Source organism: Propionicimonas sp. T2.31MG-18 (assembly GCF_964266745.1).
In the GTDB taxonomy this organism is placed as follows: domain Bacteria; phylum Actinomycetota; class Actinomycetes; order Propionibacteriales; family Propionibacteriaceae; genus Propionicimonas.
Genome location: NZ_CAXWGX010000027.1, coordinates 56,490 through 286,593 on the forward strand (window position 1 = coordinate 56,490; position 230,104 = coordinate 286,593).

The 230,104-nt window shown below is 71.5% G+C and carries 187 protein-coding genes, 5 tRNA genes, 1 other RNA gene, 2 pseudogenes and 1 riboswitch (2 of these 196 only partly in view); of the genes and pseudogenes, 109 read left to right on the top strand and 86 right to left on the bottom strand.

Features of this window, described 5'->3' with window-relative positions; genetic code table 11:
* A protein-coding gene (locus ACFQQJ_RS13325) for a hypothetical protein (RefSeq protein ID WP_377107136.1) crosses the window boundary here: on the bottom strand, positions 1–217 show its 5' end (the start). It extends 650 nt beyond the left edge of the window; only the first 217 of its 867 coding nucleotides appear in the window; it begins with the start codon at positions 215–217; the stop codon falls past the left edge of the window.
* A gap of 280 nt (positions 218–497) precedes the next feature.
* Between ACFQQJ_RS13325 and ACFQQJ_RS13330 the strand changes: the two genes are divergently transcribed.
* From ACFQQJ_RS13330 to ACFQQJ_RS13345, 4 genes are read left to right on the top strand one after another with little or no spacing between them, the layout of a single operon-like run.
* Complete coding sequence (locus ACFQQJ_RS13330) at positions 498–1,505, top strand: AAA family ATPase (protein WP_377107512.1); 1,008 nt, start codon at positions 498–500, stop codon at positions 1,503–1,505.
* Positions 1,506–1,528: 23 nt separating this feature from the next.
* Positions 1,529–2,557 (top strand): DUF58 domain-containing protein, encoded by a 1,029-nt coding sequence (locus ACFQQJ_RS13335; RefSeq protein WP_377107138.1) that lies wholly within the window; start codon positions 1,529–1,531, stop codon positions 2,555–2,557.
* On the top strand, positions 2,554–3,519 hold the full coding sequence (locus tag ACFQQJ_RS13340; protein WP_377107140.1) for a VWA domain-containing protein: 966 nt from the start codon (positions 2,554–2,556) through the stop codon (positions 3,517–3,519). Before ACFQQJ_RS13335 ends, ACFQQJ_RS13340 begins: the two co-directional genes overlap by 4 nt.
* Positions 3,510–4,475, top strand: a complete 966-nt coding sequence (locus ACFQQJ_RS13345; RefSeq protein WP_377107141.1) for a VWA domain-containing protein — start codon at positions 3,510–3,512, stop codon at positions 4,473–4,475. Before ACFQQJ_RS13340 ends, ACFQQJ_RS13345 begins: the two co-directional genes overlap by 10 nt.
* Here ACFQQJ_RS13345 and ACFQQJ_RS13350 read toward each other — a convergent pair.
* Complete coding sequence (locus ACFQQJ_RS13350; RefSeq protein WP_377107143.1) at positions 4,447–5,172, bottom strand: YggS family pyridoxal phosphate-dependent enzyme; 726 nt, start codon at positions 5,170–5,172, stop codon at positions 4,447–4,449. The two genes, ACFQQJ_RS13345 and ACFQQJ_RS13350, sit on opposite strands and share 29 nt — an antisense overlap.
* A gap of 117 nt (positions 5,173–5,289) precedes the next feature.
* Here ACFQQJ_RS13350 and ACFQQJ_RS13355 point away from each other — a divergent pair, with 117 nt between their 5' ends.
* Entirely contained in the window at positions 5,290–5,787 is a 498-nt protein-coding gene (locus ACFQQJ_RS13355) for a DUF3145 domain-containing protein (protein WP_377107144.1), read from the top strand.
* 178 nt (positions 5,788–5,965) lie between these two features.
* Here the strand turns inward: ACFQQJ_RS13355 and ACFQQJ_RS13360 are convergent, their stop codons facing one another.
* The 7 genes from ACFQQJ_RS13360 to ACFQQJ_RS13390 all read right to left on the bottom strand — a co-directional run bounded on the left by ACFQQJ_RS13360 (position 5,966) and on the right by ACFQQJ_RS13390 (position 13,084).
* A complete protein-coding gene (locus tag ACFQQJ_RS13360; RefSeq protein WP_377107145.1) occupies positions 5,966–7,390 on the bottom strand; it encodes an acyl-CoA carboxylase subunit beta in 1,425 nt (474 codons plus the stop codon).
* 104 nt (positions 7,391–7,494) lie between these two features.
* Positions 7,495–8,754, bottom strand: a complete 1,260-nt coding sequence (locus ACFQQJ_RS13365; RefSeq protein ID WP_377107147.1) for a beta-ketoacyl-[acyl-carrier-protein] synthase family protein — start codon at positions 8,752–8,754, stop codon at positions 7,495–7,497.
* 138 nt (positions 8,755–8,892) lie between these two features.
* Positions 8,893–9,135: an acyl carrier protein gene (locus ACFQQJ_RS13370; RefSeq protein ID WP_377107149.1), complete on the bottom strand. Its 243-nt coding sequence runs from the start codon at positions 9,133–9,135 to the stop codon at positions 8,893–8,895.
* 52 nt (positions 9,136–9,187) lie between these two features.
* The gene (locus ACFQQJ_RS13375; RefSeq protein WP_377107150.1) at positions 9,188–10,183 is read right to left on the bottom strand and encodes a beta-ketoacyl-ACP synthase III; all 996 of its coding nucleotides are present in this window, start codon (positions 10,181–10,183) and stop codon (positions 9,188–9,190) included.
* A gap of 8 nt (positions 10,184–10,191) precedes the next feature.
* Positions 10,192–11,382 (bottom strand): acyltransferase domain-containing protein, encoded by a 1,191-nt coding sequence (locus ACFQQJ_RS13380; protein ID WP_377107152.1) that lies wholly within the window; start codon positions 11,380–11,382, stop codon positions 10,192–10,194.
* A 173-nt stretch (positions 11,383–11,555) separates the two neighbouring features.
* A complete protein-coding gene (locus ACFQQJ_RS13385) occupies positions 11,556–12,737 on the bottom strand; it encodes a PucR family transcriptional regulator (RefSeq protein WP_377107153.1) in 1,182 nt (393 codons plus the stop codon).
* Complete coding sequence (locus tag ACFQQJ_RS13390) at positions 12,734–13,084, bottom strand: iron chaperone (protein ID WP_377107154.1); 351 nt, start codon at positions 13,082–13,084, stop codon at positions 12,734–12,736. Before ACFQQJ_RS13390 ends, ACFQQJ_RS13385 begins: the two co-directional genes overlap by 4 nt.
* 228 nt (positions 13,085–13,312) lie before the next feature.
* On the opposite strand from ACFQQJ_RS13390, the gene ACFQQJ_RS13395 reads away from it, so the two are divergent.
* The 4 genes from ACFQQJ_RS13395 (at position 13,313) to ACFQQJ_RS13410 (ending at position 18,662) form a co-directional block, all read left to right on the top strand.
* Positions 13,313–14,347, top strand: a complete 1,035-nt coding sequence (locus ACFQQJ_RS13395) for a PHP domain-containing protein (RefSeq protein ID WP_377107157.1) — start codon at positions 13,313–13,315, stop codon at positions 14,345–14,347.
* 89 nt (positions 14,348–14,436) lie between these two features.
* Complete coding sequence (aceE, locus tag ACFQQJ_RS13400; protein ID WP_377107160.1) at positions 14,437–17,199, top strand: pyruvate dehydrogenase (acetyl-transferring), homodimeric type; 2,763 nt, start codon at positions 14,437–14,439, stop codon at positions 17,197–17,199.
* A gap of 82 nt (positions 17,200–17,281) precedes the next feature.
* Positions 17,282–17,707, top strand: coding sequence for a DUF3052 domain-containing protein (locus ACFQQJ_RS13405; protein WP_377107162.1), 426 nt, complete (start codon positions 17,282–17,284; stop codon positions 17,705–17,707).
* A gap of 91 nt (positions 17,708–17,798) precedes the next feature.
* Positions 17,799–18,662 carry a tyrosine-protein phosphatase gene (locus tag ACFQQJ_RS13410; RefSeq protein ID WP_377107163.1) on the top strand — a complete coding sequence of 288 codons (864 nt, stop codon included), beginning with the start codon at positions 17,799–17,801 and terminating at the stop codon, positions 18,660–18,662.
* Between the two features lie 19 nt (positions 18,663–18,681).
* Here ACFQQJ_RS13410 and ACFQQJ_RS13415 read toward each other — a convergent pair whose 3' ends face one another.
* Positions 18,682–20,469: a serine/threonine-protein kinase gene (locus tag ACFQQJ_RS13415; protein WP_377107165.1), complete on the bottom strand. Its 1,788-nt coding sequence runs from the start codon at positions 20,467–20,469 to the stop codon at positions 18,682–18,684.
* Positions 20,470–20,556: 87 nt separating this feature from the next.
* On the opposite strand from ACFQQJ_RS13415, the gene ACFQQJ_RS13420 reads away from it, so the two are divergent.
* Positions 20,557–20,630: transfer RNA gene (locus ACFQQJ_RS13420), tRNA-Val, on the top strand.
* Positions 20,631–20,830: 200 nt separating this feature from the next.
* Here the strand turns inward: ACFQQJ_RS13420 and ACFQQJ_RS13425 are convergent.
* The 7 genes from ACFQQJ_RS13425 to ACFQQJ_RS13455 form a co-directional block, all read right to left on the bottom strand.
* Entirely contained in the window at positions 20,831–21,073 is a 243-nt protein-coding gene (locus ACFQQJ_RS13425; RefSeq protein ID WP_377107166.1) for a hypothetical protein, read from the bottom strand.
* A complete protein-coding gene (locus ACFQQJ_RS13430; protein ID WP_377107168.1) occupies positions 21,070–21,303 on the bottom strand; it encodes a ribbon-helix-helix domain-containing protein in 234 nt (77 codons plus the stop codon). The genes ACFQQJ_RS13425 and ACFQQJ_RS13430 overlap by 4 nt, the downstream gene beginning before the upstream one ends.
* Before the next feature lie 85 nt (positions 21,304–21,388).
* Positions 21,389–21,625, bottom strand: a complete 237-nt coding sequence (locus ACFQQJ_RS13435) for a helix-turn-helix domain-containing protein (RefSeq protein WP_377107170.1) — start codon at positions 21,623–21,625, stop codon at positions 21,389–21,391.
* A gap of 27 nt (positions 21,626–21,652) precedes the next feature.
* The gene (mobF, locus tag ACFQQJ_RS13440) at positions 21,653–25,495 is read right to left on the bottom strand and encodes a MobF family relaxase (RefSeq protein ID WP_377107172.1); all 3,843 of its coding nucleotides are present in this window, start codon (positions 25,493–25,495) and stop codon (positions 21,653–21,655) included.
* Between the two features lie 1,713 nt (positions 25,496–27,208).
* Positions 27,209–28,558 (bottom strand): nitrate/sulfonate/bicarbonate ABC transporter ATP-binding protein, encoded by a 1,350-nt coding sequence (locus ACFQQJ_RS13445; protein WP_377107174.1) that lies wholly within the window; start codon positions 28,556–28,558, stop codon positions 27,209–27,211.
* Between the two features lie 28 nt (positions 28,559–28,586).
* A complete protein-coding gene (locus ACFQQJ_RS13450; protein WP_377107175.1) occupies positions 28,587–30,329 on the bottom strand; it encodes an ABC transporter permease in 1,743 nt (580 codons plus the stop codon).
* Between the two features lie 366 nt (positions 30,330–30,695).
* Positions 30,696–31,013 carry an ArsR/SmtB family transcription factor gene (locus ACFQQJ_RS13455; protein ID WP_377107176.1) on the bottom strand — a complete coding sequence of 106 codons (318 nt, stop codon included), beginning with the start codon at positions 31,011–31,013 and terminating at the stop codon, positions 30,696–30,698.
* 359 nt (positions 31,014–31,372) lie between these two features.
* On the opposite strand from ACFQQJ_RS13455, the gene ACFQQJ_RS13460 reads away from it, so the two are divergent.
* The 5 genes from ACFQQJ_RS13460 to ACFQQJ_RS13480 all read left to right on the top strand — a co-directional run bounded on the left by ACFQQJ_RS13460 (position 31,373) and on the right by ACFQQJ_RS13480 (position 39,053).
* Positions 31,373–33,007 (top strand): Nramp family divalent metal transporter, encoded by a 1,635-nt coding sequence (locus ACFQQJ_RS13460; protein WP_377107178.1) that lies wholly within the window; start codon positions 31,373–31,375, stop codon positions 33,005–33,007.
* Positions 33,008–33,151: 144 nt separating this feature from the next.
* Positions 33,152–34,291, top strand: coding sequence for a magnesium transporter MgtE N-terminal domain-containing protein (locus tag ACFQQJ_RS13465; RefSeq protein WP_377107179.1), 1,140 nt, complete (start codon positions 33,152–33,154; stop codon positions 34,289–34,291).
* Between the two features lie 138 nt (positions 34,292–34,429).
* A complete protein-coding gene (locus tag ACFQQJ_RS13470) occupies positions 34,430–34,792 on the top strand; it encodes a hypothetical protein (protein WP_377107180.1) in 363 nt (120 codons plus the stop codon).
* 127 nt (positions 34,793–34,919) lie between these two features.
* Complete coding sequence (gene mgtA, locus ACFQQJ_RS13475) at positions 34,920–37,511, top strand: magnesium-translocating P-type ATPase (protein ID WP_377107181.1); 2,592 nt, start codon at positions 34,920–34,922, stop codon at positions 37,509–37,511.
* A 315-nt stretch (positions 37,512–37,826) separates the two neighbouring features.
* Positions 37,827–39,053: an IS256 family transposase gene (locus tag ACFQQJ_RS13480; protein ID WP_377107183.1), complete on the top strand. Its 1,227-nt coding sequence runs from the start codon at positions 37,827–37,829 to the stop codon at positions 39,051–39,053.
* Positions 39,054–39,392: 339 nt separating this feature from the next.
* Here the strand turns inward: ACFQQJ_RS13480 and ACFQQJ_RS13485 are convergent, their stop codons facing one another.
* The gene (locus tag ACFQQJ_RS13485) at positions 39,393–40,535 is read right to left on the bottom strand and encodes a tyrosine-type recombinase/integrase (protein ID WP_377107185.1); all 1,143 of its coding nucleotides are present in this window, start codon (positions 40,533–40,535) and stop codon (positions 39,393–39,395) included.
* A 270-nt stretch (positions 40,536–40,805) separates the two neighbouring features.
* Here ACFQQJ_RS13485 and ACFQQJ_RS13490 point away from each other — a divergent pair.
* A pseudogene (locus tag ACFQQJ_RS13490) lies at positions 40,806–40,931 on the top strand (IS3 family transposase); the annotation flags it as partial.
* Between the two features lie 41 nt (positions 40,932–40,972).
* Here the strand turns inward: ACFQQJ_RS13490 and ACFQQJ_RS13495 are convergent.
* On the bottom strand, positions 40,973–41,839 hold the full coding sequence (locus ACFQQJ_RS13495) for an LCP family protein (protein ID WP_377107187.1): 867 nt from the start codon (positions 41,837–41,839) through the stop codon (positions 40,973–40,975).
* Between the two features lie 345 nt (positions 41,840–42,184).
* Between ACFQQJ_RS13495 and ACFQQJ_RS13500 the strand changes: the two genes are divergently transcribed.
* From ACFQQJ_RS13500 to ACFQQJ_RS13515, 4 genes are read left to right on the top strand one after another with little or no spacing between them, the layout of a single operon-like run.
* Positions 42,185–43,945: a polysaccharide biosynthesis protein gene (locus ACFQQJ_RS13500; protein WP_377107189.1), complete on the top strand. Its 1,761-nt coding sequence runs from the start codon at positions 42,185–42,187 to the stop codon at positions 43,943–43,945.
* On the top strand, positions 43,942–45,075 hold the full coding sequence (locus tag ACFQQJ_RS13505) for a DegT/DnrJ/EryC1/StrS family aminotransferase (protein WP_377107191.1): 1,134 nt from the start codon (positions 43,942–43,944) through the stop codon (positions 45,073–45,075). The genes ACFQQJ_RS13500 and ACFQQJ_RS13505 overlap by 4 nt, the downstream gene beginning before the upstream one ends.
* On the top strand, positions 45,068–45,664 hold the full coding sequence (locus ACFQQJ_RS13510) for a sugar transferase (protein ID WP_377107193.1): 597 nt from the start codon (positions 45,068–45,070) through the stop codon (positions 45,662–45,664). The genes ACFQQJ_RS13505 and ACFQQJ_RS13510 overlap by 8 nt, the downstream gene beginning before the upstream one ends.
* A 7-nt stretch (positions 45,665–45,671) precedes the next feature.
* The gene (locus tag ACFQQJ_RS13515) at positions 45,672–46,319 is read left to right on the top strand and encodes an acetyltransferase (protein WP_377107194.1); all 648 of its coding nucleotides are present in this window, start codon (positions 45,672–45,674) and stop codon (positions 46,317–46,319) included.
* A gap of 26 nt (positions 46,320–46,345) precedes the next feature.
* Here ACFQQJ_RS13515 and ACFQQJ_RS13520 read toward each other — a convergent pair whose 3' ends face one another.
* The 8 genes from ACFQQJ_RS13520 to ACFQQJ_RS13555 form a co-directional block, all read right to left on the bottom strand.
* Positions 46,346–47,629, bottom strand: coding sequence for a right-handed parallel beta-helix repeat-containing protein (locus tag ACFQQJ_RS13520; RefSeq protein WP_377107196.1), 1,284 nt, complete (start codon positions 47,627–47,629; stop codon positions 46,346–46,348).
* 64 nt (positions 47,630–47,693) lie between these two features.
* A complete protein-coding gene (locus tag ACFQQJ_RS13525) occupies positions 47,694–48,719 on the bottom strand; it encodes a glycosyltransferase (RefSeq protein WP_377107197.1) in 1,026 nt (341 codons plus the stop codon).
* 8 nt (positions 48,720–48,727) lie between these two features.
* Positions 48,728–49,651: an NAD-dependent epimerase/dehydratase family protein gene (locus ACFQQJ_RS13530; RefSeq protein WP_377107199.1), complete on the bottom strand. Its 924-nt coding sequence runs from the start codon at positions 49,649–49,651 to the stop codon at positions 48,728–48,730.
* 10 nt (positions 49,652–49,661) lie between these two features.
* The gene (locus ACFQQJ_RS13535) at positions 49,662–50,777 is read right to left on the bottom strand and encodes a glycosyltransferase (RefSeq protein ID WP_377107201.1); all 1,116 of its coding nucleotides are present in this window, start codon (positions 50,775–50,777) and stop codon (positions 49,662–49,664) included.
* 40 nt (positions 50,778–50,817) lie between these two features.
* Positions 50,818–52,059: a nucleotide sugar dehydrogenase gene (locus ACFQQJ_RS13540; RefSeq protein WP_377107513.1), complete on the bottom strand. Its 1,242-nt coding sequence runs from the start codon at positions 52,057–52,059 to the stop codon at positions 50,818–50,820.
* 19 nt (positions 52,060–52,078) lie between these two features.
* Positions 52,079–53,047 (bottom strand): right-handed parallel beta-helix repeat-containing protein, encoded by a 969-nt coding sequence (locus tag ACFQQJ_RS13545; RefSeq protein ID WP_377107203.1) that lies wholly within the window; start codon positions 53,045–53,047, stop codon positions 52,079–52,081.
* Positions 53,048–53,445: 398 nt separating this feature from the next.
* On the bottom strand, positions 53,446–54,375 hold the full coding sequence (locus ACFQQJ_RS13550; protein ID WP_377107204.1) for a glycosyltransferase family 2 protein: 930 nt from the start codon (positions 54,373–54,375) through the stop codon (positions 53,446–53,448).
* Entirely contained in the window at positions 54,368–55,564 is a 1,197-nt protein-coding gene (locus ACFQQJ_RS13555) for a lipopolysaccharide biosynthesis protein (RefSeq protein ID WP_377107205.1), read from the bottom strand. The genes ACFQQJ_RS13550 and ACFQQJ_RS13555 overlap by 8 nt, the downstream gene beginning before the upstream one ends.
* Before the next feature lie 182 nt (positions 55,565–55,746).
* Here ACFQQJ_RS13555 and ACFQQJ_RS13560 point away from each other — a divergent pair, with 182 nt between their 5' ends.
* The 3 genes from ACFQQJ_RS13560 (at position 55,747) to ACFQQJ_RS13570 (ending at position 60,640) form a co-directional block, all read left to right on the top strand.
* Positions 55,747–57,024 carry a hypothetical protein gene (locus ACFQQJ_RS13560; RefSeq protein ID WP_377107207.1) on the top strand — a complete coding sequence of 426 codons (1,278 nt, stop codon included), beginning with the start codon at positions 55,747–55,749 and terminating at the stop codon, positions 57,022–57,024.
* A 435-nt stretch (positions 57,025–57,459) separates the two neighbouring features.
* Positions 57,460–57,738, top strand: a complete 279-nt coding sequence (locus ACFQQJ_RS13565) for a hypothetical protein (RefSeq protein WP_377107209.1) — start codon at positions 57,460–57,462, stop codon at positions 57,736–57,738.
* A gap of 379 nt (positions 57,739–58,117) precedes the next feature.
* The gene (locus tag ACFQQJ_RS13570) at positions 58,118–60,640 is read left to right on the top strand and encodes a carboxypeptidase regulatory-like domain-containing protein (RefSeq protein WP_377107210.1); all 2,523 of its coding nucleotides are present in this window, start codon (positions 58,118–58,120) and stop codon (positions 60,638–60,640) included.
* Positions 60,641–60,682: 42 nt separating this feature from the next.
* Here ACFQQJ_RS13570 and ACFQQJ_RS13575 read toward each other — a convergent pair whose 3' ends face one another.
* Entirely contained in the window at positions 60,683–61,414 is a 732-nt protein-coding gene (locus ACFQQJ_RS13575) for a hypothetical protein (protein ID WP_377107212.1), read from the bottom strand.
* Between the two features lie 581 nt (positions 61,415–61,995).
* Between ACFQQJ_RS13575 and prfB the strand changes: the two genes are divergently transcribed.
* From prfB to ACFQQJ_RS13605, 6 genes are all read left to right on the top strand, one after another.
* Entirely contained in the window at positions 61,996–63,105 is a 1,110-nt protein-coding gene (gene prfB, locus ACFQQJ_RS13580; protein ID WP_377107214.1) for a peptide chain release factor 2, read from the top strand.
* 112 nt (positions 63,106–63,217) lie between these two features.
* Entirely contained in the window at positions 63,218–63,904 is a 687-nt protein-coding gene (ftsE, locus tag ACFQQJ_RS13585) for a cell division ATP-binding protein FtsE (protein ID WP_377107216.1), read from the top strand.
* 27 nt (positions 63,905–63,931) lie between these two features.
* Positions 63,932–64,837 (top strand): permease-like cell division protein FtsX, encoded by a 906-nt coding sequence (gene ftsX / locus ACFQQJ_RS13590; RefSeq protein ID WP_377107217.1) that lies wholly within the window; start codon positions 63,932–63,934, stop codon positions 64,835–64,837.
* Positions 64,838–64,943: 106 nt separating this feature from the next.
* A complete protein-coding gene (locus ACFQQJ_RS13595) occupies positions 64,944–66,131 on the top strand; it encodes a peptidoglycan DD-metalloendopeptidase family protein (RefSeq protein WP_377107219.1) in 1,188 nt (395 codons plus the stop codon).
* Between the two features lie 175 nt (positions 66,132–66,306).
* Positions 66,307–66,783 (top strand): SsrA-binding protein SmpB, encoded by a 477-nt coding sequence (gene smpB, locus ACFQQJ_RS13600; protein ID WP_377107221.1) that lies wholly within the window; start codon positions 66,307–66,309, stop codon positions 66,781–66,783.
* On the top strand, positions 66,780–68,642 hold the full coding sequence (locus tag ACFQQJ_RS13605; RefSeq protein ID WP_377107223.1) for a DUF2207 domain-containing protein: 1,863 nt from the start codon (positions 66,780–66,782) through the stop codon (positions 68,640–68,642). Before smpB ends, ACFQQJ_RS13605 begins: the two co-directional genes overlap by 4 nt.
* Before the next feature lie 25 nt (positions 68,643–68,667).
* Here the strand turns inward: ACFQQJ_RS13605 and ACFQQJ_RS13610 are convergent, their stop codons facing one another.
* On the bottom strand, positions 68,668–69,036 hold the full coding sequence (locus ACFQQJ_RS13610) for an FKBP-type peptidyl-prolyl cis-trans isomerase (protein WP_377107224.1): 369 nt from the start codon (positions 69,034–69,036) through the stop codon (positions 68,668–68,670).
* Between the two features lie 149 nt (positions 69,037–69,185).
* On the opposite strand from ACFQQJ_RS13610, the gene ssrA reads away from it, so the two are divergent.
* The 8 genes and pseudogenes from ssrA to ACFQQJ_RS13650 all read left to right on the top strand — a co-directional run bounded on the left by ssrA (position 69,186) and on the right by ACFQQJ_RS13650 (position 76,889).
* Positions 69,186–69,553: a transfer-messenger RNA gene (gene ssrA / locus ACFQQJ_RS13615) on the top strand.
* Between the two features lie 250 nt (positions 69,554–69,803).
* Complete coding sequence (locus tag ACFQQJ_RS13620; RefSeq protein WP_377107226.1) at positions 69,804–70,382, top strand: response regulator; 579 nt, start codon at positions 69,804–69,806, stop codon at positions 70,380–70,382.
* Between the two features lie 283 nt (positions 70,383–70,665).
* A pseudogene (locus tag ACFQQJ_RS13625) lies at positions 70,666–71,412 on the top strand (sensor histidine kinase); the annotation flags it as partial.
* A gap of 148 nt (positions 71,413–71,560) precedes the next feature.
* Positions 71,561–72,118, top strand: coding sequence for a YqgE/AlgH family protein (locus ACFQQJ_RS13630; RefSeq protein ID WP_377107228.1), 558 nt, complete (start codon positions 71,561–71,563; stop codon positions 72,116–72,118).
* A gap of 86 nt (positions 72,119–72,204) precedes the next feature.
* On the top strand, positions 72,205–72,918 hold the full coding sequence (gene mtrA, locus ACFQQJ_RS13635) for an MtrAB system response regulator MtrA (protein WP_377107229.1): 714 nt from the start codon (positions 72,205–72,207) through the stop codon (positions 72,916–72,918).
* Positions 72,918–74,477: an MtrAB system histidine kinase MtrB gene (mtrB, locus tag ACFQQJ_RS13640; protein WP_377107231.1), complete on the top strand. Its 1,560-nt coding sequence runs from the start codon at positions 72,918–72,920 to the stop codon at positions 74,475–74,477. The genes mtrA and mtrB overlap by 1 nt, the downstream gene beginning before the upstream one ends.
* On the top strand, positions 74,461–76,152 hold the full coding sequence (locus tag ACFQQJ_RS13645) for a GerMN domain-containing protein (protein WP_377107233.1): 1,692 nt from the start codon (positions 74,461–74,463) through the stop codon (positions 76,150–76,152). Before mtrB ends, ACFQQJ_RS13645 begins: the two co-directional genes overlap by 17 nt.
* Positions 76,153–76,202: 50 nt before the next feature.
* Positions 76,203–76,889 carry a ComF family protein gene (locus ACFQQJ_RS13650; protein WP_377107235.1) on the top strand — a complete coding sequence of 229 codons (687 nt, stop codon included), beginning with the start codon at positions 76,203–76,205 and terminating at the stop codon, positions 76,887–76,889.
* Positions 76,890–76,929: 40 nt separating this feature from the next.
* Here the strand turns inward: ACFQQJ_RS13650 and ACFQQJ_RS13655 are convergent, their stop codons facing one another.
* Together ACFQQJ_RS13655 and ACFQQJ_RS13660 are read right to left on the bottom strand one after the other, a co-directional pair.
* On the bottom strand, positions 76,930–77,268 hold the full coding sequence (locus tag ACFQQJ_RS13655; RefSeq protein WP_377107237.1) for a P-II family nitrogen regulator: 339 nt from the start codon (positions 77,266–77,268) through the stop codon (positions 76,930–76,932).
* Complete coding sequence (locus ACFQQJ_RS13660) at positions 77,265–78,659, bottom strand: ammonium transporter (RefSeq protein ID WP_377107514.1); 1,395 nt, start codon at positions 78,657–78,659, stop codon at positions 77,265–77,267. The genes ACFQQJ_RS13655 and ACFQQJ_RS13660 overlap by 4 nt, the downstream gene beginning before the upstream one ends.
* Before the next feature lie 268 nt (positions 78,660–78,927).
* Here ACFQQJ_RS13660 and hpf point away from each other — a divergent pair, with 268 nt between their 5' ends.
* On the top strand, positions 78,928–79,557 hold the full coding sequence (gene hpf / locus ACFQQJ_RS13665) for a ribosome hibernation-promoting factor, HPF/YfiA family (protein WP_377107239.1): 630 nt from the start codon (positions 78,928–78,930) through the stop codon (positions 79,555–79,557).
* Positions 79,558–79,678: 121 nt separating this feature from the next.
* Here the strand turns inward: hpf and ACFQQJ_RS13670 are convergent, their stop codons facing one another.
* From ACFQQJ_RS13670 to ACFQQJ_RS13685, 4 genes are read right to left on the bottom strand one after another with little or no spacing between them, the layout of a single operon-like run.
* Positions 79,679–80,524, bottom strand: coding sequence for a siderophore-interacting protein (locus ACFQQJ_RS13670; protein ID WP_377107241.1), 846 nt, complete (start codon positions 80,522–80,524; stop codon positions 79,679–79,681).
* Complete coding sequence (locus ACFQQJ_RS13675) at positions 80,521–82,602, bottom strand: iron ABC transporter permease (RefSeq protein WP_377107242.1); 2,082 nt, start codon at positions 82,600–82,602, stop codon at positions 80,521–80,523. Before ACFQQJ_RS13675 ends, ACFQQJ_RS13670 begins: the two co-directional genes overlap by 4 nt.
* Positions 82,599–83,591 (bottom strand): ABC transporter substrate-binding protein, encoded by a 993-nt coding sequence (locus tag ACFQQJ_RS13680; protein ID WP_377107244.1) that lies wholly within the window; start codon positions 83,589–83,591, stop codon positions 82,599–82,601. Before ACFQQJ_RS13680 ends, ACFQQJ_RS13675 begins: the two co-directional genes overlap by 4 nt.
* Positions 83,573–84,424, bottom strand: coding sequence for an ABC transporter ATP-binding protein (locus ACFQQJ_RS13685; protein WP_377107245.1), 852 nt, complete (start codon positions 84,422–84,424; stop codon positions 83,573–83,575). Before ACFQQJ_RS13685 ends, ACFQQJ_RS13680 begins: the two co-directional genes overlap by 19 nt.
* Before the next feature lie 113 nt (positions 84,425–84,537).
* On the opposite strand from ACFQQJ_RS13685, the gene ACFQQJ_RS13690 reads away from it, so the two are divergent.
* The 7 genes from ACFQQJ_RS13690 to ACFQQJ_RS13720 all read left to right on the top strand — a co-directional run bounded on the left by ACFQQJ_RS13690 (position 84,538) and on the right by ACFQQJ_RS13720 (position 94,315).
* Positions 84,538–85,734 carry a winged helix-turn-helix domain-containing protein gene (locus ACFQQJ_RS13690; RefSeq protein ID WP_377107248.1) on the top strand — a complete coding sequence of 399 codons (1,197 nt, stop codon included), beginning with the start codon at positions 84,538–84,540 and terminating at the stop codon, positions 85,732–85,734.
* 159 nt (positions 85,735–85,893) lie between these two features.
* The gene (locus tag ACFQQJ_RS13695; protein WP_377107249.1) at positions 85,894–86,718 is read left to right on the top strand and encodes a transporter substrate-binding domain-containing protein; all 825 of its coding nucleotides are present in this window, start codon (positions 85,894–85,896) and stop codon (positions 86,716–86,718) included.
* Positions 86,719–86,806: 88 nt separating this feature from the next.
* Positions 86,807–87,610 (top strand): amino acid ABC transporter permease, encoded by an 804-nt coding sequence (locus tag ACFQQJ_RS13700; protein ID WP_377107251.1) that lies wholly within the window; start codon positions 86,807–86,809, stop codon positions 87,608–87,610.
* Positions 87,607–88,416: an amino acid ABC transporter ATP-binding protein gene (locus ACFQQJ_RS13705; RefSeq protein WP_377107253.1), complete on the top strand. Its 810-nt coding sequence runs from the start codon at positions 87,607–87,609 to the stop codon at positions 88,414–88,416. Before ACFQQJ_RS13700 ends, ACFQQJ_RS13705 begins: the two co-directional genes overlap by 4 nt.
* Before the next feature lie 155 nt (positions 88,417–88,571).
* On the top strand, positions 88,572–91,403 hold the full coding sequence (secA, locus tag ACFQQJ_RS13710) for a preprotein translocase subunit SecA (RefSeq protein WP_377107516.1): 2,832 nt from the start codon (positions 88,572–88,574) through the stop codon (positions 91,401–91,403).
* An 18-nt stretch (positions 91,404–91,421) separates the two neighbouring features.
* Positions 91,422–92,834 (top strand): FG-GAP repeat domain-containing protein, encoded by a 1,413-nt coding sequence (locus ACFQQJ_RS13715; RefSeq protein WP_377107256.1) that lies wholly within the window; start codon positions 91,422–91,424, stop codon positions 92,832–92,834.
* Between the two features lie 101 nt (positions 92,835–92,935).
* Positions 92,936–94,315, top strand: a complete 1,380-nt coding sequence (locus ACFQQJ_RS13720; protein ID WP_377107258.1) for an FG-GAP repeat domain-containing protein — start codon at positions 92,936–92,938, stop codon at positions 94,313–94,315.
* On the opposite strand, the gene ACFQQJ_RS13725 is transcribed toward ACFQQJ_RS13720, so the two are convergent.
* The 3 genes from ACFQQJ_RS13725 to ACFQQJ_RS13735 all read right to left on the bottom strand — a co-directional run bounded on the left by ACFQQJ_RS13725 (position 94,296) and on the right by ACFQQJ_RS13735 (position 96,545).
* Positions 94,296–94,802: an Rv3235 family protein gene (locus ACFQQJ_RS13725; RefSeq protein WP_377107260.1), complete on the bottom strand. Its 507-nt coding sequence runs from the start codon at positions 94,800–94,802 to the stop codon at positions 94,296–94,298. The two genes, ACFQQJ_RS13720 and ACFQQJ_RS13725, sit on opposite strands and share 20 nt — an antisense overlap.
* A gap of 82 nt (positions 94,803–94,884) precedes the next feature.
* Positions 94,885–96,204, bottom strand: coding sequence for a hypothetical protein (locus ACFQQJ_RS13730; RefSeq protein ID WP_377107261.1), 1,320 nt, complete (start codon positions 96,202–96,204; stop codon positions 94,885–94,887).
* Positions 96,201–96,545, bottom strand: a complete 345-nt coding sequence (locus ACFQQJ_RS13735; protein WP_377107262.1) for a hypothetical protein — start codon at positions 96,543–96,545, stop codon at positions 96,201–96,203. The genes ACFQQJ_RS13730 and ACFQQJ_RS13735 overlap by 4 nt, the downstream gene beginning before the upstream one ends.
* A 204-nt stretch (positions 96,546–96,749) precedes the next feature.
* On the opposite strand from ACFQQJ_RS13735, the gene ACFQQJ_RS13740 reads away from it, so the two are divergent.
* From ACFQQJ_RS13740 to ACFQQJ_RS13770, 7 genes are all read left to right on the top strand, one after another.
* Positions 96,750–98,006, top strand: a complete 1,257-nt coding sequence (locus tag ACFQQJ_RS13740) for a wax ester/triacylglycerol synthase domain-containing protein (RefSeq protein WP_377107263.1) — start codon at positions 96,750–96,752, stop codon at positions 98,004–98,006.
* The gene (locus tag ACFQQJ_RS13745) at positions 98,006–98,473 is read left to right on the top strand and encodes a DUF6912 family protein (RefSeq protein WP_377107264.1); all 468 of its coding nucleotides are present in this window, start codon (positions 98,006–98,008) and stop codon (positions 98,471–98,473) included. Before ACFQQJ_RS13740 ends, ACFQQJ_RS13745 begins: the two co-directional genes overlap by 1 nt.
* Positions 98,474–98,516: 43 nt before the next feature.
* The gene (locus ACFQQJ_RS13750; protein ID WP_377107266.1) at positions 98,517–99,317 is read left to right on the top strand and encodes a Ku protein; all 801 of its coding nucleotides are present in this window, start codon (positions 98,517–98,519) and stop codon (positions 99,315–99,317) included.
* 37 nt (positions 99,318–99,354) lie between these two features.
* Entirely contained in the window at positions 99,355–100,986 is a 1,632-nt protein-coding gene (pruA, locus tag ACFQQJ_RS13755) for an L-glutamate gamma-semialdehyde dehydrogenase (RefSeq protein ID WP_377107268.1), read from the top strand.
* Between the two features lie 382 nt (positions 100,987–101,368).
* A complete protein-coding gene (locus tag ACFQQJ_RS13760) occupies positions 101,369–102,064 on the top strand; it encodes a hypothetical protein (protein WP_377107270.1) in 696 nt (231 codons plus the stop codon).
* A 149-nt stretch (positions 102,065–102,213) separates the two neighbouring features.
* Positions 102,214–103,740, top strand: a complete 1,527-nt coding sequence (locus ACFQQJ_RS13765; protein ID WP_377107271.1) for a DNA polymerase Y family protein — start codon at positions 102,214–102,216, stop codon at positions 103,738–103,740.
* Complete coding sequence (locus ACFQQJ_RS13770) at positions 103,740–107,120, top strand: error-prone DNA polymerase (protein WP_377107518.1); 3,381 nt, start codon at positions 103,740–103,742, stop codon at positions 107,118–107,120. The genes ACFQQJ_RS13765 and ACFQQJ_RS13770 overlap by 1 nt, the downstream gene beginning before the upstream one ends.
* A gap of 3 nt (positions 107,121–107,123) precedes the next feature.
* On the opposite strand, the gene ACFQQJ_RS13775 is transcribed toward ACFQQJ_RS13770, so the two are convergent.
* Entirely contained in the window at positions 107,124–107,579 is a 456-nt protein-coding gene (locus tag ACFQQJ_RS13775; RefSeq protein WP_377107273.1) for an iron chaperone, read from the bottom strand.
* Positions 107,580–107,729: 150 nt separating this feature from the next.
* Here ACFQQJ_RS13775 and ACFQQJ_RS13780 point away from each other — a divergent pair, with 150 nt between their 5' ends.
* Positions 107,730–108,863 carry a PQQ-dependent sugar dehydrogenase gene (locus ACFQQJ_RS13780; protein ID WP_377107274.1) on the top strand — a complete coding sequence of 378 codons (1,134 nt, stop codon included), beginning with the start codon at positions 107,730–107,732 and terminating at the stop codon, positions 108,861–108,863.
* Between the two features lie 106 nt (positions 108,864–108,969).
* Entirely contained in the window at positions 108,970–110,115 is a 1,146-nt protein-coding gene (locus ACFQQJ_RS13785; protein ID WP_377107275.1) for a saccharopine dehydrogenase NADP-binding domain-containing protein, read from the top strand.
* A 10-nt stretch (positions 110,116–110,125) separates the two neighbouring features.
* Here the strand turns inward: ACFQQJ_RS13785 and ACFQQJ_RS13790 are convergent, their stop codons facing one another.
* Positions 110,126–110,608 (bottom strand): DUF2505 domain-containing protein, encoded by a 483-nt coding sequence (locus ACFQQJ_RS13790; protein ID WP_377107277.1) that lies wholly within the window; start codon positions 110,606–110,608, stop codon positions 110,126–110,128.
* Between the two features lie 58 nt (positions 110,609–110,666).
* Here ACFQQJ_RS13790 and ACFQQJ_RS13795 point away from each other — a divergent pair, with 58 nt between their 5' ends.
* From ACFQQJ_RS13795 to ACFQQJ_RS13815, 5 genes are all read left to right on the top strand, one after another.
* Entirely contained in the window at positions 110,667–115,403 is a 4,737-nt protein-coding gene (locus tag ACFQQJ_RS13795) for an NAD-glutamate dehydrogenase (protein ID WP_377107279.1), read from the top strand.
* Positions 115,404–115,413: 10 nt separating this feature from the next.
* Positions 115,414–116,343 carry a hypothetical protein gene (locus ACFQQJ_RS13800; RefSeq protein ID WP_377107281.1) on the top strand — a complete coding sequence of 310 codons (930 nt, stop codon included), beginning with the start codon at positions 115,414–115,416 and terminating at the stop codon, positions 116,341–116,343.
* Positions 116,344–116,381: 38 nt separating this feature from the next.
* Positions 116,382–117,257, top strand: a complete 876-nt coding sequence (locus tag ACFQQJ_RS13805; RefSeq protein ID WP_377107283.1) for a PHP domain-containing protein — start codon at positions 116,382–116,384, stop codon at positions 117,255–117,257.
* Between the two features lie 46 nt (positions 117,258–117,303).
* Positions 117,304–118,416, top strand: coding sequence for a tryptophan--tRNA ligase (gene trpS / locus ACFQQJ_RS13810; protein WP_377107284.1), 1,113 nt, complete (start codon positions 117,304–117,306; stop codon positions 118,414–118,416).
* Positions 118,417–118,484: 68 nt separating this feature from the next.
* A riboswitch (guanidine-III (ykkC-III) riboswitch) is annotated at positions 118,485–118,549 on the top strand.
* An 8-nt stretch (positions 118,550–118,557) separates the two neighbouring features.
* Complete coding sequence (locus ACFQQJ_RS13815) at positions 118,558–118,872, top strand: DMT family transporter (protein ID WP_377107285.1); 315 nt, start codon at positions 118,558–118,560, stop codon at positions 118,870–118,872.
* Here ACFQQJ_RS13815 and ACFQQJ_RS13820 read toward each other — a convergent pair.
* Entirely contained in the window at positions 118,856–119,245 is a 390-nt protein-coding gene (locus tag ACFQQJ_RS13820; RefSeq protein WP_377107286.1) for a DUF1801 domain-containing protein, read from the bottom strand. The genes ACFQQJ_RS13815 and ACFQQJ_RS13820 overlap by 17 nt on opposite strands.
* 88 nt (positions 119,246–119,333) lie before the next feature.
* On the opposite strand from ACFQQJ_RS13820, the gene ACFQQJ_RS13825 reads away from it, so the two are divergent.
* A complete protein-coding gene (locus tag ACFQQJ_RS13825) occupies positions 119,334–119,951 on the top strand; it encodes a nucleoside deaminase (protein ID WP_377107287.1) in 618 nt (205 codons plus the stop codon).
* A 49-nt stretch (positions 119,952–120,000) separates the two neighbouring features.
* On the opposite strand, the gene ACFQQJ_RS13830 is transcribed toward ACFQQJ_RS13825, so the two are convergent.
* The 12 genes from ACFQQJ_RS13830 to ACFQQJ_RS13885 all read right to left on the bottom strand — a co-directional run bounded on the left by ACFQQJ_RS13830 (position 120,001) and on the right by ACFQQJ_RS13885 (position 134,569).
* Positions 120,001–121,554 carry a DEAD/DEAH box helicase gene (locus tag ACFQQJ_RS13830; protein ID WP_377107519.1) on the bottom strand — a complete coding sequence of 518 codons (1,554 nt, stop codon included), beginning with the start codon at positions 121,552–121,554 and terminating at the stop codon, positions 120,001–120,003.
* Between the two features lie 182 nt (positions 121,555–121,736).
* Positions 121,737–122,594: a serine protein kinase RIO gene (locus ACFQQJ_RS13835; protein ID WP_377107288.1), complete on the bottom strand. Its 858-nt coding sequence runs from the start codon at positions 122,592–122,594 to the stop codon at positions 121,737–121,739.
* A 214-nt stretch (positions 122,595–122,808) separates the two neighbouring features.
* Positions 122,809–123,033 carry a DUF3107 domain-containing protein gene (locus ACFQQJ_RS13840; protein WP_377107289.1) on the bottom strand — a complete coding sequence of 75 codons (225 nt, stop codon included), beginning with the start codon at positions 123,031–123,033 and terminating at the stop codon, positions 122,809–122,811.
* 112 nt (positions 123,034–123,145) lie between these two features.
* Positions 123,146–124,123 carry an FHA domain-containing protein gene (locus ACFQQJ_RS13845; protein ID WP_377107290.1) on the bottom strand — a complete coding sequence of 326 codons (978 nt, stop codon included), beginning with the start codon at positions 124,121–124,123 and terminating at the stop codon, positions 123,146–123,148.
* Between the two features lies 1 nt (position 124,124).
* Positions 124,125–125,405, bottom strand: a complete 1,281-nt coding sequence (locus ACFQQJ_RS13850) for a VWA domain-containing protein (RefSeq protein ID WP_377107291.1) — start codon at positions 125,403–125,405, stop codon at positions 124,125–124,127.
* Positions 125,398–126,522, bottom strand: coding sequence for a PP2C family serine/threonine-protein phosphatase (locus tag ACFQQJ_RS13855; protein WP_377107292.1), 1,125 nt, complete (start codon positions 126,520–126,522; stop codon positions 125,398–125,400). Before ACFQQJ_RS13855 ends, ACFQQJ_RS13850 begins: the two co-directional genes overlap by 8 nt.
* A complete protein-coding gene (locus ACFQQJ_RS13860; RefSeq protein ID WP_377107293.1) occupies positions 126,519–128,822 on the bottom strand; it encodes a tetratricopeptide repeat protein in 2,304 nt (767 codons plus the stop codon). The genes ACFQQJ_RS13855 and ACFQQJ_RS13860 overlap by 4 nt, the downstream gene beginning before the upstream one ends.
* Complete coding sequence (locus tag ACFQQJ_RS13865; RefSeq protein WP_377107294.1) at positions 128,819–129,946, bottom strand: hypothetical protein; 1,128 nt, start codon at positions 129,944–129,946, stop codon at positions 128,819–128,821. Before ACFQQJ_RS13865 ends, ACFQQJ_RS13860 begins: the two co-directional genes overlap by 4 nt.
* Positions 129,943–131,172 (bottom strand): hypothetical protein, encoded by a 1,230-nt coding sequence (locus ACFQQJ_RS13870; protein ID WP_377107295.1) that lies wholly within the window; start codon positions 131,170–131,172, stop codon positions 129,943–129,945. The genes ACFQQJ_RS13865 and ACFQQJ_RS13870 overlap by 4 nt, the downstream gene beginning before the upstream one ends.
* A complete protein-coding gene (locus tag ACFQQJ_RS13875) occupies positions 131,169–132,776 on the bottom strand; it encodes an AAA family ATPase (RefSeq protein ID WP_377107296.1) in 1,608 nt (535 codons plus the stop codon). The genes ACFQQJ_RS13870 and ACFQQJ_RS13875 overlap by 4 nt, the downstream gene beginning before the upstream one ends.
* Positions 132,773–133,327: a hypothetical protein gene (locus ACFQQJ_RS13880; protein ID WP_377107298.1), complete on the bottom strand. Its 555-nt coding sequence runs from the start codon at positions 133,325–133,327 to the stop codon at positions 132,773–132,775. The genes ACFQQJ_RS13875 and ACFQQJ_RS13880 overlap by 4 nt, the downstream gene beginning before the upstream one ends.
* A 9-nt stretch (positions 133,328–133,336) precedes the next feature.
* Positions 133,337–134,569 carry a toxic anion resistance protein gene (locus ACFQQJ_RS13885; protein ID WP_377107299.1) on the bottom strand — a complete coding sequence of 411 codons (1,233 nt, stop codon included), beginning with the start codon at positions 134,567–134,569 and terminating at the stop codon, positions 133,337–133,339.
* A 166-nt stretch (positions 134,570–134,735) separates the two neighbouring features.
* Here ACFQQJ_RS13885 and ACFQQJ_RS13890 point away from each other — a divergent pair, with 166 nt between their 5' ends.
* The 3 genes from ACFQQJ_RS13890 to nudC are packed head-to-tail and all read left to right on the top strand — an operon-like array spanning position 134,736 to position 141,879.
* On the top strand, positions 134,736–137,843 hold the full coding sequence (locus ACFQQJ_RS13890; protein WP_377107300.1) for an ATP-dependent helicase: 3,108 nt from the start codon (positions 134,736–134,738) through the stop codon (positions 137,841–137,843).
* Positions 137,840–141,022, top strand: coding sequence for a UvrD-helicase domain-containing protein (locus tag ACFQQJ_RS13895; RefSeq protein WP_377107302.1), 3,183 nt, complete (start codon positions 137,840–137,842; stop codon positions 141,020–141,022). The genes ACFQQJ_RS13890 and ACFQQJ_RS13895 overlap by 4 nt, the downstream gene beginning before the upstream one ends.
* The gene (gene nudC, locus ACFQQJ_RS13900; RefSeq protein ID WP_377107521.1) at positions 141,022–141,879 is read left to right on the top strand and encodes an NAD(+) diphosphatase; all 858 of its coding nucleotides are present in this window, start codon (positions 141,022–141,024) and stop codon (positions 141,877–141,879) included. Before ACFQQJ_RS13895 ends, nudC begins: the two co-directional genes overlap by 1 nt.
* Before the next feature lie 34 nt (positions 141,880–141,913).
* Here nudC and ACFQQJ_RS13905 read toward each other — a convergent pair whose 3' ends face one another.
* The 5 genes from ACFQQJ_RS13905 to ACFQQJ_RS13925 all read right to left on the bottom strand — a co-directional run bounded on the left by ACFQQJ_RS13905 (position 141,914) and on the right by ACFQQJ_RS13925 (position 152,434).
* On the bottom strand, positions 141,914–143,113 hold the full coding sequence (locus tag ACFQQJ_RS13905) for an NAD(P)-dependent oxidoreductase (protein ID WP_377107303.1): 1,200 nt from the start codon (positions 143,111–143,113) through the stop codon (positions 141,914–141,916).
* A gap of 50 nt (positions 143,114–143,163) precedes the next feature.
* Positions 143,164–144,018, bottom strand: a complete 855-nt coding sequence (locus ACFQQJ_RS13910; RefSeq protein WP_377107304.1) for an aldo/keto reductase — start codon at positions 144,016–144,018, stop codon at positions 143,164–143,166.
* A gap of 96 nt (positions 144,019–144,114) precedes the next feature.
* Positions 144,115–145,914 (bottom strand): exodeoxyribonuclease V subunit alpha, encoded by a 1,800-nt coding sequence (recD, locus tag ACFQQJ_RS13915; RefSeq protein ID WP_377107305.1) that lies wholly within the window; start codon positions 145,912–145,914, stop codon positions 144,115–144,117.
* The gene (locus tag ACFQQJ_RS13920; protein ID WP_377107306.1) at positions 145,911–149,225 is read right to left on the bottom strand and encodes a UvrD-helicase domain-containing protein; all 3,315 of its coding nucleotides are present in this window, start codon (positions 149,223–149,225) and stop codon (positions 145,911–145,913) included. Before ACFQQJ_RS13920 ends, recD begins: the two co-directional genes overlap by 4 nt.
* Entirely contained in the window at positions 149,222–152,434 is a 3,213-nt protein-coding gene (locus ACFQQJ_RS13925) for an exodeoxyribonuclease V subunit gamma (RefSeq protein WP_377107307.1), read from the bottom strand. Before ACFQQJ_RS13925 ends, ACFQQJ_RS13920 begins: the two co-directional genes overlap by 4 nt.
* Before the next feature lie 66 nt (positions 152,435–152,500).
* On the opposite strand from ACFQQJ_RS13925, the gene ACFQQJ_RS13930 reads away from it, so the two are divergent.
* Both ACFQQJ_RS13930 and ACFQQJ_RS13935 read left to right on the top strand, forming a co-directional pair.
* Positions 152,501–154,579 carry an ATP-dependent DNA helicase UvrD2 gene (locus ACFQQJ_RS13930; RefSeq protein WP_377107308.1) on the top strand — a complete coding sequence of 693 codons (2,079 nt, stop codon included), beginning with the start codon at positions 152,501–152,503 and terminating at the stop codon, positions 154,577–154,579.
* Positions 154,580–154,628: 49 nt separating this feature from the next.
* Entirely contained in the window at positions 154,629–155,498 is an 870-nt protein-coding gene (locus ACFQQJ_RS13935) for a class I SAM-dependent methyltransferase (protein ID WP_377107309.1), read from the top strand.
* Between the two features lie 21 nt (positions 155,499–155,519).
* Here ACFQQJ_RS13935 and ACFQQJ_RS13940 read toward each other — a convergent pair whose 3' ends face one another.
* From ACFQQJ_RS13940 to ACFQQJ_RS13950, 3 genes are all read right to left on the bottom strand, one after another.
* Positions 155,520–156,860 (bottom strand): ABC1 kinase family protein, encoded by a 1,341-nt coding sequence (locus tag ACFQQJ_RS13940; RefSeq protein WP_377107310.1) that lies wholly within the window; start codon positions 156,858–156,860, stop codon positions 155,520–155,522.
* Positions 156,861–156,882: 22 nt separating this feature from the next.
* On the bottom strand, positions 156,883–157,707 hold the full coding sequence (locus tag ACFQQJ_RS13945; protein WP_377107311.1) for a TOMM precursor leader peptide-binding protein: 825 nt from the start codon (positions 157,705–157,707) through the stop codon (positions 156,883–156,885).
* Positions 157,708–157,840: 133 nt separating this feature from the next.
* Complete coding sequence (locus tag ACFQQJ_RS13950; RefSeq protein WP_377107313.1) at positions 157,841–158,002, bottom strand: DUF5679 domain-containing protein; 162 nt, start codon at positions 158,000–158,002, stop codon at positions 157,841–157,843.
* 247 nt (positions 158,003–158,249) lie between these two features.
* Between ACFQQJ_RS13950 and ACFQQJ_RS13955 the strand changes: the two genes are divergently transcribed.
* The gene (locus tag ACFQQJ_RS13955) at positions 158,250–158,822 is read left to right on the top strand and encodes a M48 family metallopeptidase (protein ID WP_377107314.1); all 573 of its coding nucleotides are present in this window, start codon (positions 158,250–158,252) and stop codon (positions 158,820–158,822) included.
* A gap of 138 nt (positions 158,823–158,960) precedes the next feature.
* On the opposite strand, the gene ACFQQJ_RS13960 is transcribed toward ACFQQJ_RS13955, so the two are convergent.
* Positions 158,961–160,304, bottom strand: coding sequence for a zinc-dependent metalloprotease (locus ACFQQJ_RS13960; RefSeq protein ID WP_377107315.1), 1,344 nt, complete (start codon positions 160,302–160,304; stop codon positions 158,961–158,963).
* Between the two features lie 120 nt (positions 160,305–160,424).
* Here ACFQQJ_RS13960 and ACFQQJ_RS13965 point away from each other — a divergent pair, with 120 nt between their 5' ends.
* Genes ACFQQJ_RS13965 through ppk2 form a run of 4 tightly spaced genes read left to right on the top strand, consistent with a single transcriptional unit; the run spans position 160,425 to position 165,839 of the window.
* Positions 160,425–161,468: a PDZ domain-containing protein gene (locus ACFQQJ_RS13965; RefSeq protein WP_377107317.1), complete on the top strand. Its 1,044-nt coding sequence runs from the start codon at positions 160,425–160,427 to the stop codon at positions 161,466–161,468.
* A complete protein-coding gene (locus ACFQQJ_RS13970) occupies positions 161,465–161,965 on the top strand; it encodes a PPA1309 family protein (RefSeq protein ID WP_377107319.1) in 501 nt (166 codons plus the stop codon). The genes ACFQQJ_RS13965 and ACFQQJ_RS13970 overlap by 4 nt, the downstream gene beginning before the upstream one ends.
* A 40-nt stretch (positions 161,966–162,005) precedes the next feature.
* The gene (locus ACFQQJ_RS13975) at positions 162,006–164,873 is read left to right on the top strand and encodes a UPF0182 family protein (RefSeq protein WP_377107320.1); all 2,868 of its coding nucleotides are present in this window, start codon (positions 162,006–162,008) and stop codon (positions 164,871–164,873) included.
* Between the two features lie 57 nt (positions 164,874–164,930).
* Entirely contained in the window at positions 164,931–165,839 is a 909-nt protein-coding gene (ppk2, locus tag ACFQQJ_RS13980; RefSeq protein ID WP_377107322.1) for a polyphosphate kinase 2, read from the top strand.
* A 16-nt stretch (positions 165,840–165,855) separates the two neighbouring features.
* Here the strand turns inward: ppk2 and ACFQQJ_RS13985 are convergent, their stop codons facing one another.
* The 3 genes from ACFQQJ_RS13985 to ACFQQJ_RS13995 form a co-directional block, all read right to left on the bottom strand.
* Positions 165,856–166,323, bottom strand: coding sequence for a hypothetical protein (locus ACFQQJ_RS13985; protein WP_377107324.1), 468 nt, complete (start codon positions 166,321–166,323; stop codon positions 165,856–165,858).
* Between the two features lie 238 nt (positions 166,324–166,561).
* Positions 166,562–169,009: a DNA topoisomerase (ATP-hydrolyzing) subunit A gene (locus tag ACFQQJ_RS13990; protein ID WP_377107326.1), complete on the bottom strand. Its 2,448-nt coding sequence runs from the start codon at positions 169,007–169,009 to the stop codon at positions 166,562–166,564.
* 30 nt (positions 169,010–169,039) lie between these two features.
* Positions 169,040–170,074, bottom strand: a complete 1,035-nt coding sequence (locus ACFQQJ_RS13995) for an App1 family protein (protein ID WP_377107328.1) — start codon at positions 170,072–170,074, stop codon at positions 169,040–169,042.
* Between the two features lie 301 nt (positions 170,075–170,375).
* Between ACFQQJ_RS13995 and ACFQQJ_RS14000 the strand changes: the two genes are divergently transcribed.
* Positions 170,376–170,960 (top strand): DUF5998 family protein, encoded by a 585-nt coding sequence (locus ACFQQJ_RS14000; protein WP_377107330.1) that lies wholly within the window; start codon positions 170,376–170,378, stop codon positions 170,958–170,960.
* Entirely contained in the window at positions 170,957–172,066 is a 1,110-nt protein-coding gene (locus tag ACFQQJ_RS14005; protein WP_377107332.1) for an alkaline phosphatase family protein, read from the top strand. The genes ACFQQJ_RS14000 and ACFQQJ_RS14005 overlap by 4 nt, the downstream gene beginning before the upstream one ends.
* A 4-nt stretch (positions 172,067–172,070) precedes the next feature.
* On the opposite strand, the gene ACFQQJ_RS14010 is transcribed toward ACFQQJ_RS14005, so the two are convergent.
* A complete protein-coding gene (locus ACFQQJ_RS14010; protein ID WP_377107333.1) occupies positions 172,071–172,508 on the bottom strand; it encodes an SRPBCC domain-containing protein in 438 nt (145 codons plus the stop codon).
* Positions 172,509–172,625: 117 nt separating this feature from the next.
* Between ACFQQJ_RS14010 and ACFQQJ_RS14015 the strand changes: the two genes are divergently transcribed.
* Entirely contained in the window at positions 172,626–173,267 is a 642-nt protein-coding gene (locus ACFQQJ_RS14015; protein ID WP_377107335.1) for a thymidine kinase, read from the top strand.
* A gap of 1 nt (position 173,268) precedes the next feature.
* On the opposite strand, the gene sepH is transcribed toward ACFQQJ_RS14015, so the two are convergent.
* Positions 173,269–174,378 carry a septation protein SepH gene (gene sepH / locus ACFQQJ_RS14020; protein ID WP_377107337.1) on the bottom strand — a complete coding sequence of 370 codons (1,110 nt, stop codon included), beginning with the start codon at positions 174,376–174,378 and terminating at the stop codon, positions 173,269–173,271.
* 196 nt (positions 174,379–174,574) lie between these two features.
* Between sepH and ACFQQJ_RS14025 the strand changes: the two genes are divergently transcribed.
* Positions 174,575–174,871: a DUF4193 domain-containing protein gene (locus tag ACFQQJ_RS14025; protein ID WP_377107339.1), complete on the top strand. Its 297-nt coding sequence runs from the start codon at positions 174,575–174,577 to the stop codon at positions 174,869–174,871.
* Positions 174,872–174,916: 45 nt separating this feature from the next.
* On the opposite strand, the gene ACFQQJ_RS14030 is transcribed toward ACFQQJ_RS14025, so the two are convergent.
* A complete protein-coding gene (locus ACFQQJ_RS14030; protein WP_377107341.1) occupies positions 174,917–175,210 on the bottom strand; it encodes a DUF4235 domain-containing protein in 294 nt (97 codons plus the stop codon).
* A 45-nt stretch (positions 175,211–175,255) separates the two neighbouring features.
* Between ACFQQJ_RS14030 and ACFQQJ_RS14035 the strand changes: the two genes are divergently transcribed.
* From ACFQQJ_RS14035 to ACFQQJ_RS14050, 4 genes are read left to right on the top strand one after another with little or no spacing between them, the layout of a single operon-like run.
* Positions 175,256–175,711, top strand: a complete 456-nt coding sequence (locus ACFQQJ_RS14035) for a DUF3093 domain-containing protein (RefSeq protein ID WP_377107343.1) — start codon at positions 175,256–175,258, stop codon at positions 175,709–175,711.
* 25 nt (positions 175,712–175,736) lie between these two features.
* Positions 175,737–176,246: a dUTP diphosphatase gene (gene dut / locus ACFQQJ_RS14040; RefSeq protein WP_377107345.1), complete on the top strand. Its 510-nt coding sequence runs from the start codon at positions 175,737–175,739 to the stop codon at positions 176,244–176,246.
* Positions 176,243–177,019 carry a DUF3710 domain-containing protein gene (locus ACFQQJ_RS14045; RefSeq protein ID WP_377107347.1) on the top strand — a complete coding sequence of 259 codons (777 nt, stop codon included), beginning with the start codon at positions 176,243–176,245 and terminating at the stop codon, positions 177,017–177,019. The genes dut and ACFQQJ_RS14045 overlap by 4 nt, the downstream gene beginning before the upstream one ends.
* Positions 177,019–177,384 carry an OB-fold nucleic acid binding domain-containing protein gene (locus ACFQQJ_RS14050; protein WP_377107349.1) on the top strand — a complete coding sequence of 122 codons (366 nt, stop codon included), beginning with the start codon at positions 177,019–177,021 and terminating at the stop codon, positions 177,382–177,384. The genes ACFQQJ_RS14045 and ACFQQJ_RS14050 overlap by 1 nt, the downstream gene beginning before the upstream one ends.
* Positions 177,385–177,396: 12 nt before the next feature.
* Here the strand turns inward: ACFQQJ_RS14050 and ACFQQJ_RS14055 are convergent, their stop codons facing one another.
* Positions 177,397–178,077, bottom strand: coding sequence for a potassium channel family protein (locus ACFQQJ_RS14055; protein ID WP_377107351.1), 681 nt, complete (start codon positions 178,075–178,077; stop codon positions 177,397–177,399).
* An 18-nt stretch (positions 178,078–178,095) separates the two neighbouring features.
* On the bottom strand, positions 178,096–178,758 hold the full coding sequence (locus tag ACFQQJ_RS14060; protein WP_377107353.1) for a potassium channel family protein: 663 nt from the start codon (positions 178,756–178,758) through the stop codon (positions 178,096–178,098).
* Between the two features lie 121 nt (positions 178,759–178,879).
* Between ACFQQJ_RS14060 and ACFQQJ_RS14065 the strand changes: the two genes are divergently transcribed.
* From ACFQQJ_RS14065 to dxs, 7 genes are all read left to right on the top strand, one after another.
* Positions 178,880–180,922, top strand: a complete 2,043-nt coding sequence (locus ACFQQJ_RS14065) for an APC family permease (RefSeq protein WP_377107354.1) — start codon at positions 178,880–178,882, stop codon at positions 180,920–180,922.
* Positions 180,919–182,061 (top strand): class I SAM-dependent RNA methyltransferase, encoded by a 1,143-nt coding sequence (locus tag ACFQQJ_RS14070; RefSeq protein ID WP_377107356.1) that lies wholly within the window; start codon positions 180,919–180,921, stop codon positions 182,059–182,061. Before ACFQQJ_RS14065 ends, ACFQQJ_RS14070 begins: the two co-directional genes overlap by 4 nt.
* Positions 182,058–182,246 (top strand): DUF6767 domain-containing protein, encoded by a 189-nt coding sequence (locus tag ACFQQJ_RS14075; protein WP_377107358.1) that lies wholly within the window; start codon positions 182,058–182,060, stop codon positions 182,244–182,246. The genes ACFQQJ_RS14070 and ACFQQJ_RS14075 overlap by 4 nt, the downstream gene beginning before the upstream one ends.
* Before the next feature lie 101 nt (positions 182,247–182,347).
* Positions 182,348–185,146: an aconitate hydratase gene (locus ACFQQJ_RS14080; protein WP_377107359.1), complete on the top strand. Its 2,799-nt coding sequence runs from the start codon at positions 182,348–182,350 to the stop codon at positions 185,144–185,146.
* Positions 185,146–185,661 carry a hypothetical protein gene (locus ACFQQJ_RS14085; protein WP_377107362.1) on the top strand — a complete coding sequence of 172 codons (516 nt, stop codon included), beginning with the start codon at positions 185,146–185,148 and terminating at the stop codon, positions 185,659–185,661. Before ACFQQJ_RS14080 ends, ACFQQJ_RS14085 begins: the two co-directional genes overlap by 1 nt.
* A gap of 47 nt (positions 185,662–185,708) precedes the next feature.
* The gene (locus ACFQQJ_RS14090; RefSeq protein WP_377107363.1) at positions 185,709–186,119 is read left to right on the top strand and encodes a hypothetical protein; all 411 of its coding nucleotides are present in this window, start codon (positions 185,709–185,711) and stop codon (positions 186,117–186,119) included.
* Positions 186,120–186,128: 9 nt separating this feature from the next.
* Positions 186,129–188,051 (top strand): 1-deoxy-D-xylulose-5-phosphate synthase, encoded by a 1,923-nt coding sequence (gene dxs, locus ACFQQJ_RS14095; RefSeq protein ID WP_377107365.1) that lies wholly within the window; start codon positions 186,129–186,131, stop codon positions 188,049–188,051.
* Here the strand turns inward: dxs and ACFQQJ_RS14100 are convergent.
* Genes ACFQQJ_RS14100 through msrB form a run of 3 tightly spaced genes read right to left on the bottom strand, consistent with a single transcriptional unit; the run spans position 188,029 to position 190,340 of the window.
* On the bottom strand, positions 188,029–189,288 hold the full coding sequence (locus ACFQQJ_RS14100) for an HRDC domain-containing protein (RefSeq protein ID WP_377107367.1): 1,260 nt from the start codon (positions 189,286–189,288) through the stop codon (positions 188,029–188,031). The two genes, dxs and ACFQQJ_RS14100, sit on opposite strands and share 23 nt — an antisense overlap.
* A complete protein-coding gene (locus tag ACFQQJ_RS14105; protein WP_377107369.1) occupies positions 189,285–189,881 on the bottom strand; it encodes a DUF3000 domain-containing protein in 597 nt (198 codons plus the stop codon). The genes ACFQQJ_RS14100 and ACFQQJ_RS14105 overlap by 4 nt, the downstream gene beginning before the upstream one ends.
* Before the next feature lie 48 nt (positions 189,882–189,929).
* A complete protein-coding gene (msrB, locus tag ACFQQJ_RS14110) occupies positions 189,930–190,340 on the bottom strand; it encodes a peptide-methionine (R)-S-oxide reductase MsrB (RefSeq protein WP_377107370.1) in 411 nt (136 codons plus the stop codon).
* A gap of 102 nt (positions 190,341–190,442) precedes the next feature.
* On the opposite strand from msrB, the gene ACFQQJ_RS14115 reads away from it, so the two are divergent.
* The 3 genes from ACFQQJ_RS14115 (at position 190,443) to ACFQQJ_RS14125 (ending at position 193,504) form a co-directional block, all read left to right on the top strand.
* Positions 190,443–191,501, top strand: a complete 1,059-nt coding sequence (locus ACFQQJ_RS14115; protein WP_377107372.1) for a DNA polymerase domain-containing protein — start codon at positions 190,443–190,445, stop codon at positions 191,499–191,501.
* 5 nt (positions 191,502–191,506) lie between these two features.
* Complete coding sequence (locus tag ACFQQJ_RS14120; protein WP_377107374.1) at positions 191,507–192,565, top strand: ATP-dependent DNA ligase; 1,059 nt, start codon at positions 191,507–191,509, stop codon at positions 192,563–192,565.
* A gap of 63 nt (positions 192,566–192,628) precedes the next feature.
* Complete coding sequence (locus tag ACFQQJ_RS14125) at positions 192,629–193,504, top strand: PPK2 family polyphosphate kinase (RefSeq protein WP_377107376.1); 876 nt, start codon at positions 192,629–192,631, stop codon at positions 193,502–193,504.
* Positions 193,505–193,589: 85 nt separating this feature from the next.
* On the opposite strand, the gene ACFQQJ_RS14130 is transcribed toward ACFQQJ_RS14125, so the two are convergent.
* Complete coding sequence (locus tag ACFQQJ_RS14130) at positions 193,590–194,384, bottom strand: sirohydrochlorin chelatase (protein ID WP_377107377.1); 795 nt, start codon at positions 194,382–194,384, stop codon at positions 193,590–193,592.
* Positions 194,385–194,620: 236 nt separating this feature from the next.
* Positions 194,621–194,695 (bottom strand) — tRNA-Val (locus ACFQQJ_RS14135).
* An 82-nt stretch (positions 194,696–194,777) separates the two neighbouring features.
* Here ACFQQJ_RS14135 and ACFQQJ_RS14140 point away from each other — a divergent pair.
* The 4 genes from ACFQQJ_RS14140 (at position 194,778) to ACFQQJ_RS14155 (ending at position 196,294) form a co-directional block, all read left to right on the top strand.
* Positions 194,778–195,941 carry an MFS transporter gene (locus tag ACFQQJ_RS14140; protein ID WP_377107379.1) on the top strand — a complete coding sequence of 388 codons (1,164 nt, stop codon included), beginning with the start codon at positions 194,778–194,780 and terminating at the stop codon, positions 195,939–195,941.
* Between the two features lie 90 nt (positions 195,942–196,031).
* A tRNA-Gly gene (locus tag ACFQQJ_RS14145) sits at positions 196,032–196,104 on the top strand.
* Positions 196,105–196,147: 43 nt separating this feature from the next.
* A tRNA-Cys gene (locus tag ACFQQJ_RS14150) sits at positions 196,148–196,218 on the top strand.
* Between the two features lies 1 nt (position 196,219).
* A tRNA-Val gene (locus ACFQQJ_RS14155) sits at positions 196,220–196,294 on the top strand.
* A gap of 14 nt (positions 196,295–196,308) precedes the next feature.
* Here ACFQQJ_RS14155 and ACFQQJ_RS14160 read toward each other — a convergent pair.
* The 3 genes from ACFQQJ_RS14160 to ACFQQJ_RS14170 form a co-directional block, all read right to left on the bottom strand.
* The gene (locus ACFQQJ_RS14160; RefSeq protein WP_377107381.1) at positions 196,309–197,157 is read right to left on the bottom strand and encodes a slipin family protein; all 849 of its coding nucleotides are present in this window, start codon (positions 197,155–197,157) and stop codon (positions 196,309–196,311) included.
* A gap of 136 nt (positions 197,158–197,293) precedes the next feature.
* Positions 197,294–197,854 carry a histidine phosphatase family protein gene (locus tag ACFQQJ_RS14165; RefSeq protein WP_377107383.1) on the bottom strand — a complete coding sequence of 187 codons (561 nt, stop codon included), beginning with the start codon at positions 197,852–197,854 and terminating at the stop codon, positions 197,294–197,296.
* The gene (locus tag ACFQQJ_RS14170) at positions 197,851–200,289 is read right to left on the bottom strand and encodes a phosphoketolase (RefSeq protein WP_377107385.1); all 2,439 of its coding nucleotides are present in this window, start codon (positions 200,287–200,289) and stop codon (positions 197,851–197,853) included. Before ACFQQJ_RS14170 ends, ACFQQJ_RS14165 begins: the two co-directional genes overlap by 4 nt.
* A 206-nt stretch (positions 200,290–200,495) precedes the next feature.
* Here ACFQQJ_RS14170 and ACFQQJ_RS14175 point away from each other — a divergent pair, with 206 nt between their 5' ends.
* Complete coding sequence (locus ACFQQJ_RS14175; protein ID WP_377107386.1) at positions 200,496–201,152, top strand: LuxR C-terminal-related transcriptional regulator; 657 nt, start codon at positions 200,496–200,498, stop codon at positions 201,150–201,152.
* Between the two features lie 21 nt (positions 201,153–201,173).
* Here the strand turns inward: ACFQQJ_RS14175 and ACFQQJ_RS14180 are convergent, their stop codons facing one another.
* The 3 genes from ACFQQJ_RS14180 to ACFQQJ_RS14190 are packed head-to-tail and all read right to left on the bottom strand — an operon-like array spanning position 201,174 to position 203,995.
* Positions 201,174–202,244: a S1C family serine protease gene (locus tag ACFQQJ_RS14180; protein WP_377107387.1), complete on the bottom strand. Its 1,071-nt coding sequence runs from the start codon at positions 202,242–202,244 to the stop codon at positions 201,174–201,176.
* A 27-nt stretch (positions 202,245–202,271) separates the two neighbouring features.
* Positions 202,272–203,159 carry a cation transporter gene (locus ACFQQJ_RS14185; protein ID WP_377107389.1) on the bottom strand — a complete coding sequence of 296 codons (888 nt, stop codon included), beginning with the start codon at positions 203,157–203,159 and terminating at the stop codon, positions 202,272–202,274.
* Positions 203,156–203,995: a formate/nitrite transporter family protein gene (locus ACFQQJ_RS14190; RefSeq protein WP_377107391.1), complete on the bottom strand. Its 840-nt coding sequence runs from the start codon at positions 203,993–203,995 to the stop codon at positions 203,156–203,158. Before ACFQQJ_RS14190 ends, ACFQQJ_RS14185 begins: the two co-directional genes overlap by 4 nt.
* Before the next feature lie 366 nt (positions 203,996–204,361).
* On the opposite strand from ACFQQJ_RS14190, the gene thrS reads away from it, so the two are divergent.
* The 11 genes from thrS (at position 204,362) to ACFQQJ_RS14245 (ending at position 215,604) form a co-directional block, all read left to right on the top strand.
* Positions 204,362–206,344: a threonine--tRNA ligase gene (gene thrS / locus ACFQQJ_RS14195; RefSeq protein WP_377107393.1), complete on the top strand. Its 1,983-nt coding sequence runs from the start codon at positions 204,362–204,364 to the stop codon at positions 206,342–206,344.
* Positions 206,341–206,895: an HIT family protein gene (locus tag ACFQQJ_RS14200; protein WP_377107394.1), complete on the top strand. Its 555-nt coding sequence runs from the start codon at positions 206,341–206,343 to the stop codon at positions 206,893–206,895. Before thrS ends, ACFQQJ_RS14200 begins: the two co-directional genes overlap by 4 nt.
* A gap of 28 nt (positions 206,896–206,923) precedes the next feature.
* Complete coding sequence (locus tag ACFQQJ_RS14205) at positions 206,924–207,538, top strand: CDP-alcohol phosphatidyltransferase family protein (protein ID WP_377107395.1); 615 nt, start codon at positions 206,924–206,926, stop codon at positions 207,536–207,538.
* 66 nt (positions 207,539–207,604) lie between these two features.
* Entirely contained in the window at positions 207,605–207,985 is a 381-nt protein-coding gene (gene gcvH / locus ACFQQJ_RS14210; protein ID WP_377107397.1) for a glycine cleavage system protein GcvH, read from the top strand.
* 73 nt (positions 207,986–208,058) lie between these two features.
* Positions 208,059–208,541 (top strand): FHA domain-containing protein, encoded by a 483-nt coding sequence (locus ACFQQJ_RS14215; protein ID WP_377107399.1) that lies wholly within the window; start codon positions 208,059–208,061, stop codon positions 208,539–208,541.
* Positions 208,541–209,242 (top strand): MerR family transcriptional regulator, encoded by a 702-nt coding sequence (locus ACFQQJ_RS14220; protein WP_377107401.1) that lies wholly within the window; start codon positions 208,541–208,543, stop codon positions 209,240–209,242. The genes ACFQQJ_RS14215 and ACFQQJ_RS14220 overlap by 1 nt, the downstream gene beginning before the upstream one ends.
* Before the next feature lie 7 nt (positions 209,243–209,249).
* The gene (locus ACFQQJ_RS14225) at positions 209,250–209,753 is read left to right on the top strand and encodes a bifunctional nuclease family protein (protein WP_377107403.1); all 504 of its coding nucleotides are present in this window, start codon (positions 209,250–209,252) and stop codon (positions 209,751–209,753) included.
* A 122-nt stretch (positions 209,754–209,875) separates the two neighbouring features.
* Positions 209,876–210,427 carry a MerR family transcriptional regulator gene (locus tag ACFQQJ_RS14230; protein ID WP_377107405.1) on the top strand — a complete coding sequence of 184 codons (552 nt, stop codon included), beginning with the start codon at positions 209,876–209,878 and terminating at the stop codon, positions 210,425–210,427.
* Positions 210,428–210,502: 75 nt separating this feature from the next.
* Positions 210,503–213,355, top strand: coding sequence for an aminomethyl-transferring glycine dehydrogenase (gcvP, locus tag ACFQQJ_RS14235; RefSeq protein ID WP_377107407.1), 2,853 nt, complete (start codon positions 210,503–210,505; stop codon positions 213,353–213,355).
* A gap of 3 nt (positions 213,356–213,358) precedes the next feature.
* Positions 213,359–214,453, top strand: a complete 1,095-nt coding sequence (locus tag ACFQQJ_RS14240; protein WP_377107408.1) for a YhjD/YihY/BrkB family envelope integrity protein — start codon at positions 213,359–213,361, stop codon at positions 214,451–214,453.
* Positions 214,450–215,604 carry a pyridoxal phosphate-dependent aminotransferase gene (locus tag ACFQQJ_RS14245; protein ID WP_377107409.1) on the top strand — a complete coding sequence of 385 codons (1,155 nt, stop codon included), beginning with the start codon at positions 214,450–214,452 and terminating at the stop codon, positions 215,602–215,604. The genes ACFQQJ_RS14240 and ACFQQJ_RS14245 overlap by 4 nt, the downstream gene beginning before the upstream one ends.
* Positions 215,605–215,740: 136 nt before the next feature.
* Here ACFQQJ_RS14245 and ACFQQJ_RS14250 read toward each other — a convergent pair whose 3' ends face one another.
* Entirely contained in the window at positions 215,741–216,967 is a 1,227-nt protein-coding gene (locus tag ACFQQJ_RS14250) for a pyrophosphate--fructose-6-phosphate 1-phosphotransferase (RefSeq protein WP_377107411.1), read from the bottom strand.
* Positions 216,968–217,104: 137 nt separating this feature from the next.
* Here ACFQQJ_RS14250 and ACFQQJ_RS14255 point away from each other — a divergent pair, with 137 nt between their 5' ends.
* Together ACFQQJ_RS14255 and ACFQQJ_RS14260 are read left to right on the top strand one after the other, a co-directional pair.
* Positions 217,105–217,497: a pilus assembly protein TadE gene (locus ACFQQJ_RS14255; RefSeq protein WP_377107413.1), complete on the top strand. Its 393-nt coding sequence runs from the start codon at positions 217,105–217,107 to the stop codon at positions 217,495–217,497.
* 35 nt (positions 217,498–217,532) lie between these two features.
* Positions 217,533–218,552, top strand: coding sequence for an LLM class flavin-dependent oxidoreductase (locus ACFQQJ_RS14260; RefSeq protein WP_377107415.1), 1,020 nt, complete (start codon positions 217,533–217,535; stop codon positions 218,550–218,552).
* A 19-nt stretch (positions 218,553–218,571) separates the two neighbouring features.
* Here the strand turns inward: ACFQQJ_RS14260 and ACFQQJ_RS14265 are convergent, their stop codons facing one another.
* Complete coding sequence (locus tag ACFQQJ_RS14265) at positions 218,572–219,741, bottom strand: MalY/PatB family protein (RefSeq protein ID WP_377107416.1); 1,170 nt, start codon at positions 219,739–219,741, stop codon at positions 218,572–218,574.
* A 129-nt stretch (positions 219,742–219,870) separates the two neighbouring features.
* Between ACFQQJ_RS14265 and ACFQQJ_RS14270 the strand changes: the two genes are divergently transcribed.
* On the top strand, positions 219,871–220,494 hold the full coding sequence (locus ACFQQJ_RS14270; RefSeq protein WP_377107418.1) for an L-threonylcarbamoyladenylate synthase: 624 nt from the start codon (positions 219,871–219,873) through the stop codon (positions 220,492–220,494).
* Between the two features lie 26 nt (positions 220,495–220,520).
* Here ACFQQJ_RS14270 and ACFQQJ_RS14275 read toward each other — a convergent pair whose 3' ends face one another.
* The 3 genes from ACFQQJ_RS14275 to ACFQQJ_RS14285 all read right to left on the bottom strand — a co-directional run bounded on the left by ACFQQJ_RS14275 (position 220,521) and on the right by ACFQQJ_RS14285 (position 227,486).
* Positions 220,521–224,831: an acyl-CoA dehydratase activase-related protein gene (locus tag ACFQQJ_RS14275; RefSeq protein WP_377107420.1), complete on the bottom strand. Its 4,311-nt coding sequence runs from the start codon at positions 224,829–224,831 to the stop codon at positions 220,521–220,523.
* A 60-nt stretch (positions 224,832–224,891) separates the two neighbouring features.
* Positions 224,892–226,379, bottom strand: coding sequence for a molybdopterin-dependent oxidoreductase (locus ACFQQJ_RS14280; RefSeq protein ID WP_377107422.1), 1,488 nt, complete (start codon positions 226,377–226,379; stop codon positions 224,892–224,894).
* Between the two features lie 69 nt (positions 226,380–226,448).
* The gene (locus tag ACFQQJ_RS14285) at positions 226,449–227,486 is read right to left on the bottom strand and encodes a LacI family DNA-binding transcriptional regulator (protein ID WP_377107423.1); all 1,038 of its coding nucleotides are present in this window, start codon (positions 227,484–227,486) and stop codon (positions 226,449–226,451) included.
* Positions 227,487–227,674: 188 nt separating this feature from the next.
* Here ACFQQJ_RS14285 and ACFQQJ_RS14290 point away from each other — a divergent pair, with 188 nt between their 5' ends.
* Both ACFQQJ_RS14290 and ACFQQJ_RS14295 read left to right on the top strand, forming a co-directional pair.
* Positions 227,675–228,916: an extracellular solute-binding protein gene (locus tag ACFQQJ_RS14290; protein WP_377107425.1), complete on the top strand. Its 1,242-nt coding sequence runs from the start codon at positions 227,675–227,677 to the stop codon at positions 228,914–228,916.
* Between the two features lie 64 nt (positions 228,917–228,980).
* Positions 228,981–230,104: the 5' portion of an ABC transporter permease subunit gene (locus tag ACFQQJ_RS14295; RefSeq protein WP_377107427.1), read on the top strand. It continues 478 nt past the right edge of the window; only the first 1,124 of its 1,602 coding nucleotides appear in the window; its start codon is at positions 228,981–228,983; its stop codon lies off the right edge, out of view.

The following is a 230,104-nucleotide window of genomic DNA, read 5'->3' on the forward strand; positions in this document are numbered from 1 at the left end:
GGTCCCGCGCCCCCGCGTCGGCGGCGGCGCCCTCCGACAGCAGGACGAGCATGGTCGGCGTGTTGTGGTCGTCGTGGCCGACGTAGGCCACTCCCGACGGGGCGGCCACCAGCCGTGCGTCCAGCCAGAACGCGCCCACCTTGGGCGGGTCGGACGGGAGCAGCGGCGACAGCCGCGGCGGCTCGGCGGCCCCCTCCGGCGGTGCTGGCGTGCTCATCTCGTCCCATCGTGTGCGCGGGCGGGCGCCGCGGTCCCCCCATTGTGCCGCACGCCGGCGGAGCACCCCGGGGGCCCGCCGCCGACACTGTGCGCGACACCGTGCGCCGTGGCGGCAGCGCGCGTACCCGGGGCCGCACAGTGGCAGCCGGTATCGTGGGCGGCACTCGCCGTCCGTGTCCTGCAGGAGAACTCGCGTGACCGATCCGTCCCAGCCCAGCGCTGCGCCCGCAGCGGCCCAGCCGCCCGCACCCACGTCCGACCCGCAGAAGGCGGCCAAGGTGCTGGGCGAGGCCATCGCCCAGGTCCAGCGGGTGATCGTGGGTCAGGAGCACATGGTCGAGCAGCTGATGGTGGCGCTGCTCGCGAAGGGCCACTGCCTGCTCGAAGGCGTGCCCGGCGTCGCGAAGACGCTGGCGGTGCGCAGCTTCGCCACCGTCGTCGGCGGCCAGTTCGCCCGCATCCAGTTCACCCCGGACCTCGTGCCCTCCGACATCGTCGGCACGCGCATCTACTCCGCGCGCCAGGAGAAGTTCGACATCGCCTTGGGACCGGTCTTCGTGAATTTCGTGCTCGCGGACGAGATCAACCGCGCGCCCGCCAAGGTGCAGTCGGCGATGCTGGAACTGATGGCGGAGCAGCAGGTCTCCATCGGCGGCCAGACCTACCCCGTGCCGCAGCCCTTCATCGTGATCGCGACCGAGAACCCGATCGAGTCCGAGGGCGTGTACCCGCTGCCGGAGGCCCAGCGCGACCGCTTCCTGCTGAAGGTCGACGTGCCGTACCCGCGCGGTAACGAGGAGTTCGAGATCCTTCGCCGGATGAGCGTCCGTCCCCCGAAGGCCAACCCGGTGCTGAACCCCGAGATCGTGCTCGAACTCCAGGAGCAGGCCTCCAACGTGTTCGTGCACAACCTGGTGGCCGAGTACATCGTGCGCCTCGTGCTCGCCACGCGGACGCCGGAGGAGTTCGGCATGCCGGACCTCACCCCTGTGATCCAGGTCGGCTGCAGCCCGCGCGCCACGCTGGGCCTGGTGGCAGCGGCGCGGGCGCTCGCGCTGATCCACGGACGCGACTACGTGCTGCCGACCGACGTCCAGGCCGTTGCGAGGGACGTGATGAGCCATCGGCTCGTGCTCGGCTTCGACGCCGTCGCCGACAACATCACCCCGGCCCAGGTGATCGAGCGGATCCTGGCCATGGTCCCGCCGCCCACGCCGGTCTGGAACAGCCAGCAGCGCCAGGCGTCCCACGTCCCGCACAGCTACGTTCCGGAAGCCCGTAGCTGACCGTGGCCCTGCAGCCCGGCTTCGTGCCACCGCCCGATGACCTGTCGGCGGTGGCGTCGGTGCTGCACGAGCCCCGCTCGGCCACGATCCCGCTGCACAAGCTGGCGCCGGAGGCGGCGCTGCGGCGGCTCGAGCTCACCGTCGTCCGTCGGCTCGAGGGCTTCCTCCACGGGGACCACCAGGGGCTGCTGCCCGGCCCCGGCTCGGAGGCCAACGACGCCCGTCTCTATGTGCCGGGCCAGGACGACGTCCGCAAGATCGACTGGGCGGTGACCGCCCGGACCACCGTCCCGCACGTCCGCGACACGATCGCCGACCGGGAGCTGGAGATCTGGGCGCTGCTCGACGTGACCCCGTCGATGAACTGGGGGACGGAGGGCGTGACCAAGCGCGACCTCGGCATCGCTGCGGTCGCGACCATCGGCTTCCTCAGCCAGAAGATGGGCGACCGCTTCGGCGGGCTGATCATGCGCCCCGACCAGATCAAGCGGTTCCCCGCCCAGTCGGGACGCACCGCCCTGTACGGCCTGCTGCGCCGGATGCTCGCCGAGCCGATCGTCTCCGACCACACCACCGGACCCTTCTCGCTCGCCGCGGGCATCCAGCGGATGGCCCGGACGGAGCGCCGCCGCGGCATGCGCCTGGTCGTCTCGGACTTCCTCACCCCCGGCGACTTCGAGCTCGACCCGAACGTCGAGCCGGAGTGGGAGCGTCCGATGCGGCAGCTCGCCGTGCGCAACCAGGTGCTCGCCATCGAGGTCGTCGACCGCCACGAGGTGGAGTTCGCCGACGTCGGCGACCTGCTGATCCGCGACCCGGAGACCGACTTCGAGCGCTACGTGAACACCTCCGACGACGCGGCGCGCGAGCGCATGGACGCCGCCACGGCCGCCCAGCGGGAGCGCATCCGGATCGCGTTGCGCCGGGCGGGGGCCGCACACATCCAGTTGCGTACCGACAGAGACTGGGTGCATGACATCGCCCGCTTCGTCATGGCGTACCGGCGCACGGCCAGCATGCTGCACCAGCCGCCGGCCGGGGTGACGCGATGATCTTCGGCTGGTTCCCGAGCTTCCTGGCACCCGAGCGGTTGTGGGTGCTGGTCGTCGTGCCGCTGCTCGTGGCCGGCTACATCTACCTGGTGCTGCGCAAGAAGAAGACCGGCATGCGGTTCACCAACACCGCGGTGCTCTCGCGCGTGGTGCCCAAGCAGTCGCAGTGGCGCCGGCACCTCGCCGTTGCCCTGTCGCTGGCAGCCCTGGTGGCGCTCGGCTTCGCCTGGGCGCGACCCAACGGCATCGAGATGGTGCCGCGGGAGCGGGCCACCGTGGTCGTGGTGATCGACATCTCGCGCTCGATGGAGGCCACGGACGTCAAGCCCACCCGGCTCGAGGCGGCCAAGCAGGCCGCGCTGAGCTTCGTGCGGGCGCTGCCCGCCCAGTACAACGTGTCGGTCGTGGGGCTGTCCGGCAACCCGTCCGTCCGACTGCCACCGACCACCGACCGCGTGCAGGCCCAGCAGGCGATCAGCAGCCTGAAGGTGCAGGACTCGACCGCCGTGGGCGAGTCGATCTACACCGCGCTCAACGCCCTGCAGCTCGCGCCGCGCGGGACGGACTCCTCGCCGGCGCCGGGCGCGATCGTCCTGCTCTCGGACGGCCAGAACACGGCGGGCCGCTCGCCCGCGCAGGCCGCGGCCGAGGCGAAGAAGCAGCAGGTGCCCGTCTACACCATCGCCTACGGCACCGACAACGGCTACGTCGATCTCGACGGCAAGCGGGAGCGCGTCGCGCCCGACCGCGAGCTGCTCACCGGGATCGCGCAGTCCTCGGGCGGCCAGGCGTTCTCCGCGGAGAGCCTCGACCAGCTCAACAAGGTCTACAACAACATCCGCAGCGAGGTGGGCCAGACCCCGGTGAAGAAGGAGACGACGGCCCTGTGGGCGGGCTACGGGCTCGCCTTCGCCGTCGTCGCAGCCCTCGCCGCGGTCTCGCTGGGAGCGAGGTGGCCGTGATGCCCCTGGAGTTCATGCGGCCCGAGCGGCTGTGGTGGATGGTGATGATCCCGCTTCTGGTGGGGCTGTACCTGTTCCTGCTGTGGCGCCGCCGCCGCAAGGCCCGTCCCTACCAGATCACGAACCTGCAGCGGGTGCTGCCGAGGCAGCAGGCCTGGAAGCGCCACGTCGCCGTCGGCGCCGCGGTGCTCGCCCTGGCAGCGCTCAACGTCGCCTTCGCCCAGCCCAAGGGTGAGGTGGAGGTGCCGCGCGAGCGCGCGACGATCGTCGTCACCATCGACGTGTCACGCTCGATGATCGCCGAGGACGTCCCCCCGAACCGGCTGGTCGCGGCCAAGCAGGCAGCGCAGGACTTCCTGCAGATGCTGCCGACCGGCTTCAACGTGGCCCTGGTGAGCTTCGCCGGCACGTCCGCCGTGGTCGTCCCGCCGACGACCGACCGCGGCGTGGTGGCGGCCGCCATCGAGAACCTCCAGGTCGCCCCGTCCACGGCCATCGGCGAAGGCATCTACTCCTCGCTGGACGCGATGGCGCAGGCCCCGCCCGACCCGAACGACCCCGAGAGCGTCGCGCCCGGCGCGATCGTGCTGCTCAGCGACGGCTACACGAACGTGGGACGGCCGTCCGACCAGGCGGCGCAGGAGGCCAAGAGGCAGAAGATCCCCATCTACACGATCGCCTACGGCACCCCCAACGGCTACGTCGAGAACGAGGGACGCCGCGAGCCGGTGCCGGTCAACCCGGCCGAGCTCGCCCAGATCTCCCGCATCTCCGGCGGCAAGGCCTTCACCGCGGGGACCTCGGGGGAGCTCAAGGAGGTCTACTCCTCGATCGCCCGCCAGGTCGGCTACATGAAGGTCGACCAGGAGGTCACCGAGCAGTACGCCGGCTACGCCCTCGGCTTCGCGATCCTCGCGGCGATCGCCGTCATCTCCCTCGGGGCGCGCTGGCCGTAGCCGCCGGACGCCGTCCGAAGATGGCCGTGCCGATGCGCACCACGGTGGCGCCGTGCGCGATGGCCAGTTCGAAGTCCCCCGACATCCCCATCGACAGCTCGTCGTAGGTCTGCCCGGGCACGGCCGCGTCCCTCAGCGCGCGTTGGGCGTCGAGCATGCGGGCGAAGCAGGCGGCCACCGGCGCGGGGTCGGGCGCGGGGAGGGCGAGCGTCATCAGGCCACGCACCCGCAGGGCGTCGAAGGGACGCAGCCGGGCGGCGAAGGCGACCACGTCCTGCGGCGGCAGGCCCGACTTCGACGCCTCGCCGGAGGAGTTCACCTGGATCAGCACGTCGAGCGTTCGGCCCGTCGCGTGCAGCCGGCGGTCGAGCTCGGCGGCCAGCGGGACGGAGTCCAGCGCCTGGAACTCGCTGGCGAACTCCGCCACGAGCCTCGCCTTGTTCGACTGGAGGTGGCCGATCATCACCCACTCCAGGCCCGGGGTGCCGGCCAGTTCCGCGGCCTTGGCGCGGGCGTCCTGGGCCTTGTTCTCCCCGAAGCGCCGGCAGCCGGCGTCGTAGGCCACCAGCACGTCGGACGAGGGGCGGGTCTTGCTCACCGGGAGCAGTCGCACCGCGTCCCGCGGGCGTCCCGCGGCGGCGCAGGCGGCCTCGATGCGCGCCCGCACCGCCGCGATGTTCGCCGCGATCTGGTGCACGGACCTAGCTAACCACGAACGAGCGGGCTGGTACGCGAGGGACGCCTGGTGCAGAATGGTCCCGTCCCCGTGGGACTGAGGTGGCTGGGGAAGGCACATCTCAGCGAGAGGGGACCGATGTCCAGCACGCGCGGGATCATTCAGATCCACTCCGCGCCGATCGCGCTGCGCCCGCACCTGGAGTGGGCCGTGGGCGCGGTTCTCGGCGCACCGGTCGAGTTCGCGTGGACCAGCCAGCCCGCAGAGCAGCGCAGCCTGCGCGCCGAGTACGCCTGGCACGGCCGCACCGGTCTCGGCGCCGAACTCGCCAGTGCCCTCCGGGGGTGCCAGCGCGCACGCTTCGAGGTCACCGAGGACCCGTCCGCCGGTCACGAGGGCATGCGCTGGGCGTACACGCCCCGCCTGGGGGTCTTCGCCGCCGCCACCGGCGTGCACGGCGACATCATGGTGCACGAGGACCGGCTCAAGCAGGCCATCCTCGCCGACGCCCTCGGCCGCCAGCCCCTCGCGGAGGGGATCGCCGACCTCCTCGGCGCCCGCTGGGACGACGAGCTCGAGGCGTTCCGGCAGGCCGGTGACGGCGCCCCCGTCCGCTGGCTCCACCAGGTCGGCTGACCTCAGCCGCCGTCCGCGCACTCGGCCGCCCGCCATCAGGGCGCCCACCCACCACGCCGAGGGCCAGCCTTAGCGCCGAGGGCCAGCACCGGCGTGCTGGCCCTCGGCGTCAAGGCTGGCCGTCAGCGCGGAGGGCTGGCCCTCGGCGGCGAGGGTGGGACGGCGCCCGGCGTGACGGCTACAGCGGGATGTTGCCGTGGAGGCCGCGGACGCCGGTGTCGGCGGCGCGGACGGCGGCGGCGAGCGCCGAGCGGGTGTCCTGCGGGGTGATGATCTCGTCGACGACGCCGATCTCGACGGCCTTCTCGACGCCGCCGGCGATGCGCTCGTGCTCCGCGGCGAGGTCGGCCTCCACCTGGGCCAGCATGTCGCGGGGCACCTCGGCGAGCTTGCGGCGGTGCAGGATCCGGATGGCGGCCACCGGCCCCATCACGGCGATCTCCGCGCTCGGCCAGGCGAACACCCGCGTCGCCCCGAGCGAGCGGGAGTTCATCGCGATGTAGGCGCCGCCGTAGGCCTTGCGGGTCACCAGGGTCACCCGGGGCACGGACGCCTCGCCGAAGGCGTGCAGCAGCTTGGCGCCGCGGCGCACCACCCCGTCCCACTCCTGGCCGACGCCGGGGAGGTAGCCGGGCACATCGACGAGCACGACGAGCGGGACGCCGAACGCGTCGCACAGCCGGACGAAGCGGGCCGCCTTCTCCGCGCTCAGGGAGTCGAGGCAGCCGCCGAGCCGCAGCGGGTTGTTGGCGACCACGCCGACGGTGCGCCCGGCCAGCCGTCCGAAGGCGATCGTCACGTTCGGGGCCCAGCGGGCGTGCAGCTCGAACACGGAGCCCTCGTCGAGGAGCCCGCCGATCAGCGGGTGGACGTCGTAGGCGCGCTTGGCGGACTCGGGCAGCAGCGCGGCCAAGTCGACGTCCTCGACGGTCGCGGCGACGCCGCCCTGCGCGGCCAGGAGGGTGGTCACGGTCCGCGCGCGGGCCAGCGCGTCCGCCTCGTCGTCCGCGACGACGTGCACCACGCCCGACTTGCGCTCGTGGGTGTCCGGCCCGCCGAGGCGGAGCATGTCCACGTCCTCGCCGGTGACCGAGCGGACGACGTCCGGGCCGGTGACGAAGATGCGTCCCTGCGGGGCGAGGATGACGATGTCGGTCAGGGCCGGCCCGTAGGCCGCACCGCCGGCGGCGGCGCCCAGCACCACGGAGATCTGCGGGACCTTGCCGGAGGCCTGCGTCATGGCGTGGAAGATGCGACCCACGGCGTGCAGGCTCAGCACCCCCTCCGCGAGGCGGGCTCCGCCGGAGTGCCAGATGCCGATGATCGGCACCCGGTCGACCATCGCGCGCCGGTACGCCTGGACGACCACCTCGCAGCCGTCCACGCCCATCGCCCCGCCCATCACGGTGGCATCGGAGCAGAACGCGACGACGGGGGAGCCGTTGATGCTGCCGGTGGCTGCGAGCATGCCGGAGTCGTCGTCGGGGCTGATCAGCGCCATCGTGCCCGGGTCGAGCAGGGCGGCCAGCCGGAAGTTGGGGTTGCGCGGGTCCTCTTCGCGCGGCACGCGGGCGGGCCTTGCGGCGGGTGCGGTCTGGGTCATCTCGAACCTCCTGTGGCGGGTGAGGCCGTCGTGACGCCTCGGGGCCGTGCGGTGGGCGGCCCGCCGGTGCGCCCGCCGCAGCGGACGCACCAGGGCCGGGTGGGTCAGACGGTGGCGTTCTCGTTGGTGACGACGATGGCCACGTTGTGGCCGCCGAAGCCGAAGGAGTTGTTGACGGCGGCCAGCGAGCCCTCCGCCGGCAGCGGACGGGCGACGTTCGCCGCGATGTCGATCGCCAGGTCCGGCTCGGGGTCGACGAGGTTGATGGTGGGCGGCACCAGGCGGTCGCGCAGTGCCATGAGGGACGCGACGGTCTCCAGTGCGCCGGCCCCGCCGAGCAGGTGGCCGGTCATCGACTTGGTGGAGGTCACCACCACGTGGTCGGTGTCGTCGCCGAGGGCGGTCCGGATGGAGCCGGCCTCGGTGAGGTCGCCCTGGGGCGTGGACGTGCCGTGCGCGTTCACGTGGACGATGTCGGCCGGCGTCATGCCGGAGTCCTGCAGCGCCTTGATCATGGCGCCGGACTGGCCCTCGCCCGTGGGGTCGGGCTGCACCATGTCGTGGCTGTCTGCGGTGATGCCGGCGCCGGCGATGGTGCCGTAGATCTTGGCCCCGCGGGCCTTCGCGTGCTCGAGGGTCTCGATCACGAGGATCGCCGACCCCTCGCCCATCACGAAACCGTCACGGCCGCGGTCCCACGGACGCGATGCGCCCTCGGGGTCGTCGTTGCGGCGGCTCAGCGCCTGCATCTGGCCGAAGGCGGCCAGCGGAAGCGGGTGGATGGTGGCCTCGGTGCCGCCGACGACGGCGATGTCGGCCCGGCCGAGCCGCAGCAGGTCGAGGCCCAGCGAGATCGCCTCGTTGGAAGAGGCGCAGGCGGAGACGGGGGTGTGCACCCCGGCCTTCGCGTGCACGGCCAGGCCGACGTTCGCCGCGGGCGCGTTGGCCATAAGCATGGGGATCGTGAACGGGCTGACGCGGCGGTAGCCCTTGTCGCGGTGCGCGTCCCAGTTGTTCAGCAGGGAGTGCAGGCCGCCGATGCCGCTGGCGAGAGAGACGCTCAGCCGGTGGGGGTCGACCTCGTCCTCGCCCTCCCACTCGAAGCCCGCATCCGTCCACGCCTGCTGCGCGGCGATCAGGGCGAGCTGGGTGGAGCGGTCGAGGCGCCGTGCCTTCACCCGGTCGATGATCTCGGAGGGGTCGACCGCGACGTACGCCGCGATCTTCACCGGGAGCTCCTCCGCCCATTCCTCGGTGATGGCGCGGACGCCGGAGGTGCCGGCGAGCATGTTGGCCCAGGTGGACGCCAGGTCGCCGCCGAGAGGGGTGGTGGCGCCGAGGCCGGTGATGACGATCTCAGTCATTGTTCTCCGCTACTACGGGTGAGGTGGTCCGGCCGGCAGGTGCCGGCCGCGGTGGCCCCGGTGTCCGGTCGAGCGTCCCGGGTCCCGCGTGGTGCGGTCCCGGCGCGCTCGACCGGCCGTGCCCGGGTGGGGCCTGGTTCAGCTGTGCGCCTCGATGTAGGCGACGGCGTCGCCCACGGTCTTGAGGTTCTTGGACTCCTCGTCGGGGATGGTGACGCCGAACTTCTCCTCGCAGCCGACGAGGATCTCGACCATCGCGAGGCTGTCGACGTCGAGGTCGTCGACGAACGACTTGTCGAGCTGCACGTCCTCGACCGGCACGCCGGCAACGTCGTTGACGAGCTCGGCGAGCTGGGCGCGGATCTCTTCGGTAGTGGCCATGGGGTTCTCCTTAACTAGCGTGGGCTTACTTGTCCGGACGGGTCCGGGGGACTCAGGGAAGGGTGATGACCTGGCCGGCGTAGACCAGGCCCGCGCCGAAGCCGATGATCAGGGCGGTCTGGCCGCTCTTCGCCTCGCCGCTGGACAGCAGGGCGTCCATGGCCATCGGGATGGTGGCGGCGGAGTTGTTGCCGAGCTGGCGGATGGTCCGCGCCACGACGACGCTCTCGGGCAGCTTCAGGTACCGCAGCAGGGTGTCGGTGATGCGGTCGTTGGCTTGGTGCGGGATGAAGACGTCCAGCTGGTCGGGGGTGATCCCGGCCTCGTCCATGGCCTTCTTCGCCGCCTGGGCGATGAAGCTCGTGGCCCACTTGAAGACCGCGCGGCCGTCCATGCCGAGCCGCGGCCACGTGCCCTCCGCGACGGCCTCCTGCCAGCCCTTGGTCTGCCAGATGGCGCCGGACTGGCTGCCGTCGGACCCCCAGACGACCGGGCCGATGCCGTTGGTCTCGCTGGGGCCGACCACCACGGCGCCCGCGCCGTCGCCGAAGAGGAAGGCCGTGCCGCGGTCGGTCAGGTCGGTGATCTCGCTGATGGTCTCGCCGGCGATCACGAGGACGTGGCGGGCCTGCCCGCTGCGCACCATGCCCTCGGCCTGGGCCAGCCCGTAGCTGAAGCCGGCGCACGCCGCGGAGATGTCGTAGGCGGCCGCGTCCGGGATGCCGAGGGCGTCCGCCAGCTTCGGCGCGAGCGCCGGGGTCTGGTGGTAGTGCGAGATGGTCGACAGGATCACCGCGTCGATCTGGTCAACCGGGACGCCGGACCGCTCGATCGCCGTCCGCGCGGCCTCCAGCGACAGGGTCTCGATGCTCTCGCCCTCGTCGATCCAGCGGCGCTCACGGATGCCGGTGCGCTGGGTGATCCACTCGTCGGAGGAGTCGATGAACTGGAGCAGGTACTCGTTGTCGATCACCCGTGACGGGGTCGCCGACCCCACGGAGAGGATGCGGGCGTAGCGCGGGCCGGTGCTGGCCTTGATCTCGGTCATGTTCGCTTTCAGTCCTGGGCCGGGTAGAGACGCAGCAGGGGCTGGCCGGGGGAGACGGGGTCGCCGTCCTCGACCAGCCATTCGGTGACGGTGCCGGCGTGGGTGGTGTGCACCTCGGTGGTGTCGCGGAGGTTCGCGACGGTCCCGATCGTGCTGCCGGCGGCGATCGCCCCGTCCGGCGCGACGCCCCCGGCCTTGCGGAACTCGCCCTTGCCGGGCGAGACGACGAGCATCCAGGACGGCGTGGTGGCCATCGGCGAGGCGAAGCTGGTGTCGCCGTGCTTGTGCACGAACTCCTGCGCGGCCGGGATCTGGTCGGGGGTATTCAGCGTGAAGAGCTCGACGCCCTTCAGGTTGCGCTTGGCGATGCCTGCCAGCGTGCCGGCGGGCGGCAGTTCGAGCAGGCCGGTGATGCCGAGGTCGGCCATCGCCTGGAGGCACAGGTCCCAGCGGACGGGGTTGGCGACCTGCTTCACGAGGCGGGCGAGGTACTCCTTGCCCGACTGCACGACCTGGCCGTCCGCGTTGGACAGCAGCCGCGTGCGTGGGTCGTGGGTGGAGATCGAGCGGGCCAGCCGGGCGAGGTGCGCCACGGCCGGCTCCATGTGGACGGTGTGGAACGCGCCGGCGACGCTCAGCTGGATCAGCCGTGCCCTGGCCGGCGGGTTGGCCTGCAGGTCGGCGAGTTGCTCGACCGTGCCGGCGGCGACGATCTGGCCCGAGCCGTTGTTGTTGGCCGGGGTGAGCCCGGCGGCCTCGATCGCGGCGAGCACCTCGTCGGGATCGCCACCGACGACGGCCATCATCGAGGTGGGACGCGCGGCGCTGGCCGCGGCCATCTGCTGGCCGCGCTCCCGGACGAACACCATCGCCTGCTCGGCCGACAGCACGCCGACCGCGGCGGCAGCGGTGATCTCGCCGACGCTGTGGCCCGCGGCCACAGCGGTGCGGCGGAAGCCGTCTGCGGGGCTGGGGAACAGCGCGAGGGCGGTCACGAGCCCGCTGGCCACCAGAAGCGGCTGCGCGATGGCGGTGTCGCGGATGGTCTCGGCGTCAGCGACCGTGCCGTAGTGGGCGAGGTCGAGGCCGGCCACGGTGCCCAGCCAGTTCAGCCGGTCGGCGAACGTCGGGTCTTCGAGCCAGGGGGAGAGGAAACCGGGTGTCTGGGCGCCCTGTCCGGGCGCGACGATTGCGAGCACGTCTCTACTGTGTCGAATCGCGGGCCGGCCGTTGGCGCGTTACGCAACGAATTTGTAACGGGCACTTTTGTAGGTTTCCTACAAGGTTGGAACCCCCGCCTCCCGTGGTAAACCGTCTGCGCGTTGTGGGATCCGGCTGGCGCCGGTTGTGCGGATGCTGCTCGCCCGCGGCGTCAGTCCAGGAGCCTGCCCAGGGTGAGGGCGAGGCGAAGGGCGTAGCCACCGCGGGGATCGAGGGGGGAGTAGCCGGTGAGCTCGTGGATGCGGCGCAGGCGGTAGCGCACGGTGTTGGGGTGGACGAACTGCGCGCGGGCGGTCGCCTCGATCGAGCCGCCGGAGTCGAAGAACGCGGCCAGGGTGTCGACGAGGTCGCGTCCGGCCTGCACCACCGGGCGGTACAGGTCGTTGGCCAGCCGCCGGCGGGCGTGCCCGTCGCCGGCGAGGGCGCGCTCGGGGAGCAGGTCCTCCGCGGCGACCGGACGCGGGGCCTCGGGCCAGGCCTTCGCCGCGCGCATCCCCGACAGCGCGGCCCGCGCGCTGCGGGCGGCCTCCGACAGGTCCGACACGATGGGGCCCACCACGACCTGGCCGTCGCCGAACTGGCCGACGACGTCGCCCACCCGTGCCAGCACCTGGGCGTCGGACTCGAGCGTGCCCCCGAGCACGAGCACCAGCCGGTCGCCCTGCGGCGCGGCCAGCAGGTCGAGGGAGTGGCGCGCGGCGATCTGGCGGATGGCCTCCACGGCCCGGCCGGGGTCGGACGGCGCGGTGCCGATCACCACGGAGATCCCGGGTGGTGACGCCCAGCCGAGCGTCGATGCGCGGGACACGACCGACTCGTCCGCCTCGCCGCGGATCACCGCGTCGACGACCAGGGCCTCCAGGCGGGCGTCCCAGGCGCCGCGCACCTCGGCCGCGCGGGCGTACACCTGCGCCGCGGCGAACGCGATCTCGCGGGAGTAGCGCAGGATGCCGATCCGCAGCGTGGACTGCTCCTCCTCCGGAAGGCTGGCGATCCGGTCCTCGACCGTGTCGATCGTCGTCCGCACGAGGTCGACGGTCTGGTTGAGCGTGATCCGCCGGGCCAGGGCGCGGGGCGCGGCCGCGAAGACCGACGCCGGGGCCTGCGTCCGTCCGGCCGAGGCGAACCACTCCAGGAAACCGTCGATGCCCGAGCGGGCCACCAGCGTGATCCACGACCGGTGCTCGGCGTCGAGCTCGGCGAACCAGGGGTGCTCCTCGGCGATCCGGGCGAGCGCAGCGGTGGTCATCTCGGCGGCGGAGGCGCCCAGCCGCCGGGCGCTCGCCTCACGGGCGGCCGGCGGGGGCCAGCCGGCGGCGTCGGGAGTGGTCACCCCTTCTGCTCGATCTCGGCGGCGCGCAGCCGGATGATCCGGTCGAGGACCTCGACCGGGAGCGGGTGCTCGCCGGTGAACCGGATCGTGCCCTTCGACAGCGAGAAGCCGGCCAGCTCCGGGGCCACCGCGGTCACCACCTCCGGGCTGAACGGGAAGAGCGACAGGTGGGTGGCCCCCACCCGGACGCCGACCAGCGGCCGTCCGCGATGGCGCAGCGCCGGCGTCCCGTAGCTCAGGTCCTCGACGGCGTCGGGGACGATGGCGAGCGCACGGTCGAACACCTGCTGCAGCGCTGCCCGCGTGTCCCCGTCCGTGCCGGCCACCAGATCGCTGAAGACGCCCATGGGGGAGATCCTAAGGCGCGTCGCGCGGGTGCGGGCGAGGTCGGACCCACCGAACCCGAGAGTTCCGCGCCGGTCTGGAGCGGGCCCACAGAGCGGTCGCCGCGGGCGCGACGACCGACACCGGCACGCTCACCCTCACCCACCGCGGCCGGTGGCGCGCCTGCTCGCGATGAGGACGGCGCCCCGGCGGGGCTCCCCGCCGTCGGTGGAGGTGCCTAGGCTGGCCGCGTGAGCGCAGCCCGGGAGCCGGTCGCGGCCCTGCGCGAGATCGCCTACCTGATGGAGCGCGTCCTCGCCGAGCCGTACCGGGTGCGCGCCTTCCGGGCCGCCGCCGACGTGGTGGAGGCGCTTCCCGCGGAGGAGTTCGCGCGCCACGCGCGGGCGGGCAGCTGGCGCGAGCTGCCCGGGCTCGGCCAGACCACGGCGACGGTCGTTGCCCAGGCCGTCGCCGGACGCGTCCCCGACCGCCTGGCGGCGCTGCGTGCCGAGGCGGGACCCCTGGCGCAGGGCGGCGAGGAGGTCCTCGGCCTGCTGCGGGGAGACCTCCACACCCACACCGACGCGTCGGACGGGACCGCCCCCGTCGAGCGATCGCGGGAGGCGGCCACCGCGCTGGGACGGGACTACCTTGCGATCACCGACCACTCGCCGCGGCTGACCGTCGCGAACGGGCTGAGCGTGGAGCGCCTTCGGCGCCAGGTGGAGCACCTCGCGGCACTCAACAGCGACGGCGACGGCTGCCGGCTGCTCAGCGGCATCGAGGTGGACATCCTCGCCGACGGGGGTCTCGACCAGGTTCCGGACATGCTGTCCCGGCTCGACATCGTGGTCTCGAGCGTGCACTCCGAGCTCCGGATGGAGTCCGAGGCCATGACCCGGCGCATGGTGGCCGCGGTCGCCAACCCGTTCACGAACGTCCTTGGCCACTGCACCGGGCGTCTGATCACCGGCGGGCGCGGCCGTCGGCCGCCCAGCACCTTCGACGCGGAGGTGGTGTTCGAGGCGTGCCGCACCTTCGACGTCGCCGTCGAGATCAACTCCCGTCCGGAGCGGGCCGACCCGCCCGACGAATTGCTCGCCCTTGCCGTCGAGACCGGCTGCCTGTTCGCCATCGACTCCGACGCCCACGCACCCGGCCAGCTGGAGTTCCCCGCCCACGGTGCTGCCAGGGCGGCGGCCGCCGGCGTCCCGACCGAGCGCATCGTCAACACCTGGCCGGTCGAGGACCTGCTGGCCTGGAGCCGTGCGCGTCGCGGAAAGTGAGCAGGCCACTGGCGTCGGCACCCGGAGGGCCGGGTAAGGTCGCCATTGCGCAACGACCTTGCGTCGCAATTCCTGAGAAAGGCATCACCGTGGCACCTCGCGAATCCGTCGGCCCGATCCTGAACGGGTTGCCGACCAACCTCCCCGACATCGATTCGGACGAGACTGCCGAGTGGCTGGAATCGCTCGACATGATGATCGACAACGCGGGACGCAACCGCGCGCGGTACATCATGTTGCGCCTTCTCGAGCGTGCCCGCGACCAGCACCTGGGGCTGCCGTCGCTGACGGCGACCGACTACGTGAACACGATCCCGGCCGAGCAGGAGCCCTGGTACCCCGGTGACGTCGACCTGGAGCGCAAGTTCCGCCGGCTGCTGCGCTGGAACGCGGCGATCATGGTGCACCGCGCCCAGCGTCCCGGCGTCGGCGTCGGTGGCCACATCTCGTCCTTCGCGTCGTCGGCGACGCTGTACGAGGTGGGCTTCAACCACTTCTTCCGCGGCAAGGACCACCCCGGGGGCGGCGACCAGGTGTTCTTCCAGGGCCACGCGAGCCCCGGCATGTACGCGCGCGCCTTCCTCGAGGGGCGCCTGGACGAGAACGACCTGAACGGCTTCCGCCAGGAGAAGAGCCACATCGTCGACGGGCGGATCCGTGCGCTCCCGTCCTACCCGCACCCGCGCCAGATGCCCGACTTCTGGGAGTTCCCGACCGTGTCGATGGGCCTCGGCCCGATCGCGGCGATCTACCAGGCGCAGTTCAACAAGTACCTCCACAACCGCGGGCTGAAGGACACCAGCCAGCAGCGCGTGTGGGCCTTCCTCGGGGACGGCGAGATGGACGAGGTGGAGAGCCGCGGCGCCCTCCAGCTCGCCGCGTACGAAGGCCTCGACAACCTGACCTTCGTCGTGAACTGCAACCTCCAGCGGCTGGACGGCCCGGTGCGCGGCAACGGCAAGATCATGCAGGAGCTGGAGAGCTTCTTCCGCGGCGCCGGGTGGAACGTGATCAAGGTCGTCTGGGGACGTGGCTGGGACCCGCTGCTGGCCGCCGACCGCGACGGCGCCCTGCTGAACGTCATGAACTCGACGCCGGACGGCGACTACCAGACGTTCAAGGCCAACGACGGCGCGTACGTCCGCAAGAACTTCTTCGGCCGCGACCCGCGGACCGCGAAGATGGTCGAGGACTGGTCGGACGACCGCATCTGGAAGCTGACCCGTGGCGGGCACGACTACCACAAGGTGTTCTCGGCCTACAAGGCCGCCTCGGAGTTCACCGGCGCACCGACGGTGATCCTCGCGCACACCATCAAGGGCTACTTCCTGGGCAGCCACTTCGCCGGCCGCAACGCGACCCACCAGATGAAGAAGCTGGCCCTGGACGACCTCAAGCAGTTCCGCGACCGGCTCGACATGCCGATCACCGACGCGGTGCTGGAGGAGAACCCCTACCAGCCGCCCTACATCAACCCCGGCCCCCAGGACGAGCGGATCCAGTACGTGCTGGACCGCCGCCGCACCCTCGGCGGGCCCGTGCCCGAGCGCCGCAACCGCCCGCGTCCGCTCAAGCTGCCGGACACCAGCGCCTACAGCGGCGTGAAGAAGGGATCGGGCAACCAGCCGGTCGCCTCGACGATGGCTTTCGTCCGCCTGCTCAAGGACCTGATGCGCGACAAGGAGTTCGCACCGCACGTGGTGCCGATCATCCCCGACGAGGCCCGCACCTTCGGCATGGACTCCTTCTTCCCGACGATCAAGATCTACTCCCCGCACGGCCAGAACTACACCCCGGTCGACCACGAGCTGATGCTGGCCTACCGGGAGTCGCCGCTCGGCCAGATCATCCACACCGGCATCAACGAGGCGGGTTCCACCGCGGCCTTCCAGGCGGTCGGGTCCTCCTACGCGACGCACGGCCTGCCGATGGTGCCGATCTACGTGTTCTACTCGATGTTCGGGTTCCAGCGCACGGCGGACGCGATCTGGGCGGCGGCGGACCAGCTGGCCCGCGGGTTCCTGATCGGCGCGACCGCCGGACGCACCACGCTGACCGGCGAGGGCACCCAGCACATGGACGGCCACAGCCACATGATCGCTGCCACGAACCCGGCCGTGGTGGCCTACGACCCGGCCTACGGGTACGAGATCGCCCACATCGTCGAGGACGGGCTTCGCCGGATGTACGGCGAGAAGCCCGAGGACGTCATCTACTACCTCACCGTCTACAACGAGCCGATGCCGCAGCCCGCGGAGCCGGAGAACGTGGACGCCGAGGGCATCGTCCGCGGCATGTACCTGCTGAAGGAGGGCAGCTTCGAGGGCGTCGGTGAGGACGCGCGTCGCGCGCAGCTGCTGGCCTCCGGCGTGGGCGTGGCCTGGGCCCTGGAGGCCCAGGAGCTGCTGAAGCGCGACTTCGGCGTGGTGGCCGACGTGTGGAGCGTGACCAGCTGGAACGAGCTGCGGCGCGACGGCCTCGCCTGCGACGAGCAGCGGTTCCTGCACCCGGGCCAGGACAACCCCGTCCCGTGGGTCACGCAGAAGTTGCAGGGGCGTCCCGGCCCGGTCATCGCGGTCTCGGACTACATGCGCCAGGTGCAGGACCAGATCCTGAACTGGGTGCCGGGGGAGTTCGCCTCGCTCGGCGCGGACGGCTTCGGCTTCTCCGACACGCGCGCGGCCGCGCGGCGGTTCTTCCACATCGACGGCCCGTCGATCGTGGTGCGGACGCTGCAGCAGCTGGCCGCCTCCGGGCAGGTCGACCCGAGCTGGCCGGCGCGTGCCGCCGAACAATACCGGATCGACGACGTGTCCGCGGGCGCGTCCGGCTCCGCGGGGGGCGACGCCTGAGCGCGCACCGCTTTGATCCGCGGGCGCTTTCTGGCAGGCTGAATGCCTCTGACCAGCGTCTCGAGGAAGTGGGGAGGAGCGCGTGAGTACCGCGCCCGGATCGACGGCCGGCTCCTCGGTCGTGGCCGCACTGGGCATCACCCCCGGTCTTGCGGTCCAGGAACTCGGTTGGGATGAGGATGTCGACGAGGGACTGCGGTCCGCCGTGCTCGACGTCCTCGGCGAGGATTTCGTCTACGAGGCCATCGAGGCCGTCGACGTCGTGCTGCTGTGGTGGCGCGACGAGGACGGCGACCTCGGTGACGGCCTGGTCGACGCCCTCACCGACCTCACGGCCAAGGGGCACATCTGGCTGCTGACGCCGCGCATCGGCAAGGACGGCCACGTGGACGCCGCCGACCTGTCCGAGGCCGCGCTCACCGCAGGCCTCGCCCTGGCCAACACCGCCTCGGTGTCCCGCGGCTGGGAGGCCCACAAGCTGGTCCGTCCCAAGGGCGGTCGTCGTTAACACCGCCACCGGGCGCACCCGCGCGGCAGTCATCGCCGCAGCGCTCGTCGCGGGCCTGACCTCCGGCTGCACGGCCGGGGCCGTCGCTCCGGTGGCCTCACCCGCCACAGGAGCGCCGGTCAGCCCGTCGGCCTCGGCGTCCAGCCCCTCGGCCACCCCGGCCGCTGTCGCGACCACCGCCACGCCGTCGCCGCGAGCGACCAGCGTTCCGGCGCTGCACATCGGGTCGGTGAGCAACTTCCGGGACGTCGCCGGCGCGGGCCTCCCCCTGGCCGACGGGGGCACCATGGCCACCGGCGTCGTCTACCGGTCGGCGAAGCTCTCCACCCTCTCCCCGGCCGACCGGCGCCGCCTGGTCAAGGCAGGGCTGTCGCTGGTGATCGACCTCCGCACGACCGCCGTGGTGCGCAACGCGCCGGACCCGTCCATCGCCGGTGCGCGGTACGAGCTGGTGAACATCTACGGCACGCCGCGCTCACCCCGGCTGGCCTCGAGAACGCCCGCGGCGGCGAAGGCGTACATGCGCAGCCTCAACGTCGGCTTCGTCGTGAACGCCGGCCAGCGCTCGCGGATCGCCGACGCGCTCCGGCTGATCGCCCGTGCGGACGGGCCGGTGGTGATCCACTGCACGGAAGGCAAGGACCGGACGGGCTGGGTCTCCGCCGTTCTGCAGCTCGCTGCTGGTGCCGACCGCGACACGGTCATGGCGGAGTACCTCAGGTCGAACACCTACCGGGCGGACGAGATCGACAGCGCCGTCCGCTCGGCGCGCAGGGCCGGCGGCACGCAGGAGGCGATGACCACCCAGGCGCTCCTCACGGTGGACGCCAGTTACCTCGCCGCCGGGCTCGACGAACTGGACCACCGCTACGGCGACATCGACTCCTACCTGTCCGACGGGCTGGAGCTGTCGAAGGCCACCATCGCCGCCCTGCGGGCGCGCCTGGCCGGCTGAGCGCCGGTGAGGGCTCCCGTCAGCCCAGGACGCCGGGCAGGTCGGGGGCGCCGGCCTCATGGCCGGCCAACTGTGCCCGTGCACGGATCTTGACCAGTTCCAGCAGCGCCTCGCGTGCGGCGATGGTCGGTGCCTCCACGCTGAAGCTGAAATGTCCGTCGAACCAGTGGCCGGACATCACGTACACCTTCTTCGAGGGAGTGTTGAGGCGGTACAGCGTGCCGACCTGCTCGCCGTCGAGCACCATCGGGCTCTTCGCGGCGTCGGAGTACTTCGTCGTGTAGTGGTCGCTCGCCTCGTCGGCGTCCTGCCAGAAGCGGTAGCGGATGAGCCCCTGGTCGCCGATCGTGCAGTCGAAGGTGTCGGTGGTGTCGCGATACGGCACGTAGGTGCAGTCGTCCCACTGCTCGTCCAGCGACAGGTAGACGTAGCGCAGCCCTTCCTCGCCGCTGGGGGCCGGGCACTCGGACAGGTCGGTGACCGGGGCGGCGTTCCAGCACTGGACGACGACGGCGACCGGTGAGGCGGTGGTGGTCGGTGACGGCGTGGACACCGGGCTGGTGGCGGGTCCGGCGGCGAAGGGCAGCCGGAGCCCGGAGAAGCCCGTCACCGCCCAGGCGGCGAGCGCCACGACCAGCACGACGGCGATCCCCGCGACCCACAACAGCGGGGATCTGCGGCGCGCCGGCGTGGGGGGTGGGGCCGGGACGAACGGTGCCGGAGCCGCAGGTGACGGCTGGCCGGGTCCCGGGAGCGCCGCGGCGGGATCCGTCCCCGGGGAGGAGGGCGGCGCGACGGCCGGGGACGGCACGGGCACAGGGGGAGGTGCCGGAACGGGCGGTACGAACACGGCGCCCACGGGCCGGGTGGCGTCGGGGTCGACGGCCTGGGGGGAGGGCGGCGGCGCGGGTGGCCGCGGGGCCGGCCGGAAGATGCCGGAGTCGGGCTTGGAGATCGACAGGGGCGCGACGCCCGCGGCGAGCGCCTGCGGGCCGCGGGCCATCGACAGCACCTCCGCCGCGCTCTCCGGCCGCTCGTCGGGGTTCTTGGCCAGGCAGGCCCAGAAGAGCCGGTTGAGCTCGACGACCAGCGGGTCGGATCCCGGCAGCTGGGGGACGGGCGCGTTCAGGTGCGCCATCGCGACCTGCACGTCGGTGCCGGAGTAGACGTTGCGGCTGGTCAGCATCGCCCACAGCACGCAGGCCGCCGAGTACAGGTCGCTGCGCTGCGTGGCGGGACGACCCGCGTGGCGCTCGGGGCTCATGAACGCCCAGCTGCCCGCGACCAGGCCGGGCTGGGTGAGGCCGCCGTCGGCGGTCTGGGCGATGCCGAAGTCGCACAGGTAGGCGAACGGCTCGGTGCCTCCGGGACGCAGGAGGACGTTGCTGGGCTTCACGTCCCTGTGGACGATGCCCTGCGCGTGCGCGTCCCCGAGCGCCTCCAGCACCTGGGTGAAGATCTGGATGGCTGCGGCCGGCGGCAGTGCACCGGTGCGGCCGACCAGCTGGCTCACGTCGCCGCCGGCGACGTACTGCATCGCGAGGTACAGGTAGCCGTTGAGGTTGCCGTAGTCGAAGATCTGGATGATGTGCGGGGAGTCGAGGCTGGCCAGGATCGCCGCCTCCCGCGAGAAGCGGCCGGCGAAGGTCTCCTCCGACGCGAGCCGGGGATCGAGGATCTTCAGCGCGACGGGCCGGTTGAGCCCGAGCTGCGTCGCCCGGTAGACGATGCCCATGCCGCCCCGGCCGATCTCGGCCTCGACGCGGTACGCGCCGATCTGGTCGCCGATCGTCGGGAAGCCCACCATTCGCCACTCCCTATGCCCTGGGGTGTTGCCAGCCTAAGGGAGGCGTGGCGAGGAGGTCAGCAGGTGCGCCCTAAGATGTGCGAACGCGGGCGCATAGCTCAGTTGGTTAGAGCACCTCCCTTACAAGGAGGTGGTCGGGGGTTCGAGTCCCTCTGCGCCCACACCCGCTAAATACGGTCTGACTAGGCAGAATAGTCGGCCCCGCACCTTCTCTCGTTCGTCCCGTGCATTATACGTGCATTATCTTTCGCGCGTTGAGGCCGCTTCGGGCGGGTAGTGAACACGTGCATCCGATTCGTCGCAGGAGTGATCCCGAGCTCGGATATGCGGTTCCGCCAGTGATCAGGCCTCGGTCGCACCGCTACGGGAGCAGCTCCCAGTACTGCTTGCGTGCAGGCATGGCGTGGATAACCAACTCATCCCCGCTGGCGAATATCAGAACCACGGTTTCCAGAAGCCGTGCCTGTGAGTCGAAGCCCAAGCGGAGCTCACGATCGGGTGGGCCGTTGCTGTCGAGAGGTTCAATCCAGAGCGGCCATTCCGCAGCCAGCGCGGCGTCTGCGGCAGCAACGCCGTGCTTGAGGGCGGCCGGGTGGACCTTCACGCGGCGTAGTGGGCCAGCGCGGCCCTGATCGCCTCGGAACGGCTCAGGTCACCACGTTCCGCTGCGGCGTCCAAGGCTTCGAGTTCTTCGGCGGTGAGCCGTACGGCAACGACCTGCATAGGCTCGGCCCCACGCCCAGGTCGGCCACGGCCGCGGCGCTTCAGTTCGGGCACGTCGTATCCGGTCTCGGCTTCGTCGGCCCACTTCTGGATCTGCTCCTCGGTCACCACGGGGAAATCGTATAACGAAAATAGCGGATGGTGAAGGGGAATCCAGCGCTACCCGGGCACGATCGGGCTTCAAAGCAGCGGAGGCTCATGCTCGGCGGCGCCAGATCGGTTGGACGGTTGGAATTGGGCGGAACATATGGTCCAGGTCTTCGGTGCGGACGCGGATGAGGCGTTGGCCGAAGCGTGAGGCGGGGAGTTGGCCGTGTCGGATTCGGCGTCGGAGGGTGTCGACGCTGACGCCGTAGATGGCCGCGGCCTGTTGGAGTGAGAGCCACTCGGGGGCGGGCTGGCCCCAGCGACCGGGGTTGGCGGTCATGGCCATGGCGGATTCCTTTCGTTGGGGGAGTGGTCAGATGCTGATGCCGGGGCTGTGTCCGGGTGGGTGCATGGAGGGTGGCTGGTGGTGTCGGCGTCGTTCGAGGTCGCCGGGGGTGATGGTTTCCCACGGCTCGTGGGCGCGTGCCGTCTTCTTGGTGAGTGTGGTGATGCGGTAGCCGAGCGCATCGGCCGGGTGGTCGTCGGGCAGGTGGCCCTGTGCTGCGGCTTGGGTGAGGAGTTCTGGGATGTCTGCTCGGGTCTTGCTGAGGGTGGCGAGGCGTGCGGCGAGGATGGCCAGGCGTGGGTCGCCGGCCACTTCTGGGGAGGCGGTGGTGATGCGGGGTGCCCATTCGCGGATGCCGGCTTGTGCGGTCTCGAGCCGGTGGTCGAGGTGGCGTTGGGTGTCGTGCTCGGCGGGCGCGTAGGCGGGTGGCCCGGTGGGTCGTAGGTCGTTGTCGGAGATCTGGTTGGCTGCTCGCCAGACCTCGATGTCGGCGAGCAGTGTCGGGTCGAGCCGCGGGAGGTGTCCGGCCCAGCGTGGCGGCGTCTGGGCTGTCTGTGCGGTGTGGTGGGTTTCCTGCCAGAGTTGGCGGGTGAGTTGGTAGCGGTCGGACAGGTAGGTCTTCCAGTAGGGGTCGTCGAGGAGCTGGGTGGGGATGCCGGGGAGCCAGGGGAGTGGTCCGCGGGTGCGTCCTGCGGAGGCTTGGGTGAGGTCGAGGCGGTAGCTGATGACCGCGGCGCGGTCGCGGGCGGTCTCCATCCCGCCGAGCGCCAGGGCCCGGTTGAGGATGTCGGTGGGGTTGTGGCCGTTGGCTGCGAGCAGCATCAGGTTGCTGCGCAGGGTGGGCCACGCGTCGGCGTCGGTGAGGCCGTGGGCTTTCCCGGCAGCGTCGATGGTGTCTTTGACGTGTGGTGGCAGGTGGTGTTGGGCGGCGTAGCTGATGGCGTCGAGGTAGCAGGTGGCTGCCGGTCCGAGGAGCCGGGCGGGCTGGTCTGCTTGGGCGAGGAGGGTCGTCGCCGATGCCGGGGCGTCGTCGCGTGCGATCACGGTCTCGAGGATGGATGTCGCGGTGGCGGGCTCGAGGAGTTCTTGGGCGAGAGGGGCGAGGTGGGTTTCGGTGCCGGTGGCCTGGATCCAGGCGTGGTTGGTGTGCCGGCCGCGGGTGAGCATGGTGTAGGCCTGCTGGCGGCTCTCCTCGCCGGTGAGGAGTCCGTGGCAGGTGTCGGCGGTGACGCCTTGGGCGCCGTGGATGGTGGTGGCGTAGCCCAACTCGACGGATTCGGTGACGTAGCCGGCGGGCAAGGTGAGCTGGTTGCGGTTGCGAAGGTGTTGCACGTCGAGGGAGCCGTCGCGGTGGACTTTGGTGACGTGCCAGCGGTCGCCGTTGCGGACCCAGGCGGTCTCGCCGGTGGTGAGGGTCCGGTTGTTGCGCCGGGTGATCACGGTGTCGCCGATGCTGGCGTTGTTCCCGTCGGACAGCTCAACCTCCCGGCTGGTCCGCTGACCGTGGAGCCGGGCAGCTCGGGCGGCGTGGTTGAGCTGGGCGACCTGTTCGCGGGTGGGTGCCAGCATGAGTGCATCGAGCCCTGCTGCGCGGTCGGCCTGCCAGGCGGAGAGGAGGTGGGTGGTGGCGGTGTCGGGGTCGACGACGTGGATGCGTCCGTGGTCGAGGTAGTAGCCGAGGGCTCCGGTGTCGCCGGTGCGTAGGGCGAGGGAGGCGTCGGCTTCGGCGGGGTCGGCGAAGCGCATCACCTGATCGAGGCGCAGGGCGCCGTGTTCGGTGGCGATGTCGCGGAGGACGCCGCCGGCACCGATCGCACCCAACTGTTGGTCGTCGCCGACGAGTCGGATGCTGGCGCCTTGGTCGAGGCACCAGGTGACGATGTGGTCCAGGGTGAGGGTGTCGGCCATGCCGGCCTCGTCGATGATCACCAGGGTGTCGGGCCCGATCCCGGTGGCGAGCGGTTCGTGGTGGTTGATCGCCCACACGAGTTTGGCCAGGTTGTCCGCGGCGACGCCTTCGCCGAGCTGGGTGCGGAGTTGTTCTGCTGCGGCCGCCGACGGTGCGAGGCCGATGATGGTGCCGCCACTACTGGTCCAAGCGGTGGCCAGTGCCCGCATGGCGGTGGTCTTCCCGGTCCCGGCCGGCGCGATGGCGAGTTGGAGGCGCCGCCCGGAGGTGGCCATGTCGCGGACCAGCACCTGCTGGCCGGGGTTGAGGGGTTCCCGGTTGGCCATGGACTGGAGCAGGGCGAGGGTGACCGTGTTGTGGTCGGCGACCCGGCCGCCGAGGCGTCCGGCGGTGTCGATGAGGCGGCGTTCGGCCCACAGGATCCGGCGCGACGTGTAGCGGGTCGCGGACGGCTTGTCATACATCGAGGTGGTGTCGGGGCGGCGGAGGAGGTCGGGTTCGACCGGCATCGTTCGGCGGGTGCGGATCGGCACCGACTCGGCGGTGGTGAGGGCGTGGCCCACGACGCGGTCGACCACGTCGGGGATGCGGTTGAGGGGGATGGCGGCGGCCCGGACCTGCCGGAGGGCTTCGGAGCGCACGTTCCACGGCGTCCACGACGACCGGTCGGCCTCCATCGCGGTAAGCAGCTGTTGGGCGGTGTGGCTGATCCACGCCTCATCGACGACGGGCGGCGCAACCTTCGGCTGGCTCCAGACCGCATGAAGCAGTCGGTCGAGGCCGCCCTGGCCAACGGCCTGCTCAGCTTCGGCGGCCCAGGTGGCGCGCTGGTCTGCTTCGGAGCGGGGTTGGTGTTTGCCCGGTCGGGTGTCGAGGGTGGCCTGTTGGGCGAGGTCGAGTTTCTCGATCGGTGTGGGGGGACGTTCGTGGTCGGCCTCGAACTGGGCCACCAGAGTGCTGGTGGCGGCAGTGATCCGGTGACGTCGTGACGACCAGCGCGCGTTCAGTCGGGGGTCGACTCCGGCAATCTCGAAGACGGGCCGTTTCCCTTCCTTGCCGACCGGCAGGAGAGTCAGGCCGATGTCGCGGAGGCGGGCGGTGAGGCTGGTCAGGTACACCTCGGACAGGGTGACTTTGGCGGCGTACAGGACGGCGGCGTCGATGGTCATCCAGTGGCCGTCGCCGGTGCGGACCTTGTTCGCGATCGAGACATGGGTGTGGAGGTCGGGGTCGCCGGCGCGGGAATCGCGATGGTCGAACCGGGCCGCGATCATCCCGGTCACCGGCACGTTCCGGGCACCCCTATGACCGGTCCGGGTGAACAACACCCGCGCCTCGGCTTCGGCGAGCGCGTCGGTCACCGCCGCCTCATGGGCCGCCCGGATCGCTGCAGCCAACGGGCGCGGAGCGAGCGCCCACAAGGCCGACACCGATTTGGGTGGGGAGAAGGTGGCATCGAACCCGGCCACCGCCACCCTCGGATGCGAGGTCGACCTCGCGATGAACCCGTGCAACTCCCGCGGACCCTCCGGCGCCACACCATGCTCGGCGGTGAACCATTCCCGTCCCAACTGGGTCCGCACCTGGCGGCAGACGGCCCGCCCCGGACGGCCGCCTTCGTGGGCGTCCTGCCAGGCCTGCAGGCGTTGGGCCACTTCGGCCTCGAAGGGGGTCGGCTCGTTGCCGAACACCGAGTAGCGTCGGCCCAGCTGCTCCCCGGTGGTCGGGTTCAGGCCGGCACCGAACAGCAACTTCATCTGCTCCTCACCCACCCGGTCACCGGCCGCCAGCCCGACCCCGCCCAGCCCGGCACCCCACCAGGTGCCGGGCGTTTCGCCCTTGGCGGTGTAGTAGTCGGCCAGCGTGGTGTGACCACGCCCGGTCGCATCCAAGGCTGCGACCGTCCGGGTCAGGTACTCATAGCCCGACCCGGCCGACAACTTCTTCAACGCGATCGCCACCCCGGTTCACCTCCTCCCATTTCCACTAAGCCGATGGGGACACGTCCATTCGGACACAACCACGAAAACAGCACGACCGCACACCCTCCTTAAGCCCGAGAGACGGGCCGATTCGGACACTTGGGCGGCTGAGAAGTTCACGAGAATGCGCCACCGGGGAGGTGCCCCCGGTGCCGGCGTGGGGCTGCGAGTCATGTGCTGCTCCGTTCCCTGGCTCGTGATGGTCGACCGTCCCGAAGGTCGCCAAACAGCAGAGCACAAGGACGTCCCCCAAAACGTCCCCAAACCACCTCCCCCCACCCATATAGCGGGAACGCCGCGAGGTGAACGTCCTAGTCAGGGCAACGTCCCCCAACGTCCCCCCGAAACTTTTGAGACACCCTTGACGGCACCCCTTTACGGCCGTTCCGGACGGCCTGCGCACATGTCGAGAAGGACGTCCTCCAAGGGGGGAGGTACATACAAAGCATCCGGGGGGAGGTACATACAAAGCATCCGGGGGGAGGTACATACAAAGCCCGGCACATCGCAAGGGCCCCACCTGCGGCCGAGAGTTCCAGATGGCGCGCTGGCGGCCCAACGGCCAGGATCGCTGCTCACTCAATGCCAGGCAGGCGCCGGCGGCGCGGAGCCCTGACCGTCCAGCCGGGCTCGAGGTCGGCCACCCCTCACGGCACCCGGCCGCGACTGCCCTGCCACCTGGTGGTCGAGGGCCCCGGTGCGCGCCGCGGCCACGGGGCAGCCCAGGTCCTAGGTGGCCCGCACCTCGCTTCCGCGACGCACCCTGAGCCTCAGCCTCAGCCCGCCTCTAGCTCGACAGCCAAGCCCACCTCGACGCCTTCCCCTACGTCGCCGACGTCCTGCACAACCGCCCCGCTCGCCAACGCCTTCCCCCCGACCCGAACACGACAACTTATCTGCCATACACCCGGTGCAAATCGGCCAAGGAACAACGTTGTGACGAAAGGCTTCCGTTGGGCAATGGCGCCGAATTCAGGGCACATTTGAGCGCAAACCCGAGGGCGGCTGCCGGCAGCTCGACACTCGGCGGGCCGCGACCCGCGATCCCCGACCGGCGATCATGCTTGTCATCCAAACGAGTGACGTAAGAACTACGCAAACAGACCGAGGTTCGAACAGTCCCAGGCTATCTAGCCCTAGCATTGCCTTATCGCGGCAACCGTTTCGGGGGGAACGCAGAGGCTGCCATCGGTGGGGCGGAGATCCGGGGGGAATTCCGCCCCGCCATACTAATTCTCCAGCAGCGCCAGTTGTCGACCGCGTCAGGTTGGTCCGTGGCGATCACCAATGCCCTCATCGTGAGCAGACCCAGTCTGCTCGCCGGTGCGCTTGTCTCTCGGAGCACACCTTGACAAGGTGGGGAGGTTTCCGGCTGCCGTGTGGAGGACTGGTCTGCTGGCCAGCGCCGTCCCATCAGCCTCAAGAACCGATGGCATAGGCGTCACGGACTGGCTGTATCCGACCCTTGTGATGAACCCGCTGGATCGTCTTTACGTGTTCATCTGTCGCCTGCCCAACTGATCCAGTCCTCGCCAGGGTCAGCGCCAGTGGCTTGAAGGAGGGCCGAATCGGTCTGTGACCACAGGTCTGGCCGTCGTGGGAAAGCGTTCCGGCGTCAAAGCAGCTGCGTGTAGTCCCCCTGTTCAGGGGCCGGTGACGCGCGTTCGCGGTTGGTGGCGGATGGAGTCACTGTCAGGTCGGCGTCGCAGCGTTTCCTTTGCGCTCTTTGGGATCCGGCAGGTCGCTTGAGGTGATGGCGAGCTCTCCGCTGATGGAGTCGTAGTCGAACAGTTCGCTGTAGCGCCCCCAGTCGATGGCGAGGTCGAGCTGCTTCTCGAGTCGGCTGCGTGAGTAGCTGCGACGCAGGAGGTCGCGGAAGAAGTCGTCGCTGAGTGCCCCGTCGACGCTTCGACCAAGGGCTCGGACGATCGTGCCGACCAATGGTGCTCGGGCCATCGCCTGGCTGGCGAAGATCTCCTTGCTCCGCTGGATGTCGGCGGTGGTCCACTCCACGCCGAGCGGGGTGAGGTGGGCCTGGGTGCCGGTGACGCTGAGGAAGCCGAGCATGGTGCCGGCGTCGATGAGAGGCAGGAGGTCGTCGATCTCGAAGAGCAGATCGGCGGCCAGGGCAGGCAGGTCGGCGGAGCCGTTGTGGGCGTGGAGGATCTCGACGAGGCCAGCGAGGCCGCCGACACTGGCGTCCGGGAGTGGGTTTGTCGTGGGTGTCGCGATGACGTCGGTGGGTGCAGGTTCGGCTTCGCCGCGTCCGGTGAGGGATGCGTAGAGTTCGTTGACGACGGCTTCGAAGGAGAGGCTGTGGCGGTCTCGTGGGCGCGGGAGGCTGATGGGAACCTCTGTCTTGATGCGTCCGGGGTTGGTGCCTAGCACCAGGACCCTGTCGGCGAGCAGCACGGCTTCTTCGATGTTGTGGGTGACGATGCAGATGCTCTTGGTGGGGAAGCTCGGTTGTGCCCAGACGGTTGCGAGCTCGTTGCGGAGGTTCTCGCTGGTGAGGACGTCGAGTGCCGAGAATGGCTCGTCCATGAGGAGGAGGTCGGGGGACAGGACGAAGGCCCGCGCGAACCCGACGCGCTGCTTCATGCCTCCGGACAGTTCGCGAGGGTAGGCGGTCTCGAAGCCGTCCAGGCCGATCGAGTCGATGGCTGCCAGGGCGCGATCCCGGCATTCGTCGTTCGGGAGGCCTGCGGCCCGCAAGCCCAGTTCGACATTCTGTTGGACGGTGAGCCAGGGCATGAGTGCGAAGGACTGGAACACCATAGCCGCGCCGGGGTTTGCCCCGTTGAGTGGACGGCCACGGTAACGGACTTCGCCAGTGGTGGGTGCGATCAGGCCGGCGATGGTGCGCAACAGAGTCGACTTGCCTGATCCCGAGCGTCCCAGGAGAGCGACGACCTCGCCTTCGTTGATGGTCAGGTCAATGGCGTCGAGTACGTTGAAGATGGTGCCGTCGGCGGCGGGAAAGGACTTCGTGAGTCCTTCGACCTCGATCAGAGGCGCGTTGGTGCGGAGGCTGTCGATCATGGTGTGCACGTCCTTTCCGGGATGGCTGTTAGGAGAGGGAGATTCGATGCTCGGCGAGGCGGTAGAGGCGACGCCACAGCAGCCGGTTGAGCCCGACGACGAACAGGCTCATCACGGTGACGCCAACGAGGGTGCGGGCAAAGTCGCCTTCGGCGGTGGCTCGGGCGATGTAGGCGCCCAGCCCGGTCGCTACCAGGGTGTGGTTGCCGTAGCTCACCACTTCGGCGACGATCGAGGCGTTCCATGCCCCGCCCGCGGCGGTGATTCCTCCAGTGACCCACGAGGTGAAGATCGCGGGCAAGTACAGGTTGCGCCAACGCGGCCGGCGCGTGAGACGCAAGCTGGCAGCGGCCTCACGCAAGTCGTTGGGGATCATGGCGGCGCCGGCAATGACGTTGAACAGGATGTACCACTGCGCGCCGAGTGACATCAGCAGAATCCCCCCGAGGTCCAGGCTGATGCCGGTCCACAGAAGGGCCATCGTGAAGAAGGGGAACAGGAAGTTCGCCGGGAAGCTTGCCAGCACCTGGACAATCGGCTGGGCAATGCGGGTGACGCTGGGATTCAGCCCGATCCAGAGCCCGATCGGCACCCAGACCACGGTGCCGACAACGACCAGCACGACAACGCGAGCAAAGGTTACAAGACCGAGCCCGGCCGCCACCAGGAACTGGTCGAGCCCTGCTCGTTCAGCCACGAACCCGAGCATGGACACGATGCCCCACGCCAGCATCCCGATCGTCAGGACAAGGAACACAACGTCGCCGGTGCGACGCCGACGCTCGTCAGTCCGCAGCGGCGCGCCTGTCGGCCCCAGGGGCCGGGACAGCCGTTCCAGGCCGGCGCCGACCGGCCGCCAGATCCGGGCGACAATTCGCGGCAGCGACGACCGGCGGATCAGGTCGAGGACCAGGCTGCGTTGTTGGTTCACCGTGACGGTGTCTCCGGTGCGGAACCGCTCCGCCCACGCGGTCAGTGGACGCCAGAACAGGAAGTTGACCCCGACGACCATGACGACCATCACCGCGATCGCGAGGAGGAGCTTGTCGATCTGCTCCTGCTGGGAGGCAGCTGCCACGTATGAGCCGATCCCCGGCAGTGCGAACGTGTGGTTGTTGACACTGATGACCTCCGAGGCGATCAGGAAGAACCAGCCTCCGCCGAAACTCATCATCCCGTTCCAGACCAGAGGGATCATGCCGTGGGGCACATCCAGCTTCCAGAAACGCTGCCAACGGGTCAGCCGGAACAGACGTGCAGCCTCGTCCAAGTCGCGGGGCTGTGTTGTGAGGGACTGGTAGAAGGAGAACGTCAGATTCCACGCTTGGCTGGTGAAGATCGCAAACACCGAGGCCAGCTCGACGCCCAGTTCCGTGCTCGGGAACATCGTCAACCAAACGCTCAAGGTCACCGACAGGAACCCCAACACCGGCACTGACTGCAACACGTCCAGCAGCGGGAGCAGGATCTTCTCGGCCCGGCGGCTGCGCGCTGCAGCTGTTGCATACACGAACGTGAACACCACCGACGCGAGCAGAGCCACGAACATCCGCAGCAGCGAACGGGCCGCGTAGTAGGGCAGCAGGGACGGATCTGTGGATACCGTCGACGGTGCGGTGGCCTGGTCGAAAGGCGCAAGTACACCCTGGGACAAGGCCACCAGTAGCCACAGGAACACCACTACTGCGGCGAACACGACAATGTCCGCAGCAGCACCCCCTCGGGTGCGGAGGCTGACCGCGTTGGTGGTGAATGAGCGCAGGTCGGACATGGGGGAACCCTCTCGTGAGGCAGGGGCCCGCGAGACAGGTGGTCAAGGACTACCTGGCCGAGGCACCAAGGGTGAACGGATCGCGTCTACTGCCATCAGGACTCATCCGCTCACCTCCTCCGGTACGCCCCGCTCAGGGCGGCTTCAAGCTACACGCGCGCAACCGGCACTCCGCCATGAAGGACGATTCTTGACGGAATCCTGACCCCCCATCCCTGACTGCTCCGAAGCGCTGGGTGATTGCTGGTGAAGGCGTGGAGATGGGTGGTTCTGGCAGCATCGAGCCGCGTCGGAGCGCCGTTGCCAGCCAACGGGCCGAGTTCGTGAAGGCCGCGCTGGAGCCGCGGGCCTACCGGCCGCCGCAGGTCAGGCGCCGCGCAGGTCGAGAATGTGTTCGACGGCTTGGTGGACGAGGGTGACGATGTGGGGGTCCGTGACTCGGTATAGGAGTCGTCGACCGTCGCGGCGGGAGTCGATCCAGCCGGCGAGGCGGAGTTTGGCGAGGTGTTGGCTGATGCCGGCCTTGGTGCCGCCGACAGCCGTGACGAGGGTGGTGACGTCGACCTCTTCGGTGGAAAGGATCCACAACAGGTGTAGCCGGCCGGGCGCGCTCAGGAGTGCGAAGACCTCGGCTGCGTCGTCCAGGACGTCCCGGGCGGGGGCTTGGTGGCTGGGCGGGTTCATGGTCGGACTCCTGCGTTCATCCATGACTGATGATAGTTGCGCAATCACTTGACAGTCTAGATGTTGGGGTGTTGTACTTTTCGTGTTGAACAGCATGCCCTGCCGGGCACACCGAAGTGGTCGAAGGAGGTGGGGGAGCATGGATCCCGGACATAGTCGTCGGCATCGTGATCTCTCCTCACCACTCGTCGGCCAGCAATTCGGGGTTTAGGCACCCTCCCCGGCTCCTTCGCGTCGTGATGCACGCGGTTCCCTGACGTTCGGGATGACCGCCCGTGTGGCGTGTGTTCATGCGCCCTCTCCCTGGTTTGTTGTGCGCCGCCTGCGGGCGTGGCGCTCCTGTGCGGTTGGAGCATGTGATGGTCGAGAACACGATTGGTACCAGCGCTGTGCTGGACAGTGCCCACACCGGCGACATTGAGGGTGCCTTCGGAACGATCCGGGAGGGTGACGTGGCGCCACGCCACCGCACCTCGATGCGGTTGAAGACCTTGCTGGCGGTGATCGGGCCCGGCCTGATCGTGATGGTCGGGGACAACGACGCCGGCGCGTTCGGCACCTACACTCAGGCCGGGCAGAACTACGGCACCCGGATGTTGTGGACGCTGCTGCTGCTGGTCCCGGTGATCTATGTCAACCAGGAGATGGTGCTGCGTCTGGGGGCCGTGACCGGGGTGGGGCACGCGCGGTTGATCCTGGAGCGGTACGGCAAGTTCTGGGGCGCGTTCTCGGTGATCGACCTGTTCGTGCTGAACGCCTTGACGATCGTGACCGAGTTCATCGGCATCAGCTTGGGTTTGACTTATCTGGGTCTGCCCAAGATCCCCGGGGTGTTCGCGGCGGCCCTGATCGTGATCGCGTCGGTATCGACCGGCTCGTTCCGACGGTTTGAGCGGGTCAGCATGGTTCTGGTTGTGGGTTCGCTGACCCTGATCCCGATCTTCGTGGCGCTGCACCCGCCGGCCGGGCAGATGATGCATGACTTTGTGGTCCCGGGAATGCCGGGCGGCTCGGAGCTGTCCACGGTCATGCTTCTGATCATCGCGATCGTCGGCACGACCGTCGCGCCGTGGCAGTTGTTCTTCCAGCAGTCCTACCTGATCGACAAGCGGATCACGCCCCGGTTCATCCGCTACGCGCGGGTCGACCTCTGGATCGGGATCGTGATCGTCGTCCTCGGCGCCGGCGCGATGATGGCGTTCTCTGCGGCCGCGTTCGCGGGAACCCCCGGGCAGGGCAACTTCACCGACACCCTCGGCATCGCCCATGGGCTGGCCGCCGCCGCAGGGCAGTGGGCCGGAATCCTGTTCGCGATCGCGCTGATCGACGCCTCCATCATTGGTGCGGCCGCTGTGGGCCTGTCAACGTCCTACGCCTTGGGAGACGTGCTCGGCCTGCACCACTCGCTGCACCGCCGCCCGTCGGAGGCCAAGGGGTTCTACGCGGTCTTCGCAGGGCTGCTGCTGCTGTCAGCGGTGATCGTGGTGATCCCGGGCAGCCCGCTGGGGCTGTTGACAGAGGGCGTGCAGACTCTTGCCGGTGTGCTGTTGCCGTCGGCGACCGTCTTCCTGCTGTTGCTGTGCAACGACAAGGCGGTGCTCGGCCCGTGGGTCAACGGACGGGCCAAGAACATCCTCAGTGCCGTGACCATCGCCGTGCTGGTGATGCTGTCCACGATCCTGACGGCCAGCGTGCTGTTCCCGGGCATTACCTCAGCCCAGATCATCGCGATCTTCATCGCCGGCACGGTCCTCACCGCCGTCGCTGCCGCCTACCTGGCGTGGGCCGGCCACCGCCACAAGGGCAAGACCCCACCCGCCGCCCCGCAGCCCGTGATGGACCGCGCCACCTGGCGCATGCCGCCGGTGGCGATGCTGACCAAACCCGTCATGAGCCCCGGCACGAAGACCGGACTGACCGTCCTGCGTGGATACCTGGTCGTGGCCACTGCCCTCGTCGTCATCAAGGTCGTCCAGCTCGCGCTGGGCGCCTGAACCCCCCACACTCGTCCCGAAAGGAACACAACGATGAGCGAAACAACCCAACCCCGCCCCGCAACCCCCAACGCCCCCGATCTGCTGCTCTCCGCCATGCTGCGCCACTCGGCGGTTGACCGTGCCGGGCACAGCCTGGGCCGGGTGGCCGACGTCGTCGTGCAGCTGGGCGAAAACCACAACCCGCAAGTCAGCGGGCTGGTCGCCAGCATCAGCGGCCGCGAACTGTTCATTCCCGCCACTCACATCCTTGCCTGGGACGACCAGCACCTCGTCGTGTCCGCCACACCACCCGACCTGACACCCTTCGAACCACGCACCGGCGAGGTCCTGCTCCGCGACGACGTCCTGGGCCACCGCCTGATCGATGTCGAACAGGCCGGCCTGGCAACCGCACACGACGTGAAGCTCACCCCCACCGGCAGCGGCTGGATCGTGACCGCGGTCGACATCCACCCACGCGGCTGGCTGACCCGCCGAGGCGGACACACCTGGCGCAACTGGTCCCGGATCGAGCCCCTCATCGGCCACGACCACTCCCTGCCCGCACGCACACCCCTGGGCCGTCTGCGACACCTCAAGGCCGCCCAACTCGCCGACATCATCGAGGAAGCCTCCGCCCGGGAGCAGCGCGAGCTCCTCACCCGCGTGCACGCCCAACCCGAGCTGGAAGCCGACGTCTTCGAAGAACTCGACCAGGACCAAGCCTCGAACCTGCTCGAAGCACGCACCGACCCCGAGATCGCCGCCATCCTGGGCCGCATGCGCGCCGACGACGCGGCCGACGCGTTGCAAGACCTCCCACAGGAACGGCGCCTCAACGTCCTGCATCAACTGCCCGAGGCGCAGAAGAAGAAGATCACCGCCCTGCTCGGCTACCAAGAAGCCACCGCTGGCGGACTGATGAGCCTTGACCACCTCCTGCTGCCCGCCACCACCACCGCAGCCCAAACCCTCGCCGCCGTGAGGGACGCAACCGAGATGCAACCCGAAGCCATCGTGGTCGTGTTCTGCCACGACCAGCACAATGCACTGACCGGCGCCATCAGCCTGGTCAGCCTCGTCCAAGCCAACCCCGCCGCAACCCTGGCCGAGCTCGCCGAGCCAGCCCCGGTACACGTCCACCCCGACGCCGACGTCAACGAGATCACCATGGCCATGGCCGACTTCAACCTGCTCATCCTCCCCGTCCTCGACCACGACGACCACCTCCTCGGCGTCCTGACCAGCGATGACGTCCTCGAAGCCGCCATCGCACCCGAATGGCGACGTCGACGCGGGTAACGGCACGTCAGGCTCAGCCAACCCCCAGGACAGGCCCGGCCGGGTGAGCACACAGCTCAACACCAAAGACCACCTGCCGGTATCTGGGTGAGGCAACCCTTGCTGGTGGAGGTTCAATCAAACGCGGAAGATGGAGACATGAGGCCACCTGGTCGGCTGAGCAGGCGCTCGTCCGGCCGGCGTGCGCCCGACGCCGACCTGCGCGCGGCCTGGCTTTCCTTGCTGCTGGTCGCGCCCTGCTTTGTGGCGGCCTACCTTTTGGCCGTCGGAATCACCAGCCTGCTCGGCTACGCGGACGCAACTGCCGTCCCATCTTGGATGATGCTCGCCACCGCGCCCGCCTTCCTGTGCTACGCGTTACCCACGATCCCGACCTGGCGCTTCGGTAACCGTGCCCGCCTCCGCGGCGTCCGCCACGCCCTGGTGCCCTTCGGCATCGCCGTGATCATGGTCATGGCCGTCATCCTCCTCATCCCATACCCCTTACGGCGCTGGCCGTGACCAGCGGTCACTCCGCGGATCACAACACTGCCAGCGTCGGACTGGAGCCAGGAGCGCTCCAGCATGCGAGCCTGCCCACTGACCCCGCGCGCAGTGTGAGGCCTACGCTGCGAATATGACATCGCCCATGGCGAGCTCCACTAGTGCTAGTCCCAAGACGGACGACCTCAGGCAAGTGGGGGGTCTGACGGCAGCGGAGGCCGCCGAGCGTCTTCGCAGCGACGGTCCCAACGTGATCGGCGGCAAGGGTCGGCGGACTTTGTGGGCGATCCTCTTTGCGCAGGTGGCGAGCCCACTTGTGTTGATCCTGGTGGCAGCGAGCCTGGTGAGCCTTGTCGTGGGGGACGCGGTGACGGCGGGCATCATCTTGACGATCATCGTGATGAGCGCGGCCCTGGGTTTCGTCCAGGAAGCGCGGTCCGAGACCGCCGTGGCTGCGCTGCAGGCTCGCCTGACCTTGCGCGCCACCGTCGTGCGCGATGGCCAACCACAAGAGCTTCCGATCCACGACGTGGTGCGTGGCGACCTGGTCCTGCTCAGTGCCGGCGACATCGTCCCCGCCGACGTCTCCCTGGTCGAGGCCGACCACCTGTACATCGACGAGGCCTCGCTGACCGGCGAATCCGCCCCGGCCGCCAAGCTCCCACATGCCGCCGACGCCGCTGAGCCGGCGGCCGGGGACCACGACGGACTTGGGTTCTTCGGCACCAGCGTGGTGAGCGGCACCGGCACGGCTGTGGTGACCGCGACCGGTGCCCGCACGAGCTACGGCGAGATCGCGAAACACCTGGTCGAACGGGCACCGGAGAACGACTTCCAGCGCGGCGTCCGTGCGTTCGGAGGGCTGATCTTCCGGGTGACAACACTCCTGGTCATCGCCGTCCTCGTCATCAATCTCGCCCTCCACCGCCCGCTGCTCGAATCGCTGCTGTTCGCGATCGCCCTGGCCGTGGGGCTCACCCCGGAACTCCTGCCAGCGATCGTGACTCTGAACCTCACCCGTGGCGCCCAGGTATTGAGCCGCCGCGGGGTGCTGGTCAAACGGCTCCCGGCGATCCAGAACCTGGGCAGCGTCACCGTGCTGTGCACTGACAAGACCGGCACCCTGACGACGGGCACGCTGGCGGTCGTCGGCTCGGTCGGGATCGACAAGGACGACGCTTCGGAGGCGGCACGGGCCCTGGAGTTCGCCTACCTGAACAGCCACTTCCAGACCGGTTTCGCCAACCCCCTGGACGCGGCCATCCTCGCCGGCACGCTTCAGCCGTCCGACCTCGCCTCGTACAGCAAGCGTGCTGAATTGCCCTACGACTTCACCCGGCGCCTGCTGAGCGTGGTGGTGCAGGGAGCCGACGCTCAGCCGCTGCTGGTCACCAAGGGCGCCCCGGAAGCGGTGCTGCAACGCTCCAGCCACGTGCGCGAGGATGCCGAGTCGCGGCCCATCGGCCCGGCTGAACATGCGCGGCTCGCGCGTCTCGTTGAGAGTGCCTCTGCCGATGGGTACCGGTTGGTGGCTGTCGGCTCACGCGTCCTCGCTCCGGACGAGCTCGCCGGGGCCGACGCGTCCGGCAAGGTGCATCCGATGGATCCTGTCACCACCGAGCGCGATCTGGTCTTCGAGGGACTGGTGCTGTTCAGCGACCCGCCCAAAGACGGCGTGTCTGACACCATCGCCCAGCTCGCCGGCGACGGTGTCGCACTGAAGGTGGTCACGGGGGACAACGACCTGGTGGCGCGGCACGTCGCCGAGCAGGTGGGGCTGGTGGTCGAGGGGGTCCTCACCGGTGACGAGATCCGTGTCCTTACGCCCGCGGCACTGGTGGCGCGGGCGAAGCGGACGACGATCTTTGCGAGGGTGGATCCCGACCAGAAGCTGCAGGTGATCCGGGCACTGCACGACGGTGGAGCGGTGGTCGGCTACCTCGGGGACGGCATCAACGACGCGCCTTCCCTGCACGCGGCGGACGTGGGGATCAGCGTGGACAACGCCACCGACGTGGCCCGCTCAGCGGCCAGCATCATCCTGCTCGAGCCGAGCCTTGCCGCGATCCACCAGGGTGTGGTCGAGGGTCGCCGCACGTTCGCCAACACCCTGAAGTACATCCGGATGGGCACCAGCTCGAACTTCGGGAACATGCTGAGCATGACCGGTGCCGCGCTCGTGCTGCCGTTCCTGCCGATGACCCCGGGGCAGATCCTGCTGAACAACCTGATCTACGACGCGTCCCAGACCGCCATCCCCACCGACACCGTCGACGACGCGGTCACAGGCACCCCCGCCCGCTGGGATGTCGGCAGCATCCGGCGGTTCATGCTCATCTTCGGGCCAGTCTCGTCCGTCTTCGACTTCCTGACGTTCGGGGTGCTGCTGTGGGCCGTGGGCGCAAACGAGCAGCAGTTCCAGACCGGATGGTTCATCGAATCCCTCTTCACCCAGGTCCTGGTCGTCCTCGTCATCCGCACCCGCCTGAGCCCGTTCTGGCGCAGCCGACCCAGCCGTCCGCTGACCGTCGCGATCATCGCCGCACTCGCGGTGACCGTGGTGATCCCGCTCAGCCCGCTGGCGCCGCTGCTCGGCTTCGCAGCGCTACCGGTGGTGTTCTGGGTCCTACTCGTGGTCCTGGTGGCTGGCTACCTGGCTCTCGTCGAGCTCGTGAAACGACGATTCGACAATGCGCGGCCGGCCACCCCGGTAGGGACAGTTCGGACGAGCGCCTAACTGGCCGAACGACGTCAGAGTATGGACTTCTGCAACTCATCGAGCCGGGCCTCCAGCACGGACAACTCGAGCCGGAGGCCGACGGAGCTCTTCGATGTGCTTGTATGTTGCTTGCGGGGAGCAAATGAAAGGCCCCGTGACTAGTGTTCTACCTAGTCAAAGGGCCATTCAGATAAAGCTCCCCCGCCTGGACTCGGTGAGAGTCCCGGGGAGTGGTGGGGTTTCGGGGATCGGCGTGGCCTGAACTGAGAGGCGGGCCATCGGCGTGATTCTTCGGTGTGTACGGCCAAGCACGCATCGAAGGAGATCTCACCGATGGCCCTGTCTGATTCTGCCGTGTCCGAGCTATTGGACGCATTCCGTGCCGGTGACGGCGTTGACCTGGTGCGCGAGTCGGTCCGGCTCGTGCTCCAGGAACTGATCGAAGCCGAAGCCGCCCAGGTGATCGGCGCTGCCCGCTACGAACGCACCCCCGATCGGGTCACCGAACGCAACGGTGCCCGGCCGAGAGAACTAATGACGAAGGCTGGCACCGTGGAGCTGGCGATCCCGAAGCTGCGTGCCGGCTCGTTCTTCCCGTCGGTGTTGGAGGCCCGCCGACGGATCGACCAGGCCCTGTACGCGGTGATCATGGAAGCCTGGGTGAACGGCGTCTCTACCCGCAACGTCGACGATCTGGTCGTCGCGCTCGGCGGCACCGGAATCTCCAAGTCCGAGGTGTCCCGGATCTGTCAGCGCCTGGACGAGGAGGTCGGCCGATTCCGCACCCGCAGGCTCGACACCACCAGCTACCCCTACGTCTTCCTCGACGCGACCTACCTGCACGTCCGTGGTGGCGGGCTGGTCACCAGCAAAGCCGTCGTGGTGGCCACCGGAGTCACCGCTGAGGGCCGCCGCGAGATCCTCGGGCTGGATGTCGGGGACAGCGAGGACGAGGTGTTCTGGCGCAAGTTCCTCACCCACCTGAAAAGCCGCGGCCTGAACGGGGTTCGGCTCGTCATCTCCGACCAACACGCCGGGCTGGTCGCGGCGATCGCCCGCAGCTTCCAAGGCGCGGCGCACCAACGCTGCCGGGTCCACTTCGCCCGGAACCTGCTCGCCATGGTGCCCAAGAACCAGATGGACATGGTCGCGGCCCTGTTCCGCACCATCTTCGCCCAGCCTGACGCCGAGACCGTCGCCGCCTGCTGGGAACAGGTCCGCGACCAGCTCGCCGCCCGCATCCCCAAGATCGGGCCCTACATGGACGAAGCCAAGACCGAGGTCCTGGCCTTCGCCGCCTTCCCACGGGTCCACTGGCGCAAGATCTGGTCCACCAACCCGCTCGAGCGGCTCAACAAAGAGATCAAACGCCGAGCCCGCGTCGTCGGCATCTTCCCCAACGAAGCCAGCGTGATCAGGCTCGTCGGCATGATCCTCACCGACACCAACGACGAATGGACCATCGACGAACGCCGCTACCTCTCCGAAGCATCCATGGCACTACTCACCAAGCCGGGCGATAATCAGCCTGTCGCCGCCATCACCGGCAGCGACCTGTAGGCACCGAGGCAATCACCCCGGAAAGCCCACCACCCGCAGGGACGCCATCTGGACTCGAATCTCACAGTCAGGTGCTGGACGACGTCTATCTAGGTCGCAAGACCGCGAGCTGGCGTGGCCACGACCAACGAACCGGGTCGCCCTCAAAGGGAGTATGCCCTCCAGCGACCCGATACAGAGCCATGGATCATTCGCGCAGATGTTGTGCGTATGTTGTGCAGCCCTGCTCCAGGCGCCCAGTCTGACGGTATTACCCCTAGCCAGAAAGAGATTCTGCTTGGTGCCGGGAAGGGGAGTCGAGCCTGATCGTCAAAGATGCACGTGCCGAGGGACGGGCCCTCAGTCCCGCGTCGATTCGCCGGCAGCGCGACGGCTAAGTCGTTCTGCCAGCTCCTTGTCCCGTTCGCTGGCCGCGTGCTGGTAGATCATCGCCGCCGCGGGGGTCGTGTGGCCCAGTCGGGCCTGCAGTTCGGCCAAAGTGGCCCCCTCTTGCGCCGCAAGAACAGCGCCGGTGTGGCGCAGGTCGTGGAAGCGGAGGTCGGGCCGCCCAGCAGCCAATCGGGCCTTCCTCCAAGGCTTGAAGAAACTTGACGGGCTGATCGGGCCGCCAGACTGGGACGGGAACAGCAGTCCGTCCTTTCCCCATTGTGCGTAGGTCGCCAGGTGTTCGCGGATGATCGGTGAAAGATGCGGCGGGAACGCCACGTCGCGTGCGCCGGCTGCCGTCTTCGGAGGTCCGGAGATTGTTCTGCCCTTGAGCCACACGGCGCCCCGGCGGACCTTGATGACTCCACGGTCAAAGTCAACGTCGGATCGGCGCAATTCGGCCATCTCCCCGTAGCGCAAAGCGCACCAGCAGGCGAGCAGGACAGCGAGGCGTAGGCGTTCGGGCATGGCCGCGGTGATCGTCGCGAGTTGGGGGAGCGTTGCAGGCTCGATCGACCGCTGGCGCTTGCTCACGCCGGCGCCTCGGATCAGCACCGGGTTGGCAGCGATGACCTCTTCGTCGACCGCAGTCGCCCCGATAGTCCGTAACAGCGCGTAGGCCTTGGCATTGGTCCTGGGCTTGGATGCGTCGAGGGTGGCCCACCATCGACGCACGTCGGCTCGCGTGAGGTCATGCAGTCTGAGGTCTCCAAGCCCGGGAAGGACGACGTCCTCGATGAGATGTCGATAGTCCTTCTGGGTGTTCGGCCGGAGGACTCGACCCGCGAGCCACTGCACGGCGTAGACCCTGAGGGTGAGTGTCTCATCGAGCAGTTTGGCGGCCTCGCGGGCGGCGGGCGCGGTCCACTCCTCGAGCTCCATGAGCCGGCGCTCCTCCTCCAGCCACCGCTCCGCATAGCCGCGGGCATCGAAGGTGAACGGCGCACTGTGTCGGCCCAGATCCGGCCCGACATAGGTAGCCTGGAACCGTCCTGACGGCAGCTTTCTGATCGTGCCAAAGCCCCTTCGTGGGCGGCGCTTCCCGGCTGCAGCCATCGTCCCTCCCTGGGAACATCTAGCACTGGCGTGCACTATACGTGCATTATCTCGGCCGATTCTAGCCCTGCCATGCATAGGCAATATGGCTCCGACTAGGGCAAAGGCCGCCTGACAAGGGGCCGTGAGGTGGTTCGAGTCCCTCTGCGCCCACCGCGGAGAGCCCTTGTGAGGCTCCGATTCAGCAGCACGGCACGGGCCCTCGTCACCGCATGACCGGTGATGTGTGGCCCCCATTGTGCGGCCAATGGCCTTCTGAGGGATGGGTCTGCTGCCCTGAACAACGCCGTCGCCCGACGTGGTGGTGTGCCTGGCTGTGTGGTTCACACCGATCGAGGGTCGCAATTCCAGGGTCGGAATTTCCTGTCCCACCATCAACCGCCACTGCATGGGTCGGATCGATGGCCAGCGCATCCATCGTGATTCTGTCGGACCTGTCAGGCCGGGAAGCGACTTCGGTAGTCTTGCATCGTGTCGCCGCGCAGGGCGGCCCCTAGTTCTGCGGCTTTGGCTGAGTCAAGGAGGGTGATCGGATCGCCTGAAGCGGTCGAACTGACGCCCTTCACGGGGGGCTGAGCCGCCAGAACGTCCTCAGATCCAGCCAGCCGAATGGACGAAGCCAAGTCCCACATCACGGCGTTTGTCACTCCGCTGTCAACCGTAACGAACTTGGTGAGGTCGCCGACAACAGAGTTGAAAGTGGCCGGGTTGGCCAAGGTCTCTGGTCTGAGCACCTTGAGCACTACGGCGCGCAGAACCGATCGCTGACGCTCGGCGAGCACGGCATCCCGATTCCGAATGGGAGAGTCGTCCCCGACGAACGCCAGTGCGGTCTCTCCCTTGATGGTGATGTCGCCTTTGTCGAATCTGATCCCGCTAGACGTCTGGGAGGCGTATGGATTGTTCACCACCACCCCACCGAGGGCCTCGGTGAGGCCGACGAAGCCGTTGATGTCTACCCTGGCTACATGGTCGATTCGAGCTCCGACGACTGTCTCGACGGTCCGTAGCAGCGCACCGGTACCTGTTGGGATGTCCTGAAGACGTGTGCTCCTGCCATCGACGGAGACGTAGAGATTCCTTGGGAGCGAGACAAGGTACACCTGGTCACGGGCTTGATTGAGATGGACGAGCATGACCACGTCTGTCCGGTTGGTCGTTGAATCGCTGACTACCAGGTAGTTCTGTCCCAGGCCCGCCTGGGGCCGTCCGTCGTAGCCGATCACGAGCGTGTCGTCTCGCCTGACCTGGCTCGCCCCGACAACTGCGCGGACGATGTAGAACACGCCGAGGGCGAGGAGCACTGCGCCAAGGAGGGCCACTATGCGAAGCCAGAGGCGTGGCTTGCGTCGTGTGGGCGCATCCTCGGCCGGCGCGGCGATGTCGCTGTGGGTAGGCGATGCAGGACGAAAGACCGATTCGTCGATTCGGCGTGGCTCGTAAGGCTGTGTCAAGAATGGTCCTTTGGATGACGGCGACGCGAGTCTACCGAGCGCGAGTCGGCAGGCCAGGCCGGAGCGGGCTGCGGGGCCTGTACGAACATGGCCGAGAAGGTCATTGCCCTAGCGGGAACACGATAGGCTGCTCAGGCCCCCCGGGCACACCCACCCCAGCCGGAGATTGACCCCTTGATACAGACACTTGTGCGGATGAAGCGACCCGCCGTCCTCCTTCTCGCCCTGTGGGATGCCGGCGCATGGATTGCCGCCACCCTTGGTCTCGCGGTCGCCCGATTCGAGTTCGACCCGTCACGGGTCCCCTGGCTTCTGTGCCTCGGCTATGCGCTGACGTGCGCAACCCTTCAACTGGTCCTGGGAGCTGTGACCCGGGTATACCGGGGGCGCCACGTGCCGGGCAGCTACCGAGAAGCGGTTCACCTGGGTCTGGCGGCTGTCGTCGTCGGTCTTTCCGTGGGCGGATTCTGGGCCATCGTGCTGGGCGGCTTCCCGCGCAGCATGGTCCTGGCGGTACCACCGGCCGCACTGTTCTTCATGGCCATCGGCCGAGTCGGCGCGCGGGCAGCTCGCAGCTTCCTGGTCCGATCCCAGCAGCCGAAGGATGCCGAGCGCGTCCTGATCTATGGGGCAGGTAACGGGGGGCGGATCCTCTCCCGGATGCTCGCCGATGATGTCCATTCTCCCTATGAGGTGGCGGGCGTGATCGATGACGATCCTCACAAGACGCACCAGCAGGTCGGGCGGGTGAAGGTCCTCGGGACGGGGGCAGAGCTGGTTCGGGTGGCCAGGGAAGAGGGGGTTCGGACCGTCATCCTCGCAATTCCCAGCGCGAGCAAGTCGCTTGTGCGCCGGGTGAGCGACCAGGCCGAACAGGCGGGGCTCTCGCTCCTGATCCTGCCGAAGGTTCAGGACATCGTGGGTCGCACCGTCGGCGTCACCGCTGTCCGCAAGCTTGAGATCGACGACCTTCTCGGGCGCGGGCAGGTGATGACCGACCTGCACGCGATCGCGGGGTACCTGACCGGGAAGGTGGTCCTCGTCACCGGCGCGGGCGGGTCGATCGGAGCGGAACTGGCCAAGCAGCTGGCCCGTCTCGGGCCGGCCTCGCTGGTGCTGCTCGATCGCGACGAGTCCGCCCTCCACGGTGTCCAGCTGGAGATCTACGGCAAGGGGCTGCTGGACACCCGCGACATGGTGCTGTGTGACATCCGCGACCAGGAGGCGCTGGACCGTACGTTCTTCGAACACCGGCCCGATGTTGTGTTCCACGCCGCCGCGCTCAAGCACCTTCCCATGCTCGAGAGCTACCCGTCTGAGGGCTGGAAGACGAACGTCCTCGGAACGCTCAACGTTCTGGAGTGTGCGGAACGTTACGGTGTGGAACGAGTGGTGAACATCTCGACCGACAAGGCGGCGAATCCGATCAGCGTCCTCGGCAAGTCGAAGCGCCTCGCCGAGGAGTTGACCTCGGCCTTCGCCGCCAGAACCGGCCGCACCTACGTCTCGGTGCGTTTCGGCAACGTCCTCGGCTCCCGCGGATCCGTTCTCCACACGTTCTTCCGGCAGGTGGAGGACGGGGGGCCGGTCACCGTGGTCCACCCAGAGATCACGCGGTACTTCATGACGATCCCCGAGGCCTGCCAGCTCACCATCCAGGCAGGGGCAATCGGAGAACCGGGCAACGTCATGGTGCTGGACATGGGTGAGCCGATCAGGATCCTGGACGTGGCGGAGCGGATCATTCGCCGGTCCGGCAAGCAGGTTCCGATCGTGTTCACCGGACTGCGTCCCGGCGAGAAGCTGCATGAGGTGCTCTTCAACGAGGCCGAGTTCCCCGTGCGGACGCAGCATCCCCTCATTTCGAGGGTGGCGGTTCCGCCGCGGGACCCGGAAGCCGTCCGCGCAATGAGTGCGGACACATTTCTCGCCAGGCAGAGGGTGGCGAGCGCATGATCTACCTGTCTGCTCCCGACGTCACGGATGCGGAGGAGGCCGCGCTGGTACGCGCGATCCGGTCGGGTTGGGTGGCGCCTCTCGGTCCGGAGGTCGACGCTTTCGAAGCGGAGTTGGCCCAGTACTGCGGCCGCGCACACGCCGTCGCGTTGTCCTCCGGCACCGCGGCGCTGCATCTCGGCCTGCTCCTTCTGGGCGTGAGGCCCGGCGATGTGGTCATCTGCTCGTCGATGACGTTCGCCGCCACCGCGAATGCGATCGTGTACGCGGGGGGCCAACCATGGTTCGTGGACTCGGACGGTTCGGCGAACATGAATCCGGACCTGCTCGCTCGTGCACTCCACACGGCCCGGTCGGAGGGACGCCGGGTGGGCGCGGTGGTACCGGTCGATCTCTTCGGCCATGTTGTTGATCACTCGCGTATCGATCCGCTCGTCGCCGAGGCCGGCGTGCCGATGCTGTGTGACGCGGCGGAATCCCTGGGAGCGCGGTTCGACGGGTGCGAGTCGGCACGCTTCGGCGAGGCGGCTGCCGTCTCGTTCAACGGCAACAAGGTGATGACCACGTCAGGTGGGGGAGCGCTGCTCACCGACAGCGCGGACGCGGCTGCGCGCGTGCGTTATCTCGCCACCCAGGCGCGCCAGCCGGTCCCCTACTACCATCACACCGAGATCGGCTTCAACTATCGCCTGTCGAACCTGCTGGCTGCACTGGGCCGGGCGCAGCTCGCCCGACTGGACGACATGATCGAGCGGCGCCGAGCGTTGAGGCTTCGCTATCGCGAACTCCTCGCGCCCGTACCCGGTGTGAGCCTTCTGGGTGATCCGGGGGTGGAGGCCGGAGGCACCCGCGACAACTACTGGTTGACGTCGATCGTCGTCGAGCCCGCCGTCGCCGGCTTCAGCAGTCGTGACATCGCCGAGGCTCTGGCGAAGGCCGACATAGAGTGCCGTCCACTGTGGAAGCCGCTGCACCTGCAACCGGTGTTCACGGGAGCCCGCGCGGAAGTGGACGGGACGGGCCAGTGGCTGTTCGAGCACGGCGTGTCGCTCCCCAGTGGATCGGCGATTTCCGACGCGCAGGTGAACCGGATCCTCCAGGTTCTGCACGAGGTGGTCTCGGGTGGGTAGCGGTTTCGTCGCCGCCAAGCGAGGGGTCGACCTTCTGGGCGGGATTGCGCTCCTGGTGCTCACGATGCCCGTCCAGGCGGCCATTGCTGCGTGCGTGGCCACCACCATGGGAAGGCCGATCCTGTTCCGACAGCGGCGCACCGGCGCGGACGGGCGGGAGTTCGAGCTCCTCAAGTTCCGTTCCATGCTCGCCGGAGACGCCCCGGACGGAGAACGGCTCACTCCGATGGGTCGGTTCCTGCGCCGGACCAGCCTCGACGAGCTGCCCAGCCTGCTGAACGTCGTGCGTGGCGAGCTCAGCCTCGTGGGGCCGCGACCCCTACTTCCCGAGTACCTCCCGCTGTACGACTCACAGCAGCGCCGGCGACACGAGGTGCGTCCCGGGATCACTGGCCTCGCCCAGGTCAGCGGCCGTAATCTCCTGTCGTGGGAGGAGCAGTTCCGTCTCGATGTCGAGTATGTCGACACGATGAGTGCGTCCATGGACGCGGGGATTCTCCTGCGCACGGTCGCCAAGGTTTGGCGCCAGGAAGGCATCGCGGCAGCAGGCGATGCCACACGGTCGAGGTTCACCGGGAGGAACAGTTAGCCGTCCAGTGGTGATCGTGGGTGCGGCCGGGTTCGGCCGGGAGACCCTCGATGTAGTTGCCGCAATAGGCGAGGCGAGTCCGGAATGGGAAGTGCGCGGGGTGGTCGACGACGGCCCGTCAACGGCCAACCTCGCCCGCCTCGCCGCCCGTGGTGTCCGGTATCTCGGTACTGTGGAGAGTTTTCTCTCCGGGCCTGCTGATGGCTGGTTCGTCGTCGGCGTCGGCTCCCCGGCAGTCCGCCGGCGATTGGATCAGCGCCTCACCTCAGCCGGGCTGAGGGCCGCGACGCTTATCCACCCATCGGCGACGGTGGGAGTTGGAGCGAGGATCGGTCGCGGATCGATCGTCTGCGCAGGTGTGGCGGTGTCGACGTGTGTCGAGTTGGGCGAGCATGTTCACCTCAATCCGCACGCGACTATTGGACACGACAGCCGTTTGGAGAGTTACGTTTCGGTGAATCCTGGCGCGATCATCTCGGGAGACTGCGTTGTGCGCAGCGGGACGCTGGTGGGGGCTGGTGCCGTCATTCTGCAGGGCCTCGAGGTCGGCTCGGATGTGGTGGTCGGAGCGTCGGCGTGCGTGACGCGCTCGGTGCCTGCGGGCGTGGTCGTGAAGGGTGTGCCAGGCCGCTGGGTCGAACCCTCACCCCGCTAGCGAGGCCGACGTTTTCAGGATCGCACTCACCGGACGACGACCGAGGCGCCCTTCCTGTACAACGCACCCTTCTTGTTGCCGCTCAGGGCCGTGTTGGTGATCACCACGCCACGGACGCCCTTGTCCACGCGGACGCCGTAGCCACCGTGCTTGCGGCACTCCGAGGCCGTGATCTGGACGTCGTCGCCCTGCTGCACGCGGATCCCGTTGTACGCGGACTTCTTCTTCGCCGAGTTGCTGAGGAACTTCGTCGACGTCACAGAAAGGTGGGCGATGCGGTTCGAGACCAGCAGGCCGTCCCTGAGGTTCTTGTCGACGACGGTGCTGTCCATGATGACGGTTCCGTTGCCGGCGCTCGCACGATCGCCGGGGCGCGTCCCCTGAATCAGGATTCCCACCTGGTTGCCCGAGATCCAGGAGCCGCCGGTGACCTTCACCAGGCGAGGTCGCAGCAGTACCACTCCGCCGCTCAGGCTGCCGTTCTTGCCCGTCCGGCCGTTCTTCAGGAAGCTGCAATGGCGCAGTTCGATGCCGTTCGTCGGATCGGCTGAGCCGACCCGCATCTTGACCAGGAAGCCACGGTCGAGGTTGTTGTCGAAGTGGCAGTCCTCGAAGAGGACGTTGTCGATGACCGCTGCTTCGGCGTTGGGTTCGATCGTCGCCCCCGCCATCGGTGCGGTACCGCCGTTCGAGATGAACGTGGAGCGGGTGACGGTGAGACCGTCGCAGGCGGTGACGGAGAGTCCGTCACGGTGATTCGTGGTGCAGGTGACATTATCGAGCACCACATCGTGGCACTCGTGGAGTTGGCTACCGATGTAGATTCCGTCGCCCTTCGCGTTCCGTGCGACGAGGTTCTTGAGGGTCACCCGGTCGGAGTTGGCGATTCGGATCGCATGCCGATATTCCGTCCTGGCCTTGACGATCTTCTTGTTCCCGTCCCAGATCCCGCCGTCGATCACGATGTCTCTGGTGTCACGGATCTCCAGCAGCGGATCCTCGGCCCCGGTGGTCTGCAGCACGAACGTGCAGTCCTGCGCGGCCAGGTAGACCCCCGGCGGCACGACAATCGGCGTCCAGCGCGTGTAGCTGCCCGGGCTCACCGTCACCAGTCGCAACTCCCCACCGCTGTACGGCGGCAGCGCGGCCAGGGCTGCGTCGAGCACGCCGTCGGCACCCGAGACCGGACCCGAGGTGACCTCGGCGGGAAGACCCAAGGGAGCCGCGGTCGCGCGGCCGAACGGCGTCATGACCAGCATTCCTATGCCTGCGGCAGAGGAGGACAGGAGCTGGCGGCGAGTCAGGCTCATGAGGCTGATCCTGCCAGCGCCGGTCTGCCATGGCAAAAGGGTCTCAAGGTCCACGTGAGACCCGCTAGAGACCCACGGCAGCACGCCAGGTTGGCGCCCACGCCTCGAACGAGTACCAGCGCCGGACCATGGCGATTCCCCGCTCTCCCATCGCCTGCCGGGATCCTGCCGAGGCTGTGAGGAGCGTCTTGAGCGGCTCGTACCAGTCCCGCTCGGCGATGCTGCCACCGAACCGCTCGAGCGCCAGCCGGTTGGCACCCACTGGCGATCCCACAATCGGCAATCCGGTGGCCGCGTACTGCAGGAGCTTGTACGCGCACTTGCCGCGGGCGAAGGCCGTGTCGGTGAGAGGAGCCACGGCGACGTCAGCTTCGCGCAGGGCCGCCGCGGCGGTGGCGGCCGTCCACGGGACATAGGTGATCCACGGCCGGTCACCGAATCGTGGGTTGGGCCGTCCGGTGCTGATCACCTTCAGCTCGATCCCGCCCTCGCGCCAGAGCCGATCCAGCGCGGGCAGCACGTCGAGCAGGTACTCCTCCGTCGCCGCCGAGCCCACCCAGACAACTCGTGGGCGACTGGGCAGTGTCCAGTCGCCTTTCGGCAGATAGTCGTCCGGCTCGACGCAGGACGGCACCATGACGACGTTGTCGCTCAGTTCCGAGGCGACGTCCGCGAGGTGGTTGTTGCCGGCGAGAACCGTATCCGCTGTACGCACGCAGGTCGCGAACTTCTCCGGCGCTCCCCCCACACGGTCTCGCCACGACGTGACAAGGTGGACCGCATCGTCGAAGTCGTACACGGAATGCGCTGCCTCGCGCAGGATCCGGTTCTCCAGTTCGCCCCTGCTCAGAGGGCTGGCCGAGCGCGAGACGATCACGCGCTCGCCCCGCACGTCCAGGCGCCGCAGTTCCCGCTCGGCCGCGATGACGGCGGGCAGGTGACGCAACAGGGTCGCCGGACGGGAGTTGGGCAGCCCCGCGTAGCACTGCGCTCGGGCCCGCAGCCCGAGGTGATCGATCCAGTCGTACAGGCGGACCCGGGTGCTCCCGGCCTGGGGGGAGTAGTTCGAGAAGGCGACCAGATCGGCCACCCCTGGGCTCATCGTTCCTGGAACCACTCGAGTGTCCTGCTCAGCCCACTCCGAAGAGGAGTGGGGCGGATGTCCGGGAAGAGAGCTTCCAGGCTGGTCGAGTCGGCCTCGGAATGCAGTACGTCTCCCGGTCGTGCCGGATGGTGCTCAACATCCAGGGGATGACCCAGCAAGGCGCTCAGCTCCTCGACGAGTTCGTTCAGCGAGGTGTTCGTACCGAAGGCCAGGTTGACCGGCTCGGGATGTCTGACCTTGCGGCCGGTCGCCTCGAGGAGGGTCTCGCAGACGGCGCCGACGAAGGTGAAGTCCCGGGACGTGAGGCCATCGCCGTTGATCGGGAGGGGCTCTCCGCGCAGCGCCTTGTCGATGAAGATCGGGATCACCGCCGCGTAGGCGTGTCCCGCCCGCTGGCCCGGGCCGTAGACGTTGAAGAAGCGGAACGCCAGCGTCGACAGCCCGAAGGACTGCTGGAAGGCGAGGGCGTACTGTTCCGTGGCGAGCTTGCTGACCGCGTAGGGGCTCAGCGGTCGAACCCACTCGCGTTCGTGCTTGGGCCGGGCCGGGTTGGCCCCGTAGACCGAGGACGACGAGGCGACGACGACATGCTCCACCCCGGCGTCGTGGCAGCCCTGGAGGACTGCGAGGGTGCCGGTCGCGTTCGCATGATGCGTCGCCATCGGGTCGGCGATGCTTCGCGGCACACTTCCGAGCGCCGCGAGGTGCACGACCGAGTCCACCCCGGCAAGAGCCGAGGCGAGGGCCGACGCATCGAGAATGGAGGCCTCGCGAAGGTCGACGTCCAACCCGTCCAGGTTGTCCCGGTAGCCCGTGGAGAGGTCGTCGATGATCACGACCTCATGGTCCTGATCCTGAGCCAGCCGGGCGAGGTTGGAGCCGATGAAGCCGGCGCCGCCGGTGATGAGCAGTTTCACGTCGTCGCTTTCAGATCGTGTGGACGTCGGGGTCGGGTTCGCCTCGCATGGTGGCCGCGATGCCTGCCCATACCCGTTGTGGCGGGAAGTCCCGGACGGCGCGCTCGCGCGCTGCCGAGCCCATCCGCACGCGGAGCCCAGGGTCGGCGGCGAGCATGTCGACGGCCTCGGCGAGCGCCTTGTCGTCGTCCACGGCCACGGTGATGCCGGTCATGCCGTTCACCACAGCGTCGACCGCCCCGGTGGCGTCGGTGGCGATGCTCGGGAGGCCTGCCGCTGCGGCCTCGAGCACGACGTTCGGGAAGCCCTCCCGAAGCGTCGGGAGGCACAGCACATCCATCGCCGCGTAGAAGGGCCAGGCGTCGGCGGTCCACGGCATGTGGACGACGGGCAGGGAGGAGGCTGCGATCTGTGCGGCAAGGCCCGGCTCGTCCAGACTGCCCACCATTAGGAGGGCAGGCCTGCAGACTGCTCGGGCGGTGCCGGAGAGCAGAGTCGGTACTCCCTTGTCCGCAACCAGTCGTCCCAGGTACCCGACGACGAGCCGGTCGGACGGCAGCCCGAGCCGCGTCCGCAGGCCGTCGACATCGGGCTGGGATAGCCGCCTGCTGATGGCGTCCGCGTCGACGCCGTTGCTGCTGCCTTCGCCGATGATCTTGACGCGCCGGCGACCCAGCAGCCGTTCGGTGCGCAGCGCCGTTCCGAGGCTGCGACTGACCACGAGAACCTCGGTGGACAACACGATCGTGGTGCGCTCCACGAGCCAGAGAATTGCCCGCGTGGGCCCGCGGGTTCCTTCCAGGCGAAGGCCGCGGACGAGGTAGATGCGATGGGGGACGCGGGCGAGCCAGGCGGCGATGGAGCCCAGGAACGCGGCCTTCGGGGTGCTGAGGTTCGTGACGTCGGGCCGGATCAGGCGGATCAGCCGCAGCCAGGCGAGAAGTGCCGCCAGATCGGCGATCGGGCTGAGGGCGCGGCTCATCGCGAGCGGATGTGGGGTGAACCCTTCGCGTCCCGCGGAGTCGTCCAGCGCCTGACCGGGCGAACAGGCGACGTGGACCTCCCATCCTTGGCTGGCGAGCCAGGCGAGCTGGCCTCGTAGAAGCGTCTCCACAGTGGTGCCCACCGTCACTCCGAAGAGAACTCGTCGACCGCGCATCCTAGGCCTACAGTCGGGTGACGTTGTCGCCGGTGGGGAGGACGCCTCGAGTGTCGAACAGGGGTGCTCCCGTGAGCTGGAGGCGCGTGCGGTCGTAGGCCGAATGGGCCTGGAGAAACACCACCAGGTCGGACTCCTGCGCAGCTGCATAAGGATCGGTGACGCAGGCCAGGTCGCGTCCATCCACGTGCCAGCTGGCCACCAGGGGATCGTGGTAGCTGAGCTTCGCGCCCTGATGCAGGAGGCGGGAGGCGAGCGGGGCTGCCGGTGTCTCGCGCATGTCGGCGACATCGGGCTTGTAGGTCACGCCGAGGAGAAGCACACGGGCACCCTTCACCGCGAGCGACCGCTCGTTGAGCAGGTCGGCGACCCGCTGCGCGACATAGACGGGAGCGGCGGTGTTCACCTCCTCGGCCAGTTCGACCATTCGGAAGGAGTAGCCGAGCACGGCCCGGACCCGGTGGCTGAGGTACGAGGGATCGACGGGGATGCAATGCCCGCCCACTCCCGGGCCGGGGCGGAACGCCATGAACCCGAAAGGCTTCGTCTCGGCGCAGTCGATGGCGTCCCACAGGTCGATGCCCAGTTCACGGCTGAAGCGCGCCATCTCGTTGACGAGGGCGATGTTCACGTGGCGAAAAGTGTTCTCCAGCAGCTTCGCCATCTCGGCCTCCTTCGCTCCCTTCGCGCTCACCACCTCGTCGATGAAGCGCTCGTAGAAGGCGGCTGCCCGGGCAGTGCAGGCGGGCGTGAGCCCCCCGACCACCTTCGGCGTGTTCTGAACGCCGTACTCGGTCTGTCCAGGGTTGATCCGCTCGGGCGAGAAGGCGATGTGCACGGTGTCGCCCACGACCAGGCGGTCCCGGCAGACCCGGGGAGCAAATACCTCCTCCGTCGTGCCCGGGTACGTCGTGGACTCGAGGATGCAGAGTGCGCCGGCGGGGATGTTCTCACCGATCAGGTCAGCGGCCGCCTCCACGGCCCGAAGGTCCGGCCCCCCATCGGGGCCGAGAGGGGTGGGCACGCACACGATGACGACGTCGGCGGTTCGCAGGCAGGCCGGGTCGGACGTCGCGTTGTACCCGCGGGCCAGGCCCTCCTTGAGTTGGTCGGAGGTCACGTCCCCGATGTGCGAGACCGCCGAGCCCAGCGCAGCAGTCACCTTCCGGTTCGTGTCGAAGCCGGTCACCCGGATGCCGGCCTCCGCTGCGCGAAGGGCCATGGGGAGACCGACGTATCCCTGGCCCATCACGACCAGGTGAGTGTCTTCAATCCACAACTTTCACTCCTGACTTCGGGATATCCATGGCACCCTGCTCGTTGCCGGTGAGGACGCAGTGTCTGAGCGTCACCTTGCTGACCGTGGCGCTCGCCTGAAGACCGAACATGCGCGCCCCGCTGGAGACGCAGTCGGTCAAGGAGATGTTCGATCCGTCGGCGAGCAGGATGCCGCTGAAGTAGCCGTCCTCCTGCCGCGAACTGTCGAAGATGCGAACGCGCTCGACCTCCAGGGCGCGCACCCCGTTGACGACCAGCAGGCCCTCGCGGGTGCTGTCGCTGATGTCGATGTCCTGGAGGCGGACCAGTCCTCGACCCAGCAACCGCCTGGGATCACCGCCGCGCCGGCCCTGCACGGCGATGCCCACGTTGTTGCCGGTGAGGAGACTGTTCGTCACGGTGACGCCGCGGGGGCGGATGAGGGTGATCCCCGCCCACAGTGGGCTGTTGTCCTCGCCCGGAGCATTGCCGGTGGCGGTGCACTGGTCGAGATGGATGCTGGTCGCGGCCAACTCGACGCTGTCCGGGTGCATTACCACGAGGAAGCCGCGTCCGGCGTTGTCGGTGAAAGCGCAGCGGGTGAAGCGAACGCGCCGGATCGGCGCGCGGGCATGGTTGGGCTCAATGTCGGCTCCGGCGAGCGGGGAGGTAGCGCCGTTCTCGGTGAAGATGGAGTCGGTGCAGGTCAGGCCGTCGCACGAGGTCACCGAGAGGCCGTTGCGGTAATTCCGGCGGCTCGTCACCGAGTCGACGGTGACATCACGGCAGGGCGTGGTGTGCGTCCCGATGTAGATGCCGTCACCCCGAGCATGCTGGGTTATGAGGCCCGTGAGGGTAACCCGCGTGCTGTTCTGGATCCTGATGACGTGCTTCCACTCGGTGATCACCGTCACCTTTGCGTCGTTACCGTCCCACGTGCCGCCCTCGATGATGACGTCCCGGACATTGTCGAGTGCCACCAGTGGCTCCTGGGCGCCAGGAACCCGGCTGACGAACGTCGCACCGCCAGCGACCAGGTGCACCCCGGACGGGATCGTGAGCGAGCGAGATCGTCGGTAGGTCCCGGGCCTGACCACGACCCGGCGGAGTGCGCCCCCGCGGTAGGCGGGGAGGGCAGCGAGCACCTGGTCCAGCTTGGCACCGTCGATCCCGCCGCCGGGGGCGGGTGCCGGCGCGAATCTGGGTGCGGGCACCGTGCGAAGGTCGCGCCCCGGTGCCGCGGGGGTGGGACCTGTCGTGGTGGTTGACGGACCGGGAGCGCTGGATCCGGCGTCCGTCCCGGGGCCCGATACCGCGGGGGTGCAGCCGGCCAGCAGGGTGAGCGTTCCCAGCTGGAGGAACGTGCGGCGGTTGATGGTCATTCGCGGTCCTCGGATGGCGGGGGCTGGAGCAGGACTCGCTGACTGTGAGGTTGGCGTAGTTCGCGGATTACCAGGGCGAGTGCGCGGTTGCGGACGGACTGCCCCTCGGCCCGTCGGGTCGCGGACCGGACGAAGAACTCGGTCAGGGTTACGGCCAGCACGCCCGCGGCTGCGAGCCACCGCGGGCGCCACCACCTCCGGGCAAATCGGACGCGGCTGATGCGGAGTGCGCAGTAGGCCGCGCCCCCCGACCGGGCATAGCTGTGCCCGCCGATGTGCTCGCCCCACACCTGGTTGAGCAGGAGGCAACGACCGCCGTTGTGGCGCACCCGGGTGCAGATGTCGACGTCCTCGTAGTAGAGCTCGAAGGCCTCATCGAAGCCGCGCAACGTCGCCCAGAGTTCGCCCGACATCACCAGCAGTGCCCCGTCGAGTTGGGCGACGTCGTGGGCTGCCCCGTCCGGTCGGGCCAACTGTGGTTCGCGGTACGCCCGCGTCCCGACCACGGCCTTCGCCAGTTCCCGGCGGAACGTCGTGGCCCTGCGGGCATTGACGCTGGTCGGGTGTGCCGGGGAGAGCAGGCGTCCGGCGAGCACGTCGTCGGTGTGGCCCCCCGCTGCCGTGTGCAGCTCGGAAAGCCGGCGGGTCAGGCGGACATCGGGGTTGACGACCGCGATCGCTGCGGACCTCGCCGTGGAGCGCAGTCCCAAGTTCGCAGCGCTCGCATAGCCGAGGTTCCTGCCGGGATCGAGATAGGTGATCCGGCCCGAGTCCACGCGCCCCCGGCAGGCGGCGGCGGTTGCGGGGTCGCTGCTGTTGTCCACGACAACCACCGTTGCGGCGGGGTCGGAAAGAATCCCGTCGAGGCAGGACGGCAGGGTCTCCGCGGACTGATAGGCGACGACGACGACAGCGAGCTCACCCATGGCTCTGCGCCGGCTTTCGTGAGGACCGGGTGATGACGAATCTCACCAGCACGGCCTGGGCGCAGTAGATGACGGTGGATGCCGTTGCCGCACCGATCGCACCGGCAAGCATGATGGCCGGGAAGTACAGCAGGGACAGCAGGGCTGAGCCGATGCCGACGGTGAGCGACGCCCGCTGGTCGGACCGTGCGATCACGCTCGACAGGCCGATCCGCGCGACACCCTGGACGACGGTGCCGGGAACCAGGAGCGCGATCAGCAGCGGCGTCTGTCCGAACTCGGGCAGCAGGAGGGGGAGGATCCAGGCCCCTGCAGCCACGACGACGATTCCGGCGGGGATCGCAACGATCAGGTAGCCGCGCAGGATCCGCCGGTACCGGGTCTCCTTCGCCTCGGGGGTGTTGTCCCCGCGACCGAAGCCGAAGGTCGCCATGCTGGCCGTTTCGGCGAGCATGAAGACGAGGTTCGCCACGGGGGAGGCCACCGAGTAGAGCCCGACCTCCTTCATGGGGGCGAGCGCGCCGAGGATGGGAATGTCGGCCCGGAACAGCATCTGCTGGCCGAGGTTGCCCACGTGGGCCGCGCCAGAGTCGGCGACCACCTCGCGGGTGGGTACAGTGATCTCGCGATGACTGCTGAGGCGACGCAGCGTCGGGATGGACGCCAGCGAGGTGACGGCGCTGGCAACGGCCCAGCTCATCAGGACCGGCACGGGAGATCGGGTGGTGTAGGCGCCGACAAGCCCGAGGGCCAGCCCGAGGAGGGCGTTGACCATGCTCAGCCGTCGGTACTGTGAGGCCAGCCCGACACCTTGGATGGTCCTGGTGGCGAACGTCTGGACCATGAGCAGCGCGGCAAGGATAGACATCAGAATGCCCTCGATACGACCGACCCCGGCTGTCCCGTCCGGAAGCAGGAAGCTGATTGCCAGTCCGACGACCAGCACAGCCAGGGCCAGGCTCACGGTGATCAGCAGTTGGGTGCGGACCGCCCCTCCGTCGCCGGCGCGGTAGGCGTTCGCAGCACCGATGTAGAGGCTGAACGAAACCGCCTGCGCGATGAGATTGGCTGAGCCGATCACGAGGGCGAAGACGCCGCGACCGTGTGGACCGAGGATGCTCGCGGTGAAGAGCGTGAGCAGCATCGATGCGGCCAGCGACACCATCTGGGACGTGAGGAGATCCAGCACGTCTCGAGGGACAGCTGACCGGAGGTGGTTCAGCACGATTCCCCATCCGCGGAGCGGGCGAAGGAGGCTGGATCGCCGAACACCGGCATGCGCACCTCCATTTTCCGACCGCTGACCGGCCGCTGACCATCGGCGAGGATCCTACCGGCTGTCGGCCCCGCGCCTCGTATACTCCCGAATCGATGCCTGACTTCCGCCCCCTCGCTCATCCCTTGCGGCCGGCCCTCAACCCCGGTCTGTGGAAACGGGCGGCCTGGATCGGCCTGCCGGAGATAGCGATGGTCGCGTTGCTGCTCTCGGCCACGCTGGCGGTCAGGTTCCCCGTGCCCGGCCTCGGCAGGACCGCCTCCGCCTTCGACGTCGCACTTCTCGTCCTCTTTCCGGTTTGGATCGTGTGCGTCCGCAGGCAGGGGATGCCGTGGGTGCCACGTCCCTATCTGCTTCTTGGCCTCCTCATGCTCGGACTGGGGGCCGGCTCACTCATTTGGTCGGTCGATCGGGGGGCGAGCCTCGTTCACGTCATCGTGAGCATCGAGTCGCTCCTGGCATTTGCGTATGCCCTGACCTTCCTCCGCCGACTCCGGGAGCGGCAATGGATGCAGCTGGCTCAGCTCTTCGTCGTGCTGCTCGTCCTGCCGGGAGTGCTGTTGTGGCTCGGCGTACCCGGGTTCCAGCCACCCGCGGAGATTGTGCCGCGGTCCGGCGACTGGTGGTCCTATTACGTCCGCTTGAGCCACCCGTTCGTCGGGAGGTCGAACAACCTGGCGGCACTGCTCCTCCTGCTGGTGCCGCCACTCGCCAGTTGGGCAATGCGGACGAAGCGGCTTCGCGATGTCCTGGTCGCATTGACCGCGACGACGGCGTTGATCCTCACCTTCAGCAGGGGAGCGCTGCTCGCTCTGTTGATCGTCCTGGCTGTCCATCTGGCGACCGAAAGGACTTCTCGCCGGCAGGTTTGGCGCGTGTTTCGCTGGGCCCTCCCTGTGTTGGTGCTCGCAGGATTGATGGCCGCCCTCAACCCGGTGACCCGCAACCTCATTCTCGCGCGACTGAGCGTGACCAACATCGACGCGCGGGTCGACCTCCTTGCCGGTTTCTGGAATGACGTCGTCGCCAACTGGCTCCTCGGGATGGGGGCGGGCACCGGCATCGATGTCCACAACACCTATGCGCAGCAACTGCTCTCCTTCGGCGTCCTCGGCGGGAGTTGGGTGAGCGCGACCCTCCTGTGGACGGGCGTCTGGTGGTTCCGACGACACGAATCCACCCGGCCCGTCCTGAAGCGGATACTCGGCCTTGGAGTCGCCGCACTCCTCCTATCGTTCGCCGTCGAGTCGAGTTTCGAGGGCAACCTCCTGCGCCCGCTGATCTGGCTTGTATGGGGGATGCTGGTCAGCCTGTCCACTCGGCAGTCGGCGCGCGTGCGGAAGCCCCGCAGCTCGCGATCCCCGTCGGCCTGATCCGAACGTCGATCTCCGCCCGCGCAACGTCAAGCAGCCGGATGTCGATAGGAAGAAGTGGCCTTGCGTCAAGTCGGATGGGCCTTGGGACGGAGACATGCCCAGGGCCAATGAAGTGGGCCTACATATCGTCCGGGCCGACGTCCATCAGCTCCGTGGGCATCACCGCCGTGCGCTCGGCCAAAATCACGGCGCGCCTACGCCTTCGACTGTGAAGCGATCGCGCCGCACCGTGACCGCCGCTCTCCAGGTGCCGCGCCCGCTCTGCGGCAGACGATTCGGAGTCGGGGCCGCCAAAGCCGCGGTTCACCATTGGGGCCCGCAGGACGGAGCTAGCGCGGGTACTGCTCGCGTTCTTGTGTGAACCCCGCCCCGGGCAACGACCCTCTGTGTCAAGGTTGCTTTGTGACTCGACCAACTAGAGGCGCTGGGGCTATGTCGTGGCGTCCCTTCTGGTCGTCGGTCGTGGCGTATATCGGCCTTGTGGGCTGCGGTTTCTTCGCGCGATATGGATCCTCGATCATCTACCTCCAAGTCACTGGATCAACGAATGCCCCACATGTCTCGCAGGCGCTCTACGGCGCAGGGCTCCTCATCATCGCCATTGGCGCCATAGCCGCATTGGTCCGCTTTCTGGCGCGGGGTGGGCTGATGCTCTTCGCATTGGGGCTGGCCCCTCAGATCGGCCTCCTGCCGATCATTCTCGGCTCATAAGCCCGCAGATTTGGCACTCCTGCACTTTTGGGTGACAGTTGGGTTTGGAACCGCCCGGACGGCCGCTTGCGGATCGTGCCGAAGGCCCGGCGCGGACGGCGCGTCTCTGCAGTGACCATCGTCTCTCCGGCGCGCGGGGTGGGCTGCTTCGTGCATCGAGGTGCACTATCTCCGCGATTCGAGCCCTGTCAGGCAAGGCCCTCGGAACTGGTTCGAGCCCCCTCCGCGCCCACCGCTCAAGGGGGCTCGTGGGCTCCGTCGCGGAAGCCTGCGGACCTCAGGGAACGGCTGCGCTCCCGCCCCCACCGGCCTAGGCTGGAAAGGTATCGGCCTGCGCGCCGAGGGCCGGCGTGCCGGGTTCGGGGGAAGACGGTGTGCGATGCGTACCGCGCGCCTGAGGCTTGCGTTCATCGCGGCCCTGGCCACTCTGTTCACCATGACGGGCACCTCGTTGCCCGCCGCCGCGGCCGATCCGACGGCCGCCATCAAGGGCGTGGTCCTGTCGTTCATGGACCCGCTCGGTTTCGCGAGGGTCACGGTGTTCAACGCCGACACCGGGACCGCGCTGAAGTCCGTCGTCGCCGACGTCGGCGGCAACTACCTCGTCACCGGCCTGCCGGCAGGACGCGTCCAGGTGCGGGCGACGAAGACCGGCTACCTGACCAGCTGGGCCGACAACGCCCCCAGCCGGGCCACCGCCCGCATCTACACCCTGTCACCGGGACAGGTCCTCGAGCAGTCCTGGGACCCCCCGGTGCTCTCGCTCGACCTCGCGCCGGAGGCGGTGGTCACCGGGACCGTGCTCGGCGTCCGTGACGTGCCGCTGCCCGGAACCGGGACCCCGGTCGCCGGGGCGAGCGTCACGGTGCTGTCCGAGGACGGACGCGGCCTCGGCCACGCCGTGACGGACGCCACCGGCGGCTTCCGGGTGGGCATGCTTCCCTCCGGCCTCGTCCGGGTGAGGGCCTCGGCCGCCGGCTACCTCACGGCGCTGGCTCCCAACAACCCGTTCGGTGAGGCCCAGTCTTTCCCGGTGATGGCCGGGGCGACCACCGGGATCGGGCTCCTGCGCCTCTACGCGCCCGCGGTGATCCTCGGTGAGGTCCGCTCCGGCGCCGGGCCGATCGTCGGCACCGCCCAGGTGAAGGTGCTCGACGCCGTCACCGGCAAGGTCCTCCGGTCTCTGGTCACCGACAGTGGCGGCGGCTTCCGGGTCGACAACCTGCCGCCCGTGACCGTCCGGCTGAAGGCCACCGCGGACGGCTACCTCGCCGGATCCTCCGGCCCCTACCCGCTGGGGCCGGGGGTGGAGACGGGCGTCGTGCTCGACCTGACACCGGCAGGGGTGGTCACCGGGTCGGTGTGCAGCGTGGAGTTCATCGACGACCTGGGGGTGGTCAGCCCGTGCGTGCCGCAGGGCGGAGTGAAGGTCACCGTCGTCTCCGCGGACACCGGGGCAACCCTCGCCTCCGGGGTCACCCAGGACATCAGCGGCGCCTTCCGGATCGGGGGGCTCCCCGAGGGCAGGGTGCAGGTGAAAGCCGTGGCGCCGGGGTGGCTGACCGCCTGGGCGCCGGATGTGGGGCGACGCGTGGACGCGAAGGTCTTCGACGTCCGCCCGGGAACCCCGACGGACGTCGGGACGGTGACGCTGTACGAGCCGGCGACCGTCTACGTCGACGTGCTGTGGAACATGGACCCGATTCCGGGGACGGCCACCCTCACCCTCCTCGACACCTCCACCAACAAGGTGGTCCGCACCGTGCAGACCGCTGCCGGCGGTGCGGCGACGCGGCTCGGTGACCTCCGTCCCGGCAGCTACCGGGTTCGCGCCGTCGCGGACGGCTTCCTGCCCCGGTGGTCGGGCACCTTCACGCTCCTTCCCGGACAGGTTCTCGGGCCGGAGTGGGCGCGCGGGTGCATCGTCCTCCCGCTGGAGCTCGAAGGGGTGATCACCGGGAACGTCATGGGGTTCGGCGCCGGCTACGACGACCCGGTCCCCGGCCCGAAGGTCGTGGCCGTGGACGCCACGACCGGAAAGGTCCTCGGCTCGGCCACCACGTCCGCGGAGATCGACCACTACGGCGACTTCCGGATCGCCGGGCTGCCGCACACGACCGTCAGGCTCAAGGTGACTGCGCCGACGTTCCTGACGAGCTGGGCACCGGGACGGCGGACGGCTGCCGAGGCCGAGGTCTACACCGTCCATCCGGTTCTGTTCGGTGACGCGACCGACGTGGGCGTGGTCGCGATCTTCCGGCCCGCCACGATCATCGGCCAGGTGGTCAGCGCGGGGGCCCCGGTCGAGTCGGCCAGGGTGACGGTGTTCGACGCCGGCACGGGCGCTGCGCTCAGGTCGGTCACGACCGACGCCGACGGGCGTTACCGCGTCGAGGGCCTGTGGACCGGCTGGTCGCTGCAGGTGAAGGTGCGGGCGCTCAAGGACGGCTACATCACCAACTGGGCCGACTCCGACGTCCAGCGCACCATGGCGACCGCGACGGTGTTCCCGCTGGGGCCCGGTGACGTGCTGGAGCAGACCGGTTCGGGCCTGCCCTCGCTCTACCTCGAGATCGCCAGGGAGGCGGTCGTCCAGGGACAGGTCCTGGGCAACTTCGACCCGCTCGACGGTGCGACCGTCACCGTCGTCGACGCCGTCACCGGCAAGGCGTTGAGGTCGGCGGTGTCCGACGTCACCGGCGCCTACCGCATCGGAGGCATCGACGCCTGGGGCGGCCGCCAGGTCAAGGTCAGGGCGAGCAAGGCCGGCTGGCGGACGTCGTGGGCCGACGGTGCGTGGACACAGGGCACGGCGCGGGTCTTCGGACTCCACCCCGGCACCGTGCTCACGCAGTCGTGGGATCCGATGGTCCTGTACCTCGACCTGCAGAAGCTCGCCTGAGACCACGGGAGAGGGAGGGGCGGCCACCTGGGCCGGCGGGGCCTACCCCGGCCAGCCCAGGCGGGCCGCCACCACGTCCGCCGCCGTCCCCGGGAACTGCGACCACCCCGGCTCGAGCAGCTCGCGGGCCAGGCGGAACAGGCTCCGCGCGCACGTCTCGACGTCGGCGTCCAGGGCGTCTGCCAGGCGCGCCGCGACCTCCGGAAGGGCCTGCTCCAGGCGCCGCAGGGGATCGAACGGACTGCGCGGCGCCTGTGGCGCGAGCCGTTGGCGCAGTGCCTCCGCCAGGCAGGTCAGCGCGTGGGCGCGGACGTGGGCGTTCCCGGACACCCGCTCACCCCGGCGCACCCTCCCGACGCCGATGTAGAGCTTGGCGAGGAACAGCGCGACCTCGTCGGCAGGATCGGGCAGAGGGTCGGGGTCGGCGAAGCGGAGGTCGCCGCCGTCGAGCAGCACCTGCCGCTGCGGATCGCGGATCGTCCACGGGCGCCCGGCGCCGAACTCGTAGAGCACGCCGTCGTCGTACAACGCCACGCCGCCGTTCTCTCCCTCGTGCGCGGCCATCACCAGGCGCTCGCGGAACGGCAGGAACGGCCAGTCCCGGGCGAGTGCTGCGGCCGGCTCGGCGACGAACAGGTTGAAGTCGAGGTCCGACCACCCGTCGCGACGCCCGTCCCCGCCCGCCGCGGACGAGCCGAACACGACCAGGCTGGTCACTCCGGGCGTCCGGCGGCAGCGGGCCAGCAGTGCGTCGCGGTGTTCGTGCAGCTCCATCCCACGATTATGGCGACGCCTGCCGGCGTTTCCGCCGCGTTGCGCAATTCAGTGGCGCAAGCTCACAACGATGTAATTCAGGGACGGCGCACCGACGCCCTTCCTCGCTGCGCACCCGCGGCGGGCCGGGACCGGCGAGGGCACCGCGGTCGGCACCCTGAATTCACCGTTCGGACGCGGAGGGACCCGCAGTGCCGACGGTGACATGCCTAGTGGGGGCCCGAAACAGGGAAGGAGCCCGCCACGAACCGGAGTTCTGCGGGCACTGCCGGGGGGCAGCCAGTCCGGCTCGGGGGGAACCGGATCTGTAAGGCGGGGGCTCGGGGGGAACCGCTCGCCACGACGTGAACTTTACCGCAGTCCGCCGCTGCAATTGCAAGCGATTCCCGAAGATTTCCCGCGACATTCTTCCGGTCCCCCGGAAAGGGGACAACCCCTAGTCACGACCGCAGGATCAAACGCCGGTCACCCGTGGAGGGGACATTTTCCGGAAATGCAGCCGCGAAATGCCCCGAAATGTCACCCGGTCAGGTGACAGCGCCCGCGCCGGGAGCGGGGGTGGTGGCGTAGAGTGGCTCCTCGTGACTGCCGCTGACCTCCAGGCCGACCTGGCCGTCCTCGACCGCACGTTGACCTCGATCGAGGCGGTGATCGACCCCACCGCCAAGCGCGCGCAGATCGCCGACCTCCAGGAGCAGGTTGCCGCCCCCGACCTGTGGGACGACCAGGAGAACGCGCAGCGGGTGACCTCTTCGCTCTCCCGGCTCCAGGCCGAGGTGGACCGTGTGGTCGCGCTCCGCGGGCGCGTGGACGACCTCGGCGTGCTGATCGAGCTCTCCGTCGAGGAGGACGACCCGGCGACGCTGGCCGAGGCACAGCGGGAGTACAAGGCGCTGGCCGCCGACATCGAGGCCCTCGAGGTCCGCACGTTGCTGTCCGGGGAGTACGACCAGCGGGACGCCCTGGTCACGATCCGCTCGGAGGCCGGCGGGGTGGACGCGGCCGACTTCGCGGCCATGCTGTTGCGGATGTACCTGCGCTGGGCCGAACGGCACGGCTACGCCACGGAGGTGTACGACACCTCCTACGCGGAGGAGGCCGGCATCAAGTCGGCCACCTTCACCGTCAAGGAGCCCTTCGCCTACGGCATGCTCTCCGTCGAGCAGGGGACGCACCGGCTGGTCCGCATCAGCCCCTTCGACAACCAGGGACGCCGCCAGACGTCCTTCGCCGGCGTCGACGTGCTCCCGGTCACCGAGGAGACCGACCACATCGACATTCCGGAGGCCGACATCCGGGTGGACGTGTTCCGCTCGTCCGGCCCCGGCGGCCAGAGCGTGAACACCACCGACTCGGCCGTCCGGATCACCCACCTGCCGACCGGCCTGGTGGTGTCCTGCCAGAACGAGAAGTCCCAGCTGCAGAACAAGGCCGCCGCGCTGCGCGTCCTCCAGTCGCGGCTGCTGGAACGCGCCCGTGCCGAGAAGGAGGCCGAGATGCGCGAGCTCAAGGGGGAGGGCGGCAACTCCTGGGGGTCGCAGATGCGGTCCTACGTCCTGCACCCCTACCAGATGGTGAAGGACCTACGCACCGACTTCGAGGTGGGCAACCCCGACGCGGTCTTCGACGGCGACATCGACGGCTTCCTGGACGCGGGCGTCCGCTGGCGCCGTCAGCAGGGCGAACGCTGACCATGCGGGCAACCCTGACGGGCGTCGTGGGGTCGTCGCATACACTGCCCGGTGGCCGGCCTCGCCTCACCTCGAGGGAACGTCCCCATCGCCTACCCGGTCGAGCAACCTCGTGATCAGATTCGAAGACGTCACCAAGACCTACGACGGCCAGACGCGCCCGGCCCTCCGTAACGTGACCGTGGAGATCGCCAAGGGAGAGTTCGCCTTCCTCGTCGGCCAGTCCGGCTCGGGCAAGTCGACCTTCCTGCGGCTCATCCTGCGCGAGTACCTGCCCACCAGCGGCCACATCCATGTGGCCGGCAAGGACCTCAACCGGCTGCACAGCTGGAAGGTGCCCGCGCTGCGCCGCCAGATCGGCACCGTCTTCCAGGACTTCCGGCTGCTGCCGGGCAAGACCGTGAACGAGAACGTCGGCTTCGCGATGCAGGTGATCGGCAAGCCGGCGTCCCTCATTCGCACGGTCGTCCCCGAGACCCTCGAGCTCGTCGGGCTGGAGGGCAAGGGCGACCGGCTCCCCGAGGAGCTGTCCGGAGGCGAGCAGCAACGCGTGGCCATCGCGCGCGCGTTCGTCAACCGTCCGGCGATCCTGATCGCGGACGAACCCACCGGCAACCTCGACCCGAACACGAGCATCGGGATCATGAAGCTGCTCGACCGGATCAACAAGTCCGACACGACCGTGATCATGGCCACCCACGACGCGAACATCGTCGACCAGATGCGCAAGCGGGTGATCGAACTGGCCAACGGGGAGGTCGTGCGTGACCAGAGCAAGGGTGTGTATGGCTACCAGTGATCCGCGTCTGGCACGGAGGGCCGTCCGATGAGGCACACGCTCAGCGAGACCTGGTCCGGCCTGCGCCGCAACGCGTCCATGACCCTGGCCGTGGTGGTCACCATGTGGGTGTCCCTGACCCTCTTCGGCGCGGGGCTCCTCGTGGCGCAGCAGGTCGAGCGGCTGAAGGACGACTGGTACGACAAGGTGGAGATCAGCGTCTTCCTCTGCGTCGCCGACTCCCGGGGCGGCAACTGCGTCCCCGGCGAGCCCGCCACGGACGCCCAGCGCACCACCATCGAGGAGACCCTCCGCAGCAACCCCGAGGTCGCCGAGGTCTTCTACGAGACCCGTGAGCAGGCCTACCAGCAGTTCCGTGAGTACTACGCGAACAACGACCCGATCCTGAAGTCGACGACCGTCGACATGATGCAGGACTCGTTCCGGGTGAAGCTGAAGAACCCGCAGGAGTACCAGGGCGTCATCTCCGCGGTCAGCGGCCTGCCCGGCGTCCAGCAGGTGCAGGATCTGCGGAAGTTCCTGGACCCGATGTTCGCCTGGCTCAACCTCGCCCGCTGGGCGACGGTCGGCCTCAGCGGGCTGCTGTTGCTGGCTGCGGCGCTGCAGATCGGCAACACGATCCGGCTGGCGGCCTACTCGCGGCGCAGGGAGATCGGCATCATGCGGCTGGTCGGCGCCTCGAACTGGTACATCATGCTGCCGTTCCTGCTGGAGTCGCTGATCGCCGCGGTCGGCGGCGCGCTGCTGGCCTGCGCCACGCTGGCCGCCGTCGAGCAGTTCGTGATCGTCGGTCGGGCCGCCGTGGAGATCCCGACCGTCCGCTGGGTCGACTGGGGCAATGTCGGGTGGGTCATGGCGAGCCTCGCCGTCGTTGCCGTCGCGCTCTCTATCATTCCTACATTGATCGCGACCCGGAGGTTCCTCCGGGTCTGAGCAGGAAAACCGATTGGGGCAACTCGTGCTGGTGTCTTCCCCCACCGCACGCGGAGCCCGGGGTAGCCGCCTCGGCCCGTACGTGCATGTGGCCAGAGTCGTGCTCGTGCCTGCGTTGCTGTTGGGGCTCGTCGTCAGCGCCAGTCCGGCCGCGTCCGCGGGTGGCCTGACCGACGCGCGCGACAAGGTGCGCAAGGCGCTCGTGCAGGCGAAGAAGGACGTGGCCTCGGACAAGGAGGCCGTCGCATCGGCGGAGGACCGCCTGTCCGCGTCCGAGTCCTCCCTCGACAAGGCCCGCTCCGAGCTCGCGTACGTCACCAGGAAGCTCGCGGCGGCGAGGAAGCAGGACGCCGCCATCGCTGCCGACCTCGCCGTGGCGGAGGAGGCGTTCGACGATGCGTCCGCCGCCGTGCTGGCCGCCCAGGCCCGGGTGGATGACCAGCGCGCGCTCGTGGGGCAGGTCGTCCGCACGACCTACCAGCAGCGCACCGACCTCCAGGGCCTCGGGCTCGTGCTCGGCGCCGAGTCGGCGTCCGACCTGGCGCAGCGGGTGCAGTGGTCGACGACGCTGTTCGACAGCACCACCGGCCAGCTCGACCGGCTCAAGGAACTGCAGGCCGGTCTCGAGTCCGCCCGCGCCGGACGGGCGGAGGCCGAATCCGCCCTCGGCGAGCGGCGCCGGGCGAGCGCCGCGCACGTGGCGGAGGTGAAGGAGCTCGCCGCGGAGGCGGCCAGGCGCAAGGCCGACCTCGCGAAGCTGGTTGCGGCGAACCGGGCACTCAAGGCAAAGGCCCAGGACGAGCTGGAGTCCAGCCGGAAGCAGTACCAGGCGCTGGAGAAGGAGGAGGCGCGGATCACCGCCAAGCTGCGCGGCGACAGCTACGACATCGTGAACACGGGCGGTTTCATCCGTCCGGTGAATGCCCCGAACGGCTCGCCGTTCGGCATGCGCTACCACCCGATCCTGCACTACTGGCGGATGCACTGGGGCACCGACTTCGGTGCCGCCTGCGGGGCACCGATCCGTGCGATGGCCGACGGCAAGGTGATCTCTGCCGGCTGGACGACGTACGGCTTCGGCAACTACACGATCATCAGCTACGGCCGGATGTTCGGCGCCCAGCTGGCCAGCGGCTACGCCCATCAGTCGAAGGTGCTGGTGCACGCGGGCCAGAAGGTGAAGCAGGGCCAGGTCGTCGGCTACGTCGGCACGACCGGCCTCAGCACCGGGTGCCACCTGCATCTGCAGATCTACCGCAATGGCGTGCGCGTGAATCCGATGCGCTACTTGTAGCAGCCTCGTCGCGAACGCCTGCACCAAGGATCTCGCGGCTCCCGACCCCTCAGCCGCGACACCCCCGGCCCGGCCCGTCGTCCCCCCGGCGACGGGCTGAGCTGTCGTCCGGGGAGGGCCGCTGTCCGGCCCGCTTGGTAGGGTTGGCGGACGGACGCGAGGGGGAGGAGCCAGGATGCCGCGACCACAGGGCAGGGTGCTGGTGGCCCAGAACCGCAAGGCGCACCACGACTACCACCTGCACGACCGCTTCGAGGCGGGGATGGTGCTGACCGGCACCGAGGTCAAGTCGCTGCGGGCGGGGCGGGCCTCGCTGGTCGACGCCTTCGCCACCGTCGACGACGGAGAGGTGTGGCTGCGCAATGCGCACATCCCCGAGTACGCGTTCGGCACCTGGAAGAACCACGCCACCCGGCGCAACCGCAAACTCCTGCTCCACCGCAAGGAGATCGCCAAGCTCGACCGCGAGACCGCCTCGAGCGGCCGCACGATCGTCCCGCTGGCGATCTACTTCTCCGACGGCTACGCCAAAGTGGAGCTCGCCATCGCGACCGGCAAGCGCGACTGGGACAAGCGCCAGACCATCGCCGCCCGGGACGCCGACAGGGAGGCCCAGCGCGAGCTCTCCGCCCGCAACCGGGGCGAACGGTGAGCGTGCGGGCGCCCGGCCGCTGGCTGGCTGCGCTCGCCGTCCTCCTGCTCACCGGCTGGATCTCACTGGGGTCCGCAACCGTCGCGTACGCGGCGTCCGGTGACGTCTTCGACCGCTTCGACGTAGTCGCCACGGTCGACAGCCAGGGCTTCGTGAACGTCACGGAGACGATCGTCCTCCGCTTCGGCGCCTCGTCCGGACGGCACGGCCTCGAGCGCACCCTGATCACCAGGGAGCCCGACGGCGACGAGAACGACGTGGTCTACCGGATCGACCGGGTGTCGGTGACCAGCCCCGACCCGGTCTCGACAGAACTCGACACCAGCGAGCAGGGGAGTGGGCGCACCACCTACCTGCGGATCCGGGTGGGGTCGGCCGACCGGACGATCAGTGCGCCGACGGCCACCTACGTCCTGTCCTACCGGGTGGCCGGGCTGCTTCGCACCTCCGGCACCTACGACGAGCTCTACTGGGACGTCACGGGCGCCTCGATGCCGACCATCGCGGAGGCCTCAGTACGGGTCGACGTGCCCGGTGGAGCGCAGGCGGTGTTCTGCTCCGTGGCGATGCCCGGCGAGCGCGGCGACTGCGATTCGGCGGCGGTGACGGCGGGCTCCGGCCGGTTCGCGGCCACCGGCATCGCCCCGGGCGAGGTGATGACGGTCTCGGTGAAGATCGGCCCGGGCCTCATCGCCGGCAACACCCCGATCCGCGTGGAGAACGCGGACACTGAGAGCGCCCGGCTGGGGAGCTGGCTCCTCGGCGGTTCGCTGGGTGCGGCCGCGCTCGTCCCGTTCGTCGGGTGGTGGTACGTGCGGCGGCGCAGCCGTGACCTGCGCTTCGAGGGCATGCCCCCGGGCACCTTCCCGCCGCCCGGCGTGGCGGCCCGGGAAGTGCCGTCCGACCCACGCATGGAGGTCCCGGTGTCGTTCGCGCCGCCCTCGGTGCCGGTCGCCGAGGCGGGGCTACTGCTGGACGGGCAGTCGGACGTGCGCGACACGACCGCGACCCTCGTGCAGCTCGCGGTGTCGGGGGCCGTCCAACTGCGCAGTGACGCCACCCGGCAGGTCCGGCTCGTCGACGCCTCCCGCGCTCCGGACCGGACGGCGAAGCTGCTGCTGCGCAGCCTCTTCCCCAAGGGCACCGACCAGGGTGCTCAGGTCGACCTCGGCGAGCCGGGAACGCTGTCCGAGGGGCACCGCAAGGTCACGCAGGCCGTGCAGGAGCGCTCCCGTGCGGAGGGCTGGTTCCTTCGTGCGCCGGGGGCCGGCTCGGCCCTGGCCGGTCTCGGCGGGCTGTTCTTCCCCGTCCTCGTCGGCGGGATCGTCGGGGTGGTGTTCCTCGGCCCGCTGCTGCTGATCGTCCTGCCGGTGCTGCTCGCGGTCGTGATCACCGCGCTGGTGGCGCGCTCGAAGCTGAAGCGTGGGCAGCGCAGCGCGGTCGGGCGTGCGCTCACCGACCAGGTCGAGGGGTTCCGCACCTACCTCGCGACAGCAGAGGCCGAGCAACTGCAGTTCGAGGAGGGCGAGGACATCTTCAGCAAGTACCTGCCCTGGGCCGTGGCGTTCGACCTCACCGACCGCTGGACCAGGGTGTGCCAGCGGCTGGTCGAGCTCGGGCGCCTGCCCGCGACCGCGCCCGTCTGGTACTACGGGTCGACCTGGGACTTCGGCTCGCTGGGCCGGCAGTTCGACGACCTCGACTCCTCGGTGGGTTCGTCGATCGCCACGCCCGCGCCCACCTTCAGCGAGTCGGGCTTCGGCAGCAGTGGCTCCGCGTTCGACAGCGGCGGATTCTCCAGCGGCGGCGGTGGCTTCTCCGGCGGCGGTGGAGGCGGCGGGGGCGGCGGCAGCTGGTAGGCGACCGCCGCCCGCAGGGGTGCGGCTACTTCACTCCGACGAGGTCGCAGACGAAGATCAGCGTCTCTCCGGGGGCGATGACGCCGCCGGCGCCGCGGTCGCCGTACGCCAGGTGCGGCGGAATCACCAGGCGGCGGCGTCCACCGACCTTCATCCCGACCAGGCCGTCGTCCCAGCCGGTGATGACGCGCCGCGCGCCGAGGGGGAACACCAGCGGCTGGCCGCGGTCGTAGCTGGAGTCGAACTCCTCGCCGGAGGAGAACGCCACCCCCACGTAGTGCACGGCGACGGTCTTGCCGGGGACGGCCTCGGGGCCGATGCCCTCCTCGAGGTCGGTGATCTCCAGGTCGGCGGGAGCTGCGCCCTCGGGCGGGTCGACGAATGGCTTTTCCATGCCCGGCACCCTACCGCCCGCGCGAGGGCTCGCCGGCACGCCTTCACTCGGTCCCGCACCCCGCCCCGCGCCTGGATTCGCCCCCCGGCACGACCGCACGTATACTGGAGTGCTGGTCGGGAGTGATCCCGTCCGGTGACAACTCAACAGGGGGTGACTGGTTTCGACTTGGGACGGTAGTCCCAGGAGAAGCGGGCCGAGGATCCGGGGACATCTCGTTAACGACTCCCGGAAACCAATAAGTGCCAACACACAGCGCACTGACTTCGCTCTCGCTGCCTGAGCAGTGACCGAAGGGTCAGCCCGGATGCGCCTTCCGTCCGGTTCCTGGCCTCATTCAGAAGGCTTACCGAACTGACCTCGTCCTAGGGTCGGTCCGGGAGAACTCATAGGGCTGGGCTTGTTCACCACGTGCCGGTGCGAGGGTGAGAGTCGAGAAAACGCCTAGCCGGCTGCGCCCGGAGAAGTCCTGGTTCACCTCTTGAGGACGCGGGTTCGACTCCCGCCACCTCCACCCCTGCGATGAGAACGACGCGCCTCCGTCCGCCGGACGGGGGCGCTGCCGTTTCCGCTGGACAGGTCATTATAAAGAGATATAAGCTTCATGCGGCCCGGCGAGCACCGACGGGGCCATCACGCCTGGGGGGCCGCATGAGAACGCACGTGTACCTGACCGGGAGCGGCCCGGACATCGCAGCCGGGGACGATCGCTTCCCGGGACTTGCTCGTTGTGCCGGCCGACAGGTGTCCGGAGGGGCGGCCACGGCATGAGCGCGCTGAGGTTGTCCACGCCCGAGCTCGTCGCGCGGATCCGCGCCGCCAACGGCGACACCCAGGAAGGCCTCGCGCGCCGCCTCGGCGTGTCGTTCCCCACCGTGAACGCGTGGGAGCGCGGCCGGAGCGAGGCGAAGCCCGTGCACCGGGAGGCTCTGGAGGAGCTGGCCGGTTCGCTGCGGATCAGCCAGGGGCTCGTCGTGTTGGTGATCGACGACGACCCGGTGACCGTGGAGCTCGTGCGCGCCGCGGCCACCGACGTCGACGCCTCCGTCACGGTCGAGGGGGCGCTCGGCGGCTGGGAGGGCCTGGTCAAGTGCGGGGCCGTGCAACCGGACCTGTTGTTCCTCGACGTGATGATGCCCGGCATCGACGGGCTGGAGGTCGCCCGTCGCCTGCCCTCGATCGAGGGGCTGGCGGGCCTGCGGATCGTGTTCGTGACCTCTTCGCGGAATCCCGACGTGCTGGCCAGGGCCGCGGCGCTCGGCACGGAGGTCCTGCCCAAGCCCCTCGAACTCGACGAACTCGCCCGGGTCATGGGCGAAGCCCTCGAGCCGGCGTCCCCGCGCTGACCCCACCCGACCGGGCATCCCGCCGGTAACGGCCGGATCGGGCGGCTGTGGTGAAATGCTCCAATTGCCTGCAACGGGCGTCGGCAATGACGTCCTCGAATGGGTGACAATGTCCCCGTCCGGGTGACTACCTGTGCGGGTGACAAGGGGCGATGCATGATTAACCGCAATCAACGCGCCCGGCCACCAGCCCGATGAAAGTTCATCATTCGCTCCTGCCGGCGGCCTTTTCGTTGTTACTGTCCAGGTGTCGTCGCGGGGCACCGGGGCGACACGCCCAGGTATGACATCCGACGAAGCAGGCAGGAAAGGCACACCGAAAGTGACCGCCATCACTTCTGTGCAGACCGAGCAGCCGGGAGCCGGCTCGATCACCGCACAGCTCGCGGCCGTGGGCCACGAACTCAGGACACCGCTCAACGCCGTCATCGGACTCTCGGCCGTCCTCGCCCGCCAGTTGCACGGGCCGCTCACCGACAAGCAGGCCGAGTACGTGGCCCAGATCGAGGCCAGCGGGCGGCACCTGCTCGCGCTGGTCACGGACATCCTCGACTACGCCAAGGCGGACGCCGACAGGCTCAGCACCGACATCGCCGAATTGGCCGCCGGCGAGGTCGTGGACGACGCGGTGGGCATGATCGGCGAACAGGCCCGGGAGCGCGGCATCGCCGTGCTCGTCGACGTGCCCGCGGCTGTGCCGCTGCTGCTCGGCGACGCGGTGCGCGTGCGGCAGATGCTGCTCAACCTGCTCTCCAACGCCGTGAAGTTCACCGCGCCGGGTGGCCAGGTGGGTGTCGGCGTGCGCAGCGAGGGCGACCGTGTCGTCCTGGACGTGTGGGACACCGGCGTCGGCATCGCCCCCGAGCACCTCGACGTCGTCTTCGAGCCGTTCGAGCAGCTCGACTCGCCGCTGTCGCGCCACCACGCCGGGACCGGCCTGGGGCTCGCGATCACCCGCCGCCTCGCCGAACTCCAGGGCGCGCAGGTCAGGGTGCGGAGCACCGTCGGTACCGGCTCCGTGTTCACCCTGGACTTCCCGGCCGCGGCGGCGGCCGCCGCGACCGAGGTGCCCGCGGTGCCCGAGCGGCTGGCCACCGTCGTCCCGCTGCGGCAGCCACGCGACCGGATGCCGGCCGGGACGTCCGCCACAGGTGCCAGACTGGGCTCCGGGAGGTGTCATGCAGAGTTACCAGGTGGGGGACCTGCTGGTGGCCGGGATCTCGATCTCGGACGGGGTCTTCGACGGCGCAGTCGTGCTGCTGCTGGACGCCGACGAGTCGGGGACGCTGGGTGTGGTGCTGAACCGGACCACGGAGATCGAACTGTCCGGGGCGTTGCCGGCCTGGTCGTCCCTGGTCAGTGAGCCGCAGGCGCTCTTCGACGGCGGGCCGGTCTCGCAGCAGGGCGCGGTGTGCCTCGCCGAGCCGTGGTCGGCGACGGAGGAGCCGCCCGGGTGGCGTCCCGTGTTCGACCGGGTGGGACTGCTGAACCTCGACACCCCCGTGGAGATCGCCGAGGGCACCTACCGCAACCTGCGCATCTTCGCCGGCTACGCCGGCTGGGACGCCGGGCAGCTGGAGAGCGAACTGGAGTTCGGGATGTGGCACGTGCTGCCGGCGTTGGCCGGCGACGTCTTCGACCCGGAGCCCCGCACCCTGTGGCGGCGGGTGCTGCGGCGCCAGGGCGGCGAGCTCGGCCTGCTCTCGACGTGGACCTCCGAGACAGAGGCCAACTGAGCACGCGCCCGTCCGGCTGGGCGTGGCACTCGGCGCACGGCTGGGATGGCTAGTATCGATGCACCGGCTACCAAGGAGGGAAGAAGGTGTCAGAGGCTCCCCGGAGTTCCGCCCCGCGGATCCTGGTGGTCGACGACGACGAGGCACTCGCCGAGATGCTTCACATCGTGCTCGGCTCTGAGGGTTTCGACGCGCGCCTGTGCCACCATGGCGACACGGCGCTGGACGCCTTCCGGGACTACCGGCCCGATCTCGTTCTGCTGGACCTGATGCTGCCCGGCCGCGACGGTGTGGACGTCTGCCGCGACATCCGCGCGGAGTCCGGCGTCCCCGTGGTGATGCTCACCGCGAAGAGCGACACGATCGACGTGGTGGACGGGTTGTCCGCCGGCGCGGACGACTACGTGGCCAAGCCCTTCAAGACCCAGGAGCTGATCGCCCGCATCAAGACCCGGCTGCGGCGCCACGTGACGCCCGACGCCGACGTCGACAACCTGCGCATCGGCGACCTCGTGATCCGTGTGAACGAGCACACCGTCCGCCGCGGGGACAGCGAGATCGTGCTCACCCCCCTCGAGTTCGACCTGCTGCTCGCCCTCGCCCGGCGCCCGCGCCAGGCATTCACGCGCGAGGTCCTGCTGGAGGAGGTGTGGGGCTACCGGCACGCGAGTGACACGCGGCTGGTCAACGTCCACGTCCAGCGGCTGCGCTCGAAGATCGAGAAGGACCCCGAGCGACCCGAGATCATCGTCACCGTCCGTGGTGTCGGCTACCGGGCCGGGGAGCCCAAGCCGGCCTGATGAGAGGCCTCGCCCGCTTCGCCCCGTTCCGGCTCTGGGCCAGGTCGCTGCCCTTCCGCGTCGTGGTGAGCACGCTGGCGGCGGCGATCGTGATCCTGGTGGCCACCGGCTGGTTCCTGATGGACCAGTCGAGCCGGGGCATCATGGCGGGCAAGACCCAGACCAGTGTCGCCGAGGCGTCGGCCGTGGTGGCCAGCATGCAGCGCGACCTGTCCACCACCGACCTGCGCACGACCTCGGTCAGCGAGCGGATCAGCCGCCTGGCCAGGGAGGCCGCCAGCCGCGGGCAGGTGGGCAACCAGTACTTCGTGCTCGTCGAGACGCCGATCTCCGAGATCGGGACCGCCGGCCTGGCACCGGAGAGCATCCCGGCACGGATCCGGGCTGCGCTCGGCGAGGACGGCCTGTGGAGCACCCCGACCTTGATCCGCTTCACCGACTCCCGTCCGGAGGAGCCGGGCCTGGTCGTGGCGACCACCCTGTCCGCGCCGGGCCAGTCGCCGTACCCGATCTTCTTCCTGTTCTCCACCGCCCGCGAGCAGGAGACGCTCGCGGTGGTCCAGCAGGCCACCCTGGCCACCGGTCTGTTCCTGCTCGCGGGCCTGACGGCGACCGTGTACCTGATCGCCCTGCAGGTGCTGCGCCCGGTGCGCGCCGCCCGCCTGGCCGCGGAGAGCCTGGCCGCAGGGCACCTCGAGGACCGGATGGCCGTGGTCGGCACCGAGGACCTCGCGGGGCTGGCGCGGTCGATGAACCACATGGCCGAGGAACTGGACAAGAAGATCACCCAGCTCCAGAACCTGTCGCTGGTGCAGCAGCGGTTCGTCTCGGACGTCTCCCACGAACTGCGGACGCCCCTGACCACCATCCGCATGGCCGCGGAGGTGCTGCACGCGCACCGGGCGAGCTTCGACGCCGCGTCCGGACGTTCCACGGAGCTGCTGGCCGCAGAGCTCGACCGCTTCGAGGAGCTGCTGACCGACCTGCTGGAGATCTCCCGGTTCGACGCCGGCGCGGCGGAACTGGCGCTCGACGATGTCGACCTGGTCGGGCTCGTCGCAGAGGAACTGCACGCGCTTCAGCGGCTGGCCGAGGGCGCCGGCAGCGTGATGACCCTGGACGCGGAGACCCGCTGCGTCGCAGAGATCGACAGCCGCCGGATCCGCCGCATCCTTCGCAACCTGATCACCAACGCCATCGAGCACGGGGAGGGCCGACCCATCACCGTCTACGTCCGCGGCGACGACCACGCGGTCGCGATCGCCGTCCGCGACCACGGCGTCGGCTTCTCCGCCGCCGAGGCGGGGCAGGTGTTCAACCGGTTCTGGCGCGCCGACCCGTCCCGTGGCCGGCGGGTGGGCGGCACCGGCCTGGGCCTGTCGATCTCGCTGGAGGACGCGCGGCTGCACGGCGGCTGGCTGAACGCCTGGGGCCGGCCGGGCCTCGGTGCGCAGTTCCGGCTGACGCTCCCGCGGCGTGCCGGGGAGCCGCTGGAGTCCTCGCCGTGGCCGTTGGTGCCACCCGATGTCCGGGAGGTGACCCATGTTCCGCTCGGCTAGGACCATCGGCGCGCTCGTGGCGGCTGCGCTGCTGGCCGGCTGCGCCACGGTGCCGACCTCCGGGCCGGTCGACCGGCACACGCCGCAGGCCACCGGGGTGAACTCCGGCGTCCGGATCGACCCCCTGCCGCCCGCGGACGGGGCCAGCCCGCTGCTGGTCGTGGAGGGCTTCCTGCACGCGATGAGCGTGTACCAGCCCGACTACGCGGTCGCGCGGCAGTACCTGACGCCGTCGGCGAGTGCGGCCTGGCACCCGGAGTCGGGCGTGCAGGTGTACGCCGACGGCGTCCCGCCCGCCGAGTACGGGCTCTCGGCGCCCATGACCGGCACGATCGACGCCGACGGCGTCTACCGGCCGGGGCCGGGCACCGTCCGCACCCACAACTTCCAGCTGGTCAAGGACGACGGCGCACAGTGGCGGATCTCCAACCCGCCCGAGGGGCTGCTCGTTTCCCGGTACGTCTTCACCACCGGCTTCGCCGCGGTCTCCCTGCATTTCCTCGACCGGAGCGGGACCACCCTCGTGCCCGACCCGCGCTACTTCGCCACCGGTGACCAGGCCCTGGAGGAGGCGGCCCGCGCGCAGCTGGCCGGCCCGTCGGCCTGGCTGGCCCCTGCCGTCCGCAGCCTGGACCTGGCGGGTGTCGGGGTGGCGAGCGTCACCGTGGACGACGAGGGCACGGCTGTCGTCGTGCTCGACGGCGCGGCGAGCAGCCTGGACGCCGAGGCGCGACGGGACGTCCTGGCGGAGCTCACCTACACCCTCACCGGGTTCGCCCAGGTGAGCGCCGTGCAGGTGTCGGCCGCGGGCCAGGTGTGGCGCGACGACTCCGGCCAGGCCGTCGTGCGGCCGCAGGCGTTCTCCGCGCTGTCCCCGTCGGGAAGTCCCTCCCGGGTGCTCTACCTGGTGCGTGAGCACAAGCTGGCCCGCATCCGGGACACCACCACGTGGGGTGACCCGACGCCGGTCGACACCGGCCTGAGCCGTCCCGAGCAGGTGGCGGTCAGCCCTGACCTCACGCAGGTGGCGGCGACGACGCAGGGCGCCACGCGGCTGGAGGCCGGGCAGGCGGGGACAGACAAGGCGCGCGTGGTGCGCACCGGCACCGGCCTGCTGCGGCCGGTGTTCGCCCGCAATGGCGAGCTCTGGTCGCCGGCGGCGTCGGGGGCGTCCGCCCTGGAGGTGTACAAGGGCGAGCAGAAGCTCAAGGTTGTGGTCGACGGCGTGCCCGCGCAGCGCGTCCGGGCCTTCGCCCTGTCGCCGGACGGCAGTCGCGCCGCCCTGATCCTGATGCAGGGGGACGTGTCGTCCGTCGGCCTGGTGCGGGTGGAACGGACCGACGGCGCGATCGCGATCACGGGCTGGCAGAGCATCGACCTGGCGCTCAACCCGGGTAGTGCGGCCACCTCGCTCGACATCGGGTGGAGTTCGCCGACCCAGCTCGGGGTGCTGCGCACGAGCGACAGCCAGACCGGTGTCGTCCAGCTCGCCCAGGACGGGTCGGTCGCGACCGACATCGGTCCCAGCGAGGACGCGGAGCTGAGTCGCCTGGCCGTGGCCCCCGGTGGGCCCGCGGTGGCCCTCGGCGCCAACGGCGACGTGTACCGGTTCGGGGGCGAGTTCAACTGGAACCTCGCGCTCACGGGTGTGGACGCGGTGGCCTACTCCGGTTGAGCCTGTGGACGGCTGACGCCGTCCGCACCGTGCGCCCGGAGGATGCCGTCGTGCGACCACGCGACCTCGTGACGGGCCTGGCCGACCTCGTGCTCGGCGCGCGCTGCCCGGGATGCGGCCGGCCGGCGCCGGCGGCCTGCGGGCAGTGCGTGGCAGGAGTGGTCGCCGTCCGGCCGTTCCCGGTGCCGGGGCTGCCCTCGGGCCTGCCACCGGTCCTGGCCGGAGGCTGGTACGACGGTGAACTACGGCAGCTGGTGCTCGCGGCGAAGGAGCGCGAAGCCCTCGGCGTCGTCGGGCTCCTCGGGGGGCGGGTGGCTGCCGCGGTGGCGGCGTGGGTGCTGGCCACGGGGCACGGCGGATCGGTCGTGCTGGTCCCTGTCCCGTCCTCGCGGGCCGCGGTCGCCGCGCGCGGTCTCGACCTGCCCTGGGCACTGGCCGGGGTTGCGGCCACCCGGTTGCGGGCGACGGGCGCGGCCGCGTCCCGGTGGCGTGGGCTCCGACTGGTGCGCGCACCGCGCGACCAGTCCGAGTTGGGACGGGGGGAGCGGCTGGCCAACCTCGCCGGTGCCCTGCGCGGCGTGGCCCGTCCACCCGACGGGGTGCCGGTCGTCGTCGACGACATCGTCACCACCGGGGCCACGCTGGCGGAAGCGGTACGTGCCGGCTCGGTGGCCGGCTGGGTTCCCGGCGCGGCGGCGGTGGTGGCCGCCACGCCGTTGAGAGGGGGCGCCCGGTGAACCGGACGCCCCCTGGGGTGCTTCTACGACGGGTTGTGGGTCAGATCGCTGTCGCGCCGCTCTCGCCGGTGCGGACGCGGACGACGGTGTCGACCGGCACGATCCACACCTTCCCGTCCCCGACCTGGCCGGTGCGGGCCGACTGGACGATGACCCCGGTGAGTGCCTCGGCGTCCTCGTCCTCGACCAGAACCTCCAGGCGCACCTTGGTGATGAAGTCGATGGTGTACTCCTCACCCCGGTAGACCTCGACGTGACCCCGCTGGCGTCCGTAGCCGGACACCTCGCTGATGGTCATGCCGCCGACACCGTGGCGCACCAGCGCCTTCTGAACCGTCTCCAGCTGTTCGGGCTGGATGATCGCGGTGACCAGTTTCACTTGGAAGCTCCCATCTTCTCGGTCTCGGCCAGGTCGTCCTTGGTGAGGACGAGCGTGCGCTGGACCTTGTTGGTGTAGTACACCGGGCTCAGGTCATAGCCGGCCTCGGAGTGCTCGGCGAGGTCGATGCCGCTGAGCTCGTCCGCCGGGCTGACCCGCCAACCGATGGTCTTCTTGATCAGCAGGGCGATGGCGTAGCTCACCACGAAGGCGTAGATCGTGACCGCGATGGCGCCCACGGCCTGCCGCCAGAGCTGGTCGAAGCCGCCGCCGTAGAACAGGCCGGCCGCACCGAACGCGCCCGGGGCCTCGGGATCGGCGAGGAAGCCGATCATCAGGGTGCCGAGCATGCCACCGACGAAGTGGACGCCGACCACGTCGAGCGAGTCGTCGTAGCCGAACTTGTACTTCAGGCCGACGGCGAAGGCGCAGACCGCACCGGCGAGGACGCCGATGATGATCGCACCGACCGGGTTGACCGAGCCGGCGGCCGGGGTGATCGCGACCAGGCCGGCGACGACACCGGACGCGGCGCCCAGCGAGGTCGGGTGGCCGTCACGCAGCTTCTCCACCAGGAGCCAGCCGATCATGGCGGCGGCGGTGGCGGCGAGGGTGTTCACCCAGGCCACGGAGGCCAGCGTGCCGGCGCCCAGCGCGGAGCCCGCGTTGAAGCCGAACCAGCCGAACCACAGGAGGCCGGCGCCGAGCATCGTGAGGGTCATGTTGTGCGGACGCATCGGCTTGGTGCCGAAACCGATCCGCGGACCGAGCACCAGCGCGAGGGCCAGTGCCGAGATGCCGGCGTTGATGTGGATCGCCGTACCACCGGCGAAGTCGAGTGCTCCCAGCCAGTTGGCGATCCAGCCACCGTGGAAGTCGGTGCCGGTCGCGCCGTCGAAGGAGAACACCCAGCCGGCGACCGGGAAGTAGACCAGCACGCCCCACAGGATGGTGAACAGCGTCCACCCGCCGAAGGAGGCGCGGTCGGCGATCGCGCCGGAGACCAGGGCGACCGCGATGATCGCGAAGCAGGCCTGGAAGGCGACGAACGCCAGCGCGGGGATCGTGAAGACCGCCGCGTCCCCGCTCATCAGGCCCTTGAGGCCCGCGAAGTCGAGGGGGTTGCCGAGAAGCCCGAAGAAGGTGACACCGTCTGGCTTGGTCGGGCCGACCTCGAAGCCGAAGGAGTTGCCGAACGCCATGCTGTAACCGAACAGCACCCAGAGCACACCGATGGTGCCCATACTGATGAAGCTCATCATCATCATGTTCAGGACACCCTTCGCCCTGACCATGCCGCCGTAGAAGAAGGCGAGACCGGGGGTCATCAGCAGCACGAGTGCGGCGCTGGTGAGGACCCAGGCGGTGTCGCCTGCGCTGATTTCCAACATCATGAGCAAAAGGGTGGCGAAGGGCTGTTACGCACTCGTGCACCCGGTGTTACGGGCCGGTTAGGCCGTGTTACAGGTGGGTTGCGCGCTCAGTCTTCGCACAGCCGCAACACATGCCCGAACTGCTGGCAAAGGTTGTCGGCCGGGACTACGTTGGGGGTATGGCACCAAGGCCAGTACCCAGTCCCCCCGGGCTGGGAGCCGGGCGGGTGCCTTCGCCATCTGCGCTAGCCGCTCGCGGTTTCGCGCACTGACCAAGGAGGTAGACATGGACGTCTTGGTGACTGGCCGGCACTGCCAGATCCCCGATGAGTTCCGGGCGCGGGTCGAGGAGAAGATCGCCTCGATCGAGAAGCTCAAGGACCGGGTGATCCGCGTTGAGGTGCAGGTGTCTGCCTACGGGTACAAGCGCCAGCCCGACCAGTCCACCCGCGTCGAGATCACGCTGCGCAGCCGGGGTCCGGTGGTGCGCGCGGAGGCCTCCGCGGACGACAAGACCGTCGCCTTCGACCACGCGCTGGACCGGCTCAAGTCGCAGCTGCGGCGCGCGTCCGACCGTCGCAAGACCCACCGCGGGCTGCGTGAGAACGTCAGCCTGGCCGACGGCGAGCTGGTGGCCGGGGCGGCCCCGGCTGCGGAGGACGTCCGTCCCGAGATCCGCAAGATCGCCGGGCTGGAGATCCAGGGCGACGGCCCCCTTGTGGTGCGCGAGAAGTACTTCCCGGCCGTCCCGCTCACCCTTGCCCAGGCCCTGGACGAGATGGAGCTCGTCGGCCACGACTTCTTCCTCTACGTGGACGCCGAGACCGGCGCGCCGAGCGCTGTCTACCGCCGCAGGGCGTACGACTACGGCGTGATCCACCTCAGTGTCGAGGGCGTGGAGGAGGCCTCCGCCTGACGCCACCCGCCCGCGCCCGCCTCTCGCCCCCGATCGCAACTCGTGCTGCCGGAATTCCGGTGGCGGGAGTTGCGATCGGGGGCGTGGGCGTCTTCGGGGGTGAGAAGGGGGGCGCGGCGGCTCAGCCGCGGGACGGGTGGCCGGCGCGCCAGTAGCCCATGAAGGCGGCGTTGCGTCCGTCGTAGCCGGCGGCGGCGAGCCGCTTGCGCAGGCGGTTCACCCAGCCGACCTCGCCGGCCACCCAGGCGTAGCGGTCGTGGTCGTCCCCGGAGGCCTCCTGCCACAGGTCGGGGTCCGGCTCGCCGGGTGAGGCCGGACTGCCCGGCCCGCCGAACAGGACGCGGTCCGCCGCGGTACCCACCGGCGCTCCCGGCGACCGCACCGCCCAGTCGACGCGGACGAGCGCGGGAGAGTGCAGGGGGAGCCGGTCGTCGTCGTGGGGTACCTCCAGGACGACCCGGCAGGCCTGGCCGGCGTCGAGCGTCGCCAGGATGTTGCGGATCGCCGGCAGGGCGGTCTCGTCGCCCACGCACAGGACGTGCCGGGCCCCGCCCGGCCGCCAGGCGACGCCACCGGCGGCCGCGTCGCCCCGGCCCGGGGCGACGAGCAGCAGCCGGTCGCCGGGACGGGCGCGCAGCGCGAAGCGGCTCAGCGGTCCCGCCTCGCCGTGCACGGCGACGTCGATATCGACCTCGCACTGATCGGGGCGGTGCGCGGCGATCGTGTAGGTGCGCATCGGTGGACGGAGGCCCTCGGGCAACGCGCACCACGTCGCGTACCAGCCCTCGCCGTCGTCCGCGGCGAGGGACTCCAGGAGTTCCGCCCCGGCGAGCACCAGCTTCACCCGCTGGTCGACCCCCGCCCAATCGAGCTCGGAGAGCCCGGCGCCGGCCAGCCTCAGGCGCCGGAAACTCGCCGACACCGTGGTGGCCGCCACGACAGTCACGGAGAAGGGGCGGTAGCTCATCGCGTCCGCACCCGGGCGAGCAGGGCGAGGAAGTACGGCGCGCCGACCAGCGAGGTCACCAGCCCTGCCGGCAGCTGGGACGGCGCGATCACCGTGCGTCCGACGGTGTCGGCGGCCACCACCAGCAGGCCACCCAGCAGAGCGCTCAGGGGGAGCAGCCAGCGGTGGCGGCGGCCGACCAGCAGCCGCGCGGCGTGCGGTGCGACCAGCCCGACGAAGGCCAGGACGCCGATGCTCGCCGTGGCGGCGCCGGTGAGGAGCACGGCCAGGCCGAGCGCGATCATGCGCGAGCGCGCCGGGTCGAGGCCGAGCAGCCGGGGCGTCGCGTCGTCCACCTGGAGCACGTCGAGGTCGGCGGCCGTCCCGCGCAGGACCAGCAGCGACGCCACGAGCACCACGGCGAGCGGCACCAGCTGGGCGGCGCCGGCGCCGTAGGTGGACCCGCCCAGCCAGGTGATCGCCTTCGCCTGGTTCCACGGGTCGGTGCGGACGAGGATCGCGGAGGTGACCGCGCTGGCGGCCGCGGCCAGCCCGATACCCACCAGGACCACGCGCGTCTCGTGGAGGCCGCCGCGCAGGCTGAGCGCGAACAGGGCGGCCGCCGCGGCGAAGGCGCCGGCCGCGGCCCCGCCCGTCACGACCGGCCAGGCGGCCCCGGGCAGGGCGACGAGAGCGAGCACGGCGCCCAGTCCGGCGCCGGCGGACACGCCGAGGATGCCGGGGTCCGCGAGCGGGTTGCGCGTGACCGCCTGCACCAGTGCGCCCGCCACTGCCAGAGCGGCCCCGGCGAGCAACGCACTGGCCACGCGGGGGGCGCGCGCGTCCAGGATGAGGGTGATCCGCTTCGAGGCGGTGTCGGACAGCCAGTGCGCGACGTCGCCCAGCAGGAGCGGCGAGTCGCCGAGCAGCAGCGCCCCGGCCACGCCGGCCACGACCGCCACGCCGGCGGCGGCCAGCAACGCCGCGGGGTGGCGCCGCGTCCAGCCGGCCCCGAGCCGGAGAACCTCTTGCGGGGCGGGGCCGCCGAGCCCGAGGCGGTGGGCGGCGACCGCGAGGAAGACCCCGCCGAAGACGGTGGTGACCACGCCCGTGGGCACCTCGACGCCCTCGAGTGGTCCGAACGCCAGCCGCAGGCCGACGTCGGCAGAGAGCACGACCAGGATGCCGACGAGCGCGCTGACCGGGATCCGCCAGGCGTGTCGGGCCAGCGGCGGGACGCGTCGGGCGGCGAGCGCGACGAGGGCCGGGGCGCACAGGCCGACGAAGCCGATGGGGCCGGCGATCGTCACCGCAGCCGCGGTCAGCAGGACGGCCGAGCCCGCCAGCGCCAGCCGGTTCGCCCCGACCCGGACGCCGAGCCCGCGGGCCACGTCCTCGCCGAGGGCGAGCAGGTCGAGGTTGCGCGAGAGCAGCAGGGCGACGGTCAGGCCGGCGACGATCACCGGCAGCACTTCGAGCACCCCGTCCAGCCCTCGCTGGTTCAGCGAGCCCGCGCCCCAGGCGAACAGCCCGCGGGTCTCCTGGGTGTTGAGGATCATCAGCGATGAGGTCAGGCTCGACAGCGCGAGCGCCAGCACCGTGCCGGCGAGCACGAGGCGCAGCGGTGATCCCGCGCCGCGGGTGAGGCCGAGCAGGAGGGCTGCGGCGAGGACACCACCGAGGAAGGCGACGGCCACCCCGCCGGGGAGCGGCAGTGCCGTCGGCAGGAGCGCGACGAGCACCAGGGCCAGGTGGGCGCCGGCCTCGACGGCGAGCGTGTCTGGGGAGGCGAGCGGGTTGCGCGCCATCCCCTGGAGGATCGAGCCGGCCGCCCCGAGCGCCGCGCCGACCGCGAGCGCCGCGGCGAGCCGGGGCCACCGGGAGTCGATGACGACGAGCGCGTCCGCATCGGTGCCCCGGCCCAGGAGGAGTCCCAGCAGGTCGCCGGCGTCGACGGCCGCCGTCCCCTGGGTGAGGTGGACGGCGGCCAGCCCGGCCAGCACGAGCGACAGCGCGGCCACCAGGGCGACGGCAGCGGGGACGCCCCGTCCATGCCCGCCGGTGGCAGTGACCCGTCCCGGCGCGACGGTGGCCGTCACGAGGTGACGGCGGTCACCACGTCGGTGATCCACTGCTTCGCAGAGGCCGGGCCGCCGTAGATCCAGATGCCGACGCCCATGCGGTGCACCCGGTCGGCCTCGACGAACGGCAGCGAGCGCCACAGCTTGTTGCCGGCCAGGTCGGCGAGGGGGTCCTCGGTGTCGGAGTTGCCCCAGTAGCCGAACTCGGTGTCGGCCGGCAGCCGGGTGAGTCCCTCCAGGTCGAGGGTCGACAGACCCCACGCCTCGTCCCCCGCCTCGCTCCATGCGGGCTGGAGGCCGAGCCGGGAGGCGAGCGCGATCGCTGACGATCCGGGCCCGTGCATGCGGAGCGAGAAGGAGTTGCCCTCGGCGTAGATGTAGGACAGGGAGAAGGGCGTGCCGGCACGCCCCGCCTCGCTGATCGCGGCGGTGCCGGCGGCGATCGCCGCGTCCAGGTCGGCCAGCACGGCCGCCGCCTCGGCCTCCCTGCCCAGCAGCGTGGCGGTCGTGGTGAAGTTCTCCCTCATCAGCTCGAGCGGGCGGCCGGCGTCGGCGCCGGTGAGCAGGACGACCGGCGCGATCTTCTCCATCTGTGCCATCGCGGACTCCGGCACCGAGCCCACGATCCCGATGATGAGGTCCGGCTCGGCCTCGGCCACCGACTCCAGGCTCGGCTCGGTGCGCGTGCCGACGTCCACCGGGGTCCCGGTGATCGGGGACGCGGTGACCCAGGAACCGTAGCCCTTCACGTCGGCCACGCCGACCGGCTGCACGCCGAGGGTGATGACGTCCTCGGTGGTGTTCCACTCCAGCGACACCACGCGGGTGGCCGGGGCGTCGAGGGTGACCCGCGCGCCACGCCCGTCGGTGACCGTGATCGGCCCCGACGATGATGCCGTCGGACCCGCGACAGCGGTGTCCACGGCCCGGGGGGCGTCGGTGCTGCCGCAGCCGGCGATGGCAAGGAGCGGGATGGTGAGGACGGTGGTCAGGAGGCGGCGGCGCATTCGTTGGCTTCCTTGTCGGTGGTGGGACGTTCCCGGCGGTGCCGGGGACGGGGGAGGACGGTGGGCACGGCGGTCGTCGGGTCGACGATCACGTCGACGCCGATCTCGTACACCTCGCTGAGCAGGGCGGCGTCGAACACGTCGGCGGGCGTCCCCTCCGCGACCACCCGGCCCTCGCGGAGGAGGACCACCCGGTCGGCGATGGCCGCCGCCTGGTTCAGGTCGTGCAGGACCACGCCGACGGTGACGCCGTGCACCTCAGCGAGGTCGCGGAGGAGGTCGAGCAGCTCGACCTGGTGGCGCAGGTCTAGGTAGGTGGTCGGCTCGTCGAGCAGCAGGACGGCGGTGTCCTGGGCCAGGCAGGAGGCGAGCCACGCCCGCTGGACCTGCCCGCCGGACAGCGCGCCCACGTCCTGCGCGGCGAGGTGGGTCAGGCCGGTGAGCTCCAGCGCACGGTCCACGGCGGCAGCCCCGCCGGGGTCCGCGCGGCGCCAGCGTCCACGGTGCGGGTGCCGGCCGAGCTCCGCCACCTCGCGCACGGTCAGGCCGGACATCGCCGGCCGGCCCTGGGTGAGGACGGCCAGCCGCCGGGCGAGCTGGCGGGGGGAGAGGGCGCGCAGCGGCGCGTCCCCCACCTCGACCTCGCCGGTACGGAGAGGGAGGAGTCTCGAGAGCCCGCGCAGCAGGGTGGACTTGCCGCTGCCGTTCGGCCCGATGAGCACGGTCACGCGCCCGGCGGGCAGGCGGACGCCCACCCCGGCGAGCACCGGGTCGCCGCCGTACCCGAGGGTGAGGTCCCTGCCACTGAGGCCTGCGGGAGCCGGGTTCGTCATGAGGTAAGGCTAACCTTACTAAAATAAGAAAGGCAAAGCTTTCTCAAATGGCGGGCGCCGGGGGAAGGGGGGCGGGGACGGCTGTCGGTGGGTGCCGCTACGCTGCCCGGGACATGACCGCACACCTCACCCAGGCGCAGGCCCGCCGCGTGGCCCTGGCCGCACAGGGCTTCGGCCGACGAGCCTCGGCGGCACCCACCACGCGGCAGCTGCAACGCGTGCTCGACCGGACCGCGCAGTTCCAGATCGACTCCGTGAACGTGTGCGTGCGGGCCCACTACGTGCCGCTGTTCGCCCGCCTGGGCGCGTACGACCGGGGGCTGCTCGACCGCGCAGGAAATGCCGCGCCGCGCCGGGTCTTCGAGTTCTGGGGGCATGCGGCCTCGCTGATCGATGTGGACCTCCAGCCCGCGTTGCGCTTCCGTATGGCCGAGCACGCGCAGCGTCCCTGGCAGGCGATGGACCGCATCCTGCGGGAACAGCCCGGCCTCCTCGACAAGGTGATGGCCCAGGTGGCGGAGCGGGGGCCGCTCACCGCGCGCGAGGTGGAGCACGAGCAGGAGCGCATCCCCGGCGGGTGGTGGAACTGGTCGGACGTGAAGTCGGCCCTGGAGTGGCTGTTCTACATCGGCGAGCTCACCAGCGCCGGCCGCAACACCCAGTTCGAGCGGCGCTACGACCTGCCGTCACGCGTGCTGCCGGCGAGGATCATCGCCGCGCCGACCCCGACAGAGGAAGAGGCACGGCTCATCCTCGCCCGGCGGGCCGCGGCGGCCCTCGGCGTGTTCACGCCGGCCTGGCTGGCGGAGTACTTCTACACCGACCGTGCGCGCACCGCCACCGCTCTCGACGGGCTCGTGGCCTCCGGAGAGGTCGAGCCGGTGGTCGTGAAGGGCTGGAAGGACCCGGCCTACCTCTGGGCCGACGCGGCCCGTCCGCGCCGGATCGAGGGCGACGCCCTGGTGGCCCCGTTCGACACCCTCGTCTTCGACCGGGCACGGTTGCTGCAGGTGTTCGGGACGCACTACCGGATCGGGCTCTACACCCCCAGGGCCGAGCGGGTGCACGGCTACTACGTGTACCTCTTCCTCTCCGGCGACCGCATCGCCGCCCGGGTCGACCTGAAGGCCGACCGGAGGGCGTCCGCGCTGCTCGTCCAGTCGTCGTGGCTGGAGGAGGACGCGCCCGAGGCCGAGACGGCCGCCCGCCTGGCCGCCGAGCTGGGGAGGATGGCGGACTGGCTGCAGCTGGCCGACGTCGTGGTGAACGACCACGGCACCCTGGCGGCGTCGCTGCGCTCTGTCGTCTGAGACGGGCCGCCCGCATCGTGAACAAAGTGTGACGTGATACCCCTGCCCGGCCCGCTCGCGGGGCGGGTACTGTAACGCCACCTTCACATGGGGTGGCTAGCGTTCAACTGCTCCGCACCCCCAGGGGGAAGCCCGCATTCGAGAAAGAAGTCCCGCGTCATGCTCGTCAAGAAGACACTGACCCTGGCGGCATCTGTGGCCGCCCTCGCCCTCGCACTCACGGGCTGCGCCGGCGCAGCCCCGACCGCGTCGGCCCCCGCCAGCAACGCCTCCTCGGCGCCCGCCGTCGACCTGAAGCTCGTCGAGGCCGGCACCCTGACCGTCTGTGCGGACGTCCCGTACCCGCCGTTCGAGATCGAGGACACCAGCACCGCGACCGGCTACAGCGGCTTCGACGTGGACGTCATGGACGCCCTCGCCAAGAAGCTCGGCCTCACCCTCAAGGTGATGGACGTCGAGTTCGACGCCCTGCAGTCGGGCACCGTCCTCGTGGCCAACCAGTGCGACATCGGCGCCTCGGCCATGACCATCACCGAGGAGCGGAAGAAGAACATCGACTTCTCCGATCCCTACTACGACTCGCTGCAGTCGCTGCTCGTGAAGACCGACTCCGGGATCACCAACCTGGCCGGGCTGTCGGGCAAGAAGATCGGCGTGCAGAAGGGCACCACCGGCAAGACCTACGCCGAGGAGAACGCCCCGAAGGACGCGCAGCTGATCGAGTTCCCGTCCGACGGCGAGCTCTGGCCCGCGATCCAGGCCGGCCAGATCGACGCGATCCTCCAGGACCAGCCGGTCAACCACACCCACGAGGTCGCCGACGCCGCCTACAAGATCGTGGAGACCTACTCCACCGACGAGCAGTACGGCTTCGCCTTCGCGAAGGACAAGAAGCCAGAACTGCTGAAGGCCGTGAACGACCAGCTGAAGGCCATGCGCGCCGACGGCAGCTACGACACCATCTACAAGAAGTACTTCGGCTGACCCCTGCCGGTGGGGGTCGGGCTCCGGCCCGGCCCCGCCGGTTCCGGTCGAACCCGCGGGTCCGGCCCCCGTCCCAGACTAGGGAGAGATGGTGGCTCTGCTCTCATCACTGAAGCCGACGGCGAGGCAGCGCGTCGGTCGCCTGTCCTCGTACCTCGTCGGCATCATTTTCGTCGTCCTCGTGATCGTCGTGGCCGACTGGCCGACGATCGCCAAGCAGTTCGCGAACCCAGAGGTCGCGGCGAAGATGTGGCCCGGCATCGTCACCATCGCCCTGCGCAACACACTGCTCTACACCATCGCGAGCTTCATCCTCGGTTCGCTGCTGGGCATCCTGCTCGCGGTGCTCAAGGTGGCCGGCGGCCCGCTGGGCTGGTTCGCGATCGGGTTCATCGAGCTCTTCCGGGGCATCCCGGCCCTGCTCACGATCTTCGCCTTCGCGTTCGTCGTGCCGATCGCGTTCAACGTCCAGGTGCCCGGCGGGGCGGTGGGAGCCGGCATCCTCGGCCTCACCGTCGTCACCGGGGCGTACACCGCCGAGATCATCCGCTCGGGCATCGAGGCGGTGTCACCCGGCCAGCGCGAGGCGGCGCGGTCGCTCGGCATGACCTCGGGCCAGACGATGTTCTGGATCATCCTGCCCCAGGGCCTGCGGATCGTGATCCCGCCCATGACCAACGAGTTCGTCATGCTGCTCAAGGACAGCTCGCTGCTGTTCATCGCGGGCGCGACCGTGCAGTCCAAGGAGCTCACGACGTTCGCGCGCGACTCGCTGAGCCAGACCGCGAACGCGACGCCCCTGATGATGGCCGCCCTGCTGTACCTCCTGGTGACCCTGCCGCTGACGTGGCTGGTGGGCAGGCTGGAGAAGCGATTGGACCCCAAGCGATGAGCATCCTGACCCCGGACCTGGAGTCCAGCGCGCCCCCGGTCGTGATCACCGGCCTGCACAAGAGCTTCGGCGACAACGAGGTGCTCAAGGGCATCGACCTCACCGTCGAACAGGGCGAGGTGGTCTGCGTGATCGGGCCGTCCGGCTCCGGCAAGTCGACGCTGCTGCGCTGCGTGAACCTGCTCGAGAAGCCGACGGCGGGTTCCGTCCGGCTCCTCGGCGCGGAGATGACGGACCCGGACGTCGAGCTGAACCAGGTCCGCACGCACGTGGGCATGGTGTTCCAGTCGTTCAACCTGTTCCCCAACATGACCGCCCTCGGCAACTGCATGATCGCCCAGCGCCAGGTGCTGAAGCGCTCGAAGGCGGAGGCGCTGGAGATCGCGACGAGGAACCTCGAGCTGGTCGGGCTGTCGGACCGGATGGACTACAACCCGGCCAAGCTGTCCGGCGGCCAGCAGCAGCGGGTGGCGATCGCCCGGGCGCTGTCGATGGACCCGAAGGTGATGCTCTTCGACGAGCCGACCGCCGCGCTCGACCCCGAGCTGGTCGGCGACGTGCTCGCCGTCATGCGCGACCTCGCCGAGGCGGGCATGACCATGATGGTGGTCACCCACGAGATGTCCTTCGCCCGCGACGTGTCGGACCGCACGATCTTCATGGACGGCGGCGTGATCGTCGAGGAGGGACCCTCGATCGACCTGATCAGCGCACCGCAGGAGAAGCGGACGCAGGTCTTCCTCAAGCGGGTGCTCGACCCGACCCACATCGAGGATTCCGAGCTGGGGGAGACCGAGCCCGACTGACCGTCCGCCACGGGCCGCCGCGCGACCACTGTCGACCACCGGGCCTGCCCCTGCCGCTCCACGGCGCGGGGGCAGGCTCGTCTAGTATGGGGAGGCCGCCGCGCTGATCGGCGCGGACGCTGCGCCGCGATCAGGAAGCGAACACCGTGGGTCTACTGGACAAGATGCTGCACATGGGCGAGGGCCGGCAGCTGAAGAAGCTGAAGGTCATCTCCGCTCAGGTGAACTCGATCGAGCCGGACTTCGTGGCGATGTCCGACGACGAGCTCCGTGGACAGACCGAGGCCTTCCGTCAGCGCCTGGCGGACGGGGAGTCGCTGGACGCCCTGATGCCGGAGGCCTTCGCGACGGTCCGCGAGGCGTCCCGGCGGGTGCTGGGCAAGCGCCACTTCGACGTCCAGCTCGAGGGCGCCGCCGCCCTGCACTGGTGCAACATCGCCGAGATGAAGACCGGTGAGGGCAAGACCCTCGTCGCGGTGCTCGCGTCCTACCTCAACGCCCTGTCGGGCAAGGGCGTGCACGTGGTCACGGTGAACGACTACCTGGCGCAGTTCCAGTCCGAGCAGATGGGTCGCATCCACCACTTCCTCGGACTGAAGGTGGGCGTGATCCTGTCGCACATGACCCCGGCCGAGCGGCGCGAGGCGTACGCCTGCGACCTCACCTACGGCACCAACAACGAGTTCGGCTTCGACTACCTGCGCGACAACATGGCGCTGAGCATCGACGACTGCGTCCAGCGCGGCCACCACTACGCCATCGTGGACGAGGTCGACTCCATCCTGGTCGACGAGGCCCGCACGCCGCTGATCATCTCCGGCCCGTCGGAGGACAACTCGTCGTGGTACCCCGAGTTCGCCAAGCTCGTCCGTTCGCTGAAGAAGGACGTGCACTACGAGGTGGACGAGAAGAAGCGGACGGTGTCCGTGCTCGAGCCCGGCATCACCGCTGTGGAGGACCGCCTCGGCATCGAGAACCTCTACGAGTCCGCGAACACCCCGCTGATCTCCTACCTGAACAACGCGATCAAGGCCAAGGAGCTGTTCAAGCGCGACAAGGACTACGTGATCCTCGACGGTGAGGTGCTCATCGTCGACGAGCACACCGGACGCACGCTGATCGGCCGCCGCTACAACGAGGGCCTGCACCAGGCGCTCGAGGCGAAGGAGGGCGTGGAGATCAAGGACGAGTACCAGACGCTCGCCACGATCACGCTCCAGAACTACTTCCGCATGTACTCCAAGCTCGCGGGCATGACCGGCACGGCGAAGACCGAGGAGTCGGAGTTCCAGAAGATCTACGGCCTCGGCGTCCTGCCGATCGACACCAACAAGCCGATGGTCCGCAAGGACCAGGCCGACCTCATCTACCGCACGGAGGAGGCGAAGTTCGACGCCGTCGTGGCCGATGTCGTCGAGCGCCACGCGCTCGGCCAGCCGATCCTGATCGGCACCGCCAGCGTCGCCAAGTCCGAGGTGCTGAGCCGCGCGCTGAAGCGGGCCGGGGTGAAGCACGAGGTGCTGAACGCGAAGAACCACGCGCGTGAGGCCGCGATCATCGCCCTCGCCGGACGCAAGGGTGCGGTCACCGTCGCCACCAACATGGCCGGCCGTGGTACCGACATCATCCTCGGCGGCAACGCCGAGTTCCTGGCCGACGCGCGGCTGCGCGACCGTGGCCTCGATCCCGTCGAGCACGCCGACGAGTACGAGGCCGCCTGGCCGGAGACGCTGTCGGCCATCGAGCAACAGGTCGCGGACGAGCACGAGGAGGTCGTCGCGCTCGGCGGCCTGTACGTGATCGGTTCGGAGCGGCACGAGTCGCGGCGCATCGACAACCAGCTCCGCGGACGCTCGGGCCGCCAGGGCGACCCGGGCGAGAGCCGCTTCTACCTGTCGCTCCAGGACGACCTGATGCGGCTGTTCAAGTCCGACATCATCGACTGGGTGCTGCAGACGCTGCGCGTGCCCGACGACATGCCGATCGAGAACAAGCGCGTGAGCAAGTCCGTGCAGCAGGCGCAGGAGCAGGTCGAGGCGATGAACTTCGAGATGCGCAAGAACGTGCTCAAGTACGACGACGTGATGAACCGCCAGCGCCACGCGATCTACGGCGACCGGCGCCGGGTGCTCGAGGGCGCCGACGTCGAGGAGCAGCTGCGCGGCACGGTGAACACCGTGGTCGAGCAGTACGTGCGCGGCCTCACCGAGGGCTTCGTCGAGGACTGGGACCTGGACGCGCTGTGGACGCAGCTCCGCACCCTGTTCCCGGTGACGCTCGACCTCGCCGACTACGCCGGACGTGGTGACCTGACCGTCGAGGAGCTGGTGGCCGACTTCCAGGCCGACGCGCAGGCCGCCTACGACGCGCGCACGGAGGCGCTCGGCGAGGAGACCATGCGGGAGTTCGAGCGGCAGGTGCTGCTCACCGTCCTCGACCGCAAGTGGCGCGAGCACCTCTACGAGATGGACTACCTGCGCGAGGGCATCGGCCTGCGCGCCATGGCGCAGCGCGATCCGCTGGTGGAGTACCAGCGCGAGGGCGGCGACATGTTCAACGCCATGATGGAAGCGTTCATGGAGGAGGTCGTCGGCTACCTGTTCAACCTCCAGGTGCACGTGGAGCCCGCGGCCCCGCAGGTGGGCCTGGTGCCCGGGCCCAACGGCCGTCCGGTGACCGCCGGTGACCTCGTGGCTTCCGGGCCCGATGACGACGTCCCCGATCTCGGCAGCCCCGGGGTCGAGCAGCACCGTGTGCCGATGCCGGAGGAGCCGGCGCTCACCCGGCGCCCCGCGCTGAAGGCGAAGGGGCTGGAGCCGAAGGCCGCCCGTCCGATGGCCTACTCCGCACCGAGCGAGACCGGCGAGGCGACGAAGTCGGGCACGAAGACCGCCACCGACGACCCGTACGCGGGCGTGGGACGCAACGCGCCGTGCCCCTGCGGATCCGGCAAGAAGTTCAAGATGTGCCACGGACGGGCCGCCTGAGCCGAGGAGGCGAGGTCGATGCGGTCGGGGCTCCTCACCGCAGCACGGCTGGCGGCCGCCCTGGCACTGGTGGGCGCGGTGTCGGCGTGCTCGCCCGAACCCCCGCCCGTCCCACGGCCCACCACCGCGCCGACCGCTGCCCGCCCGGCGGCGACGACCGGCGACCTCGACGGAGACGGTGAACCGGACCTGGTGGTCGGGGGAACCGGGACCCCGGCCTCGGTCCAGGTCAGGTACGCGACCGGCCGGGTGCAGACCATCGTCCGGGCAGACCTCGACGGGACGGCCGCCGCGTCACGCTTCGGCGCCTCCGTTCTGGTGCGCGACCTGGACGCCGACGGCTTCGCCGACCTGGTGGTCGGCGACCGCGGGGACGACGCGTCCGGACAGGCGCTGTTCCTCGTACCCGGGTCGGCGGACGGACTCCTGCCGGCCGCGGCCCACCGCTACGACGCGCCACCCCGCGTGGGTCGCTTCGGCTCGGCGCTCGCCCTGCTGGAGAGCCCCCGCCGCGCTCTGGTGGTCGGGGCCCCCGGCGAGGTCGAGGACGGCTACGTGGGGGGCGCCATCGTGGTCTACCCCCTCGGGGCGGACGGACTGCCCGCGTTCGACGTCCGGGTGGTGACCCAGGGAACCGCCGGGGTGCCGGGCAAGGCGGAACGCGGCGACTGGTTCGGGGCCAGCCTCGCCTCCGACGGGAGACTCCTTCTGGTCGGTGCACCGCTGGAGAACGCCGGCCCGGTGCCCGAGGCGGGCGCGGTGAACGTGCTCACCTGGGACGGCACCGGCTTCCGCGGCACCGGCCTGACCAAGCGGACGCCGGGCGTGCCCGGCACCGCGACCAGCGGTGACCTGTTCGGGGTGTCGGTCGGCATCGGCGACGGCTACGCGGTGGTGGGGGTCCCCGGCCAGGACCAGGGCCGCCGTACCGGTGCGGGCGCCGTCCAGCCGTTCCGGGTGGAGGGCGACACGCTCGTCCCGCTGGCCCCGATCACCCAGGACAGCCGGGGGTTGCCGGGAGCGGACGAGGCCGGCGACGCCTTCGGCACGGCCGTGGCCGTCGTCCGCCCGTGCCCGGGCGTGGTGGGTGCTCTCGTGGGGGCGCCCGGGGAGGACATCCAGAACGCGTCCCGGGCGGGCGCGGCGTGGGTGGTGCCGTTCACCGCGGCAGCCGGGTGCCCGGCGCGCAAGCTCTACGGCGGCCACGCCCTCGGCGCGGCGGAGAAGACGGGGAAGCGCATCGGGTCGGCCGTCGCTGCCCTGCGCGGCACCGATGCCGGGGCGGCGGACACGCTGGTCGTCGCGGCGCCGGGGGACGCCGGCTCCGGGGGCGGCACCGTGTACGTGCTGGCGCCGGGGGCCGATGCCGCGGAGGAACCGTTCACCGGCCTACCGACGCCCTTCGGGATCAGCCTCGCGGCCGCCGGCTGATCGGGGCGGTTCGAGGGGACGTGTTCGTACGACTTCGGCGTCCACCGTGGTGGAGCCCGCGGCCCCTGCGGCCTAGCGTGGGACGGTCGAAGGAGACACCGATGCTCGCCCGCACCACCACCGTCGTCGCCGCGGTCCTGGCGCTGGCCGCCTGCACGCCGGTGCCGTCGCCATCCTCGACCGGGCCCGCCCTGCCCTCGGTCACCGCGGCCACCCCGGCCTCCTCTCCCGCCACCGTCCGGTCGGCGGCGAGCCCCGACTTCGACGGTGACGGCCTCCCGGACCTCGCCGTCGGCGTGGGCGAGCCGGCGGCGAGGGTCCACGTCCGCTACGGCGCCGGACGCACGCAGGACCTCACCCGCCCCGGCCTGGACGGTGCCTCCTCCTACGGCTTCGGGCAGTCCCTCCTGGCCGGCGACCTCGACGGCGACGGTTACGCCGACCTGGTGGTCGCCGACGCCGACGAGTCGTTCGGCCAGCCGCAGGCGCTGTTCGTGCTGCGCGGGTCGGCCTCCGGGCTGGAGGTGGGCGCCGCGACCCGGGTGGTCACCACCGGGCTGGCCGTCCGGGGGGCGCTGGCCCTGGTGACCACGCCGGAGCGGATCCTCGCCGTGTCGGGCTACGACGCCACCGGCGGCGTCGTCCGGCTGTTCGGGCTCGGGGCGGACGGGCTGCCCGTCGGCGAACCCCGGACGCTGGGTGCCGGGCCGTCCGACGGGTTCGGCGAAGCCCTGGCCGCGAGCGGCCCGGTGCTGGTGATCGGCGCCCCCGGCCGGGCCGTGGCCGGTGCGCGGGCCGCCGGGGCGGTGACGGTGCTGCGCTTCCTCGCCGGCGGCACCTATGACGAGCACACCTACACCCAGGAGTCCCCCGGGATCCCGGGGACGCCGCAGGCGGGGGACCGCTTCGGCGCGTCCGTCGCGGCGGGTGACGGGCATGTCGTCGTCGGCGTGCCCAACGACCATGACGCGAGCGCTGTCGGCGGTCGCGTCCAGCCGTTCCGGATCGTCGGGGCGGAACTGTCGCCCCTGCCGTCGATGGTGCAGGGCGACGGCGTGGTCCCGGGCCGGCCGGAGCCCGGCGACGCCTTCGGGTGGACGCTGGCTGTCCTGCGCGTGTGCCCCGGGGTCCCGGGCGTGCTCGTCGGGGCGCCGGGTGAGGCGATCGGCTCCCGGCCCCAGGCAGGCTCGGCCTGGCTGCTGCCGCTGGCGAACGGCTGCCAGGCGCGGCAGGTCTACGACCGGGCCACGGGGCTGGGCGACCCTGTGGAGGGCGCCGTGGTGGGCTCGGCGGTCGGCGCCCTGCGCCGGGACGGCGGCTCCGCGGACACCCCTGTCGTCGTGGCCCAGGGCAACAGCGAGGAGGGCGTGTGGGGTCGCGTCCTCACCCTCGGCGCGCCGGGGCAGACGGCCACGGTCGTGATGTCGGACCTGCGCCTCGGTGACGACCGCGACGTGGTGGTCACCTCGGCAGCGGGTTGATCCAGCCTGCCCGGTGCACGACCCCGGGGTCGAGGGCGATCACCAGGTGGGTGGCGACCCACCGGCCGCGACGGCGGCTGAGCCGCACCGCTGCCGCGCGGGACGCTGCCCCCTGGCGCAGGTGCGCCGAGACCTCCAGGGCCTCCTCGTGGGGCGCCTGGACGCGTACCGAGCGCAGCCGCAACCCGTCCCCGACGCGCGCCCGGCGCAGGTGCTCGAGGAGGTTGAGCAGGTCGGGCTCCGCCCACAGCTCCAGCTGGAGGGCCGACCGCTGGCCGGTGATCACCTCCACCAGCGCCGCGGTCAGCGCGGTCGCGAGCTGGCGCAGGTCCGGGTCGAGCGCGGACGGGGGTGCTGCCGCCTCGGTGACCACTGTCCAGGGCAGCACGGGCTGGTCGGGACGGGGCGTGCCGGGCGGCTCCAGCAGCAGCGCGGACGCGGGCCGCGAGGCCGGTGCGGGGCGACAGGTGGCCATGGTGGGGTGCACGGCGCCTCCTTCGTGGTGAGGAGGTCAGGGTGCTGCCGTGCCGCCGCCCGGCGCCACGGGTGCGGCGCGATCTGTGGACAACTCAGGGCGAGAAGAGCAGGAGCAGGCCACCGCAGGTGTAACCCACCATCACCACCAGCAGCGGTACCTGGCCGAGGACGCGCCGGCCGGCCGGCAGCACCCGGAGACTGAGCTCGTGGGCGACCAGCACGCCGAGCAGGTGCCCGCCGACGATGGCGAACAGCTGGATGAGGGCTGTGGCCTGGGGTGCCTCCAGCCAGAGCTGGTTGATTCCGAGTTCCGCGGTGCCGAAGGCGTTCCAGCCCCACCCGAGGGGGTCGGAGAGGTTGATCATCGTCCGCTGTCCCTCCAGGACCAGCAGGCTCAGGTAGTGAGCAATCGCGTAGCCGATCACGATCGGGATCACGCTGGCCGCGAGCAGGTCGAGCAGCGTCCCCTGACGCAGCCGGCCGAGGCCCCGCACGCCGAGGGCGAACGTCAGTCCCACCAGGGCCACCATGGCGAGCTGGCCGGACGTGCTCCACAGCACCCGGGGAAGGTCGGAGGACTGGACGGTGCGCACCCACCACGAGGTCCCGGTGAAGCCGTCGAACGCCGTGCCGCCGAGGAGGACGGCGACGACGGCCCAGGTCCCGGCCGGCGACCGCGACGTGGACAGGTGCCGCAGCGGGTTGACCAGGGCGACGCGCCCGTCCACGCGCTGCCAGGGGGAGGCGCGCGAGACCAGCACGGCGTACGCCTCGAAGGGGTCGGCCGACCGCACCCAGCGTGGGCCGAACAGGACGCCGCCGCCGACGACGACCACCACCCAGGCCAGCCACCACCAGCGGAGCACGGCGAGGGTGTTGTTGTCCGGCTGCACGAGCTCCAGCCAGGTGAAGGCGGCCAGGCCCACCGCGGCCGGGTACCGTCCGATCCGCCGCCACACCGGCGGAGTCAGCGGCAGCACGCCGTCCCGGGGCAGGCCCGCGCGTCGGGCGAGGAGCACCAGGGTGCGCAGCGGGTTCGCCGTCCGCCAGACCGGGCCGAGCAGCAGCGACAGGGGGACCAGCCCGACCCACATCCACACGTACGCGAACCCGAACACCGGGTTCGTCACCCGGTCCTGGCCCGCCCACAGGGCCATGCCGACCCAGACGAAGGCGAACAGGCCGATCGCCGCCAGGGCGATCCGCGTCCCCCGGGCGTCGACGACCCGGGTCAGGCCGGGCAGGGCCCGCCCGCCCGGGACGCCGTCCCAGCGGGGTTCGCGCCAGGCCAGGGCCAGGACGGCGAACGACAGCACCAGGACGAGCGCGGCACCGGTCACCGCCAGCGGGAGCGGCAGCGGCAGGTCCTGCCGGGAGCCGAGGCCGTGCAGCGGGACCAGCAGGGGGGTCACGAGACGACGAGTTGCAGGATGGTGAAGACCGGCTCGTGCGACTCGATCTCGAAGCGCCCGACGCGGTCGAGGGTGATGTCCTTCGTGACGCTCGCCCCCGGCGTCACCGGGATCTCCAGGTCGAAGCCGTGCACGTGCACCGCGTCCTCGCGGTCGGAGGTGATCACCAGTTCCAGGACGCTGCCCCTGGCGAGTTCGACACGCTGGCCGTTGGGTTCGACCTTGCCGTCGGCGAGGGTGATCCGGATGACGGTGCGGGCCGGCTCGGCGGGCGCGGACGGTGCGGCGGCGCAGCCGACGAGCAGCAGCGCCGCGAGCAGCGATCCGACGGTCTTGCGCATGCGTCCTCCTGGTCCGGGCGCCGCCCACCCTAACGACCGTCAGCAACGTCCCGCCAGACCGCGGACGGCGCGGCGCCCGTCGCGGGACGGAACCGTCGTCGGCGTTGGCCGGCTCGGCCGCATCCCGCGCTTCGTCTGGGCCGACCGGCAACTCCCGCCCCCGCCGTACATGGTGGAGTGAGGACCGGTGGGTAGGGTTGTGCCGTGAGTGACCCGGTGACGGTGACCGAAGCCGCCCTGCTGGCCCGCGACCAGGAGTCGCAACCCTGGCAGCAGGCCGTCGTCGCGGTGCTGTCCGGCCCGCTGGACCGGGCCGACCTGATCAACCGCGTGCGGGAGCGGATCGAGTACTCGCCCCGCTTCCGCCGGCTGGTGGACGGCTGGCCGGTCCCCGCCTGGGTGGACGACCCGCACTTCAGCGTCGCCGGGCACGTCCACGAAGAGGCGCTGGCGCCCGGGCAGCGCCTGGAGGACTGGCTGGCCGAACGGCTCGCCCGTCCCCTCGAGCGGGTACACCCGTTGTGGGAGGCCACCCTCGTTCAGGGGCTGGCGCCGGGGACGCAGGCGCTGGTGGTGCGCGCCCACCCGGCCCTGGTCGACGGGTACGACAACGTCCACCTCCTGCAGGAGCTCTTCGACACCGAGCCGGGACCGGTCGAGGGGACCGTCGGCGAGTGGCAGCCGTCCGACACCCGCGCGCCCGGGCTGGGAGACCTCGTCGGTGCGCTGAACGACCCGCTGAAGGCCGTCGCCGGCGCCGCGACGGGCCTGCTCGGCATGGTCGAGAACGCGGTGCGCACGGTCTCGGCCAGCCCCCGGGAGCACCACGTCGCGGGGGTGGAGGTCGACCTCGACGTGCTCGCGGAGGTCCGGACAGCGTTCGGCTGCACCACCCACGACGTGCTGCTGGCCCTGGCCGGGGCGGGCGTCCGCGGGTGGCTGCTCGACCACGGCCGTGCCCTGGAGGACCCGGTCGCGCTCGTCCCGCTGGCCGTCCAGGAGCCCGCGGTGCTGGAGTCGGCCATCGGTTGCCGGATCGCCCCGTCGTGGCTCGGGCTGCCGGTCACGCCGGTGACGGCGGCCGAGCGGCTGCGGACCGTCGCAACGCTCACGCGCGCCCGGCTCGACACCGGTCTCAGCGTGCCCGCCCGTGATCTGGTCGACCTCGCCGGGTTCGCCCCGCCGACGCTGCACGCCGTGGCAGCGGGGACGGTGGCCGCGGGGCGTCCGCACACGGTGACCGTGGCCAACGTGCCCGGCCCGGACGGGGACCGCTACCTGGGGCGCGCGAGGCTGCGCCAGGTGTATGCCCTTACCGCCACGACGGACGACGAGCAGGTCAACGTCTCGATCACCAGCTTCCGCGGCCGGGTGACGCTGGGCGCGACGGCGGTCGCCCCGCTGCGGCGCTGGGCCCGCGACGTGAGCGCCGAACTGGGTGCGCTGCGGGCGGAGGTGTGATGGCCCTCGTCTTCGTCCCGGTCAGCCCGTCCGCCCTCGCGGGCTGGGCGCGCGGTGGCGTCCTTCCGGGCGCGGTGCGGGCCCACGCGGTGACCCCTGGCCTGCGGGCGGCGTTCGTCCCCGACGACGAGGAGGAGGCCGAGCACATCGCCCTGCTGGTCGCCTCGGTCGCCGGGCTGCGCGCCCACGGCGCCAGGCTGGTGGCCGTGGCGGGGACCGGCGTCCCGCTCGCACCCGCCGGGGATGCCGACTTCGGCGAGGTGGAGGTGCGGGACCTGCCGTTCTCGGCCGTCCAGAGCCTGTTCGCCGACGAGCCGGGCGCGGCGACGCTCGTGACGGCCGCGGCGCAGGCACCGGCGGCGGACCTGGCACAGGCCTGGGACGCACCCGCGGTGGTCGCGTTGCTCGAGGGGGCAGACCTGCTCTGGCACGGGCCGGGGGAATGGGACAGTCTGGGTAAGGGTTGAGCCGGAGAGGGCGCACGACCGCCCGCACGAGGGGAGGACGAACATGCCGAGGTCCATCTGGAAGGGCGCGGTGTCCTTCGGGCTGGTCACCATCCCGGTCAAGATCTACGGGGCCACGGAGGAGAAGGACATCAGCTTCCGGCAGGTCCACGCCGCGGACGGCGGCCGGATCCGCTACAAGCGCGTGTGCGAGGTCTGCGGCGAGGAGGTGCCCTACGCCGAGATCGCCAAGGGCTACGAGGCCGCCGACGGCCGGATGGCCATCCTGTCCGCCGAGGACTTCGCGGAGCTGCCCGCCGCGGACGGCAAGAGTGTCGACGTGGTGCAGTTCGTGGACGTCGACGAGATCGACCCCAGCTACTTCGACCGCACCTACTTCCTCGAGGCGGAGAAGGTCGGCACCAAGCCCTACGTCCTGCTCAGGGAGGCGCTCGCAGAGACCGGCAAGGCTGCCGTGGTCAAGGTCGCCCTGCGTTCCCGGGAGACCCTCGCCCTCATCCGCCCGGTGGGCGACGTGCTGCGGATGCACACCATGCTGTGGCCCGACGAGCTCCGTGACGGCTCCTTCGCCGCGCCGGAGGGTGACGTGAAGGTCAGCGATGCCGAGGTCGGCATGGCGCGGTCGTTCATCGAGCAGCTGTCCGGCGACTTCGACCCGTCCCAGTTCAGTGACGACTACCGGGAGGCACTGGAGAAGGTGATCGACGCCCGGCTGGAGGGCGTCGAGCTGCCCGCGCCCACCGGCGAAGCGCCCAAGGAGGCGCAGGTGGTCGACCTCGTCGCGGCGCTGCGCGCCTCGGTCGAGGCGGCCAAGGCACGCCGAGCGGAGGCCGCGGCCAGCTGAGGAACGAGGGGGGTCGCGCGGGGCGTAGAGTCGGCGCGTGGACGCGATCACCCAGGTACCGAGGCCGGTCAACGAGCCGGTCAGAAGCTATGCCCCCGGCACCCCGGAGAGGGCCTCACTGAGGCGCACGCTCGACGAGCTCGCCGCGACACCGGTCGACGTGGCGCCGGTCATCGGCAACCGCGCGCGCGGGGGCGAGGCGGCGCACGAGGTCCGGATGCCGTCCGACCACTCGACGTTGCTGGCCAGGGTGCGCCAGTCCTCGGCCGAGGACGCCACCGCCGCGATCGACGCGGCGCAGGCGGCGTCCCGCGACTGGTCGCTGATGCCCTTCGACGAGCGGGCCGCGATCTTCCTGCGCGCCGCCGAGCTGCTCGCCGGCCCGTGGCGCGACCGACTGAACGCCTCGACGATGCTCGGCCAGGGCAAGACGCCGCAGCAGGCCGAGATCGACGCCGCGTGCGAGCTCATCGACTTCCTCCGCTTCAACGTCGCCTTCGCGCGCGAACTGCACGCCAACCAGCCGATCTCGTCCGCGGGCATGTGGAACCGCATGGACTACCGTCCGCTGGACGGGTTCGTCTACGCGATCACCCCGTTCAACTTCACCTCGATCGCCGGCAACCTGCCCACCGCGCCCGCGCTGATGGGCAACACGGTGATCTGGAAGCCCGCCCTCACGCAGAGCTTCTCCGCCCACTTCTGGATGGAGCTGCTGCTCGAGGCCGGCCTGCCCGAGGGTGTCATCAACATGCTGCCGGGCCACGGCGCAGAGGTGTCCGACGTGGCGCTGTCGCACCCGGCCCTGGCCGGCATCCACTTCACCGGCTCCACCCGGGTGTTCCAGGGGCTCTGGGCGCAGGTGGGGGCGAACCTGGCCGGTTACGGCGCCTACCCGCGACTGGTGGGGGAGACCGGCGGCAAGGACTTCGTGGTGGCCCATCCGTCCGCCGACCCGGACGCGGTCGTGGCGGCCCTCGTCCGTGGCGCGTTCGAGTACTCGGGACAGAAGTGCTCGGCGGCGTCGCGCACGTACCTCCCGCGGGGGCTGTGGAACCGGATCCGCGACGACCTCGTCGCGCGTACGGAGGGGCTCGCTGTCGGCGACGTCCGCGACTTCTCGAACTTCACCTCCTCGGTGATCGACGAGCGCGCCTTCACCAAGCTGTCCGCCGCGATCGACCACGCGCGGGCGTCCGCCGATGCCGAGGTGATCGCGGGCGGGACCTGTGACCGCAGCGAGGGGTGGTACGTGCGGCCCACGCTCGTCACCACCGACAACCCGCGCCACGACGTGCTCTCCACCGAGTACTTCGGCCCGCTCCTGGGCATCTTCGTCTACGAGGACGAGAAGTATGACGAAGTACTACGGATGGTCGACGAGACGTCGTCCTACGCGCTGACCGGCGCGGTCTTCGCGACCGAGCGGTCCGCGGTGGAGCTGGCGTCCAGGGAGTTGCGGCACGCGGCCGGCAACTTCTACGTCAACGACAAGCCGACCGGGGCGGTCGTGGGCCAGCAGCCGTTCGGCGGCAGCCGGGCCTCGGGCACCAACGACAAGGCCGGCTCGCTGTGGAACCTGATGCGCTGGGTCAGCCCGCGCTCGATCAAGGAGAACCTGCTCCCGCCGACGGCGATCGACTACCCGCACATGCTCCCCGAGGCCTGATCGAGTCACCGCTTCCGCGCCCGTCCCGCTCGTCCCACCTGTCGCGCTTGCCCCCGAGTGCAACCGTCGCTACCGGAATTCCGGTAGCGGGAGTTGCACTCGGTAGCGGGAACGGAGAGGGCGACCGCGCGTTTCTGGCGGTGGACGCGCCCGCGGCTGGTGTCGGTGAAGGGCGTCGCCGGCATCCGAGCTTCCCGGGTCGTGTACGCCCGCTGCCGCCAGCGGGGAGAGTCACTGTCCCCTCCCCCCTGTCCCACCCGTTCGGCTTGCTGCCGAACGCAACTCCTGCTGCCGGAATTCCGGTAGCAGGAGTTGCGATCGGGGGCGCGGACGGGGGAGGGGATGGCTTGACGAAATAGAACAGGTGTTCGATGATCGATGGGTGAAGCGCGCTCCCGAGATCACGGTTCCCCGGGGGGAACTGCTGGAGCGGCTGCGCGCCCAGGTGGCCCGCGCGGAGGCACGCATCCGGCCGTGCCCGTTCCCGGTGCCTCCGCCGCTCACCGGGCTGCTCCCGGACGGGGGGCTGAAGGCCGGGGCTGCCTACTCGCTGGAGGTGGGCGGGGCACTGCTGCTGGCGCTGCTCGCCGGACCGTCGCAGGAGGGCCACTGGTGCGGCGTGGTGGGCATGCCGGAGTTTGGGGCCGAGGCTGCGGGGAGCGCGGGGGTGTCGCTGGAGCGGCTGGCACTGGTTCCCGATCCGGGGGACCAGTGGCTGGCCTCCACCGCTGCCCTGGCCGAGGCAGTCCCGGTCATCGCCGTCCGTCCGACCGGCCGGGTGCGGGAGTCGGACGCCGTCCGGCTGATGTCGCGGCTGCGCGACCGGGGCGGCGTCCTCCTCGTCCACGGGCCGTGGCCGCGGGCCGAGGCGCGGCTGTCCCTCGGCGACGTGCGCTGGGCGGGGGTGGGCGACGGGTACGGCCACCTCTCCCGCAGGGAGGTGACCGTGACGGTGGTCACCCGCAGCAGGCCGGTGCCCCGGAGCGTCCGGCTCGTGCTGCCCACGCCCGAGGGCCTGCTTGCTGCCGCCGTGCCCGCTCCCGTCGAGCAGGCCGCACGGCTCAGGGCGGTCGGCTGATGAAGAGCCCGGAGCCGGCCGTCGACGCCCTCCGCGGCAGGAGGACGCCGCCACCGGCTGTGCCACGGGCGGTGGGCAGGGGAGCACGCTCACCCGTCCTCCCGGGGAACGGCGACCGGTGCCTCGTGTTGTGGTTCCCGGGCTGGCCCGTGACCGCCTGGGCGCTGGCCGAGGGCGTGGACGCGGCGTTCCCGGTGGCTGTGGTCGCGGCGAACCGCGTGGTCGCCTGCTCGCCGGAGGCGTCGGCGGAGGGGGTGGCGACCGGCCAGCGCCGCCGGGAGGCGCAGTCACGCTGCGCGGACCTCACCGTCCTGCCCGCGGACGAGGCCAGGGACAACCGTGAGTTCTCCGCCGTGGTCGAGTGCGTGGAACGCCTCGCGCCGGGCGTGCAGGTGGTGCGCCCGGGGGTGTGTGCGCTGCGTTCCCGGGGTTTCGCCGGGTACGTGGGCAGTGAGGCGGAGGCGGCGGAGGTGCTGCTGGAGGCGGTGGTGACCGGGCTGGGCGTCACGACCGCGCGCGCGGGGATCGCGGACGGGCTGTTCACCGCCCTGCAGGCGGCCTACGCCGGCGACCCGGTTCGGATCGTCCCCCCGGGCGGGGCCGCCGGCTTCCTCGCCCCGCTGCCGGTCTCGCGGCTGGGCGACGAGACGCTGGCGGGGCTGCTGCCGCGGCTGGGGGTGCACACCCTCGGCGAGTTCGCCGCCCTGGGCGCTCCGGCGGTGCGCGACCGGTTCGGCGAGCACGGCCACCGGCTGCACCTGCTCGCCTCCGGACGCGACCCCCGGCTGGTGCGACCCCGCGTCCCGCCCCCGGAACTCACCCGCGAGCAGCACTTCGAGCCCCCGTTGTCCCTGGTCGACCAGGTCGCCTTCACCGTGCGGGGGATGGCGGAAGAGTTCATCGCCGCGCTGACCGCCGCCGGTCTTGCCTGCACGGAACTGCGCGTCGAGGTCACCGGGGAGCAGGACGAACTGGTCGTCCGCACCTGGCTCACGCCCGGGGTGTTCGAGGCGGCGGCGGTGGTCGACCGGATCCGCTGGCAGTTGCAGGCGGCCGCCGGCACCGGCCTGCACAGCGCCGTCACCAGCCTGCGGCTGGAGCCGGTCGGGGTGGACGCCCTCGCCCACCACGCTCCGGGGCTGTTCGGCTCGGGCACGGACGAGCGGGTGCACCACGTGCTGTCCCGGGTGCAGGCCATGCTCGGGCACGACGGGGTGGTCACCCCGCGCATCGGCGGCGGCCGCTGGCTCGCGGAGAGGCAGGTGCTGGTGCCGTGGGGCGATCGTCCCGCGACCGTCCAGGAGGCCGGCGGCGGCGCCGTGCCGGGGGGTGCCGGGCCGGCACCGGTGGACCGCCCTTGGCCGGGACGGGTGCCCGACCCGCTGCCGTCGGCGGTGTTCGGTGAGCCGCGGCCCGTCCAGGTGCTCACCGCGGACGGAGGGACGGTGGGCGTGGGCGAGCGGGGACAGCTCAGCGGGACCCCGGCGGTGCTGGTCGACGGGGACACCCGGCGGCGGGTGCGGGGCTGGGCCGGCCCGTGGCCGATCGACGAGCGCACCTGGGACCCGTCCCGGCACCGGCGGGCGCACCGCTTCCAGGTGGTCGACGACGCGGGCACGGCGTGGCTGCTGGTGCTGCAGGGAGCCCGGTGGTGGGCGGAGGGCCGGTACGACTGATGGGCTTCAACAACCCCCCGATGCGCTGGCACGACCTGGAACGCACCCTCAGCACGCCGGTCGGTGGGACGGTGCCCGCGCAGGACGTCCCGGTCTCCTGGCGCCGGGGGCCCTATGTCCCGCCACCCATCGAGCGACCGGTGGACGTGGTGCCCTACGCCGAACTGCACGTCCACTCGTCCTTCTCGTTCCTGGACGGTGCGTCCGGACCGGCGGAGCTGGCCGAGGAGGCCGAGCGGCTCGGCCTGCACGCCCTCGCCCTCACAGACCACGACGGGCTGTACGGCATCGTCCGGTTCGCCGAGGCGGCCGAGTCGATGAACCTGCGGACGGTGTTCGGCGCCGAACTCTCCCTGGAGCTGCCGGCACCGCAGGCGGGCCTGCCCGACCCGGTCGGCTCCCACCTGCTGGTGCTGGCAGCCGGGGAGGAGGGCTACCACCGGCTCGCCGCCGCCATCACGCACGGCCAGCTCTCCGGTGGCGAGAAGGGGCGCCCCTCCTACGACCTCGACGACCTGGCCGAACGGGCGGACGGCCACTGGGTGGTGCTCACCGGCTGCCGCAAGGGTGCCGTGCGCCAGGCGCTGAGGACGCAGGGGACGCCGGGCGCGGGCAGGGAACTGGACGAGCTGGTGCACCGGTTCGGGCCCGACCGGGTGTTCGTCGAGCTGACCGACCACGGCGCGCCGCTGGACTCCGACCACAACGACGCCCTGGCCGCCCTGGCCGCCGCCCGCGGGCTGCCGACGATCGCCACCGGAAACGTGCACTACGCCACGCCCGCCCAGCACCCGCTCGCCCAGGCCGTGGCCGCCGTCCGCGCCAACCGGAGCATGGACGCGCTCGACGGCTGGCTGCCCGCCGCCGGCACCGCCTTCCTGCGGTCGGGGGCGGAGATGGCCGCGCGCTTCGCCCGCCACCCGGGGGCCGTGGCCCGCACCGTCGGGCTCGCCGACGACCTGGCGTTCCCCCTGCGCCGGGCGAAGCCCGCCCTGCCGAAGCAGGAGGTGCCTCCCGGCCACACCCCGATGTCCTGGCTGCGGCACCTGGTGTGGCAGGCGGTGCCGGTGCGGTATCCGGAGCTGTCCGAGGCGGACTCCCGGCGCATCGAGCGCGAGCTGGCGGTGATCGAGGCCAAGGACTTCCCCGGCTACTTCCTGATCGTGCACGACATCGTGGCCGAGGCGCGCCGCCGCGGCATCCTCTGCCAGGGACGCGGTTCCGCGGCCAACTCCGCGGTCTGCTACCTGCTCGGCATCACCGCCGTGGACTCCCTGCGCTACGACCTGCCGTTCGAGCGGTTCCTCTCCGCCCTGCGCGACGAAGAGCCCGACATCGACGTGGACTTCGACGCCGACCGCAGGGAAGAGATCATCCAGTGGGTCTTCGACCGTTACGGACGCGAGCGCGCGGCGCAGGTCTGCAACGTCATCCAGTACCGCCCCAAGAGCGCCGTCCGCGACATCGCCAGGGCCCTCGGCTACAGCCCCGGCCAGGGCGACGCGTTCGCCCGGCAGGTGGAACGGTGGGGGTCGTCGGTCACCGACGGGGGGGCCGAGCTGCCGGCTGCCGTCGCCGAGCTGACCACCCAGCTGCTGAAGGCGCCCCGGCACCTGGGCATCCACTCGGCGGGGATGGTGCTCACCGAGCGTCCGGTGGGGGAGGTGGTGCCGATCGAGCACGCCCGCATGGACGCCCGCACGGTGATCCAGTGGGACAAGGACGACGCCGCCTGGATGGGCCTGGTGAAGTTCGACCTGCTCGGCCTGGGCATGCTGGCCGCGCTCCAGCACTGCTTCGACCTGGTGCGGGAGGCGACCGGCGAGTCCTGGGAGCTGGCGACCCTGCCCAAGGAGGAGCCCGGGGTCTACGACATGCTGTGCCGGGCAGATTCGATCGGGGTGTTCCAGGTGGAGTCCAGGGCGCAGATGGGCCTGCTGCCCCGGCTCCAGCCGCGGCGCTTCTACGACCTGGTGATCCAGATCGCGCTGATCCGTCCCGGGCCGATCCAGGGCGGTGCGGTGCACCCGTTCGTCCGCCGCAAGCTCGGCAGGGAGCCGGTCACCTACCCGCACCCGAAGCTGGCGCCCGTGCTGGCGCGGACCCTCGGCGTGCCGGTGTTCCAGGAGCAGCTGATGCAGATGGCGATGGCCGTCGGCGACTGCTCCGGGGAGGACGCCGACCTGCTGCGCCGCGCGATGGGCTCCAAGCGCGGGCTGGAGCGGATCGAGTCCCTGAAGCAGAAGCTGTACGAGGGCATGGCCCGCAACGGGCTGGTGGGGGCGGAGGCAGACCACCTCTACGCCCAGATCCAGGCGTTCTCGAACTTCGGCTTCGCCGAGTCGCACTCGCTGAGCTTCGCGCTGCTGGTGTACGCGTCCTCCTGGATGAAGCTGCACTACCCGGCGGCCTTCCTTGCCGGCCTGCTGCGCGCGCAGCCGATGGGCTTCTACTCCCCGGCCACCCTGGTCTCCGACGCCCGCCGCCACGGTGTGGTCGTGCTGCGCCCCGACCTCGCGGCCTCCGGGGTGGACGCCGGCCTGGAACCCCTCGACGACGACGCGGAGCGTGTCCCCACCGGTCCGGACTCGTGTGCGGACTCCCACCAGCCGCCGGTGGGGGAGTTCGACCCGGCAACCCCCGACCCCACTGCGGTGCACCGCAGGGACGGCCGCTCAGCCGTGCGGCTGGGGCTGGCGTCGGTCCGGGGGATCGGCGGGAAGGTCGCCGAACGGATCGTGGCCGAGCGCAGGACGCACGGTGCCTACCGGTCGATGGAGGACCTGGTCCGCCGGACGGCACTCACCGCGGAGCACCTGGAGGCACTGGCGGCCGCCGGGGCGCTGGAGTGCCTGGGGCTGACCCGACGGCAGGCACTGTGGCGGGCGGGGAGCGCGGCGCTCGACCAGCCGGGGTCGCTCCCCGGAACCCTGGTGGAGTCGCAGCCGCCGCTGTTCGGTGACCCGACCCCGGTGGAGGTGCTCGCCGACGACCTGTGGGCCACCGGGGTGAGTACCGGCGACCACCCGATCGGACAGCTGCGTCCCGACCTGGACGCCCGCGGCGTGCTGAGCACCGCACGGCTGGCCACCGCCGAACCCGACCGCCGCGTCGAGGTGGGCGGGCTGGTCACCCACCGGCAGCGTCCGGCGACCGCGTCCGGGATCACCTTCCTCAGCCTGGAGGACGAGTACGGCCTGGTGAACGTGGTGTGCTCGGTGGGGGTGTGGCAGCGCTACCGCCGGGTCGCCCGCTCCTCTCCTGCGCTCATCGTCCGCGGCACGCTGCAGCGCTCACCGGAAGGCGTGGTGAACGTGGTGGCGGACCGCCTCGAGCCACTGCCGATCATGGTCGTCCACACCTCCCGCGACTTCCACTGACAGCTAGCCCACGGCCCGCCGGACCAGCTCGGCGATCCGTGCCTCGCTGTCGGGAGTGAGTTCGGTCAGCGCCCACGAGGTCGGCCACATCGTGCCCTCGTCGAGGCGCGCGTCCTCGTTGAAGCCGAGCGTCGCGTAGCGGGCCTTGAACTTCGAGGCCGGCTGGAAGAAGCACACGATCTTGCCGTCCCTGGTGTAGGCGGGCATGCCGTACCAGAGCTTCGCCGCCAGCACCGGTGCGCTCGCGAGCACCAGGTCGTGGACGCGCCGGGCGAGGCTGCGATCGGGTTCGTCCATCTCCGCGATCTTCTCCACCACCGCTGCGGCCTCCTGCTCGGCCTTGTCCGCCGCGCCGGCGCGCCGCTTGGCGGCCTTGAGCTCAGCGGCGTGCTCCTTCATCGCCGCCCGCTCCTCTGCGGTGAAGCCCGTCGCCTCGGCACTGGTGCGCTTGGTCGCCATCGGTCCGTCCTCTCGGTGGTGTCGTCGGAAGCCATCGTAGGAAGCCGGCCGCGCCACCGCTTCTCCAAAACTGCTGACCCTCCGGCTCTGGCGCCGCGCGCCGCGCACGCCTACGTTGGTCGCCGTCACGCACACCCCCGGAGGTACCCGATGTCCCCGTCCTCCCGGCTCCGCCTCGCGGCGTCCGCCCTCCTCGTCTCCCTGATGGCCCCGCTGGGCGTCGCCGACACCGCCGACGCCGCCGAGCCGGTCCCCGTCGTCACGCCGGTGGTCACCGGGCTGACCATCCCCTGGGACCTCACGTGGGTCGGTGAGCTGATGCTGTTCGACGAGCGTGCGGGTCGCCTGTGGTCGAAACGCCCGGACGCGGCCCCGCAGCGGGTCAGCCTGCCGCTCCCGCCCCTGTTCGTGAACTCCGAAGGCGGCCTCCTGGGGCTCGTCGCCGACCCGGACGCGGCCACGAACGGCTACTTCTACACCTGCATGTCGGTCGCGAAGGCGTCCGGGTCCGCGTCCGACGTCCAGGTCTGGAAGTGGCGGCTGACCAGCGACACCACCGCCGAGAAGGTCCAGGTGCTGGTGAAGGGCATCCCGATCGGGCACGGGCGCCACAACGGGTGCCGCCTGCGGTTCCGGTCCGCCGGCATGCTCTACATCGGCACAGGGGACGCGGCCAAGGGCACGAGCCCGCAGAGCCTGAAATCCCTTGGCGGGAAGATCCTGCGGGTCTCCGCGGACGGCACCATCCCCCGGACCAACCCGTTCTACCCGCGCGGCGGCAACGCCCGGTACGTCTGGAACTACGGCCACCGCAACGTCCAGGGGCTGGCCCTGCGGCCGGGAACCGCGACGAACGAGCTGTGGTCGGTCGAGCACGGCACCAACCGTGACGATGAGGTGAACTACGTCACCAAGGGCTCCAACTACGGGTGGAGCCCGACGCCGGGCTACAACGAGAAGCGCTCGATGACCGACACCCGGCGCTACCCGAAAGCGAGGAAGGCCGCGTGGCGCTCCGGCTACCCGACCGTGGCCACCAGCGGGGCGACGTTCCTCAGCGGCGCCCAGTGGGGAGACTGGGACGGGATGCTGGCGGTCGCGGAGCTGAAGGGCCAGGGCATCCTGCTGTTCTCCGTCGGCTCGACCCGGAAGCTGTCCCGGGTGGCGGAGATCGTGACCGACCACGGGCGCATCCGTACCGTCGAGCAGGGGCCGGACGGGGCGCTGTACTTCACCACCTCCAACGGCTCCGGGGACGGCATCTACCGCCTCGCCCCGGGCTGACCGCACCCGGGGCCCCATGCCGGGGCGGGTCGTGGCGAGCTTCGCCCAACGGCCCGCGGCCCCCGCCCGATCGTGGGAACCTTGGTGGGGGAAGCGGGGGCCAGCGATGCGGATCGTCGTTCTGGGGGCGTCCGGGAACGCCGGGCGGCAGATCTGCGTGCTGCTCGCGAGGGAGCTCTCCGCCGACGACCACCTGGTGCTGTGCGGGCGCGACCCCGGGCGGCTGGCAGCCACCCACGCGCTGGTCGCCGGACCGGTGCGGGCCGACGAGGCGGTCCTCGACGTCACCGACGCGGACGCGGTGCGCGCGGTGGTGGCCGGCGCGGACCTCGTCGTGGTGACGGTGAGCCGTCCCGACCTGGTCGGAGCGCTGGGCCGGATCGTCCTCGAGGCGGGGGCCGACTGGTTCGACACGCTCCTGTCCAGTCCCACCAAGCTGGCCGCCCTCCGGGGGCTCCAGGGCGAGATCGGCCACCACGGACGCTGCTTCGTCACCGACGGCGGCTTCCACCCCGGCGTCCCCGCGGCCCTCGTGCGGTGGGCCGCCGGCCAACTTGAGGAGATCCGCGAGGCCGACGTGATGGCCGGCATGCGGCTGGACTGGCTGGCCGACACCCTGTCCGACTCGACGGTGGAGGAGATGCTCGACGAGTTCACCGACTTCGACCTCGCGGCCTGGGTGGACGGGGAGTCGCGCACCCTGCGCTGGTCGGAGTGCCCGAAGGTCGACTTCGGGCCGCCCATCGGCGCGAAGACCTGCGTCCCGATGCCCCTGGCCGAGATGGAGGCGCTGCCCCGGAGGCATCCGAGCCTGCGTCGCTGCGGCTTCTACATCTGCGGGTTCAGCCCGGTGATGGACTACGTGTTCCTGCCGGTGCTGATGGTGCTGGCGAAGGCGCCGTCCCTGCGGCCCCTGGCGATCCGGCTCACGCGCTGGTCGATGGACCGGTTCGCCAGCTACCCGCCGCCCCACCGGCTGGTGCTCCAGCTGACGGCGCTCGGCATCGAGGACGGGGTGCCGGCCGCGGCCACGGTGCGGGTGAGCGGCGACGACGGCTACCTGCTCACGGCGGCGCCGGCCGTCGCGTGCCTGCGCCGCCTGCGGGACGGCACGATCCGCAGGCCCGGCCTGCACCTGCAGGCCCAGCTGGTCGAGCCCGACGTGTTCCTCGGCGACCTCGCGGCGCTCGGCCTCGAGGTCGAGACGCGGGTGGCGCCGCTGGCCGGGGCGCCGGAGCAGCGCGCGTCCTGAACGGCGCCCGCTACGGCGCGCCGCGTCCGGCCAGGTACTCCGCGCCCACCCGCTGCTGGATCTCGAGGGCCTCGAGCAGCAGCGGTGCGGCCTGCCGCGCCAGCCCGGGGCCGAGCAGCGGCACCTTCACCGACAGCTCGCCGTCGTAGGTCAGGACGGACCCGCTGCCGCCCGGCAGCAGGGTGACCGCGCCGACGAGCTCGGCCGGGAGCCCCTCGACGGTGATGTGCGCCGCCCCGCGGCGTCCGCCCTCGACCATGGACGGCTCCCAGGTGATCTCGTCCACCACGGCCATCGTCGGCCCGGTGAGCCGGGCCACCACCGACGGTGTCGGCATCACGCGGCGGGTGGCCGTGCGCAGTCCGTCCACCTCCACCTGGTGCTCCAGCGGATCGGTCGCCAGGCACACCGCGCGCAGGAAGACACGGTCGATGAGCATGACGAACACCTCATCGACCGGCGCGGCGAAATCGTTGGTGGCGTGTATCTGCATGCCGCCCATTCTGGCGTGTATAGGCTGGTCGAGGCCTCAGCGCTGCGAAGGAGCAGGTGTGTCCAGTGTGATCCCCGGTACGTCGGCGGGTGTGCGCCAGTCCCTCATGGCTGCGGCGATGGCCGAGGGCTCCGGCGACCCGGAGCTCGGCGGCTTGCTGGCTGCCTACCTCCAGCCGGTGCCCGAGCCCGACCTCGCCGGCATCGACGCGGGCTCCCTGGCCGCGACGGCGGCCGTCCACCTCGGCGTGGGACGGACGCGGGCGCCCGGCCAGCACCTGGTGCGGATCATCGCCCCCGGCGAGGTGCCCGGGCTCGGGGCCGACGGCTCGACGGTCGCGCTCGTCGTGACCGACGACCGGCCGTTCCTCGTGGACACGGTCACGATGGAGCTCACGCGGCAGGAGTGGAGCCTTCGGCGGCTCTACCACCCGCAACTGCGCGTGCACCGCGACCCGTCCGGTCGGTTGCTGGACCTGGCCGGCGGTGCCGAGGGCACGCCGGAGTCGTGGCTGGTGCTCGAGATCTACCCGCCGCTCGGCCGGGCGGCTGACGCCCTGGCCGGTGCCCTGGAGGCCGGCGTGCAGCAGGTGCTGGGCGTCCTGGCCGTCGTGGTGACCGACTGGCAGCCGATGCTGGCCCGCGCCCGTGAGGCGTCCGCGCGCCTGCGGGAGCGGCACGATGCCGAGGCGGCCGAGGCCGTCGAGCTGGTCGACTGGCTCGCCGACGGTCACTTCGTGTTCCTCGGGTGCGCCGACTACGTCCCCGACGGCGACCGGCTGGTGCCTGTGGCCGGCTCCGGCCTGGGCATCCTCACCGGTGCCGACGAGCCGGACGCCACGACCGCGCCCCGGCCGGGGGAGCGGGAGCCGCTGATGCTGATGCGCGACCCGCGCCGCTCACCCGTGCACCGCCCCTCCTACCTCCAGCACCTCGCCGTCCGCGAGTTCGCCGGCGACGGGACGCTGGTGCGCGAGCACCGGTTCCTCGGCCTGGTGTCCGCGTCGGCGTACACCGAGTCGGTCGCCACCATCCCGGTGCTCGCGGCGAAGAGCCGCCGGTTGCTGGCCGAGTCGGGCTTCGAGGAGCACTCCCACGGGTGGAACGCCGTGCGCCAGGTGATCGCGACCTACCCCCGCGACGAGCTGTTCGAGGCGCGCGTCGACGAGCTGGCCCCGATCGTGGCCGCGGTCGCCGCCCTGCGCGAGCGCAGGCAGACCCGGGTCTTCCTTCGACGCGCGCGGTACGGGCGCTTCGCGACGGCGATGGTGTACCTGCCCCGCGACCGCTACAACACCGCGACGCGGTTGCGCATCCAGCAGATCCTGCTCGACCGCCTCGGCGGGGTGGAGCTCGACTTCACCACGCTGGTGAGCGAGTCGGTGCTGACCCGGCTGTTCTTCGTCGTCCGGCTCGCCCCGGACGCCCCGGCGGCCCCCGACGCCGACCTGATCGCGTCCGAGCTCGCCGCGGCCACGCGCAGCTGGGAGGACGACTTCGTCGCGCTCGTGGACGAGCTGCCCAGCGAACAGCGGGGCGTCGAGTTCAGCGAGGCCTACACTGCCGACTACCCGCCGGCGGTCGCCGTGGCGGACCTGACGCTGGCCAACCAGCTCACCGGCCCCGACGACCTGCGGCTGAGCCTGACGGGCCCGCTGGAGGCCGACGACCCGTCCGACCTCCGGCTGAAGGTGATCACCCGCCGGTCGATGTCGCTCACCGACGCGATGCCGCATCTGTCGGTGCTCGGCGTCGAGGTGGTCGACGAGCGCCCCTACAGCTGGGACCTGCGGGGCACGCGGGTGCTCGTGTACGACTTCGGCCTGCAGCTGCCGGACGACCTGGCCGCCGCCGCCGCGCGGGCCGACGTCCGCCGGCGGCTGATGGACGTCTTCGTCGCCTCGTGGACCGGTCGCTGCGAGGCCGACGAGCTGAACCGCCTGGTGATCGCCGCCGGCCTCGGCTGGCGGCAGGTCACCTGGCTGCGCGCCATCTCCCGCTACCTGCAGCAGGCGGGCCTGACCTACAGCCAGCCCTACCTGGCGACGGCCCTGAACACCTACCCCGACATCGCCGCGGGACTGGTGGGGGAGTTCACCACCCGGTTCGACCCCGACGCGCGGCTCACCCGCGAGGAGCGGGACGCGTCCCAGGCCCGGCAGGCCGACTGGCTGGGCGAGCAGCTGGACGCGGTGGTCAGCCTCGACCACGACCGCATCCTGCGGGCGTTCCACGCGGTGATCGAGGCGTGCGTGCGCACCAACGCGTTCACCGACACCGACACCATCGCCCTGAAACTGCTGCCCTCGCTGCTGCCGCTGCTCCCCGAGCCTCGTCCGGCCTTCGAGGTGTTCGTGTACTCCCCGCGCGTCCAGGGCGTCCACCTGCGCTTCGGCGCGGTCGCGCGCGGCGGGCTGCGCTGGTCGGACCGTCGCGAGGACTTCCGCACCGAGATCCTCGGCCTGGTCAAGGCCCAGCTGGTCAAGAACACGGTGATCGTGCCCAGCGGCGCCAAGGGCGGTTTCGTCCCCCAGCAGCTGCCCGGCACCGCCGACCGTGCGGCATGGTTCGCCGAGGGCCAGGCCTGCTACCGGGTGTTCGTCGACGCGCTGCTCAGCGTCACCGACAACATCGTCGACGGTGTCGTGGTCGCGCCGGAGCGCGTGCTGCGCTACGACGGCGACGACCCGTACCTGGTGGTCGCCGCGGACAAGGGCACGGCGACCTTCTCCGACCTGGCCAACCAGGTCTCCCTCGACCGCGGGTTCTGGCTGGGGGACGCGTTCGCCTCGGGCGGGTCCAGCGGGTACGACCACAAGGCGATGGGGATCACCGCACGCGGGGCCTGGGAGTCGGTGCGCCGCCACTTCGCCGAGCTGGGCCTCGACCCGGACACCGACGAGTTCACCTGCGTCGGCATCGGCGACATGGCCGGCGACGTGTTCGGCAACGGCATGCTGCTGTCCGACCACCTGCGGCTGGTGGCCGCGTTCAACCACGTGCACATCGTCCTCGACCCCGCTCCCGACGCCGCGTCCTCCTTCGCGGAGCGGGCGCGGCTCTTCGCGCTGCCCGGCTCGACCTGGGCCGACTACGACCGCAGCCTCCTCTCGCCGGGCGGCGGCGTGTTCCGCAGGGACGCGAAGGCCGTCCCCATCAGTCGGGAGGCACGGGTGGCGCTCGGCCTCGCCGAGGACGTGACCCGGCTCACCCCGAACGAACTGGTGAGCGCGATCCTGTGCGCGCCGGTCGACCTGCTGTTCAACGGCGGCGTCGGCACCTTCGTGAAGGCGTCCACCGAGAGCCACGCGCAGGCCGGTGACAAGGCGAACGACGCCGTGCGGGTGGACGGAGGGCGGCTGCGGGCCCGCAGCGTCGCCGAGGGCGGCAACCTCGGCTTCACCCAGCTCGGACGCATCGAGTACGCCCGCGCCGGCGGCCACATCAACACCGACTTCATCGACAACTCCGCCGGCGTCGACACCTCCGACCACGAGGTGAACATCAAGATCCTGCTCGCGCCGGAGGTGGCGTCCGGGCGGCTGAGCGAGCCGGAGCGTCGCGAGCTGCTGGCGTCCATGACCGACGAGGTCGCCCGGCTGGTGCTGGCCCACAACTACGACCAGAACCTCGCCCTGGCCAACTCGATGTGGCGCCGGGTGGTGCTGGCCGGCCAGCACGAGTCCTGGATGAGGACGCTGGAGGCGGACGGCCTGCTCGACCGGGGCATCGAGGCACTTCCGGCCAGCGAGGAGATGGCGGCGCGGATCGCCGCCGGCGACGGGCTGACCCGTCCGGAGCTGTCGGTGCTGCTGTCGTACACGAAGATCGCGCTGGACCGCTGGGTGCTGGCCTCCGACCTCCCGGACGACCCGTACCTCGCCGACCGGCTCGTGCAGTACTTCCCCGAGCCGCTGCGCGCCCGCTACGCCGACCGGATGCCCGGCCACCGGCTGGCCCGCGAGATCGTCGCCACGGTGGCCGTGAACCGGTTCGTCAACAGCCAGGGGATCACCTGCTACCACCGCCTGTCGACCGAGACCGGGGCGGGGGTGGCCGACATCATCCGTGCCCAGCTGGCCTCGCGCGCGATCTTCGCCGTCGGCCTGGACGAGGTGCGGCTGCGCCGCAGCACGGGGCTCGACGCCGCGGTGGCCACCGAGCTGCGGGTGGGCCTGCGGCGGATGGTCGAGCGGGCCACCCGCTGGCTCCTGCACCACCAGCACGGGCCGCTGGACGTGGCCGGCGCCGTCGCGAGGTACGGGCCGGAGGTGGCGGCGCTGCGGACGGAGCTGGGCGGGCTGCTCCGCGGCCAGCAGGCCACCGCGGCCGAGCTGGCACGGACGCGCTGGACCGACGCCGGGCTGACCCCGGAACTGGCGGCCAACCTCGCCACCGCGGGGCAGGCGCACACGCTGCTCAGCGTCGTCGACGTCGCCCAGCGACTCCAGGTTCCCGCGCCCAGGGTCGCGGCCGTGCACTACCTGCTGGCCGAGGCCACCGGGATCGACGAGCTGGTGGCCGGCGTGGACGGCCTGCCCCGACAGGTGCGCTGGGATGCCATGGCGCGGGCCGCCCTGCGCGACGAACTGCTGGCGGCGCACGCCGCGCTCACCGCCCAGGTGCTGGTCGCCGGCGACCCCGACGCCCCGGCGGATCGGGCCGTCGCCGACTGGCTGGCCTCCGACCCGGCCCGGCGGAGCCGGGTGGCGACGATCCACCAGCTCGCGGACGGCACGGCGGACGTCTCCCGCATGAACGTGGGCCTCAGCCAGGTCCGCCAGATGCTCGCCTGAGGCGCGGCAGGTGCGGCTCGTGACGTCCTCGGGGGACGCGGCCCTGTCCGCGTGGTGCCGTGAGCACCTGGGTTCCGGCGCCGCGCGGGTCTTCTTCGAGGCGTCGTCGATGTCCAGGGTGCGCGGGGTGCTCCTCGAGGACGGTCGCCGGATCGCCGTCAAGGAACGCGAGGCGTCCGGACGGGTGCTGGCCTGCGCCCGTGCGCAGCGCGCGGCGGCGACCGCCGGCATCGACTGTCCGGCCCTTCTCCTGGGCCCGGTCGGCCTCGCGCCCGGCACGTGGGTCACGGTCGAGGAGTGGCGCGAGGACGGGTCGCCAGAACTCCCTCCGGCGGCACCCGAGCGGTACGCGGCACTGCTGCGGTGCCTCGTGGTCGCGCTGGCCGACGCGGAGCCGGAGGCGTTCGCGCCGCCGCCGCCGTGGGCGTGGTACGACCACGACGCCGCGGGACGGACCTGGCCGCCCGCCGCGTCCGACCGCTGGGACCCGCACCGCGCGGGCGCCGTCCCCCCGGAGCTGGTGCGGCTGGCCGCCGCGGCGCGCGAGCGCCTCCTGGCCGACACGCCGCCGCCGGTGGTGGGCCACTCCGACCTCAACGGGCTGAACGTGCGCTGGAGGCCGGACGGCTCCCCGATCGTGCACGACTGGGACTCCCTCGCCGCGCGGCCCGAATGCGTGCTGGCCGGCATCCTCGCCGCGAACCACGTCGAGCGGCCCGGAGCCGGGGCGATCGCCTCGCTACCCGTCACCGGCCGGCTCCTCGACCACTACGAGGAACGCCGGCCCTTCAGCGACGTGGAGCGGGAACTCGCCTGGGCGGCCGGCGTGGCGGTGGCGTCCTACAACGCTGCCTTCGAGTACCTCCACGGGCAGCCGGGCCCGGTGGCCCGCCGACTGGCGTCCGACGGCGCCGAGCGGCTGCGCCGGGCCGGCCTGTGACCCTCGCCCGTCACGGGTCCTGCTGGCAGGATGCGGGGATGCGCATCGACCTCCACACCCACAGCTCGGTCTCCGACGGCACGGACGCGCCGGCGGAGCTCGTCGCCGAGGCCGCACGGGCAGGCGTGGACGTGATCGCCCTGTGCGACCACGACACGTTCGACGGCCTCGCGGTGGCCGTGGCCGCGGGGCAGCGCCTCGGGGTGTCGGTGCTGCACGGGATCGAGATCTCCGCACAGCACCACGGGGTGTCGGTGCACCTGCTCGGCTACGGCTGCCGGATCGACGATCCCGCGCTGGCCGACGAGCTCGCGCGGATCCGCCAGGGACGCAGCGGCCGCGTGCCCGCGATGCTCGAGCGCCTCTCCCGGGCCGGCATGCCGGTGCCGCGCGAGGTACTGGACCGCTACGTCGGCGACAGCCCCTCGATCGGGCGCCCGCACCTCGCCGACGCGATGGTCGAGCTCGGCTACGTGAGCGACCGCAGGGAGGCTTTCGACCGCTACCTCGCCGACGGCGGCCCCATCTTCGTCGGCCGCTACGCCACTCCGCTGGGGCGCGGGCTCGACCTCGTGCGTGACGCGGGGGGAGTCGCGGTGATCGCCCACCCGTGGGGACGGGTCAGTCGCGACGAGCTGCCTGCGTCGTTGCTGGGCCGACTGGCGGCGTCCGGGCGGCTGGACGGCGTGGAGGTCGACCACCAGGACCACGACCCGTCCACCCGTGCCGAGCTGCGCGCGCTCGCGTCCGGGCTGGGGTTGCTCACGACCGGCTCGTCGGACTACCACGGCGCGGGCAAGAAGGACCACGACCTGGCCTGCAACACGACCGCCCCCGAGGTGCTCGCCGAGATCGGCGCCCGGGTGGCCGCACGCGGAGGGCTGCTCGTCGGGGAGCCCCCGGCTTCGGTGTAAAGTCACCAGTCGGCTCCCGAACGACCTCCACGAAGGCAGTGCACCCATGACCGACCAGCCCCTTGACGCCGGGGAACAGCTCGCCGCCTCCACCTCGGAGGCATCGCTGCGGCGGACGGAGGCGCGCAGCGCCGAGATCGAGGCGCAGATCGCGAAGGACCCCTCCGGCTTCCGCGTGATGACCGGCGACCGGCCCACCGGGAACCTGCACCTGGGGCACTACTTCGGCTCGCTGGCCAACCGGGTGCGCATCCAGGACGCGGGCGTGGAGACCTTCATCCTGATCGCGGACTACCAGGTGATCACCGACCGCGACGGCACGGGCCCGATCAAGGAGCGCGTGCTCGGGATGCTGGCCGACTACCTCGCGATCGGGCTCGACCCGGCGAGGACCGTCATCTACGCGCACTCCGCCGTGCCGTCGCTGAACCAGCTGATGCTGCCCTTCCTCTCGCTGGTCACCGACGCCGAGCTGCGTCGCAACCCGACGGTGAAGGCCGAGCTGGAGGCCACCGGTGACCGGCCGATGTCGGGCCTGCTGCTGACCTACCCCGTGCACCAGGCGGCGGACATCCTGTTCTGCAAGGCCAACCTGGTCCCGGTCGGGAAGGACCAGCTGCCGCACCTGGAGCAGACGCGGGTGGTCGCCCGCCGGTTCGACGAGCGCTATGGACGCGTCGATCCGGCACGTCCGGTGTTCCCCCAGGCGGAGGCGCTGCTGTCGAAGGCGTCCACCGTCCTCGGGCTCGACGGCACCAAGATGAGCAAGACCAAGGGCAACGTGATCGAGATCGGCATGGACGCCGACACCACCGCCCGGCTGATCAAGAAGGCCGTCACCGATTCCGACCGCCACATCACCTACGATCCGGAGAACCGGCCCGAGGTGTCGAACCTCCTGATGCTCGCCTCCCTGTGCACCCACCGTGAGCCGGCGGAGATCGCGGCGGAGATCGGCGACGGTGGCGGTGGCGGCCTGAAGCGGCTGGTCACCGAGGCCGTCAACGAGTTCTTCGCCCCGATCCGGGCCCGTCGGGTCGAGCTGGCCGCCGACCCCGGCTACCTGTGGGACGTGCTCCGCCGCGGCAACGCCGTCGCCAACGAGGTGGGCGATGCGACGCTCGCCGAGGTGCGCGCGGCGATGAACATGGACTACTGAGGGCCCACGACGGCGCTCGCGGGACACTGGCCGGCTTGGTCGCCCGACGGCTGTGTGGGACAGTGGAGGCCAGGTCCTCGGCGAGGACCCCGGACGAGGGAGCCGTACCCGGTGTGCGACAAGACGGCCTGAGAGGTCGTCATGTCCTGGGTCGTACTCGTCCTTGCCGGTATCGCGGAGGCGGTGTGGGCCATCGCGCTCGCCCGCACCGACGGCTTCACCCGCTGGGGCCCGGTCACGGTGTTCCTCGTCGCCCTCGTGCTGAGCATGGCGGGGCTGGCCTACGCCATGCGCTCCCTGCCGACCGGCACCGCCTACGCGGTCTGGGTCGGCATCGGCGCCGCGCTCACCGTGGGCTACGGGATGGTCACCGGCACCGAGTCGGTGTCGGTGTGGCGGGTCGTGTTCCTCGCCCTGATCGTCGGCGGAGTGGTGGGCCTCAAGGCCGTCGAGTGAGGCGGCGCCACCCGCCCGCACGGTTGTTCGCGACGACGGCCCTGAGCAGGGTCGCCAGCGGCTCGCGACGAACCACCTCCCCTTCGCGGAACTGGATCGACCGTGCCGTCGCGTTGCCCTGCCCCTGGTTGATGAGCCCGTCGGGGTCGGGCGCGATCGGGTCGTAGACGAACAGGTTGAGGTGGTCGCGTGCGCCGAGGAACGCGCAGACGTTGCCCTCGCAGGTGAAGTAGGGCAGGCGGGTGCGCTTGATCGTCTCCTCGATGCCGGGATCCGCCTCGTGGATGATTTCGCGGAGCTCGGCCGCGAGGTCCTGCTGCCAGCCGGGCAGCGTGGCCAGGTACTCGTCGACCCGCGTGTCCCTGGTCCCCATGGCATCCCGTCTTCGACGTCGCGTTGGTGCCCACGATCCTGCCCGATCGTGCGCCGCCCTACGATGGAGATGTCTACGGAGGCGCGCCATGAGCACGGCGTTGAGAACCCGCTTCCAGGCCGAGATCCCGGACTGGGTCGTGGCGGAGGTTTCCGCGGCCGGGGAAGTCCTGGGCGGCCTCGAGGAGCGCATGGCGCTGGCCAACCGGCTGGCCCGGCTCAATGTCCGCGACGGTGGCGGCGGGCCGTTCGCCGCGCTCGTCGTGGAGCGGGACGGTGGCCGCGTCCTCTCGGCGGGGGTGAACCGGGTGCTGGCCGCCAACCTTTCGGTGGCGCACGCAGAAGTGGTGGCGCTGAGCCTGGCCCAGCAACGCCGCGGCACCTGGGACCTCGGTGCGCGCGGGTTCCCCGCGACCGAGCTCGTCGTGAACTGGCGACCGTGCCTGCAGTGCTGCGGCGCTGCGCTCTGGGCGGGCGTCTCCCACATCGTGATCCCGGACGACTCCGGGGAGATGGAGCGCATCACCGGGTTCGACGAGGGCCCGGTCGTGGAGGACTGGATCGGCCAGTTCGCCCGCCGCGGCATCGAGGTCACCCGCGGGGTCGGGTTGACCGAGGCGCTCGCGGTGTTCCGCGACTACGCCGGGTGGGTGGCCCGCGGGAACGCGGTGGTCTACAACGCGCGCGGCACGGGCCTCAACGTGTGACAGTGGTGCGCGCGACGGGCCGAACGCCGCCGCGCGTCCGAGGACGGGCTCAGCCGACCTCGACCTGCTCACCCTGGCGCTGGGCACCCTCACCCTGGGCGCCCTCGCGCTGGCCGCCGGAGCGGCGGCGGCGACGGCGACGGGGCGCAGACCCTGCAGCGCCATCCGTGCCCTCCACCTCCGGGGCAGGGGCCACATCTCCGCCGGGCGTCGCGGCACCGGACGCGGCCTCGCCGTCGACCGGCTGGCCGTTGCGCAGGCGGCGACGGCTGCGATCGCGCGGGGGACGCTGCGCGCGCTCCTCGCGCGGCCGGTCGCGGTGGCGGTCCTCCTTCGGCTCACGCGGGGCGGCGTCGACGAGGCGTCCCCGGGTGCCCTCGGGGATGTCGAGGTCCTCGAACAGGTGCGGGGAGGTCGAGTAGGTCTCGAGGAGCTCCGGGAAGTGCAGGTCGAGCGCACGGTTGATGACCTTCCACCGTGTGACGTCCTGCCAGTCGACGAGCGTCACCGCGATGCCCTTGGCGCCGGCCCGGCCGGTGCGGCCGATGCGGTGCACGTAGGTCATCTCCGAGTCCGGGCACTCGTAGTTGATCACGTGGCTGACGTCGTTGATGTCGATGCCGCGGGCTGCCACGTCGGTGGCGACCAGGACCGACACCTTGCCGTCGCGGAACTTCTTGAGCGCCTTCTCGCGGGCCACCTGGTTGAGGTCGCCGTGGATCGAGGTGGCCTTGAAGCCGCGGTCCTCCAGTTCGTCGGAGAGCCGCTGGGCCGCGCGCTTGGTGCGGGTGAAGATCATCGTCCGCGTGCAGGACGGGGACTGCAGGATGCGTCCCACGATCTCGGGCTTGTCGAGGTCGTGCGCCTGGTAGACGAACTGGGTGGTGTCGGGCACGGTGAGCTGCGAGTCGTGGGTCTCGGCGCGCACGTTCACCGGCTGGTTCAGGTGCATCCGGGCCAGCGCGACGACCGCGGCCGGCATGGTGGCACTGAAGAGCAGGGTCTGCCGCGACTTCGGCGTCCGGCTGATCAGCCGCTCGACGTCGGGCAGGAAGCCCAGGTCGAGCATCTCGTCGGCCTCGTCGAGCACCAGCACCCGCACCTGGGACAGGTCGAGCGAGCGGCGGCTCACCAGGTCGAGCAGGCGACCGGGCGTGCCCACCACGACATCGACCCCGGTGGAGAGGTTGTCGAGCTGGATCTCGTAGCCGACGCCGCCGTAGACGGTGAGCACACGCGCGTGCCGCACGGTGGACGCGTCGGCGAGGTCGCGCGCCACCTGGAGCGCGAGCTCACGGGTGGGGCACATGACCAGCGCCTGCGGCGCGCCGGGCTTGGCCAGCTCGTCGTAGCCGGGGTCGGTCGGGACCGTGATCCGCTGGAGCAGGCTGATGCCGAACGCCAGGGTCTTGCCGGTGCCCGTGCGCGCCTGGCCGATCATGTCAGTGCCGGCGATGGCGATCGGGATGGCGAGCGCCTGGATCGGGAACGGGTGGGTGATGCCCAGGGTGGCGAGGGCTTCGGTGATCTCGGGAATGACGCCCAGGTCGGCGAAGGTGTGCTCCGCGTCCGCCTTGGGCAGGTGGTCAGGCGTTTCGGTCAGGGTCTTGCCTTATCTGTTGCTGCGGCCGAGGTGGCGCAGGCGTACGGAACCGCCGGCGGCACTCTCTCGGCCGCTCGAGGCGGGCGCGCACGTGGGGGTGCGGCGTGAACAGTCTAGCGGCAGCACCGCCCGGCCCGAATCCGGCACCCCGCGGGGGCCGGATCCGGGCACCGCGGCGGGCGCTACCAGGCGTGCGCGAGGAGTTCGGCCAGCAGCTCGTCTGCGTCCACCGCGAGGCCTCGCGCGGTGAACCACCCGGTGACGTTCGCGCAGTCCCGGTGCAGGAACTCGACGGCGTTCGGGTTGGCCACCAGGTCGACCAGCTGCGGGACGTCGATGATCACCAGGCGTGGCTCGGGGTCGTCGGCGTCCGCGACGAGCAGGTTGAACGGGCTGAGGTCGCCGTGCACGACGCCCAGCGCGGTCATCAGGTGCATCGCCTCGCGAACCTGGTGGAACAGCACCTCCAGCTGGGCAGGGGACGGGCGCACCTGGTGCAGTCGCGGGGCGGCCGCGTCCCCGCTCGACACGAACTCGAGCAGCAGCTCCGTGCCGTCGAGCTGGACCGGGTAGGGGACGGGGACTCCCGCCTCGTAGAGACGGTTGAGGGCCCGCCACTCCGCGGCGGCCCACAGGCCCGCGGCCACCGCCCGGCCGAAGCCGGTCTTGCGAGCCATCGCCCGGGTGTCCCGGCTGTTGCGGACGCGCCGGCCCTCGACGTAGCCGGTGTCCCTGTGGAACAGGCGGTGGTCGGAGTCCCGGTAGCGCTTGGCCGCGAGCAGGCAGGACTGCGCGTCGTCGCCGGGCACGGCCCGCTCGAGGAGGAAGACGTCGGCCTCCTTCCCCGTCTTCAGCAGCCCGAGATCGGTGTCGATGGCGGCGGCGGAGGTCACCAGCCACGGCGGACGGGGTTCCGGGCCGCGGCTGGAGCGCTCCACTGAGCCCCACGTCGACCAACGCTGGTCGACGCGCAGGTCTTCGGAGAGCGCGTGGTAAGTCAGGTCGTCCCACTCGACGGGGACGCGACGGTCGTCTGGCAAGGGTGTGTTCTCCTGTGGGAGGAGGCACCCGTGCAAAGGTCAGGCGACGGGGGCCTCGGTTGATGGGGCGTTCGAGAACAGCCCACGAACAGTGGGTGACATCTGTCGAACCTCCCTTCAGCCGAGACGGGGCGCGGTGCGCTCCGACAACGCTAACAGCGTGGCCGGGCCCGCGACAACGGCGCGGGCGGGATCAGGCGGGACCGGGCCGGGCTCACACCGCGCCGAAGCCGACCGGGCGGGCCTTCTCCTGGCCGAGGTCGATGTAGGCGACCTTGTCGGCGGGGACGAGCACCTTGCGGCCCTTCTCGTCGGTGAGCGCGATCAGCGTGCCGTCGGCGAGAGCCTTGCGCAGGTCCGCCTCGACCTCCGCCGCCGTCGCCGTGGTGTCCACCGCGAGCTCGCGGGCCACGTGCTGAATGCCGATCTTGATCTCCACGGTTCCTCCTCCTGGTACGCCTCGCCAAGCTACCAGCGGGTGGCGACCGTGCGGACGCCCGTACGCCCAGAGCGCAAACCGATCCCGGCGCGGGGTCGAAGACCCCTCGCGCTCAGGCCAGGGCCTCCTGCTCGTCGGGGGTGGCACGACGGACGACGATCCGCGTCCAGGCACCGACGTAGATGCGCTGGCCGGGTGTGAGCTCGACGCGTCCCTGCGGGATCGGCATGGCCGGCAGCGGGCCCGCCGGCGAGCCGACGAAGGTGCCGTTGGCCGAGTTCAGGTCCTCGATCCACCAGCGGGTGCCGTCGGTGGACAGCATCGCGTGGCGGCGGCTGCACCCGGTGTCGAGTTCGCAGTCCACGTCCGGGAAGATGCCCCGGCTGTGCGACACCCGGCCGATCAGGTTGCCCTCCTTGACCAGCGGGACGATGTCGGGCAGGCCGGGCGACGGCAACGGGTCCGAGGATCCCTGCGCGGCGTACCAGTCGGGGTCGATCCACAGCTCGGCCACCCACTCCACCCGGGGACGGGCGGGGACGGGTTCCGGCACCGGCGTGGACGGCGCGTCCGCGGGGGCCGGCACCGGGGTGGACGGGCCCTCCGCCGGCACCGGGACCGGCGTGGACGGCACGTCGGCGTCCACACCGACGGGGACGGCCTCGGCGACCGGCTCCGGCGGCGGGGCCTCCGCCACCGCGACCTCGGGTGTTCCTGGCTCTCCCGCCGCCACGTCGGCCGGGGCGTCGTCGGGCTCCGCCGACGGCCCGGTCTCCGGTGCGCCCGGCGGTGTCGCGGCGTCCGCCTCCGGCACGGCAGCCGGGGCGGGAACGGGCGCGCCCGCGGGAACGGGGTCGATCGCGGGGGCGGGCAGCGTCCCGGTGGTGAAGTCGTAGCCGCAGGCCTCGCAGAACAGCGCGTCCGCGACGTTCGGGGTCTGGCAGTGCGGGCAGATCACCGGCGGGGGGACCGCGGCGGAGATCGGCGGCGGCGCCGCCGGAATCCCGGTCTGGCCGCCCGGCACGGGCAGCCCGCAGGTGTCGCAGAAGTCGGTCTGGGCCGTCTGGTGCCCCGCCGGACAGATCGGCATGTCAGCCCCTGATTCGCGTGGTCTTCGTGGACGCCGTGTCCAGGGCCATCTCGTCCGCCTTGTCCACAGCCTTCTTGAGCCTCACCGTACCCGTCCGGGCGTCGGCGATGTCCACGACCTTCCGGAGTTTCGAGGTCGCCTCGACATTGCCGGTCTCGGTCGCCAGCTGGACGGCGCGCCCCAGCTTGGTGGTCGCGGTCGCCTCGTCACCGACGGCCTTCGCAGCGAGGCCCTCCTGGATCACCTGCGCCAGCTCGGCCTGCCCGGTGTAGTGCGCCACCTCGGGGTTGATCTGTGCGGTCAGGTTGGTGTCGGAGGACCACTTGGCCTTGACCAGGCCCTGGGTGAGCAGTTCCGCGCCGACGGCGAGCTGCACCCGCGCGGCGAGCTGCTCCTGGCCGACCGACTTCGCGGCCAGCCGGACGGCGATGTGGTAGTCGCGCTCCTCGTCCGCCCACGCACCGGTCGGGTAGCTCATCGTGAGCTGGTTCACCGGGGTGCCGCGGTGGGTGAGGTCCTCGACGGTGGGGGAGACCTGGCGGATGAACATCACCTGCGCACCCTGCGGGATCCACACGCGCAGGTCGGCGTTGGCCACGCCGCGGGCCATCGAGTTGCGCATCAGCTCGGCGAAGACGGCCCCCATCTGGGACGGGTCGCCGATGATGTCGACGGTACCGAGCATCGCCTGGGCGATCTTGCGGATCTCGGCGACCTTCCAGTCGACGCCGACGCCGCGTGCGTCCACCTGGAAGTCGCCGGCGCAGTTGATGATCGCCTGGTCGAGCTGCTGGGCGGTCTCGTTGTGGTTCTCGCCGTCGGTCAGCAGGATCACGTGCTTCTGGGCGAGGTTGCCGATCGAGGCGAACAGTGCCTTGCAGAGGTTCAGCCAGGTGCCCATCGCCGTTCCGCCCTCGGCGCGGAAGAAGCTGATCTGGCGCCGGGCCTCCGCGCGGGTGCGGGCGTCCATGCGGACCATGCCGGCGCCGGTCTGCACCATCGGGTAGGCGAGGTAGGCCTTGTGGTTGCCCGCGACGACGGCGAAGAACGTGCCGTCCAGGATGTGGTCGAGGGCGACCATCGCCGCCTGCTTCGCGGCATTCATGTTCGCGACGCCCATCGAGCCGGAGGTGTCCACCACGATGATCTCGCCGGCGTCTCCGCTGCCCGTGCGGCCGGCGGAGCCGGCGCCGCTGCAGCGGATGGTGACGATCGCGTTGACGTCGGTCCCGCCGTCGGGCAGGAACTCGTTCTGGTAGACCGCGGAGGTGAACTCAGCCATGCTCGCGGTGTGCTCCGTTCTGTGGTTCGGTGGGGGCCGCTCCCAGACTAACCGCCGGTGCGGGGACGCGGGCGAGAGCGACGGTGACGTTGTCCTGGCCGCCCCGGGAGTTCGCCCACTCCAGGAGGCGCTGCGCGACGGCCGCCGGCCCGCCACCGCCGGCGGCCGCGTCGTCCAGCTGCCGGGCCAGCTCGTCGGGGGTGGACGCGTAGTTCCACAGGCCGTCGGAGCACACCAGCAGCCAGCCCGCCGCGGTCACGCGATGTGCACCGGTGCGCGGCACGATGTCGGGCGCGTCCCGTCCCAGCCATTTGGTGATGGCGTGGGCGCGGGGCAGGGCCTCCGCCTCCGCGCGGGGCATGCCCTCCGCGATGAACGCCTGGGCCATCGAGTCGTCCACGCTGAGCAGGACCCGCTCGTCCGCCCCCAGCAGGTAGACCCGGGAGTCGCCGATGTTGGCGAAGTGGACGGTGTCGCCGACGACCACGGCCGCGGCCAGGGTGGCCGACGCGGCGTTCGCGCTGTCGGGGGCCGTGGTCTCGACCACCGCGCGGTTCGCGCTCTCGGTGGCCTCGACCAGCGCCCGGGCCCAGTCGTCACCGGTCGGGACGCCCCCGGCGGAGGCGAGTGCTGCCAGGACGTCGCGGGCGCGCTCGGCCGCCGCCTGGGAGGCGACGTCGGAGTCGACGCTGGTGGACACGCCGTCGCAGACCACGAGCACCGCGCGGTCGTCCCCGGCCCACAGGGCCATCGCGTCCTCGTTGCGGTGGTGCTGAAGGCTCCGGTCGCAGACCCCGCCCACCCAGTCCGCGGGGGAGTCGGTGTAGTGGTCGCGGGGGCTGGGCGCCTTCGCGCCGCAGGTCTGGCAGTAGCCGTCCGCGCCGATCGTCCCGCCGCAGGACGCACAGCTGGCCACCTGGCTGGCGCGGACGCCGAGGCGCCGGGTCTGCGTGGACGGGGCGTCCGCGGCCGGCGCGGGAGGCGGCGGGGGCGGGGCCGTCGGCACCAGCGGGGAACCGCAGGCCTCGCAGAACCACGCCGAGGGATCGATCGGGCGGCCGCAGGCGGGGCAGGCGGGCTGGTCGGGGGTCGGGCCGGCGGGTTCGAGATCGCTCACAGCAGGCTCCAGGGACGCAGGGAGTTGGCGAGGTCGACGTAGCCGGCACGCAGCTCCGGGCTCTCGGTGAGCCTGCCGAGCTGGAGATAGGCGGCCACCAGCTCGTCACGCACCATGGGCGGCGTCATGGTGCGATTGCCCAGGTGCAGCGGGCCCTTCTGCGCCAGCGCCATCGCCCGGTCGTAGAGCAGGGCGCGGTACTGCGCCTCCGCCAGCGGGTCCAGACGCGCCTGGGTGATCGCCGAGAACGCCTCGTCCAGCCCGGACGCGTCGGTGGCGAGGGTCACCAGGTGCTGTGCCTTCAGTCGTTGCGACTCGGGGTACCCCCGCGAGGTGCTCGGCACGAGCTCCAGGGCAGCGAGGGAGCCGGGCAGGTCGTTGCGGGCCGCCCGCACGCGGGCCAGACCGAACGCCGCCGGCGTCACGTAGTTGGCGTCGGTGTTCGCGCAGATCCGGTACAGGTCCTCTGCGATGTCGTACTCGCCGCCGAGCTCACAGGCCAGGGCGAGCGCGAGCTTGGGGGCGAGTTCCCCGGGGACCTGCCCGTAGACCGCGTTGAACGAGCTCTGGGCTGTCGTGTAGTCCCGGTCCTGGAGCGCCCGCAGGCCCGCCAGCCAGACCGCGCGCCACTCCCACGGGTCGTTGGTCAGCAACCGGTGGACGCATTCGTCGACCAGCTTCGGGTTCCCCGCGTCCAGCGCGGCCTCGCCACGGGCCAGCAGCACCTGAGCGGAGACCGCCGGAGGGGTCGCCAGCGCCTCCAGCCGCTGGACGGGGTCGTCCGCGCTGATCCGCGACAGCCAGCCCGCCTGGGGGTCGGTCGAGTCCGGCCGCAGGCGTGGCAGCTGCCGCTGGTTCCGCTCACCGGCGACCGTCGGAGCCTCGAACAGCACCGACGCGGACGCCGTCGTGGCCACCCCCGGCGTCGCGGCAGCCACCACCTCGCGAAGGACCCCCAGCATCTGGAGCCGCAGTTCCTCGGCCGAGGTGAACCGGTCGTTCGGGTCGGGCGCGCAGCACTTCAGCAGCAGCCGGTACAGCGAGTCGTGCGCGGCGATGGCCGGGAGCTCCTCCGCCGGCGGGATCCGGAACTCGTACTCGCCCTGGTAGCCGGGAACCTCCGCGCTGAGCACCATCAGGGTGCGCCCGACGGTGAAGATGTCCGAGGCGACGGACGGGCCGAGCGTGGCGACCTCGGGTGCCTGGAAGCCCACCGTGCCGTAGATGGCCGAGTCGTCGTCGCCGATGTGGCGGACGCCGCCGAGGTCGATGAGCTTGAGGGAGTCGCCGACCTGGATGACGTTCTCGGGCTTGAAGTCGCAGTACAGCAGGCCCAGCTCGTGCAGGTAGCCCAGGGCCGGGAGGATCTCGATCAGGAACGCCAGGGCCTGGTCGACGGGTAGCGGGTCGGCGACACCGCCGTTGGTGGTCATGCGCTGCTTGAGCAGCTGCTTCAGCGACCGCCCGCCGACGTACTCCATCACGATGTAGCCGGCGTCGTCGTGGGTGACGAAGTTGTAGATCTCGACGATCTGCGGGTGCTCCACCCGGGCGAGAAAACGCTGCTCGCCGATGGCGGCCGCCAGGGCGTCCTTGTCACCGGTGTTCAGCAGGCCCTTGAGCACCACCCACCGCCCGGACACGTTGCGGTCCTTGGCCAGGTAGATCCAGCCCATGCCGCCGTGTGCGAGCGCGCCCACCACCTCGTACTGGTTGGCCACGACGTCCCCGGCCCGAAGCTTCACGGTGAACGAGTAGGGGGCGCCGCACGCCGGGCAGAAGCCCTCAGAGCGCGACTCGACCTTGTCGCCGCCCTGGCCGACCTTCGCGCCGCAGCGCGGGCACACCCGGGCGTCCAGCGGCACCTCCGCCCGGGCCAGGACCGCCTTGGCCGGGTCGATCGCCGGCGCCGGCGGCACCCGCGTCAGCCCGGCGCCGATGCGCCCGGTGGTCAGGCGCTCCGCGCTGCTGTGCCGGGTGGGACGACCGCCGAACGACGTGGCCCGCGCCGAGCCCAGGGCGGTGGAGCCGAGGTGGATCGAGGTGCGGGTCACGGTCGAGCGTGCACCGGCCGGTGGCAGCACCGGCGTGGGATCGATGTCGGGCGAGCCGCAGACGTCGCAGTAGCCGTCCACGATGTGGCCCGGACAGCCCGGCTGGCGGCAGTTGCCGGACGGCCGGCTGGACGGACGCGTGCCCGGCACGGCCATCCCGACGGGCATGGTCGAGCCCGGCATGCCACAGACGTCGCAGTAGCCGTCGACGATCGTGCCGGTGCAGCCCGGCTGGCGGCACTTCACGACCGCCCCCGCGAAAGGTGGTCGAGCTGGGCGGAGTAGGCGGCGAGCACCTGCTGCACCACCGGCAGGACGACCGGGGTGGCGGCGAGGCGACGACCGGCGAGCGCGCCCAGCTCGGCGAGGTCGGGATGCCCGGCCACGCCCAGGGCTGCCGCCTTGGCCTGGAGTGCGCCCAGCAGGGACGCGGCGGCGTCGCGGCCGGCGAGGGCGCCGCCGAGGGCGGACTGGATCTCTGCCAGCTGCGCCGCCACGCGTCCCAGCCCCTCCACGTAGCCGACAAGGGCGGTGCGGGTGTTGGGCACGGGGCCCAGGCTGGCCGCGCTCGGCAGTGGGGTCTGCGGTGCCGGCCACACCGACGCGGCGACCTGGGCGGCCAGGGCGCGGACCGCCTGCTCGCGCGCGGTGACGTCGGCCAGCTCCTCGCGGGCGCGGGTCAGCAGGTCGCGCGCCTCGCGGCGCTGGGCGGAACCCACGATGAGGTCACGTTCCAGGCGCGCGGCGTCGATCTCGAGGGTGCCGAGCAACCCGCCGATGTCGCCGCCGCGGGTGCGCTTGTCCGTCAGGTCCTGGGTGCGGGCGGCCAGCCCGGCGAGGCGTGCCTGCGCGGCCGGGGCGAGGGCCGGCGGCTCGAGGGCCGCCTGGTCGCGGATGCGCTCGAGCTGCGCCCGCAGGCCGCGCAGCCGGATCTGCTGCTGCTCGGCGTTGGGGTCCGTGTTCAGCCGCGTGCGCAGCTGTGCCACCAGGGCGTCGCACAGGCGTCCGGCCTCCGGCAGCGACACCGCCATCGACTGGAGCTGGGCGACCTGGCTGCCGGCGGTGTCCAGCCGTCCCCAGATCAGGGCCGAGAGCCGTTCGAGTTCCTGCTGGCCGACGCGCCCGGAGTCCCAGGTGGCGAGCAGCAGGTTCTGCCGGGTCTTGGCCGCCTGCCACAGGGCCAGCGCCAGGGCCATGTCGCCGGTGAGTTCCGCCTGGCGGCCGGAGCCGACGATCTGCTCGTCCAGGGCGTCGAGCTCGGCCCGGCGCACCGCCAGCCAGGTCTCGAGGCGCCCGAGGTACTCCAGCAGGTCGTTGGGGCGGGCGGCGACTCCGAGCTGTCCGGGGGCCGCGGGGGACGTGGTGCTCACCGGTACTCCTGGAGGCGTCGGCCGAGCCCGAGGACGCCGAGGAACGCCCCGGCGAGGGCGACCGCGACGGCCGCGACCAGCTGGATCGCCAGTTCGGTGCCGGCGGACTCGGGGGCGGCCGCGGCGCGCTCGACCGCTGCCGCCGTCTTCTTCGCCGCGCTGTCGAGGAACCCCTCCGTCGCCCCGGCGAGCGACTCCTCGTCGCCGGCGGTGACGGTCGCGGTCGCCGTCGTCCAGTCGCCGTCGCGGAGCGCTCCGACGATCGTGGTGGAGGCTGTCCGGAAGGCCTTGAGGCTGGGGAGGTCCTCGCTCGCCGCGGCATCGGAGGCCGCGGACGTGGCCTCGTCGAGCGCCGTCTGGGAGTCGGCGGTCCACTCGTGCCGCAGGACGCCGGTGGTGAGGACCCGCTGGGCACGGTCGAGCTCGTCGACGGCCGTGGCCACCTGCACGATGTGCCCGAACTGCGTCCCCCGCGCGACCTCGGACGCCTTGGCCGCCGCCGACTGCGCGCCGAGCGCGAGGGCGAGCACCACCACGACGGCGATCCCGGACCCGACCAGGCCCACATTGAGCACCCGGTGGCTCAGCCGGGCGACCAGCCAGCTCGCCCACACGACGACCGCGAGGAGCGCGAGCCCTGGCAGCCAGGCGAGCACGGCGTTGAGGCCGGCCGGACGCACGGTCGCCTCATCGCCGAGGCGCTGCTGGAGCGCCCCGATCCCGTCCAGCACCGTGTCCAGCTGGACGTCGGCAGCGGCGAGCAGCGGGACGGCCTTCGCGCGCGGGTTGCCGGCGGCCGCGGCGAGGGCCTTGCCGTAGCGCACCACGCCCTGGCCGGCCTCGGAGAGCAGGTCGGCGTCCTGCGGCCGCGCCTGGGCGGCCTCGACGAGCAGGCCGGCCGCCGTCGCCACCGCCTCGCCGGCCGCCGCGGAGTGCGTGCCGGCCGCGGGCTCGCCCAGCAGCGCTCCGCGCGCGGCCTCGGTCGCCGCGGTGTTGAGCTGGTGGCGGACGTCGCCCAGGCGCGCGTACTGCTGCGCCAGTTCCGGGGTGGTCGCGAGGTCGGACCGCAGGTCCTGGATCATCCACGCGGCAAGGCCGCCCGCCAGCACGAGCACCAGCGCGACGACGAGCTGGAGCCTGCGCAGCAGTTGCGGCGAGCGGCTCGGTGCCGGCGTCGGGACGCCGGCCGACGGCAGCGACGTGCGTGGCGGCGCGGACGTGGTCACGACGACTCCGTGGGCGCCGCCGGGAACTCGACCGGCCCGACCGGTTCGGCGTCCTCCGGGGGCACCAGCGTGGCCGGCGTGACCGACGGCCGGTCCGGGTCGACGAGGTCTTCCGGCAGCAGGGTCCGCAGCTGTTCCAGTGTCGGCTCGTCCACCTCGCGCAAGCGCCAGGCGTGCCGCCCGATGGCCGCCTCGAGAAGGTTGCGCGCGTAGCGGCCGTTGCCGAAGTTCTCGTCCCGCACCTGCTCGGCAAGCTGCCTGCTGAACTCGTCCAGCACCCCGTCGCCCAGGTCGTAGTCGGACTTGGCGGACATCGAGCCGAAGATGTCGCGCAGCTCGTCGTCGGTGTAGTCGTCGAAGGTGATCGTCGTGCGGAAGCGGCTCGCGAGCCCCGGGTTGTTCGAGATGAAGACCTCCATCGGCACCGGGTACCCGGCGACGATCACGACCAGGTCGTCGCGGTGGTCCTCCATCTCCTTGACCAGGGTGTTGATGGCCTCCTCGCCGTACTGGTCGCCGTTGAGCGAGTACGCCTCGTCGATGAACAGCACGCCGCCGTAGGCCTTCGCGGCCACCTCTGCGGTCTTGATGGCGGTCTGGCCGAGGTAGCCGGCGACCAGCTCGGACCGGTCGACCTCCACCAGCTGGCCCTTGCTGAGCAGGCCGATCGACTTGTAGATGCCGGCCACGAGGCGGGCCACCGTCGTCTTCCCGGTGCCCGGGTTGCCGGTGAAGATCAGGTGACGGGTGATCGTCGGGCTCTTCAGGCCCGCCTTGGTGCGCAGCGCGTCCACCCTCAGGATGGCCGTCTGGCGGCGGATCTCGGACTTCACCCTGGCGAGCCCGATGAGCTCGTCGAGCTCGGCGAGCCATTCTTCGACGGTCTTCTCGGGTTCTGGGGGCGAGGCCGGCTCTGCCGCCTCCTCGGCCGCGAGGGGAGGCGCGGTGGTGGTGGCCGCCGGGTCGGCGGCCTGCGGCGTGGCACCGGCCGGCGGGGGCGGGACGGCGGGGAGCGACGGCGTCGGGAACGCCACGCCGCCCAGGCCGGGGAAGGCGCCGCCGGCCGCCGGGTCGAGGCGGGTCACGTCGAGAAGGCTGTCCTGGCTCGCGCGCAGGCGCGCCAGCACGTCGGTGAGGATCGCCGGGGCCTGCCGCACGAACTCGCGCTGGGCGGCGTCCTGGTCGGGCGAGGAGGGCAGCGTCGGCGCGTGGTGGACGCCGGGAAGTTGCGCGGCCGCGGCGAGGCTCGCCGCGCCGAGGGCGGACGGGCCGGGCTCGCCCAGCGTCGCGGCGGCGTGGCACACGTCGGCCAGTGCGCGCGCGTACCCGGCGGCGTGGGGACCGGAGGAGACGGCCGCCTGGCTGGCCAGCGGGGTGGGAGCCCGCCGGAAGCGGCGCCCACGCACGGCGGCGTCCATGAACGCCTCCGCGGAGCTGTCGACGCCGACCTCGCGGCACCAGTCCAGGAACGCCCCGCGGTTGGACTCGGCCACGGCGGCAGACAGCACGAGGCCCTCCTCGGCCGCGGCGTGCGGGTCCAGGCCCGCGGCGACGGCAGCCCGGGACAGGGCGGCCAGGGCGTCGGACAGCGTCGGCGTGGTCATGCCTCTCCCGGGGTCGTGGCCGGCGGCACCGGCTGCTGCGAGGGGACGTTCAGGTTGAGTTCGGGGGCCTGGGCGTGGCCGAAGCGCTCCTGGAGGAAGCGCCCGTGGCTCACCAGGGCCGCGGCGTCGGTGGTGTTGGCGGCGTCATAGATCGCGTCCATCGTCACCGCGAGCAGGTCGAGCTGGTCGACCAGCAGCAGCAGCGAGGTCTTCCCCCCGTCCACAGGGCGGGAGTCGGCCCAGTCGCGGGGGAGCCGGAGGTAGGCCCCGATCGCCTCCGGCAGGTAGTCGGTGGCCGTGGCCACCACGGAGTAGGAGTCGTAGCTCCCGAGTCCGAGCAGGTCGAGCCGGGGCAGGGTCTTGCGCACCGTCGTGGTCACGCGCAGCGCGCGGGCGCGCACGACCCCCGGCACCGCGGGGTCGGCGACGAGGCGTTCCACGTCGTCGAGCGAGGTGCCGATGTCGGCGGCCGTCGGAGCCGTCGCGGTCGCGCCTTCGGGTGGCGCGACCGGCTGCTCCGCGCGTCCGAGGACCCTGTCCCAGAAGCCCATCTACCGCCCTCAGCGATCGATCGAGATCGACGGCAGCTGCGAGGCGCGGGAGTCCTGTTGCGCGACCCGGTCGAGGTAGGCCTTGCTCTTGGCGACCTCGGTCTCGAGCGTGCCGATGGTGGCCGCCATGGTGTCCAGGGCCTTCACCTTGAACTGGTCGATGGAGTCCATCGTCGCGTAGATGTTGGCGAACGCCGCCTGGAGCTGCTCGATGCCGATCGTCGAGGACGCCGCCTGCTCCTGGATCTGCGCGGAGTTCTCCTTGAGCATCTCCGAGGTGCGCTGGATCATCTCCGAGGTGGTGGTGTTCAGCGCCGTGATCTGGTCGAGGACCAGCTTCTGGTTGCCGAGCGCCTGGGCGACGATCACCGCCGTGCGCAGCGCGGAGACCGTGGTCGTGGACGCCCGGTCGACGCCCTTGATCAGCTCGACGTTGTTCTTGATGATGATGTCGATCGCGAGGTAGCTCTGGATCGACACCGCGAGCTGGGTGAGCAGGTCCTGGTGCTTCTGCCGGACGTAGAACAGGACGTCCTGGTTCATCGCCTTGGCCTTCTCCGGGTCGGCGAGCTCGAGCTCGGCGATCTGCGCCGACAGCTTCGCGTCCAGGCGCTCGGCGATGTACACGTACTGGTTGAGCCGGCCCATCACGGTCCACAGGTTCTGCTTCTCCATGTTGAGCGCGACGTTGTCCTTGGTCAGTTCGTCCTGGCCGGAGCGGAGCGCGTGCAGGATGCCGTTCAAGTGGTCCTGCGAGCTCTGGTACTTGCGGAAGTAGTCCGTGACGCCCTTGCCCCAGCCGAGCTTGGACAGGAAGCCCTTGCTACCGCGCGCCTGCGCGGGGTCGAGGTCCTCGACGGTGCGGCGCAGTTCGAGGAGGGTCTTGCCGACCTTCGAGGTGTCCGCCAGCCCGCCGGCCTCGATGGCGCGCACCGGGGTCTGGAGCAGGCGGTTGGACGTCTCCGCAGCCTTGCGGATGTCGGCGTCCCCCATGCTGCGCACCGCATCGGCCTGCGCAGAGAAGGTGGGCGAGTTCTCCTCGGTGGAGTTCAGCGCGGTCAGGAACTCGGCGACCTTCGCGTCCAGCACCGGGACCTGTGCCTCCTGCACCTGCGGCGCCATCGCGGGCGCCTGCGTGGCGGTCACCACAGCGGGTGCCGCGGGCGGGGTCAGGTTGAGCATCTCCGGGGGCGCGAGCTGGACCGCCTGGCCCTGGCTGGACGGCTGCGCGGGTGTGGTCATCGACGGACCTCTCGAGTCGTGGGCGTTGGCCCCCAATCTAGCCGTCACGGCCGACGTCGGCGCGCCTGTCGGCGCACCCGTCGCGACCGTTCCGGGGGCAGCCGGGGGCAACCCTGACGGGCAGGGCGTCTCGCGGGTGTCGGCGGCAGGTGGTTGCATGGTCCGCGTGACCGTCCTGCCAGACCTCAGCCCGGAACAGGCCGCCGTTCTCGGCGCCTGGGACGGGCCGCTGCTGGTGCTGGGGGGCCCCGGCACCGGCAAGACCACGCTGCTCGCGCACGCCGCCGTGGAGCGCTCCCGGGCCGGCGGCGCCGACCCGCTGGTGCTGGCCGGCAGCCGGACGGCGGCCGGCGCGCTGCGCAACACCGTGGCGGCGGCACTGGGCCCGGGATCGTGGCAGCCGGCGGTCACCACCGTGCACGCGCTGTGCCGCAGCCTGTGGCAGCGCTTCGCTGGCCGGCCCGACCTCCGGCTCCTGGCCGCGCCCGAGCAGGAGTACCGGGTGCGGGAACTCCTCGCCGGCGCCGGCCCCCGGGCCTGGCCGGACGGGCTGCGCCACGCGCTCGGCACCCGAGGCTTCGCAGCGCAGGTCCGCGGGGCGCTCGCGCGGGCCCGGCAGCTCGGGCTCGAGCCGGAGGACCTCGTCGGGTTCGGCGAGGGCGCGGGCCGCCCCGAGTGGACGGCGCTGGGCAGGTTCTTCGGGGAGTACCTCGACGTGCTCGACGCGGAGGGCGTGCTCGACTACGCCGAGCTGGTGCACCGCGTCCGCCTGCTGCTCACCGACGTCGAGGTGCACGCCGCGGTCACCGACGGCATCGGCGCCGTCCTCGTGGACGACTACGCCGAGCTCGATCCGGCGCAGATCGGGCTGGTCGCCGCGCTCGCCGGTGGGGGCGCGCCCGTCCTGGCCGTCGCGGACCCCGACAGCGTGAGCTCGACCTTCCGCGGGGCGAGCCCCCGGGCGGTGGCCGACTTCGAGCGCTTCTTCTCCCGTCCGGACGCGCCGGCGCAGCGCCGCGAGCTCGCCACCGGGCACCGGTTCGGACCCGGGATCGCCGCAGCGGTCGCGGGCGTGCGCGCCCGGCTGCCCCGACCGGCCGGGACGACACCGGTGCCGCCGGCGGCCGGCGGGCCGGACGGCGACGTGGTGGTGCTGGCCTGCCCGGGGGAGGCCGAGCAGGCGGCGGCCATCGCCGCGGAACTGCGGCGGGCCCGCCTGGACGACCGGGTCGCCTACGGCGAGATGGCCGTCCTGGTGCGGTCGGGGCGGCGGCAGCTCGGTCCCATCGTCCGCTCGCTGGCCGCGGCGGGCATCCCGGTCGAGGTCGCAGGGGACGAGATCCCGCTGGCCCAGGCCCCGGCCGTGCGGCCGCTGCTGCTGGCGCTGTCGGTCACGGCCGCCGGCCGGGTCGCGCCGGATGAGGCTGTGCGCCTGCTGACCTCCCCGCTGGCGGGCTTCGACGCGCTCGGGCTCCGGCGGCTGGCCCGCCAGTGGCGGCAGGGGCGGCCGGACCCCGTGCCGGTCACCCTCGCCGAGCAGCTGGCCGCCGCGCTGAACGAGCCGGGCTGGCTCGACGAGGCAGAACCCGGTGCCGACGTCGAGCGTCTGCGCACCCTGCGCGGCGTGCTGGGGCAGGCCGCGGCCAGGGTGGCAGCAGGGGCGCCGGTCGACCTCGTGGCGTGGACGCTGTGGCAGGGCACGGGCTGGCCGGCGCAGTTGCGCAGGGAGTCCGCCTCCGGGGGAGCGCTGGGCAGCAGGGCGGACGCGGACCTGGACGCGCTCTGCGCCTTCTTCGACACCGCGGCGGAGGCCGACCGGCGGGGCGGGGTGGCCGGCGTCCGGGCGTTCCTCGCCGAGCTGGCGGGCCAGCAGATCCCCGCCGACCACGAGCGCGAGGCCCGGCTTCGGCGCCGGGGGGTCCAGGTGCTCACCGCCCACCGGGCGCGGGGGCGCGAGTGGGAGCTGGTGGTGGTCGCCGGGGCGCAGGAGGGCGTGTGGCCGGCCGGACGCCGGGTGAGTACCGTGCTCGACGCGGCGTCCCTCACCTCCGCCGGGCTGGAGGGTGTCACCGACCACCGCGACCTGCTGGCCGCGGAGCGCCGGCTGTTCCACCTGGCCTGCTCGCGGGCGCGGCGGCGACTGGTGGTGACGGCAGCGGCGGGCACCGAAGGCGAGGCCGACAGCCCGTCCCGGTTCCTCGCCGAACTGGGGGTGGAGCCACGCGCGCCGCAGCGCGGGCGCACGCCGCTCACGCTGCCCGGGCTGGCCGCCGAGCTGCGCCGCCACGCCACCGACCCGGCCACGCCGGTCGGCCTGCGCCGCGCCGCGGCCGGCGAGCTGGCCCGGCTGGCCGACGCCACCGACCGGGCCGGGCGCCCGCTGGTGCCCGCGGCAGACCCGTCCGGCTGGTGGGGGGTGCGGGAGCTGAGCTGCGCTCCCCGGCCCCTGGCGCCGGGGGCCCAGGTGAGACTGAGCCCCAGCCAGGTGACCGGCGTGCTGACCTGCCCGCGCCGCTACTTCCTTTCCCGCGAGGCGCGGGGGGAGGGCGAGCCGGGGCTGGCGGCGTCCCTGGGTTCGCTGATCCACCTGCTCGTCCAGCGGGCCGTGCAGGAGGAGTGGGGCCTGGCCGAGCTTCGCGACCAGCTCGACCGCGTCTGGCACCGGCTGAGGTTCGAGGCCGCCTGGCTTTCCGCCACCGAGCGCGTCGAGGTGGAGCTCGGCCTCGCCCGGTTCCTTTCCTGGCGGCGGGTGCGGCGGGCCGACCTGGTGGGGGTGGAGGTCCCGTTCGCGCTGCGGCTGTCGGTCGACGACCTCGAGGTGGTGCTCGACGGCAAGGTCGACTGGCTGGAGGCCACCGGCGAGGGGCTGAGGGTGGTCGACTTCAAGACCTCGCGGGCGGTGCCGACCAAGGCGTCGATCGCCGGGCTCGAGCAGCTCGGCATCTACCAGCTGGCGGTCGCCGCGGGCGGGTTCGACGACGTGGCACCCGGCCACACCCGTCCCGACGGCGCGGCGGCGGTGTACCTGCGACTGCCCGACCGTCCCGAGGACCTCCCGCGGGAGTTCGGCCAGGCGTCGCTGGCCGCCGCCCCGTACCTGGGGGCCGATCCTGCGGAGGAGGAGTACCCGAGCTGGGTGCACCACCGCATCGCCACCGCAGCGCGGGTGGTCGCCGAAGGGGCGTTCCCGGCCACGCCGGGCGGGCACTGCCGCAGTTGCGCCTTCGCCACGAGCTGCCCGGCCTCGCCGCGCGGGGGGCAGGTGCTGCGATGAGGCTCACCGACCCGGGTCAGCTCGCCGACGCGCTCGGCATCCCCTTCTCCGACCAGCAGCTCTCCGCGATCACCGCGCCGCTGGAACCGGCCGTGATCATCGCCGGCGCGGGCTCGGGCAAGACCACGGTGATGGCCGCCCGGGTGGTGTGGCTTGTCGGATCCGGCCAGGTGCGGCCCGAGGAGGTCCTGGGACTGACCTTCACCCGCAAGGCCGCGGGGGAGCTCGGCCTGCGGGTCCGGCGGGCGCTCCAGCGGGCCGGCGTGCTCGGCGACGACCAGGAGGCCGGCGAGGAGCTGATCCTCACCTACGACGCCTTCGCGGGACGGCTGGTGGCCGAGCACGGGCTGATGCTGGGCATCGAGGGCGACGCCCGGATGATCACCGGGGCGGCGCGCTACCGCCTCGCCGCGAGGGTCGTGGCGGACACCCCCGGGTTGGGCGAGCTCGCCCGGCTGCGTCCGGCCACCGTCACGCAGCGGCTGCTCGAACTGTCCTCGGAGCTCCGCTCGCACCTGGTGGAGCCCGGCGACCTCGCCGAGCACGCGCTGCGGTTCGAGGAGGCACTCCAGCACGCGCCCCGCAACCCGCGCGGGCAGGTGTACGCCGCCGTGCAGACCGCCCGCGCAGCCATGGCCGAGCGCCTCGAGCTGGCGACGCTCGTGGTGCGCTACGAGGAACTGAAGGCAGAGCTGGGCTACGTGGAGTTCGCCGACCAGATGGCCGCGGCCGCGCGGCTGGCCACCGAGGTGCCCGCGGTGCCCCAGGCACTGCGGCGCGAGTTCCGCGTCGTCCTGCTGGACGAGTACCAGGACACCTCGGCGGCCCAGGCGACCCTCCTGCGCGGCCTGTTCTCCGGCCCGGACGTGGCGTTGGGACGCGGGCACGCGGTGACGGCTGTGGGTGACCCGTGCCAGGCGATCTACGGGTGGCGGGGCGCGGCGGCGTCCAACATCCTGGACTTCGCACACCAGTTCCCGACCACGGACGGGACCCCGGCCACCAGCTACGCGCTGACGGTGAACCGCCGCAGCGGGCAGCGGGTTCTGGACGCGGCCAACCGGCTGGCGGGGCCGGCCCGCGCCGAACCGGCGCTGGTGGCGCACGGCCTGGACCTCGACCTGGTCGCGCCACCCGGGACGCCCCCGGGCCGGGTGGAGGTCACCGGCCACGCGACCTGGCCGGAGGAGGTCACCGCGATCGCCGACCGGGTCGCAGAGCTCCACGGCACGGGAGCGGTGCCGGCCTGGTCGCAGGTCGCCGTGCTGGCCAGGCGCAACACGCAGGTGGCCGACGTGTACGCCGAGCTGGTCTCGCGCGACATTCCCGCGGAGATCGTGGGCCTGGGTGGCCTGCTCGAACTGCCGCCGATCGCAGACGTCGTCGCCACGCTCACCCTGCTCGACGACGCGACGGCCAATCCGGCGGTACTGCGGCTGCTCACCTCGCCGCGGTGGGCGATCGGCATCCCCGACCTCGCGCTGCTCGGACGGCGCGCGCGGGAGCTCGCCGCGGCCCGCGGAACCTCCGGTGGCGCCGGAGGACCGGGCACCGATGCGCCCGCCGTCGACGCCGCCCTGGTGGGCACCGACCCGGCCTCGGTACCGAGCCTGCTCGAGGCGCTCGCCGACCCCGGCGCGCTGGCCTACCACGGGGACGCCCGGAACCGCTTCGCCGCCTTCACCGCCGAGCTGGGCCAGTTGCGGCGGCACGCGGGGGACGCCGTGACCGAACTGGTGCAGCGGGTGATCGCCGTCCTGGGCCTCGCGGTGGAGCTGGAGGCCCTCAGCGTCGGGGGAAGCGCCCCGCTGGACACCTTCGTCCAGGCCGTCGCCGACTACACCGACATCGACGCCGACGCGTCGCTGTCCGGACTTCTGGCCTACCTCGACGCGGAGCGGGAGTACGGCACCGGCCTGGAACAGGCTGTCGTGTCCGCGTCCGACTCGGTGAAGGTGCTCACCGTCCACAAGGCCAAGGGCCTGGAGTGGGATGCGGTGTTCGTCCCCGGCCTCGCGATGGACGTGTTCCCCACCGACCGGGTCACCGGGAACTGGCTGCGCAGCGCCTCGACGCTGCCGTACCCGCTGCGCGGTGACGCGGACGCCCTGCCGCGCCTCGGCACGGTCGACCACCAGGCGATGGCGGCCTTCGGCGAGGCGCTCACCGGGCAGCAGCGGCTGGGCGAGGACCGTCTGGCGTACGTCGCGGTCACGCGTGCCCGGCAGCTGCTGATCGCCTCGACGCACGTCTGGGGGCCGGGCCTGGTGAAGCCGCGCCAGCCCTCGGACTACGTCACCGTGCTGTGCGAGCACGCCCAGTCGGTGTCGCTCGCCGAGGAGGTGCCTGCCCAGAACCCGCTGCTTGGGGAGGGCGCGGTCGCGTCCTGGCCGGCCGTGGGCGACACGGAGGCGTGGCGGGTGCGGCGTGAGGCTGCGGAGGAGGTGGCGCTGGCGCGCGGCGGACGGGCCGTCGGGGGTCCGTCCGGCCCGGAACTGGACCTCGACCAGGAGGCGCAGGTGGCGGCGTGGCGCCGTCGGGCGGACGCGCTGGTGGAGGCCGAGCTCGAGGCGGCTCGGGAGCGGGCCACCGCGCGCCTTCCCGAGCACCTCTCCGTGACCGGCCTGGGGCGGCTGGCCAAGGACCCTTCAGGCTACGCGGCGGAGCTGCGGCGCCCGATGCCCCGGCTGGTCAGCGACGCGCAGCGCTGGGGCATCGGCTTCCACCAGTGGCTCGAGCACCGGTTCCGCACCCAGTCACCCCTGCTGGACGGTGAGGTGGAGGCCGAGCTGGCCGGGCAGGACTTCGACCAGCTGCGGACGGGCTTCGAGGCCGGTCCCTACGCGTCCGCCGTGCCGCTGGCCGTCGAGACGCCCTTCACTCTGGTACTCGGGGGCCGCCTGGTGCGCGGGCGCATCGACGCGGTGTTCGGCGGGCCGGACGGCCGTCCGCAGGTGGTCGACTGGAAGACCGGGGATGCCCGGCGCGCCGACCCGCTCCAGCTCGCGTGCTACCGGCTGGCCTGGGCGGAGCTGCACGGGCTGGACGTCGACGCGGTGGACGCGGTCTTCTACGACCTGCACACCGCAGAGGTGGTGCGTCCCGGACGGCTGCCGGATCGCCCGCAGCTGGAAGCGTTGATGGCCGCCGTCCCCGGCTCGATTAGCCTTGCCACGTGATGGACTGGAGGGTCGGGAGCGCGGTCGACCGCGGTGCGGAACAGCGCGGGGCGCCGGGCTGGCTGGAGGCCGCCTGGGAGCACCCGGAGGCGGTGGCGGTGCGGGTCGGGATCGGCAGCATCGAGGTCGACCGGGACGGGCTGCTGGTCACCCGGGCCGTCGAGGGCGCCTTCGATGCCGAGCGACACTACCTGCTCGGCCATCTGGACCAGCGTCCCTGGTTCGTCACCACCGGTGCCGGCGAGGACGGCCTCGTCCCCCTGCGCACCGTGATGGACGCCCTGCCGGCCGTCATGCTCGAGGTGGCGTTCACCGGCGTCGGCCTCGCCACCTGGCACGCCGGCAGCCGGTTCTGCCCGGCGTGCGGGGGAACCACCCGGGTGGTGCGCGGTGGCCTCGCCCGCCAGTGCTCCACCTGCGGCGTCGAGCAGTTCCCGCGCACCGACCCGGCGGTGATCGTCGCGATGGTCGATCCCGACGACCGGCTGCTGCTGGGTCGGCAGCCGAGCTGGGCCCCCGGCCGGCACTCGGTGTTCGCCGGCTTCGTGGAGATGGGCGAGTCGCTGGAGCAGGCCGTGCACCGGGAGATGGCCGAGGAGGTGGGCCTCGAGCTGACCGGCGTCACCTACCTGGGCTCCCAGCCGTGGCCGTTCCCGCGCTCGCTGATGGTCGGCTTCCTCGCGCGGGCCGGCCGGGCCGAGCCCGTCGCGGCCGAGGGCGAGATCGAGGCCGCACGCTGGTTCACCCGCGAGGACCTGCGCCGTGCGATGGCCGTGGGCGAGGTCGGGCTGCCGCCGTTCACGTCGATCGCCCGCAGGATGATCGAGGCCTGGCTGGACGGGGTCCTGCCCGCCTGACCCTGGTGGCGGACGTCGGGCGAGGACCGCTGGCTCACAACCCGATCACGTGGACGTCGATGACGGCGTCGTAGGCCCGGATCCGCTCCAGCAGCGACTCCTCGACGACACCCTCGACGTTGATCCGGGCCACCGCAGCCAGCGCGCCGTCGAACACGATGTTCTCCATCTCCTGGACGTTGATCCCGGCAGTGCTGATGACGTCCAGGGTGTGGGCGAGGATGCCGGGCCGGTCGATGTGGCGCACGACGATCGAGGAGGTCGCGGGGGTCTTCTTCGCGAGGTTCACCACGTTCGGCACGGTCCCCGTCTCCGCGAACACCTTCACGATGCGCACCGCTTCGGCAGCGATGGCCTCCTGCGCCTGATCGGTGGACGCCCCGATGTGGTGGGTGCCGTACACGCCGGGCAGGGTGGCGACCTCGGTGACGAACTCGCCGGTGCCTGCGGACGGCTCGTTGGCGAAGACGTCGAGGCCGGCGCGCAGGCCCCTGGTCCTGATGGCCTCGACCAGCGCGCGCTCGTCCACGATCTCGCCGCGGGAGGTGTTGACGAAGGTGGCGCCGTCCTTCATGGCTGCGAAGAAGGAGCCGCCCAGAAGACCACGGGTGGTGGCGTCGAGGGCGACGTGGACGCTGACCACGTCGGCGAGGGTGGCGACCTCCTCCGGTGACGCCGCCCGGCGGATCCCGAGGCCGGCGGCCCGCTCCTCGGTCAGGCTGCGGCTCCAGGCCACCACCGGCATGCCGAACCCCCGGGCCCTGGGGATCATCTCCCGGCCGATCGCGCCCAGGCCGATCAGGCCAAGGGTCCGGCCGTGGAGGCCGCGCGCCCGGCCGTACTCGGCCTTGTTCCAGGTGCCCGCGCGCAGGTCGACGGTGTTGTCGACGATCCGGCGGTCGAGCGCGCAGATGAGGCCGAACGCGAGCTCGGCCACCGCGACGGAGTTCTTGCCGGGGCAGTTGGACACGTAGATGCCGAGCCGTGAGGCAGCCGCTACGTCGATGGTGTTGTAGCCGGCGCCCGCGCGGACGACCAGGGCGAGCGGTCCGGCGGCCAGCACCTCCTCAGGGACCTTGGTGCTCCGCACCACCAGCACCTCGGGCGCCTGGGCGGCGACGGCCTCGACCAGGGCCTGGTCCTTCAGGGTGGGCGCGTACACCACCTCGCAGCCCGCAGCGGTCAGGCCGTCGATCCCCGATTGTTCGAACTGGTCAGCAACGAGTACACGCATGCGTCCAACCTATTGCCGCGTCCCCCGGCGCGCGCCACCCCCGGCCGCGACTACACGAAGATCGTCCGGTAGTCCTCGATCCGGGCCAGGTGTTCCGCAGCTTCCGACGGGTCCATCCGGTGCGCCTCGGCATCGACGGCCCTGCCCAGCAGGGTCGTCTCTCCCGCGGTCGCCAGGCCGGCGATCCCGGTGAAGGTGCCGAGCACCCAGGAGATCGCCGCGCGGATGTCCGCCGCCTCGGTGAACGGCTCGTACCAGGTGGCGAGCCGGTGCTCACCCGTCCACGGCCGGCGCGCGATCGCCTTGATGGTGCGCAGCGCCACGTCCCGCTCCTGCACGAGGGCGTACAGCGTGTCGAAGTGGTCCCGGAACACGGCGTCGGCGGTGTAGAGCTGGTAGTTCACCGGGGTCAGGACGGAGTCGAAGTCGTGGCGGCGCAGCGCCTCGGCGTGCACCACCGGGGCCTGTTCGGTGTGGCCGGTGATGCCCACCCAGCTCACGATGCCCTCCTCCTTGGCGCGCACGAACGCCTCGATCGCGCCGCCGGGCGCGAAGACGGCGTCGAGCTCGGCGAGGTCGCAAACGGCGTGCACCTGCCACAGGTCGATGTGGTCGGTGCGCAGTCGTTCGAGGGAGCGGTTGAGCTCGCGCCAGGCGTCCTCCGCGCGACGCTCGGTCGACTTCGTGGCCAGGAACACCTGCTCGCGGACGCGGGCCACCGTGGGTCCCATCCGCTCCTCCGCGTGGCCGTAGGACGCGGCCGTGTCGAGGTGGTTGATGCCGGCGGCCAGCGCCTGTGCCAGGGACTCGTCCGCGACCTGTTGGGAGACCTCGCCGAGGGCGGCCGCCCCGTAGACCAGCACGCTCGTGGGGTGGCCGATCCGGCCCAGCCTGCGCTTCTCCATGTCGTCCTCCCACGGCACTCGACGGTCCTGATCGAACAATACGACGCCGCTCCGGACGCCGCGCCGCCACAACGTCGGTCCGCCGGTACGCGGTGGTCAGGCCGGCGACAACCTGTCGCGGAGCCCGGACGCCCGCCGCGCCCGCGTCCGTGCCGCCTGGGCCAGCGACTCCGGGGAGCCGATCAGGGTGACCTGCGTCTTCGCCCTGGTGATCGCGGTGTAGAGCAGCTCCTGGGTCAGCAGGGGCGAGTCCGGGGTGGGCAGCACGACGGTCACCCGGTCGAACTGGCTGCCCTGGGCCTTGTGGACGGTCATCGCGTGGATCGTCTGGACGCCGTCCAGCAGGAACGGGGACACCCGGTGGACGGCGTCCCCACGGGCGAAGCAGGCCTGGAGCTGGCCGCGCACGTCGACGACCACTCCGGTGTCGCCGTTGTAGACGCCGAGGTCGGGCGCGTTCTGGGTGACCAGGACGGGACGGCCGGGGTACCACGCCGCCGTCGGGTCGAAGTCCTCCAGCGCCGCGGCCAGCCACTCCTCGACCTGCCGCGACCACAGCGCGACGCCGTACGGCCCGCGGCGGTGCGCACAGAGGAGCCGGTGCTCGTCGAGGGCGGCGAGGGCGGCACGCTCGTCGCCCGCGCGGGCAGCGCGGAGCATGATCGTGCCCGTGCGCACCACGCGTTCGGCGAGGTCGGTGTGGCCTGCCTGGGGCGCGAAGCGGACACCGTCCACCCCTGCGGTGGCCAGCGCGAGGGTCTCCTCGGCGTCCCCGGCGAGGACGGCGGCGGCGAGCCGGGCGATCCCGGGCACCGAGCGGTAGTTGTGGCGCAGCCGCACGATGGGGCCGGAGGCCGGGAGGTCGAGGCCGGCGAGCGCACGGTCGAGCACCTCGGAGGTCGTGACCGGCGCCGCAACGATGTCGGCCAGCACGGCGCCCGCTTCCACCGGGGCGAGCTGGTCGGGGTCGCCGACCAGCACCAGCCGCGCCTGGGGACGCAGCGCCTCCAGCAGCCGTGCCATCAGCGTCACGTTCACCATCGACGCCTCGTCCACCACCACGACGTCGTGCGGCAGGGGATTCGCCACGTTGTGCTGGAACCGGTTGCGGGATTCGGGCACCCAGCCGAGCAGCCGGTGGATCGTGCTCGCCCGCAGCGGCCGGAGCCGGGCGGCCAGGTCGTCGGGCAGGCCGGCGAGCGCGTCGGCGAGCGCCTCCTGCATGCGGACGGCCGCCTTCCCCGTGGGGGCAGCGAGTGCCACCAGCGGGGGCGCCGGCATCGTCCGGACGAGCACGCCGAGCAGGCGGGCAAGGGTGTGGGTCTTGCCTGTCCCGGGGCCACCGGCCACGACCGTCACCGCGGCCAGCGCGGGCATCACCGCCGCGACCGCCTGGTCGAGGTCGGCGCCGGTGAGCAGCTCCGCGCGGGCCGCGTGCAGCGCTGCGTCGTCCACCTGCCCGGGGAGTCGTTCGCGGCGGGCGTTGAGCTGGTCCGCCACCACCGTCTCTTCTTGCCAGTAGCGCTCCAGGTAGAGCAGATCGCCGACCAGCCGGAGCGGCCGGTCGCCCCCGCCCGGCGCGCCGACCGTGACGAGCGGGCTCTGCTCGAGCACCGCCCTCAGGTCGGCCGGGTCGGGCCACAGCTCGGACGGGACCCCCACGAGTTCCTCGTCGAGGTCGAACCGGTCCTCGCCGATCCGCGACACCTCGACGCACGTCGAGCCGGCCCTGAGCGCCCGCACGGCGAGGGCGAGCGCGAGCTGCGCACGCTGGTCGTCCTCGCCGTAGAGGAAGGAGACCTTCTGGGCGACGTGCACGTCGGCCCACGAGAGCGCGCCGGTGGCGTGGACGTCCCGGAGCAGGCCGGGAACCAGGCTGGTGGCGAGGTCGGTCATCGCGGCCCCCGGTCGGCGAGCAGGTCGGACAATTCGGCCACCAGCCCGGCGGGCGGGAACCAGGCGAACACGCCGGGCATGCCGTCCGCGGACGGGACCGCGTGGCGTCCACCCATGCCACGCACGAACAGGTAGCCCGCCCCGCCCAGGTGGCGCGCGGGGTCGTAGCCGACCAGGCGCTGGCCGAGGAAGCGGTGCAGCGCAACGCAGTAGAGGATCGCCTGCAGCGGGTAGTGGGTGCGGACCATCTCGGCGACCATCGCCGGCTGCGCGTAGTGGTCCAGCGTGAGTTCGGCGGGACCGAGCCGGTTGGTCTTGTAGTCGACCACCACGAACCGGGGGCCGTCCGCCCCGCGCACTCGCAGGACCGAGTCGATGCTGCCGGTGAGGAACCCCCGCAGCACCTGCCCGCCCAGGGCGGGGTGGCGCAGTTCCTCGGGGTAGCCGGCCAGCGGATCGGTGGCGGGGAGCCAACGGTCGAGGAGATCGGCGACCTCGCCCAGGGTCGTGGTCGAGGCGGCCGTGCCCAGCGGGAACTCGAAGGACAGCTCGCTCAGCCGGTCACGCACCGGGACACCGGCGAGCGGCAGGCCTCCGGTGAGCGGACCGAGGGGAGTCAGCAGGCTGGGCAGCATGGCCTCGGCCAGGGCCTCCGGGGTCACCCCGGGCACGCCGAAGCGTTCCGCCGCGGCGGTGGTCGCCTCCCTCAGGCGCCCCGCCAGCGCAGGCTCGTCCGCCGGGGCCGGGGCGAACCAGTCCAGGTTCTCCAGCACGTGGTGCACCAGGCTCCCGAACGCTGTGCCCCCGGGGAGGGCAGCCATCGGGGACGGGGGACCGGCGGTGACGTCCGCGACCGGCGTCGCGGCGTCCGGCTCGTCGTCGAGCACCGGCTCCGCGGCCAGGGCCACCGGCGGGCGGGCGTGCACGGCCTCGGTGAGCCCGGAGTAGGAGGTCCGCCGCCACAGCGCATCGATGCCGCGGTCGAACCGTCCGGGCCGCAGCGTCAGGCCCCGGTCGCCGGCGGCGGGCAGCCGTCCCGGGACGCGGAGCGGGGCGTCCTCGACGCGGAAGCCGGCCGCGGCCAGCCACGGCAGGTCACGCGGATGGCCGTCGCCGGGAGGCTCGTCCACCGGGTAGGCGGGCTCGGGCGCGGCCACCACCCCGCGCCGCCGGAACAGCAACCGGTGCAGCGGCGAGGCCGCGGTGTTCGCCCGGGTGCGCGTCCACCACACCGTGACCTGCGACTGCGCCCGGGTGAGCGCCACGTACAGGCTGCGCAGCCGGTCCTCCGCCTCCTCGGTGTCGTAGGCGCGGCGGCGTTCGTCACGCCCGGGGGCGTCGCGGCCGCCCACGTCGAGCACGCGGCGGGTGCCCTCGTGGTAGGCGAGGCTCGCGTCGTTGTCCTCATCGGGCACCCACAGGTCGGCTGCCTCGGGCAGCAGGACCACCGGGAACTGGAGCCCCTTGGCCTTGTGCACGGTCATCACCTGGACGGCGTGCCGGTCGGTCTCCAGCCGGCGGACGCGATCGGAGGTGCTGGCCGACCGCTCCACAGCCTCCGCGAGCCAGGCCACCAGCGCGGTCCCGCGGAGGCCGTCGCTGTGCTGCTCGTGCAGGATCTCGGCGAGATGGCGGTAGTCGGTGAGGTCCCGTTCCCCGCGGGGACGGCGGAGGACCCGCTCGGCCAGCCCGCGCCCGTCCGGCCCTGCCTCGGCCTGGACGGCGGCGAAGAGCGCGGCGACGCCCTGGCCGGCCAGCACCCGGGCCCAGCCCTGGAGGGTGCCGGCCCAGGCGGTCAGCTGCTCGTCGTCCGCGGTGGCCAGGCCGGTGAGGTCGCCACCGACGAAGTCGGTGAGGATGGCCGCACGGACCGCGGCGCGGCGCGGCTGGTCCAGGGCCCGCAGCAGGGTGAGCCAGTCGCGCGCGGCGTCGGTGGCGAAGATCGAGTCGGCCCCGGAGAAGGCGACAGCGATTCCGGCGCCGGTGAGGGCTTCGGCCACCTGGCGGCCGAACGCGTTGCGGCTCACCAGGATCGCGACGTCGTTCTCGCGAAGGGGACGCCAGCCCTCCGCCGACTCGACCTCGACGCCGCTGGTGAGCAGGTCGATCAGCTCGGCGGTGAGGTCGGCCACGACACGGCCGCGAGCGTCCCCGGCGAACAGGGGCTGGTCCGTGGCCACGCAGCGCAGTCGCGCCGGGGCGACCCACGGCGAGCCGGACGGCGCCCGGAGCCGCGCTGCGTGGTGGCTGGCGGTGACCGGCGGCACGGCGATCCCGTCGCCGAGCAGGGCGTCGGCGAACAGCGCGCCGACGGCCGCCACGACGGGGGCGTCGGCGCGGTGGTTCTCGGTGAGCGAGTACGTCGTTGCCGCCGCGACCGCCTCGGTGTAGGCGACGACGTCCGCGCCACGGAACGCGTAGATCGACTGCTTCGGGTCACCGATGAGGACCAGGGGCACGTGGCCGCCGAACGTGTCGCGCAGCACGTCCCACTGCACCGGGTCGGTGTCCTGGAACTCGTCCACGAGCACCACCTGGCAGCGCCGCCGCAGCCGCTCGGCGGCGGCCTGCCCCGAGACGCCGCGCAGCGAGTCGCGCAGCCGGAGGAGCTGGTCGTCGAAGGAGTACAGGCCCAGGCGCCGCTTGCGACGGTCGAGCTCCGCGCGTGCCTCGGCGGCGAAGGCGACACGCTCGGCGGCCCGTCCGTCCGCAGCCTCGGGACGCAGCGGCGCCACCGGCAGCTCCACCGCGGACCGCGCGAGCGCGCGGGCGGTCTCCAGCCCGAACGGCGGGCCCTGCTCGGATCGGGCGTAGCGCGCGAGGTAGAGGTCGTCGACAACCTGGTCGAGCAGCAGGGAGAGGTCCTCGGTGAGGGTCGCCTGCGGGTCGGCGGTGGCGAGCACCCCCAGCTCGTCGACCATCGCCTGGCAGAACTGGTGGATGGTCATGATGCTCGCCGCGTCGAGCCCTGCGATCGCCCGGCGCAGGCGCATGATCCGCGACTGGACCTCCTCCCGCGGCGCGGCCAGCAGCAGCGCGTCGGTGGGATCGGGGGGTGCGTCGAGGGAGCCGGCCAGCGCGCCGGTCAGGACGTCGAGGCTGCGGCGCAGCCGGTCGCGCACGCGGGAGCGCAGCTCGGCGGAGGCCATCCGGCTGAAGCTGATCACCGCCAGCCGGTCGGCCGACACGACGCCCTCGGCGAGGTAGCGGGCGGCGAGCGCAGCGATCGCGTAGGTCTTGCCGGTGCCGGCGCTGGCCTCGAGCACAGCGGTGCCGGTGGGCAGCGGGCCGGCCGGGTCCCAGGTGGTCACGGCGCCACCTCGCTGTCCAGGATCGGCGTCCAGATGCTTGCGGCGAGGGCGCCGACCAGCGTGGTCTCGCCGTGCGCCCCCGGCAGGTCGAGGCCGTCGAGGGGCAGGTCGAGCACGCCGGGGAACTCGAAGAACGACTCCCAGGAGGCGTCGGAGTCGTAGTCCCAGCACCGCTGGAAGTTCTTGCGGCTGACCAGGCGGTCGTGCGGGTCCCGGTGGCTGAGCCGGTAGGAGACCCACTCGGCCCCCAGGCGCGGCAGGGCGGGCAGCGGCCGGCTGAGGCCCAGGGCGTAGATCGCCAGGTAGCGTCCCAGCAGCGCGGACGCGGCCTCGCGAGGAGGCGCCTCGTACACCGCCCGGCGGCCCTTTCCGATCACCCGGGCCCGCCACGGCCCGTCCTCGGCCGCGGCGAGGGCGAGCAGGCGCAGCCAGCTGGTGAGCCGGTGCCGGGCCTGGAGGCTGGAGAACTCGGCCTGGAGCAGCTCCCGTCCGTGGGTGGACACCCGGCCGACCAGCGGAACGGCGCCGTGGCCGGGGACGTCCACCGTCAGCGCGAGGTCGTGCAGGGTGGGCGCCGGCAGCTCGGAGGGCACCTCCCGCACCGAACGACGGGCCTCGGCCACCACCTGGTCGAGCAGGTCGTAGCCGAGCCGGAACGGCGGGACGTCCCCCCGCAGCAGTTCTGCGGTCGCGACCGCCGTCGCGTCCCTGCCCTCCCGGAGCCGCTGGAGCACCCGGTTTCCGACGTGCCAGCGGGCCAGGTGGTCGGGCTCGATCGGGATGGCGTCGCCCGCCTCGGGGCTGTCGCCGAGGCTGATTCCGGCGCGCTGCCTGAGCAGGGCCCGCGCCGGGTGGCCGAAAAAGGTGACCAGGTCGGCGAGGGTCACGCCCGCGGTCAGGTCGGGTGGGGGCAGCGTCTCCAGGTGGAAGCGCCCGCGGGGCTGCTCTGGCTCGGCGAGGGCCGCGGTGGCGGCCCGGAAGGCGAGCCGGTCCACGCTCGACAGCCCACGGCAGGCCGGGTCGAAGTAGCGGGGGTCGAACGGCTGCAGCGGGTGCTGGACGGTGACCGCAGCCCCCGCCGGGCGCCCGTCCGCGGTGGCCGCGGTGGCGTCGAGCGCCTCGAGGAGCGCCGCGAGGGGGGCAGCCGGCGGGACGTCCTCGTTGCTGGCCTCACTGCGTCCGCGGGCGACCACGACGAGGGTCTGCCTCGCGGCGTGGATCGCGTCCAGCAGTGCCTGGCGGTCGGCCAGGGCGGCCGACGGGTCACCGACCAGCGGCTCCAGGCCCAGCAGGTCGTCTCCGTGGGTCCGCGCCGGACGGGGGTAGCGCTCCGCATCCCAGCCCAGCAGGACGACGACACGGTGCGGCACGTGCCGGAGCGACCGCAGGCCGCACACCACGAGGGAGCCGTTGCCGAAGGCGCCGCGCGCGGCGGTGTCCGCGAACTCGGACTCGATCGCCCGTAGCGCAGCGTGCCGGGGCAGCGCCGCGTTCGACCCGCCCGCCCTCTCACCCAGCCGGGACAACGCGGCCCACACGTCGCCCAGCTGCCACTCCTCGCCGTGCGTGGTCTCTGCCAGGAGCGACAAGGCTCCACGGCAGCGCTCGACCCACTCGGTGAGGGTTCCCGGACGCTCGAACTCCGCCATCAGCCGGGACAGCCTGCCGACGAGCTCGGTGAGGCCGCCGACGAGGTCGACGTCGGAGGAGCCGACGTCGTCGAGCGGCAGGACGGTGCCGGCGCTGACGAGGTCGGTCTCGCCGAGCGCCACGCCGAGCAGCATCCGCTGGAGGCCGGCGAACCAGGTGTTCTGCCGGAACCCGGCCAGGCCGTAGGCGCCGCGGTGGGCGGGAGAGAGCCCCCAGCGGACGCCCGCGTCGGTGACCAGTTCGGCGAGACGCTCGCGGGAGTCCGCGGAGAAGCCGAAGCGGCGGGCGACCGCGGGGTGTGCGCACAACTCGAGAAGGGTGGACGCCTCGACGCGGCTGTCGGGCAGGCGGAGGACGTCGAGCAGGAGGCTTACCATCGGGTTCACCTGGGCGACCGACCGGTCGGCCACCTGCACCCGGAAGCGCTGGCCCGGGTGGCCTCCTCCGGATGGCCCGAAGCCGGCGGCCAGCAGGGGAGCGTAGGCGTCGACGTCGGGGGTGAGCACCACGATGTCGCGCGGTTCGAGGGTGGGATCGGCGGCGAGGAGCCCGGTGAGGACCTCCCGGAGGACCTCGACCTGCCGGTCGCGTCCGTGCGAGAGGTGCACCTGCACCGAGTCGTCGTCGCGATCGAGCACCATGGTGCCGGCGGGCGGACGGTCGGCCGCCAGGTCGGCCTGCAGAGCGCCGAGCAGGGTGGCGGGCGCCCTGGACGGGGCGGCGTCCCGGGCCGGCGCGCCGGCGGCGGGGACCGCCAGGAGGAGCGCCGCCTCGTCGGACTCGGCGGCGAGGGCCTCGTTCAGCGGGTGCCCGGCCGGACGCGCGAACTCCGCGCGCCGCAGTGTTCCGGACGCCGGTTCGGGGCGGCGCAGGGACGGGGCCAGCAGCAGCAGGTCGACGCGGTGGTGGGTCCCGAGCGCCTCCAGCAGAGCCTGGCGTCCCCCGGACAGCCGCTCGGGCGCGGGGACGGCGACCCGTGCCGGAAGGCCCTCCACCGGCGCGTCGCGGAGCCGGGCCGCCACGGCGTCGCGCCGGTCGAGCGGGCTGTCGCCGAGTTCGGCAAGGAGCAGCCGGTACAACGCGGGCTGCCAGGCGCTCTCGACCAGCGGCTCGCCGTCGGGGCCGGTGTCGGCACCGTCGGCCCACGCGGCCAGCATGGCCGGCCGGTGCCGCGCGTACCCGGCGAGCTGGACGGCGATCCGGCGGCTGGCGGACCAGCTCTCCCTTGATGCGGCGAGGTGTGTCCGCAGCACCTCCAGCTCCGGGCCGGTCGAGGCCGGCGCGACCTGCTGGACCAGCCAGGCCAGGCGCCCGGGCCGCCACGGGTCGTCCTGCCCGCCGAGCCGTCGCTCCAGGGCGTCGAACGAGGTGAACTCCACGCCCGCGCAGATGCCCGGCCCGTCGCCGGCCGTGGCGAGCTGCTGCGACAGCCACCGCTGGAACCCCGGGCCGGGCACCACGGCGAGATCGAACGCGAAGGGGTCCTGCCGCGGCCCGGACCACAGCGTCACCAGTCGTTCGACGAGGTGTTCCGCGGTGCGGCAGTGGTGGACCTGCATGGTGGTCCCACCCTAAGGGCGGCCACCGACAGTCGGTGTCCGATCCACTGCCTACAGTGGGGTCCCGTGATCGCCGAACCCGCCGCCCTGCTCGCCGGCCTCGACCCGGAGCAGCAGCAGGTGGCGACGAGCTTCGGCGCGCCGGTGGTGGTGATCGCCGGCGCTGGCACGGGAAAGACCAGGGCGCTCACCCACAGGATCGCCTACGGCACGGCCATCGGCGCCTACCGGGCCGCAGCGGTGCTCGCGGTGACGTTCACCACGCGGGCAGCGGGGGAGCTGCGGTCGCGGCTGCGCGGGCTCGGCGTCCCGACCGTGCAGGCCCGCACCTTCCACTCCGCGGCCCTGCGCCAGGCGCAGTACTTCTGGCCGCGGGCGTACGGCTCGCAGCTGCCCGCGGTGACCGACGACCGGCTGCCGATGGTCGCGGAGGCGGCGAGGGCGCTGCGGCTCAGCCCGGACGCCGGTGCGCTGCGTGACCTGCTCACCGAGGTGTCGTGGGCGAAGGTGAGCAACGTCCTCCCCGCCGACTACGCCGAGCTCGCCGAGGCCTCCGGACGCGAGGTCGCCGGCCTCGATGCCGCCCAGGTCGGCCGCGTGCTGGGCCGCTACGAACAGGTGAAGGCCGCCCGGGAGGTGATCGACTTCGACGACATCCTGCTCTGCGGGGTGGCGATGCTCACCGAGCACGCCGACATCGCCGAGGAGGTCCGGGCCACCTACCGCCACCTCGTCGTCGACGAGTACCAGGACGTCAACCCGGTGCAGCAGACCCTGCTGGACCTGTGGTGGGGCGAGGGCGGCGACCACTGCGTCGTGGGCGATCCCGCCCAGACGATCCACTCCTTCGCCGGCGCCACCCCCGCCTACCTGACCGGCTTCGCCGACCGCTTCCCGCAGGCCCGGGTGGTGCGGCTCGTCCGCGACTACCGGTCCAGCCCGCAGGTCGTCGGACTGGCCAACCGGGTGGCCCGCAACACCCGCCTGGGCACGGTCACCCTGGAGTCGCAGTGCCCCCCGGGCCCGGAGCCCCGGGTCCTGCCGTGCGCCAACGAGTACGACGAGGCCGCGGCGGTCACGCGGTGGCTGGTCGAGCAGCACGAGGCCGGGGTGCCCTGGCGTGAGCAGGCGGTGCTCTACCGCGTCCATGCGCAGTCGCCGCTGTTCGAGTCGGCGCTCGCCCAGGCCGGGGTGCCGTTCATGGTGCGCGGCGGCGAGGGCTTCTACGACCGCCCAGAGGTGCGCCAGGTGATGGGGACGCTGACCGAGCGGGCCCGCCGCGATCCCGGGCTGCCCTGCGTGGACGCCTGCCGCGACGTCCTCGCGCGCCTGGGCTGGACACCGCAGCCGCCGTCGGGGCAGGGCCGGGTGCGGGAGCGCTGGGAGTCACTGGCCGCCGTCCTCGCCCTCGCGGAGGACGTCGCCTCCGCGCAGGCGGAGGCGGGGGAGGGCACGGCGGACCTGGCCGCGTTCGTCGCGGAGCTCACCGCCCGGGCACAGGCCGAGCACCCGCTGAGTGCGGACGGGGTGACGCTGTCCACCCTGCACGCGGCCAAGGGGCTGGAGTGGACCGCCGTCGCGCTGGTGGGCGTGCAGGAGGGGACCCTGCCGCTGTCGCTGGCAGCCGGCCCCGAGCAGGTGGCGGAGGAGGCCCGGCTGTTCTACGTCGGCATCACCCGCGCCCGGAGCCGACTGCTCATCTGCTGGTCGCGGGCCCGGCGTAGCGGCGGGGGCAACCGGTTCCCGTCCCGCTTCCTCGAGGGGATCACCCCCCGCACTGAGCGGACGCCGGTACGCGCGGCCCGTCGGGAGAAGCCCACGTCGGCGCTGAGCGCCACCTGCCGGGCCTGCGGCAAACCCCTGCACAGTGGCGCCGAGCGCAAGCTGCGGCGCCACGCGGACTGCCCGGCCGCCTACGACGAGGACACCTGGGCCCGCCTGGTCGCGTGGCGGCTGGGCGTGGCGAAGGAGCGATCCGTGCCCGCCTACGTCATCTTCACCGACGCCACCCTGATGGCGATCGCCGAGGACCGTCCCGCAGACGCCCCCGCCCTCCTGGCGATTCCGGGGGTGGGCCGCACGAAGGCCGAGCAGTACGGCGAGGCGGTCCTCGCCCTGCTCGCCGGCGGGGACGGGGCGGACTGACGGCCACCACCACGGCACGCACCGCACGCGCGGGCGCTAGGGTCGCGGAGTGGACTACCTGAGCATCAACCGGGCCAACTGGGACAGCCGGGCCGAGATCCACGTCACGGGCTACGGACTGGACGCGCTGGCCGACGATCCCGACCGGCTCTCCGACGTGGTGCGCTTCGACGCCGGCCGCCTGGGTGACCTGCACGGCCTGGACGGGGTGCACCTGCAGTGCCACCTCGGCACCGACACCCTCAGCCTCCACCGGCTCGGGGCGCGGATGACCGGAGTCGACCTGTCCCCGGTGTCGCTGGCCGGGGCGCGCGCGCTGGCCGCGCGGGCCGGGGCCGACATCGACTACGTCGAGGCGGACGTCTACTCCGCGCCCGAGGCGCTCGGGGGCCGCACCTTCGACCTCGTCTACACCGGCATCGGGGCGATCTGCTGGCTCCCGAGCATCGCGCGCTGGGCCCGGACGGCGGCGGCGCTGCTGCGTCCCGGCGGGCGACTGTTCATCCGCGACGGCCACCCCGTGCTCAACGCCCTCGTGCCGCAGGCCATCGCCACCGACCCCGACGACCGGGCGCAGCAGCCCTGGATCAGCGGTGCCGGCGAGACCACCCTCGCCCTCGAGTTGCCCTACTTCGAGCAGGAGCAGGCACTGGTGTGGCGCGAGGAGCAGACCTACGGCGGGGACGGCACGGTCGGCTCGCCGGAGTCGGTCGAGTGGAACCACGGCCTCGGCGAGATCGTCACCGCCGTCCTCGACGCGGGCCTGGTCCTCACAGCGCTGGTCGAGCACGACAGCATCCCGTGGGACGCGTTCGCCGGCCTGATGGCCCTGGACCCGGCGACAGGGGAGTACCGCCTGGCCGTCCGTCCCGAGCGGCTGCCGGCGAGCTTCACGCTGGTGGCGACCCGGCCGTCCTGAGCCGGACGGGCGCCCGCCGGCTCAGTCGTTGCCGGCGAACCCTGGCAGCCAGTCGCGCAGGACCTGCGCGAAGTTCGCACGCACGTCGAGCTGGGACAGCACGGCGATGCCGCCCATCCAGACCCGGTAGATCAGCCCGTACTCCGGCGGGATGTTCAGGCGCGCGGCCACGCCGTCGGCCCGCATGTTGCCGTGCACCCGCGCGAACTGCCCGCGGGCCCATTCCCTGTTGAACGCGAACTCCTCGACGCTGGCCGGCTCCACGAACGGGGCAAGGTAGTCCAGCGCGTCCTGCGGGCTGATGCCGTCGCCCACGAACCCCTCGTCGGCCAGCCCGGCCAGCATGTCGTCCGCGCGGCCCTCCACGGCGTGCCGGATGAGCCGGCCCATCGCTGCCGGCAGCCCGTTCGGCAGCCGCGAGACCAGCCCGAAGTCGACGACGGCCAGGCGACCGTCCGGCATCACGAGGAAGTTGCCGGGGTGCGGGTCGCCGTGCAGGATGCCGGCCAGCGACGGGCCGGCGAACAGGAAGGTCACGTAGTCCAGTGCGCTGCGGTTGCGCTGGGCGGGGTCCCGGCCGATCAGCTCGGTCAGCTTCACCCCGTCGACCCAGTCGCTGACGAGCACCCGGCGCGTGGCCCGGTGCACCTTCGGCACGACGAAGCGCGGGTGGCCGTCGAGGGCGAGGGCGACCTGCTGCTGGGACGCCCCCTCCCGGGTGTAGTCCACCTCCTCGCCCACGCGGGCGGCGAGCTCGCGGGTGAGCGCGACCACGTCCAGCCCGCCGGTGAGCGGGGACACGGCGGCGGCGAGCCGCTGGATCTGGCGCAGGTCGCTGGCCAGGGCGGCGTCCGCGCCGGGGTACTGCACCTTGATCGCGACCGGGCGTCCGTCGGCGAGCCGTGCGCGGTGTACCTGCCCGATGGATGCCGCCGCGGCGGGTCGCAGGTCGACCTCGGCGAACTCGCGACGCCAGTCGGGGCCGAGTTCTGCGCGGAGCACGGCCTGGGCCCGCGAGGACGGCATCGGCGGGGCCGCGTCCTGCAGCTTGCGCAGGCGTTCGCGGAACGGGCCGGCCACGTCCTCTGGCAGCATCGCCTCGAACAGGCTGAGCGCCTGCCCGAACTTCATCGCACCGCCCTTGAGCTCGCCGAGAACCTGGAACAGCTGCTCGGCCGCCGCGTCGCGCAGGTCGGCGTCCACCTCGTCGGCCGGTGCGCCGAGGAGGCGCCGGCCCACGCCGACCCCGGCGCGCGCCGCGGCACCGAGGGGGAGGCTCAGCAGGCGGGCTCCGCGTCCGAAGGTCGACTCCGGGAGCACACGGCCACGGTCGTCGGCCGAGGCCTGGGGTTCTGTGGTCACGTGCCCAGTGTGCCCACCCTCCTCAACCCGGCGGCTGGAGGCAGCCGCAGCCCGGGTGCGCGCGCCACGGGCGTCCGTGCAGGCGGAAGTCGCCCAGCTCCAGCTCGAGGGACGCGCCGTGGGTCTCCGGCGTGCCGCCGGCCAGCCAGGCACGCACCTGCACCGCCGCGGTCGCGGCCGCCCAGGCCAGCAGGGACGGCTCCGCGGCGACCGGCTCCCGGCACAGTTGCGCCAGCAGTGCCGGCCAGGCCGGGTCCAGCCGCACCCGGGCGAGGTCCTGGCAGCGGACGCAGGGGGACGCGCCCGGCTGCACGAAGGGCCCGACGACGGCACGGTCGGGTTCGAGGCGGACGACCAGGTGCGTGCGTCCCTCCCGGAACAGCGAATCGGTCATCGCCCGGTCGGGCTCTGCGGTCGGTCCGGCGAGCACCACCACCTCCCGGGCCGCGGCCGCCGCCGGCAGCCCGGCGAAGCCGACCGGGTCGACCCGGGACGTCCCCGGCCCCGCGGACGCGAGGGCGGTGGCGACGGCGTCTGCGAGGCGTCCGGCGCCGACGACGACCAGGGACGGCGGCGGCGGGGGCGTTGCAGGGACGAGCAGTCCGGACGCGGAAAGACGCTCCAGCAGCCACGGCCACCAGTGCGCCTCCAGGGCGGGCAGCAGGCTGCGGAGCTCGTCGGCCGAGTGGGGACGGGCCAGCAGGCGGATCGCCTCGTCGATGCCGTCGGGCACCCGCTCGAGGACGACGGCGGGGGAGTCGAGGCCGACCTGCAGGACGCCGGGCGCCCGCCACAGTGCGAGCGCGGGACGGGCCAGCTGGAGCCGGGTGCCGTGAGCGGTTGCCACCCCCGAAGGCTCACGCCCCCGACGCCGTCCGGCAAGGGTGCGGGGGGCATCGGCAACACCGGGCCCGGATCGACAACACCCGCCGGAAAAGCAGAACGCCGGCCAGAAGGCCGGCGTTCAGCACGTTACGGGTTCAGCCCTTCGGCAGGAACCGGGTGAGGTTGGTGCCGCACACGGGGCACTTCGCCTTGGCGATCCGGGTGCCCTTCTCGTTGACCACGACATCGCCGGTCGCGTCCCGGTGGTCCTTGCACTTCACGCAGTAGAACGAACCGCTGTAGGTGTCCTTGGCCACGTCTTTCCTCCTGATGATTCGGCTTCGCCCCCGGGTGGGGCTCGGCAGCGGGCTGCCGGTCAGTCTATGCCCGGCGTACGGCCTTTCGGCAGCAACCGGGCCCGGCGTGCGAGGGCCTCCAGGGCCGGGATTCCGCTTGCCTTCCCCTGCGAGCGGACCGGCCACTGGAGGCCTCGCACCTGAAGTTAGTGCCCGCCCGCGCGCGGGTCAACTGAGACCGTCTGCGGCGTGTCGTACCGTGTGCGGCATGGCAGAACCGGAGGTCGAGGTGCGGCGCAGCGCGCGTCGCCGGCGCACCCTCACCGTGTTCCGCGAGCAGGGCCGGCTGGTGGCAGTGGTTCCGGCACGGCTCTCTGCCGCCCAGGAGCGCACGCTGCTGCCGCCGCTGGTCGACCGGTTCCTGCGACGGGAGGCCGGCCGCGTCCTGCCGGCGGGGGAGGACGAACTGGCGGCCCGCGCGAGGGCGCTGTACGAGGAGCACCTCGCGGCACGCACCGGACGTCCGCTGCCGGCGTTCAGCGTGCGGTGGGTGACCAACCAGCAGCGGCGCTGGGGCTCGTGCTCGCCCGACAGTGGCGCCATCCGGCTGTCCGCGCGTCTCCGCACGATGCCGGCGTGGGTGTCGGACTACGTCATCCTGCACGAGTTGGTGCACCTGTTCGTCCCGGACCACTCCCGGGAGTTCCACCGGCTGCTGGCGGGCTATCCCCACGTCGAGCGGGCGAAGGCGTTCCTCCAGGGCTACCAGCACGCCGTCGACGCCGGTGACCGTGGCCCGGCCCCTGGCGAGCCGGACGCCGGCGCGACCGCCGGCCCCTAGCGAGCGGGTCGCCACCGCACGCAGGTCGAGAGCCAGCCGTCCGTGTTGAGGGCCAGCGTTGATGCCGTGGGCCAGCACCAGGGGGCGAGCCCTCGACGGTAAGGCTGGCCCTCGATGGGAGGGGCGCAGCGGGGGCGGTCAGCCGTCCGCGCGGCCCTCCTCCTCCAGCAGACGGGCCAGCTCGGCGTCGAGGTCGTCGGGCGCCGAGGGCTGGTGGCCCTCCGCGGCATAGCCGAGCGGGTCGGCCAGGTCGGCGGAGGTCGGCAGCAGGTCCGGGTGGTCCCACGCGGCGTCCCTGGCGGCCGAGCCGCGCGCCGAGCGGGTCGCAGCCCACAGGTTCGCGGCGTCCCTGGTCCGGCGGGGACGGAGTTCCAGCCCCACGAGGGCCTTCAGCGCTGCCTCGGCGGGACCGCCGCTGGCGCGCCGGCGGCGCAGGGTCTCGGTGAGGGCTGCGGCCACCGGCATCCGCGTTCCCGCGACCTGCGCGACGACCTCGTCCACCCAGCCCTCGACGAGGGCGAGCAGCGTCTCCAGCCGCTCCAGCACCTCCTTCTGCTCCGCCGTGAGTTGCGGTGCGAAGAGGGAACCGGCCAGCGCCTGGCCGGCCTCCTCGATCTCGCCCGCGGTCATGGCGGCGTTCAGCTGGCCCTCGATCGCCTGCTCCAGGGCGTCCGGGTCGATCTCGATGTCGCGGGCGTAGTGCTCGACGAGGGCCAGCAGCTGCGGCCCCAGCCAGCCGACGGACGCGAACAACCGCTGGCGGGCGGATTCGCGGACGGCGAGGAACAGCAGGACGTCCGAGGAGTCGGTCTCGAGCCCGTCGGCGAACGCGGCGATGTTGGTGGGCAGCAGCGCGACCAGGGGCTGCCCGGTGAGCGGCAGGCCGGTGTCACCGGCGCTGACCGACGTGGTGGCGAGCCCGGCGAGCGACTGCCCGATCTGGGCGGCGAACATGCCGGTCAGGGCCATCCGCAGCATCGGCTCGGCAGCGGGCACCTGGCCCTGGCTCTCGATGAGGGCCCGCAGCGCGGCGTACAGGCGGCTGACCACCGGCCGCACCAGCTGCTGCCAGGTCGGATAGGTCAGCTCGACCCACTCCGAGCGGGTCCAGGCACGGGCGGGGACGCCGAGCCGGTCGAAGGCGATCTCCTCGTCGAGCCAGAGGTCGGCGAGCGCAACGGCGTCGCGGACCTGTGCCTGCTGGGCCGCCGTCGGCTCGGGATCGGCGCCGGCGGCGGCGGTCGCCCGGCGGACGATGTCCCTGGTGAAGCCCCAGTTCATGCCGGACTCCGCATCCGACTTGCCGAAGCTGGCCATCTGGCTGGTGAAGGCGCCCATCAGTCCCTGCATGCGCCCCAGCAGGGACTCGATGTCGAGGCGCCCGTCGGGCCCCGGCGTGATGCCGAACTGGGCGAGGAACCGCAGCAGGGCCTCCTCCTCGCCGTCCGGCTCGGGACGATCAGGGTTCGACGGGTCGGTCATCGGGCTCCTCACGCTGGCGTGGTCTCCATTGTCCCGCACCTGCCAAGCCACGGTGCTGCCGGCACGGTAGGGTCGGGGGTCGGAACGGGTGGCCCCTGATGCGGGCCGGAAGGGCGGGACGTGACCAGGCAGACGTGGACGGCGACGGTGTCGGCCGTGCTGTTCGTCGTGCTGGCCGCGGTGATCGCACTCGTCCCGGTGCCCTTCGTCACCTGGTCGCCCGGGGGGACCCACGACCTGATCGCCGCGGAGAACAGTGCGATCGAGATCTCCGGTGCGAAGACCTTCCCGACGACCGGGTCGCTGCTCATGACCACGGTGGGCGTGACGCCGCCGGGCGGCTCGCTGAGCCTTCCGGAGATGCTGTTCGCCTACTGGCTGCCCTCCCGTGAGGTGCTGCCGCGCACCGCGGTGTACCCGACGGGGGAGTCCTCCAGCGACATCGACCGCGAGGAGTCCGTGCTGATGGCCGGGTCGCAGTCCGAGGCCGTCGTGGCCGCCCTGCGGCAGGCCGGCGTCCCGGTGGCGAGCTGGCCCATGGTGCGCTCGGTCACCACGTCCGGCCCGTCGAACAACATCCTCGTCCCCGGCGACCTGATCCAGGCCGTCGACGAGGGCACCACCACCACCGTCGCGGACGTCCAGGAGGCTGTCGCCGCCCACCACGTGGGCGAGGCCGTGCTGTTCACGGTGCTGCGCGACAACGAGCGACTCCAGCTCACGGTGACCACCCGCGCGACCGCGGCCAACCCCGACCGGCCGATCGTCGGCATCACGCTGACCACGGGCTACACCTACAAGCCGAAGGTCACCTTCGCCATCGACCCGGCCGTCGGCGGGTCCAGCGCGGGGTTGATGTTCGCCCTCGCCATCACGGACAAGCTCACCGAGGCGGACATCGCCGACGGCAGGGTGATCGCGGGCACCGGGACCATCGACGCGGAGGGCACGGTGGGAGCGATCGGCGGCGTCCAGGAGAAGATCGCCGCCGCGTCGCGCGACGGCGCGACGGTCTTCCTGCTGCCCAAGCGCAACTGTGTCGACGTCGGCGCGGTGCCCCCGGGTCTGCGGCTGGTGCCGGTGGACACCCTCAGCGGAGCGATCCAGTCGCTGGCGGCGCTGACCAGGCCCGAGACCGCTGACTCGGTGGTGGGGTGCCAGTGAACGACGCCCTCGTCGCGGCGCTGGTGGAGGTCGAGCGCCACGTCGCCCGCCTCGGCTGGGACCAGCCCGCCCGCCTCTTCGCCCTCGTGCGCACCGCCGACCTGATCGCAGCGGAACCGGCGCTGGCCGAGCACTTGTCGGTGACCTCTCCGGACGGCTTCAGCTCCATCGAGCAGGACGAGTTCCACGCCGGCACCGACCTGGGCGAGGCGCTCGCGCGCATCACCTGGCCGCAGACGGTCGCCGGCTGCGTGCTCGCGGTGGAACGTGCCTTCCTCCCCGCGGACGCGGAGGCCGAACTGCCCGAGAGTCCCGAGGAGGCGGCGCTGGCCGTCGCCGCGCACCCGCGACGCCTCGACCTGCGGGTCGTCGTCGGCGTGACCCGTGACGGCGACAGCCACGGCGTGGCCCGCGTCCGCGACCAGGACGGCGACCTGCTCGGCGGTGCCGACCTGGTGCCCGCCCTGGCTGCCGCGCTGGCGCATACATTGGAGTGACCCGAGGCCGCGCACCGGCCGCGGCCCGTGAGGAGTGGATGTGAACGTGTCGTCGCAGGTGACGCGCCGTGGACCGTTGGTGCCGACGATCCTGGTGCTCGCCGCCCTGGTCACGGCCTTCGTGATCTTCTCCGAGGTCTGGACCACGAAGCTGTGGTTCGACTCGGTGTCGTTCCCGCAGGTCTTCAGCACCCAGCTCCTCGCCCAGGTCCTGCTGTTCAGCGCGTTCGCGCTCGCCATGGCCGTCCTCGTGGGCGGGAACATGTGGATGGCGTACCGCCTGCGGCCCGCCTCCCGGCGCACCGGCCAGAGCGCCGTCCTCGACCGCTACCGTGACCTGCTCGAGGCGAACATCTGGCTGGCGATCCTGGTGCCGTCGGCGTTCCTCGGCCTCGTCGCCGGCGCATCCGCCGTGGGGCAGTCGCTGGAGTACCTGGCGTGGTGGAACCGGGTGCCGTTCGGCACCACCGACCCCTACTTCGGGCTCGATGCGAGCTTCTACGTCTTCGAGTACCCGATCTGGCAGGACGTGCTGTCCTTCCTGCTCGGGGCGGTCTTCTTCGCGCTCATCGCCGCCGCGGCCGTGCACTTCGCCGTCGGCGGGATCGCCTCGGGGCGTGGGCGGGCCGCCCGGGGCAACGGCGCCCGCGTGCACCTGTCCGTCCTCGCCGGGCTGCTGCTGGTGGGCTACGGCCTGCAGAACCTGCTCGACCGGTACGGCTTCCTGCTCCAGCAGGGCACGCTGTTCACCGGCATGCAGTACACCGACGACCACTCACGGCTCACCGCGAAGCTCGTGATGGCCGTGATCTCGTTCCTCGTGGCAGCGGTCCTGTTCGCCAACGGGTTCCTGCGGCGCTGGACGGTCGCCGCCACCTCGCTGGTGCTGATGGTCGTCTCCGGGCTGATCCTCGGACTGATCTATCCGCTGGTCGTCCAGAGCTTCCAGGTGAAGCCCAACGAGCCCGTGCTGGAGGGTCCCTACATCTCGAACCACATCGCCGCGACCCGGACGGCCTACGACATCGACAAGACCGAGGTCGAGCCGTACGCCGCGGTCACCCAGGTGCGTCCCGGCCAGCTGAAGCAGGACGCGGAGACGCTGCCCGGCATCCGGCTGATCGACCCGGCGGTGGTGGCGCCGACCTTCGAGAACCAGCAGCAGCTGCGCGGCTGGTACACCTTCCCCGAGATGCTGGACGTCGACCGGTACGTCATCGACGGCACCGAGACCGACGCCGTGGTGGCCGCCCGCGAGATCAACTACGCGAAGCTCCCCGACCAGAACTGGAACAACGTCCACACCGTCTACACGCACGGCTACGGGCTGGTGGCCGCGTACGGCAACCAGCGCAGTTCTTCCGGCGACCCGGTGTGGATCGAGAAGAACCTGCCGCCGGAGGGCGCCCTTCCCGAGTACGAGGGACGCATCTACTTCGGCGAGAACACCACGGCCTTCGCGATCGTCGGACGCGAGCCCGGCGAGCCGCCGATCGAGTTCGACACCCCGGACGCGAACCAGGCCACCAACACCTACGCCGGCACCGGCGGCGTGCCGATGGGTGACTGGTTCACCCGGGTGCTGTACGCGGCGCACTTCATGGACCTGAACATCCTGCTCTCCGACCGCGTCAACTCGCAGTCCCGGATCCTGTACGACCGCACGCCCCAGGAGCGGGTGTCCCAGGTGGCGCCCTGGCTGACGCTCGACTCCAACATCTACCCGGCGGTCGTGGACCACCGGCTGGTCTGGATCGTCGACGGCTACACGACCAGCCGCAACTACCCCAACAGCCAGCTGGTGTCCCTGCGCTCGGCCATCACCGACGCGCAGAACAACCCGGGGCCGGGCGCGGACCAGGCGCTGAACTACATGCGCAACTCGGTGAAGGCCGTGGTGGACGCGAGCAACGGCACGGTCGCCCTGTACGCCTGGGAGCCGGAGGACCCGATCCTGCAGGCGTACGGCAAGGCGTTCCCGGACATCCTGAAGCCCCGCTCGGAGATCACGCCCGACCTGCTCGCCCACCTGCGCTACCCCGAGGACCTGTTCCGCGTGCAGCGGCAGGTGCTGACCCGCTACCACATGACCGACCCCAACGCGTGGTACCAGCAGTCCGACCTGTGGCAGGTGCCGGCCGACCCGGTCGCATCCATGCCGGGACAGGCGGAGACCACACAGAGCTCCGCAGCGGAGCCGCCGTACTACCTCTCGATCAAGTGGCCGGGTGACAGCTCCCCGGTGTTCAGCCAGACGGCGGTCTTCGTGCCGTACAACCGGCAGAACCTGGCGTCCTACCTGTCGGTGGTGGCCGAGGCGACCAGCCCCGACTACGGGAAGCTCCGGGTACTGCGGATGTCGGACACGCAGCAGATCGCCGGTCCGAGCCAGACGGCGAACGCCATGACGACCGACCAGAAGTTCGCCGACCTGCTGCGGTCCTACCTGAACCAGGGCTCGGCGAAGGCGCGCTACGGGAACCTGCTGACGCTGCCGATGGGCTCAGGCCTGCTCTACGTGATGCCGATCTACACCATGCGCGAGGGCGGCAGCGGGTCCTACCCGACGCTCCAGCTCGTGGCCGTGCGGTTCGGTGAACACGTGGGGATCGCCGCGACCCTGCAGGAGGCGCTCGACCAGGTGTTCGCCGGCGACGCGGGTGCCAGCACCGGCGAGGATCCGGGGACGACGCCGGGCGGGCCCGACCAGCCCGGCCAGCCGAACCAGCCGGGGACGCCGTCCGGAACCGACCAGCAGGCGGCCGTGACCGCGCTGCAGAAGGCGGACGCGGCGTTCACCGCAGCGGACGCGGCCCTGCGGGCCGGCAACCTCGCCGAGTACCAGAAGCAGGTCGACATCGCGAAGGCCGCGCTGAAGGACGCGCTGGGGAAGATGGGCGTCAAGTAGGCACGAGCATTCCCGCGGGTCCTGCGCGGGGACCCGCGGGGTGCAACGATTGCCCGCATGGGATCGAAGAAGCGCCCGAAACTCGACGACGAGCTCTACGAGGCCGAACTGAACCGGCTCCAGGCCGAGCTGGTGGAGATGCAGGAGTGGATCCGCACAGAGGGCAGGCGCCTGGTGGTGATCTTCGAGGGCCGTGACGCCGCAGGGAAGGGCGGCGCGATCAAGCGGATCACCGAGTATCTGAACCCGCGGGTGGCCCGCATCGTCGCGCTTCCCGCGCCGACCGAGCGCGAGCGCACGCAGTGGTACTTCCAGCGCTACATCGAGCACCTGCCCGCCGCAGGGGAGATCCGCCTGTTCGACCGTTCCTGGTACAACCGCGCGGGCGTGGAGCGCGTGATGGGCTACTGCACGGCTGCGGAGTACCAGCGGTTCCTGCGCCAGTGCCCGATCTTCGAGCAGATGCTGATGGAGGACGGCATCATGCTGCGCAAGTACTGGTTCTCCGTGTCCGGCAAGGAGCAGGAGAAGCGGTTCCGCTCCCGTCTCACCGACCCGATGCGCCGCTGGAAGCTCTCGCCGACCGACCTGGAGTCGCTGACGCGCTGGGAGGAGTACAGCCGGGCCAAGGACGAGATGTTCGTGCACACCGACCTGCCGGGGAACCGGTGGCGGGTGGTCGAGGCCGAGGACAAGAAGCGGGCCCGGCTGAATATGATCGCCGACCTGCTCGCGTCCGTGCCGTACCAGCGGGTGCCGCGATTCGACCTCGACCTGCCCAAGAGGCCGCCGTCCACCGGCTACCGGCGCACCGAGCGGGAGTTGCAGCTGTACGTCGCCGACGTCGCGGGGACGCTGGAGGCCCCCGGTGCGACGCCGCACCCCTACGTCGACCCCGAGGACGCCGACCTGCCCGGGGAGGACGGGCCGTCGTCGCCGGGCTCCCCGGAGGACGCGGAGGACTGACCCTCCGCCGACGCTCTCAGCCGATGCCGGACGGCAGCGGCACCCGGACGACCCGGTCGACACCGGCCAGGCGCAGGTCCATCGCCGCGGGGAGCGGGTGGCCCCACGCCCCGACGAGGGTGACGTCCGTCGCGTCACCGGCCGCGACCGCGGCGGGCAGGGCGTCGAACGGACGGCGGACGAAGTCGCCGGGGTTGGCCAGGTCCTCGATCACCAGGGCGTCGGGCGAGGTGTTGCGCAGTCTCCAGGTGACGCCGGTCCCGGGCTCGAGCGCCAACGGGACGGGGTCGACCGCCGCCTCCGGGGGTAGTGGTGCGGGGTCTGCCGTGGCCGGTCCTGAGAGGCCCGCGACGGCGTGTCGGGCCTGCTCGGCGACGGCGAGCACCTCGTCGCGGGCGGCGCGGGCCGATGCCGCCCACCACCAGGACGCTCCGGCCCCGGCGAGGGCGAGGACGGCGCAGGAGGTCAGGATCCACTCGGTCACGCGGGCATCGTCCCACGGGGTGGGGGTCCGGCGCCGGGGCATCGCCCCAGCTGCCGGACCCGGCGTGGCTCGGCGCCCCCCCCGGCGCGAGCACGCTCCCGTCGCGGACGCCCCCCGACGTCACTGCTGACGGTGCCTCCACCGTAGGTCGGGATCCGGAGGACCCAAGTCCCCGAACGGGTGACAGGAGTCCCGGGCGAGCGACCGGCCGGACGCCCCACCCGGGGCGCAGGGCCGCTCAGGCGTGGTAGCGGGAGCCGACGGCGGCGATCGGTTGGGGCGCGGGTGTCCCCGACATGTCGCGGCGCGGGTCGGGGGCGGGCAGGTCGATCGGCGTCCCGCTGGCGGCGGCCGCGATCGCCGGGTCCGGCCCGGCCCAGGCGAGAACCAGGCCGTCCTCGCCCTTCAGGAACCGCTGGCAACGGACGCCGCCGGTCGCGCGCCCCTTGCCCGGGTACTCCGCGAGGGGAGTGACCTTCACGCTCCCCGTCTCCGTGCCCGGGAGGGCGGAGGACGACCCCGCCACGGTGACGACCGACGAGTCGGCGATCGGCATCGCGCCGAAGAACACCACCCGGGCGCCGCGGTCGAGCTTGATGCCCGCCATGCCGCCGCCCGAGCGGCCCTGTGGGCGCACCCCGGAGGCGGGGAAGTGCAGCAGTTGCGCGTCGCTGGTGATGAACACCAGCTCGACCAGGTCGTGGACGAGCTCGACCGCACCGACGACCTCGTCGCCGTCGTCGAGGCGGATGATGTCCCAGGCGTCCTTGCCGATGATCTCGGGGTTCACCCGCTTCACCACGCCCTGGCGGGTGCCCACGGCCCAGCCGAACGTGCCCTCGCCGAGCGTGCCGAGCCCGAGGATGCGCTCACCGGGGTCGAGCGGCAGCAACTCGGCCGCCGGCGACCCACCCTGCAGGTTGGGGGCTGCTGCGGTCACCGGTACCGACGGCACGTCGATGGCCTGGCCGCGCACCAGGCGCCCGCGGTTGGTGAGCACGCAGAACTCCCCGCGCGCGGTGGTGCGGACCGCCGAGCTGATCACGTCGTGCGTCGCCCGCGGGCCGGACGTCGGCAGCGGCTCGTCATTGTCGGTGCGCGCCAGGAGCCCGGTGGAGGACAACATCACCCAGCAGGGGTCGTCGGCGATCTCGAGGGCGGCCCCGGACGCCTTCGCCGCCGTCACCTGGTTGCCCGCGGACGCCAGCAGGATCGTCCGGCGCGGCGTGCCGTGGGTGCGTGCCACCTCGTCCAGCTCGTGCGCGGTCACCTCGCGCAGCCGCTGGTCGGAGTCGAGGATGCCCTGGAGGTCGTTGATGGTCAGCCAGAGCTTGTCGCGCTCGGCCTCGAGCTCGATCGTGGAGAACTTCGTCAGCCGCCGCAGCTGCATGTCGAGGATGTAGTTGGCCTGCAGCTCTGTGAGCTCGAAGGCGTCCATCAGCCGCGACCGCGCCTGGGCGCCGTCGTCGGAGGACCGGATGATGGCGATCACGTCGTCGATGTCGACGATGGCGATGAGCAGGCCCTCGACGAGGTGGAGGCGATCCCTCGCCTTGCCCAGCAGGAACGAGGAGCGGCGGCGGATCACCTGGAGGCGGTGGTCGAGGAACACCTCGAGCATCTGCTTGAGCGGCATGGTGTTCGGCTGGCCGTCGACCAGCGCGACGTTGTTGATCGCGAACGAGTCCTCGAGCTTGGTGAGCCGGTAGAGCTCCTCCAGCAGGGCCTCGGGGTTGAAGCCGTTCTTCACCTCGATCACCAGGCGGGTGCCGTTGGCGAGGTCGGTGAGGTCCTTGATGTCGGCGATGCCGGTCAGCTTCTTGTTGCCGACCAGCGTCTTGACCTGCTCGATGATCCGCTCGGGGCCGATCAGGTAGGGGAGCTCGGTGACCACGATGCCCTTGCGGCGCGGGTGCACCTGTTCGATCCGCGCGGAGGAGCGGACGCGGAAGCTGCCGCGTCCGGTCGCGTACGCCTCACGGATGCCGTCCAGGCCGATGATCTTCCCGCCCTCGGGGAAGTCGGGGCCGGGCACGAACCGCATCAGCTCGTCGGTGTCGGCGTCCGGGTGCCACAGCAGGTGCTTCAGCGCCTGCACGACTTCGATCAGGTTGTGCGGCGGGATGTTGGTCGCCATGCCGACGGCGATCCCGGTGCTGCCGTTGACCAGCAGGTTGGGGAAGGCGGACGGCAGCACCGTCGGCTCGGACTCCTTGCCGTCGTAGTTCGGGCGGAAGTCGACGGTGTCGGACTCGATGTCCGCGGTCATGGCGACCGCCGCCGGCGCCATCCGGCACTCGGTGTACCGCATCGCGGCCGGCCCGGAGTCGAGCGAGCCGAAGTTGCCGTGGCCGTCGACCGTCGGCAGCCGCATCGCCCACGGCTGGGCGAGCCGGACGAGGGCGTCGTAGATCGCGGAGTCGCCGTGGGGGTGGTAGAGGCCCATCACCTGGCCGACGACCCGGGAGCACTTCACGTGCGACACGTCGGGACGGATCCGCATCTGGTCCATCGTGTAGAGGATGCGACGCTGGACCGGCTTCAGGCCGTCCCTGGCGTCGGGGAGCGCCCGGGAGTAGATGACCGAGTAGGCGTACTCGAGGAAGCTGGTCTCCATCTCCTCGGACACGTCGATGTCGACGATGCGTTCGGCGACCTCGTCATCGACCGGCGGCTTGGCAACCATCTGGCTGTACTTCCTTCTTTCGTCAGTTCGTCATAGGACGTCGGGGAGCGCGCGCAGCCCGGCGAGCAGTCCGCGTCCATCGGGTGCGACCACCCAGGGTGTGTCGGCCGCGGCCTGCTGCTCCTCCGGCAGGACGGTGGTGGTGCCGTGGGCGAGCACCTGTTCGGTGGGCGAGAGCTGGCGGATCGCGATCGCCCGTACCCGGTCGGGGGCCACGTTGGCGAAGTTGGCGTAGGTCACCGGGTCGTGCTGGCCGTCGTCGCCCACCAGCACCCAGGAGATGCGCGGGAAGTCACGGGTCAGCTGCAGCAGCGTATCGGCCTTGTGGGCGACGCCGGAGCGGAACCAGCCGGTGTTGGTCGGCCCCCAGTCCGTGAGCAGCATGGCCCCGGCGGGGAAGCCGTGCCGCTTGAGGAACCGGGACAGGAAGCCGTGGGTGTTCCAGGCGCCGGTCGAGATGTAGACCACCGGTGCGCCGAGGTGCTCGGCGAGCAGCGCCTGGTACATCCGGGCCACGCCGGGGACGGCCTGCCGTGCCGACTCGTCGCGGATGAAGGAGTTCCACGCCGCGATCATCGGACGCGGCAGCCAGGTCGTGATGACGGTGTCGTCGATGTCGGAGATGAGCCCGAAGTCGACGTCGTCGCCGATCACGTGCACGTCGGCGAGCGACACCTTCGAGGTGCGGCTGCGCACGCGCACCTGTCGCCAGCCCGGCTCGAGTCCGTGGTTGCGGATGCGGGCGTCGATGTAGCCCCCGCGGTCGGTGGTGATGCTGACCACCTGGTCGCCGACCGTGATGGTGACGGCGGCGCGGACGACGGCGGTGCTGAAGAAGTTGCGGAAGCCCCGGCGCTTGATCAGGTCCTCGGTGGCCTTGCCCAGGCCGCTGCGGGCCCGCTTGGGCACCAGCACCACCCGGCCGAGCACCCGCACGCTCTCACTCGTGCCGTAGCCGGTGTAGCAGATCACCTTCTCCCGCCAGCCGAGCACGCGCAGGAGGCCCTCCACCCGCCGGTCGATGAACTCCTCCACGCGTGCGGCGATGAATGGACGGGTGCTCACGCCACCACACACTAGACGAGGAGCAGGGCCAGCCGCGGGAGCGGCTGGCCCGCGACGAGTCTCGACGAGCAGTGAGGAACGAACTGCGAGGAGCAGACGAGGCCCGGGCCTGGGTAGGGAGCGGCTGAACCGCGACGAGTCTCGACGAGCAGTGAGGAACGAACTGCGAGGAGCAGACGAGCCCGCGCCTGAGTAGGGAGCGGCTGGCCTGCGAGGAGCAGACGAGCCCGGGCCTGAGTAGGGAGCGGCCGCCCGATCCGCGAATTGGGGAGCGACCGGCGCCGCGTGGGAAGATGGCGGAATGACGCCTCGTCCTGCGCTGCACCTGCCGCCGGGCCTTCTCTCCGAGATCCATGGCTGCGGCTACTTCCCCGAACTGGTGGCTGACGCCGTCTCGCTCGCCCTCGGGCCGGAGGAGCCGATCGCGCACCTGGTGCACCACGAGGCGACGTTCAACCGCGAGGAGATCCAGCGACACCTCTCCGTCCTCGTGCTCACCGGGACCCGGCTGATCGTGGCGCACACGGACGAGGGGGACAACCCCGGCGAGTCGCAGGCCCTGACCACGACCGAGTCGGTTCCGCTGCGCGAGATCAACTCGGTGGCGCTGAGCCAGACGATCTCCCGTCCCGAGCGCTACGGCGCGGGGAAGTCCTCCGTCGCGGAGGCCTGGCTGACGATCGTCTGGGGAACGATGCGCCGCATCGACCTCGAGCCGGCGCACTGTGCGGACCCGGAGTGCGATGCCGACCACGGCCTCACCGGCATGCTCGCCGGTGACGACCTCACCGTACGGATCAGCGCCGCCGGTGACGGCGACACGAAGGTCTCGCAGCTGATCACCTTCGGCACGGCGTTGCAGTTGGCGACCGGCTCCCGCGGGTGAGCGCTCCGGTGGTCCCCGGCTACGGCCGGTCCACGCTCGCTGACCTGCTGCCCAGCCTCGCCGCACACCTGGGCGTCCCGGGTGCGCAGGACGTCCTGGGGCTTCCCGACGCCGAGCGCTACCTCGTCGTGCTCGTGGACGGCCTGGGCGCTGCGCAGCTCGCCACCTACGCCGCGGAGGCGCCGTTCCTGGCCGCCGGTGCGGGCCGGACCATCACCTCCGGCGTGCCGAGCACGACGGCGACGTCCATCACGAGCCTGGGCACGGGGCTGGCACCCGGCCGTCACGGCATCGCGGGCTACGCCTTCTGGTACCCCGAGGCGCAGCGCGTCCTGCAGACCCTCCGCTGGCCGCCGGACATCAACGGCCTGGACGTGCAGCCGCAACTCACCGCCTTCGAGCGCCTCGAGCGGGCGGGTGTGCGGACGGCGGCCATCGCCCCGGCCTTCTTCGCCGGCACCGGCCTCACCACCGCCGCGCTGCGCGGCCCGTCGTTCCTCCCGGTGCACGACGAGACGGACGCCGCGCGCCGGGTGGCGCTCGCCGGACAGGCGGTGACCGCCGGCCCTCGCACGCTCGGCTACTTCTACGAGCGCCAGCTCGACCACGCCGGGCACGAGCACGGCGTCGGGTCCGGGCCCTGGCTCGCCCAGCTCGCGACGGTCGACGCGCTCGTCGCCCGCCTGCGGGACGAGCTCGGGGATGACGTCGTGATCGTCGTCACCGGCGACCACGGCATGGTGAACGTCCCGCGCGCGAACCGCGTGGTCGTCGAGGACGAGCCGGAACTGCTCGCGGACGTGACCGCGCTGGCCGGGGAGGGGCGCCTCCGGCAGCTGATGACGCGCCACCCGGACGCCGTCGCCGCCCGCTGGCGCGACCGGCTGGGGGAGCAGGCCTGGGTGCGTCGCCGCCAGGAGGCGGTCGAGGAGGGCTGGTTCGGCGAGGTGTCCCCACGGCTGGCGGGCCGCTTCGGCGACGTCCTCGTCGCGATGGCGGACGACGGTGCGGTGATGACGCGCACCCTGCCGAAGGAGCTGCGGCTGGTCGGCATGCACGGATCGCTGACCGCGGAGGAGATGACCGTCCCGCTGATCCTGGCCTGAGTCGCTACCCCCCGGCCAGGAGGCCCGGTAGGCGCTCCAGGCAGTCGGTCCAGCCACGCTCGTGGTCGTCGCGGGCCTGCGGGGAGGTAAACCCCTCGTGCCGCAGGTTGAGCTCTGTGCCCGACCCGAGGCCGCCCAGCGTCACTGTCACCGTGGTGCTGTCCTCCTCCCCGTCCCAGCACCAGGTGAAGACCAGCCGGGTCGGTTCCTCGACGGCGAGGTACGTGCCCGACGCCCCGATCCCGGCGGCCGCAGAGGTGAGGAGGAAACGGCCGCCGACCGCGACGTCCATCGACGCGTAGGAGGCGAACGACGGCGGCCAGACCCAGGCGGCGAACTCGTCCGGGCGTGTCCAGGCGTGCCAGGTCCGTTCCAGAGTGGCCGGCAGCACGCGGCGGACCCGCACGTCGCCCGACGGTTCGTCCCGGTGCTGTCGCTCCATGTCCACCCCGTCCGTCCTCGTCGGTTTTCGTCCCGCCACTACCCGGTTGCCCATCGTGGCGCACGAGGGCGGTCATCGAGTAGGTACCTGTGCCGAGCGTGGGCGAGAATGACGCCCGTGGCTGAACTGACCTACTTCACCGGTCCCATGGACTGCGGCAAGTCGACGCTGGCGCTCCAGGTCGCCTACACCGAGTCGGAAGCCGGCCGGAAGGGCCGGTTGTTCACCATGCTGGACCGGTCGGGAGAGCCGGCCATCACGTCGCGCATCGGGCTGACGGCGCCCGCGACCGAGGTCACCGCGGACCTCGACTTCTGGCGCTACGTCGTGGCCGAGCTCACCGCCGGCCAGCGGATCGACTTCCTCGTCTGCGACGAGGCGCAGTTCTTCACCGTCGCCCACGTCGACCAGCTGGCGCGTGTCGTCGACGAGCTCCAGATCGACGTCTTCTGCTTCGGGATCCTCACCGACTTCCGGACCCAGCTGTTCCCCGCGTCCCAGCGGCTGGTGGAACTGTGCGACCGGATGGAGCTGCTGCAGGTGCGCCCGCGCTGCTGGTGCGGCGAACCGGCCACCCACAACGCCCGCACCGTGAACGGCCAGATGGTCACCGAGGGGTCGCAGGTCGTGGTGGGCGACACCGATTCCGCGGAGGTCGCCTACCAGGTGCTGTGCCGCCGGCACCACCGGCGTCGCGTCACGCGGCAGGTGGCCGCGGTGACGCTGAGCCCCGAGCCCTTGCCGTTCGAGCGGGCCTGAGTCAACGCTTCTTCGGGCTCTTCGGAGCGCCGAACATGATCTCGTCCCAGCTGGGGACCGACGCCCGCTTGCGCTTGGGCCGGGCGGACTTCTGCTCCTCGGGCTCCTCCTCGACCAGCGCCGGCTGCTCGGGTTCGGTGACCACGCGCTCGGGCGCCTCGTCCTCCTCCTCCGCCGGGGGCAGCTCCGGTGCGGCGTCGTCCTGCTCTGCGGGGGCGGGCTCGTCGAGCAGGTCCGCGGGCTCGTCGAGCAGGCTCGCGGGCTCGTCGAGCACGGGACGGGCCTGCGGGGCGTCGGCAGCGCGGATCAGCCCGGCATAGATCTGCACGGAGTCCTCGTCGAAGCTGGACAGCATGTCGTAGAGCACGTCCAGCCCGGAGTCCGGCGCCGGCACGATGTCGTACAGGCCGTCCACCTCGGCGAGTTCGCCCTCCGCGTAGGCGTCGTCGACCTCGCCGTCCAGCTCGTCCAGCGGCATCGTGTCGTCGGGGTCGGACGGCTCGTCGGCACGGGGCTGGACCACGCGCACCAGGGCGAGCTCGTCGTTCAGGCCGACCGTGGGCTCGGCCTCCTCCTCACGGCGGCGGCGACCGGGTTGCGGGCCGTGGGACGCCGAGTGCAGGCCGAGCAGCCACAGCGCGTCGTCGTTGTCCGCGACGGAGAACCGGCTGCCGGCGTCGTAGACGAACCGGGCCTCCCGGTGCGCCTTGCCGGAGTCGTAGTCGACCCGCACCGCCCAGCGGCGTCCCTCGAGCTTCCAGGCGTCCCAGGTGAGGGTGTCGGTGTCCACGCGGCGGGAGGCGAGCCGATCGGCGACGACCTCGGCGAGGGTGCGGTGGGCGATCGTCTCCGAGCCGCGGCGCACGGGGTGCGACTGCGCCTGTCCCGCGACGAACTCGCGCTCGGCGAGGACGGGGGCGGCGAACGGCTCCACCCACTCGATCCCCATCCCGGCGGCCCTGGCCACGTCCTCGAGCGACTCACCGGCACGGACGCGTGCCTGGATCTCCCGCGGGGTCAGCGCGCTGTCCATGTCGATCTCCAGACGGGTGGCATGTGGGGGCTGGCGCACCGGGTTCCTGGCATTGCCGTCCCGGTCTCGGTGAGTCATCGCCCCTTCTGGGTTTGTGTCTGCAGGTAACCTACCAAGCCGACCCCCCAACCGGACGTCGGCGCGACCGCCGCACCGCACCGCCGGATCTGGTGGAGGGGCCGGAACGGCGCGGGGATGTGATATGCATTCCTCGCACGAGATGCCTGGAGCACCGCCAACGCGGGCACCGCGGAACGGAGATGAATCAGAACTCATGGCGACCGACTACGACGCCCCTCGCAAGACCGACGAAGAGAGCGAAGACTCGATCGAGGAACTCAAGACCCGTCGGAACGACAAGAACTCCGGCAAGGTCGACGAGGACGAGGTCGAGGCGGCCGAGACTTTCGAGCTGCCCGGCGCCGACCTGTCCCACGAGGAACTGACGGTGCGGGTCCTGCCGCGCCAGGCGGACGAGTTCACCTGCGCATCCTGCTTCCTCGTGAAGCACCGCAGCCAGATCGCCGAGGTCCGCAACGGCCTCATCTACTGCGTCGACTGCGCCGGCTGACCGGCCGCCACCCGTCGGGCCGCACCGCGCGGCCCGGTCCGGACCCTAGATCCGCAGGCTCGTCTTGTTGAAGCGCGGCGCCGGCGTTCCCATGACGCGGGTCCACTGGGCCGCGGCGAACCGGTTCACCATGAGCTGCGACAGCCCGATGCCGATGCCGCTGGCGATCGCCCACGTGAGCGCGCGCCGCAGCGGGACCTCGGGGTCGTTGGGCTCCGGCGGGGCGTCTCCCGTGGCCATCTCCCAGACCGCGTTCACCGCCTTGGCGGCGAGCACGGTGGTGGCCGCGCCGATCGCGCCCGCGTACAGGTTCCAGAGCAGTTTCTGCGACGTGTTCACATGTCCTCCTGACGCCATCCTGCCAAGCACCGCTAGCGTGGATCAATGACGTACCGCGAACGACTCCGCGTCCCGGCGAGCTGGTGGGTGACGGGCCTGTTCTTCGCGGTGAGCTTCGTCACCGCCGTCGGCTTCTACGCCGGGCCCCTGGTGGCACTCGTCGCCGGGGCCGTGACGGCCGCGGCGATCACCGCAGCGCTGCTGCGGTACGGCCAGGTGGTGGTCGCGGTCGAGCAGGACGGGCTGCATGCCGGCGACGCGCTGCTGGAGTGGGCCTACGTGGGCGCTGTCACGGTGCACGACCGGGCGTCCACGCGTCGGCGCAGCGGCGCCGAGGCCGACCACGACGCGTGGCTGGTGCTGCGCGGCTACGTTCCCGGGTCGGTGGAGGTGGCCGTGGACGACCCCGCCGACCCGCACCCGTACTGGCTGGTCTCGAGCCGGCGCCCGGCGGAGCTCGCCCGGGCGATCGAGGCGGCCATCTCGCCGTCCCGGACCTGAGCCGCGCCCCGGCTAGACTGCCGCAATGACCTCGGCCAGCCCGGAAAGGGTTCGGGTCGGCCTCCGCAGGCTGGACCCGGAGATGCCCGTGCCCGGCTACGCGCACGCCGGCGATGCGGGGGCGGACCTCGCCATCGCGGAGGACTGCGACCTGGCGCCGGGGGAGCGGAAGCTGGTGGGCACCGGTCTGGCGATCGCCCTGCCGGAGGGCTGGGCGGCGTTCGTCCACCCGCGCTCCGGGCTCGCCGCCCGCTCGGGGCTGACCATCGTGAACGCCCCCGGAACAGTGGACGCCGGCTACCGCGGGGAGATCCGGATCAGCCTGCTGAACACTGACACGTCCCGGGCGATCAGCCTGCGACGTGGCGACCTCATCGCCCAGCTGGTGGTGCAGCGGGTGGCCGAGGCGGAATTCGAACTGCTCGACCACCTCCCGGAGAGCCACCGCGGCGAACGCGGCCACGGCTCGACCGGAGGGGTCGCGGAATGGGCGGCCACGGAGGTCGCGAACACGACGACAGAGGTGAAGAAGTGATCTTTGGGCGCAAGCGCAGGCCCGTCGACTCCGACCCGGTGGACACCGAGGAGGAGGCGCTGGAGATCGTCGGCGACGATGCCGGCGAGCACGAGCTCGACGTGGACCCGGACGCAGCGGAGGAGGCCGACGACGACCTGGAGGTCGAGGACTCCGACCTCGAGGAGTCCGAGGAGGAGATCGACGACGAGCCCGTCGACACGACCGACTGGCGGGAGGACGGGCCGTTCGACTCCGAGGAGGTGGAGCTGGGCGGCGACGGCGTCACGCGGATCGACCTGGGCTGCCTCGTCATCACGCCCTGGGACGGCCTGGGCCTGCAGCTGCAGGTGAACGAGGCGACCCAGGCCGTACAGGCCGTCACCGCGGTCTGGAAGAACTCCGGGCTGGAGGTGGCGCTGTTCGCCGCCCCTGCCAGCGGTGGCCTGGCGGACGAGCTCCGTGAGGACGTGCTGGAGGAGGCCGAACAGGGTGGCGGCACGGCGTCGGTCGCCGACGGCCCGTTCGGGGCGGAGGTGCGGCGCGTGCTGCCGCAGGAGGGTCCTGGCGGGGAGCAGATGTTCCACGTGTCGCGGATCTGGTTCGCCGAGGGTCCCCGCTGGCTGTTGCGCGGCACGCTGCTGGGCGAGGCAGCCCTCGGAGACGCGGACGCGCCCGCCGTGGCCCCGTTCGCGGAATTCTTCCGTAATCTGGTGGTACGGCGTGGCGCCAAGCCGATGGTGCCCGGCGAGCTGATTCCGATGACGTTGCCCCAGGGGGCAGGGGAGGGCTGATGGCGAGCACGAATCCGCTCCTCCGCGCACTGCGCCGCTTCGGCGCGTCGAACGAGGAACTGGAGTCCGAGGCCCGGCAGAAGATCGTCGAGTCCGCAGGGGCGATCCGGATCAGTGAGCTGCGCGACCGCCAGTGGGCGCGCCTGCGGGGCCGGGTCACCGTGCTCACCATGAAGCCGCGCAGCGGCACCCCGTGGCTCGAGGCGGAGTTCGACGACGGCTCGGGCACGGTGACCATCGTGTGGATGGGACGCCGGGCGATCCCGGGCGTCACCGCCGGGCGCGAACTGACGGTCAGTGGCCGGGTGTCCTACGTCGACGGACAGCGTCGCCTGTACAACCCCTACTACGAGCTGATCGCCTGAGCGGCCGGCGCCTCAGGCGTCGGTGGTGCGGACGGTGCGGGGCACCAGGAACTGGGCCAGTTCGCCCTCGTAGCTCGGGTCGACGACGAACAGGAGCTCGTCGTTCGCCTCCAGTGCGGCGTCCCGCTCGGGCGCGCGGGCGGCACCGTCGCGGATGATCGTCACCAGCACGGCGTCGCCCGGAAGGCTCAGGTCTGCGACCCGGGTGCCGACGCGCGGCGACAGTTCCGGCAGGGTCATCTCGACCAGGTTGGCGTGGCCCCCGCGGAAGCTGAACAGCCGCACGAGGTCGCCGACGGTCACCGCCTCCTCCACCAGCGCGCACATCAGGCGAGGGGTGGAGACCGCGACGTCCACGCCCCACAGGTCGTCGAACATCCACTCGTTGCTGGGGTGGTTCACCCGGCCGACGGTGCGCGGGACGCCGAACTCGGTCTTGGCGAGCAGGGTGTGCACCAGGTTGGACTTGTCGTCTCCGGTGGCCGCGATCGCCACGTCACAGGTGTCGAGGCCGGCCTCCTCCAGGCTGGCGAGCTCGCAGGCGTCCGCCAGCAGCCACTCGGCCTCCGGGACGCTCTCGGGCTTGATCGCGTTCGGATCACGGTCGATCAACAGGATCTGGTGGCCGTTGGCGATCAGTTCCCTGGCGATCGACCGGCCCACGTTGCCGGCTCCGGCGATGGCTACGCGCACGTGCTGCCCCTCCCGTTCTCAGTGCTCTACCGGCGGCCGGCCGAGGATGTCCTCGACATCGTTGACCTGCTCGTTGGTCACGGCCGCGTACGCGAGGTCGCCGTCCTGGAACACCGTGCCCTCGCCGGGGACGATGCCCGAGCCGAAGCGCATCAGGAACGGGATCCGTGCCCTGGTCGCCGCCTCCATCGCGGTGACCTTCGTGCCCACCCATCCCGGGTCGACGTGCACCTCGATCAGCCGGACGCTGCCGGAGGGGTCCCGCCACTGTGGCTCCGAGCCGGACGGCAGCAGGCGCCGGAGCACCTGGTCGGCGGCCCAGCGGACGGTGGCGACGCTGGGGATCCCGAGGCGCTCGTAGACCTCGGCGCGGTTCTGGTCGTAGATGCGGGCCACGACGTTGTGCACCTCGAAGGTCTCGCGCACGACGCGGGCGGCCAGGATGTTGGAGTTGTCGCCGCTGGACACCGCGGCGAAGCCGTCCGCGCGCTCGATGCCCGCGCGCTGGAGCACCTGCCGGTCGAAGCCGACGCCCTTGACGGTCTTGCCCTGGAACTCGGGGCCGAGCCGGCGGAACGCGTCCTGGACGATGTCGATCACGGCGACCGAGTGCCCCCGGCGCTCCAGTGCCCGGGCCAGCGATGCGCCCACGCGCCCGCACCCCATGATGACGATGTGCATCGCCCCTGCCCTTCACTCCTGGTCGGATCCTGCTGCAGAACCCTAGCGGTCGGCCGGTGTTGATGACGCTACACCGGGGATTCGTCCGCCACACGCCCGGAAGGGCATAGGGTTCGGTGTCGTGAACGCCACCGATCTGGTCAAGCGGATGCTGGTTGGACGGAAGCTCGCCAGCGCGCAGCTCGGCGAGACCCTGCTGCCCAAGCGGATCGCCCTGCCCGTGTTCGCCTCGGACGCGCTGAGCTCGGTGGCCTACGCCCCCGACGAGATCCTGCTCACCCTGTCGCTGGCCGGCATGGCCGGCTTCGCCTTCTCCTGGCAGATCGCGCTCGCGGTCGCCGCGGTCATGCTGATCGTGGTGATGTCCTACCGGCAGACCGTGCACGCCTACCCCTCCGGTGGTGGCGACTACGAGGTCGCAACGGTGAACCTGGGCCCGACGTGGGGCCTCGTGGTCGCCAGTGCGCTGCTCGTCGACTACGTGCTGACGGTCGCGGTGTCGGTGTCGTCCGGCGTGCAGAACGCGAAGGCCGTGCTGCCGTTCCTCGAGGGCAACGAGGGCCTGTGGGCGATGGGGCTGATCATCGTGCTGATGGCCATGAACCTGCGCGGGGTCCGCGAGTCCGGCACGTTCTTCGCGATTCCCACCTACGGCTTCATGATCGGCGTGCTCGGCATGACGGCCTGGGGACTGACCCGGATCCTCGGCTTCGGCGAGCCCCTGAAGGCTCCGACCGCCGACTACACGGTGGTGGGCGACCCGTTCTTCGACCCGCTGCTCCCGCTGGCCGCGGTGATGCTGCTGGCCAGGGCCTTCTCCTCGGGCTGTGCCGCCCTGACCGGCGTCGAGGCGATCTCCAACGGCGTCCCGGCCTTCCGGGAGCCGAAGAGCCGCAACGCCGCCACGACGCTGGCGCTGCTCGGCGGGATCGCGGTCACCATGCTCGGCGGCATCATCGTGCTGGCCAACCTGACCGGGCTGAAGCTGGTCGACCCCGATGGCCACTCGCGCTTCGAGCTGAACGGCGTCCCCGTCCCGGACGCCCACGACACGGCCATGGGCCAACTGGCCCGGACGATCTTCGACACGTTCCCTGTGGGCTTCTACTGGGTGGTCATCGCCACCATGGTGATCCTGTTCCTCGCCGCCAACACCGCCTTCAACGGCTTCCCGGTGCTCGGCTCGATCCTCGCGAAGGACGGCTTCCTTCCGAAGGCCCTGCACACCCGCGGCGACCGCCTCGCGTACTCCAACGGCATCCTGGCACTGGCCACCGCTGCCGCCGTGCTGGTGATGGTCTACAACGCCAGCGTGACCTCGCTGATCCAGCTGTACGTGGTAGGCGTGTTCGTGTCGTTCACGGTCAGCCAGTTCGGCATGATGCGGCACTGGACGCGGCACCTGCGCACCGAGAAGGACCCCCGCGAGCGCGCGCGGATGATGCGTTCGCGGATGATCAACGCGATCGGCCTGACCGGCACAGGCGTCGTCCTGGTGATCGTCCTCGCGTCCAAGTTCATCTACGGCGCGTACCTCGCCGTGCTGGCGATGGCCGGGGTGTTCCTCGTCATGCGCGGCATCCGACGGCACTACGACAAGGTCGCCCGCGAGGTGGCCGTCGGTCCCGTGGACGCCCGGATGCTGCCCAGCCGGGTGCGCGCGGTGATCATGGTGCAGGAGGTCAACAAGCCGACCATGCGTGCGGTGAACTTCGCCCGCGCCACCCGCGCCAGCAGCATCGAGGCGGTGACGGTGTCGATCGACGAGGCCGAGACCCGCCGGATCGTCGAGGAGTGGGAAGCCCAGGACCTCGACGTGCCGCTGAAGGTGATCGCCTCGCCCTACCGTGAGGTCACCGGGCCGTTCCTCAACTACGTGAAGGGCATGCGCTCGGACAACCCGCGCGACGTGGTGTGCGTGTACATCCCCGAGTACGTGGTCGGCCACTGGTGGGAGCAGATCCTGCACAACCAGACCGGGCTGATCCTCAAGACCCGGCTGAACTTCATGCAGGGCGTCATGACCACCTCCGTGCCCTACCAGCTCGCCTCGTCCAAGTACGCCTTCGACCGGGCGCAGCGCAACACCGCCGCCGCGTGGCGCCGCCCCGGCACCGGCCAGGTGCGGATGGGCGACGCCCGCGAGCGGAGCCGTCCCGAGTGACCGCTGCGCTGGAGCCGGGCGCCCTGCTGAGGGGACTGGAGGTCGGGCCGGTCGCGCACGGCGGGCACTTCGTCGCCCGCCACGAGGGGCGCGTGGTCTTCGTCCGGCACGCCCTCACCGGGGAACTGGTGGACGTCCGGGTCACCGAGGTGAGCAAGCGCTTCGCGCGAGCGGACGCGGTCACCGTCCACCGGGCCAGCCCCCACCGCGTCGAGCCGCCGTGCCCGATCGCCGGACGGTGCGGGGGCTGCGACTTCCAGCACGTCGAACCCGCGCACGCCCGGGAGCTCAAGCGCCAGGTGGTGGCCGAGTTGCTCGGCCACCTTGCCGGGTACGCGTTCACCGGGCAGGTGGAGGAGGTGCCGCCGTCCCCGCTGGGCTGGAGGCGGCGGATGCGGTACCAGCTCGACGACGCCGGCCGCCCCGGCCTGCGTGCCCACCGCTCCCGCGAGGTGGTCGTCCTTCCCGAGGGCGGCTGCCGGATCGCGGACGAGGGCATCGCGCTGCCCCCGCCGGACGCCGGCCGGCCGGGCGCGGAGGTGCTGGGCGTGGTGTCGGCCGACGGTCCCGCCTTCCTGCTCCCCGACACCGGCGCGACCGTCACAGAGCAGGTGGGGGAGCTGCGCTACCGCGTCGCGGCTTCCGGCTTCTGGCAGGCGCACCGCAACGCCGCGTCGGTGCTCGTGGAGCGGGTGCTCGACGGTTTGGCCCCCCGTGACGGCGAGGTGGCCCTCGACCTGTACTGCGGCGTCGGGCTGTTCGCGCAGGCGCTCGACGCCCGCGGCGCCCGCGTGTGGGGGATCGAGGGGGACCGCACGGCGGTCGAGCTCGCGCGTCGCAACGTGCCGGCTGGCCGGTTCCAGGCCGGCGACGTGGCCCGACGCCTCGATCGCGTGCCCGAACGGGCCGACCTGGTGGTGCTCGACCCGCCGCGCGTGGGTGCGGGTGCGGCGGTGATCGCCGCCGTCGCGGCGCGGCGTCCCCGTGCGATCGCCTACGTCGCGTGCGACCCCGCCGCCCTGGGTCGCGACCTGCGGACCGCCGCGGGCCTGGGCTACGAGCCGTCGTCGGTGACCGCCCACGACCTGTTCCCGCTGACCCACCACGTCGAGTGCGTGGCTATCCTCGAACCGAGATGAGCACAGCACCCACCCGCGAGCGCCGGTCGCGGCCGGAGGCCCGCTGCCCGCTGCGCCCCGACGAGGTGTGCAACCTGTGCCAGCTCGACGTCACCGGGCCACAGGACTGCGGGTTGGTCTACCTGGTGATGTCGGATCCCGACCAGCGCGTGGAGTGGGGCGAACGCCGCCGCGCGGCACGCTGAGGGGCCGGAACACCGCCCACGCCGTGGCGTGCTCGGCTAGCCTCGTCCGGTCGGGTGGGATAATATCTCGACATCAAGATATCTTGGCCGAGGAGGACCCCATGAGCATCGACAGCTACTCCGCATCCGACCAGCTGACCGTTGCCGGGAAGACCTACCAGATCTTCCGCGTCGACGCCGTGGAGGGATCGGCGACGCTGCCGTTCAGCCTCAAGGTGCTGCTGGAGAACCTGCTCCGCACCGAGGACGGGGCGAACATCACCGCCGAGGACATCGCTGCCCTCGGCGCGTGGGACCCGGCGTCCGAGCCCAACCGGGAGATCCAGTTCACCCCCGCCCGCGTGATCATGCAGGACTTCACCGGCGTCCCGTGCGTGGTCGACCTCGCCACGATGCGCGAGGCCATCGCCGAGCTGGGCGGCGACGCCACGAAGGTGAACCCGCTGTCGCCGGCGGAGATGGTGATCGACCACTCCGTGGTGGCCGACCTCTTCGGCACCCCCGACGCGTTCACCCGCAACGTCGAGCTGGAGTACCAGCGCAACCGTGAGCGGTACCAGTTCCTGCGCTGGGGCCAGACCGCGTTCGACGACTTCGTCGTCGTCCCGCCGGGCACCGGCATCGTGCACCAGGTGAACATCGAGCACCTCGCCCGCGTGGTGTTCCCGCGCGAGGTGGACGGCGTCCTGCAGGCCTACCCCGACACCTGCGTGGGCACGGACTCGCACACGACGATGGTCAACGGCCTCGGCGTCGTCGGCTGGGGCGTGGGCGGCATCGAGGCCGAGGCCGCGATGCTGGGCCAGCCGGTGAGCATGCTGATCCCGCGCGTGGTGGGCTTCAAGCTGTCCGGCAAGCTGCCCGAGGGCACCACGGCCACCGACCTGGTGCTGACGATCACCGAGATGCTGCGCCAGCACAAGGTGGTCGGCAAGTTCGTCGAGTTCTACGGGACGGGCGTCGCGGAGGTGCCGCTGGCCAACCGCGCGACGATCGGCAACATGAGCCCCGAGTACGGCTCGACCATCGCGATCTTCCCGATCGACGACAAGACGATCGACTACCTGCGGCTCACCGGGCGCAGCGAGGAGCAGCTGGAACTGGTCGAGCAGTACGCGAAGGTCCAGGGCCTGTGGCACGACCCGGCGAGCGAGCCCCGGTACTCGGAGTACCTCGAGCTCGACCTCGCCGACGTGGTGCCCAGCATCGCCGGGCCCAAGCGCCCGCAGGACCGCGTCGTGCTGGCGCACGCGAAGGAGGGCTTCGCCGAGGCGCTGCGCAGCTACGTCACCGACGAGGTGGACGGCTACGACGAGCGCGTCGCGGAGACGTTCCCGGCGTCCGACACCCCGACGCACAGCGGCACCAACGGCTCGGCGGCCCCGCACGAGTACGGCGAGCACCCCACCGGTTCCGGGCGTCCCACGCGTCCGACCCCGGTCACGCTGGCCGACGGCACGAGCTTCACCATCGACCACGGGGCGGTCACGATCGCCGCCATCACCTCGTGCACCAACACGTCCAACCCCAGCGTGATGGTGGGCGCAGCGCTGGTGGCCAAGAAGGCGGTCGAGCGCGGCCTCACCCGCAAGCCGTGGGTGAAGACGTCGCTGGCCCCCGGCTCGAAGGTGGTCACCGACTACTACGAGAAGGCCGGCCTCACTCCCTACCTCGAGGCCCTCGACTTCGACCTGGTCGGCTACGGGTGCACGACGTGCATCGGCAACTCCGGCCCGCTGATCCCCGAGGTGTCCAAGGCGGTCAACGACGCCGACCTCGCGGTCACGTCCGTGCTGTCCGGCAACCGCAACTTCGAGGGCCGGATCAACCCCGACGTGAAGATGAACTACCTCGCCAGCCCGCCGCTGGTGGTGGCGTACGCCCTCGCCGGCACGATGGACATCGACCTGACCACCCAGCCGCTGGGGACGGGCTCGGACGGTAAGGACGTGTACCTCGCCGACATCTGGCCGACCCAGGCGGAGGTGGACGAGGTCGTCGGCTCGGCCATCTCGGCCGAGATGTTCACCTCCCGGTACGCCGACGTCTTCGCCGGCGACGAGACCTGGCGCTCGCTGCCGACGCCGACGGGGGAGACCTTCGACTGGGACGCCGACTCGACCTACGTGCGCAAGCCGCCGTACTTCGAGGACATGCCGGCGACACCGCAGCCGGTGGCCGACGTCACCGGGGCGCGCGTGCTGCTGAAGCTCGGCGACTCCGTGACGACCGACCACATCTCGCCCGCGGGCTCGATCAAGGCCGACAGCCCTGCCGGCCGGTACCTGACCGAGCACGGCGTCGAGCGCAGGGACTTCAACTCCTACGGGTCGCGCCGCGGCAACCACGAGGTGATGATCCGGGGCACCTTCGCCAACATCCGACTGCGCAACCAGCTCGCCCCGGGCACCGAGGGCGGCTTCACCCGCGACTTCACCCTCGCCGACGGGCCCGTGGCCACGGTGTACGACGCCTCGGTGAACTACGCCGCCGCCGGCACCCCGCTGGTCGTCCTCGCGGGCAAGGAGTACGGCTCCGGCTCGTCGCGCGACTGGGCGGCCAAAGGCACGGCGCTGCTGGGCGTCAAGGTCGTCATCGCCGAGAGCTACGAGCGCATCCACCGCTCCAACCTGATCGGCATGGGCGTGCTCCCGCTGCAGTTCCCGGAGGGACAGGACGCCGCGTCCCTGGGCCTGGACGGCACCGAGGAGTTCAGCGTCGAGGGCATCGTCGAGCTCAACAAGGGCCGGACGCCGTCCACGGTGCGCGTGACCGCGACCGGTGCGGGCGACCCTGTGGTGTTCGACGCCATCGTGCGCATCGACACCCCCGGAGAGGCCGACTACTACCGGCACGGCGGCATCATGCAGTACGTGCTCCGCTCGCTGCTCTCGCGCTGATGGGACGCCGGCGCGCCGCCCGCGGCCAGGCTGCGCCGGTCGAGATCGTCGACGTGCTGCCGGCCTCGGCGCGCGTCGCGTGGGCGTACCTGGCCAGCCTGCTGAGCTCCGCCGGCGCGGCGCTGCTGGTGGTGCTGTCCAACCAGACGATCGGCGCGCTCGCCTGCGCGGGCGCGAGCGGCGGCGACGACCCGGTGGGCGAGTGCCGGGTCGGCGTGGCCATCTGGGTGGCGCTGGCGGGCTTCCTGGTGTGCCTGCTCCCCGCGGTCCTGCTGCTGAAGCAGGACGGCTGGCTGTGGGCGGCGATGTTCGCCGGCGTCGGCTTCCTCATCGCCGCGGACGCGGTCGTCGAGTGGTGGTGGTGGACGGCGGCGGCGCTCGTCCCCGCCGCGGCGGCTCTGGCCAGCGCGGAGTGGCGGCGGGGGAGGTCCTTCCGGCACGTACAGCTCGGCGTCCTGCTGGCGCTCGACGCCGCGGCCGTGGCCGCGCTGGTGTGGTGGTATAGCCACGGCTGATCTCCTATAATCGAACGCGCGAGCGAATCGCGCGGGAGGGGGAGGTCGTGGCGACGGTGCAGAAGAGGCCGGCCCGCACCCGTCCGCCGGTCGGCTATGTGCCGCCCGGCTGGCCACTGCAGGTACGGCCGCCCGGCGTGGAGGACTGGGAGCGGACGGCGACCGCGTTCCTCCTCGACTGCTGCCCGGCCGACTACCGCGCCTACCCTGTGCTGCGGCGGCACCCCGCGGTGCTGGCGCGGTTCGCCGCCGCCCACGTCGAGGCGCAGGTGAGCGCGGCGGCCGACGGCCTGGGCGGCTTGCGCAGGAGCCTGGAGGACCACGTGCCACCGGAGGTCGTGCAGGCCGCGGTCGAGGCGTGGGAGGAGCAGTCCGCCCGCCTCCAGCGGATCCGCCGTGAGGTGGCGCTGGTGGAGGAGGCCCTGCGGGGACGGGTGTTCGTCCAGCGCCTGACATAGACTCCACGCGTGCGACTGCTCGACAGGATCAACGGTCCCGCGGACCTGAGGACGCTCACGCCCGGGCAGTTGCGGCAGCTGGCCGACGAGATCAGGGCGTTCCTCATCACCAACGTCAGCCGCACCGGCGGCCACCTGGGGCCCAACCTTGGCGTGGTGGAGCTGACGCTCGCCCTGCACCGCGTGTTCGACTCCCCGCACGACCCGATCGTCTTCGACACCGGGCACCAGAGCTACGTGCACAAGATCGTCACCGGGCGCCGCGACGGGTTCGCGAGCCTTCGCCAGCCCGGTGGGCTCTCTGGCTACCCCAGTCGCGCCGAGTCCCCGCACGACTGGGTGGAGAACTCCCACGCGTCCACGTCGCTGTCGTGGGCCGACGGGCTCGCCAAGGCCTTCCGGCTGCGGGGGGAGGACCGCGTCGTCGTGGCCGTGATCGGGGACGGCGCGCTCACCGGCGGCATGGTGTGGGAGGCCCTGAACAACATCGCTGTGGCGGCGGACGAGAAGTTGGTCATCGTCGTGAACGACAACGGCCGCTCCTACACGCCGACGGTCGGCGGCATCGCCACCCAGCTCTCGGTCCTCGGCAAGCAACTGTCCGCGATCCGCACGGACCGCCGTTACGAACGTGCGCTGCGGCGCATCAAGGAGTTCGTGCGCCGGGCACCCGTGGTCGGCCAGCCCGCCTACGGGCTGATGCACGGGTTCAAGATGGGCGTGAAGGATGTCCTGGCGCCCCAGGGCATGTTCTCCGACCTCGGGCTGAAATACCTCGGGCCCATCGACGGCCACGACCTGGAGGCCGTGGAACTCGCGCTCCGCCAGGCCAAGGGCTTCGGCGCCCCCGTCCTTGTGCACTGCATCACGCAGAAGGGACGCGGCTTCAAGGCCGCGGAGGAGAACGAGCAGGACCGGTTCCACGCGGTCGGGCCGATCGACGAGGTGACCGGCGAGTCGCTCGCCGCGACCGGCGTCCGTACCTGGACCGACGCCTTCGGTGAGGAGCTGGCCCGGATCGGCGCCACCGACGAGCGCGTGGTCGCGATCACGGCCGCCATGCTCCACCCCACCGGCCTCGACCGGTTCGCGCGTCACTTCCCCGACCGCACCTTCGACGTGGGCATCGCGGAGCAGCACGCCGTCACCCTGTCGGCCGGGCTCTCGGCCGGCGGCCTGCACCCCGTCGTCGCGGTCTACGCCACCTTCCTCAACCGGGCGTTCGACCAGGTCCTGATGGACGTGGCCCTGCACCGCCAGGGCGTCACGTTCGTGCTCGACCGGGCCGGCATCACGGGCCCGGACGGCGCCAGCCACAACGGGATGTGGGACGCGTCGCTGCTGGGCCTCGTGCCCGGGCTGCGGCTGAGCGCCCCGCGCGACGAGGAGCGGCTCGGCGAGGCGCTGCGGAACGCCGTGGCCGTCGACGACGGCCCGACGGTGCTGCGCTACTCCAAGGAGCGCCTCCCCGACCCGCTGCCGGCGGTCGGGCACCGGGGCGGCGTCGACGTGCTGTTCTCCGGAGAGGCACCGAAGGTGCTCGTGGTGGGCTACGGGCAGTTGTGCGGCGTCGCCGTCGAGGTGGGCCAGCGGCTGGCCCGGCAGGGCATCGGCGCCACGGTGGTCGACCCTGTCTGGGCGCTGCCGGTCTCCGAGGACCTGCTGGCCCTGGTGGCCGAGCACGAGCTCGTGCTCACCGTGGAGGACAACGGGGTGGCCGGCGGGCTGGGCTCGCACCTCTCGCAGGCCGCGCGGGCGGCGGGGCACGAGACGCGGTTCCGGGAGTTCGGGATCCCGCAGCGCTTCCTCGCCCAGGGCAACCGGGCCGACCTGCTGGAGGAAGCGGGGCTGACCGCTGCGCAGCTCGCGCTGTTCGCGACGGAGATCGTCTCGGCCAAGGACTCCGCGGTCAGGCTGACCACAGCCGGCTGATCACCGGCACGACAAGCTCCCGCTGCCAGGCGCGCGCGCCGGACTCGGCCAGGCGGCGGTCGATCTCCTCGGCGTCGATCGCGTCCGGTGAGTCCCACAGCAGCCGCCGCAGGTGGTCCGGCGACACCAGGTTCTCCACCGGCACCTCGAGCTTCTCTCCCAACTCGACCAGGGCGGGGCGGATCCGGTTGAACCGGGCGAAGGAGGCGGGCCAGCGACGCTCCCACGACCGCGGCATCGGCGGGCCGTCGGTGGGGCTCGTGCGCGCTGGCAGCTCGGACCTGGGCAGGGCGGCCGCGCGGTCCAGTGCGTCCAGCCAGACGGACTCGTAGCGGGCCGCGACCCGGTTGCCGAACCCGCGCACCGCGCGCAGGTCTCCGCGGGTCAGGGCGTGCTTGCGCTCGCTCTCCAGGCGGGCCGCGAGCTCGGTGATCGCCCGATCGGGGACGACCCGTCCGGGCGCCCGGTCCTCGGACGCGGCGAGCGCCTCTCGTGCCACCCACAGCTCGCGGACGACGGCCAGCGCGGCAGGGGAGTGCAGGGCGTGCAGGCCGGACGTGCGCCGCCACGGCTCCTTGCGGGGACGGGCCGGGTCGGCGGCGTGCGCGGCGAGGTGGGCGAACTCCTCCTCGGCCCAGCCGAGCTTGCCTGCGGCCTGGAGCTGGACGATGAGCCACTCGCGCAGCTCCCAGAGCCGTTCGACGTCCAGGGCGGCGTAGGCGAGCCACTCCTCGGGGATCGGACGCCGCGACCAGTCCGCCGCAGAGTGCTCCTTGAGCAGGGTCAGACCGAGAGCCTGCTCCATCAGGGCGCCGAGGCTCACCTTGGCCAGGCCGAGCAGCCGCGCGGCGAGCTCGGTGTCGAACAGCCGGACGGGCAGGAAGCGGATCTCGGCGAGGCAGGGGAGGTCCTGGCTGGCGGCGTGCAGCACCCACTCCACGTCGGCGAACTCCGCGGCGTGCGCGGAGAAATCGGCGCGCGGGGCACCGTCCTCGAAGGCCGTCGGGTCGATCAGGTGGGTGCCGGCGCCCTCCCGGCGTACCTGCACGAGGTAGGCCTTGGCGGTGTAGCGGTACCCCTGCGCGCGCTCGGTGTCGACGGCCAGCGGTCCGCTGCCCTGCCGGAGCGCGTCGAAAGCGGTGGCGAGGGCCTCGGGGGTGTCGACCACGGGCGGGATGCCGTCAGCGGGGAGGGACAGGACGGGGAAGCCCTCGGCGGGAGGTTCTGTGAAGGTCACCGCAGCCACGTTCCCGAACGGCGTGGTGCGATAGGCACGACGCCGTCGGGCAGTGGCGGCAACCCGGCGGTGAGGCACAACAGTTCGGACCACGCCCGCAGATGGCGGACGACATCGGCACCGGAACCGACCGCAGGCGTCCAGGACGCCCGCAGCTCGATCTCGGCGCGCGGGGGATCGGTGGCGATGCCGCCGAAGGACCTGCTCGAGACGGCGGTGACGGTGCCGCTCGGAGAGGCGTAGGTGGCGGCGTTGCGCTCGAGGGCGTCGATCAGCCAGGACCAGCCCACCTCGGTGAGCAGCGGGTCGGCGACCATCTCCGGGTCGACGTCTGCCCGCGCATAGGTGACGCAACGGAAGTCGCCGTCCCAGGACGCGCTGCCGGCGGGATCGTGCAGCAGCACCAGTCGTCCGCTGCCCAGCTCGGCGTCGTTGACCGCGACCTCGGCGCTGATCGCGACAGCGTAGGGGGCGATCTTCTGCGGGGCCGGGATCTCCTCGACCTTCAGCTCCGACCGCCAGGACATGCCGAGGATCGCCTCCACCGCCGCCTCGAACAGCGGCGGCGTGCTCGGTTCCCGGCGGGCAGCCACGGGGTGAGCGTACTCATTCCCCGTGACCACGCCCGCCTTGGCGCGCCGTCAGGACGACGCGGGTTCGAAATCCAGGCTGACCGAGTTGATGCACCAGCGCTGGTCGGTGGGGGTGTCGTAGCCCTCCCCGGTGAACACGTGGCCCAAGTGGGAGTCGCAGGCCGCGCAGCGCACCTCGGTGCGCGGGTGCAGGGGGAGGCTCCGGTCCTCGAGCAGGCGGACGCGGTCCGCAGCGGCCGAGGTGTAGAAGGACGGCCAGCCGCAGTGCGAGGCGAACTTGTGCTCGCTGCGGAACAGCTCCGCGCCACAGGCCCGGCACCGGTAGATGCCGACGCCGGTGTGGTCGGTGTACTCGCCGGTGAACGGCGGCTCGGTGCCGGCCTCGCGCAGCACCCGGTACTCCAGCGGGCTCAGTTGGGCGCGCCACTCCTCGGGGGTCTTGATCACCTTCAGTTCCATATCCGTTCCTTTCCCGCGGTCGTGACGGCAGCGCCTCAGCACTTGTGCGCGTCGCGACGCCCCCACTTCGGTGCGTCAGTCCCGGACACTAGCCTGACCGCCATGGCGGCTGCACAGGGAGAGGTCCTGGACATCGGTGGCCGGGAGGTGCGCATCTCCAGTCCCGAGAAGCCGTACTTCGCCGACCTCGGTGTGAACAAGCTGGGGGTGGTCCGATATTTCCTCAGCGTGGGGGACGGCATCCTGGCCGCGCTGCGTGACCGCCCGACGACCATGGAGCGCTGGCCCGGTGGCGTCCGTGACGACGTGGTGGTGGCCACCAGGGCCGACGGCAGGGGAGAGGCGTTCTACCAGAAGCGGGCCGCGTCCGGCACGCCGGAGTGGGTGCAGACCACCGAGGTCCGCTTCCCGTCCGGGCGGACGGCCGTCGAGGTGGCGCCGGCCGACCTGGCGACCATCGCCTGGATGGTGAACCTCGGCACCGTCCGCTTCCACCCGTGGCCCGTGCGCGCAGCGGACACAGAGGTCGTCGACCAGTTGCGCATCGACCTCGACCCCCAGCCCGGCGTCGGGTTCGGGCTGGCGGTGCGGGCAGCGGTCGAACTCCGCGCGGTGCTCGCCGAGGCGGGGCTCACCGGCTTCTGCAAGACCAGCGGCGGACGGGGCGTCCACGTCTTCGCGCCGATCACGGGTGCCGACTTCATCGACGCCCGCCACGCCGCGATCGCCGTGGGCCGCGAGCTGGCCCGGCGGATGCCGGAGGCGGTCACCGTGAACTGGTGGAAGGAGGAGCGCGGCGAGCGGGTGTTCGTGGACTTCAACCAGATGGCAAGGGACCGGCTGATGACCTCGGCCTACTCCATCCGCCCGACGCCGCGCGGACTGGTGTCCGCGCCCCTGGAGTGGGACGAGCTGGCCGACGCCGACCCGTCCGACTTCACGGTGCTGAGCATGCCGGCGCGGTTCGCCGGGGGCGGCGATCCCTGGGCGGCGATGGACCACACCCCTCCCGGCTCGCTGGAGGTCGCGCTCGAGTGGTACGCCAGGGACGCCGCCGGCGGCGAGGGTGAGCTGCCCTATCCGCCGGAGTACCCGAAGATGCCCGGAGAGCCCCCGCGGGTGCAGCCCAGCAAGATCAACCCCGCCAACTGGAAGGAGTGAGGACCGTGCGCCTCCCCGTGATGCCCCCGGTGGCCCCGATGCTCGCCAGGGCCGTGCCGTCGATCCCCGAGGGCGCGATGCTCTACGAGCCGAAGTGGGACGGGTTCCGGGCGATCATCTTCCGGGACGGCGACGAGGTCGAGATCGGCTCGCGCAACGAGCGTCCGATGACCCGCTACTTCCCCGAGGTCGTCGAGGCCGTCAAGCAGCACCTTCCGCAGCGCTGCGTGGTGGACGGCGAGCTCGTGGTGGTGGTGGGCGACCGGCTCGAGTTCGAGGTGCTCCAGCAACGTATCCACCCCGCGGCCAGCCGCATCGCGCTGCTGTCGCGGCAGACCCCGGCGCGGCTGGTGGTGTTCGACCTGCTCGCGCTCGACGACCGTGACTGCACGGGACTGCCGCTCGAGGAGCGCCGCGCGCTGCTGGAGGAGGCGCTCGCGGACGCGGCGGAGCCCGTCCACCTCACCCCTGCGACACGCGATCCGGCCCTGGCCGCGCAGTGGTTCGAGCAGTTCGAGGGAGCGGGGCTGGACGGGGTGGTGGCGAAGCCCCTGTCCGGGACCTACCAGCCCGACAAGCGGGTGATGTTCAAGATCAAGCACGCCCGCACCGCCGACTGCGTCGTGGCGGGGTACCGCACCTACAAGGGCGACGAGGAGAGCATCGGGTCGCTGCTGCTGGGCCTGTACGACGAGGAGGGCGCGCTGGCATCTGTGGGAGTGGTGGGGGCCTTCCCTGCCGCGCGCCGCCGCGAGCTCTTCGCCGAGCTCCAGCCGCTGGTCACCACCTTCGACGACCACCCGTGGGCGTGGGCCGCACCGGCGGACGGCGTGCGTACCCCGCGCAGTTCCGAGGGCAGCCGGTGGAACAACGGCAAGGACCTCTCCTTCGTGCCGCTGCGTCCCGAACTGGTCGTGGAGGTGCGCTACGAGCACATGGAGGGCGCCCGGTTCCGGCACACCGCACAGTTCAACCGGTGGCGTCCCGACCGCGACCCGCGCACGTGCACGTACGCCCAGCTGGAGGAGCCGGTCGGCTACGACCTGGCCGACATCTTCCGCTGACGTCGACCGGACTTGGCCGGATCGGGTTCCCCCGCCGGGCGGGTGCGCGCCAGACTGTGCCCCATGGGTTCGAAGAAGAAGGATTCCGCCGCCGGCGCCCCGCTGTCGGAGCTGCTGCGGCTACCGCACGGCGCGGTCGACATGGCGTCGCTGGACGCGCGCGCGACCCCGGGCTACCCGGGCAAGGGCAAGGAGGATGCGCCCGTGCACACTGCCGGGCTCGGTCGCCAGCTGTCCGACCTCCAGGAGATGCTCTACGCGGGTGGACGCGCCGCGCCGGAGGTGTCGCCCCGGGTGCTGGTCGTGCTCCAGGGCATGGACACCTCGGGCAAGGGTGGGGTGATCCGGCACGCGATCGGCCTCGTCGACCCCCAGGGCGTCGACCTCACCTCCTTCAAGGCCCCGTCGGAGGAGGAGCGCAAGCACCACTACCTGTGGCGGATCAGGAACGCCCTGCCCCGACCGGGCCAGATCGGGATCTTCGACCGCTCCCACTACGAGGACGTCCTGGTGGTGCGGGTGGAGAGCCTGGTGCCCGAGGACGTGTGGAGCACGCGCTACGACGAGATCAACGAGTTCGAGGCCGGGCTGGTCGCCGAGGGCTACAAGCTGGTCAAGTGCATGCTGAACGTCTCCTTCGACGAGCAGAAGGCGCGGCTGGCCGAGCGGCTCGCCGACCCGACGAAGTACTGGAAGTACAACCCCGGCGACGTGGACGCCCGGAAGAAGTGGCCCGCCTACATGGAGGCGTACGCGGCGGCGCTGGAGAAGTGCAACACCGAGGCCGCCCCGTGGTTCGTCATCCCGTCCGACCGCAAGTGGTACCGGAACTGGGCGGTGGCCGAGTTGCTGCGCGAGACGCTCGCCGGCATGGGCCTTTCCTGGCCGGCCGCCGACTTCGACGTGGCCGCAGAGCAGAAGCGCGTCGCGCAGAGCTGACCGGATCGCCCACCACTGCGAGGAACACCAGAGGCTCCCGAGTGATCGAGAGCCTCTGGCGCGCAGGGGTCGTGCGGGTGTCGGCTCAGGCGCCGACGACGCTCAGGTGTCGTTCCGGCTCCGCGACCTCGTCGAAGCCGAAGTCGAGCAGGTCCATCGCCGCGAAGGCGTAACGCGCCAGAACCAGGTCGAGGACTTCGCGGGAGGCGCCGATGGGCTCACTGACCGAGACGGCACCGAACCGGTAGGCGAGGTCGGACTGGGCGTGGAACGCCTCGTCGGCGGTGAGGAAGAACGAGCCGACGGCGATGTGGCGGCGTCCCTGCGCCCGCAGGCCCATGATCGCCTGGGCGACGGAGGGGCCGGAGTCGTCCGCGACGGCGGTGAGACAGGGGAGCCGGTGGTGCGTCGACCACTGGCGGGCCCGCCGGGCCAGCAGCGCGCTGCCCCGGACATCACCGGTGCAGGACGCGGACAGCACCAGCCCGTCCAGCTCGAGGCACCGGGCCTGGCTGAGGGACGAGCGCAGGCGCTGGTCGAGGACGGTGAGCAGGCTGAGCTCGGGGCCGATCGGGCGGGAGAGGGTGAAGCGGAGGTCGGGGTAGTTGGTGCGGGCCCGGTGGAGCAGCTCGATCATCGCCGAATCGCTCTCGATGGCGTGCGTCAGCTCGAGCGGGACGAGGACGACCTCGTTGACGCCGGCGGCGGCGAGCTGGTCGATGACCTGGCTCGCGCTGGGCGGGTTGGACTGGAGGAAGGCCCCGTGCACCGACATCTCCGGCCGCATCTGGGACAGGCAACGGACGAGCTGGTGGGTGACCTGGGCCACCATGGGGTCGGAGCTACCGCGAGCCACCATCACGAGTGCGGGGGCCGTCATGGGCGTGCCTTCCTGTCCGAAGGGGACTGGCGCCATTGCCGAGGTTTGATAGCGCCAACCTTGGTCGTTATCAATCCGTGACGCAATTCTGCTTACCAAATCGCGAGACGCTCGTCCAAATAATGGGACGAAACGTTACCGCCGCGTTACAGCCACCGAATGGTCACGCGGAATGGGGACCGCTCGTCTCACAGAATGGGATTTCGGTGCTCGTATCGCGGGATTCGCCTCGCGGATGGTGGGCGATACTGGGTTCGAACCAGTGACCTCTTCGGTGTGAACGAAGCGCGCTACCACTGCGCCAATCGCCCGCGGAGACCAACGATAGCCGAGAGTGGCCGACGCGTCACATCGAAGGCAGTAGGGTCCTGATCGGGCAAGGAGGAGGCCGGAGTGGACCCTGTGGGTCACCCGTCGACGGTTCCCGGGGACGGGGTCGTGACGGAGCAACGCGGGCGCGGAGTGATGTTCGCCGTCGGCCTGGGCATGACGAACGTCGGCTTCTACGTCGCCAGCATCGGCGTCGTCCTCGTCGTCCTGGCCGGCGACCTCGGCCTCCCCGTGGAGAACCTCGCGTGGTTCGGGTCCACCTTCGGCTACGGGCTCCTCCTCGCGGCGTTCGCCGGGCCCTTCCTCCTGCGACTGGGGCCTCGGGCCGTGCTCGCCCTCGCCGCGGTGCTGCTCGGCGCCGGCAGCCTCGCCCTCGCGCTGTCGTCGGTCCCTGTGGTCGCCTACGCCGGGGCCGCGCTCCAGGGGCTCGGCGCGGCGGGGATCATCCTCGTGGCGCCCGGCCTGCTGCACGGCCCGGGTGCGGAGGGCAAGCTGACGGCGGTGAACGCCGCGGCAAGCGTGGCCGGCGTCTGTGCGCCGCTGCTGCTGGGTGCGGCGACGTCCCTCGGGCTGGGGGGACGGCTCCCGCTGGTGCTCATCAGCGTGTCGATGGCCGTCCTCGCTGTGGCCGCGCTGCGCATGGTCCCCGAACCCGCGGAGGTCGTCACGGCGGACACGCGGGAGCCGCTCGTCCGGTCTCTCGCGGTGCGCCGCTGGCTGGCGCTGGTGCTGTCGGTCTCGGTGGAGTTCTCGTTCGTCGTCTGGGGCGTGGCGCGGCTCGCCGCCACGGGGCTCGACGCGGGCGGGGCGGCGCTGGTCGGCGCGGCGTTCCCGATCGGCATGGCCCTGGGACGCATCGCCGGCCCCGCCCTGATCGCCCGGTTCTCGATGATCCCGGTCGGCTCCGCGCTGGCGGGCGCCGGCAGCCTGCTCGTGGTGCTGGCCCAGGTGTGGCCGCTGGTCGGACTGGGGCAGTTGCTCGCCGGCTTCGGCATCGCGACGTTCTACCCGATCACCCTCGCCCGCCTGATGTCGACTCCCGGCCTGCGTCCGGAGTGGGGTGCGTCGCTGGGGGCTCTGGCGTCCGGGACGGCGATCACGGTGGTGCCCACGCTGCTGGCCGTGCTGGCCGGACTGACCGACCTCCGGCTGGCCTTCCTGGTGGCCCTGCCGCTGCTGGGCGCCCTTCTCTGGCTCCACCACGAGCGCCGATCCGGAGCGCGGTAGGGGCATCGGCAGGCTCGTTTTGCGGGCTGGTCCGGGCTGGGTTATGGTTGCTCTCGCACTCGCGCCGGGGAACCGGTGAGGGCCTGCAACGCGGACGTGGCTCAGTTGGTAGAGCATCACCTTGCCAAGGTGAGGGTCGCGGGTTCGAATCCCGTCGTCCGCTCGGAGAAGGTCTCAAACTTCGACTTTCGAGACCGGCTCTCGCCGGTGGAGTGGCCGAGAGGCGAGGCAACGGACTGCAAATCCGTGTACACGGGTTCAAATCCCGTCTCCACCTCGGGCGGCTGGCGCAGTGGTAGCGCGCTTCCCTGACACGGAAGAGGTCACTGGTTCGAACCCAGTGTCGCCCACCAAGGATCAAGCCCCGTCACGCGACGGGGTTTGTTTCGTCTCCGGCTCCGGCGCGATCAGCTGCCGGACGCGAGGCCCCTGGCCCCGGGACGGCCTCGCGTTCCGCCGCGGCCCGCTCCCTTTCGATGAAGGCGCCCAGTTCGTTGATCGTGGTCATGATCGGGGACGGGAAGACCACGGTGGTGTTCTTGTCCACCCCGATCTCGACCAGGCTCTGCAGGTTGCGGAGCTGGAGCGCGAGGGGGTGGGCCATCATGATGTCCGACGCCTCTCCCAGCGTCCCCGCAGCCATGAACTCGCCCTCGGCGTTGATAATCTTGGCCCGCTTCTCGCGCTCGGCCTCCGCCTGCTTGGCCATCGCCCGCTTCATGCTGTCGGGCAGCTGGATGTCCTTGAGCTCCACCAGCGTCACCTCGACACCCCAGTCGAGGGTGGTCATGTCCAGGATCTCCCGGATGTCGAGGTTGATCCGGTTCGTCTCCGCCAGGGTCTCGTCCAGCGTGTGCTGGCCGACCACCTTCCGCAGTGTGGTCTGGGCGATCTGGTCGATCGCGGTCGGCGTGTTCTCGATCGCGAGCACCGACTTCTTCGCGTCGATCACGCGGAAGTAGGCCACGGCCGAGATGTCGACGCTGACGTTGTCCTTGGTGATGATCCCCTGCGACTGGATGGGCATCGTCACGATCCGCGTCGAGACGCGGTGCAGCACGTCCACGAAGGGGATGATGAACCTCAGCCCGGGCTGGAGGACGGCGATCACCCGCCCGAAGCGGAAGAGCACGCCCTGTTCGTACTGCTTCACGATCCTCGCAGACAGGCTGAACAGGCCCACCAGGACGACACCCACACCCGCGTAGATCCACATCGCGATTCCGTTCGACGCCGCACCGCGGATCGCCGGGATCACCGCTTCGACCCGCAGTGTGAGTCTACTCGCGGGTCCTCCAGGCGGGGTCGCGCCGCCTGTGGAGATCGCCGCCGGGGGAGGGCGTACGGTCAGGTCAGCTGTTCCAGCGGAGGATCGCGGGCGACTCCTTCTCGCGGCCGAGCACGGAAACGCTGCCGACCTCGAGCGGGAAGCTCTGCCCGAAGATGATGGGGAAGTCGAGCCAGCACAGCGCGAGTACCCGCGACGCGTGGCCGTGCCCGAAGCAGATCGCCCGCTCCGCGCCCGAGGCACGCACCCGGGCCACCACCCGGGTCAGCCGGGCGCGGACCTCCTCGGCCGACTCACCGCCGGGGCACCCGTTGAACCAGATGCGCCAGCCCGGCCAGCGTTCGCGGATCTGCGGGCTGGTCAGCCCCTCGAACTCGCCGTAGGACCACTCGGCGAGGTCCTCGTCCACCTCGTGCTCGACGAAGCCGGCCAGCTCCGCCGTCCGCCGCGCCCGCAACCGGGGGCTGCTGAGCACCAGGTCGAACCGCGACGGGTCGAGCCGGTCCTGCAGGGATCGGGCCTGCGCCACGCCCTCCTCGGTGAGGTCCAGGTCCGTGACCGAGGTGTGCCGTCCGGTCTGCGTCCACTCGGTCTGCCCGTGCCGCACGAGGTAGAGGATCGTCACTCGTTGTCCCCTCCGGTGCTCCGCACGGCGGCGGACGCCTGGCCCCCCACCAGGTCGCCGGCGTCCGGCCACACCCAGTCGGCGATCTCGGGCAGGTCGGTGCCCCACTGGTAGGCGTAGGCGCGGGCCTCGATCCGGCGGTCGACCATGTTCTGGCGCAGCGTCGCGTACCGGGCCCGCAGCGACGGCACGCGATCGATGACGTCGATGACGAGGTGGAAGCGGTCGATGTCGTTGCGCATGCACATGTCGAACGGCGTCGTGGTCGACCCCTTCTCCTTGAACCCCCGCACGTGCAGGTTCGCGTGGTTGGTGCGCCGGTAGGCCAGGCGGTGGACCAGCCACGGATAGCCGTGGAACGCGAAGATGATCGGCTTGTCGCTGGTGAAGATGGTGTCGAAGTCGGAATGGCTCAGGCCGTGGGGGTGTTCGGCGGCGTCCTGGAGCCGCATCAGGTCGACCACGTTCACCACCCGCACCTTGAGCTCCGGGATGTGGGTGCGCAGCAGGTCGGCCGCGGCCAGCACCTCCAGGGTCGGCACGTCACCGGCGCAGGCCAGCACCACGTCCGGTTCGGTGCCGGGCTCCTCTGTGCCGGCCCACTCCCAGATGCCGAGGCCCCGGGTGCAGTGCGCGATGGCCTCCTCCATGTTCAGGAATACCGGCTCCGGCTGCTTGCCGGCCACGACGACGTTGACGTACTGCTTGCTGCGCAGGCAGTGGTCGAACGTCGACAGCAGCGTGTTGACGTCCGGCGGCAGGTAGATCCGGATCACCTCAGGGCTCTTGTTGAGCACCACGTCGAGGAAGCCGGGGTCCTGGTGGCTGAAGCCGTTGTGGTCCTGGCGCCAGACGTGGGAACTGAGCAGGTAGTTGAGGGACGCGACCGGACGCCGCCAGCCGATCTCGTTGGTCGACTCCATCCACTTGGCGTGCTGGTTGAACATCGAGTCGACGACGTGGATGAAGGCTTCGTAGGAGTTCATCAGGCCGTGCCGTCCGGTGAGCAGGTAGCCCTCAAGCCAGCCCTGGCACTGGTGCTCGCTCAACACCTCGACCACCTGGCCCTCGCGGCGCATCGGGTCGGGGGCGTCGGTGGGCAGGTAGTCGCCGAGCCACTGCTTCGGCGTGGCCTCGTACATCGCCTGCAGGCGGTTGGACGCGGTCTCGTCCGGCCCGAACACCCGGAAGTTCGCCGGGTTGCGTCGCGACACCTCGGCCAGGAACTCACCCAGCCGCTTGGTCGACTCCACCATCGGGCCGCCGTGACCGTCGGCGTCGGGTTCGACGGCGAAGTCGCGGAAGTCTGGCATCAGCAGGTCCTTCAACAGCAGGCCGCCGTTGGTGACCGGGTTGGCCGACATCCGTCGTTCCCCGGACGGACGCAGCGCGCCCAGGCGCGCCACCAGCGCACCGCCCTCCTCGAACAGCTCCTCGGCCCGGTAGCTGCGCAGCCAGTCCTCGAGCACCTTCAGGTGCTCATCGGAGTCGCGGGCGCTGGCCAGCGGCACCTGGTGGCTGCGCCAGTGGTCCTCTGTCTGCTTGCCGTCGACCGACGACGGCCCCGTCCAGCCCTTCGGGGTGCGGAAGACGATCATCGGCCAGCGCGGGCGTTCCACCGCGTCCGGGCCGGCCTTCGCCGCTGCGGCCTTGATCTGCGCGATCCGGTCCAGCGCGTCGTCCAGCACGGCGGCGAACCGCTTGTGCGCCTCGAGGTGGTCGTCGTCGACCCCGGCGGTGAAGAACAACGGTTCGTGCCCGTAGCCACGCATCAGGTCGGCCAGCTCCGCCTCCGGGATCCGGGCCAGCACGGTCGGGTTCGCGATCTTGTAGCCGTTCAGGTGCAGCACCGGCAGTACGACGCCGTCGGTCACCGGGTTGATGAACTTGTTCCCGTGCCAGCCGGTGGCCAGCGGGCCGGTCTCGGCCTCGCCGTCCCCGACCACAGCGAACGTGATCTGGTCAGGCGCGTCGAACACCGATCCGTACGCGTGGGACAACGAGTAGCCCAGCTCGCCGCCCTCGTGGATCGAACCCGGGCACTCCGGAGACACGTGCGACGGGATACCGCCCGGGAACGAGAACTGCTTGAACAGCCGGCCCAGCCCCGCCTCGTCAGGCGTGATGCTCGGGTAGACCTCGGTGTACGTGCCGTCGAGGTACGCGTTCGCGACCAGCCCGGGTCCGCCGTGGCCGGGCCCGGCGATGTAGATCGCGTTCAGGTCACGCTCCACGATCGCGCGGTTGAAGTGCGCGTAGAGGAAGTTCAGCCCCGGCGTGGTTCCCCAGTGGCCCAGCAGGCGTCGCTTCACGTCGTCGCGCGAGAGGGGACGCCGTAGCAGCGGATTGTCCAGCAGGTAGATCTGGCCCACCGAGAGGTAATTGGCCGCCCGCCACCACTGCTCGAGCAGTTCGGCGGTCTCGTCGCTGATCATGGTGCTCCCGTCGTCGGTGGGCCGTCGACTCATTCTTTGCCCGGCCCGAGCAGGTATCAACCAACACGGGGCGCGGATCTGACGACCAGTGGGTATTACCCCGTAGCGGAATAGGCCCTCGGCCCCCGCTGTTGGGGTGTTCAGCGCGGTTCTCGGACGGGAGGTCGGGCGTGGATCGTGGTCAGCGTGCAGTTCTGATCGTCGGCATGTTGAGCGAGGCATCCGAGGCGATCGTCGCGGACGCCGACGTCGAGCAGGTCATCTGCCGGCACCTGGCGGAGGGCGTGCAGGCGGACGCCGCCGTGTGCTTCGTGCCGGGAGCCGACGGCGGACGAGTCCTCGGCGGGCACCCGGACCGGACGATCGCGTCCGTCCTCGCCCAGTCACTGGACGACGCCGACTTCGCCTCGGCCTCACAAGCCCCGCTCCAGGTGCGGGCGGTCGGCCTCGGCCACGTCCTGGTCGTCGCACCGCCGCTGCTCGAGCTCGCCGAGGACGGCACCGAGCGCCGTGCGCTCGCCTTCTCGCGGGCCGACGGGTTCGACGAGGCGGGCGTGCTGCTGCTCCACGAGGCGATCCCACCGCTGACCGCCCTGATGCCCCACGCGATCGCTGTCACCGAGCGCAGGGAGAAGGCCCGCGCCGGCAGGGACGCTGCGCGCGAGTTCGGCCTCACCGGCCGCGAGCTGGAGGTCCTCGAACTGCTCGCGCAGGGCCTGCTGGCCACGTCCATCGCGTCGCGGCTCTCGCTCTCGCCCCGGACCGTCCACAAGCACCTGGGCAACATCTACGACAAGCTCGGCGTGCATGACCGCCTCGTGGCGGTCAGCCTCGCCCGCGGGCGCGGCCTCGTCGCCGCCTGACCCGTCCGGGGACGGTCCGGCTCAGGGCTGTTCCGCCAGCGTCAGGCTGGTGGTACGTGCCGACCCGTCCCGCACGTAGTCGACCGCGACCGCCTGGCCCACGTTCGCGCTCACCAGCAGCCACGCGAGCGACACGCTGTTGGCCGGGCCACCGTTCAGCCCGGTGATCACGTCGCCCTCCTCGAGTCCGGCTTCGGCCGCCGGTCCCGCCGGGGCGACCGCCTGCACGAAGAGCCCCGCGCTGGTGCCGAAGCGGTCGGCGGTGTCCTGGCTGATCTCCGCGGTCTGGGCACCGATCCACGGGTGCGTTGCCCGGCCGCTGGCCAGCAACTGGTCGACGATCCGCTGGGCCGTGGACGCCGGCACGGCGAAGCCGATGCCCACGCTGCCCCCGCCGGCGACACCCTGCGCGTTCGGGACGGTGGAGATGGCGGTGTTCACGCCGACGAGGCGGACGTCGCAGGTCACCAACGGGCCGCCGGAGTTCCCCGGGTTGATCGACGCGTCGGTCTGGATGGCACCGGCGAGCACCGTCGTGCCACCGCTGGCCTTCGGAGCGGGGACGTGGCGGTCGAGGGCACTGACGATGCCGCTGGTGACCGTGCCGGACAACCCCAGCGGGGCCCCCAGCGCCACCACCGGTTGCCCGACGGTGAGTGGCTCGCGCGGGGCGAGCAGCAGCGTGGGCAGCTTGTTGCGGTCGATCTTGAGGACCGCGAGGTCGGTGATCGGATCCGTCCCGACGAGGCGGGCCGGCAGTTGCTCGCCGTTGTTCAGGAGCACCTGGATGGTGCCGGAGTCGACGGCGGCGGCGATCACGTGGTCGTTGGTGAGGATCACGCCGTCCGCCCGGATCACGGCGCCGCTGCCCGACCCGGAGCCGCTCGCGCCGGTGACGAACACCGTGACCACCGACGGCAGCGCCGCGGTCGCGACCCGCGTCGTGTCACAGGCGCCCGGCGAGGGAGACAGCTTCACCGCGGCCAGGCCGCCGAGCCCGCCGCCGACCAGGGCGAGCGCCACGGCCAGGCCGATCAGCTCAAGCCAGGTGAGCGACGGTCGCTGGGACCACCAGCGGTTTGGCGCGGTCATCTCTTCCTCCTCAGTGCCCGTGCGGGCTCAGTACGCCAGGTCGGGGTCGGTGGTGAGTTCGACGTTCGCCCACACGTCGTAGCCGAGCGGGTCGAGCCCGGCGATGAGAGAGCGGCGGACCTTGTCCTCCTCCGACACGTCCCACTCTCCCGCACCGACGAGGAAATCCACCTCGACATACAGGCGGCGTCCCAGCTTGGTCGCACGGACGATCGGCTCGCCCAGGCCGAACTCACCCCCGACGCGTCGTGCCTCCGCCTCGATGCCGCGGGACACCTCCGCGGGCGGTGCGGCCTCGAGGATCTCCCGGCCGCCGGAGGTGAGCAGCCGCCACGGGACGGGTGCGAGGACCGCGACGGCCACCAGCACGAGCACCGGGTCGGCGTACCGGACGACCGCGTCCCAGCCGAGGGCGTCCGCGCCGGTCGCCGCCGCCGCCCCGACGGCGATGATCGCGCTGAGCAGCGCGCCGGCCTTCCACTGGTCGGCCTCCGCGGCCGCCAGTTCCGACCGCGGCGCCAGCCGGGGGAGCCCCAGCATCACCGCGATGGCCACCACGAGCGTGAGCACGCCGTAGCCGACCACGCTGGCCGGGGCCGCGTCCGTCCCGCCGGCGAGCAGCAGGGAGATCGAGTCGAACGCCGCGTAGAACAGCGTGGCGGTGAGCGCGGCGCCCTGGACGACGATCGCCACCGGGATCACGGCCTCGCGGCCGAACGGGTAGCGCTCGTCCGGCTCGAGGCCGGCGGCCCAGGAGGCCAGCAGGGACAGTCCGGACAGTGCCGTCCCGAAGATGGTGAAGATGCCGTCGAACAGGACGATCCTGGCGTCTGCGACGAGGCCCCACACGACGCCGACGACGCCGACGAGCAGCGACGCGTAGACCGACAGCCGCAGCGCCCTGGCCTCGCTCACGAGCGGTACCGAGAGTCGTCGTTGACGAAGGCGTAGTAGAGCCCGATGAGCACGCCGCCGCCGATGAAGTTGCCGATCAGGGCGATGGCCACGTTGCCCAGCGCGAGGCCGACGTCGATGCCCGACTTGAGCCCGACGATCAGGAACAGGATGGTGTTGGCCACCGAGTGCTCGAGGCCGAGGAAGGCGAAGATGAAGACCGCGGTGATCATCGCCAGGGACTTGGTGAGGTCCTCCTTGATGAAGCCGTTGTAGACGAGCAGCATCGCCACGTTGATCATCAGGTTGCACAGGATCGCCCGGACGAGCAGGTCGGACCAGCCGAGCGGCCCGGCGGTCAGGTAGCCGAGCTTCACCGCGACCGCATGCTCCATCTCGGCCAGCGCCGGCCCGCTGCCCAGCGTGCTGAACACCATGAGCACCGCGACGAGGAGGCCGCCGAGGATGTTGCCGAGGTAGCACAACCCGAGCATGCGGACGGCCCTGGGCCACTTCACCCGCTTGTAGTAGGCGCCGATGGAGGCGACCATCATGTTCGAGGTCAGCAGCTCGGACTTGGTGTAGTAGATGAACACCAGCGCCCATCCGAAGACCAGGGCGCCGACCAGCTTGCCGATGCCGGTGAGGGGGGTGCCCCCCACCGAGAGGGCGGAGAAGGTCGCGACCACGCTGAAGTACGCGCCGTAGAAGACCGCGATCAGGATGCCCGCGGTGCCGGCCCGCTGGAGGTAGCGGACGGCCAGCTGGCCGGACATCGCCGTCTTGGTCTCCAGCGCCTCCAGAGCGGTGCTGATGAAGAACTTCCCGGGGAACAGCCGCTCGGTGTCGGTCGCCATGGGAGAACCGTGCCAGAACTCCCGGGACGGCGTCAGCCGTCCCGAGCACCTGAACCACCGCGGGTTTCCGGCCGCTCCCTGGTGGTCCTGCTCGGTCCCGAAGGGTCACCGCGGGTTTCGGTGCGCAATCGGGCCTTTCCGGCGGGCTCTTGCGCGCCGAAACCCGCGGTGGGACGGGGACGGCGACCTGAGGGTGGCGCGGGCGCGCCGAAACCCGCGGTGAGCCGAGCCGGGAGGGGCGGGGCGGTGGCCGCGTGGACGCCCGTCGGGCCGCGGGGAGCGTGGCAGGGTGAAGACGGGTGCCAGGAAGGGGCAGAATGGTCGCCGGACCGGCACGTGGCCGGTCGCCGTCCGGAAGGAATCCCTGTGCCTGTCTCCCTCACCGTGGTGCGTCCCGAGTCGCGCGAACCCCGGGTGGTCGAGACGGGCACCACCGGCCTCGACCTGTTCGGCACCGACCGGACGGTGGTCGCCGCCCGGGTGAACGGCGTCATCGTGGACCTGTCCGCGGAACTTCACGACGGCGACGAGGTCGAGCCCGTCCTCGCGTCCAGCGACGCGGGCCTGGCGATCGTGCGCCACTCCTGCGCGCACGTGACCGCCCAGGCGCTCCAGCGGCTGCACGCGGACGCCAAGCTGGGCATCGGGCCGCCGATCACCGACGGCTTCTACTACGACTTCGACGTGGCGCACCCGCTGGCCCCCGAGGACCTGAAGGCGATCGAGAAGGTGATGTCCGGCATCGTCAAGGAGCGGCAGCGGTTCGTCCGGCGCGCCGTGACCGACGAGCAGGCCGCGGCGGAACTGGGGTCCGAGCCGTACAAGCTCGAACTGATCGGTCTCAAGGGGTCGGCCACCTCCACCGAGGGCGCCTCGGTCGAGGTGGGTGCCGGCGAGCTGACCATCTACGACAACGTCCGCGGGGACGGCACTGTGGCGTGGAAGGACCTGTGCCGCGGCCCGCACGTGCCGCACACCGGGTACCTCGGCAACGCCTGGTCGATCACCCGCAGCTCTGCGGCGTACTGGCGTGGCGACCAGCGAAACGCCCAGCTCCAGCGCGTGTACGGCACCGCCTGGGCCACCAAGGACGACCTCGTCGCCTACCAGAACCGGCTCGCCGAGGCCGCCCGGCGCGACCACCGCAAGCTGGGCGCGGAGCTCGACCTGTTCAGCTTCCCCGAGGAGCTGGGCGCCGGCCTGCCGGTGTTCCACCCGAAGGGCGGGGTGATCAAGCGCGTGATGGAGGACTACGTCCGCGAGGCCCACATCCGGGCCGGGTTCTCCTACGTCGGCACCCCGCACATCTCCAAGGAGGGGCTGTTCCACACCTCCGGGCACCTGCCGTACTACGCCGACGGCATGTTCCCGCCGATGGACGACGATGGCCAGAACTACTACCTCAAGGCCATGAACTGCCCGATGCACAACCTGATCTTCAAGGGCAGGGGACGCTCGTACCGCGAGCTGCCGCTGAGGTTCTTCGAGTTCGGCACCGTGTACCGCAACGAGAAGTCCGGTGTGCTCCAGGGTCTCACCCGGGTGCGGATGATCACCCAGGACGACTCCCACTCCTACGTGATGGCCAGCCAGGCCGCGGACGAGGTCAAGCACCTGCTGCGCTTCATCACCGACCTGCTGGAGGACTTCGGCCTCGACGACTACTACCTCGAGCTGTCCACCCGCGACACCGAGGGCGCCAAGTCCACCAAGTTCATCGGCTCCGACGAGCAGTGGGAGAAGGCGACGGCGGTGCTCGAACAGGTCGGGCGGGAGTCCGGGCTCGACCTCGTCCCCGACCCGGGCGGCGCGGCCTACTACGGCCCCAAGATCTCGGTGCAGGCCAAGGACGCCATCGGGCGCACCTGGCAGATGTCGACGATCCAGTACGACTTCAACCAGCCGGCCCGCTTCGGCCTCACCTACACCGGTCCGGACGGGCACCCGGCGGAGCCGGTGATGATCCACTCGGCCAAGTTTGGCTCGATCGAGCGGTTCATCGGCGTCCTCACCGAGCACTACGCGGGCGCGTTCCCGGCCTGGCTGTCGCCCGTCCAGGTGCTGGGCATCCCGGTGGCGGCGGAGTTCGAGCCGTACCTGGCCGACGTCGCCGCCCGCCTGACGGAGGCCGGTCTGCGGGTCGAGGTCGACACCTCCGACGACCGGTTCGGCAAGAAGATCCGCAACGCCCAGACCCAGAAGGTGCCGTTCATGCTCATCGCCGGCGAGCAGGACGTGGCCGCCGACGCGGTGTCGTTCCGCTACCGCGACGGCAGCCAGAAGAACGGCATCGCCATCGACGCCGCGATCGAGGAGCTCGTCGCGGCGACCAGGCCGCCACGACGGTGACCGCGGACGCCCCGCTGGAGGACGCCGGGTCACTGCCCGGCGTCCCCGACGCGTTCCAGCGGCTGTGGACGCCGCACCGGATGGTCTACATCGCGGGGGAGAACAAGCCGACCGACCCGTCGGAGGGCAGCTGCCCGTTCTGCCGCGCACCGGGCCTGGACGATGCGGAGGGGCTGGTGGTCCGCCGCGGCCGTGCGGTGTACGCGGTGCTGAACCTCTACCCCTACTCTCCCGGGCACCTGCTGCTGTGTCCGTACCGCCACATCAGCGACTACACAGAGCTGAGCGCGGAGGAGTCGGCGGAGTTGTCCGCCTTCACCGCGCAGGCGATGACGGCGCTGCGCGCGGTGTCGGCGCCGGCCGGGTTCAACCTCGGGCTCAACCAGGGGGAGGTGGCCGGTGCCGGCATCGCGGCCCACCTCCACCTGCACGTCGTGCCGCGCTGGCGGGGGGACGCCAACTTCCTGCCCGTGGTCGCGCAGACCAAGGCCCTGCCCCAGCTGCTGGGCCAGACCCGCGAACTCCTCGCCGACGCGTGGAACGCGCTGTGAGCCCGTGGAGGGCCCTAAGCTGACCGGCATGGCCGGAGAACCCTACGACACCGAGAAGGTGCTGACGGTTCCCAACATCCTCAGCTTCATCCGCCTGGCCGGCGTCCCCCTGTTCCTGTGGCTGCTGCTCGAGCGGCAGTCGGACGTGTGGGCCGTGGTGGTGCTGGCGATCGGTGGTGCCACCGACTGGCTGGACGGCAAGCTCGCCCGCAGCTGGCACCAGCGCTCCCGGTTGGGCCAGGTTCTCGATCCGCTCGCCGACCGCCTCTACATCCTGGCCACGCTGATCGGCTTCGCGATGCGCGAGATCGTGCCGTGGTGGCTGGTGGTCCTGCTGGCGGCGCGGGACGTGCTGATGTTCACCACCATCTGGCCCTCCCTGCGCCGTCGCGGGTTCACCAGCCTGCCCGTCCACTTCCTCGGCAAGGCGGCGACCTTCGCGCTGCTGTACGCCTTCCCGCTGGTGCTCCTCGGCACTGGCGACGACCTGTGGCACACGGTCGCGCGCGTGCTCGGCTGGGCGTGCGTGATCTGGGGCGCCGGCCTCTACTGGTGGTCGGGCCTGCTCTACATCGGCCAGGGCGTGGACGTCATCCGCCGGTTCCCGCTCGAGGCCGGCCCAGCGGGCGACGAGGGCAACTGAGCGGCGTCCCGGACGATACCCTTGTGCCAACGTGACGGCAGCCCGGCTGCCAGAAGGAGTACGTGCGTGTTCCCCGATGACCTTCGCTACACCAGCAAGCACGAGTGGGTTCGCCAGGGCGCCGGCAACTCCGTCCGCGTCGGCATCACCAGCTATGCCGCCGACGCGCTCGGCGACGTCGTCTACATCTCGCTCCCGCAGGTCGGCGAGGAGGTCGCCGCCGACGACGCGTGCGCCGAGGTCGAGTCGACCAAGAGTGTCTCCGACGTCTACTCGCCGGCCGGCGGTGTCGTCACAGCGGTCAACGAGCTGCTCAACGACTCCCCGGAGACCATCAACTCTGACCCTTACGGTGACGGTTGGATCTTCGAGCTCGAGCTCAGCGAGGCCGGCGAACTCGAGGATCTTCTGGACGCGGACGGCTACAGCGAGCTCGTCGAGGGCTAGGCTGAAGGTCAACCTGTCGTTGAGCCTCGATCGGGGGAGGGCTCGCTAGCCGAAGGCATGGAAGGTGGCCCACATGATGCAGTGCCCCGCGTGCGGTCATGAACTCTCCGAGGCGGTCAACTTCTGCCCGCACTGCGGTGCGAGCCTCGCGAAGATGTCCGGCGACACCACCCGGGTGATCCCGCCGGTCGTCGAGGAGTTCCAGATCGACGACCTCGCGCCGGACGATGCGGCCGCCATCGAGGCGCTGCCGTCCGGCTCGGCCCTGATGCTGGTGCTCAGGGGTGGCCAGGCCGGTGCCCGTTACCTGATCGACGCCGACGTGGTCACCGCGGGACGGCACCCGCGGTGCGACATCTTCCTCGACGACATCACGGTCTCCCGCCACCACGCCCGCTTCACCCGCCGCGCCGGGCAGGTGTGGATCAGCGACGAGAACAGCCTCAACGGCACGTACGTGAACAAGACCCTGATCGACGGCGAGGTGGCCCTGCGGCGGGGCGACGAGGTGCAGATCGGCAAGTTCCGCATGGTGTTCTTCGCCGGGCAGGACTGATGGCCCTCGGACTCCGCAGCATCGGCCAGGTCCTGGCCATCCTGAAACCGGACTTCGACGACGTCTCCATCTCCAAGATCCGCTTCCTCGAGTCCGAGGGACTGATCTCGCCGGAGAGGGCACCGTCGGGGTACCGGCGCTACGCCGAGTCCGACATCGAACGCCTGCGCTACATCCTGCACGTCCAGAAGAACCACTACCTCCCGCTCAAGGTCATCCGCGAGCACCTCGACATGATGGACCGGGGCCAGGAACCGCCCCCGCTGGGCGGACCGGGCCAGGGGGCCGCGCCGGCGGTGGACGGCGTGGAGCAGGCCGCGGCGCTCGCCTCGCAGTCCCGCCCGCCCAAGCGGGCCATCCGGATCACCCGCCGCGAACTCATGGAACTCAGCGGGCTGAGCGAGCCGGCGCTCGCCGAGCTGGAGAAGCACGCGCTGGTCGTGCCGCGACGCGGCACCATCTACTACGGTCGCGACGCCCTCACCGTCGCAGTGATCTCCCGAAAGCTGGCCGCCTTCGGCATGGACGCCCGCCACCTTCGGGTGGTCAAGCAGGCCGCCGAGCGCGAGGTGGGGCTGATCGAGCAGGCGATCGCGCCGCACCTGCGCCGCAACCCGTCCAACCGGACGCTGCCCGCGGAGGTGATGCAGCTGGTGCTGCACGCCCACGCCGCGCTGCTGCGCTCCCAGCTCCCGCAGTGAGCAGCGCATGCGCGAGGTGAGGGTGATCGAGATCCGCGTCTCCACCGGGGACGCCGCGCCGCTGGTCGTGCTGGCGGAGGTCGGCGGCGCCGGCCGCCTGCTGCCGATCTGGATGAGCCATGGCGGGGCGTCCGCGATCTTCACGGCGGCGGAGGAGCCCGACCCCGACCGTCCGAACATCCACGACCTGGCCTGGAGGCTCGCCGAGGCGGCGACCGCCCCCGTCCAGTCGGTGCGCATCACCGCCTACGACGACGGGCAGTACTACGCAGAGCTGGTGTGCGGCGAGCAGCGCATCCCGTCGCGGCCCAGCGATGCGATCGCGCTCGCGTTGCGCCTCGGGTGCCCGATCGAGTGCGCGGACACCGTGCTGGAGGAGGTCGGGGTGCTGCCCGGGGACGGGGTGGGCGCCGCAGAGCCTGAGGAGGCCGAGGAGGAGGTCGAGCGGTTCCGGGAATTCCTCGACAGCGTCACCCCGGAGGACTTCACCGGCGAGGAGAACCAACCCTGAGGTAGCGGTTCAGACTCCGGTGCGTCGCGCGGCGCGGCACGGCGTGTCGTTGACCCCCGTGTCGGCGGCGGATTACCGTCGTAATCCCAACGAGGTGATTCCCGAACCGAAGCGAGGCAGAGATGAACGCTCAGCACCCGGTGCCGCCGGCCCAGGACCTGCTGTTCGACGGTGACTTCTCGCCGCTGCCCGAGGACCTCGGCTTCCGTGGCCCGGTCGCCTGCCGCGCGGCCGACATCACCTACCGCCAGCTCGACTACTGGGCCCGCACCGGCCTCGTCGTTCCGGAGATCCGTGCCGCGGGCGGCTCGGGCACCCAGCGCCTCTACAGCTTCCGCGACCTGCTGATCCTGAAGGTCATCAAGCGGCTCATCGACGCCGGCATCTCGCTGCAGCAGATCCGCACCGCGATCGAGCACCTGCGGGCACGCGGCGTGGAGGACCTCACCACCGTGACCCTGATGAGCGACGGGGTGTCGGTCTACGAGTGCACCTCCGACGACCAGGTCGTCGACCTGCTCCGTGGGGGACAGGGCATGTTCGGCATCGCCCTCGGCGGGGTGTGGCGCGACATCGAGGGCACGCTCCAGGAGCTCCCGGCCGAGCGGGCCGAGGAGCCCGCGCACGCCGACGACGAGCTCTCCCGCCGCCGTCGCGCCCGCGTCGCCGGCTGACGCGCCCCCGCCGCGCTGCCCACGGCCGGTCGCTGGGGGGCAGGGGCGCCCCGCCGGGATAGGTTTGTTCCTGCCATGGACGACTTCACCCGACGCCACCTGGGACCTGCGGAGGACGATCGCGAGCAGATGCTCGCCACCCTCGGCTACGACTCCCTGGACGACCTGACCGACGCCGCCGTTCCGGCCGCGATCCGGCTCACCGAGCCGCTGCGGCTCCCCGCGGCCCGCTCCGAGGACGAGGTCCAGCGGCGACTCGCCGCCCTCGCCGCGCGCAACAACCCCGGCACGGCGATGATCGGGCTGGGGTACTCCGGCACGATCACGCCGCCCGTGATCCGGCGAATGGTGCTGGAGAACCCGGCCTGGTACACCGCCTACACCCCGTACCAGCCCGAGATCAGCCAGGGCCGGCTCGAGGCTCTGGCCAACTTCCAGACGATGATCGCCGACCTGGCCGGGCTGCCGGTCGCAGGGGCGAGCCTGCTCGACGAGGCGACGGCCGTGGCCGAGGCGGTCGCGGTGGCCCACCGCGTGTCCCGAAAGGGCGGGGTCGTCGTGGTGGACGCCAACCTGCTCCCGCAGAGCCTCTCCGTCCTGCGCACCCGGTGCCTGGCGACCGGGATCGAGATCGTGGTCGCCGAGGGCGATCTCGCCGACGCCGTCCGCGAGAACCAGGCGTTCGCCGTCGTCGTGCAGGTGCCCGGTGCCGACGGACGCCTGCCGTCCGCCGCCGGCCTCACCGCGCTCGCGACGCTGGTCCACGACAACGGCGGCCAGGTGATCGCGGCCTGCGACCTGCTCGCCCTCACGCTGATCGGCTCTCCGGGCGCCTGGGGCGCGGACATCGTCGTCGGCTCGGCCCAGCGCTTCGGCGTCCCGCTGTTCTACGGCGGCCCGCACGCCGGCTACATCGCGGTCCGTTCCGGCCTGGAGCGGCAGCTGCCCGGCCGGATCGTGGGACTGAGCAAGGACGCCGACGGGACGCCCGCCTTCCGCCTCGCTCTGCAGACGCGCGAGCAGCACATCCGGCGCGAGAAGGCGACGTCGAACATCTGCACGGCGCAGGTCCTGCTCGCCGTGACCGCGGGCTTCTACGCCGTGCACCACGGCCCGGACGGGCTCGCTGCCATCGCCACGACCGTCCACGATCGTGCGCGGAGGATCGCCGCGGCCCTGGTGGCGGGCGGCTACGGGCTGGCGGGGGAGTCGTTCTTCGACACGATCACCGTGCACGCCCCCGGACGCGCGAACGCGATCGTGGCGGCCGCCCGCGACGGCGGGGTCCACCTGCGCCTGGTGGACGACGACCACCTCGGCGTCAGCGTCGGCGAGGACACCACGGAGGAGGCCCTGGCAGCCGTCTGTGCCGCGTTCGGCGCCACCCTGGGCACCGAGGTGTTCGGCGGCCTGGGCGACCACCGGCGCGAGCGTGACTACCTCACCCATCCGGTGTTCCACGCGTACCGCAGCGAGACCGAGCTGCTGCGCTACCTGCGCGGGCTGGCCGACCGCGACTTCGCGCTCGACCGGGGCATGATCCCGCTCGGCTCGTGCACGCTCAAGCTCAACCCCGCGGCCGCCATGGAACCGATCAGCTACCCGGGCTTCGCCGGCCTGCACCCGTTCGTGCCGGAGGCGGACGCCACCGGCTACGCGGAGTTGATCGGCGAGCTGTGCGACTGGCTGGCCGAGATCACGGGCTACGACCGGGTGAGCCTCCAGCCGAACGCGGGCAGCCAGGGCGAGTTCGCCGGGCTGATGGCGATCCGGTCCTACCACCTGGCCAATGGCGACGCCCACCGGACGGTCTGCCTGATCCCGGCCTCGGCCCACGGGACGAATGCCGCGTCCGCGGTGATGGCCGGTATGCGGGTGGTGGTGGTCGGCACCGCCGCCGACGGCTCGGTCGACCTGGACGACCTGCGGGCGCGCATCGCCCAGCACGCCGACGACCTCGCCGCGGTCATGGTCACCTATCCGTCCACCCACGGTGTCTTCGAGGAGACGATCACCGAGATCTGCCGCCTGGTGCACGAGGCTGGAGGTCAGGTGTACGTCGACGGCGCAAACCTGAATGCCATGTTGGGCCTCGCGCGCCCGGGCAGGTTCGGTGCGGACGTCAGCCACCTCAACCTCCACAAGACGTTCGCAATCCCGCACGGCGGCGGTGGCCCCGGGGTCGGGCCGGTGGCCGTCCGCGCGCACCTGGCGCCCTACCTGCCCAACCACCCGCTGGTGCCGTCGGCCGGCCCGGCCGGGAGCTACGGACCGGTCAGCGCGGCCCCGTTCGGCTCGGCCGGCGTGCTGCCGATCAGCTGGGCGTTCGTGGCCCTGATGGGCCCCGACGGGCTGCGGCTGGCGTCCCAGACGGCGATCCTCGCCGCCAACTACGTCGCGCGCAGGCTCTCCGGATCGTTCCCCGTGCTCTACACCGGCGAGGCCGGGCTGGTGGCGCACGAGTGCATCGTCGACCTGCGGGAGCTCACCCGGCAGACCGGGATCACCGTCGACGACGTCGCCAAGCGGCTCGTCGACTACGGGTTCCACGCGCCGACGATGAGCTTCCCGGTCGCGGGAACGCTGATGATCGAGCCGACCGAGTCGGAGTCGAAGGCAGAACTCGACCGCTTCTGCGACGCGATGATCTCGATCCGGCGCGAGATGGACCAGGTCGCCGCGGGTGACTGGCCGGCCGACGACAACCCCCTCCACAACGCACCCCACCCGGTCTCGCGGATCGCGTCCGACCAGTGGCCGCACCCCTACGGACGGCAGCTCGCCGCGTACCCCGCCGGCCTTCGGACGGGACCGCTCGGCTCCGGCGGACGCGACAAGTACTGGCCGGCCGTCGCACGGATCGACCAGGCCTTCGGTGACCGCAACCTGGTCTGCACCTGCCCGCCGGTGGCGAGCTACGGGGAGTAGCGGATGAAGCCGATCCTCGAGTGGTGGGAGAAGATCTCGGCGCGGCCGCTCGTCGCCCACGTCCTGCGGGCTGTCGAGCGGTTCAACGTGCGCGGTGGCGTCCAGCTCGCCGCCGCGATCACCTACTTCTCGGTGCTGGCGCTGGTGCCGATCCTGATGCTGCTGTTCTCGGTGCTGGGGTTCGCGACAACGGTCTTCCGTCCCGAGTGGCTGGGAATGATCGAGGCCTGGATCAACACGAACTTCCCCGCCGACTCCCAGTTCGGGTCGGCCCTGCACGACGTCGTCCTGAGCGCGCTGACGGGCTGGGCGGGCTTCTTCGCCACCAGCCTCCTGATCGCGATGTGGATCGGCTCGGGATGGCTGGGCAACACGAAGAGGGCTGTCCGCCTGCTGATGCGGGAGGACGTGGACAACCCCGGCAAGCAGCTGGTGATGCCGCTCGACATCCTGGCGAACTTCGCCGGGCTGCTCGGCGTCCTCGTCGGCCTGGTGGCGACCTTCGCCTCCTCGACGGTGGCCACCATCCTCGGCGGGACCGTCGGCGAGTGGCTGGGAGTGGGCGGCAGCGCGGGCTGGACGGCGCTCATCCGGCTGGTGGGCGCGATGGTGTCACTGGCGATCGGCGCTGTCGGCTTCCGGCTCCTGTTCGCGTGGTTCAGTCCCACCTGGATCCCCACCCACCTCGCGTGGGTGGGGGCCGGGATCGGCTCGGCGGGCCTGTTGGTGCTCCAGGCGCTGGCCACCTTCCTGTTCGGTGCCTTCTCGCGGAACCTGGGCATCGCGGTCTTCGGCTCGACCATCGTGCTGATGATCTTCCTCAACCTGTTCGCCACCCTGATCCTCTACATCGCCGCCTGGCTGGCGACGTCGGTGGCGCCCGAGCCGGCCGCCCCCGAGCTGCCCGCCGGCGATCCGGTGGAACCGTCCGTGCCGGTCGAGAGCATGCCGGGCGAGCTGTACGTGTCCAGCGAGGTGGCCCGGCGCTCACTCGGGATCGGGCTCGGGACCGGCTACGCGGTGGGTGCCGCCACCGGGCTCGGCATCGGCGCTGCGCTCGTCTCGCTCTTCTCCGCGCTGTTCGGACGGCGCCGATGACCCGTCCCGCACTGCGTGGGCTGGTCGAGCCGTTCCACGTGATGGAGGTGGTGAAGGCCGCGTCCGCCCGCCAGCAGAGCCACGGTGACGCGATCCTGCTCTGTGTCGGACAGCCGGGCACGCCGGCGCCGCTGGCCGTCCGGGAGGCAGCCCGGGCCGCGATCGGGAACGAGGTCCTGGGCTACACGGTGTCGACGGGCGTCCCGGAACTGCGCTGGACGATCGCCACCGAGTACGCGCTGCGCTACGGCGTCGCCGTGGATCCTGAAGAGGTGCTGGTGACCACGGGGTCGTCCGCGGGCTTCCAGCTCGCGGTCCTCGCCGGCTTCGAGACCGGCGACCTCGTCGCCATGACCCGTCCGGGGTATCCCGCCTACCGCAACACACTGCTCACCCTCGGGTGCCGGGTGCTCGACCTCGACGTCGGGCCGGACACGCGCTACCAGCCCACCACGGCGATGCTGGACGCCCTGCCGGAGGTGCCCGCGGGGCTGGTGCTCGCCTCGCCGTCCAACCCCACCGGGACCATCATCGACCCCGAGGAGCTCGCCGCGGTGGTGGCGTGGTGCCGGGCGCACGACTGCCTGCTCCTCAGCGACGAGATCTACCACGGCATCTCCTACGGACGCCGCTGCGCGAGCGCCCGGGAGTTCGGGGAGGATGCCGTCGTCCTCGGCTCGGTGAGCAAGTACCACTCGATGACCGGCTGGAGGCTCGGCTGGCTGCTCCTCCCCGAGCCGCTGCGACGTCCGGCCGAGCTCCTGCAGGGCAACCTGGCGATCTGTGCCCCGGCAGTCTCGCAGGCCGCGGCGATCGCGGCATTCGGGCCCGCGGCGAGGGCGGAGCTGGACGCGCACGTGGCGCGCTACGCCCGCAACCGCGAGTTGCTGCTGCGCCGGCTCCCCGAACTCGGCATCACCAGCTTCGCGCCGCCGGACGGCGCGTTCTACGCCTGGTGTGACGTCAGCCACCTCACGGAGGACTCCCGCCAGTGGTGCGCGGACGTCCTGGCCGCCACCGGCGTGGCGCTGGCCCCGGGCATCGACTTCGATCGATCCCGGGGCCACCGGATGATGCGTCTCAGCTTCTGCGGCGACACCGCAGAACTCGACGAGGCCCTCGACCGCCTGGTCGCGCACCTCGTCCGCTGACCGCCCGGTCAGGCGCCGTGCCTCCCGCTGCGTCCCACAAGACGCCGAGGGCCAGCCTTAACGTCGAGGGCCAGCCCCAGTGGACTGGCCCTCGACGCCAAGGCTGGCCCTCGCGCGGGAAGGCTGGCCCTCGAACTCAGTGCTCGGCGGGCTCCGCGGCGACCGGGGACGGCTGGCCGATCTCGGCGAGCAGGTCGAGGTACCACTGCTGGGAGATGTCGAACGGCTTGCCGCCCTTGATCCGGTCGAACGCGATGACGCTGAGGACGTCGCCGTTCTCCTCGTCGTGCCCGACGACGCCGGGCTTGCCGGCCAGGGCGGAGTCGACAGCGAGGTCGGTCATCGACTTGATCAGGGCGAGGTCGAAGGCGTTCGCCGCCGCGGAGCGGGAGTAGTAGCCCGACTTCTGGACGAGCACCTTCTCGGCGTTGAGCATCTTGGAGAACTGCTTGGCGAACCACTGGCCGGGGTTGATGCGCTCGAGGCGGATGTGGCCGAAGGCGTCGCGGGCGACCTCCTGGCCGGCCTTCTCCATCTCGGCGACGATGTCGGCGATGCCGGCGCCCTCGGAGAGGAAGATGTTCACGCAGCCGACCTCGTCCATCACCTTGATCAGGCGTGCGGCCTCGGCCTCGATGTCGATGACGGCCTCGGGGACGAGGATCGCGTGCACGTCCCAGGCCTCTTTGGACAGGCCGATCTCCGGCAGCCACTCCACGCTCTCGACCCACTCGTGGTACTTGCGGGCGGTGGCGGCAGTGAGCCAGCCACAGTTGCGTCCCATGACCTCGTGGATGAGCAGGATGCGGGTGCCCGCGTTGTGCTCGGCCATCACGTTCTTGGCGAACCGGGCGCCCATCTCCGCGGCGGTGTCCGCGCCGAGGGACTGCCGGATCGGCACGACGTCGTTGTCGATGGTCTTGGGCAGGCCGACGACGGTGAGGCCGTAGTCGTGCTCGGCGAGGTACGCGGCCAGGTCCGCGGCCGTGGTGTTCGTGTCGTCGCCGCCGATGGTGTGCAGCACGTTGACACCGTCGGCAACGAGCCGGTCCGCGGCAACCTTCAGCGGGTCGTCGCCCTCGGCGACCAGACCGCGCTTGACGAGGTCCTTCGCGTTGGTGAGCTTCACCCGGGAGTTGCCGATCGGCGAGCCCCCGTAGGAGTGCAGCAGGGACGCCTTCGCGCGCACCTGGGGCGTGACCGTCAGGTAGTCACCGGTGAGGAGGCCCTGGTAGCCGTTCCGGTAGGCGATGATCTCGACCTCGGGAGCGAGAGCGGTGTACCGCTCGATCAGCCCGCCGATGGCGGACGACAGGCAGGGTGCGAAACCGCCGGCGGTGAGCAGGGCGACTTTCTGGACCATCGTTATGGGTTCCAATCGTGTGCGCGTGGTGGTGAACGGGCCTAGCGTATCCAGACATCGCCCCGGTTCGGCTGTGCACAACCGCCGTGGAACGCCTGCGGTGGGAGCACAATGGGTCCCTCGGATCGGGGGTGGTCATGCGGGAAGAGCGGGGCCTGTCGATGTCGGCGTTCGTCGCCGTCGTCGTGCTCGCGCTGCTGGTCGTCGCCGGCCTCGTGGTGGACGGGGGCGCCCAGGCGGTGGCCGCCCGCCGGGCCGAGCTGGTCGCCTCCGCCGCCGCGCGGGCCGCAGCGGACGAGACCGCGGCCGCACGACTCGCCGGGCGTGAGCCCGACGCAGGAGTCGCGATCGCGACCGCACAGCGGGTGCTCGCCGGCAGTGGTGACGTGACCGGCGAGGTCCGGCTCGTGGCGGGACGGGTCCGGGTGTCGACCACCACCACGGTCGAGCCGGTGTTCCTCAGCCTGATCGGCATCCAGCGCCTCGTCGGACGGGGCGCGGCCGAGGCCGACCTGGTGTCGAACCGCTAGGGGAATGGCTGGGGACGCCGCGCGTTGTACTGCACGTGAAGCGGATCGGATTCCTCTCCTTCGGTCACTGGTCCGGTGGCCACGGCTCCCACACGCGCTCGGCCGCGGACGCGCTGCTCCAGTCGATCGACCTGGCGGTCGCGGCGGAGGACCTCGGCGCGGACGGCGCCTACGTGCGCGTCCACCACTTCGCGCGGCAGCTCGCCTCGCCCTTCCCGCTGCTCGCGGCGATGGGGGCGCGCACGAGTCGCATCGAGCTGGGCACCGCCGTGATCGACATGCGCTACGAGAACCCGCTCTACATGGCCGAGGACGCCGGCGCGGCCGACCTCATCTCCGGCGGGCGGCTCCAGCTGGGGATCAGCCGGGGATCGCCCGAGCAGGTCGTGGACGGCTACCGCTACTTCGGCTACGCCCCGCCGGAGGGCCAGACGGACGCGGACATGGCGCGCATGCACGCCGACGTGTTCCTGACCGTGCTGGAGGGCAAGGGCTTCGCCGAGCCGAACCCGCGTCCGATGTTTCCCAACCCGCCGGGACTGCTGCGCCTGGAACCGCACGCCCCGGGCCTGCGCGACCGCATCTGGTGGGGGGCGTCGTCCAACGCGACGGCGGTCTGGGCGGCCGAGCAGGGCATGCACCTGATGAGCTCGACCCTGAAGACCCACGAGTCGTCCGAACCGTTCCACGTCCAGCAGGCGGAGCAGGTGCGGCTGTTCCGTGAGGCCTGGGCGGCAGCCGGCCACGACCGCGAGCCGCGGGTGTCGGTGAGCCGCAGCATCTTCCCGCTGGTGGACGACCGCGACCGCGCCTACTTCGGCGGGGACGACTCCGCCGACCAGGTGGGCTGGATCGACGCGTCCACGCGCGCGATCTTCGGACGCAGCTTCGCCGCGGAGCCCGACGTCCTGGTCGAGCAGCTGCGCGAGGACGAGGCGATCGCCGCGGCGGACACGCTGTTGCTGACCGTGCCCAACCAGCTGGGGGTCGACTACAACGCCCACGTGATCGAGTCGGTCCTCAGCCACGTGGCTCCGGCGCTCGGCTGGCGCTGACGCACCGGGCCCCGGTCCGCTAGACGCACTCCTCGTGGTGGTCGGGGCAGGCCCAGCCCTCGGTGAGGCTGCCGGCCATCCGGCGGACCCCTTCGACGACGAGTTCCGGCGCGCAGGCGAGGTTCACCCGGACCCACTGCCGGTGGCCCGAGGCGAAGTTCACACCCGGAGAGAACGCCACCCTGCCCGACTCGAGGAAGTGGCGGGCCGGAGCCGCCAGGCCGAGGTCGGTGCAGTCCAGCCACGCGAGATAGGTGCCCGGCTGGGGCTCGTACCTCACCGCCGGCACCCGGGTGGCCAGTTCTGCGGCGAGCAACCGCTTGTTGGCGGCCACCTCGACCATGAGTTCATCCACCCAGTCCTGGGCGGAGACGAGCGCGGCGGTGTGCGCCAGGTTGGCCAGGTGGCCGGTGGACTGCTGGGCGAGCGGGGGCAGCTTCTGGAGCAGGGGAGTGGCCTCGGCGCCGGCGATGATCAGCCCGGCCTTGAACGCGGCGAGGTTCCACGTCTTGCCCGCGCTGGTGACCGACACCGCGCGCTCGCCCCCGGGGACGGTGAGCAGCGGCACGAACGTGGTGCCGGGGTCGACCAGCGGGGCGTGGATCTCGTCGACGACGACCTGGACGTCGTACCGCGCGGCGAGCTCCATGACGGCAGCCAGCTCCGCCGCGGTGTGGACGACGCCCGTCGGGTTGTGCGGCGAGCACAGCAGGTAGGCGCGGGGACGGTCGGGCCCGGCGAAGGCGGCTTCGAGCGTGGTCAGGTCGAGGCGTCCGGACGCCGACAGCGGCGCCTCGGTGATCCTGCGGCGATAGCCGGAGACCACCTGACGGAACGGCGGGTAGACCGGCGGGTTGATCACGACGGCGTCCCCGGGGTCCGTCGACGCCTCCAGCACGGCGAGGATCGAGTTCATGACGTCACCCGCCCGACGGGCCTGCGCAGCGGTGTCGAGCTCCCACGCCCACCGGGTGGCGGCCATGGCCGCGAAGGCCTCCGCGTACGCCGTGCCGTGGGGATACCCGGTGTCCCCGCGGGTGAGGGCCTCGCCGACCGCTGCGGCGACCGCCGGGTGGAGGGCGACGTCCATCTCGGCGACCCACATGGGCAGGACGTCGGGTGCGTAGGTGCGCCACTTCAGGCTCGTGCGGGATCGCAGGTGGTCCAGGGGCAGGGACAGCAGCGACATGCCCGGCAATCTAGCCCTTCGCCGGCACCGGGAGGCGTCGGGTCCGCCGGAAGCGAGACCGGGCGCGGACCGGCGGGCCGACCCGCCGACCGCCCACGCCGGGCACCGTCCGCGACTAGGCTCGACGCCATGGCTCGCTACTTCGACGTGCATCCCGACAACCCCCAGCCGAGGGCCCTGGCACAGGTCGCGGAGATCCTGCGCGGCGGCGGGCTCGTGGCCTATCCGACCGACTCCGGCTACGCCCTGGGCTGCGGCCTGGGCAACCGGGAAGGCCTCGAGCGGATCCGCAGCCTCCGGCGCCTGGACGACAAGCACCACTTCACGCTGGTCTGCAGCGAGTTCGCCCAGCTCGGCCAGTACGTGCAGATGAACAACGACGTCTTCCGCGCGGTGAAGGCCGCCACGCCGGGCGCGTACACCTTCATCCTGACGGCCACGCGTGAGGCGCCGAAGGTGATGCTGCACCCGAAGAAGCGGACGGTCGGCGTCCGGGTGCCCAGGCACACGACCGCCCTGGCGCTGCTCCACACGCTGGGCGAGCCGCTGATGTCCTCCACGCTGATCCTGCCGGGGGAGACCGAGCCGATGACCGACGGCTGGCAGGTGAACGACGAGCTGGGCGCCCAGCTGGACGCCGTCCTCGACTCGGGCGACTGCGGGCTGGAGCCGACCACCATCGTCGACCTCTCCGGCGACGAGGTGGAGATCACCCGGTACGGCTCCGGCGACCCCGAGCCGTTCGAGGCCTGAGGGGACGCCAGGCTGGTCGCTCCCCGTCAGCTCTCCACGAGCGCTGCGGCGCCGGCCGAGGCGGAGTCCCGGGTGGCCACGGCGCCCGCCCGGTGCGCGCCCGCCACCACCAGCTTGATCCGGTTGAGCTGGTTCACCTCGCTGGCGCCGGGGTCGTAGTCGATCGACGTGATGTTCGCGTGCGGGTAGAGCCTGCGCAGCTCGCGGAACATGCCCTTGCCGACCACGTGGTTGGGCAGGCAGGCGAACGGCTGGGCGCAGATGATGTTCGGGGTGCCGGACTCGATCAGTTCCATCATCTCCGCGGTGAGCAGCCAGCCCTCGCCGGCGGTGGTGCCCAGGGAGACGACGTTGCGGGCCCGCTGTGCCATGGTCGCAAGGTCGGCCTGCACGGTGAACTTGCCGCCACATCGCGCGAGCGCGCGGTTGGCCGGGGCCTGGTACTGCTCGACGAGCCACAGCCCGACCTTCTTGGCGTGCCGGGACTTCTCCCCGATCCCGAGGTGGTGCCACTTCCAGTCGCCGGTGTAGAGCATCTGGCCGAAGAACTCCAGGAGTCCGGGCAGCACGGCCTCGCACCCCTCGTCCTCGATCACCTGGACGGCGTGGTTGTTGGCGTCGGGGTGGAACTTCACCAGGATCTCGCCCACCAGGCCCACCCGCGGGCGCCGGGGCACGTCCCGCAGCGGGAGCGCGTCGAAGGCGGCCACCAGGTGGTCGATGATCCAGCCGTACCCGACGCGGCGTCCGAGAGTGGGGGAGTAGCCGTTGTGGGTGAAGAAGTCCTGGCAGATCGCGTCCCAGCGGCGGTAGAGCGCCTGTGCCGCTCCCGGTTCCCGCTCGTAGGGACGCACGCGCAGCAGGACGGTCTGCAGGAGGTCGCCGAGCACGAGGGCCTGGATGCCCCGGTGCACGAGCGCGGGGCCGAGCGTGAACCCGGGGTTCTCCTCGAACCCCTGGGCGCTGACCGCAACCACCGGAACCTGCGGGAAGCCGGCATCGGCCAGGCCCTTGCGCAGCAGTCCGGCGTAGTTCGTGGCGCGGCACATCCCCCCGGTCTGGGTGATCGCGACGCTGGAGTTGGCCGGATCCGCGCCACCGGTGAGGAACGCGTTGACCAGTTGTCCGACCACCATGATCGCGGGGTAGCACGCGTCGTTGTTCACGTACTTGAGCCCCACCTCGACGTCCTCGGGGGTCGTGCGGTCCAGCAGCTGCACGCGGTAGCCGAACCGCCGCAGGACCGCGACGGCGAAACGGAAGTGGATGGGTGCCATCTGGGGGACGTAGACCGTGTGCGTGCGGCGGGCCTCCGCGGTGAAGACCGCGCGGGTCGCCGCCGTGGCGGCGGTGTCGATGTCGGCGCTGGCCAGTTCGCCACCGGCGCGGCGCTGGGCGGTGGCCGCCTTGAGCGAGCGCAGCCGGATCCGGGCGGCGCCGAGGTTGGAGACCTCGTCGATCTTGAGGACGGTGTGGACGTCGCCGGCGGCCTCGAGGATCTCCTGCACCTGGTCGGTGGTGATCGCGTCGACCCCGCACCCGAACGAGTTCAGCTGGACCAGCTGGAGCCGCGGCTCGGGGGCCGTCGCCGCCGCCGCCTCGTAGAGGCGGGTGTGGTAGGCCCACTGGTCCCGCACCCGCAGGGGACGGGTGACCCGTGGCGCGTCGATCACGCTGTTCTCGGTGAGCACCGCCATCCCCAGGCCCGTGATGAGCTCCGGGATGCCATGGTTGATCTCCGGGTCGAGGTGGTAGGGGCGCCCGGCCAGCACGATGCCGCGCCCGCCGTGCTCGGCGAGCCAGTCCAGCGCCCGGCGTCCCTCCGCACGGATGTCGGCCTTCACCCGCGCGTCCTCGGCGTAGCCCGCCTCCACAGCGTCCCTGGCCTCGGCGAGGCTCACGTCGAAGTCCTCGAAGACCTCGACCAGCCGCTGGGCGAGGTGGGCGGGCTCGTTCAGGTTGAGGAACGGGTCGAGGTAGCGGATCCCGGGTTCCCGGAGCCGCGGGACGTTCTTCTCCAGCACCTGGGGGTAGAAGGCGACGATCGGGCAGTTGAAGTGGTTGTCGGCGTCCGCGAACTGCCGCTGCTCGAACGGGACGCACGGGTAGAAGATCGTCCGCACGCCGCGGTCGAGCAGGTTCTCCAGGTGCCCGTGGGCGAGTTTGGCGGGGTAGCACACGTTCTCCGACGGGATGGACTCCGCCCCGGCGGCGAGGGTCTCGTGGCCCGACCGGCCGGAGAGGACGACCCGGAAGCCCAGCCGCGACAGCACGGTGAACCAGAACGGGTAGTTCTCGTACATGTTGAGCACCCGGGGGATGCCGATGTCGCCCCTCGTGGCCGCGGCGCCGGTGAGGCGGCGGTAGCCGAACACGCGCTGGTAGGTGTAGGCGTAGAGGTTCGGCAGTTCCGACGTCCGCGCGACCTTCGCCGTGCCGGCGGCGCCCCGCTCGCAGCGGTTGCCGGACACGTGCCGCGTCCCGTCGGAGAAGGTGGAGACGGTGAGCTGGCAGTGGTTCTGGCACAGGCGGCAGGTGTCCAGGGCGGTCTCGATCCCGAACGCGTCGAGCTCGTCGGTGCCGAGCAGCTCCGAGCGCGTGCCCGGTGCGAAGGCCGCCTTCGCGGCCAGCGCGGCGCCGAGCGCCCCCATCAGGCCGGCGATGTCGGGACGCACGACCGTCGTCCCGGTCAGCAGCTCGAAGGCGCGCAGCACCGCGTCGTTGAGGAAGGTCCCGCCCTGCACGACCACGCGTTCGCCGAGCTGGGACGCGTCCTTGAGCCGGATCACCTTGTAGAGGGCGTTGCGTACTACGGAGTATGACAGGCCGGCGGAGATGTCCCCGACGTCCGCTCCCTCCTTCTGCGCCTGCTTCACCGACGAGTTCATGAAGACCGTGCACCTGCTGCCCAGGTCCACCGGCTGGGTCGAGGCCATGGCCGAGCGGGCGAAGGCTGCGACGTCGGTGCCCATGGTCTCGGCGAAGGTCTGGAGGAACGAGCCGCAGCCGGACGAGCAGGCCTCGTTCACCGCGATCGAGTCGACGGCGCCGTTGCGGACCCTCAGGTACTTCATGTCCTGCCCGCCGATGTCGATGACCGAGGTGACCCCGGGGCAGACGTGCTCGGCCGCCCGGTAGTGCGCCATCGTCTCGACCTCGCCGTCGTCGACGCGCAACGCCGCCCGGATCAGGTCCTCGCCGTAGCCGGTGACGCACGCGCGTCCCAGCCAGGCGGAGGCGGGCAGTCCCGCGCGCACCTCGCGCAGGATCCCCACGGCGGCGGACACGGGGTCGCCGCGGTTGGACGCGTAGTGGGAGTAGCGCAGGACGTCGTCGGCGTCGAGGAGGACGGCCTTGATCGTGGTGGACCCGGCGTCGATCCCGAGGAAGCACGCTCCGGTGGCGTCGGCCAGCTCGCCGCGGGGGACGGCGGTCGTGGCGTGCCGGGCGTCGAACTCCCGCCGTTCGTCCTCGTCCGCGAACAGCGGACGGAGGTGGCTGCGGGTGAGGGTGAGGCCGGTCCTGCGATCGAGCCCTGCCAGCAGGGCCGCCGCCGGGCGGGGCGTCCCGTCGGCGAGCATCGCGGCACCGATCGCGACGAACAGCTGGGCGTCCGGGGGCGTGGTAAAGCTCGACACCTGACCGGCCAGTGCCCGGCGGTAGGCCTCCCGCAGCTGGGGCAGGAAGTGCAGCGGGCCGCCGAGGAACACGAGGTTCCCGCGGATCGGGTTGCCGGCGGCGAGCCCCGAGATGGTCTGCAGTGCGACGGCCTGGAACACCGAGGCGGCGAGGTCGGCGTGCGCGGCGCCCTGGTTGAGCAGCGGCTGGAGGTCGGACTTGGCGAACACGCCGCAGCGCGAGGCGATCGGGTAGAGGTTCTCGTAGCGGGAGGCGAGGTCGTCCAGGCCGGCGGCGTCGGTGTGCAGCAGCGTGGCCATCTGGTCGACGAAGGCGCCGGTGCCGCCCGCGCACGTGCCGTTCATGCGCTGCTCGGGCACCGGGGTCAGGTAGGTGATCTTCGCGTCCTCCCCGCCGAGCTCGATCACCACGTCCGTGCCCGGGACCAGTGCCCGGACCGCCTCCGTGCTCGCGATCACCTCCTGGACGAACGGCAGGCCGGCGAGCTGGGCCACCTGGACCCCGCCCGAGCCGGTGACCGCTGCGGCCAGCGGGTCCTCGCCGAACCGCCCCGCGACCGCGGCCAGCAGGCTGCGCAGCTCGCCGCGCACGTCGGCGTTGTGCCGCCGGTAGTCGCGGAAGACGACCTGGCGCCCGCGGAGCACGACCGCCTTGACGGTGGTCGAGCCGATGTCGAGGCCCAGGCGCAGGGAGGGCATGAGGCCATCGTGCCCCATCGAAGGGGACCGCGAGGGCCGGGTTCGCGGATCGACTGGCCCTCAGGCCACGTCGACGTCGACCACGTGGTAGCCGGTCGGGCCGTCGGGCAGGACCCCCTGGACCGCGGCCGGCTGGGGCACCCCGGATCCGTCGAACGCGCGGGCGGCGAGCCGGTGGCGCCCGCTGGTCGCGTTCCACGGCAGGTACCACTGCCGCCAGTAGTCGAGGCCGACGTCCGGGCCGAGCCGGGCGTCCTGCCACGGCCCGCCGTCCACCTGGACCTGCACGCGGCTCACGCCCCGGTGGGTCGCCCAGGCGACACCGGCGACGACCGTCGTCCCGGCGAGGATGCGCCCGGTGGGGGTGTCGATGCGGGTCGCGGTCTTGACCGGCGCCTGCTCCGCCCAGCCCCGGGTGGTCCAGTACGCCTGTTCGGCGGCGAAGGTGGTCACCGTGAGCCGGGTCAGCCACTTCGTTGCGCCCACGTACCCGTAGAGGCCGGGCGTCACCAGGCGGGCGGGGAAGCCGTGCTCCGCGGTGAGCGGACGTCCGTCCATGGCGATCGCGACCATCGCGTCCCGCCCGTCGAGCAGGACAGCGAGGGGGGTGCTGGCAGTGAAGCCGTCGGTAGAGGCGCTGAGCACCTGGTCCGCACCGGGGGACGGCTGGGCGCGGGCGAGCAGGTCGGCCACCCGGACACCGGTCCAGCGCGTGCTGCCGCAGTAGGGACCGCCGATCTCGTTGGAGACGCAGGTGAGGGTGATGTCCCGCTCGATCATCGGCAGCGCCAGCAGCTCGTCGCAGGACAGGGAGAACGGGCGGGCCACCATGCCGGTGACCTCGAGCCGCCAGGCCCCCGGGTCGAGCTGGGGCACGAGCAGGGCGGTGTCGATCCTGTAGAAGTCCTTCACCGGCGTGCGCAGCGGCGTCACCCCGGCGACGGTCGCCTCCAGGCCTGCCGGCAGCGGGGGAGCCGGGGTCGCGGCGGACGGCAGGGTGACCCCGGCCGGCGGCCGGCCCCCGGCCCCGCCGAAGGTCGCCGTGACGGCCGCCGCGGCCACCCCCGCGCCCGCGGTGAGCACCAGGCGACGGTCGGGGCCGGCGTGATCCGGCGGGTGCGACAGCGTGGACGCCCTGCGGTGGTGCCACCGGAGGATCCCGGCGGCCACCAGCGCGGCGGCCAGGCTGGGCAGGAAGGCGAGCGGCCCGGCGTCCGGACGGGTGAGCGCCGCGGCGATGCCGGTCGCGCCGAGGAGGGCAGCGGTGAGGTCGCCCAGCGGCCGCCACCGGCGAGAGCCCAGCCCGGCGAGCACGCCGAGAACGCCGACGGCGAGGGCGACGACGGCCACGAGAACGGCCTTGTCCGCGGTCCCCAGGGTGGACGCCGCCCACTCCTTCAGTGCCGGCGGCGCGAGGTCGATCACCGCGGAGCCGACCGCGATCAACGGGGCCGAACCGGGCGCGACCAGCGCGCCGAGCACCTGGCCCGCAGCGAGGCCCGCGCCGGCGGCGGTGAGCCCGGCGAGGCCGCTGTCGAGGCGGGTCACCGGGCCAGTATCCCCGCGCCCGACGGGCCGTCCGGGCGCGGGGGAGTGGGCACTGTTGCCCAGGCGGGGCTAGTGGGGTGCGGCGTGTGTGGACGCGCGCACGATCAGCTCGGGCCGGAAGAGCAGTTCGGTGCGCGGTCCGGGATTGCCGTCCATCTCGCCGAGCATGGCGGCGACCACCGCCTGGCACATCGCGCCCACGGGCTGGTGGACGGTGGTCAGGGGCGGGTCGACGAAGGCGATCAGCGGGGAGTCGTCGTAGCCGATCACCGAGACGTCCTCGGGCACGGAGAGCCCCTTGCCCCGCACGCCCCGGATCGCCCCCAGCGCCATCAGGTCCGACCCGCACACCAGCGCGGTGTGGCCGGACTCGACCAGGCGCTCGGCAGCGGCGTGTCCCCCTTCGAGGGTGTACAGGGTGCGGAAGATGTGGGGCTCGGGGTCGTCGATACCGAGGTGGTCGGCCAGGGCCGTGCCGAACGAGGCGATCTTCCGCTGCGCGGGCACCAGGCGGTCCGGGCCGATCACCAGGCCGACGCGGGTGTGCCCGAGGGAGGCCAGGTGGCGGATCGCACTGTCCATGCCGGCCGCCTCGTCGGTGGCGACGAACGTGCCGTCCACCCCGGGCGCCCAGCCGTTGACGAACGCGAGCGGGATGCCCCGTCCCCGCAGGTCGTGATAGCGGTCGAGGGACGCGGAGGAGTCGGCGTGCAGGCCGGAGACGAAGATGATCCCGGAGACGCCCTGGCCGAGCAGCAGCTCGATCGACTCGTCCTCGGTCGTGCCGCCGGGGGACTGTGTGCACAGCAGCGGGGTGTACCCGTGCTGCGACAGCCGGGACTCCAGGCCCTGGGCGAAGGCGGGGAAGATCGGGTTGTTGAGCTCGGGAACGACCACCCCCACCAGTCCGCTGGTCTTGTGCCGCAGGATCGCGGGGCGCGCGTAGCCCAGCATGTCGAGGGCTGCCAGCACCGAGCCGCGGACCTCGTCGCCCACGCCCGGCTTCCCGTTGAGGACCCGCGAGACCGTGGCGGTGCTCACGCCGGACAGTTCCGCGATGTCGAGCAACCGGGGCTTGGGCGCCCCCGCTGCGCGCTTGTGTGCCATCTTGCTCCGTTCCCGACTGCATCGTCGCGGCAGAAACGTATCGGATCAGGGGAGGTCCCTGTAACCGTTATCATCTCGACTCGGTAACGATCGCGCAATGCGTTGCGCAAATCCTGCAACGCGGTACTACGCTGCCGGTACACAGCCGCCTCCCTCGGCGGCCGATGCCATCAACGAAGAGGAGCATGATGCGAAGGAGCATCGTCAGTCTTGGAGTCGTCACCGCGATCGTGGCGCTCAGTGCATGTTCAACCACGCCCGCCGCACCGTCGTCCAGCGCGCCCGCCTCGCCGGCGTCCAGCGCCGCGGCCGACTACAGCGGCACCACCCTGACGGTGTGGGTCGACGACACGCGACTCGCGGCGACCCAGGCTGCGGCGAAGGCGTTCGAGACCGCCACCAAGGCCAAGGTCGAGCTCGTCAAGAAGAACTTCGCAGACATCCAGGCCGACTTCACCTCCCAGGTGCCCACCGGTAAGGGCCCGGACGTGACGATCGGCGCGCACGACTGGCTGGGCAACCTGATCCAGAACGGCGTGGTGGCCCCGATCGAGCTCGGCGACAAGGCCGGAGAGTTCGCCCCGGTGGCGATCCAGGCCTTCACCCAGGACGGCCAGGTGTACGGCGTCCCGTACGCGATCGAGAACATCGGCCTGATCCGCAACACCAAGCTGGCTCCCGAGGCTCCGGCGACGTGGGACGACGCCCTCGCCGCCGGCAAGAAGGCCGGCACCAAGTACCCGATCCTGCTCCAGCTCGGCACGACGGGCGACCCCTACACGGCCTACCCGCTGCAGACCTCCTTCGGCGCCCCGGTGTTCACCCAGAACGCGGACGGCTCCTACACCAGCGAACTCGCCATGGGCGGCGCCAACGGTGAGAAGTTCGCCCAGTGGCTCGCCGACCAGGGCAAGTCGGGAGTGCTCGACACCGCGATCACCTACGACATCGCGGTGGACGCCTTCGCCAAGGGCAAGTCGCCGTTCATCATTGGCGGCCCCTGGATGCTCGAGAAGTTCAAGGGCCTCGACCTGGCGATCGACGCGATCCCGTCCGCCGGCGGCCAGAAGGCCTCGCCGTTCGTGGGCGTCCAGGGCTTCTTCATCTCGTCGAAGTCGGCCAACCCGATCGTGGCCAACGACTTCCTGACCAACTACATCGCCACCACCGACGTGCAGTACTCCATGTACGAGGCGGGGCAGCGCACGCCGGCCCTGACCAGCGCGGCGGAGAAGGCGGCCGGCGACACGCTCACCGCCGGCTTCGCGAAGGTGGCCGCGGACGCGGTGCCGATGCCGTCGATCCCCGAGATGGCCTCCGTGTGGACGTTCTGGGGCGTGACGGAGGCGAACATCGTCTCCGGCAAGCAGCAGCCGGTCGCCGGGTGGCAGAAGATGATCTCCGACATCCAGGCGAAGATCAAGAAGTAGGTTGTCGCCGGGGGGCGCCGAGGGATCGGCGCCCCCTGCCGCACACCCGCATCCACCGACGATCATGACTGATCTGATGGAACCGGCGGTCGGCGAGACCGCACCCGTGCAGAAGAAGGCCTGGAGCTCACGCGAGTTCGGTGTGGGGTTCGTGGTCAAGCTGTTCCTGATGGCGCTGGTGAACGCGCTGGGGATCTTCATCCTGCTGGCAGCCTGGCGCGAGGGTTCGTGGGCGGTCTTCGGCGCCATGCTGGTGATCCTGCTCGCGCTCGACTGGGTGTACTTCTCGCGCCGGCACACGCTGCCGGCCAAGTACATCGCCCCGGGCGTCGTCTTCCTGCTGGTGTTCCAGGTCTTCGTGATCCTGTACACCGCCTACATCTCGTTCACCAACTACGGCGACGGGCACAACCTCGACAAGGAACAGGCGATCGCCTCGATCCTGTCCCAGAACGAGAAGCGGGTCGAGGGTTCGGCCGCCTACCCGCTCACCGTGGTGTACCGCGGCGAGGAGCTCGGCTTCGCCATCGTCGACAACGGCACCGTGAAGGTCGGCACGGCCACGCAGGCCCTCGAGCCGGCTCCCGGGGCGACCCTGGCCGGCACGCGGGTGACGGCGGTTCCCGGCTACACGATCGCCACGCAGCAGCAGGTCTTCAGCAACCAGGCTGCCGTGACCAGCCTCCGCGTCCCGTTCAGTGCGAACGCCGCCGACGGCTCGATCCGCACCCAGAACGGCACGACGGGCTACCTCTACACGTCGGTGTTCGTCTACAACGCCGCCGTCGGCACCATGACCGACACGGCGTCCGGCACGGTCTACACCGCGAACGACCGGGGCCAGTTCGTCTCGGCCGACGGCAAGTCGCTGGCGACCGGCTGGCGCGTGGCGGTGGGGTTCGAGAACTTCACCAAGGCCGTCACCGACGAGCAGTACGCGGGCCCGTTCTTCCGGGTCCTGGCGTGGAACCTCGCCTTCGCGCTGCTGTCGGTGCTCACCACGTTCCTGCTGGGCCTGTTCCTGGCCATCGTCATGAACGAGGAGAAGGTGCGCGGCCGCAAGATCTACCGCACGCTCCTGCTCTTGCCCTACGCGCTTCCGGGCTTCCTCTCGGCGCTGATCTGGTCGGGTCTGCTCAACACGAAGTTCGGCTTCATCAACCAGGTCATCCTCGGCGGGGCGGAGAT

Excerpts from the sequence above, each read along its gene's own strand:
- ACFQQJ_RS13340 (WP_377107140.1), top strand. The coding sequence starts at position 2,554 with ATGATCTTCGGCTGGTTCCCGAGCTTCCTGGCACCCGAGCGGTTGTGG.
- ACFQQJ_RS13355 (WP_377107144.1), top strand. The coding sequence starts at position 5,290 with ATGTCCAGCACGCGCGGGATCATTCAGATCCACTCCGCGCCGATCGCG.
- ACFQQJ_RS13360 (WP_377107145.1), bottom strand. The coding sequence starts at position 7,390 with ATGACCCAGACCGCACCCGCCGCAAGGCCCGCCCGCGTGCCGCGCGAA.
- ACFQQJ_RS13365 (WP_377107147.1), bottom strand. The coding sequence starts at position 8,754 with ATGACTGAGATCGTCATCACCGGCCTCGGCGCCACCACCCCTCTCGGC.
- ACFQQJ_RS13370 (WP_377107149.1), bottom strand. The coding sequence starts at position 9,135 with ATGGCCACTACCGAAGAGATCCGCGCCCAGCTCGCCGAGCTCGTCAAC.
- ACFQQJ_RS13375 (WP_377107150.1), bottom strand. The coding sequence starts at position 10,183 with ATGACCGAGATCAAGGCCAGCACCGGCCCGCGCTACGCCCGCATCCTC.
- ACFQQJ_RS13390 (WP_377107154.1), bottom strand. The coding sequence starts at position 13,084 with ATGGGCGTCTTCAGCGATCTGGTGGCCGGCACGGACGGGGACACGCGG.
- ACFQQJ_RS13415 (WP_377107165.1), bottom strand. The coding sequence starts at position 20,469 with ATGGTGGGCTTCCCGACGATCGGCGACCAGATCGGCGCGTACCGCGTC.
- ACFQQJ_RS13435 (WP_377107170.1), bottom strand. The coding sequence starts at position 21,625 with ATGGCCATGACCGCCAACCCCGGTCGCTGGGGCCAGCCCGCCCCCGAG.
- ACFQQJ_RS13445 (WP_377107174.1), bottom strand. The coding sequence starts at position 28,558 with ATGATCGACAGCCTCCGCACCAACGCGCCTCTGATCGAGGTCGAAGGA.
- ACFQQJ_RS13450 (WP_377107175.1), bottom strand. The coding sequence starts at position 30,329 with ATGTCCGACCTGCGCTCATTCACCACCAACGCGGTCAGCCTCCGCACC.
- ACFQQJ_RS13455 (WP_377107176.1), bottom strand. The coding sequence starts at position 31,013 with ATGAACCCGCCCAGCCACCAAGCCCCCGCCCGGGACGTCCTGGACGAC.
- ACFQQJ_RS13460 (WP_377107178.1), top strand. The coding sequence starts at position 31,373 with ATGGTCGAGAACACGATTGGTACCAGCGCTGTGCTGGACAGTGCCCAC.
- ACFQQJ_RS13470 (WP_377107180.1), top strand. The coding sequence starts at position 34,430 with ATGAGGCCACCTGGTCGGCTGAGCAGGCGCTCGTCCGGCCGGCGTGCG.
- mgtA (WP_377107181.1), top strand. The coding sequence starts at position 34,920 with ATGGCGAGCTCCACTAGTGCTAGTCCCAAGACGGACGACCTCAGGCAA.
- ACFQQJ_RS13480 (WP_377107183.1), top strand. The coding sequence starts at position 37,827 with ATGGCCCTGTCTGATTCTGCCGTGTCCGAGCTATTGGACGCATTCCGT.
- ACFQQJ_RS13485 (WP_377107185.1), bottom strand. The coding sequence starts at position 40,535 with ATGGCTGCAGCCGGGAAGCGCCGCCCACGAAGGGGCTTTGGCACGATC.
- ACFQQJ_RS13500 (WP_377107189.1), top strand. The coding sequence starts at position 42,185 with ATGAAGCGACCCGCCGTCCTCCTTCTCGCCCTGTGGGATGCCGGCGCA.
- ACFQQJ_RS13505 (WP_377107191.1), top strand. The coding sequence starts at position 43,942 with ATGATCTACCTGTCTGCTCCCGACGTCACGGATGCGGAGGAGGCCGCG.
- ACFQQJ_RS13520 (WP_377107196.1), bottom strand. The coding sequence starts at position 47,629 with ATGAGCCTGACTCGCCGCCAGCTCCTGTCCTCCTCTGCCGCAGGCATA.
- ACFQQJ_RS13540 (WP_377107513.1), bottom strand. The coding sequence starts at position 52,059 with ATGGGCCAGGGATACGTCGGTCTCCCCATGGCCCTTCGCGCAGCGGAG.
- ACFQQJ_RS13550 (WP_377107204.1), bottom strand. The coding sequence starts at position 54,375 with ATGGGTGAGCTCGCTGTCGTCGTCGTCGCCTATCAGTCCGCGGAGACC.
- ACFQQJ_RS13560 (WP_377107207.1), top strand. The coding sequence starts at position 55,747 with ATGCCTGACTTCCGCCCCCTCGCTCATCCCTTGCGGCCGGCCCTCAAC.
- ACFQQJ_RS13565 (WP_377107209.1), top strand. The coding sequence starts at position 57,460 with ATGTCGTGGCGTCCCTTCTGGTCGTCGGTCGTGGCGTATATCGGCCTT.
- ACFQQJ_RS13570 (WP_377107210.1), top strand. The coding sequence starts at position 58,118 with ATGCGTACCGCGCGCCTGAGGCTTGCGTTCATCGCGGCCCTGGCCACT.
- ACFQQJ_RS13575 (WP_377107212.1), bottom strand. The coding sequence starts at position 61,414 with ATGGAGCTGCACGAACACCGCGACGCACTGCTGGCCCGCTGCCGCCGG.
- ftsX (WP_377107217.1), top strand. The coding sequence starts at position 63,932 with ATGAGGCACACGCTCAGCGAGACCTGGTCCGGCCTGCGCCGCAACGCG.
- smpB (WP_377107221.1), top strand. The coding sequence starts at position 66,307 with ATGCCGCGACCACAGGGCAGGGTGCTGGTGGCCCAGAACCGCAAGGCG.
- ACFQQJ_RS13610 (WP_377107224.1), bottom strand. The coding sequence starts at position 69,036 with ATGGAAAAGCCATTCGTCGACCCGCCCGAGGGCGCAGCTCCCGCCGAC.
- ACFQQJ_RS13620 (WP_377107226.1), top strand. The coding sequence starts at position 69,804 with ATGAGCGCGCTGAGGTTGTCCACGCCCGAGCTCGTCGCGCGGATCCGC.
- ACFQQJ_RS13630 (WP_377107228.1), top strand. The coding sequence starts at position 71,561 with ATGCAGAGTTACCAGGTGGGGGACCTGCTGGTGGCCGGGATCTCGATC.
- mtrB (WP_377107231.1), top strand. The coding sequence starts at position 72,918 with ATGAGAGGCCTCGCCCGCTTCGCCCCGTTCCGGCTCTGGGCCAGGTCG.
- ACFQQJ_RS13645 (WP_377107233.1), top strand. The coding sequence starts at position 74,461 with ATGTTCCGCTCGGCTAGGACCATCGGCGCGCTCGTGGCGGCTGCGCTG.
- ACFQQJ_RS13660 (WP_377107514.1), bottom strand. The coding sequence starts at position 78,659 with ATGTTGGAAATCAGCGCAGGCGACACCGCCTGGGTCCTCACCAGCGCC.
- hpf (WP_377107239.1), top strand. The coding sequence starts at position 78,928 with ATGGACGTCTTGGTGACTGGCCGGCACTGCCAGATCCCCGATGAGTTC.
- ACFQQJ_RS13670 (WP_377107241.1), bottom strand. The coding sequence starts at position 80,524 with ATGAGCTACCGCCCCTTCTCCGTGACTGTCGTGGCGGCCACCACGGTG.
- ACFQQJ_RS13680 (WP_377107244.1), bottom strand. The coding sequence starts at position 83,591 with ATGCGCCGCCGCCTCCTGACCACCGTCCTCACCATCCCGCTCCTTGCC.
- ACFQQJ_RS13685 (WP_377107245.1), bottom strand. The coding sequence starts at position 84,424 with ATGACGAACCCGGCTCCCGCAGGCCTCAGTGGCAGGGACCTCACCCTC.
- ACFQQJ_RS13690 (WP_377107248.1), top strand. The coding sequence starts at position 84,538 with ATGACCGCACACCTCACCCAGGCGCAGGCCCGCCGCGTGGCCCTGGCC.
- ACFQQJ_RS13695 (WP_377107249.1), top strand. The coding sequence starts at position 85,894 with ATGCTCGTCAAGAAGACACTGACCCTGGCGGCATCTGTGGCCGCCCTC.
- ACFQQJ_RS13700 (WP_377107251.1), top strand. The coding sequence starts at position 86,807 with ATGGTGGCTCTGCTCTCATCACTGAAGCCGACGGCGAGGCAGCGCGTC.
- ACFQQJ_RS13705 (WP_377107253.1), top strand. The coding sequence starts at position 87,607 with ATGAGCATCCTGACCCCGGACCTGGAGTCCAGCGCGCCCCCGGTCGTG.
- ACFQQJ_RS13715 (WP_377107256.1), top strand. The coding sequence starts at position 91,422 with ATGCGGTCGGGGCTCCTCACCGCAGCACGGCTGGCGGCCGCCCTGGCA.
- ACFQQJ_RS13720 (WP_377107258.1), top strand. The coding sequence starts at position 92,936 with ATGCTCGCCCGCACCACCACCGTCGTCGCCGCGGTCCTGGCGCTGGCC.
- ACFQQJ_RS13735 (WP_377107262.1), bottom strand. The coding sequence starts at position 96,545 with ATGCGCAAGACCGTCGGATCGCTGCTCGCGGCGCTGCTGCTCGTCGGC.
- ACFQQJ_RS13745 (WP_377107264.1), top strand. The coding sequence starts at position 98,006 with ATGGCCCTCGTCTTCGTCCCGGTCAGCCCGTCCGCCCTCGCGGGCTGG.
- ACFQQJ_RS13750 (WP_377107266.1), top strand. The coding sequence starts at position 98,517 with ATGCCGAGGTCCATCTGGAAGGGCGCGGTGTCCTTCGGGCTGGTCACC.
- ACFQQJ_RS13770 (WP_377107518.1), top strand. The coding sequence starts at position 103,740 with ATGGGCTTCAACAACCCCCCGATGCGCTGGCACGACCTGGAACGCACC.
- ACFQQJ_RS13775 (WP_377107273.1), bottom strand. The coding sequence starts at position 107,579 with ATGGCGACCAAGCGCACCAGTGCCGAGGCGACGGGCTTCACCGCAGAG.
- ACFQQJ_RS13780 (WP_377107274.1), top strand. The coding sequence starts at position 107,730 with ATGTCCCCGTCCTCCCGGCTCCGCCTCGCGGCGTCCGCCCTCCTCGTC.
- ACFQQJ_RS13785 (WP_377107275.1), top strand. The coding sequence starts at position 108,970 with ATGCGGATCGTCGTTCTGGGGGCGTCCGGGAACGCCGGGCGGCAGATC.
- ACFQQJ_RS13790 (WP_377107277.1), bottom strand. The coding sequence starts at position 110,608 with ATGCAGATACACGCCACCAACGATTTCGCCGCGCCGGTCGATGAGGTG.
- ACFQQJ_RS13805 (WP_377107283.1), top strand. The coding sequence starts at position 116,382 with ATGCGCATCGACCTCCACACCCACAGCTCGGTCTCCGACGGCACGGAC.
- trpS (WP_377107284.1), top strand. The coding sequence starts at position 117,304 with ATGACCGACCAGCCCCTTGACGCCGGGGAACAGCTCGCCGCCTCCACC.
- ACFQQJ_RS13815 (WP_377107285.1), top strand. The coding sequence starts at position 118,558 with ATGTCCTGGGTCGTACTCGTCCTTGCCGGTATCGCGGAGGCGGTGTGG.
- ACFQQJ_RS13820 (WP_377107286.1), bottom strand. The coding sequence starts at position 119,245 with ATGGGGACCAGGGACACGCGGGTCGACGAGTACCTGGCCACGCTGCCC.
- ACFQQJ_RS13825 (WP_377107287.1), top strand. The coding sequence starts at position 119,334 with ATGAGCACGGCGTTGAGAACCCGCTTCCAGGCCGAGATCCCGGACTGG.
- ACFQQJ_RS13845 (WP_377107290.1), bottom strand. The coding sequence starts at position 124,123 with ATGCCGATCTGTCCGGCGGGGCACCAGACGGCCCAGACCGACTTCTGC.
- ACFQQJ_RS13850 (WP_377107291.1), bottom strand. The coding sequence starts at position 125,405 with ATGGCTGAGTTCACCTCCGCGGTCTACCAGAACGAGTTCCTGCCCGAC.
- ACFQQJ_RS13875 (WP_377107296.1), bottom strand. The coding sequence starts at position 132,776 with ATGACCACGCCGACGCTGTCCGACGCCCTGGCCGCCCTGTCCCGGGCT.
- ACFQQJ_RS13880 (WP_377107298.1), bottom strand. The coding sequence starts at position 133,327 with ATGGGCTTCTGGGACAGGGTCCTCGGACGCGCGGAGCAGCCGGTCGCG.
- ACFQQJ_RS13885 (WP_377107299.1), bottom strand. The coding sequence starts at position 134,569 with ATGACCACACCCGCGCAGCCGTCCAGCCAGGGCCAGGCGGTCCAGCTC.
- ACFQQJ_RS13895 (WP_377107302.1), top strand. The coding sequence starts at position 137,840 with ATGAGGCTCACCGACCCGGGTCAGCTCGCCGACGCGCTCGGCATCCCC.
- nudC (WP_377107521.1), top strand. The coding sequence starts at position 141,022 with ATGGACTGGAGGGTCGGGAGCGCGGTCGACCGCGGTGCGGAACAGCGC.
- ACFQQJ_RS13905 (WP_377107303.1), bottom strand. The coding sequence starts at position 143,113 with ATGCGTGTACTCGTTGCTGACCAGTTCGAACAATCGGGGATCGACGGC.
- ACFQQJ_RS13910 (WP_377107304.1), bottom strand. The coding sequence starts at position 144,018 with ATGGAGAAGCGCAGGCTGGGCCGGATCGGCCACCCCACGAGCGTGCTG.
- recD (WP_377107305.1), bottom strand. The coding sequence starts at position 145,914 with ATGACCGACCTCGCCACCAGCCTGGTTCCCGGCCTGCTCCGGGACGTC.
- ACFQQJ_RS13925 (WP_377107307.1), bottom strand. The coding sequence starts at position 152,434 with ATGCAGGTCCACCACTGCCGCACCGCGGAACACCTCGTCGAACGACTG.
- ACFQQJ_RS13955 (WP_377107314.1), top strand. The coding sequence starts at position 158,250 with ATGGCAGAACCGGAGGTCGAGGTGCGGCGCAGCGCGCGTCGCCGGCGC.
- ACFQQJ_RS13960 (WP_377107315.1), bottom strand. The coding sequence starts at position 160,304 with ATGACCGACCCGTCGAACCCTGATCGTCCCGAGCCGGACGGCGAGGAG.
- ppk2 (WP_377107322.1), top strand. The coding sequence starts at position 164,931 with ATGGGATCGAAGAAGCGCCCGAAACTCGACGACGAGCTCTACGAGGCC.
- ACFQQJ_RS13990 (WP_377107326.1), bottom strand. The coding sequence starts at position 169,009 with ATGGTTGCCAAGCCGCCGGTCGATGACGAGGTCGCCGAACGCATCGTC.
- ACFQQJ_RS14000 (WP_377107330.1), top strand. The coding sequence starts at position 170,376 with ATGACGCCTCGTCCTGCGCTGCACCTGCCGCCGGGCCTTCTCTCCGAG.
- ACFQQJ_RS14010 (WP_377107333.1), bottom strand. The coding sequence starts at position 172,508 with ATGGAGCGACAGCACCGGGACGAACCGTCGGGCGACGTGCGGGTCCGC.
- sepH (WP_377107337.1), bottom strand. The coding sequence starts at position 174,378 with ATGACTCACCGAGACCGGGACGGCAATGCCAGGAACCCGGTGCGCCAG.
- ACFQQJ_RS14025 (WP_377107339.1), top strand. The coding sequence starts at position 174,575 with ATGGCGACCGACTACGACGCCCCTCGCAAGACCGACGAAGAGAGCGAA.
- ACFQQJ_RS14035 (WP_377107343.1), top strand. The coding sequence starts at position 175,256 with ATGACGTACCGCGAACGACTCCGCGTCCCGGCGAGCTGGTGGGTGACG.
- dut (WP_377107345.1), top strand. The coding sequence starts at position 175,737 with ATGACCTCGGCCAGCCCGGAAAGGGTTCGGGTCGGCCTCCGCAGGCTG.
- ACFQQJ_RS14050 (WP_377107349.1), top strand. The coding sequence starts at position 177,019 with ATGGCGAGCACGAATCCGCTCCTCCGCGCACTGCGCCGCTTCGGCGCG.
- ACFQQJ_RS14060 (WP_377107353.1), bottom strand. The coding sequence starts at position 178,758 with ATGCACATCGTCATCATGGGGTGCGGGCGCGTGGGCGCATCGCTGGCC.
- ACFQQJ_RS14075 (WP_377107358.1), top strand. The coding sequence starts at position 182,058 with ATGAGCACAGCACCCACCCGCGAGCGCCGGTCGCGGCCGGAGGCCCGC.
- ACFQQJ_RS14080 (WP_377107359.1), top strand. The coding sequence starts at position 182,348 with ATGAGCATCGACAGCTACTCCGCATCCGACCAGCTGACCGTTGCCGGG.
- ACFQQJ_RS14085 (WP_377107362.1), top strand. The coding sequence starts at position 185,146 with ATGGGACGCCGGCGCGCCGCCCGCGGCCAGGCTGCGCCGGTCGAGATC.
- msrB (WP_377107370.1), bottom strand. The coding sequence starts at position 190,340 with ATGGAACTGAAGGTGATCAAGACCCCCGAGGAGTGGCGCGCCCAACTG.
- ACFQQJ_RS14115 (WP_377107372.1), top strand. The coding sequence starts at position 190,443 with ATGGCGGCTGCACAGGGAGAGGTCCTGGACATCGGTGGCCGGGAGGTG.
- ACFQQJ_RS14125 (WP_377107376.1), top strand. The coding sequence starts at position 192,629 with ATGGGTTCGAAGAAGAAGGATTCCGCCGCCGGCGCCCCGCTGTCGGAG.
- ACFQQJ_RS14130 (WP_377107377.1), bottom strand. The coding sequence starts at position 194,384 with ATGACGGCCCCCGCACTCGTGATGGTGGCTCGCGGTAGCTCCGACCCC.
- ACFQQJ_RS14160 (WP_377107381.1), bottom strand. The coding sequence starts at position 197,157 with ATGTGGATCTACGCGGGTGTGGGTGTCGTCCTGGTGGGCCTGTTCAGC.
- ACFQQJ_RS14170 (WP_377107385.1), bottom strand. The coding sequence starts at position 200,289 with ATGATCAGCGACGAGACCGCCGAACTGCTCGAGCAGTGGTGGCGGGCG.
- ACFQQJ_RS14175 (WP_377107386.1), top strand. The coding sequence starts at position 200,496 with ATGTTGAGCGAGGCATCCGAGGCGATCGTCGCGGACGCCGACGTCGAG.
- ACFQQJ_RS14180 (WP_377107387.1), bottom strand. The coding sequence starts at position 202,244 with ATGACCGCGCCAAACCGCTGGTGGTCCCAGCGACCGTCGCTCACCTGG.
- ACFQQJ_RS14190 (WP_377107391.1), bottom strand. The coding sequence starts at position 203,995 with ATGGCGACCGACACCGAGCGGCTGTTCCCCGGGAAGTTCTTCATCAGC.
- ACFQQJ_RS14205 (WP_377107395.1), top strand. The coding sequence starts at position 206,924 with ATGGCCGGAGAACCCTACGACACCGAGAAGGTGCTGACGGTTCCCAAC.
- ACFQQJ_RS14215 (WP_377107399.1), top strand. The coding sequence starts at position 208,059 with ATGATGCAGTGCCCCGCGTGCGGTCATGAACTCTCCGAGGCGGTCAAC.
- ACFQQJ_RS14220 (WP_377107401.1), top strand. The coding sequence starts at position 208,541 with ATGGCCCTCGGACTCCGCAGCATCGGCCAGGTCCTGGCCATCCTGAAA.
- ACFQQJ_RS14225 (WP_377107403.1), top strand. The coding sequence starts at position 209,250 with ATGCGCGAGGTGAGGGTGATCGAGATCCGCGTCTCCACCGGGGACGCC.
- ACFQQJ_RS14230 (WP_377107405.1), top strand. The coding sequence starts at position 209,876 with ATGAACGCTCAGCACCCGGTGCCGCCGGCCCAGGACCTGCTGTTCGAC.
- gcvP (WP_377107407.1), top strand. The coding sequence starts at position 210,503 with ATGGACGACTTCACCCGACGCCACCTGGGACCTGCGGAGGACGATCGC.
- ACFQQJ_RS14240 (WP_377107408.1), top strand. The coding sequence starts at position 213,359 with ATGAAGCCGATCCTCGAGTGGTGGGAGAAGATCTCGGCGCGGCCGCTC.
- ACFQQJ_RS14245 (WP_377107409.1), top strand. The coding sequence starts at position 214,450 with ATGACCCGTCCCGCACTGCGTGGGCTGGTCGAGCCGTTCCACGTGATG.
- ACFQQJ_RS14250 (WP_377107411.1), bottom strand. The coding sequence starts at position 216,967 with ATGGTCCAGAAAGTCGCCCTGCTCACCGCCGGCGGTTTCGCACCCTGC.
- ACFQQJ_RS14255 (WP_377107413.1), top strand. The coding sequence starts at position 217,105 with ATGCGGGAAGAGCGGGGCCTGTCGATGTCGGCGTTCGTCGCCGTCGTC.
- ACFQQJ_RS14265 (WP_377107416.1), bottom strand. The coding sequence starts at position 219,741 with ATGTCGCTGCTGTCCCTGCCCCTGGACCACCTGCGATCCCGCACGAGC.
- ACFQQJ_RS14270 (WP_377107418.1), top strand. The coding sequence starts at position 219,871 with ATGGCTCGCTACTTCGACGTGCATCCCGACAACCCCCAGCCGAGGGCC.
- ACFQQJ_RS14275 (WP_377107420.1), bottom strand. The coding sequence starts at position 224,831 with ATGCCCTCCCTGCGCCTGGGCCTCGACATCGGCTCGACCACCGTCAAG.
- ACFQQJ_RS14285 (WP_377107423.1), bottom strand. The coding sequence starts at position 227,486 with ATGGCACACAAGCGCGCAGCGGGGGCGCCCAAGCCCCGGTTGCTCGAC.
- ACFQQJ_RS14290 (WP_377107425.1), top strand. The coding sequence starts at position 227,675 with ATGCGAAGGAGCATCGTCAGTCTTGGAGTCGTCACCGCGATCGTGGCG.